This window comes from Enterobacter sp. 50588862 (assembly GCF_001462935.1).
GTDB lineage: Bacteria > Pseudomonadota > Gammaproteobacteria > Enterobacterales > Enterobacteriaceae > Enterobacter > Enterobacter bugandensis.
The window spans coordinates 1-230,686 of sequence record NZ_LNHM01000036.1 but is presented as its reverse complement, the minus strand read 5'-3'; the positions used below and the strand labels follow the sequence as shown (position 1 = coordinate 230,686).

At 56.9% G+C, this 230,686-nt stretch carries 216 protein-coding genes, 4 tRNA genes, 2 pseudogenes, 1 riboswitch and 1 other annotated feature (1 of these 224 cut by a window edge); of the genes and pseudogenes, 101 read left to right on the top strand and 121 right to left on the bottom strand.

Features of this window, described 5'->3' with window-relative positions:
* From secA to leuO, 22 genes are all read right to left on the bottom strand, one after another.
* Positions 1-1,351 carry the start of a preprotein translocase subunit SecA gene (secA, locus tag APT89_RS19285; protein ID WP_047363463.1) on the bottom strand. 1,355 nt of this gene lie to the left of the window's left edge, so 1,351 of the gene's 2,706 nt are visible here — the first part of the coding sequence; it begins with the start codon at positions 1,349-1,351; the stop codon falls past the left edge of the window.
* 58 nt (positions 1,352-1,409) lie between these two features.
* The gene (gene secM / locus APT89_RS19280; RefSeq protein ID WP_041912065.1) at positions 1,410-1,913 is read right to left on the bottom strand and encodes a secA translation cis-regulator SecM; all 504 of its coding nucleotides are present in this window, start codon (positions 1,911-1,913) and stop codon (positions 1,410-1,412) included.
* A 280-nt stretch (positions 1,914-2,193) separates the two neighbouring features.
* Entirely contained in the window at positions 2,194-3,111 is a 918-nt protein-coding gene (lpxC, locus tag APT89_RS19275) for a UDP-3-O-acyl-N-acetylglucosamine deacetylase (RefSeq protein ID WP_006810110.1), read from the bottom strand.
* Between the two features lie 101 nt (positions 3,112-3,212).
* A complete protein-coding gene (gene ftsZ, locus APT89_RS19270; protein WP_008501978.1) occupies positions 3,213-4,364 on the bottom strand; it encodes a cell division protein FtsZ in 1,152 nt (383 codons plus the stop codon).
* A 63-nt stretch (positions 4,365-4,427) separates the two neighbouring features.
* Entirely contained in the window at positions 4,428-5,684 is a 1,257-nt protein-coding gene (gene ftsA / locus APT89_RS19265) for a cell division protein FtsA (protein WP_006173845.1), read from the bottom strand.
* Positions 5,681-6,523: a cell division protein FtsQ gene (gene ftsQ / locus APT89_RS19260; protein WP_047363461.1), complete on the bottom strand. Its 843-nt coding sequence runs from the start codon at positions 6,521-6,523 to the stop codon at positions 5,681-5,683. The genes ftsA and ftsQ overlap by 4 nt, the downstream gene beginning before the upstream one ends.
* Position 6,524: 1 nt before the next feature.
* Positions 6,525-7,445 (bottom strand): D-alanine--D-alanine ligase, encoded by a 921-nt coding sequence (locus tag APT89_RS19255; RefSeq protein ID WP_041911244.1) that lies wholly within the window; start codon positions 7,443-7,445, stop codon positions 6,525-6,527.
* Positions 7,438-8,913 carry a UDP-N-acetylmuramate--L-alanine ligase gene (gene murC, locus APT89_RS19250; RefSeq protein WP_047363459.1) on the bottom strand — a complete coding sequence of 492 codons (1,476 nt, stop codon included), beginning with the start codon at positions 8,911-8,913 and terminating at the stop codon, positions 7,438-7,440. Before murC ends, APT89_RS19255 begins: the two co-directional genes overlap by 8 nt.
* Positions 8,914-8,969: 56 nt before the next feature.
* Positions 8,970-10,034, bottom strand: a complete 1,065-nt coding sequence (murG, locus tag APT89_RS19245) for an undecaprenyldiphospho-muramoylpentapeptide beta-N-acetylglucosaminyltransferase (RefSeq protein ID WP_028015509.1) — start codon at positions 10,032-10,034, stop codon at positions 8,970-8,972.
* Positions 10,031-11,275 carry a cell division protein FtsW gene (gene ftsW, locus APT89_RS19240; protein ID WP_028015508.1) on the bottom strand — a complete coding sequence of 415 codons (1,245 nt, stop codon included), beginning with the start codon at positions 11,273-11,275 and terminating at the stop codon, positions 10,031-10,033. The genes murG and ftsW overlap by 4 nt, the downstream gene beginning before the upstream one ends.
* Positions 11,275-12,591 (bottom strand): UDP-N-acetylmuramoyl-L-alanine--D-glutamate ligase, encoded by a 1,317-nt coding sequence (gene murD, locus APT89_RS19235; protein WP_060573315.1) that lies wholly within the window; start codon positions 12,589-12,591, stop codon positions 11,275-11,277. The genes ftsW and murD overlap by 1 nt, the downstream gene beginning before the upstream one ends.
* Before the next feature lie 2 nt (positions 12,592-12,593).
* Positions 12,594-13,676, bottom strand: coding sequence for a phospho-N-acetylmuramoyl-pentapeptide-transferase (gene mraY / locus APT89_RS19230; RefSeq protein WP_008501985.1), 1,083 nt, complete (start codon positions 13,674-13,676; stop codon positions 12,594-12,596).
* Positions 13,670-15,028, bottom strand: coding sequence for a UDP-N-acetylmuramoyl-tripeptide--D-alanyl-D-alanine ligase (gene murF / locus APT89_RS19225; RefSeq protein WP_028015506.1), 1,359 nt, complete (start codon positions 15,026-15,028; stop codon positions 13,670-13,672). The genes mraY and murF overlap by 7 nt, the downstream gene beginning before the upstream one ends.
* On the bottom strand, positions 15,025-16,512 hold the full coding sequence (gene murE, locus APT89_RS19220; protein ID WP_014882540.1) for a UDP-N-acetylmuramoyl-L-alanyl-D-glutamate--2,6-diaminopimelate ligase: 1,488 nt from the start codon (positions 16,510-16,512) through the stop codon (positions 15,025-15,027). Before murE ends, murF begins: the two co-directional genes overlap by 4 nt.
* Entirely contained in the window at positions 16,499-18,265 is a 1,767-nt protein-coding gene (locus tag APT89_RS19215; RefSeq protein ID WP_028015504.1) for a peptidoglycan glycosyltransferase FtsI, read from the bottom strand. The genes murE and APT89_RS19215 overlap by 14 nt, the downstream gene beginning before the upstream one ends.
* A gap of 15 nt (positions 18,266-18,280) precedes the next feature.
* The gene (gene ftsL, locus APT89_RS19210; protein ID WP_006173860.1) at positions 18,281-18,646 is read right to left on the bottom strand and encodes a cell division protein FtsL; all 366 of its coding nucleotides are present in this window, start codon (positions 18,644-18,646) and stop codon (positions 18,281-18,283) included.
* Positions 18,643-19,584: a 16S rRNA (cytosine(1402)-N(4))-methyltransferase RsmH gene (gene rsmH, locus APT89_RS19205; protein ID WP_028015503.1), complete on the bottom strand. Its 942-nt coding sequence runs from the start codon at positions 19,582-19,584 to the stop codon at positions 18,643-18,645. Before rsmH ends, ftsL begins: the two co-directional genes overlap by 4 nt.
* Positions 19,585-19,586: 2 nt before the next feature.
* On the bottom strand, positions 19,587-20,045 hold the full coding sequence (gene mraZ, locus APT89_RS19200; RefSeq protein ID WP_014882537.1) for a division/cell wall cluster transcriptional repressor MraZ: 459 nt from the start codon (positions 20,043-20,045) through the stop codon (positions 19,587-19,589).
* 599 nt (positions 20,046-20,644) lie between these two features.
* Positions 20,645-21,652 carry a catabolite repressor/activator gene (gene cra, locus APT89_RS19195; protein WP_014168621.1) on the bottom strand — a complete coding sequence of 336 codons (1,008 nt, stop codon included), beginning with the start codon at positions 21,650-21,652 and terminating at the stop codon, positions 20,645-20,647.
* A gap of 179 nt (positions 21,653-21,831) precedes the next feature.
* A complete protein-coding gene (ilvN, locus tag APT89_RS19190) occupies positions 21,832-22,323 on the bottom strand; it encodes an acetolactate synthase small subunit (RefSeq protein ID WP_045259452.1) in 492 nt (163 codons plus the stop codon).
* 1 nt (position 22,324) lies between these two features.
* Positions 22,325-24,049 (bottom strand): acetolactate synthase 3 large subunit, encoded by a 1,725-nt coding sequence (gene ilvI, locus APT89_RS19185; RefSeq protein WP_028015500.1) that lies wholly within the window; start codon positions 24,047-24,049, stop codon positions 22,325-22,327.
* A 380-nt stretch (positions 24,050-24,429) separates the two neighbouring features.
* On the bottom strand, positions 24,430-25,374 hold the full coding sequence (leuO, locus tag APT89_RS19180) for a transcriptional regulator LeuO (protein ID WP_041911249.1): 945 nt from the start codon (positions 25,372-25,374) through the stop codon (positions 24,430-24,432).
* Between the two features lie 608 nt (positions 25,375-25,982).
* Here leuO and leuL point away from each other — a divergent pair.
* The 5 genes from leuL to leuD all read left to right on the top strand — a co-directional run bounded on the left by leuL (position 25,983) and on the right by leuD (position 30,842).
* Positions 25,983-26,069, top strand: coding sequence for a leu operon leader peptide (leuL, locus tag APT89_RS24835; RefSeq protein WP_071993742.1), 87 nt, complete (start codon positions 25,983-25,985; stop codon positions 26,067-26,069).
* Between the two features lie 91 nt (positions 26,070-26,160).
* Positions 26,161-27,732 (top strand): 2-isopropylmalate synthase, encoded by a 1,572-nt coding sequence (leuA, locus tag APT89_RS19175; protein WP_028015499.1) that lies wholly within the window; start codon positions 26,161-26,163, stop codon positions 27,730-27,732.
* Positions 27,732-28,823 carry a 3-isopropylmalate dehydrogenase gene (leuB, locus tag APT89_RS19170; protein WP_045259450.1) on the top strand — a complete coding sequence of 364 codons (1,092 nt, stop codon included), beginning with the start codon at positions 27,732-27,734 and terminating at the stop codon, positions 28,821-28,823. Before leuA ends, leuB begins: the two co-directional genes overlap by 1 nt.
* Positions 28,824-28,825: 2 nt before the next feature.
* The gene (gene leuC, locus APT89_RS19165; RefSeq protein WP_028015498.1) at positions 28,826-30,226 is read left to right on the top strand and encodes a 3-isopropylmalate dehydratase large subunit; all 1,401 of its coding nucleotides are present in this window, start codon (positions 28,826-28,828) and stop codon (positions 30,224-30,226) included.
* Positions 30,227-30,236: 10 nt separating this feature from the next.
* Positions 30,237-30,842 carry a 3-isopropylmalate dehydratase small subunit gene (gene leuD, locus APT89_RS19160; protein WP_028015497.1) on the top strand — a complete coding sequence of 202 codons (606 nt, stop codon included), beginning with the start codon at positions 30,237-30,239 and terminating at the stop codon, positions 30,840-30,842.
* A gap of 92 nt (positions 30,843-30,934) precedes the next feature.
* Here the strand turns inward: leuD and APT89_RS19155 are convergent, their stop codons facing one another.
* From APT89_RS19155 to sgrT, 3 genes are all read right to left on the bottom strand, one after another.
* Positions 30,935-31,087 (bottom strand): Hok/Gef family protein, encoded by a 153-nt coding sequence (locus tag APT89_RS19155; protein WP_010427008.1) that lies wholly within the window; start codon positions 31,085-31,087, stop codon positions 30,935-30,937.
* Between the two features lie 216 nt (positions 31,088-31,303).
* Positions 31,304-32,482, bottom strand: coding sequence for a sugar efflux transporter (locus tag APT89_RS19150; protein WP_028015496.1), 1,179 nt, complete (start codon positions 32,480-32,482; stop codon positions 31,304-31,306).
* Between the two features lie 120 nt (positions 32,483-32,602).
* Complete coding sequence (gene sgrT / locus APT89_RS19145; protein WP_060573313.1) at positions 32,603-32,755, bottom strand: glucose uptake inhibitor SgrT; 153 nt, start codon at positions 32,753-32,755, stop codon at positions 32,603-32,605.
* Positions 32,756-32,843: 88 nt separating this feature from the next.
* On the opposite strand from sgrT, the gene sgrR reads away from it, so the two are divergent.
* The 4 genes from sgrR to thiQ all read left to right on the top strand — a co-directional run bounded on the left by sgrR (position 32,844) and on the right by thiQ (position 37,922).
* Positions 32,844-34,499 carry an HTH-type transcriptional regulator SgrR gene (sgrR, locus tag APT89_RS19140; protein ID WP_048957875.1) on the top strand — a complete coding sequence of 552 codons (1,656 nt, stop codon included), beginning with the start codon at positions 32,844-32,846 and terminating at the stop codon, positions 34,497-34,499.
* Between the two features lie 36 nt (positions 34,500-34,535).
* Positions 34,536-34,636: riboswitch (TPP riboswitch) on the top strand.
* A 31-nt stretch (positions 34,637-34,667) separates the two neighbouring features.
* Positions 34,668-35,651 carry a thiamine ABC transporter substrate binding subunit gene (gene thiB / locus APT89_RS19135; protein WP_041911251.1) on the top strand — a complete coding sequence of 328 codons (984 nt, stop codon included), beginning with the start codon at positions 34,668-34,670 and terminating at the stop codon, positions 35,649-35,651.
* Positions 35,627-37,237: a thiamine/thiamine pyrophosphate ABC transporter permease ThiP gene (gene thiP / locus APT89_RS19130; protein ID WP_060573311.1), complete on the top strand. Its 1,611-nt coding sequence runs from the start codon at positions 35,627-35,629 to the stop codon at positions 37,235-37,237. The genes thiB and thiP overlap by 25 nt, the downstream gene beginning before the upstream one ends.
* A complete protein-coding gene (gene thiQ / locus APT89_RS19125) occupies positions 37,221-37,922 on the top strand; it encodes a thiamine ABC transporter ATP-binding protein ThiQ (protein ID WP_041911253.1) in 702 nt (233 codons plus the stop codon). Before thiP ends, thiQ begins: the two co-directional genes overlap by 17 nt.
* A gap of 43 nt (positions 37,923-37,965) precedes the next feature.
* Here thiQ and APT89_RS19120 read toward each other — a convergent pair whose 3' ends face one another.
* A complete protein-coding gene (locus APT89_RS19120) occupies positions 37,966-38,733 on the bottom strand; it encodes a DedA family protein (protein ID WP_060573309.1) in 768 nt (255 codons plus the stop codon).
* A 118-nt stretch (positions 38,734-38,851) separates the two neighbouring features.
* A complete protein-coding gene (gene araC / locus APT89_RS19115; RefSeq protein ID WP_028015490.1) occupies positions 38,852-39,697 on the bottom strand; it encodes an arabinose operon transcriptional regulator AraC in 846 nt (281 codons plus the stop codon).
* 335 nt (positions 39,698-40,032) lie between these two features.
* On the opposite strand from araC, the gene araB reads away from it, so the two are divergent.
* From araB to rluA, 6 genes are all read left to right on the top strand, one after another.
* A complete protein-coding gene (araB, locus tag APT89_RS19110) occupies positions 40,033-41,742 on the top strand; it encodes a ribulokinase (RefSeq protein ID WP_060573307.1) in 1,710 nt (569 codons plus the stop codon).
* Positions 41,743-41,752: 10 nt separating this feature from the next.
* Positions 41,753-43,255 carry an L-arabinose isomerase gene (araA, locus tag APT89_RS19105; RefSeq protein ID WP_028015488.1) on the top strand — a complete coding sequence of 501 codons (1,503 nt, stop codon included), beginning with the start codon at positions 41,753-41,755 and terminating at the stop codon, positions 43,253-43,255.
* Between the two features lie 47 nt (positions 43,256-43,302).
* Positions 43,303-43,998, top strand: coding sequence for an L-ribulose-5-phosphate 4-epimerase (gene araD, locus APT89_RS19100; protein WP_028015487.1), 696 nt, complete (start codon positions 43,303-43,305; stop codon positions 43,996-43,998).
* A gap of 74 nt (positions 43,999-44,072) precedes the next feature.
* Positions 44,073-46,430, top strand: a complete 2,358-nt coding sequence (gene polB / locus APT89_RS19095) for a DNA polymerase II (protein ID WP_060573305.1) — start codon at positions 44,073-44,075, stop codon at positions 46,428-46,430.
* 128 nt (positions 46,431-46,558) lie between these two features.
* Positions 46,559-49,465 carry an RNA polymerase-associated protein RapA gene (gene rapA, locus APT89_RS19090; RefSeq protein ID WP_045631141.1) on the top strand — a complete coding sequence of 969 codons (2,907 nt, stop codon included), beginning with the start codon at positions 46,559-46,561 and terminating at the stop codon, positions 49,463-49,465.
* Between the two features lie 12 nt (positions 49,466-49,477).
* Positions 49,478-50,137, top strand: coding sequence for a bifunctional tRNA pseudouridine(32) synthase/23S rRNA pseudouridine(746) synthase RluA (gene rluA / locus APT89_RS19085; RefSeq protein WP_028015484.1), 660 nt, complete (start codon positions 49,478-49,480; stop codon positions 50,135-50,137).
* A gap of 30 nt (positions 50,138-50,167) precedes the next feature.
* Here rluA and djlA read toward each other — a convergent pair whose 3' ends face one another.
* Positions 50,168-50,983, bottom strand: a complete 816-nt coding sequence (gene djlA / locus APT89_RS19080) for a co-chaperone DjlA (protein WP_028015483.1) — start codon at positions 50,981-50,983, stop codon at positions 50,168-50,170.
* 239 nt (positions 50,984-51,222) lie between these two features.
* Here djlA and lptD point away from each other — a divergent pair, with 239 nt between their 5' ends.
* From lptD to apaH, 6 genes are read left to right on the top strand one after another with little or no spacing between them, the layout of a single operon-like run.
* Positions 51,223-53,574, top strand: coding sequence for an LPS assembly protein LptD (gene lptD / locus APT89_RS19075; protein ID WP_041911258.1), 2,352 nt, complete (start codon positions 51,223-51,225; stop codon positions 53,572-53,574).
* Between the two features lie 53 nt (positions 53,575-53,627).
* A complete protein-coding gene (surA, locus tag APT89_RS19070; RefSeq protein WP_028015481.1) occupies positions 53,628-54,914 on the top strand; it encodes a peptidylprolyl isomerase SurA in 1,287 nt (428 codons plus the stop codon).
* Positions 54,914-55,900, top strand: coding sequence for a 4-hydroxythreonine-4-phosphate dehydrogenase PdxA (gene pdxA / locus APT89_RS19065; RefSeq protein ID WP_041911259.1), 987 nt, complete (start codon positions 54,914-54,916; stop codon positions 55,898-55,900). Before surA ends, pdxA begins: the two co-directional genes overlap by 1 nt.
* The gene (gene rsmA / locus APT89_RS19060; protein ID WP_028015479.1) at positions 55,897-56,718 is read left to right on the top strand and encodes a 16S rRNA (adenine(1518)-N(6)/adenine(1519)-N(6))-dimethyltransferase RsmA; all 822 of its coding nucleotides are present in this window, start codon (positions 55,897-55,899) and stop codon (positions 56,716-56,718) included. The genes pdxA and rsmA overlap by 4 nt, the downstream gene beginning before the upstream one ends.
* A 3-nt stretch (positions 56,719-56,721) precedes the next feature.
* Positions 56,722-57,099: a Co2+/Mg2+ efflux protein ApaG gene (gene apaG / locus APT89_RS19055; protein ID WP_014882505.1), complete on the top strand. Its 378-nt coding sequence runs from the start codon at positions 56,722-56,724 to the stop codon at positions 57,097-57,099.
* A gap of 4 nt (positions 57,100-57,103) precedes the next feature.
* Positions 57,104-57,952, top strand: coding sequence for a bis(5'-nucleosyl)-tetraphosphatase (symmetrical) ApaH (gene apaH, locus APT89_RS19050; protein ID WP_045631140.1), 849 nt, complete (start codon positions 57,104-57,106; stop codon positions 57,950-57,952).
* A gap of 35 nt (positions 57,953-57,987) precedes the next feature.
* On the opposite strand, the gene folA is transcribed toward apaH, so the two are convergent.
* The 3 genes from folA to kefF all read right to left on the bottom strand — a co-directional run bounded on the left by folA (position 57,988) and on the right by kefF (position 60,970).
* A complete protein-coding gene (folA, locus tag APT89_RS19045; RefSeq protein WP_006173915.1) occupies positions 57,988-58,467 on the bottom strand; it encodes a type 3 dihydrofolate reductase in 480 nt (159 codons plus the stop codon).
* 114 nt (positions 58,468-58,581) lie between these two features.
* On the bottom strand, positions 58,582-60,447 hold the full coding sequence (gene kefC, locus APT89_RS19040; RefSeq protein WP_060573303.1) for a glutathione-regulated potassium-efflux system protein KefC: 1,866 nt from the start codon (positions 60,445-60,447) through the stop codon (positions 58,582-58,584).
* Complete coding sequence (gene kefF, locus APT89_RS19035) at positions 60,440-60,970, bottom strand: glutathione-regulated potassium-efflux system oxidoreductase KefF (protein ID WP_041911261.1); 531 nt, start codon at positions 60,968-60,970, stop codon at positions 60,440-60,442. The genes kefC and kefF overlap by 8 nt, the downstream gene beginning before the upstream one ends.
* 373 nt (positions 60,971-61,343) lie before the next feature.
* Here kefF and APT89_RS19030 point away from each other — a divergent pair, with 373 nt between their 5' ends.
* Positions 61,344-64,265 carry an autotransporter family protein gene (locus tag APT89_RS19030; RefSeq protein WP_041911262.1) on the top strand — a complete coding sequence of 974 codons (2,922 nt, stop codon included), beginning with the start codon at positions 61,344-61,346 and terminating at the stop codon, positions 64,263-64,265.
* Between the two features lie 47 nt (positions 64,266-64,312).
* Here the strand turns inward: APT89_RS19030 and APT89_RS19025 are convergent, their stop codons facing one another.
* The 10 genes and pseudogenes from APT89_RS19025 to APT89_RS24670 all read right to left on the bottom strand — a co-directional run bounded on the left by APT89_RS19025 (position 64,313) and on the right by APT89_RS24670 (position 76,573).
* Positions 64,313-64,546, bottom strand: coding sequence for a YgdI/YgdR family lipoprotein (locus tag APT89_RS19025; protein ID WP_021240552.1), 234 nt, complete (start codon positions 64,544-64,546; stop codon positions 64,313-64,315).
* A 180-nt stretch (positions 64,547-64,726) separates the two neighbouring features.
* Positions 64,727-67,951: a carbamoyl-phosphate synthase large subunit gene (carB, locus tag APT89_RS19020; RefSeq protein ID WP_041911263.1), complete on the bottom strand. Its 3,225-nt coding sequence runs from the start codon at positions 67,949-67,951 to the stop codon at positions 64,727-64,729.
* Between the two features lie 18 nt (positions 67,952-67,969).
* Complete coding sequence (gene carA / locus APT89_RS19015) at positions 67,970-69,118, bottom strand: glutamine-hydrolyzing carbamoyl-phosphate synthase small subunit (RefSeq protein ID WP_047363427.1); 1,149 nt, start codon at positions 69,116-69,118, stop codon at positions 67,970-67,972.
* Between the two features lie 454 nt (positions 69,119-69,572).
* Complete coding sequence (dapB, locus tag APT89_RS19010) at positions 69,573-70,394, bottom strand: 4-hydroxy-tetrahydrodipicolinate reductase (protein ID WP_060573301.1); 822 nt, start codon at positions 70,392-70,394, stop codon at positions 69,573-69,575.
* 205 nt (positions 70,395-70,599) lie between these two features.
* Positions 70,600-71,550 (bottom strand): 4-hydroxy-3-methylbut-2-enyl diphosphate reductase, encoded by a 951-nt coding sequence (gene ispH / locus APT89_RS19005; protein ID WP_028015471.1) that lies wholly within the window; start codon positions 71,548-71,550, stop codon positions 70,600-70,602.
* 1 nt (position 71,551) lies between these two features.
* Positions 71,552-72,001: an FKBP-type peptidyl-prolyl cis-trans isomerase gene (fkpB, locus tag APT89_RS19000; RefSeq protein WP_003856450.1), complete on the bottom strand. Its 450-nt coding sequence runs from the start codon at positions 71,999-72,001 to the stop codon at positions 71,552-71,554.
* A gap of 57 nt (positions 72,002-72,058) precedes the next feature.
* On the bottom strand, positions 72,059-72,559 hold the full coding sequence (lspA, locus tag APT89_RS18995) for a signal peptidase II (RefSeq protein ID WP_028015470.1): 501 nt from the start codon (positions 72,557-72,559) through the stop codon (positions 72,059-72,061).
* The gene (gene ileS, locus APT89_RS18990; RefSeq protein ID WP_045631133.1) at positions 72,559-75,375 is read right to left on the bottom strand and encodes an isoleucine--tRNA ligase; all 2,817 of its coding nucleotides are present in this window, start codon (positions 75,373-75,375) and stop codon (positions 72,559-72,561) included. Before ileS ends, lspA begins: the two co-directional genes overlap by 1 nt.
* 45 nt (positions 75,376-75,420) lie before the next feature.
* On the bottom strand, positions 75,421-76,347 hold the full coding sequence (gene ribF / locus APT89_RS18985; protein ID WP_047363419.1) for a bifunctional riboflavin kinase/FAD synthetase: 927 nt from the start codon (positions 76,345-76,347) through the stop codon (positions 75,421-75,423).
* A gap of 7 nt (positions 76,348-76,354) precedes the next feature.
* A pseudogene (locus tag APT89_RS24670) lies at positions 76,355-76,573 on the bottom strand (DUF2575 domain-containing protein).
* Between the two features lie 101 nt (positions 76,574-76,674).
* Here APT89_RS24670 and rpsT point away from each other — a divergent pair.
* On the top strand, positions 76,675-76,938 hold the full coding sequence (gene rpsT, locus APT89_RS18980; RefSeq protein WP_003856458.1) for a 30S ribosomal protein S20: 264 nt from the start codon (positions 76,675-76,677) through the stop codon (positions 76,936-76,938).
* 57 nt (positions 76,939-76,995) lie between these two features.
* Here the strand turns inward: rpsT and nhaR are convergent, their stop codons facing one another.
* The 4 genes from nhaR to dnaK form a co-directional block, all read right to left on the bottom strand.
* Entirely contained in the window at positions 76,996-77,895 is a 900-nt protein-coding gene (gene nhaR, locus APT89_RS18975; protein WP_028015467.1) for a transcriptional activator NhaR, read from the bottom strand.
* Positions 77,896-77,953: 58 nt separating this feature from the next.
* On the bottom strand, positions 77,954-79,129 hold the full coding sequence (nhaA, locus tag APT89_RS18970) for a Na+/H+ antiporter NhaA (RefSeq protein ID WP_041911268.1): 1,176 nt from the start codon (positions 79,127-79,129) through the stop codon (positions 77,954-77,956).
* A 169-nt stretch (positions 79,130-79,298) separates the two neighbouring features.
* Positions 79,299-80,444: a molecular chaperone DnaJ gene (dnaJ, locus tag APT89_RS18965; RefSeq protein ID WP_008502040.1), complete on the bottom strand. Its 1,146-nt coding sequence runs from the start codon at positions 80,442-80,444 to the stop codon at positions 79,299-79,301.
* Positions 80,445-80,531: 87 nt separating this feature from the next.
* On the bottom strand, positions 80,532-82,445 hold the full coding sequence (dnaK, locus tag APT89_RS18960; RefSeq protein WP_028015465.1) for a molecular chaperone DnaK: 1,914 nt from the start codon (positions 82,443-82,445) through the stop codon (positions 80,532-80,534).
* Positions 82,446-82,743: 298 nt separating this feature from the next.
* On the opposite strand from dnaK, the gene satP reads away from it, so the two are divergent.
* Positions 82,744-83,310 (top strand): acetate uptake transporter, encoded by a 567-nt coding sequence (satP, locus tag APT89_RS18950; protein WP_041911269.1) that lies wholly within the window; start codon positions 82,744-82,746, stop codon positions 83,308-83,310.
* Here the strand turns inward: satP and APT89_RS18945 are convergent.
* The 3 genes from APT89_RS18945 to tal form a co-directional block, all read right to left on the bottom strand.
* Positions 83,287-84,609, bottom strand: coding sequence for an MFS transporter (locus APT89_RS18945; protein WP_060573299.1), 1,323 nt, complete (start codon positions 84,607-84,609; stop codon positions 83,287-83,289). The genes satP and APT89_RS18945 overlap by 24 nt on opposite strands.
* A 122-nt stretch (positions 84,610-84,731) precedes the next feature.
* Positions 84,732-85,319, bottom strand: a complete 588-nt coding sequence (mog, locus tag APT89_RS18940) for a molybdopterin adenylyltransferase (protein ID WP_041911271.1) — start codon at positions 85,317-85,319, stop codon at positions 84,732-84,734.
* A 110-nt stretch (positions 85,320-85,429) separates the two neighbouring features.
* Positions 85,430-86,383, bottom strand: a complete 954-nt coding sequence (gene tal, locus APT89_RS18935; protein WP_003856481.1) for a transaldolase — start codon at positions 86,381-86,383, stop codon at positions 85,430-85,432.
* A 262-nt stretch (positions 86,384-86,645) separates the two neighbouring features.
* Between tal and APT89_RS18930 the strand changes: the two genes are divergently transcribed.
* Together APT89_RS18930 and yaaA are read left to right on the top strand one after the other, a co-directional pair.
* The gene (locus APT89_RS18930) at positions 86,646-88,076 is read left to right on the top strand and encodes an alanine/glycine:cation symporter family protein (RefSeq protein WP_060573297.1); all 1,431 of its coding nucleotides are present in this window, start codon (positions 86,646-86,648) and stop codon (positions 88,074-88,076) included.
* A gap of 66 nt (positions 88,077-88,142) precedes the next feature.
* The gene (gene yaaA, locus APT89_RS18925) at positions 88,143-88,916 is read left to right on the top strand and encodes a peroxide stress protein YaaA (RefSeq protein WP_028015460.1); all 774 of its coding nucleotides are present in this window, start codon (positions 88,143-88,145) and stop codon (positions 88,914-88,916) included.
* Between the two features lie 32 nt (positions 88,917-88,948).
* Here yaaA and APT89_RS18920 read toward each other — a convergent pair whose 3' ends face one another.
* The 7 genes from APT89_RS18920 to yjjY form a co-directional block, all read right to left on the bottom strand.
* Complete coding sequence (locus APT89_RS18920; protein WP_028015459.1) at positions 88,949-89,242, bottom strand: DUF2502 domain-containing protein; 294 nt, start codon at positions 89,240-89,242, stop codon at positions 88,949-88,951.
* 248 nt (positions 89,243-89,490) lie between these two features.
* The gene (gene thrC, locus APT89_RS18915; RefSeq protein WP_045631128.1) at positions 89,491-90,777 is read right to left on the bottom strand and encodes a threonine synthase; all 1,287 of its coding nucleotides are present in this window, start codon (positions 90,775-90,777) and stop codon (positions 89,491-89,493) included.
* A 3-nt stretch (positions 90,778-90,780) separates the two neighbouring features.
* Entirely contained in the window at positions 90,781-91,710 is a 930-nt protein-coding gene (gene thrB / locus APT89_RS18910) for a homoserine kinase (RefSeq protein WP_041911275.1), read from the bottom strand.
* A gap of 1 nt (position 91,711) precedes the next feature.
* Complete coding sequence (thrA, locus tag APT89_RS18905) at positions 91,712-94,174, bottom strand: bifunctional aspartate kinase/homoserine dehydrogenase I (protein WP_045631127.1); 2,463 nt, start codon at positions 94,172-94,174, stop codon at positions 91,712-91,714.
* A gap of 25 nt (positions 94,175-94,199) precedes the next feature.
* Positions 94,200-94,317, bottom strand: a sequence feature (Thr leader region).
* On the bottom strand, positions 94,256-94,324 hold the full coding sequence (thrL, locus tag APT89_RS23635; RefSeq protein ID WP_015572623.1) for a thr operon leader peptide: 69 nt from the start codon (positions 94,322-94,324) through the stop codon (positions 94,256-94,258). Its footprint overlaps the feature before it by 62 nt.
* A gap of 211 nt (positions 94,325-94,535) precedes the next feature.
* A complete protein-coding gene (locus APT89_RS18900) occupies positions 94,536-95,222 on the bottom strand; it encodes a tRNA/rRNA methyltransferase (protein ID WP_045259421.1) in 687 nt (228 codons plus the stop codon).
* A 399-nt stretch (positions 95,223-95,621) separates the two neighbouring features.
* Positions 95,622-95,762 (bottom strand): YjjY family protein, encoded by a 141-nt coding sequence (gene yjjY / locus APT89_RS24215; protein ID WP_085928893.1) that lies wholly within the window; start codon positions 95,760-95,762, stop codon positions 95,622-95,624.
* 95 nt (positions 95,763-95,857) lie between these two features.
* On the opposite strand from yjjY, the gene arcA reads away from it, so the two are divergent.
* On the top strand, positions 95,858-96,574 hold the full coding sequence (gene arcA, locus APT89_RS18895) for a two-component system response regulator ArcA (RefSeq protein WP_003856501.1): 717 nt from the start codon (positions 95,858-95,860) through the stop codon (positions 96,572-96,574).
* Positions 96,575-96,620: 46 nt separating this feature from the next.
* On the opposite strand, the gene creD is transcribed toward arcA, so the two are convergent.
* Genes creD through creA form a run of 4 tightly spaced genes read right to left on the bottom strand, consistent with a single transcriptional unit; the run spans position 96,621 to position 100,628 of the window.
* Positions 96,621-97,973 (bottom strand): cell envelope integrity protein CreD, encoded by a 1,353-nt coding sequence (gene creD, locus APT89_RS18890; protein WP_041911278.1) that lies wholly within the window; start codon positions 97,971-97,973, stop codon positions 96,621-96,623.
* A gap of 56 nt (positions 97,974-98,029) precedes the next feature.
* Positions 98,030-99,454: a two-component system sensor histidine kinase CreC gene (creC, locus tag APT89_RS18885; RefSeq protein WP_041911279.1), complete on the bottom strand. Its 1,425-nt coding sequence runs from the start codon at positions 99,452-99,454 to the stop codon at positions 98,030-98,032.
* Complete coding sequence (gene creB, locus APT89_RS18880) at positions 99,454-100,143, bottom strand: two-component system response regulator CreB (protein ID WP_060573295.1); 690 nt, start codon at positions 100,141-100,143, stop codon at positions 99,454-99,456. The genes creC and creB overlap by 1 nt, the downstream gene beginning before the upstream one ends.
* Positions 100,144-100,157: 14 nt before the next feature.
* Positions 100,158-100,628: a protein CreA gene (gene creA, locus APT89_RS18875; protein WP_014882476.1), complete on the bottom strand. Its 471-nt coding sequence runs from the start codon at positions 100,626-100,628 to the stop codon at positions 100,158-100,160.
* A 211-nt stretch (positions 100,629-100,839) separates the two neighbouring features.
* On the opposite strand from creA, the gene robA reads away from it, so the two are divergent.
* Positions 100,840-101,709, top strand: coding sequence for an MDR efflux pump AcrAB transcriptional activator RobA (gene robA, locus APT89_RS18870; protein ID WP_028015450.1), 870 nt, complete (start codon positions 100,840-100,842; stop codon positions 101,707-101,709).
* Here the strand turns inward: robA and gpmB are convergent.
* Positions 101,706-102,353, bottom strand: coding sequence for a 2,3-diphosphoglycerate-dependent phosphoglycerate mutase GpmB (gene gpmB / locus APT89_RS18865; RefSeq protein WP_008502057.1), 648 nt, complete (start codon positions 102,351-102,353; stop codon positions 101,706-101,708). The genes robA and gpmB overlap by 4 nt on opposite strands.
* 50 nt (positions 102,354-102,403) lie before the next feature.
* Here gpmB and yjjX point away from each other — a divergent pair, with 50 nt between their 5' ends.
* The gene (gene yjjX, locus APT89_RS18860) at positions 102,404-102,919 is read left to right on the top strand and encodes an inosine/xanthosine triphosphatase (RefSeq protein ID WP_041911281.1); all 516 of its coding nucleotides are present in this window, start codon (positions 102,404-102,406) and stop codon (positions 102,917-102,919) included.
* On the opposite strand, the gene trpR is transcribed toward yjjX, so the two are convergent.
* Together trpR and sltY are read right to left on the bottom strand one after the other, a co-directional pair.
* Positions 102,910-103,239 carry a trp operon repressor gene (gene trpR, locus APT89_RS18855; RefSeq protein WP_041911282.1) on the bottom strand — a complete coding sequence of 110 codons (330 nt, stop codon included), beginning with the start codon at positions 103,237-103,239 and terminating at the stop codon, positions 102,910-102,912. The genes yjjX and trpR overlap by 10 nt on opposite strands.
* 55 nt (positions 103,240-103,294) lie before the next feature.
* Positions 103,295-105,232: a murein transglycosylase gene (gene sltY / locus APT89_RS18850; protein WP_041911283.1), complete on the bottom strand. Its 1,938-nt coding sequence runs from the start codon at positions 105,230-105,232 to the stop codon at positions 103,295-103,297.
* A 227-nt stretch (positions 105,233-105,459) separates the two neighbouring features.
* Here sltY and ettA point away from each other — a divergent pair, with 227 nt between their 5' ends.
* Complete coding sequence (gene ettA, locus APT89_RS18845; RefSeq protein WP_032654944.1) at positions 105,460-107,127, top strand: energy-dependent translational throttle protein EttA; 1,668 nt, start codon at positions 105,460-105,462, stop codon at positions 107,125-107,127.
* 92 nt (positions 107,128-107,219) lie between these two features.
* On the opposite strand, the gene APT89_RS18840 is transcribed toward ettA, so the two are convergent.
* Entirely contained in the window at positions 107,220-108,119 is a 900-nt protein-coding gene (locus APT89_RS18840; RefSeq protein ID WP_060573293.1) for a LysR family transcriptional regulator, read from the bottom strand.
* A 108-nt stretch (positions 108,120-108,227) separates the two neighbouring features.
* Here APT89_RS18840 and APT89_RS18835 point away from each other — a divergent pair, with 108 nt between their 5' ends.
* Entirely contained in the window at positions 108,228-109,229 is a 1,002-nt protein-coding gene (locus APT89_RS18835; protein WP_049137695.1) for a zinc-binding alcohol dehydrogenase family protein, read from the top strand.
* 40 nt (positions 109,230-109,269) lie between these two features.
* Here APT89_RS18835 and nadR read toward each other — a convergent pair whose 3' ends face one another.
* From nadR to serB, 3 genes are read right to left on the bottom strand one after another with little or no spacing between them, the layout of a single operon-like run.
* The gene (gene nadR / locus APT89_RS18830; RefSeq protein WP_003856522.1) at positions 109,270-110,502 is read right to left on the bottom strand and encodes a multifunctional transcriptional regulator/nicotinamide-nucleotide adenylyltransferase/ribosylnicotinamide kinase NadR; all 1,233 of its coding nucleotides are present in this window, start codon (positions 110,500-110,502) and stop codon (positions 109,270-109,272) included.
* A gap of 35 nt (positions 110,503-110,537) precedes the next feature.
* On the bottom strand, positions 110,538-111,923 hold the full coding sequence (gene radA, locus APT89_RS18825) for a DNA repair protein RadA (RefSeq protein ID WP_003856523.1): 1,386 nt from the start codon (positions 111,921-111,923) through the stop codon (positions 110,538-110,540).
* Positions 111,924-111,934: 11 nt separating this feature from the next.
* The gene (serB, locus tag APT89_RS18820) at positions 111,935-112,903 is read right to left on the bottom strand and encodes a phosphoserine phosphatase (protein WP_028015444.1); all 969 of its coding nucleotides are present in this window, start codon (positions 112,901-112,903) and stop codon (positions 111,935-111,937) included.
* A 117-nt stretch (positions 112,904-113,020) separates the two neighbouring features.
* Here serB and APT89_RS18815 point away from each other — a divergent pair, with 117 nt between their 5' ends.
* Positions 113,021-113,665, top strand: a complete 645-nt coding sequence (locus APT89_RS18815; RefSeq protein WP_060573291.1) for a YtjB family periplasmic protein — start codon at positions 113,021-113,023, stop codon at positions 113,663-113,665.
* 39 nt (positions 113,666-113,704) lie between these two features.
* Entirely contained in the window at positions 113,705-114,721 is a 1,017-nt protein-coding gene (gene lplA, locus APT89_RS18810; RefSeq protein ID WP_045631119.1) for a lipoate--protein ligase LplA, read from the top strand.
* Between the two features lie 61 nt (positions 114,722-114,782).
* Here lplA and deoD read toward each other — a convergent pair whose 3' ends face one another.
* From deoD to deoC, 4 genes are all read right to left on the bottom strand, one after another.
* Positions 114,783-115,502 (bottom strand): purine-nucleoside phosphorylase, encoded by a 720-nt coding sequence (gene deoD / locus APT89_RS18805; protein ID WP_003856538.1) that lies wholly within the window; start codon positions 115,500-115,502, stop codon positions 114,783-114,785.
* A gap of 125 nt (positions 115,503-115,627) precedes the next feature.
* Complete coding sequence (gene deoB / locus APT89_RS18800) at positions 115,628-116,851, bottom strand: phosphopentomutase (RefSeq protein ID WP_028015441.1); 1,224 nt, start codon at positions 116,849-116,851, stop codon at positions 115,628-115,630.
* Positions 116,852-116,904: 53 nt separating this feature from the next.
* Complete coding sequence (gene deoA / locus APT89_RS18795) at positions 116,905-118,227, bottom strand: thymidine phosphorylase (protein ID WP_041911290.1); 1,323 nt, start codon at positions 118,225-118,227, stop codon at positions 116,905-116,907.
* A gap of 103 nt (positions 118,228-118,330) precedes the next feature.
* Complete coding sequence (deoC, locus tag APT89_RS18790) at positions 118,331-119,110, bottom strand: deoxyribose-phosphate aldolase (protein ID WP_032644972.1); 780 nt, start codon at positions 119,108-119,110, stop codon at positions 118,331-118,333.
* Positions 119,111-119,372: 262 nt separating this feature from the next.
* Between deoC and APT89_RS18785 the strand changes: the two genes are divergently transcribed.
* Positions 119,373-120,908, top strand: coding sequence for a YjjI family glycine radical enzyme (locus APT89_RS18785; protein ID WP_060573289.1), 1,536 nt, complete (start codon positions 119,373-119,375; stop codon positions 120,906-120,908).
* On the top strand, positions 120,883-121,743 hold the full coding sequence (locus tag APT89_RS18780) for a YjjW family glycine radical enzyme activase (protein WP_060573287.1): 861 nt from the start codon (positions 120,883-120,885) through the stop codon (positions 121,741-121,743). Before APT89_RS18785 ends, APT89_RS18780 begins: the two co-directional genes overlap by 26 nt.
* Here the strand turns inward: APT89_RS18780 and APT89_RS18775 are convergent.
* The 8 genes from APT89_RS18775 to APT89_RS18740 form a co-directional block, all read right to left on the bottom strand.
* A complete protein-coding gene (locus tag APT89_RS18775) occupies positions 121,738-122,520 on the bottom strand; it encodes a TatD family hydrolase (RefSeq protein ID WP_060573285.1) in 783 nt (260 codons plus the stop codon). The genes APT89_RS18780 and APT89_RS18775 overlap by 6 nt on opposite strands.
* Complete coding sequence (locus APT89_RS18770) at positions 122,517-123,569, bottom strand: patatin-like phospholipase family protein (RefSeq protein ID WP_032644971.1); 1,053 nt, start codon at positions 123,567-123,569, stop codon at positions 122,517-122,519. Before APT89_RS18770 ends, APT89_RS18775 begins: the two co-directional genes overlap by 4 nt.
* Positions 123,570-123,689: 120 nt before the next feature.
* Entirely contained in the window at positions 123,690-123,851 is a 162-nt protein-coding gene (locus APT89_RS18765; protein ID WP_003856556.1) for a DUF1328 domain-containing protein, read from the bottom strand.
* Between the two features lie 127 nt (positions 123,852-123,978).
* Entirely contained in the window at positions 123,979-124,596 is a 618-nt protein-coding gene (gene osmY / locus APT89_RS18760) for a molecular chaperone OsmY (protein ID WP_028015434.1), read from the bottom strand.
* A 300-nt stretch (positions 124,597-124,896) separates the two neighbouring features.
* On the bottom strand, positions 124,897-126,486 hold the full coding sequence (prfC, locus tag APT89_RS18755) for a peptide chain release factor 3 (protein ID WP_028015433.1): 1,590 nt from the start codon (positions 126,484-126,486) through the stop codon (positions 124,897-124,899).
* A gap of 91 nt (positions 126,487-126,577) precedes the next feature.
* A complete protein-coding gene (gene yjjG / locus APT89_RS18750) occupies positions 126,578-127,255 on the bottom strand; it encodes a pyrimidine 5'-nucleotidase (protein ID WP_041911295.1) in 678 nt (225 codons plus the stop codon).
* 19 nt (positions 127,256-127,274) lie between these two features.
* Positions 127,275-127,718, bottom strand: a complete 444-nt coding sequence (gene rimI, locus APT89_RS18745) for a ribosomal protein S18-alanine N-acetyltransferase (RefSeq protein ID WP_028015431.1) — start codon at positions 127,716-127,718, stop codon at positions 127,275-127,277.
* A complete protein-coding gene (locus APT89_RS18740; RefSeq protein WP_041911296.1) occupies positions 127,687-128,100 on the bottom strand; it encodes a DNA polymerase III subunit psi in 414 nt (137 codons plus the stop codon). The genes rimI and APT89_RS18740 overlap by 32 nt, the downstream gene beginning before the upstream one ends.
* A gap of 102 nt (positions 128,101-128,202) precedes the next feature.
* Here APT89_RS18740 and rsmC point away from each other — a divergent pair, with 102 nt between their 5' ends.
* From rsmC to APT89_RS18720, 4 genes are all read left to right on the top strand, one after another.
* Entirely contained in the window at positions 128,203-129,231 is a 1,029-nt protein-coding gene (rsmC, locus tag APT89_RS18735) for a 16S rRNA (guanine(1207)-N(2))-methyltransferase RsmC (protein ID WP_047363626.1), read from the top strand.
* A gap of 174 nt (positions 129,232-129,405) precedes the next feature.
* Positions 129,406-129,492 (top strand) — tRNA-Leu (locus APT89_RS18730).
* Positions 129,493-129,520: 28 nt separating this feature from the next.
* A tRNA-Leu gene (locus APT89_RS18725) sits at positions 129,521-129,607 on the top strand.
* A gap of 33 nt (positions 129,608-129,640) precedes the next feature.
* A tRNA-Leu gene (locus tag APT89_RS18720) sits at positions 129,641-129,727 on the top strand.
* Between the two features lie 41 nt (positions 129,728-129,768).
* Here APT89_RS18720 and APT89_RS18715 read toward each other — a convergent pair.
* Positions 129,769-130,038 (bottom strand): DUF1435 domain-containing protein, encoded by a 270-nt coding sequence (locus tag APT89_RS18715; RefSeq protein ID WP_032644970.1) that lies wholly within the window; start codon positions 130,036-130,038, stop codon positions 129,769-129,771.
* Between the two features lie 216 nt (positions 130,039-130,254).
* On the opposite strand from APT89_RS18715, the gene APT89_RS18710 reads away from it, so the two are divergent.
* Positions 130,255-131,319 (top strand): GGDEF domain-containing protein, encoded by a 1,065-nt coding sequence (locus tag APT89_RS18710; protein WP_041911298.1) that lies wholly within the window; start codon positions 130,255-130,257, stop codon positions 131,317-131,319.
* A gap of 94 nt (positions 131,320-131,413) precedes the next feature.
* Positions 131,414-132,202: a siderophore-iron reductase FhuF gene (gene fhuF / locus APT89_RS18705; protein WP_028015426.1), complete on the top strand. Its 789-nt coding sequence runs from the start codon at positions 131,414-131,416 to the stop codon at positions 132,200-132,202.
* A 96-nt stretch (positions 132,203-132,298) separates the two neighbouring features.
* Here fhuF and APT89_RS18700 read toward each other — a convergent pair whose 3' ends face one another.
* A complete protein-coding gene (locus tag APT89_RS18700) occupies positions 132,299-133,645 on the bottom strand; it encodes a PTS sugar transporter subunit IIC (RefSeq protein ID WP_028015425.1) in 1,347 nt (448 codons plus the stop codon).
* 328 nt (positions 133,646-133,973) lie between these two features.
* Between APT89_RS18700 and APT89_RS18695 the strand changes: the two genes are divergently transcribed.
* Complete coding sequence (locus APT89_RS18695) at positions 133,974-134,432, top strand: YbaK/EbsC family protein (RefSeq protein ID WP_023331967.1); 459 nt, start codon at positions 133,974-133,976, stop codon at positions 134,430-134,432.
* 41 nt (positions 134,433-134,473) lie between these two features.
* On the opposite strand, the gene bglJ is transcribed toward APT89_RS18695, so the two are convergent.
* Positions 134,474-135,109, bottom strand: a complete 636-nt coding sequence (bglJ, locus tag APT89_RS18690; protein ID WP_060573283.1) for a DNA-binding transcriptional activator BglJ — start codon at positions 135,107-135,109, stop codon at positions 134,474-134,476.
* Complete coding sequence (locus APT89_RS18685) at positions 135,106-135,843, bottom strand: helix-turn-helix transcriptional regulator (RefSeq protein WP_060573281.1); 738 nt, start codon at positions 135,841-135,843, stop codon at positions 135,106-135,108. The genes bglJ and APT89_RS18685 overlap by 4 nt, the downstream gene beginning before the upstream one ends.
* 408 nt (positions 135,844-136,251) lie before the next feature.
* Here APT89_RS18685 and APT89_RS18680 point away from each other — a divergent pair, with 408 nt between their 5' ends.
* The 17 genes from APT89_RS18680 to APT89_RS18600 all read left to right on the top strand — a co-directional run bounded on the left by APT89_RS18680 (position 136,252) and on the right by APT89_RS18600 (position 151,064).
* Positions 136,252-137,028 carry a threonine/serine ThrE exporter family protein gene (locus APT89_RS18680; protein WP_028015422.1) on the top strand — a complete coding sequence of 259 codons (777 nt, stop codon included), beginning with the start codon at positions 136,252-136,254 and terminating at the stop codon, positions 137,026-137,028.
* On the top strand, positions 137,019-137,492 hold the full coding sequence (locus APT89_RS18675) for a threonine/serine exporter (protein ID WP_060573279.1): 474 nt from the start codon (positions 137,019-137,021) through the stop codon (positions 137,490-137,492). The genes APT89_RS18680 and APT89_RS18675 overlap by 10 nt, the downstream gene beginning before the upstream one ends.
* Positions 137,493-137,559: 67 nt before the next feature.
* Positions 137,560-138,201 (top strand): TetR family transcriptional regulator, encoded by a 642-nt coding sequence (locus tag APT89_RS18670; RefSeq protein ID WP_028015420.1) that lies wholly within the window; start codon positions 137,560-137,562, stop codon positions 138,199-138,201.
* Positions 138,202-138,242: 41 nt separating this feature from the next.
* Positions 138,243-138,695 (top strand): MarR family winged helix-turn-helix transcriptional regulator, encoded by a 453-nt coding sequence (locus APT89_RS18665; RefSeq protein WP_045631172.1) that lies wholly within the window; start codon positions 138,243-138,245, stop codon positions 138,693-138,695.
* An 84-nt stretch (positions 138,696-138,779) separates the two neighbouring features.
* Entirely contained in the window at positions 138,780-139,208 is a 429-nt protein-coding gene (locus APT89_RS18660) for an organic hydroperoxide resistance protein (protein WP_013095463.1), read from the top strand.
* A 147-nt stretch (positions 139,209-139,355) separates the two neighbouring features.
* The gene (dnaT, locus tag APT89_RS18655; RefSeq protein ID WP_028015418.1) at positions 139,356-139,901 is read left to right on the top strand and encodes a primosomal protein DnaT; all 546 of its coding nucleotides are present in this window, start codon (positions 139,356-139,358) and stop codon (positions 139,899-139,901) included.
* The gene (gene dnaC, locus APT89_RS18650) at positions 139,898-140,635 is read left to right on the top strand and encodes a DNA replication protein DnaC (protein WP_028015417.1); all 738 of its coding nucleotides are present in this window, start codon (positions 139,898-139,900) and stop codon (positions 140,633-140,635) included. The genes dnaT and dnaC overlap by 4 nt, the downstream gene beginning before the upstream one ends.
* Positions 140,636-140,719: 84 nt before the next feature.
* Entirely contained in the window at positions 140,720-141,202 is a 483-nt protein-coding gene (locus APT89_RS18645) for a DUF2501 domain-containing protein (protein WP_048959799.1), read from the top strand.
* Positions 141,203-141,470: 268 nt separating this feature from the next.
* Entirely contained in the window at positions 141,471-143,762 is a 2,292-nt protein-coding gene (gene opgB / locus APT89_RS18640; protein WP_060573359.1) for a phosphatidylglycerol--membrane-oligosaccharide glycerophosphotransferase, read from the top strand.
* Positions 143,763-143,942: 180 nt separating this feature from the next.
* Positions 143,943-144,581, top strand: a complete 639-nt coding sequence (locus APT89_RS18635) for an EAL domain-containing protein (RefSeq protein ID WP_045631044.1) — start codon at positions 143,943-143,945, stop codon at positions 144,579-144,581.
* A 178-nt stretch (positions 144,582-144,759) separates the two neighbouring features.
* Positions 144,760-145,254, top strand: coding sequence for a Csu type fimbrial protein (locus tag APT89_RS18630; RefSeq protein ID WP_028015413.1), 495 nt, complete (start codon positions 144,760-144,762; stop codon positions 145,252-145,254).
* 2 nt (positions 145,255-145,256) lie between these two features.
* Positions 145,257-146,033 carry a fimbrial biogenesis chaperone gene (locus tag APT89_RS18625; protein WP_047363630.1) on the top strand — a complete coding sequence of 259 codons (777 nt, stop codon included), beginning with the start codon at positions 145,257-145,259 and terminating at the stop codon, positions 146,031-146,033.
* Positions 145,954-148,242 (top strand): fimbria/pilus outer membrane usher protein, encoded by a 2,289-nt coding sequence (locus APT89_RS18620; RefSeq protein ID WP_223239750.1) that lies wholly within the window; start codon positions 145,954-145,956, stop codon positions 148,240-148,242. Before APT89_RS18625 ends, APT89_RS18620 begins: the two co-directional genes overlap by 80 nt.
* On the top strand, positions 148,233-149,189 hold the full coding sequence (locus APT89_RS18615) for a Csu type fimbrial protein (protein ID WP_060573277.1): 957 nt from the start codon (positions 148,233-148,235) through the stop codon (positions 149,187-149,189). Before APT89_RS18620 ends, APT89_RS18615 begins: the two co-directional genes overlap by 10 nt.
* A gap of 123 nt (positions 149,190-149,312) precedes the next feature.
* Complete coding sequence (locus tag APT89_RS18610; protein WP_060573275.1) at positions 149,313-150,053, top strand: winged helix-turn-helix domain-containing protein; 741 nt, start codon at positions 149,313-149,315, stop codon at positions 150,051-150,053.
* Position 150,054: 1 nt separating this feature from the next.
* Positions 150,055-150,528 (top strand): hypothetical protein, encoded by a 474-nt coding sequence (locus APT89_RS18605; protein ID WP_041911308.1) that lies wholly within the window; start codon positions 150,055-150,057, stop codon positions 150,526-150,528.
* A gap of 29 nt (positions 150,529-150,557) precedes the next feature.
* Positions 150,558-151,064, top strand: coding sequence for a GNAT family N-acetyltransferase (locus tag APT89_RS18600; protein WP_045631048.1), 507 nt, complete (start codon positions 150,558-150,560; stop codon positions 151,062-151,064).
* Between the two features lie 92 nt (positions 151,065-151,156).
* Here APT89_RS18600 and tsr read toward each other — a convergent pair whose 3' ends face one another.
* Together tsr and hpaR are read right to left on the bottom strand one after the other, a co-directional pair.
* Positions 151,157-152,821, bottom strand: a complete 1,665-nt coding sequence (gene tsr / locus APT89_RS18595; RefSeq protein WP_041912068.1) for a methyl-accepting chemotaxis protein — start codon at positions 152,819-152,821, stop codon at positions 151,157-151,159.
* Between the two features lie 83 nt (positions 152,822-152,904).
* Positions 152,905-153,345, bottom strand: coding sequence for a homoprotocatechuate degradation operon regulator HpaR (hpaR, locus tag APT89_RS18590; protein ID WP_023334396.1), 441 nt, complete (start codon positions 153,343-153,345; stop codon positions 152,905-152,907).
* Positions 153,346-153,616: 271 nt separating this feature from the next.
* Here hpaR and hpaG point away from each other — a divergent pair, with 271 nt between their 5' ends.
* The 14 genes from hpaG (at position 153,617) to yjiA (ending at position 168,486) form a co-directional block, all read left to right on the top strand.
* Complete coding sequence (gene hpaG, locus APT89_RS18585; RefSeq protein WP_041911310.1) at positions 153,617-154,894, top strand: 4-hydroxyphenylacetate degradation bifunctional isomerase/decarboxylase; 1,278 nt, start codon at positions 153,617-153,619, stop codon at positions 154,892-154,894.
* Positions 154,891-156,357, top strand: a complete 1,467-nt coding sequence (gene hpaE, locus APT89_RS18580) for a 5-carboxymethyl-2-hydroxymuconate semialdehyde dehydrogenase (RefSeq protein ID WP_047367279.1) — start codon at positions 154,891-154,893, stop codon at positions 156,355-156,357. Before hpaG ends, hpaE begins: the two co-directional genes overlap by 4 nt.
* A 2-nt stretch (positions 156,358-156,359) precedes the next feature.
* Positions 156,360-157,211, top strand: a complete 852-nt coding sequence (gene hpaD, locus APT89_RS18575) for a 3,4-dihydroxyphenylacetate 2,3-dioxygenase (RefSeq protein WP_041911312.1) — start codon at positions 156,360-156,362, stop codon at positions 157,209-157,211.
* A gap of 9 nt (positions 157,212-157,220) precedes the next feature.
* Positions 157,221-157,601: a 5-carboxymethyl-2-hydroxymuconate Delta-isomerase gene (locus tag APT89_RS18570; RefSeq protein ID WP_060573273.1), complete on the top strand. Its 381-nt coding sequence runs from the start codon at positions 157,221-157,223 to the stop codon at positions 157,599-157,601.
* A gap of 100 nt (positions 157,602-157,701) precedes the next feature.
* Positions 157,702-158,505, top strand: a complete 804-nt coding sequence (hpaH, locus tag APT89_RS18565) for a 2-oxo-hept-4-ene-1,7-dioate hydratase (protein WP_045259529.1) — start codon at positions 157,702-157,704, stop codon at positions 158,503-158,505.
* A 10-nt stretch (positions 158,506-158,515) separates the two neighbouring features.
* On the top strand, positions 158,516-159,310 hold the full coding sequence (gene hpaI / locus APT89_RS18560) for a 4-hydroxy-2-oxoheptanedioate aldolase (RefSeq protein WP_060573270.1): 795 nt from the start codon (positions 158,516-158,518) through the stop codon (positions 159,308-159,310).
* Positions 159,311-159,331: 21 nt separating this feature from the next.
* Positions 159,332-160,675: a 4-hydroxyphenylacetate permease gene (gene hpaX / locus APT89_RS18555; RefSeq protein ID WP_060573269.1), complete on the top strand. Its 1,344-nt coding sequence runs from the start codon at positions 159,332-159,334 to the stop codon at positions 160,673-160,675.
* Entirely contained in the window at positions 160,647-161,537 is an 891-nt protein-coding gene (hpaA, locus tag APT89_RS18550; RefSeq protein ID WP_047363639.1) for a 4-hydroxyphenylacetate catabolism regulatory protein HpaA, read from the top strand. Before hpaX ends, hpaA begins: the two co-directional genes overlap by 29 nt.
* A 195-nt stretch (positions 161,538-161,732) precedes the next feature.
* On the top strand, positions 161,733-163,295 hold the full coding sequence (gene hpaB / locus APT89_RS18545) for a 4-hydroxyphenylacetate 3-monooxygenase, oxygenase component (RefSeq protein WP_049007416.1): 1,563 nt from the start codon (positions 161,733-161,735) through the stop codon (positions 163,293-163,295).
* 17 nt (positions 163,296-163,312) lie between these two features.
* Positions 163,313-163,825 (top strand): 4-hydroxyphenylacetate 3-monooxygenase reductase subunit, encoded by a 513-nt coding sequence (locus tag APT89_RS18540; RefSeq protein WP_041911318.1) that lies wholly within the window; start codon positions 163,313-163,315, stop codon positions 163,823-163,825.
* Between the two features lie 176 nt (positions 163,826-164,001).
* Positions 164,002-164,919 (top strand): helix-turn-helix transcriptional regulator, encoded by a 918-nt coding sequence (locus APT89_RS18535; protein ID WP_048957191.1) that lies wholly within the window; start codon positions 164,002-164,004, stop codon positions 164,917-164,919.
* A 191-nt stretch (positions 164,920-165,110) separates the two neighbouring features.
* On the top strand, positions 165,111-167,264 hold the full coding sequence (locus APT89_RS18530) for a carbon starvation CstA family protein (protein WP_028015394.1): 2,154 nt from the start codon (positions 165,111-165,113) through the stop codon (positions 167,262-167,264).
* A 54-nt stretch (positions 167,265-167,318) separates the two neighbouring features.
* On the top strand, positions 167,319-167,522 hold the full coding sequence (locus APT89_RS18525; protein ID WP_003856610.1) for a YbdD/YjiX family protein: 204 nt from the start codon (positions 167,319-167,321) through the stop codon (positions 167,520-167,522).
* 10 nt (positions 167,523-167,532) lie between these two features.
* Positions 167,533-168,486, top strand: a complete 954-nt coding sequence (gene yjiA, locus APT89_RS18520; protein ID WP_060573266.1) for a GTPase — start codon at positions 167,533-167,535, stop codon at positions 168,484-168,486.
* Between the two features lie 53 nt (positions 168,487-168,539).
* Here the strand turns inward: yjiA and APT89_RS18515 are convergent, their stop codons facing one another.
* Entirely contained in the window at positions 168,540-169,898 is a 1,359-nt protein-coding gene (locus APT89_RS18515; protein ID WP_060573264.1) for an esterase-like activity of phytase family protein, read from the bottom strand.
* Positions 169,899-170,308: 410 nt separating this feature from the next.
* Here APT89_RS18515 and APT89_RS18510 point away from each other — a divergent pair, with 410 nt between their 5' ends.
* Positions 170,309-170,854, top strand: coding sequence for a YfaZ family outer membrane protein (locus tag APT89_RS18510; protein WP_060573263.1), 546 nt, complete (start codon positions 170,309-170,311; stop codon positions 170,852-170,854).
* The gene (locus tag APT89_RS18505) at positions 170,854-171,174 is read left to right on the top strand and encodes a hypothetical protein (protein WP_028015390.1); all 321 of its coding nucleotides are present in this window, start codon (positions 170,854-170,856) and stop codon (positions 171,172-171,174) included. Before APT89_RS18510 ends, APT89_RS18505 begins: the two co-directional genes overlap by 1 nt.
* A 43-nt stretch (positions 171,175-171,217) precedes the next feature.
* On the opposite strand, the gene APT89_RS18500 is transcribed toward APT89_RS18505, so the two are convergent.
* Positions 171,218-172,588 (bottom strand): NAD-dependent succinate-semialdehyde dehydrogenase, encoded by a 1,371-nt coding sequence (locus APT89_RS18500; RefSeq protein ID WP_060573262.1) that lies wholly within the window; start codon positions 172,586-172,588, stop codon positions 171,218-171,220.
* A gap of 151 nt (positions 172,589-172,739) precedes the next feature.
* On the opposite strand from APT89_RS18500, the gene APT89_RS18495 reads away from it, so the two are divergent.
* From APT89_RS18495 to APT89_RS18485, 3 genes are read left to right on the top strand one after another with little or no spacing between them, the layout of a single operon-like run.
* A complete protein-coding gene (locus APT89_RS18495; protein WP_060573261.1) occupies positions 172,740-173,483 on the top strand; it encodes an AraC family transcriptional regulator in 744 nt (247 codons plus the stop codon).
* A gap of 47 nt (positions 173,484-173,530) precedes the next feature.
* Positions 173,531-174,184, top strand: a complete 654-nt coding sequence (locus APT89_RS18490) for a LysE family translocator (RefSeq protein ID WP_060573260.1) — start codon at positions 173,531-173,533, stop codon at positions 174,182-174,184.
* 3 nt (positions 174,185-174,187) lie between these two features.
* Positions 174,188-175,465: a DUF445 domain-containing protein gene (locus APT89_RS18485; RefSeq protein WP_047363829.1), complete on the top strand. Its 1,278-nt coding sequence runs from the start codon at positions 174,188-174,190 to the stop codon at positions 175,463-175,465.
* Here APT89_RS18485 and APT89_RS18480 read toward each other — a convergent pair.
* Positions 175,446-176,309 carry a LysR substrate-binding domain-containing protein gene (locus APT89_RS18480; RefSeq protein ID WP_047363827.1) on the bottom strand — a complete coding sequence of 288 codons (864 nt, stop codon included), beginning with the start codon at positions 176,307-176,309 and terminating at the stop codon, positions 175,446-175,448. The two genes, APT89_RS18485 and APT89_RS18480, sit on opposite strands and share 20 nt — an antisense overlap.
* A 97-nt stretch (positions 176,310-176,406) precedes the next feature.
* On the opposite strand from APT89_RS18480, the gene APT89_RS18475 reads away from it, so the two are divergent.
* Both APT89_RS18475 and APT89_RS18470 read left to right on the top strand, forming a co-directional pair.
* Entirely contained in the window at positions 176,407-176,715 is a 309-nt protein-coding gene (locus APT89_RS18475; RefSeq protein ID WP_047363825.1) for a carboxymuconolactone decarboxylase family protein, read from the top strand.
* Positions 176,715-177,095, top strand: coding sequence for a tautomerase family protein (locus APT89_RS18470; RefSeq protein ID WP_060573258.1), 381 nt, complete (start codon positions 176,715-176,717; stop codon positions 177,093-177,095). The genes APT89_RS18475 and APT89_RS18470 overlap by 1 nt, the downstream gene beginning before the upstream one ends.
* Here APT89_RS18470 and APT89_RS18465 read toward each other — a convergent pair.
* The 7 genes from APT89_RS18465 to APT89_RS18435 all read right to left on the bottom strand — a co-directional run bounded on the left by APT89_RS18465 (position 177,086) and on the right by APT89_RS18435 (position 182,693).
* Positions 177,086-178,150 carry a DUF2955 domain-containing protein gene (locus APT89_RS18465; RefSeq protein ID WP_045259544.1) on the bottom strand — a complete coding sequence of 355 codons (1,065 nt, stop codon included), beginning with the start codon at positions 178,148-178,150 and terminating at the stop codon, positions 177,086-177,088. The two genes, APT89_RS18470 and APT89_RS18465, sit on opposite strands and share 10 nt — an antisense overlap.
* Positions 178,140-179,207 (bottom strand): HlyD family secretion protein, encoded by a 1,068-nt coding sequence (locus APT89_RS18460; RefSeq protein ID WP_120787306.1) that lies wholly within the window; start codon positions 179,205-179,207, stop codon positions 178,140-178,142. Before APT89_RS18460 ends, APT89_RS18465 begins: the two co-directional genes overlap by 11 nt.
* A complete protein-coding gene (locus APT89_RS18455) occupies positions 179,204-179,674 on the bottom strand; it encodes a MarR family winged helix-turn-helix transcriptional regulator (RefSeq protein WP_028015381.1) in 471 nt (156 codons plus the stop codon). Before APT89_RS18455 ends, APT89_RS18460 begins: the two co-directional genes overlap by 4 nt.
* Before the next feature lie 149 nt (positions 179,675-179,823).
* Positions 179,824-180,519, bottom strand: coding sequence for an ArsR/SmtB family transcription factor (locus APT89_RS18450; protein ID WP_041911329.1), 696 nt, complete (start codon positions 180,517-180,519; stop codon positions 179,824-179,826).
* A complete protein-coding gene (locus tag APT89_RS18445) occupies positions 180,494-180,889 on the bottom strand; it encodes an amino acid-binding protein (protein ID WP_045631062.1) in 396 nt (131 codons plus the stop codon). The genes APT89_RS18450 and APT89_RS18445 overlap by 26 nt, the downstream gene beginning before the upstream one ends.
* The gene (locus tag APT89_RS18440; protein ID WP_041911331.1) at positions 180,882-181,205 is read right to left on the bottom strand and encodes an antibiotic biosynthesis monooxygenase family protein; all 324 of its coding nucleotides are present in this window, start codon (positions 181,203-181,205) and stop codon (positions 180,882-180,884) included. The genes APT89_RS18445 and APT89_RS18440 overlap by 8 nt, the downstream gene beginning before the upstream one ends.
* Positions 181,206-181,280: 75 nt before the next feature.
* Complete coding sequence (locus APT89_RS18435; protein ID WP_060573257.1) at positions 181,281-182,693, bottom strand: aldehyde dehydrogenase family protein; 1,413 nt, start codon at positions 182,691-182,693, stop codon at positions 181,281-181,283.
* A 100-nt stretch (positions 182,694-182,793) separates the two neighbouring features.
* Between APT89_RS18435 and APT89_RS18430 the strand changes: the two genes are divergently transcribed.
* Positions 182,794-183,696, top strand: coding sequence for a LysR family transcriptional regulator (locus APT89_RS18430; RefSeq protein ID WP_041911333.1), 903 nt, complete (start codon positions 182,794-182,796; stop codon positions 183,694-183,696).
* Here APT89_RS18430 and APT89_RS18425 read toward each other — a convergent pair.
* Entirely contained in the window at positions 183,683-184,162 is a 480-nt protein-coding gene (locus tag APT89_RS18425; protein WP_060573254.1) for a carboxymuconolactone decarboxylase family protein, read from the bottom strand. The genes APT89_RS18430 and APT89_RS18425 overlap by 14 nt on opposite strands.
* A 101-nt stretch (positions 184,163-184,263) precedes the next feature.
* Here APT89_RS18425 and pdxR point away from each other — a divergent pair, with 101 nt between their 5' ends.
* A complete protein-coding gene (gene pdxR, locus APT89_RS18420; protein WP_060573252.1) occupies positions 184,264-185,652 on the top strand; it encodes a MocR-like pyridoxine biosynthesis transcription factor PdxR in 1,389 nt (462 codons plus the stop codon).
* 39 nt (positions 185,653-185,691) lie between these two features.
* Here pdxR and APT89_RS18415 read toward each other — a convergent pair whose 3' ends face one another.
* Positions 185,692-185,853 carry a DUF1127 domain-containing protein gene (locus tag APT89_RS18415; RefSeq protein WP_060573250.1) on the bottom strand — a complete coding sequence of 54 codons (162 nt, stop codon included), beginning with the start codon at positions 185,851-185,853 and terminating at the stop codon, positions 185,692-185,694.
* Positions 185,854-186,029: 176 nt separating this feature from the next.
* On the opposite strand from APT89_RS18415, the gene APT89_RS18410 reads away from it, so the two are divergent.
* Entirely contained in the window at positions 186,030-187,445 is a 1,416-nt protein-coding gene (locus tag APT89_RS18410; protein WP_060573248.1) for an aminotransferase-like domain-containing protein, read from the top strand.
* Between the two features lie 79 nt (positions 187,446-187,524).
* Here the strand turns inward: APT89_RS18410 and foxA are convergent, their stop codons facing one another.
* The 3 genes from foxA to APT89_RS18395 form a co-directional block, all read right to left on the bottom strand.
* A complete protein-coding gene (foxA, locus tag APT89_RS18405; RefSeq protein ID WP_120787304.1) occupies positions 187,525-189,633 on the bottom strand; it encodes a ferrioxamine B receptor FoxA in 2,109 nt (702 codons plus the stop codon).
* Positions 189,634-189,754: 121 nt separating this feature from the next.
* The gene (locus tag APT89_RS18400) at positions 189,755-190,711 is read right to left on the bottom strand and encodes a helix-turn-helix domain-containing protein (RefSeq protein ID WP_060573245.1); all 957 of its coding nucleotides are present in this window, start codon (positions 190,709-190,711) and stop codon (positions 189,755-189,757) included.
* Positions 190,712-190,846: 135 nt separating this feature from the next.
* Complete coding sequence (locus APT89_RS18395) at positions 190,847-191,080, bottom strand: DUF2171 domain-containing protein (protein ID WP_003863067.1); 234 nt, start codon at positions 191,078-191,080, stop codon at positions 190,847-190,849.
* Positions 191,081-191,299: 219 nt separating this feature from the next.
* On the opposite strand from APT89_RS18395, the gene APT89_RS18390 reads away from it, so the two are divergent.
* Positions 191,300-191,485, top strand: a complete 186-nt coding sequence (locus APT89_RS18390; protein WP_023295865.1) for a hypothetical protein — start codon at positions 191,300-191,302, stop codon at positions 191,483-191,485.
* A 38-nt stretch (positions 191,486-191,523) separates the two neighbouring features.
* On the opposite strand, the gene APT89_RS18385 is transcribed toward APT89_RS18390, so the two are convergent.
* The gene (locus APT89_RS18385; protein ID WP_060573243.1) at positions 191,524-192,645 is read right to left on the bottom strand and encodes a ribosomal protein uL16 3-hydroxylase; all 1,122 of its coding nucleotides are present in this window, start codon (positions 192,643-192,645) and stop codon (positions 191,524-191,526) included.
* Between the two features lie 133 nt (positions 192,646-192,778).
* A pseudogene (locus tag APT89_RS18380) lies at positions 192,779-193,384 on the bottom strand (ATP-dependent Clp protease proteolytic subunit); the annotation flags it as partial.
* An 85-nt stretch (positions 193,385-193,469) separates the two neighbouring features.
* Here APT89_RS18380 and APT89_RS18375 point away from each other — a divergent pair.
* Both APT89_RS18375 and APT89_RS18370 read left to right on the top strand, forming a co-directional pair.
* Entirely contained in the window at positions 193,470-193,856 is a 387-nt protein-coding gene (locus tag APT89_RS18375; protein ID WP_045631073.1) for a VOC family protein, read from the top strand.
* A gap of 179 nt (positions 193,857-194,035) precedes the next feature.
* Positions 194,036-194,653, top strand: coding sequence for a response regulator transcription factor (locus APT89_RS18370; RefSeq protein WP_060573239.1), 618 nt, complete (start codon positions 194,036-194,038; stop codon positions 194,651-194,653).
* A 3-nt stretch (positions 194,654-194,656) separates the two neighbouring features.
* On the opposite strand, the gene APT89_RS18365 is transcribed toward APT89_RS18370, so the two are convergent.
* The 5 genes from APT89_RS18365 to APT89_RS18345 all read right to left on the bottom strand — a co-directional run bounded on the left by APT89_RS18365 (position 194,657) and on the right by APT89_RS18345 (position 201,879).
* Complete coding sequence (locus APT89_RS18365) at positions 194,657-200,239, bottom strand: trifunctional serine/threonine-protein kinase/ATP-binding protein/sensor histidine kinase (protein WP_060573237.1); 5,583 nt, start codon at positions 200,237-200,239, stop codon at positions 194,657-194,659.
* A 9-nt stretch (positions 200,240-200,248) separates the two neighbouring features.
* Positions 200,249-200,629 (bottom strand): response regulator transcription factor, encoded by a 381-nt coding sequence (locus APT89_RS18360; protein ID WP_041911343.1) that lies wholly within the window; start codon positions 200,627-200,629, stop codon positions 200,249-200,251.
* 20 nt (positions 200,630-200,649) lie between these two features.
* Positions 200,650-200,913, bottom strand: a complete 264-nt coding sequence (locus tag APT89_RS18355; protein ID WP_041911344.1) for a XapX domain-containing protein — start codon at positions 200,911-200,913, stop codon at positions 200,650-200,652.
* Complete coding sequence (locus tag APT89_RS18350; protein WP_060573235.1) at positions 200,910-201,131, bottom strand: DUF1427 family protein; 222 nt, start codon at positions 201,129-201,131, stop codon at positions 200,910-200,912. The genes APT89_RS18355 and APT89_RS18350 overlap by 4 nt, the downstream gene beginning before the upstream one ends.
* Before the next feature lie 61 nt (positions 201,132-201,192).
* The gene (locus APT89_RS18345) at positions 201,193-201,879 is read right to left on the bottom strand and encodes a hydrolase (protein WP_023331928.1); all 687 of its coding nucleotides are present in this window, start codon (positions 201,877-201,879) and stop codon (positions 201,193-201,195) included.
* A 219-nt stretch (positions 201,880-202,098) separates the two neighbouring features.
* Between APT89_RS18345 and APT89_RS18340 the strand changes: the two genes are divergently transcribed.
* Genes APT89_RS18340 through APT89_RS18325 form a run of 4 tightly spaced genes read left to right on the top strand, consistent with a single transcriptional unit; the run spans position 202,099 to position 206,845 of the window.
* Positions 202,099-203,970 carry an amidohydrolase gene (locus APT89_RS18340; protein WP_060573234.1) on the top strand — a complete coding sequence of 624 codons (1,872 nt, stop codon included), beginning with the start codon at positions 202,099-202,101 and terminating at the stop codon, positions 203,968-203,970.
* A complete protein-coding gene (locus APT89_RS18335; RefSeq protein WP_032643915.1) occupies positions 203,970-204,377 on the top strand; it encodes a DoxX family protein in 408 nt (135 codons plus the stop codon). Before APT89_RS18340 ends, APT89_RS18335 begins: the two co-directional genes overlap by 1 nt.
* Positions 204,374-205,993, top strand: coding sequence for an MFS transporter (locus APT89_RS18330; RefSeq protein WP_060573232.1), 1,620 nt, complete (start codon positions 204,374-204,376; stop codon positions 205,991-205,993). The genes APT89_RS18335 and APT89_RS18330 overlap by 4 nt, the downstream gene beginning before the upstream one ends.
* Positions 205,994-206,023: 30 nt before the next feature.
* Positions 206,024-206,845, top strand: coding sequence for an alpha/beta fold hydrolase (locus tag APT89_RS18325; RefSeq protein ID WP_060573230.1), 822 nt, complete (start codon positions 206,024-206,026; stop codon positions 206,843-206,845).
* Positions 206,846-206,884: 39 nt separating this feature from the next.
* Here APT89_RS18325 and APT89_RS18320 read toward each other — a convergent pair whose 3' ends face one another.
* On the bottom strand, positions 206,885-208,279 hold the full coding sequence (locus APT89_RS18320; protein WP_060573228.1) for an MFS transporter: 1,395 nt from the start codon (positions 208,277-208,279) through the stop codon (positions 206,885-206,887).
* Positions 208,280-208,324: 45 nt separating this feature from the next.
* A complete protein-coding gene (locus APT89_RS18315) occupies positions 208,325-209,413 on the bottom strand; it encodes a cellulase family glycosylhydrolase (RefSeq protein ID WP_060573226.1) in 1,089 nt (362 codons plus the stop codon).
* A gap of 185 nt (positions 209,414-209,598) precedes the next feature.
* Here APT89_RS18315 and APT89_RS18310 point away from each other — a divergent pair, with 185 nt between their 5' ends.
* Positions 209,599-210,606 carry a LacI family DNA-binding transcriptional regulator gene (locus tag APT89_RS18310; protein WP_060573224.1) on the top strand — a complete coding sequence of 336 codons (1,008 nt, stop codon included), beginning with the start codon at positions 209,599-209,601 and terminating at the stop codon, positions 210,604-210,606.
* On the opposite strand, the gene fosA is transcribed toward APT89_RS18310, so the two are convergent.
* Entirely contained in the window at positions 210,592-211,017 is a 426-nt protein-coding gene (gene fosA / locus APT89_RS18305) for a FosA/FosA2 family fosfomycin resistance glutathione transferase (RefSeq protein ID WP_045330267.1), read from the bottom strand. The genes APT89_RS18310 and fosA overlap by 15 nt on opposite strands.
* A gap of 199 nt (positions 211,018-211,216) precedes the next feature.
* Between fosA and trpS the strand changes: the two genes are divergently transcribed.
* From trpS to APT89_RS18290, 3 genes are all read left to right on the top strand, one after another.
* Positions 211,217-212,221, top strand: coding sequence for a tryptophan--tRNA ligase (gene trpS / locus APT89_RS18300; protein WP_060573222.1), 1,005 nt, complete (start codon positions 211,217-211,219; stop codon positions 212,219-212,221).
* Between the two features lie 175 nt (positions 212,222-212,396).
* Positions 212,397-212,741, top strand: coding sequence for a hypothetical protein (locus tag APT89_RS18295; RefSeq protein ID WP_060573220.1), 345 nt, complete (start codon positions 212,397-212,399; stop codon positions 212,739-212,741).
* Positions 212,742-212,795: 54 nt separating this feature from the next.
* A complete protein-coding gene (locus APT89_RS18290) occupies positions 212,796-213,167 on the top strand; it encodes a hypothetical protein (RefSeq protein WP_060573218.1) in 372 nt (123 codons plus the stop codon).
* A 51-nt stretch (positions 213,168-213,218) separates the two neighbouring features.
* On the opposite strand, the gene APT89_RS18285 is transcribed toward APT89_RS18290, so the two are convergent.
* The 4 genes from APT89_RS18285 to APT89_RS23630 form a co-directional block, all read right to left on the bottom strand.
* A complete protein-coding gene (locus APT89_RS18285; protein WP_239689091.1) occupies positions 213,219-213,632 on the bottom strand; it encodes a hypothetical protein in 414 nt (137 codons plus the stop codon).
* 21 nt (positions 213,633-213,653) lie between these two features.
* Entirely contained in the window at positions 213,654-213,917 is a 264-nt protein-coding gene (locus APT89_RS18280; RefSeq protein ID WP_046621075.1) for a hypothetical protein, read from the bottom strand.
* Positions 213,892-214,422 carry a DUF2778 domain-containing protein gene (locus APT89_RS18275; protein WP_023295850.1) on the bottom strand — a complete coding sequence of 177 codons (531 nt, stop codon included), beginning with the start codon at positions 214,420-214,422 and terminating at the stop codon, positions 213,892-213,894. Before APT89_RS18275 ends, APT89_RS18280 begins: the two co-directional genes overlap by 26 nt.
* A gap of 167 nt (positions 214,423-214,589) precedes the next feature.
* Entirely contained in the window at positions 214,590-215,057 is a 468-nt protein-coding gene (locus APT89_RS23630) for a SymE family type I addiction module toxin (RefSeq protein ID WP_072201795.1), read from the bottom strand.
* Positions 215,058-215,357: 300 nt separating this feature from the next.
* On the opposite strand from APT89_RS23630, the gene APT89_RS18265 reads away from it, so the two are divergent.
* The 3 genes from APT89_RS18265 to APT89_RS18255 all read left to right on the top strand — a co-directional run bounded on the left by APT89_RS18265 (position 215,358) and on the right by APT89_RS18255 (position 218,717).
* Positions 215,358-216,236: a phosphorothioated DNA-binding restriction endonuclease gene (locus APT89_RS18265; RefSeq protein WP_060573216.1), complete on the top strand. Its 879-nt coding sequence runs from the start codon at positions 215,358-215,360 to the stop codon at positions 216,234-216,236.
* 88 nt (positions 216,237-216,324) lie between these two features.
* Positions 216,325-217,836, top strand: a complete 1,512-nt coding sequence (locus tag APT89_RS18260; RefSeq protein WP_060573214.1) for a ParB/Srx family N-terminal domain-containing protein — start codon at positions 216,325-216,327, stop codon at positions 217,834-217,836.
* Entirely contained in the window at positions 217,836-218,717 is an 882-nt protein-coding gene (locus APT89_RS18255) for a DNA adenine methylase (protein ID WP_060573212.1), read from the top strand. Before APT89_RS18260 ends, APT89_RS18255 begins: the two co-directional genes overlap by 1 nt.
* Positions 218,718-218,873: 156 nt before the next feature.
* Here APT89_RS18255 and APT89_RS18250 read toward each other — a convergent pair.
* The 4 genes from APT89_RS18250 to rraB all read right to left on the bottom strand — a co-directional run bounded on the left by APT89_RS18250 (position 218,874) and on the right by rraB (position 221,049).
* A tRNA-Leu gene (locus APT89_RS18250) sits at positions 218,874-218,958 on the bottom strand.
* A gap of 106 nt (positions 218,959-219,064) precedes the next feature.
* Positions 219,065-219,787 carry a hypothetical protein gene (locus tag APT89_RS18245; RefSeq protein ID WP_060573210.1) on the bottom strand — a complete coding sequence of 241 codons (723 nt, stop codon included), beginning with the start codon at positions 219,785-219,787 and terminating at the stop codon, positions 219,065-219,067.
* Positions 219,788-219,817: 30 nt separating this feature from the next.
* Positions 219,818-220,576, bottom strand: a complete 759-nt coding sequence (miaE, locus tag APT89_RS18240) for a tRNA isopentenyl-2-thiomethyl-A-37 hydroxylase MiaE (protein ID WP_060573209.1) — start codon at positions 220,574-220,576, stop codon at positions 219,818-219,820.
* Between the two features lie 47 nt (positions 220,577-220,623).
* Positions 220,624-221,049 (bottom strand): ribonuclease E inhibitor RraB, encoded by a 426-nt coding sequence (gene rraB / locus APT89_RS18235; RefSeq protein WP_014882320.1) that lies wholly within the window; start codon positions 221,047-221,049, stop codon positions 220,624-220,626.
* A 99-nt stretch (positions 221,050-221,148) separates the two neighbouring features.
* Here rraB and argL point away from each other — a divergent pair, with 99 nt between their 5' ends.
* The 4 genes from argL (at position 221,149) to xynR (ending at position 224,260) form a co-directional block, all read left to right on the top strand.
* Positions 221,149-221,244, top strand: a complete 96-nt coding sequence (gene argL / locus APT89_RS24665) for a putative translational regulatory protein ArgL (protein ID WP_213014347.1) — start codon at positions 221,149-221,151, stop codon at positions 221,242-221,244.
* The gene (argF, locus tag APT89_RS18230) at positions 221,214-222,218 is read left to right on the top strand and encodes an ornithine carbamoyltransferase (RefSeq protein ID WP_060573207.1); all 1,005 of its coding nucleotides are present in this window, start codon (positions 221,214-221,216) and stop codon (positions 222,216-222,218) included. The genes argL and argF overlap by 31 nt, the downstream gene beginning before the upstream one ends.
* 481 nt (positions 222,219-222,699) lie before the next feature.
* The gene (locus APT89_RS18220) at positions 222,700-223,290 is read left to right on the top strand and encodes a DUF3828 domain-containing protein (RefSeq protein ID WP_239689090.1); all 591 of its coding nucleotides are present in this window, start codon (positions 222,700-222,702) and stop codon (positions 223,288-223,290) included.
* Positions 223,291-223,498: 208 nt separating this feature from the next.
* Positions 223,499-224,260: a DNA-binding transcriptional repressor XynR gene (gene xynR / locus APT89_RS18215; protein ID WP_060573203.1), complete on the top strand. Its 762-nt coding sequence runs from the start codon at positions 223,499-223,501 to the stop codon at positions 224,258-224,260.
* Here the strand turns inward: xynR and APT89_RS18210 are convergent.
* From APT89_RS18210 to yagE, 4 genes are all read right to left on the bottom strand, one after another.
* Positions 224,245-225,855 (bottom strand): glycoside hydrolase family 43 protein, encoded by a 1,611-nt coding sequence (locus APT89_RS18210; RefSeq protein ID WP_060573201.1) that lies wholly within the window; start codon positions 225,853-225,855, stop codon positions 224,245-224,247. The two genes, xynR and APT89_RS18210, sit on opposite strands and share 16 nt — an antisense overlap.
* 11 nt (positions 225,856-225,866) lie before the next feature.
* Positions 225,867-227,249 carry an MFS transporter gene (locus APT89_RS18205; protein WP_060573198.1) on the bottom strand — a complete coding sequence of 461 codons (1,383 nt, stop codon included), beginning with the start codon at positions 227,247-227,249 and terminating at the stop codon, positions 225,867-225,869.
* Positions 227,250-227,475: 226 nt separating this feature from the next.
* Entirely contained in the window at positions 227,476-229,443 is a 1,968-nt protein-coding gene (gene yagF / locus APT89_RS18200) for a xylonate dehydratase YagF (RefSeq protein ID WP_060573196.1), read from the bottom strand.
* Between the two features lie 14 nt (positions 229,444-229,457).
* Positions 229,458-230,366, bottom strand: a complete 909-nt coding sequence (yagE, locus tag APT89_RS18195; protein WP_041911437.1) for a 2-keto-3-deoxygluconate aldolase — start codon at positions 230,364-230,366, stop codon at positions 229,458-229,460.
* Positions 230,367-230,686: the final 320 nt, after the last annotated feature.

Sequence of the window (230,686 nt, the reverse complement as noted above, 5' to 3'; positions counted from 1 at the left end):
GCTGACCATTGGCAGTACGGTCGCGAATATCTTCGATGATCGCCTGAATTTTTTCCGCTTCGGTCATGTACACCAGGTCCGGCATATCCTTACGGATCATCGGACGGTTGGTTGGCACCACCACGGTATCCAGCTTGTAGATGGAGCTGAATTCAAACGCTTCGGTATCTGCGGTACCGGTCATCCCCGCCAGTTTCTCATACAGACGGAAGTAGTTCTGGAAGGTGATTGAGGCCAGCGTCTGGTTTTCGTTTTGAATGTCCACGCCTTCTTTCGCTTCCACCGCCTGGTGCAGGCCATCGGACCAGCGACGACCCTGCATGGTACGGCCGGTGTGTTCATCGACAATGATGACTTCACCGTCTTTCACTATGTAGTCAACGTCGCGGGTGAACAGCGCGTGGGCGCGCAGCGCGGCGGTCACGTGGTGCATCAGCATGATGTTGCTCGGAGAGTACAGAGACTCACCTTCTTCCATAATGCCTTCAGCCACCAGCAGCTCTTCGATTTTCACCAGACCGCGTTCGGTCAGGTTCACCTGGCGCGCTTTTTCATCCACGGAGAAGTGGCCTTCACCCTGGAAGGTATCGGAGTCTTCTTTCTCCTGACGCAGCAGGTGTGGAATGATTTTGTCGACTTTACGGTACATGTCAGAGCTGTCTTCGGCCGGGCCGGAGATGATCAGCGGGGTACGCGCTTCATCGATCAGAATGGAGTCAACCTCATCCACCAGCGCATAGTGCAGCTTACGCTGGACGCGCTCTTCCGGGCTGAACGCCATGTTGTCGCGCAGGTAGTCGAAGCCGTATTCGTTGTTGGTGCCGTAGGTGATGTCCGCGTTGTAGGCTTCGCGCTTGGCGGGTGCCGGCAGTCCGGACATGTTGATGCCGACGGTCATGCCGAGGAATTCGAACAGCGGACGGTTGTTTTCGGCATCACGCTGGGCCAGATAGTCGTTGACGGTAACGACGTGAACGCCCTTACCGGTCAGTGCATTCAGGTAAGCCGGCAGCGTTGCGGTCAGGGTTTTACCTTCACCGGTACGCATTTCCGCGATGCAGCGTTCGTTAAGCACCATACCGCCCAGCAATTGAACGTCGAAGTGACGCATGCCGAACACACGTTTACTCGCTTCACGCACAACGGCGAAAGCTTCCGGGATCAGGCTTTCTAAGGTTTCACCTTTTTCCAGACGCGCACGGAATTCCGCGGTTTTCGCTTTCAGCTCATCATCAGAGAGCTTCTCCATCGCCGGTTCCATACCGTTGATGACGGCAACAGCTTTGCGCATACGGCGCAGGGTACGATCGTTACGACTACCAAAAACTTTGGTTAATAATTTGATTAGCATAATAAATTCTCAAACGCCCCAGACGGGCAGATAAATTAAGGTATTGAAAAAGGTTAATTTAGCTGAGGCGTTGAGGCCCGGCACGGATGCCGTGAACCTGGCTAATCCATGTCGAAACGGAGAATGATACAGGAGGAACAAACGAGGTTTGCGCCGTCTGACTCACGGTCACGGGCGGCTGGTTATCCTGCGTCAGAAGCGCATTAAGCGTATCGAGCAGGGCAAGATGCTGAGCCTGAACCGGCAGCGACTCTTCAGCAACAGGCATCGTCTGCGGCGCCATCGCGAACGACAGATGACGAATAACCGTGCGGATGGCGTGCTGCTGCCAGTAATCAACGGAGAAATTAGGACGACGGCTGGCTTCAAGCCACGCGAGATTAGTAAAGTTAACCCGCGTCGAGAGATCGTGTTTAGTTGTCGTGGAACGTGCTGGCGTCGCCGCTTCCGCACTGTTGCTGAGCGCAGGCAAGCCGAAACTCGCCGCGACCATCCCTAATAAGAGATGCGGCCAGAAGTAACGTCTGCCAAATTGTCGCCAGCGCGTCAGTATTCCGCTCACTTGCTCCACCACAATCGCCCGCCAGTGCAGGCTGAGTTCAGTTATTCTTTTTTAGCGCCCAGATATTACCACTAAAGCCAATACGCAGCAGCAGGAATGACACCTTGCAGCAGGTAAAAACGGTCAATAATGCAGCGAACACACCGTTATTCGGCACCCGACAATGGCCAGGGAGTAGAGGGGCAAATCAAAGAAGGGCAGAAATAAAAACGACTGGCTTCCCTGGTCGGAGAGAGTACCAGGTGAACCAGTCGCTTTTCTTACGAAACGGCGTTAACCGTTACGCCAGGACCATAGTCGGTGCTTTGAACGCCAGCGGCAGTTCCGCTTCGTCTTCAAAGGTCACATATTCCCAGGCTTCCTGTTTTGCCAGGACGGCCTGCAACAATTTGTTGTTCAGTGCATGACCGGATTTGAACGCGGTAAATGCACCAATGATGTTGTGACCACACATGAACAGGTCGCCGATCGCATCCAGCATTTTGTGACGAACGAATTCATCTTCAAAACGCAGGCCGTCTTCGTTCAGTACGCGATAATCGTCAACAACGATGGCACAATCGAAGCTGCCGCCCAGGCACAGGCCGCGGGACTGCAGATATTCGATATCACGCATGAAGCCAAACGTACGAGCGCGGCTGATCTGGCGCATAAACGCATCAGCAGAGAAGTTCATCGCGTAGCGCTGAGTGCTGGAGTCAATCGCCGGATGGTTAAAGTCGATGGTAAAGTCCAGCGAGAAACCATTGTACGGTTTGAATTCAGCCCACTTGTCGCCATCTTCGACGCGAACGGTCTCTTTGATGCGAACAAATTTCTTCGCACAGTTCAGCTCTTCGATGCCGGCATCCAGCAACAGATAAACGAACGGCGCAGCACTACCATCCATAATCGGGATTTCTGGCGCATCGACTTCAACAATAATGTTGTCGATACCCAGCCCCGCCAGGGCGGCGTTCAGGTGCTCTACGGTAGAAATCCGCACGTCATGCTCGTTCACCAGACAAGTACAGAGCATTGTATCACGCACAGATTTGGCATCGGCCGGAAAATCTACCGGTGGATTCAAGTCGGTGCGACGATAGATGACCCCGGTATTGGCCGGCGCAGGGCGTAACGTCAGTGTGACTTTCTTGCCGGTATGTAAACCGACACCCGTCGCCTGAACGATACGTTTAAGTGTCCTTTGTTTGATCATCGTATAATCTCGCCAAATTAACTATCCAACCGAGAGTGTATATCACTAACGGTGGGCCAGTTTAGCACAAAGAGCGCAAATCCCCAAATTCCAGCCAATTCTTAGTCAGCTTGCTTACGCAGGAACGCCGGGATGTCCAGATAATCTGGCTCTTTTGCCGTTTGCGGCGTTGGGTCGTTCACCACTTTCGCGGCCGGTTTTTGCTCCTGAGTCAGAGGAGACATACCGTGCTGCTGGTAACGATCCATTACCGGTTGCTGAGTCTGCTTGTTGGTCACGAGGGTGATCTCAGGACGCTTGTCCATACCGATACCGGTCGCAACAACGGTAACACGCAGCTCGTCGTTCATTTCCGGGTCAAGGGAAGTACCAATTACCACGGTCGCGTTGTCAGAGGCGAACGCGCGGATGGTATTACCGACGGTTTCGAACTCATCCAGACGCAGGTCAAAGCCAGCGGTAATGTTGACCAGCACGCCGCGCGCACCGGACAGATCGATATCTTCCAGCAGTGGAGAAGAGATAGCCATTTCAGCCGCTTCTTCCGCACGGTCTTCGCCGCTCGCCACGCCAGAGCCCATCATCGCGTAGCCCATTTCGGACATCACGGTGCGAACGTCTGCAAAGTCAACGTTCATCAGGCCAGGACGGGTAATCAGTTCTGCGATACCCTGGACAGCGCCTTTCAGCACGTCGTTTGCTGCGCCGAAGGCGTCAAGCAGGGAGATACCACGACCCAGAACTTTCAGCAGTTTGTCGTTCGGGATGGTGATCAGCGAGTCCACATGCTTGGACAGCTCGGTGATACCCTGTTCCGCGAAGGCCATACGCTTTTTGCCTTCGAAGTTGAAAGGCTTGGTCACGACAGCAACGGTCAGGATACCTAAATCTTTAGCTACTTCAGCGACAACAGGTGCTGCACCGGTACCGGTACCGCCGCCCATGCCTGCTGCGATGAAGACCATGTCCGCACCTTCCAGTGCAGCACGCAGGGCTTCACGATCTTCTTCAGCCGCGTTGCGACCGACTTCCGGGTTAGCCCCAGCGCCCAGCCCTTTGGTGATGCCACCGCCGATCTGGATAGTCTGGCCAACTGCCGTTTTACGCAGTGCCTGCGCATCGGTGTTAACTGCGAAGAATTCAACACCTTCAATGCGTTCACGCACCATATGCTCTACGGCGTTACCGCCGCCGCCACCGACGCCGATGACTTTAATCACCGCGTCGTTGGTCAGTTCCATAGGTTCAAACATAATTTCTCTCTCCGTTGTGCCTGTCGCCCGAGACCGCTAATTCTCTCCGGTCTCTTTAAAAAATTAAAACTCTTTTCGCAGCCAGTTGTTCAGTCGTTTGACCCACGACCCCACTGAGACGCGTTTTTCCACTTCTGCTTCACCACTGAGATGAGATTCCTTCCCGTAGTGGAGCAGGCCCACAGCCGTTGAATAGTACGGCTCCTGAGCATAATCCGTTAAACCGGTAATATTCAGCGGCGCACCAATACGCACCTGCGTATGGAACACGCGCTGAGCGCAGGCCGCAAGACCTTCAATTTGCGCTGCACCGCCGGTTAATACAATCCCCGCCGCAAGATGATGCTTAACACCCTGCTGACGAAGCTGTTCCTGAAGCTGTAAAATCTCTTCGTTGACCAGGTTGAGCAGCTCGGTATAGCGCGGCTCAATTACCTCTGCCAACGTCTGGCGCTGCAGGCTACGCGGCGGACGGCCGCCCACGCTCGGCACCTCAACGCTCTCATCTTTACCAACGATAGACCCCAGCGCACAGCCGTGGCGTACTTTAATCGCTTCTGCATCGCTCGGTGGCGTACCAAAAGCGTAAGCAATATCGCTGGTCACAACGTTCCCTGCGTAAGGGATCACTTTGGTGTGGCGCAGCGCACCGCCGGTATACACGGCCATGTCCATTGTACCACCACCGATATCCACCACACAGACACCCAGTTCACGTTCGTCTTCGGTCAGCACGGAATAACTTGCCGCCAGACCGGCGAAAATAAGTTGGTCAACTTTCAGGCCACAACGTTCAACGGCTTTTACGATGTTCTTCGCCATATCGTTGTGACATGTGATCAGGTGCACTTTTGCCTGCATACGCACGCCAGACAGACCAACCGGGTTCTTGATCCCTTCCTGATAGTCAATCGCATATTCCTGCGGGATCACGTGCAGCACGCGATGCTCATCGCGAACGCGCACGGACTTCGCCGTATGCACAACGTTTTCAACGTCTTCCTGCGTCACTTCTTCTTCAGAAATCGGCACCATACCGATTTCGTTCTGGCAGCTAATGTGCTTGCCAGAAAGGGCCAGATAGACAGAAGAAATCTGGCAATCTGCCATTAATTCAGCCTGGTCGATGGCGCGCTGTACGCATTTCACCACCGACTCAAGGTCGTTTACCCCACCTTTATCCATACCACGGGACGGGCAACTGCCCACGCCAATGATATTGACCATACCGTCGGGCAGAACTTCCCCTACTAAAGCGGCAACCTTCGCGGTGCCAATCTCCAGTCCAACTACCAGTTTTCTGTCCGTCGCCTTGATCATTGTTGTTCTGCCTGTACCTGTGCCTGATTCTGTTGCTGATTAGGTTCCTCGACCGGAGCCGGCTCCCAACCGACTGCTGCGCCTGAGTCATAGCGCAAATCAACGTAGCTTATCCGTTTGCCGTCCGCCTGCGCCTGCTGTTGTAAAACCGGGTAAAGTTCTACAAAACGCGCAAGACGTTTCATTGTGTCGCCGCGTCCCAGGTTGAGCTTAATGCCGTTCGTCAAAGTCAGCTGCCAGGAGCGGCGCGCCGTCATCGCAGCATCTTTTAACGTAAACCTGTCCTTCGCCAGCACCTGCCCCATTTCACGAAAACCCTGCAATACTTCGTTTTCGCTGCCTTCAGGGCCATACAACATCGGTAAATTTTGCTTGTTGACACGATCGCTCGGGACGCTGAAGGAATTTCCATCTACGTCAACCATGTGCTGATCATTCCAACGCGCAATGGGCACATATTCAACCAGATGAATCTTCAATTCATCAGGCCATTGTTTTCTGACACTCGCCTGTTTTATCCAGGGCAGACGTTCAATCTGGCTCTGGATAATATTGACGTCCTGCGTCATAAAGGTGCCGGGCGCTCCCAGCGCCAGAATAGACTGGCGAATATCATCGTTACGCGTGTAGTGACGCTCGCCGGTCACCACCAGCTTTGACAGCGGCAACCGCTGTGCGTCTTCCATCCAGCCCAGCACCATCCAGCCGCTGATAAACACGGTGCACAGCACCCCGAGCAGGAAAATTATCCCTGCAAGACGCGTTCCATTACTCCGGCGTGAAGAAGTGTATTCTTCTTCGTCATCGCGGTTGCGCGTGTTCAATGCAGCCTGAGACATATCAGCCCGCCTGGTCCAGAATACGTACGACTAACTGCGAGAAGCTCATTCCCGCCTGACGCGCCGCCATCGGCACAAGGCTGTGGCTGGTCATTCCCGGTGACGTATTGGCTTCCAGCAGATAAAACTGCCCGTCATTGTCCTGCATCACATCAATGCGCCCCCAGCCGCTGCAGCCCAAAACATTCCAGGCTTTAAGCACCAGGGACTGTAATTCGGCTTCGCGCTCTGCTTCAAGACCACAAGGGCAGAAATATTGCGTCTCATCAGAGAGATACTTCGCCTCATAATCATAGAAGACTCCGGCGGGTTGGATGCGAATTGACGGTAAAATTTCTTCTCCAAGCATCGCGACGGTAAATTCCGGCCCGCTGAGCCATTTTTCAATCAGAACTTCTTCATCGTGTTGAAATGCCAGCGCTAAAGCAGATGTTAAATCTTCAGCTTTATCGACCTTTGACATCCCGACGCTCGACCCTTCCCTGCTCGGCTTTACAATAACCGGTAAGCCCAGTGCCGCAATGCGTGTATTAACGCTGTCCGACAGGCCCAATTCAAATTCGCCGCGCGTCAGCGCCACCCACGGCGCAACGGGTAAACCCGCTCCCTGCCAGAGTAACTTACTGCGCAGTTTATCCATAGAGATGGCGGATGCCATCACGCCGCTGCCGGTGTAAGGCAGGCCGATCAGCTCCAGAAGCCCTTGCAGGGTTCCGTCTTCACCGCCACGACCATGTAACGCGATAAAGACCTTATCGAAGCCCATCGCTTTTAATTGCGTCACGTCGACCTCTTTTGGATCGACAATATGTGCGTTTACGCCGCCTTCACGCAGGCCCGCCAGCACGGCAGCGCCGGAATTCAGAGAAACCTCGCGCTCGGCGGAGTTGCCGCCAGAGAGGACTGCAATCTTATCAGCCATGATGCTCATCCTCCTGGGTTTGCGGCTTCAGTTTGATTTCAGCTAAGGTACGGGCGATCTTGCCGATATTTCCCGCACCCTGAATCAGGATGAGATCGTTACCGGTCAGGACCGGTGCCAGAATTTCCGCCACCTGTGCCGGGTCAGAAACCAGAATAGGGTCAACTTTACCGCGCCCGCGGATGGTACGACACAGGGAACGGCTGTCTGCGCCTGGAATTGGCGTTTCGCCGGCGGCGTAAACATCCAGCATCAGCAGGGTATCTACCTGTGACAGCACGCTGGCGAAATCGTCATACAGATCGCGGGTACGCGTGAAGCGGTGCGGCTGGAAAATCATCACCAGATTCTTCTCCGGCCAGCCCGCGCGTGCGGCTTTGATGGTCGCGTCCACTTCCGTCGGATGGTGACCGTAGTCGTCCACCAGCATCGCGGTACCTGGCTTACCATTCACCGCTTCCAGCGGGAACTCGCCGAGGAAGTCGAAGCGACGCCCCGTCCCCTGGAAGCTTTCCAGCGCGCGCAGGATCGCCTCGTCATCAATACCTTCTTCCGTCGCAACAGCCACTGCCGCTGCGGCGTTAAGTGCGTTATGGCGCCCTGGCGCATTCAGCGTGACGTGCAGCAGCTCTTTGTCCTGACGCGCCAGAGTGAAATGCCCCTGCGCACCAATCTGTTTGTACTCTTCCACGCGGACGTCAGCGTCTTCGCTGAAGCCGTAGGTGGTGATTTGACGACCTACACGCGGCAGCAGCTCGCGGATCACCGGGTCGTCCACGCACATCACCGCGCGGCCATAAAACGGCAGGTTGTGCAGGAAGTTGATGAAGGTCTGCTTTAAGTTTTCGAAGTCGCCCTGGTAGGTATCCATATGGTCGGCTTCGATATTAGTGACAATCGCCACCATCGGCTGCAGGTGCAGGAACGACGCGTCGCTCTCATCCGCTTCCGCAATCAGATAACGGCTGTGGCCCAGACGCGCATGGACGCCTGCGGCTTTCACCAGACCGCCATTGACAAACGTCGGATCGAGACCCGCTTCCGCATAAATGCTGGAAACCATCGCCGTGGTCGTGGTTTTACCGTGGGTACCGGCAATCGCAATGCCGTGACGGAACCGCATCAGTTCCGCCAGCATTTCTGCGCGGCGTATCACCGGAATGCGCGCTTCGTGCGCGGCAACAATTTCCGGATTGTCAGAGGAGATGGCGCTCGATACCACCACCACGCTTGCATCGCGCACGTTTTCCGGGCGATGGTTGAAATAGATAGTCGCCCCAAGCGACGCCAGCTGCTGCGTGACAGGGTTTGGCGCCAGGTCAGACCCGCTGATCTGATAGCCTTCGTTAGCTAACACTTCGGCAATACCGCCCATGCCGGCACCACCGATGCCAACAAAGTGAATGTGCCGGACGCGACGCATCTCGGGCACGATTGAACGCAGTTTTGCCAGTTGTTGTGTATTCATTCTCTAAACGCCATCGACTACTTAAAATTCGTGCAGCGCAACACGCGCTGCGAGGGTTAAGCCTGGGCTGCCAGGCTCACTTCTTTTGCCACCCGTTCTGTCGCATCCGGGATAGCGGCAGCGCGCGCGCGCTGCGCCATCTCCAGCAGTGCGTCTCTGTTCCAGCCCGCCAGGGTGGTGGCGACCGCATCGGCGGTAAAGTGTGGCTGCTCAAAAATTTTCGCCGCGCCGGCTTTCTCAAGCGGCAGCGCGTTCCAGTACTGCTGTCGGTCTTTGTGCTGGAACGGCACGAACAGCGCTGGCAAGCCGGCGGCGGCGATTTCGCTCACCGTCAGCGCGCCAGAGCGGCAGACCACGACATCGGCCCAGGCATAGGCTGCGGCCATATCGTCAATAAATTCCGTCACTTTATGCTGCGGCTGGCCTTCATCAGCGTACGCCTGCTCAACGGTCTGCTGAGCGCCTTTACCGCTTTGGTGCCAGATAGTCACGGCATCACCCAGCTTTGCCGCCACCTGCGGCATTGTCTGATTCAGAATGCGCGCACCCTGAGAACCACCAACGACCAAAACACGAACCGGGCCTTCACGTCCCGCCAGGCGGGCATCCGGCAGCGGCAGCGCCAGCACGTCGACGCGCACCGGGTTACCCACCACGTCCGCTTTCGGAAACGCGCCGGGAAACGCCTGCATCACTTTGGTGGCGATTTTCGCCAGCCACTTGTTGGTCAGACCGGCAATACCGTTCTGCTCGTGCAGAACAACGGGAATGCCTAACGACCACGCGGCCAGCCCGCCGGGACCAGAAACATAACCGCCCATACCCAGCACCACATCGGGCTTAAAGCGCTTCATGATGGTGCGCGCCTGACGCCAGGCATTAAAAATACGCACCGGCGCCAGCAGCATGGCCTTGAGGCCTTTGCCTCGCAGGCCGGAAATACGAATAAAGTCGATCTCAATACCGTGCTTCGGTACCAGGTCGGCTTCCATGCGGTCTGCGGTTCCCAGCCAGCGTACCTGCCAGCCCTGCTCCATTAAATGGTGCGCAACCGCCAGCCCCGGGAACACGTGTCCACCGGTACCGCCTGCCATCACCATTAACCGCTTCGGTTGATTCATCGTGAACCTCGTGTAAACGCCTGGGCTTTCTCCAGACGCGTCTCATAATCTATGCGTAACAAAAACATAATGGCCGTCGACATGATCAACAGGCTCGAACCACCATAGCTGATCAGCGGCAACGTCAGACCTTTGGTCGGCAGCATACCCGCTGCGGCCCCGACGTTAACCAGCGCCTGGAAGCTAAACCAGATACCAATTGAGCAGGCTAAGAAGCCTGAGAAGCGGTGATCGATCTCCAGCGCTTTTCGGCCAATCGACATGGCGCGGAAAGCGACGAAGAATACCATTAAAAGCGCTAATACCACACCGATATAACCCAGTTCTTCCCCAATAATGGAGAAGATGAAGTCGGTGTGCGCCTCCGGTAAATACTCCAGTTTCTGTACCGAGTTGCCCAGACCTTGCCCCCAGACTTCACCGCGGCCAAACGCCATCAGCGACTGCGTCAGCTGGTAACCGCTACCGAACGGATCTTCCCATGGGTTCCAGAACGAGGTCACGCGGCGGATACGGTAAGGCTCGGCGAGGATCAGCAGCACCACTGCTGAAATCCCCATCCCGATGATGGCGATGAACTGCCACAGCTTGGCCCCTGCCAGGAACAGCATCGCCAGCGTGGTGACAAACAGTACGACAACGGTCCCGAGGTCAGGCTGCGCCAGCAGCAGGATCGCCAGCACCAGAATGACGCCCATCGGCTTTAAGAAGCCGCGAAGGTTGTTACGCACCTCATCGACTTTTCGCACCAGGTAGTTTGCCAGGTAGCAGAATAACGAAAGCTTGGTGAACTCCGCAGGCTGAATACGCAGCGGACCGAAGGCGATCCAGCGTGATGCCCCGTTAACGGAGCTCCCGACAACCAGCACGATCAGCAGCATGATAATGGAGGCGATCAGCATCGCGGTACTGTGGCGCTGCCAGAACGCCATCGGCAGACGAAGCGTTACCAGCGCCAGGCAGAACGCCAGAATGATGTACAGCCCGTCACGCTTGGCGAACAGGAAGGGATCGTTCGCCAGACGCTGTCCAACGGGCATAGAGGCCGACGTCACCATGATAAAGCCGATCGCCGCCAGCCCCAGCGTCAGCCAGAACAGGGTGCGGTCGTACATAATCAGGCTATCGGAATCTTTATCCCGTGAAGCCATCACCCAGCCTTTCAGCGCCGCAAACAGCCACACCAGAATTCCAAATCCTGGCAGGCGCGGCATTTTCAGGCGAGGGAGAGATAAACGCATCAGCCTAACTCCTTCGCAAGGCGGGTAAAGACATCGCCACGCTGTTCGAAATTTTTAAACTGATCGAGGCTGGCGCACGCCGGGGAGAGCAGAACCATGTCGCCAGGCTGCACGCGCGGGGCAATCAGGCGCATCGCCTGTTCCATCGTTTCAGTTTGCTCAGCAACTTCCGGGCGTAGTTCAGCCAGCTCGCTGCCGTCATGGCCAAAGCAGTACAGGCGGATGTTATCGCCGGTGAGGTACTGTTTCAGGGAGGAGAAATCAGCAGATTTGCCGTCGCCACCCAACAGAAGATGCAGGGTGCCGTCAACGTGCAGACCGTTCAGCGCGGCCTCCGTGCTTCCCACGTTGGTCGCTTTGGAGTCGTTAATCCAGCGCACGCCGTTATGCTCCAGCGCCAGCTGGAAACGGTGTGCCAGGCCGGAAAACGTGGTCAACGCTTTCAGGCTGGAAGAGCGCGGTAGCCCTACGGCATCTGCCAGCGCCAGCGCCGCCAGGGCATTGGTATAGTTGTGCTGGCCGGAAAGCTTCATCTCCTTCACGTTCAGCACTTTTTCACCTTTCACGCGCAGCCAGGTTTCGCCCAGCTGGCGGTTCAGATGATAATCACCCATGGTGATACCAAAGCTGATGCAGCGCTCGTCCGCGCCGCGCACCGGCATGGTCAGCGCGTCGTCGGCGTTAACCACGCAAACTTTGGCATTTTCGTAAACACGCAGCTTGGCCGCGCGATACTGCTGCAGACCAAATGGGTACCGATCCATATGATCTTCCGTCACGTTGAGGATCGTTGCCGCCGCCGCATGCAGGCTGGAGGTGGTTTCAAGCTGGAAGCTGGAAAGTTCCAGAACGTACAGCTCGCAGCCTTTGTCCAGCAGCATCAGCGCGGGCAGACCGATATTGCCGCCTACCCCTACGTTCATGCCTGCCGCTTTCGCCATTTCACCCACCAGGGTAGTAACGGTGCTTTTGCCGTTAGAACCGGTGATCGCGATAACCGGCGCCTGCGCTTCACGGCAGAACAGCTCGATATCGCCGACAATCTCAACGCCCGCATCCGCAGCAGCGCTCAGTGAAGGGTGCGCCAGCGCCATACCCGGGCTGGCGACAATCAGATCGGCTGCCAGCAGCCAGTCATCATTCAGACCACCAAGGTGGCGTTCAACCTGTTCCGGCAGTTTGTCCAGACCCGGCGGAGAGACACGCGTATCCATCACGCGCGGCGTCACGCCGCGCGCAAGGAAAAAGTCCACGCAGGAGAGGCCAGTGAGGCCTAACCCGATGATAACGACTTTTTTACCCTGGTAATCTGCCATGATTAACGTACCTTCAGCGTTGCCAGGCCAATCAGCACCAGCATCAGCGAAATAATCCAGAAGCGCACAATCACGCGCGGCTCCGGCCAGCCTTTCAGTTCATAGTGGTGGTGGATCGGCGCCATACGGAAGATGCGCTGACCGCGCAGCTTGAAGGAGCCGACCTGCAAAATCACCGACAGGGTTTCAACCACAAACACGCCGCCCATGATCACCAGCAGGAACTCCTGACGCAGCAGCACGGCGATAATGCCGAGCGCACCGCCCAGCGCCAGAGAACCGACGTCACCCATAAAGACCTGCGCCGGATAGGTGTTGAACCAGAGGAAGCCCAGCCCCGCGCCGACTATCGCCGTACAGACGATCACCAGCTCACCCGCGTGACGCAGATAAGGAATGTGCAGGTAGTTCGCAAAGTTCATGTTACCGGTCGCCCACGCCACCAGCGCAAAACCAGCCGCCACGAAGACGGTTGGCATAATCGCCAGACCATCCAGGCCATCGGTCAGGTTAACGGCGTTACCGGTACCAACAATCACAAAGTAGGCCAGCAGGATGTAGAACAGCCCCAGCTGCGGCATCACGTCTTTAAAGAACGGCACCACCAGCTCGGTGGCGGGCGTATCTTTTCCTGCCAGATACAGCGCGAAGGCAACGCCCAGCGCAATCACTGACATCCAGAAATACTTCCAGCGGGCAATCAGGCCCTTCGTGTCTTTGCGGACGACTTTACGGTAATCATCCACAAACCCGATAATGCCGTAGCCCACCAGTACGGTCAGCACGCACCAGACGTACGGGTTAGACGGATAGGCCCACAGCAGTACGGAAACGACGATCGCGGTCAGGATCATGATCCCGCCCATCGTCGGCGTACCGCGCTTGCTGAAGTGCGACTCCGGACCGTCGTTACGTACGACCTGGCCGAAAGAGAGTTTTTGCAGACGGGCAATCATGCGCGGGCCCATCCACAACGAGATGAACAGCGCAGTCAGCAGGCTGACGATGGCGCGAAACGTCAGATACGAAAAGACGTTAAAGCCTGAATAATATTTGACCAAATGTTCGGCCAGCCAAACTAACATGTCCCGTTCTCCTGTAATGCGTGCACAACCTCTTCCATGGCGGCACTACGTGAACCTTTCACTAACACTGTCACAATTTGTTTTTCTGTAATTAATGCCTTAAGGCGCTCAATCAACGCGGCTTTGTCGGCAAAATGTTCGCCAACGCCGCTGGCATGGCTAATCGCCTGGCTCAGTTTTCCTGCGCTCAGCACGCAGTCCAGCCCCGCCGCTTTCGCCGCTTCACCCACCTGGGTATGACAGGCTTCGCTTTCATCGCCCAGCTCCGCCATGTCGCCAACCACCATGACGCGGTAGCCCGGCATTTCAGATAGCACCTGCACCGCCGCCGTCATTGAGCCGACGTTCGCGTTGTAGGAGTCATCAAGCAGCAATTTGTTTTCTGCAAGCGGGATCGGGTACAGGCGTCCCGGCACGGCTTTCAAATTCGCCAGCCCGGTTTTAATCGCCTCGTGTGACGCTCCCACCGCCGTCGACAAGGCCGCTGCAGCCAGCGCATTGGCGATGTTATGGCGTCCCGGCAGCGGTAACAGCACGTCTACGTCACCCGTTGGGGTAGCAAGCGTGAATTCCGTACCGTGCGACGTCACATGGATATTGGTCGCGGTAAAGTCACTGTTGGCCGCGTTCGGCGAGAAGCGCCAGGTTTTACGCGAGCCAATGATGCTCTGCCAGTTCAGCCAGTCGTTGTTGTCGGCATTGAGAATGGCAATGCCGTCAGCAGGCAGACCGGTGTAGATTTCGCCTTTCGCTTTCGCCACGCCTTCCAGCGAGCCAAAGCCTTCCAGATGCGCTGCCGCGAGGTTATTCACCAGCGCCGCTTCCGGGCGAGTCAGGCTCACGGTCCAGGCGATTTCGCCCTGGTGGTTTGCCCCTAACTCGATCACCGCAAATTCATGCTCTTTGGTCAGGCGAAGTAATGTCATCGGCACGCCGATGTCATTATTGAGGTTACCTGCGGTATAAAGCGTATTACCGCACTGGCTGAGGATGGCCGCCGTCATCTCTTTCACCGACGTTTTGCCCGATGACCCGGTCAGCGCGACAACGCGAGCAGGTACCTGCTGACGAACCCAGGCGGCCAGTTCACCGAACGCGAGACGCGTATCGTTCACCACAATCTGCGGCAAATCGATATCCAGCCTGCGGCTGACCAGCAGCGCGCCAGCGCCGTTTTCTTTGGCCTGTCCGGCAAAATCATGCGCGTCAAAACGTTCGCCTTTCAGCGCCACAAACAGACAGCCCGCGGTCACTTTACGGGTGTCGGTGGTGACCGCGTCAATGGTCAGATCCTGGCCCAGCAGCTCGCCGTGCAGTACCGCAGCGGCCTGGCTTAAGGTGATGCTAATCATGCGACGACTCCCAGCAGACGCGCTGCCGTTACGCGGTCGGAGTAGTCCAGACGACGATTGCCAACAATCTGATAGTCTTCATGACCTTTACCGGCCAGCAGAACGACATCATTTTCTTTTGCCTGCATGATGGTGTTTGTCACGGCTTCCGCGCGGCCTTCCACCACACGGGCGCGACCGGCGTCCAGCATACCCGCCAGAATGTCGTTAATGATGGCGCGCGGCTCTTCGGTACGCGGATTGTCATCGGTGACCACAGGAATGTCCGCGAACTGCTCGGCAATGGCGCCCATAAGGGGACGTTTACCTTTGTCGCGATCGCCACCGCAGCCGAAGACGCACCAGAGTTTACCGGTGCAGTGCAGGCGTGCCGCTTCCAGCGCTTTTTCCAGCGCATCCGGCGTGTGGGCATAATCGACAACCACGGTCGGTTTGCCCGGCGCGCTAAACACTTCCATACGGCCGCAAACCGGCTGTAGACGCGCTGACGTTTTCAGCAGTTCCGCCATCGGATAACCCAGCGCCAGTAGCGTTGCCAGCGCCAGCAGCAGGTTGCTGACGTTGAACGCCCCCATCAGGCGGCTTTCAATTTCACCTTCACCCCAGGAAGAGGCAAAGCGGATCGTCGCGCCACTGTCGTGATAGTTAACGTCAACGGCCTTCAGCCAGCGGCCGTGGCAGTTCGGATTGATATGGTCTTCCATCGACACCGCTACCGCGTCTGGCAGCTTCGCAAGCCAGCGGCGGCCCACTTCGTCGTCGGCGTTGATGATGGCCTGGCCATAATGGTGAGTTGAGAACAGCAGCCATTTGGCGGCTTCGTAGTGTTCCATATCACCATGATAATCAAGGTGATCGCGGCTCAGGTTGGTGAACACTGAAGCAGCAAACTTCAGTGCCGCGACGCGATGCTGTACCAGGCCGTGCGAAGAAACTTCCATCGCGGCAAAGGTTGCCCCCTGCCCTGCCAGACCGGCAAGCACGTGCTGTACGTCAACCGCAGAACCGGTGGTGTTTTCCGTCGGGCTCACTTTGCCCAGCAGGCCGTTACCCACGGTCCCCATCACCGCGCCGGTTTCACCCAGCAACTGAGCCCACTGCGCCATCAACTGCGTGGTGGTGGTTTTTCCGTTCGTGCCCGTCACGCCAACCAGACGCAGTTGGTCGGAAGGTTCGTGATAAAAGCGTCCTGCCAGTGCAGAGAGACGCTCATTCAACTGGCTGAGATAGATAACCGGCACCCCGTGCATTTCCCGGATCTCACCGTCGGTTGCCTCGTCTTTAGCCTCAGCAATAATGGCAGCCACACCTTGCGCAATCGCCTGCGGGATATAACGACGCCCGTCCGCCTGATGACCAACCACTGCCACAAAAAGATCGCCAGAAGCAGCCACGCGGCTGTCCAGTACCATCTCTCGCAGTGCTCGCTCCGGTGCATTTGGCACCCACGGAGCGAGAAGGTCGCGCAAATTACGATCTGCCACCTGTACCCTCGCCTTGATTAATTACAAATTCACTTTTTTCGCCCGTCGCCAGCGCATCTGGTTCAACGTTCATGGTGCGTAACACGCCACCCATGATGGCGCCAAACACAGGCGCGGAAACGGCGCCGCCGTAGTATTTACCCGCCTGTGGATCGTTAATCACGACCACCAGCGCAAAACGCGGATTGCTAGCAGGCGCAACGCCTGCGGTATAGGCAATGTATTTGTTGATGTAGCGGCCGTCTGGCCCCACCTTTTTCGCCGTACCGGTTTTAATGGCGATGCGATAGCCTTTGATGGCCGCCTTCACGCCGCCGCCGCCCGGCAGCGCCACGCTTTCCATCATGTGCACAACGGTACGAACGATGGATTCCGGGAAGATACGCTCGCCCGGAACCGGTGGATCAACTTTGGTTATGGACAGCGGGCGATAGACGCCGTAGCTGCCAATCGTTGCGTAGACTCGCGCTAACTGTAACGGGGTTACCATTAGCCCGTAGCCGAAAGAGAAGGTGGCCCTCTCTATGTCAGACCACCGTTGTTTTTGAGGATATAAGCCACTGCGTTCTCCGACCAACCCCAAATTGGTCGCCTTTCCAAGTCCAAAACGTGAGTAAGTCTCTACTAACGCTGAGGACGGCATCGCTAACGCCAGCTTTGAAACACCGACGTTACTCGACTTCTGTAACACCCCGGTCAGGGTCAATTCGCTGTAGCGCGCCACGTCTTTAATCTCGTGGCCGTTAATACGGTAAGGGATCGTGTTCAGGACCGTGTTTTCATTGACGATACCGCGCTGAAGCGCCGTCATAACCACCATTGGTTTCACCGTGGAGCCAGGTTCGAACACGTCGGTAATCGCCCGGTTACGCATCGCATCTTTTGCGGTGCCGGTAAAGTTGTTCGGGTTGTAGGAAGGACTGTTGGCCATAGCCAGCACTTCTCCGGTGCTGACATCCACCAGCACGGCGCTGCCGGATTCTGCCTTGTTAAACGCCACGGCGTTGTTCAGCTCGCGGTAGACCAGCGCCTGCAGGCGCTCGTCGATACTCAGAGCCAGGTTGTGCGCAGCCTGGCTGTCCGTAGAGGAGATATCTTCAATGACGCGCCCGTAGCGGTCCTTACGCACAATTCGCTCGCCAGGCTGCCCGGTGAGCCACTTATCGAAGCTTTTTTCAACGCCTTCAATCCCCTGGCTGTCGACGTTGGTGAAGCCGATGAGGTGAGCGGTTACTTCGCCGGACGGATAGTAACGACGGGATTCTTCGCGCAGATGAATGCCCGGCAGCTTCAGTTTTCGAATGTAGTCCGCCATGTCAGGGTTAACCTGGCGCGCCAGATAGATAAAACGCCCTTTCGGGTTCGCGTTGACGCGGGAGGCTAGCTGATCCAGCGGCATTTTGAGCGCATCTGAAAGCGCTTTCCAGCGGTTATCAAGCGTGATGCCACCGGCGTCGTGCAGCTCTTTCGGGTCGGCCCAAATCGCTTTCACCGGCACGCTCACCGCCAGCGGGCGACCTGAACGGTCAGTGATCATTCCGCGAGAAGTCGACACTTCCTGAACGCGAAGGGAGCGCATATCGCCCTGGCGTACCAGCATGTCAGGGGCGATGATTTGCAACCACGCCACGCGTCCCAGCAGGAAACCCAGCGCCAGTAAAATGCAGCCGCAAAGCAACGCAAAACGCCAACTGATGAAGTTGGCCTGTTCTTCCTGACGTTTTGGTTTAAGCGTTTTTGCCGCTGCTTTCATGCGTCGCGTGTTCCCTTATTTTTGTACTACGATATTTTCCTGGGAAGGATCAACATGCTGCAGTTGCAGCTTTTCCGTTGCGATCCGTTCAACCCGGCTGTGATCGCCGAGCGCGTTTTCTTCAAGGATCAGATTTCGCCATTCAATATCCAGCGCATCGCGTTCCAGCACCAGCTGCTCGCGTTGCGCAGTCAATAAACGTGTATGGTGAGCTGTGGTCACCACCGTAACTGCCGTAACAATGATGCAAATGAACAGGCAGAGTGGCAGTTTCCCGAATCGCAAAAGATCGTCGCCGATCACGCCAGGCAAGGCATGGCGCTCGTTGCTTCCTAACGATCCCTTAACTTTGCTTAGGGTTTCTGTCACTCTGCCGATCATGCGTTCGTCCTCTCTGCAACTCGCAGCACTGAACTACGGGCACGTGGATTCTCTGCCACCTCTTCTTCGCCCGGCATCAACTTGCCTAATGCTCGCAACTGACGGCCCCCCAGCTTCCTGAGTTGTTCTTCCGTCATCGGCAGCCCCGCTGGAACCTGAGGACCGCGGCTTTGTTCACGCATGAAGCGTTTTACAATGCGGTCTTCCAGCGAATGGAAGCTGATGATGGATAACCGCCCACCCGGGGCCAGCACGTCGAGCGAGCTTTTTAGCGCCAGCTCTATTTCCTCCAGTTCACTGTTTACCCAGATGCGAACCGCCTGGAAGGTACGGGTCGCGGGATGTTTGTGCTTATCCTTCACCGGCGTCGCCGCCGCAATCACTTCCGCCAGCTCTTTGGTGCGGGTCATTGGCTCAACGCGGTTGCGCTCAACGATGGCGCGCGCAATGCGCTTGCCAAAACGTTCTTCGCCGAAGGTTTTGATCACCCAGGCAATATCTGCTTCGTCAGCGGTCTGCAGCCATTCGGCGGCAGACTGGCCGCGCGTCGGGTCCATACGCATGTCCAGCGGACCGTCGCGCATAAAGGAGAAGCCGCGTTCTGCATCATCAAGCTGGGGTGAAGATACGCCAAGATCGAGAAGAATCCCGTCGATCTTGCCCGTGAGATCGCGCTCGGCCACGTAATCAGCGAGCGCAGAAAAAGGTCCATGCACGATGGAAAAGCGTGGGTCATTGATGGTCTGTGCCACGGCAATCGCCTGCGGATCGCGATCGATTGCCAGCAGTCGCCCTTCCTCTCCAAGCTGGGAGAGGATCAAACGCGAGTGACCACCGCGACCAAACGTGCCATCAATGTAGATGCCATCCGGACGAATATTCAGGCCGTTCACGGCCTCGTCCAGTAACACCGTTTTATGTTTATAATTTTCCATCATATTTATAGAGACAAGTCCTGCAGCCGTTCCGATAAAGTTGCGGAATCAGACTGCTCAGCGTCGATATCTTCCTTGACCTGTTGATACCAGGTCGTTTCGTCCCACAGTTCAAACTTGTTGAACTGCCCGACCAGCATCACTTCTTTGGTCAGACCGGCATGTTGCCGCAGCACGGGCGCAATCAGTAATCGCCCGGCGCTATCCATCTGACACTCACTGGCATGTCCCAATAACAGCCGCTGCACGCGGCGCTCTTGCGGGTTCATGCTCGACAGTCGCGACAGCTTTTGCTCAATGATTTCCCATTCAGGTAAGGGGTAAAGCAGCAGGCAGGGGGAGTTGATGTCAATGGTGCAAACCATTTGACCCGAAGCATTCTCAATCAGCTGGTCGCGGTATCGGGTTGGGACCGATAAACGCCCTTTGCTGTCGAGATTGACTAACGTAGCTCCACGGAACATGCCAGTCTCACCCCTCCTCACCACTTTAACCCACAAATTCCCACCTAAAGGAGTTTACGGAGCGAGGGAAAAGCTTGTCAAGCCAGGACTCTCCCTGTATAGACCCGAAAGCCCTCTATTTACAGAGATAAACAGTCCTGGTTAATAACTGCACAACTGGCGAGGCAAATTAACGTTATGAATATTTGTAAGAAAAAAACCGAATATGCACACTAGCGTTAAGGCTCACTCAATATCATCGCAGATAAATATAAAGTGTCAGTTTGCGACGCGGGCAGCATTTTATGACAGATTGTCAGGGGATAACAGCGCCAGATTCACTCAATCGGTCGGTGGAAGCGGCGGTTGCGTTGCTGGCCGGTCGAGGGGAAGGAAAAACGTCTGAATATTCATCGACCGAAGAGGGTTTGTAACAAAGTAATACAAAGAGAGGGTTTTAAAAATCGCTTCATGATTCTTTAAGGACCCTTTTAAACGGCAAAATGAATTAAGAAAAATAGTAGATTAGGAACTCTCAAGAATTATCCTAATTTCACTGCGGGAATTAACTCGGCGAATTATTCCAGTAAAAAGGGGCGGTTTTTCGCCGCCCCGTCATTTCATTTATGGCGGCTCAAAATTCCACGATGATAGAGATTACGTTTGATACGCGTCAGACCCGGCTTCGGTTTGCGCGGCTCATCCAGGCTCGCCAGAACAATCTCCAGGACGCGTTCCGCTACATCTCGGTGACGCTGGGCCACCGCCAGCACCGGGCACTGAAGGAAATCGAGAAGCTCGTTATCCCCAAACGTGGCGATCGCCAGGTCAGAGGGAAGCTTGCCTTCACGACGCAAGGTGACATCCATTACCCCCTGCAGAAGGGCAAATGACGTTGTGAACAGCGCCTGGGGCATCGGGTGCGTCTCCAGCCATTTTTCGAACAGCTGCGCAGCGGCTTCGCGTTCATAGCTGTTGGCATAGAGATAGTGGACTTCACGCGGATCGTCTTTCCATGCGGTTCTGAACCCTTGCTCACGCAGGAAGCTTACGGAAAGCTCGGGCAGCGCGCCAAGATACAGCACCGTTTCAGCGGGGAAGGTTCTCAGCTCAGCGGCCAGCATTTCCGCGTCATCCTGATCGGCACCCACTACGCTTGTGAAATGCTCACGATCGAGCGCGCGGTCCAGCGCCACGATGGGGAACGGATCGTTCGCCCAGCGCTGGTAAAACGGATGCTCCGGCGGTAAGGAGGTCGAGACGATGATGGCATCGACCTGACGCTGGAGCAGATGTTCAATGCAGCGCATCTCGTTATCGGGCTGGTCTTCAGAACAGGCTATCAGCAGCTGGTAACCGCGCTGGCGGGCCTGACGTTCGAGATAGTTGGCGATACGGGTATAGCTGGTGTTTTCCAGATCCGGGATCACCAGACCAATAGAGCGGGTGCGCCCGGCACGCAGGCCGGCAGCGACAGCATTCGGATGGTAGTTATGCTCACGAACCACCGCCATAACTTTTTCAACGGTCTTATCGCTGACGCGGTACTGCTTTGCTTTGCCGTTAATCACATAGCTGGCCGTTGTTCGTGACACGCCGGCTAGCCGGGCGATTTCATCCAGTTTCACAATTGCCCCTTAAAAAAAGAAAAGAGTCCATGGCCCTGTCAAGGTTATGGTTAAATCTTTTAACATCTAAACGCAGAAAAGCCTTCGCGGCAACCGCTTTTATCTGCGTTGTCGGCTGATTACGCAAAAAAAAGCCCGGCTTTGGTGACCGGGCTGAAAGAGGCGAACCTTTTTAACAACTACCGCATGATTTTCTCGCCGCGTGACAGACCAACGATCCCCGATCTCGCCACCTCAACAATTTTTGCTACATCCCGCACGGATGCCAGGAAAGCGTCCAGCTTGTCACTGGTTCCGACCAGTTGAACCGTATAAAGAGAAGGCGTGACGTCGATGATCTGCCCGCGGAAGATATCCGCATTGCGTTTGACCTCTTCGCGCCCGTAACCGCTGGCCTGTATTTTTACCAGCATGACCTCACGCTCAACGTAAGCGCCCTGCCCCAGCTCGCTTACGCGCAGCACATCGACCAGCTTATGCAGCTGTTTCTCGATCTGCTCAATTACCTTGGCATCGCCAACGGTCTGAATCGTCATACGCGACAGCGTCGGATCGTCCGTTGGCGCCACGGTCAGGCTTTCAATGTTATAGCCACGCTGCGCAAAAAGCCCAATGACGCGCGACAGTGCGCCAGACTCGTTTTCCAGTAATACCGATAATATCCGGCGCATATCAGGTTCTCTCCGTTTTGCTTAACCACATCTCGTCCATACCGCCGCCGCGAATATGCATCGGATAAACGTGCTCGGTTCCATCAACGATGACATCCATAAAGACGAGGCGGTTGTTTTTAACGTGCTCAAGCGCTTCGGCGAGCTTCGTTTCCAGCTCAGCCGGATCGGTCACCCGCATCCCTATATGACCGTAAGCTTCAGCAAGACGAACAAAATCCGGCAGCGATTTCATATATGACTGAGAGTGGCGGCCCGAGTAGATCATATCCTGCCACTGCTTCACCATACCGAGATAGCCGTTATTAAGGTTGAGCACCAGTACCGGCAGCTCATATTGCAGCGCGGTGGAAAGTTCCTGAATGTTCATCTGAATACTGCCGTCTCCGGTCACGCAGACGACGGTTTCATTTGGCAGCGCCAGCTTCACGCCCAGCGCGGCAGGCAGGCCAAAGCCCATCGTGCCTAAACCTCCCGAGTTGATCCAGTGACGCGGTTTATCAAACGGATAATAGAGGGCGGCAAACATTTGATGCTGGCCCACGTCAGAGGTCACATACGCGTCGCCTTTCGTCAGTCGCCATACCGTTTCGATGACCGCCTGCGGCTTAATATGCTCGCTTTGGGTGTCATATTTCAGACACTGCCGCGCGCGCCATTGCTCAATTTGCTGCCACCAGTCACGGATTTCATCCAGCGGTTGCGCTGTGTTTTCCAGCGCCAGCAGATCCAGCATTTGTTCAAGGACCTGTCGCGCGTCGCCGACGATAGGTACATCAGCAGACACCGTTTTTGAAATTGACGTCGGATCGATATCAATGTGCAGCACGGTGGCATTCGGGCAATACTTCGCCAGATTGTTGGTCGTACGATCGTCAAAACGCACGCCGACGGCAAAGATGACGTCAGAATGATGCATCGTCATGTTGGCTTCATAGGTACCGTGCATACCCAACATGCCGAGCGCCTGACGGTGGGTGGCGGGAAACGCTCCGAGTCCCATCAGCGATGACGCAACAGGAAGATTGAGCTTTTCAACCAGTTCACGAAGCTGTGCCTCACACGCTGAATTGACGGCCCCGCCACCGACATAGACCACCGGTTTTTTAGCGGCCAGCAGCGTTTGCAGCGCGCGTTTGATCTGACCTTTGTGACCCTGCGTTGTTGGGTTGTAAGAGCGCATGCTCACCGATTCCGGCCAGACATAAGGCAGCTTGTTTGCCGGGTTCAGGATATCTTTAGGGAGATCGACCACCACCGGCCCCGGGCGCCCGCTTGCCGCCAGCCAGAACGCCTTCTTCAGAATGCCAGGAATGTCTTCGGTTTGCTTGACCAGGAAGCTGTGCTTCACGACGGGACGCGAAATCCCGACCATGTCGCACTCCTGAAACGCATCATAGCCAATCAGTGATGTCGCGACCTGTCCGGAAAGGATCACCAGCGGAATAGAGTCCATGTACGCGGTCGCAATGCCGGTAATGGCGTTTGTCGCACCGGGCCCCGACGTGACCAGGACCACGCCCACTTCACCCGTCGCACGCGCCAGGCCATCGGCCATATGTACCGCCGCCTGCTCATGGCGTACCAGCACATGGTCAATACCCCCTACCGTATGCAGTGCGTCATAAATATCGAGGACCGCGCCGCCAGGATAGCCGAACACTTGCTTTACGCCCTGATCGATCAGCGACCGGACGACCATTTCCGCGCCAGACAACATCTCCATGCTTTGCCTCCAGGCATTTTGTTATAGACGGACCGCCGAATTCATTTCCGCACCGTCTTGCGATCGGGATGAACCCGTCTTCTATTTTGCAGAGTGATACTTACCTTAACCGCTCGTTATGAGGCAGGCAATTCGCAAACCAGGAGAGATAAGAGGCCGTGAAAGCAGAAAAAACAGACATTGTCAGAGGATATGGTTAATTCATCTGAAATTAGGGGATGAGATGATAAATCATCGCTGAAAAGCGCGGCGATGTAGAAAATCATCTATTTTTACGGGCCTGGCAGCCGCCAGATAAAATACGCAACAGAACAAAATATTAATAAAAGAAACAAAACCAGGATAAATCACATGCAAAGATGCAATTTATCCTGACTCGATTACCGACGGCAGATGCTAATAAGTAGCTCTTCCATCCACTGATGTCCTTTATCCCGTCCAGCAGCTTCATGCCAGGAGAGATAGCAGGTGCGGCTATTTAGCTTGAGCGGCAGAGGCAAAATTTGCAGATTTAACGCGCCAGAGAACTCTTCTGCCAGCCAGCGTGGGGCAATTGCCACCAGCTGCGTCTGGGAAACGACATTTAATACGCTGACCATGGCCATCCCCTGATAAGCCACGCTCGCCTGTTTCTCCGCAGTGTCGTACCAGGGCAGGCTAAAGGAGGCATATCTGTCGAGCGCAACAACGGCATGCTGTTCGCTATAAACGTCACTTTCACGTAACGGCGCATTCAGTCGTGGATGTTTTTTGCTGGCAACCAGCACCATTTCATCTTTAAACAGCGGTACACAGGAAAATTCAGGACGGCGGAATTCTTCATAACCCAGGACGAATTCGATTTCCTGGTAACGTAACTGGTGTTCGGTGTTTTGATTTAAGGACGATTTAAAGACGAGATTAATATTAGGTGCAATCTCTTCAACTTTATTATAAATAATTGATGTCAGATAATTATCTAATGGACTGCAGACGCAGAGATGGAATACTCGCTCACTGCTTAAGGGTTCAAAGCCCGAGCCCGGCAGCTCATTTTGCACCAGCTGCAGCGCCTGGCGGATGGAGCCGAAAAGCTGGAAAGCCCGCGCTGTAGGCTGGATCCCTCTTCCATAACGAACAAACAATTCGTCGTTGAACATAACCTTAAGCCTGGCAACGGCATTACTTACGGCAGGCTGTGACATCCCCAGGGCTTGTGCCGCACGCGTGATATTCTGCTCCTGCATGACAGCATCAAACACCGTCAGTAGATTAAGATCCACCGTGCGTAACTGTGGTTTAATTCCATCAGTAATCTGTGGTTGTTTAATATTATTTTCTGGCACTTCTGACTCCACTGTCACGCTACACTCCCTTCGCCAACGCACTGTAATAATTTCGAAAAATATGATTTACCATGCAGATACGACCAGCGAAAGGAAATTGTTTAAAAATCGGAATATATAAAGATTATCTAATAATGCTATAATGCAAAACGGCACAAAGGATATGCTTAACTTTAGTGTTTGAATGAAACCATAAACCAAATCAATATACAATAACCATCCAGTTAAGGATGACTTAAGTATAATTAAACTGTTATCGACATTGAGCAGAATTAAGTTAACAATCTGTTATCAATGATTCTATTTGAAGGGAGAAAAAGTTCTCTCAAAAAAGATAACTCGATGATAGTAAAACGGTTTAAAGAGAAAGCATTTGTGAGGACTGGGTCACCTGAAAAATACCCGTTATGTTTATTCGTTTCTGCAAATGTTTTTTAAGTCCAAAAATAGACAATTAGTGAAGTTAAAAATCAAAAACCCAGCACAATAAGCTTAACAACACACCCTCTCTGTTTAGCCTTCTGGGGCCGTTTTTACCATCAGGGGTTGACATGCAGAGCTGTATCCAGTACCACTAAAAGCATATTGAATTTAACGGAGCACGATTCATGACACGCACCATTCGTTTCATCGGTCTACTACTACTAAACGCATCCACTGTGCGCGGTAGACTGGCGGGCGAAATTCAGCGTTGAATCGTCACCAGTAAGACTAAAAACCCGCGCCACTGCGCGGGTTTTTTTATGCTCGTAGCAAGGCGCCCTAAGACTGACAAGGACCTAACCCATGAGCCAGCAAGTCATTATTTTCGATACTACTTTACGTGACGGTGAACAGGCATTACAGGCAAGCCTGAGTGTAAAAGAGAAACTGCAGATTGCGCTGGCTCTCGAGCGTATGGGCGTCGACGTGATGGAGGTCGGGTTCCCCGTCTCCTCTCCGGGTGATTTTGAATCCGTACAGACTATCGCCCGCACCATTAAAAACAGCCGCGTGTGCGGTCTGGCGCGCTGCGTAGAGAAAGACATCGACGTTGCGGCTGAGTCGCTGAAGGTGGCCGAAGCCTTCCGTATTCATACCTTTATTGCAACCTCACCAATGCACATCGCAACCAAGTTGCGCAGCACGCTGGATGAGGTCATTGAACGCGCGGTATACATGGTTAAGCGCGCACGCAACTACACCGATGACGTTGAATTCTCCTGTGAAGATGCGGGCCGTACGCCGATTGAAGACCTGGCGCGTGTAGTCGAAGCCGCCATCAACGCGGGCGCTAAAACCATCAACATCCCGGACACCGTCGGCTATACCATGCCGTTTGAGTTCTCCAACATCATTACCGGCCTGTATGAGCGCGTACCTAACATTGATAAAGCAATCATCTCCGTACATACCCATGATGATTTGGGCCTGGCCGTAGGCAATGCCATCGCTGCGGTGCACGCCGGTGCACGTCAGGTAGAAGGTGCAATGAACGGCATCGGTGAACGCGCGGGCAACTGTTCACTGGAAGAAGTGATCATGGCGATCAAGGTGCGCAAAGACATCATGAACGTGCACACCCGCATCAATCACAACGAAATCTGGCGCACCAGCCAGACCGTCAGCCAGATTTGCAACATGCCGATCCCGGCTAACAAGGCGATTGTTGGAACCGGCGCGTTCGCCCACTCCTCCGGTATTCACCAGGACGGCGTGCTGAAAAACCGTGAAAACTACGAAATCATGACTCCGGAATCCATCGGCCTGAACCAGGTTCAGCTGAACCTGACCTCCCGTTCCGGTCGTGCGGCAGTGAAACACCGGATGGAAGAGATGGGCTATCAGGACAGCGATTACAACATGGATCAGCTTTACGACGCGTTCCTGAAGCTGGCCGACAAGAAAGGCCAGGTATTCGATTACGACCTGGAAGCGCTGGCCTTCATCAACAAGCAGCAGGAAGAGCCAGAGCACTTCCGTCTGGACTACTTCAACGTGCAGTCCGGCTCCAGCGACATCGCTACCGCCTCGGTCAAGCTGGCCTGCGGTGATGAAATCAAAGCGGAAGCCGCCAACGGTAACGGCCCTGTGGATGCCATCTATCAGGCGATCAACCGCGTTACCGAGTACGACGTAGAGCTGGTGAAATACGACCTGACGGCAAAAGGGCACGGTAAAGACGCGCTGGGTCAGGTGGATATCGTCGTCAACTATAATGGCCGCCGTTTCCACGGTGTGGGCCTGGCGACGGATATTGTCGAATCCTCCGCGAAAGCGATGGTGCACGTCCTGAACAACATCTGGCGCGCCGCTGAAGTCGAAAAAGAGTTGCAACGCAAAGCTCAGAATAAAGAGAACAACAAGGAAACCGTGTAATGTCGAAGAACTACCATATTGCTGTGTTGCCGGGTGACGGTATTGGTCCGGAAGTGATGGCACAGGCGCTGAAAGTACTGGAAGCCGTTCGCTCGCGTTTTGCGATGAAAATTACCACCAGCCACTACGACGTGGGCGGTATTGCGATTGATAATCACGGAACGCCATTGCCGAAAACCACCGTTGAAGGCTGCGAAAATGCCGATGCCGTGCTGTTTGGCTCCGTCGGTGGCCCAAAATGGGAACACCTGCCGCCGGCAGAGCAGCCAGAGCGCGGCGCGCTCCTGCCGCTGCGTAAACATTTTAAGCTGTTCAGTAACCTGCGTCCGGCTAAGCTGTATCAGGGGCTGGAAGAGTTTTGTCCGCTGCGCGCGGATATCGCGGCCAACGGTTTCGACATCCTGTGCGTGCGTGAGCTGACGGGCGGGATCTACTTCGGTCAGCCAAAAGGTCGCGAAGGCAGCGGGCAGCACGAGAAAGCGTTTGATACCGAGGTGTACCACCGTTTTGAAATTGAACGTATCGCCCATATCGCCTTTGAATCTGCACGCAAGCGCCGCCATAAGGTGACCTCCATTGATAAGGCGAACGTGCTGCAGTCGTCCATTTTGTGGCGCGAGATCGTCAGTGAAGTCGCTAAGCAGTACCCGGACGTTGAGCTGTCGCATATGTACATCGACAACGCGACCATGCAGCTGATTAAGGATCCGTCCCAGTTTGACGTGCTGCTCTGCTCCAACCTGTTCGGCGATATTTTGTCTGACGAGTGCGCGATGATCACCGGCTCTATGGGCATGCTGCCATCCGCCAGCCTGAATGAAGAAGGCTTTGGCCTGTACGAACCGGCGGGCGGTTCCGCGCCGGATATCGCAGGCAAGAACATTGCGAACCCGATTGCGCAGATCCTCTCCCTGGCCCTGCTGCTGCGCTACAGCCTCGATGCAGGCGACGCAGCAACCGCAATTGAAAACGCCATTAACCGGGCGTTAGAAGAAGGCGTCCGTACCGGTGACTTAGCGCGCGGCACGGCAGCAGTCAGTACTGATGAAATGGGCGACATCATTGCCCGCTATGTCGCTGAAGGGGTGTAATCATGGCCAAGACGTTATATGAAAAATTGTTTGATGCGCATGTTGTCTACGAAGCGCCAAACGAAACCCCGCTGCTGTACATTGACCGCCACCTGGTGCACGAAGTGACCTCTCCACAGGCCTTCGACGGCCTGCGCGCGCACAAGCGTCCGGTGCGCCAGCCGGGTAAAACCTTTGCCACGATGGATCACAACGTCTCCACCCAGACCAAAGACATCAATGCTTCCGGCGAGATGGCGCGCATCCAGATGCAGGAGCTGATCAAGAACTGCAACGAATTTGGCGTGGAGCTGTACGACCTGAACCACCCGTATCAGGGCATCGTCCACGTGATGGGACCTGAGCAGGGTATTACGCTGCCGGGCATGACCATCGTCTGCGGCGACTCCCATACCGCGACCCACGGCGCGTTTGGCGCGCTGGCGTTCGGCATCGGCACATCGGAAGTTGAGCACGTTCTGGCGACGCAGACTCTGAAACAGGGCCGCGCCAAAACCATGAAGATTGAGGTGAAGGGCAAAGCCGCGCCGGGTATCACCGCGAAAGATATCGTGCTGGCGATTATCGGCAAAACCGGCAGCGCAGGCGGTACCGGTCACGTGGTGGAATTCTGCGGTGAAGCCATTCAGGCGCTGAGCATGGAAGGCCGTATGACCCTGTGCAACATGGCGATTGAGATGGGTGCTAAAGCAGGCCTGGTCGCACCGGACGAAACCACCTTCAACTATGTGAAAGGCCGTCTGCACGCGCCGAAAGGTCAGGATTTTGACGACGCGGTCGCGTACTGGAAAACCCTGAAAACTGACGACGGTGCCACCTTTGATACCGTTGTCACGCTGCAGGCAGAAGAGATTGCGCCGCAAGTCACCTGGGGTACCAATCCTGGCCAGGTCATCTCCGTCAACGACAGCATTCCTGACCCGGCTTCCTTCGCCGATCCGGTCGAACGCGCCAGCGCGGAAAAAGCGCTGGCCTATATGGGGCTGAAACCCGGCGTACCGCTGACCGACGTGAACATTGATAAGGTGTTTATCGGCTCCTGCACCAACTCCCGTATCGAGGATTTACGCGCGGCGGCAGAGATTGCCAAAGGTCGCAAAGTGGCGCCGGGCGTGCAGGCGCTGGTGGTTCCAGGCTCCGGTCCGGTGAAAGCCCAGGCGGAAGCGGAAGGACTGGATAAGATCTTTATCGAAGCAGGCTTCGAATGGCGCCTGCCGGGCTGCTCCATGTGTCTGGCGATGAACAACGACCGCCTGAATCCGGGCGAGCGCTGCGCCTCCACCAGCAACCGTAACTTTGAAGGCCGTCAGGGCCGGGGTGGACGCACCCACCTGGTCAGCCCGGCAATGGCCGCCGCTGCGGCAGTCACCGGCCATTTCGCCGATATTCGCAGCCTGAAATAAGGAGACAATCATGGCAGAGAAATTTACCCAACATACGGGCCGTGTTGTCCCGCTGGACGCCGCTAACGTCGATACGGACGCGATCATTCCGAAGCAGTTTTTGCAGAAAGTAACCCGCACCGGTTTTGGCGCACACTTGTTCAACGACTGGCGTTTTCTGGACGACAAAGGCGAAGTGCCAAACCCGGAGTTCGTCCTGAACTTCCCGGAATACAAAGGTGCATCCATTCTTCTGGCGCGGGAAAACTTCGGCTGCGGCTCCTCGCGTGAGCATGCGCCCTGGGCGCTGACCGACTACGGCTTTAAGGTGGTTATCGCCCCGAGCTTCGCGGATATCTTCTACGGCAACAGCTTCAACAACCAGTTGCTGCCGGTGACGCTGAGCGACGAGCAGGTCGATGAACTGTTCGCGCTGGTTAAGGCAAATCCGGGGATGGCGTTTGAGGTGGATCTGGAAGCGGAAGTGGTGAAAGCCGGGGATAAGACCTACAGCTTCAGCATTGATGCCTTCCGTCGCCACTGCATGTTGAACGGTCTGGACAGCATTGGCCTGACGCTCCAGCACGAGGACGCCATCTCAGCGTACGAGAAAAAACAGCCTGCATTTATGGGCTAAAGGCAATGGCCCGCAGGGCGCGGGCCATTGATAAGGGTGCATTGAGGCTCAACCACTCTGGAGAGGCGGGGACACTTCCCCCGCCAATACCGCTAACGTTTCGCTTCGTAAGCCAACACTGCCGCCAGCTCTGTTTTCTCCTGTCTGAAGTGCAACTCACACAGCGAATCACGCACCATCCAGGTGAAGATCAATAGCGTCGTACAGATCAGAAACAAACCTAACAGCAGAGTACGTTTTGGCATTCCAGCCTCCTTATTGCTTTTCGGCAATGAAGAGACTAACCTCGCAATGTTGGTTGTGAAGTTGGTCTCCCCATCAGTTTTTTGATGTGGGACTCTCCACTGTTTGCCTCTTGCGAAAGCCTGAGGCAAACAGCCTCAAGCACCCGTCACGCACTCTATGCGCCTTCTCTGTATCTGTCAGAAAATCGTTTCATTTCGTGAAGCCGCCTTCCAGAATCAAACATCCTTGACCCGGCAGGTCAGCCCAAGCGTTACCACCGAAATCGCCGCAATCATCCAGTAAACCGAGGCATGACCATAACTTTGCGCCAGCGCGCCCTGAATCACTCCCGCCAAAATAACGCCCGTCGAAATACTGTTGGTAAAAAGCGTTGTCGCAGAGCCGGCGCGGCCGGGCATGAGATCCTGGAACCAGAGCATGCCGATCCCGGCAACGATGCCAATAAACACGGCATTAAACAGCTGCAGCGCCAGCAACGCTTCACGCGAATGGAAAAGGAGCAGCCCCGCGTAGAACAGCACCCCAGCCGCCACGGCAACGATCATCATCCGACGCTTTCCGAAGCGCTTAACGTAATACCCCGCCAGAATCATCGCCGGAATTTCCAGCCCGGCGGCGGTCCCCATTAAGATCCCCGCAAGCTTGTCCGGTAGGCCTAGATCGCTGCTGATCCACAGCGGCATATCAATAATGTACATGGTGTTGCAGGTCCACATCAGCGTGGAGGCGATAAACAGCATCCGCACGTTTTTATCCTGCCAGCCGCTCACCTGAGTGATGGGCTTATCCGTCGTCTGCTCAACCCGGGCGACAGACGGCAGCGCAAAGGCAATCAGAGCCAGACTGATAATAAAAATGCCTGCCGCGATAGAAAACATGACCGTAAAGCCATAGTTCAGCGCCAGCATGAAGGCCAGCGGCGGGCCGATGACCCACGCCAGCGAGAGCTGTGCGCGCATCACCGAGCTGAACATCACCACCTCTCGCGCCGAGCTGTCGGCGTATTCACGGGCCAGCGCGAACAGCTGCGGCATGGCGGTGTTCGCCAGAGAGGCCAGCAGCACGCCGCAGGTGATGAGCGTCAGGTAATGACGGTTAAAGGCAAAAAGCAGCGCGTTGCCCACGGCCATGGCGCAGCAAAAGAGGATCAGCCTGCGGCGATCGCCCTGGCTGTCGGATCGTTTCGCCAGCCCCAGGCTAACGAGGATCCCGGCAATTGCGTTAACGGTATAAAACAGGCCCACCCAAAACGGCTGCGCCCCCACCTCGCGGCTGAGAAACAGGCTCAGCGTCGGTGCCTGTAGCGCACCGGCCACGCCCATCATGAAGGCCACCAGCATAAAAGCAGCGTACACGCCATTCAGGCGGCGCCCCATCGTCATCAACCACAGCATGCGCAAGTCCTTGTGAAAGCGAATCGAAATTGGGTGAAAGAATAAACGAAAAAAGCCAGCAAAAACATTTTGCTGGCGGGTGATAAACACCAATACTCAGTCACACATGATCGAGGCGAGTTAGCGAGAAGAGGTCGGTTTCATAACGTCCCACTGCATCAGATCTTCCAGGATTCTCAGCCGTTGCTCTGCACACTGGCGGGCCAGCCAGGACACTCCCTTTGTCGCTGAAAAGTACTGCTGATAAAACTGACGTGCGGTAGACCTCTTCATAATTTACCTCCTCACTTCATCGGGAAGCATTATTGGCTTAATATAGGGATTAATAAATTGCTGATTTTTTGTCAGGAGTTCCTCTTTTATGCCATCCGGTCGACTGCAACAACAATTCATTCGTCTGTGGCAGTGCTGCGAGGGTCAATCGCAGGAGACCACGCTTAACGAGCTGGCAGAACTCCTCAACTGCTCTCGCCGCCATATGCGCACGTTACTCAACACTATGCAGCAGCAGGGCTGGCTAAGCTGGGAGGCCGAGGCGGGACGCGGCAAGCGCTCACGCTTGACCTTCCTGTATACCGGCCTGGCGTTGCAGCAGCAGCGGGCGGAGGATCTGCTGGAGCAGGACCGCATCGATCAGCTGGTCCAGCTGGTGGGCGACAAAGCCGCCGTGCGCCAGATGCTGGTCTCACACCTGGGACGCAGCTTTCGTCAGGGACGCCACATTCTGCGGGTGCTCTACTATCGTCCGATGAAAAACCTGTTGCCCGGCACGGCATTGCGACGTTCTGAAACCCACATGGCCCGGCAGATATTCAGCGGTCTGACGAAAATAAATGAGGAAAACGGGGAACTGGAAGCGGATATCGCCCACCACTGGCAGCAGCTTTCCCCCCTGCACTGGCGTTTCTTTTTACGCCCGGGCATTCACTTCCACCATGGCCGCGAGCTGGAGATGCGTGACGTTATCGCCTCTTTAGAGCGCGCCCGCACGCTGCCGCTCTATTCGCATATCACGCGGATCCACTCCCCAACGGCCTGGACGCTGGATATTGAGCTGTCCCAGCCAGACAACTGGCTGCCGTGGCTTCTGGGCTACGTGCCCTCGATGATCCTGCCTGCCGAGTGGCGATCCCTGAACAATTTTTCCAGCCAGCCGATCGGTACAGGCCCCTACTCCGTTACGCGCAATAACAGCAATCAGCTGAAGATCCGCGCCTTTGATGACTATTTTGGCTATCGGGCGCTGATCGACGAAGTGAACGTCTGGGTGTTACCGGATCTCAACGAAGAGCTGAGCGCAGGCCTCACCCTGGAGGGGCCCACAACCAGCGAAAAGGCGTTCGAGAGTCGCCTGGAGGAGGGCTGCTACTATCTTCTTTTTGACAGCCGCAGCCACCGCGGAGCAAACCACGATGTCCGCAAGTGGATCAGCCATATTCTGGCCCCGGCTAACCTGATTTATCACGCTGAAGAGCAATACCAGACCTGGTGGTTTCCGGCCTATGGCCTGCTTCCGCGCTGGCACCATGCACAGCCGGTCCGCAGCGAGAAACCTGCCGGGCTGGAGACCATCACCCTCAGCTACTATCGCGATCACATTGAGCACCGGTTTATCGCGAGGATCATGAGCAAGCTGCTCGCGGCCGAAGGCGTGACGCTGGCGATACAGGAAGTCGATTATGATGAATGGCACCGGGGGGATGTCGTCAGCGATATCTGGCTCAACAGCGCGAACTTCACGCTGCCGCTGGATTTCTCGCTCTTTTCGCACCTGTATGAAGTGCCCCTCATTCAGCACTGCATCAGCCGGGACTGGCAGCAGGACGCCGCGAAGTGGCGGGCAGGAGAGATGGATCTGGCCGCGTGGTGCCAGGAGCTGCTGGCCGGGCAGACGATCGTACCGTTGATCCACCACTGGCTGCTGATCCAGGGGCAGCGCAGCATGCGCGGCCTGCGGATGAACACCCTGGGCTGGTTTGATTTTAAATCCGCCTGGTTTGCGCCGCCGGAGCCATAACGCTTTCGTAATATTCACCAAATCATTACAATAGCGCCGTTCTCAACGGGGTGCTGCATCACAGATGTGCGCTGAGATAATACCCGTCGAACCTGATCCGGATAACGCCGGCGAAGGGATTTGAGGCTGTTTCTCAAAATCCTTTGCCACTCAACCCTGAGGTGCAAAGTGTTAAAAAACGTTCTTCCTCTGCTGGCGCTGGTTGCGCTGCCTGTTTTTGCTAAGCCTGTTCTGACGGTCTACACCTACGACTCCTTCTCCGCCGACTGGGGCCCTGGCCCGGTCGTCAAAAAAGCCTTTGAAGCGGACTGCAACTGCGAGCTGAAGTTCGTGGCGCTGGAAGATGGCGTTTCGCTGCTCAACCGCCTGCGCATGGAAGGGAAAAACAGCAAGGCCGACGTGGTGCTCGGACTGGATAACAACCTGCTGGAGGCCGCCTCGCAAACCAAACTCTTTGCTAAAAGCGGTGTCGCGGCAGAGGCCGTTAACGTGCCGGGCGGCTGGAAAAACGACACCTTTGTGCCGTTCGACTACGGCTACTTTGCTTTCGTCTACGATAAAAACAAGCTGAAAAACCCGCCGAAGAGCCTGAAAGAGTTGGTGGAAAGCGACCAGAAGTGGCGCGTGATTTATGAAGATCCGCGGACCAGCACGCCGGGCCTGGGTCTGCTGATGTGGATGCAGAAAGTCTACGGAGACAAAACGCCGGAGGCGTGGCAAAAGCTGGCTGCGAAAACCGTTACGGTCACTAAAGGCTGGAGCGAAGCCTACGGCCTGTTCCTGAAAGGCGAAAGCGATCTGGTGCTGAGCTACACCACCTCTCCGGCCTATCATATTATTGCCGAGAAGAAAGATAACTACGCGGCTGCGAATTTCTCTGAAGGTCACTACCTGCAGGTTGAAGTGGCTGCCCGCACCGCCGCCAGCAAACAGCCGGAACTGGCCGAGAAGTTCCTGAAATTTATGGTCTCCCCGGCATTCCAGAACGCCATTCCGACGGGCAACTGGATGTACCCGGTTACCGACGCGACGCTGCCAGCAGGCTTTGAGCAGCTGAACAAACCGCAGACCGCGCTGGAATTTACGCCGCAGCAGGTTGCCGCTCAGCGTGCCGCATGGATAAGCGAATGGCAACGCGCCGTCAGCCGCTGATCCCCGGCTGGTTAGTTCCCGGACTGATTGCCGCCATACTGATGGTGGTCGTCAGTCTGGGAGCGTTTCTGGCGCTGTGGTTTAACGCGCCAGAGAGCGATCTGCTCGCGCTCTGGCACGATAGCTATCTCTGGCACGTTATCCGTTTCTCCTTCTTGCAGGCGTTTCTTTCCGCGCTGCTGTCAGTCATCCCGGCCATTTTCCTTGCGCGCGCCCTCTATCGCAGACGTTTCCCCGGCAGGCTAGCCCTGCTGCGCCTGTGCGCCATGACGCTGATCCTGCCCGTGCTGGTGGCCGTCTTTGGCATCCTGAGCGTATACGGTCGCCAGGGCTGGCTGGCCTCCCTCTTCGCGTCTTTAGGCCTGGAATGGACCTTCTCTCCCTACGGGCTGAAGGGCATCCTGCTGGCACACATTTTCTTCAATATGCCGATGGCGACGCGCCTCTTTTTGCAGGCGCTGGAGAACATACCCGGCGAGCAGCGCCAAATTGCGGCCCAGCTCGGCATGCGCGGATGGTCATTCTTCCGCTTTGTCGAATGGCCGTGGCTGCGACGCCAGATTGCCCCGGTGGCCGCGCTGATCTTTATGCTCTGTTTCGCCAGCTTTGCGACCGTGCTTTCTCTCGGCGGCGGCCCGCAGGCCACCACCATTGAGCTGGCGATCTATCAGGCATTAAGTTACGACTACGATCCGGGCCGCGCCGCGTTGCTGGCGATCGTACAAATGGTGTGCTGCCTGGCGCTGGTGTTACTCAGCCAGCGGCTGAGCAAAGCGATCCCCGCAGGAAGCAATAATCTTTCTGGCTGGCGCGATCCGCAGGACAGCCTGCACAGCCGCATCTCGGACGTGATGCTGATTGCGCTGGCGCTCCTGCTTCTGCTGCCGCCGCTGCTGGCCGTGATCGCCGATGGCCTCAACCGGAATGTGGTATCGGTACTTCAACAGCCGGTCCTGTGGCAAGCCACATGGACCTCATTGCGTATCGCGCTGGCAGCCGGGCTAGTGTGCGTGACGCTCACCATGATGCTGCTCTGGAGCAGCCGCGAGCTGTACGCGCGACATGCCCGTAAAGCCGGACACGCGCTGGAACTGACGGGCATGCTGATCCTGGCGATGCCGGGCATTGTGCTGGCGACCGGCTTCTTTTTACTGTTTAACAGCACCATCGGCCTGCCGGAAAGCGCCGACGGCATCGTCATTTTTACCAACGCCTTAATGGCCATACCGTACGCGCTGAAGGTGCTGGAAAACCCGATGCGGGATGTTAACAGCCGGTACAGCGCCCTGTGCCAGTCCCTTGGCATTATGGGCTGGCGGCGGCTGAAAGTGGTCGAACTACGCGCCCTGAAGCGGCCGCTCGCCCAGGCGATGGCCTTCGCCTGCGTGCTGTCGATTGGGGATTTTGGCGTGGTGGCCCTCTTTGGCAACGAGGATTTCCGCACGCTGCCTTTCTGGCTTTATCAGCAAATTGGCTCCTATCGCAGCCAGGACGGCGCGGTCACGGCACTTTTACTGCTGGTGCTGTGCTTTGCGTTATTTACCGTTATCGAACAACTCCCGGGGCGTGATGTTAAAACTGACTGATGTAACCTGGCTTTACCAGCATCTGCCGATGCGTTTTACCCTCTCCGTTCGTCAGGGAGAGCGAATTGCGGTGCTTGGCCCAAGCGGGGCCGGTAAAAGTACCCTGCTCAATTTGATTGCCGGTTTTTTGCAGCCTGTCAGCGGGTCGATAGTCATTGATAATGGCGAGTATACCTACGCTCCGCCGGCTAAGCGCCCGGTGTCGATGCTGTTTCAGGAAAACAATCTGTTTAATCACCTTACGGTGTGGCAGAACATCGCGCTGGGAATCGATCCGGGGTTAAAACTCAATGCTGCGCAGCGTCAGAAGCTGGAGGTGATTGCCGAACAAATGGGCCTGTCCGCGTTGATTTCAAGACTGCCCGGTGAGCTTTCCGGCGGCCAGCGTCAGCGCGTGGCGCTGGCACGTTGTCTGGTGCGCGAGCAGCCGCTGCTGCTGCTCGACGAACCCTTTTCGGCACTCGACCCGGCCCTGCGCCAGGAGATGCTCTCGCTGGTGGAAGAGGTTTGCCAGCGCCAGCAGATCACGATGCTGATGGTTTCGCACAGCATTGAAGATGCCGCACGCATTGCACCGCGATCGGTAGTGATCGCGGAGGGACGGATTTTGTGGGATGGAGAAACAGAAGAACTTCTGAGTGGTAACACGGGGGCGTCTTCATTGTTGGGCATTCGTGCGGTCTGACGCCCTCACCCTGGCCCTCTCCCACGGGGAGAGGGAAAACACCTTAACGGCTCACCACCTTCAACAGGATCTCGCCGTACACCGGCATCAGCGGGTGACGAATCAGCGCAACCAGCGCCACCACCGCCACGCCCAGCGTCAGCGGGGCCAGCCAGAGCAGGCGCGTGCGCGGGAGATAGTGCGTCAGGCGATCGACGCTGGCTTTCGCGCTGCGCCATAGCCGCCAGCAGAGCCAGACCGCCAGCCACAGCAGCACCGCCGTTCCCAGCAGCAGCCACTTGAACTCACCGCTTTGCATACCGTCAGGGATATCAATGGCCGCACCCGCGAGGATCCCCGGCAGGAAGTAAAACGGCGGCCAGAATACGCAGCCGATAATGTTCGGCACCACGAATTTTGCGACGGGCAGATCCAGCATCCCCGCCACCATCGGCACCAGCGGACGCGTTGGCCCGACAAAGCGGCCTACCAGAATGGTGAACATGCTGTGCTGGTGCAGCGCATGTTCGGTTTTATCCAGCAGCGCTTTGTTCTTTTTCATGAACGACCAGCGGTGCAGCGGCTTCTTAAAGCGCCAGCCCAGCCAGAAGGAGATCCAGTCCCCCAGCAGGCAGCCGATAATCCCGGCCAGCCACGCCTGCCAGAAATTGACCTCACCGCTGCCTATAAGCGCCCCAAGCCCCGCCATCATCACGGTGCCGGGCAGGATCAGCCCAACCAGCGCCAGCGATTCCAGAAACGCCACCAGCGCCACAGCGATGAGCGAGTACATAACGGACTGGGTAATAAAGTGTTCCAGCAATGCCTGCATAACTATTCCGGTCAGAAAACGAATCAGCGATTCTGCTTAGCGCCCCGCACCGCGTCAAGGCATCAATTGTCTGAATAGTTTACAGGATGCTCCTGAAGTTCACCTGAATGTTTACCGTTTATTCACATCCCGCGCGGAATTCACTGGGACTGGCGCCGGTGCACTTCTTAAACACGCGAGAGAAATAGAGCTGATCTTCAAAGCCCACGTTGCGTCCGACGGTCGCGATAGGCATCCGGGTGGTGCTGAGCAACAGCTTTGCCTGGCTGATGCGCTGATCCTCACGCCAGCTGAGCACGCTCACGCCAAGCTGCTGGCGGAACAAGTGTGACAGGCGGGACGGCGAAAGACAGACGTGCTGGGCAACGCTGGCGATATCAAACTGGCTGTCGGCCAGATGGTCGCTGATGTACTGGCAGGCGTCGCGGACGCGGTTATCCAGCGGCGGGTTAAGCGACTCGTTGATCGCCTCCATGCGGCGCAGCAGCACCTGCTCAAGCAGGTTGATCGCCAGCAGTTCGGCATAGCGCCCGCCCGCCTGCCCCGCCTCAATAATTTGTGCGAACAGTTCACGAAACTGCGCCAGATGCGCCTCATCCGGACGATAAAAACCGGTTTGCGCGAAAATAGCCGGCCATGAGAGCCACTCCTGCCAGTAGGCGCGCGGGCGGAAATAGACCCACTGGTGATACCACTCTTTGGCGTCCGGGTGACGCCCGTAGTGGTGGATCTCCCCCGGCGGGAACAGCAGCATATCGCCCGGGCGGCAAACAAACTGCCGATCGCCGTTTTTTATCACCCCTTCCCCGCGTACGGTCAGGTTCAGAATATACCCTTTCATGCCGAGCGGCCGGTCGACGTAAAAATCGAGATACCCCTCGGCCTCAATTGGCGTCAGCCCCGCCACCAGATGGGCGTTGAATGAGTATCCCGGCAGCAGGGGATCGTTTTGCGGTTCGGCCATAGATTCAGTTCTCCCAAGGGTCCTGAAGGAAACCATTTGTCCATATCGTTAAAAGCAGTATAAAAATGGCCTGCGAAAAGATCCAAAAAGCATCACGCCTCTTTTACGTCCGCCATATTTCAGCCTTTTCCCCTGATTTTTCTGCCGACACGGGCAGAGAAGCAGTAACAAAAGTGTCTATAAGTGCGGCAGAAATGTCCACATTGAATATTTGCACGGCGTCACACTTTCCGTCGTAACAGCAATTTAGTCCATAAGATTAGCGGATCCTGCCTGACGATTTTTATCCCCAGTCTCTAATGTTCTTCCATACCTGTTTCGGATGGAGCAACACCATGGCAATTGCAATTGGCCTCGATTTTGGCAGCGACTCGGTTCGCGCGCTGGCAGTGGACTGTACGACTGGCCAGGAGATAGCAACCAGCGTTGAGTGGTATCCGCGCTGGCAAGAGGGGCGCTACTGCGATGCGCCAAACAACCAGTTCCGTCACCACCCGCGCGATTACATTGAATCGATGGAAGCGGCGATCAAAACCGTGCTGGCTGAACTGACTGACGCCCAGCGGGCCGACGTCGTGGGGATTGGCGTCGACAGCACCGGTTCAACGCCAGCCCCGGTGGACGCTGAAGGCCGCGTGCTGGCGCTGCGCCCGGAGTTTGCCGACAACCCGAACGCCATGTTCGTGCTTTGGAAAGACCATACCGCCGTGGAAGAGGCGGAAGCCATCACCCGCTTATGCCATCAGCCGGGCAAAACCGACTACTCGCGCTACATCGGCGGCATCTACTCCAGCGAATGGTTCTGGGCCAAAATCCTGCACGTTACCCGCGCGGACGCTTCGGTCGCCCAGGCCGCGGCATCCTGGATTGAGCTGTGCGACTGGGTTCCCGCCCTGCTCTCCGGCACCACTCGCCCGCAGGATATCCGCCGCGGCCGCTGCAGCGCCGGGCATAAATCCCTGTGGCATGAAGGTTGGGGCGGTCTTCCTCCGGCAGCGTTCTTCGATGAACTTGACCCGATCATCAACAAAAATCTGAAATACCCGCTCTTTACCGACACCTTCACCGCCGATATTCCGGTCGGCACGCTCTGCGAAGAGTGGGCGACGCGCCTCGGCCTGCCGCAAAACGTGACCATTTCCGGCGGCGCGTTCGACTGCCACATGGGCGCCGTGGGCGCGGGTGCGCAGCCTAACACGCTGGTGAAAGTGATTGGCACCTCCACCTGCGACATTCTGACGGCAGATAAAGCCAGCGTCGGCGACCGCGCGGTGAAAGGGATCTGCGGCCAGGTTGACGGCAGCGTGGTGCCAGATTTTATCGGCCTCGAAGCCGGTCAGTCCGCATTTGGCGATATCTACGCCTGGTTTGGCCGCGTGCTGGGTTGGCCGCTGGATCGGCTGGCGGAAACGCACCCTGAACTGAAAACCCAGATAGCCGGGAGCAAAAAGCAGCTTCTGCCGCAGCTCACCGAAGCCTGGGCAAAAAATCCGTCTCTCGACCACCTGCCGGTGGTGCTGGACTGGTTTAACGGTCGCCGCACGCCGTTTGCCAACCAGCGCCTGAAAGGGGTGATTACCGATCTCAACCTGGCGACCGATGCCCCGGCGCTGTTCGGCGGTCTTATTGCCGCCACCGCGTTCGGCGCGCGCGCCATTATGGAGTGCTTCACCGAACAGGGCATCGACGTGAACAACGTGATGGCGCTGGGCGGTATCGCCCGTAAAAACCCGGTGATTATGCAGGCCTGCTGCGACGTGCTGAACCGTCCGCTGCAGATTGTGGCCTCCGATCAGTGCTGCGCGCTGGGCGCCGCGATTTTCGCTGCCGTGGCCGCAGGCGTTCATGCGGATATCCCGACCGCGCAGCAGCACATGGCAAGCGCCGTCGAAAACACGCTCCAGCCGCGTGTCCAGCAGGCACAACGCTTTGAACAGCTTTATCAGCGCTACCAGCAATGGGCAAAAAGCGCCGAGCTTCACTATCTCCCTGTCGCCGCCCCGGCCAAAAGCACCGCGGACACTACGGCAACCCTGACCCATTAAGGACACGATGATGACCATTTTTAATAATTATGAAGTGTGGTTTGTGATTGGCAGCCAGCATCTGTACGGACCGGAAGCGCTGCAGCAGGTAACGAAACACGCGGAGCACGTGGTTAACGCGCTTAACGCGGAAGCCAAACTGCCGTGCAAACTGGTGCTGAAGCCGCTGGGTACGACGCCGGACGAAATCACCAATATCTGCCGTGACGCCAACTACGACGACAAATGCGCCGGCCTGGTCGTGTGGCTGCACACCTTCTCACCGGCCAAAATGTGGATCAACGGCCTGGCAATCCTCAACAAACCGCTGCTGCAGTTCCACACTCAGTTCAATGCCTCCCTGCCGTGGGACAGCATCGACATGGACTTTATGAACCTGAACCAGACCGCGCACGGCGGCCGCGAGTTCGGCTTCATCGGTGCGCGCATGCGCCAGCAGCACGCTGTGGTCACCGGCCACTGGCAGGACGGCAAGGCGCAACAGCGTATCGGCTCCTGGATGCGTCAGGCGGTCTCTAAGCAGGATACCCGCCACCTGAAAGTGGTGCGTTTCGGCGACAACATGCGTGAAGTGGCGGTGACCGACGGCGATAAAGTCGCGGCGCAGATCAAGTTCGGCTTCTCCGTGAATACCTGGGCGGTGGGCGACCTGGTGCAGGTGGTGAATGACATCAGCGACGGCGACGTGAGCGCGCTGGTGGACGAGTACGAAAGCAGCTACCGCCTGACGCCTGCGGCGCAAGTTAACGGCGACAAGCGTCAGAACGTGCTGGATGCCGCACGTATTGAGCTGGGCATGAAGCGTTTTCTGGAACAGGGCGGCTTCCATGCCTTTACCACCACCTTTGAAGATCTCCACGGCCTGAAACAGCTCCCGGGTCTGGCGGTACAACGTCTGATGCAGCAGGGCTACGGCTTTGCGGGCGAAGGCGACTGGAAAACTGCCGCTCTGCTTCGCATCATGAAGGTGATGTCGACCGGTCTGCAGGGCGGCACCTCCTTTATGGAGGACTACACCTACCACTTCGAGAACGGCAACGATCTGGTGCTCGGTTCGCACATGCTGGAAGTGTGTCCCTCCATCGCGGTTGAAGAGAAACCGATCCTTGACGTGCAGTACCTCGGCATCGGCGGCAAAGCGGATCCGGCCCGTCTGATCTTCAACACCCGTACCGGTCCGGCCATCAACGCCAGCCTGATCGACCTCGGCGACCGCTTCCGCCTGCTGGTGAACTGTGTCGATGCGGTTGAAACTCCGCACTCTCTGCCGAAGCTGCCGGTCGCCAATGCCCTGTGGAAAGCGCAGCCGGACCTGCCAACCGCGTCAGAGGCGTGGATCCTGGCGGGTGGCGCGCACCACACCGTCTTCAGCCACGCGCTGGACCTGAACGATATGCGCCAGTTTGCCGAGCTGCACGATATCGAGCTGACCGTGATTGATAACGACACCCGTCTGCCAGCCTTTAAAGACGCGCTGCGCTGGAACGAAGTCTATTACGGTTCAAAACGCTAAGTACGTAATGCCCGGTGGCGCTGCGCTCGCCGGGCAGGGAGACAACGATGTTAGAAGATCTCAAACGTCAGGTACTTGAAGCCAACCTGGCGCTGCCAAAACATAACCTGGTGACCCTGACCTGGGGCAACGTCAGCGCCGTTGACCGGGAAAAAGGGGTATTCGTGATCAAGCCTTCGGGCGTGGATTACACGGTGATGACCGCAGAGGATATGGTCGTGGTCAGCATCGAAACGGGTGAAGTAGTGGAAGGTAACAAAAAACCGTCGTCCGATACGCCCACCCACCGTCTGCTGTATCAGTCCTTCCCGACTATCGGCGGCATCGTGCATACCCATTCGCGTCACGCGACCATCTGGGCGCAGGCGGGCCAGTCCATTCCGGCCACCGGCACCACCCACGCGGACTACTTTTACGGCACCATTCCCTGCACGCGTCTGATGACCGATGCGGAGATTAACGGTGAGTACGAATGGGAAACCGGGAACGTGATCGTCGAAACCTTTGAAAAACAGGGGATCGACGCGGCGCAAATGCCCGGCGTACTGGTGCATTCCCACGGCCCGTTTGCCTGGGGTAAAAACGCGCAAGACGCGGTGCATAACGCGATAGTGCTGGAGGAAATCGCCTACATGGGGATCTTCTGCCGCCAGCTGGCACCGCAGTTGCCGGATATGCAGCAAACCCTGCTGGATAAACACTACCTGCGCAAGCACGGCGCGAAGGCCTATTACGGACAATAAACTGTATATATCCCCAGCATAAAACATTCAACCAGGCTATAATCAGGCCTGGTTTTGTTTTATGGGATGGCGGCGTGGCACAGGCGCAAGAAGGCTTTTTACTGACCCGACACTGGCGGGATACCCCTCAGGGCACCGAGGTTGCGTTCTGGCTGGCGACAGATAACGGCCCGCTGCACGTTACGCTTCCTCCTCAGGAATCCGTGGCGTTTATCCCTGAACATTACGTCGAGAAGGTAAAACAACTGCTGCGCGATGAGAACGGCTGGCGCCTCACTCCTCTTGAGCTAAAAGATTTCCATCGTCAGCCGGTGTATGGCCTATACTGCCGCGCCCATCGCCAACTGATGCGCTACGAAAAATTACTACGCGAAGCGGGCGTGACGCTCTACGAAGCGGACATTCGTCCGCCGGAACGCTTTCTGATGGAGCGGTTTATTACCGCCCCCGTCTGGGTTGACGGCGCTGAGCAAAACGGCACCCTTATCAACGCTCGCCTGAAGCCTAATCCGCATTATCGCCCCCCGCTAAAGTGGGTTTCCCTGGATATCGAAACCACCCGTCACGGCGAGCTATACTGCATCGGCCTGGAAGGCTGCGGGCAGCGGGTTGTCTATATGCTCGGGCCGCCGAACGGCGATGCGTCCGCGCTCGATTTTCAGCTTGAGTACGTCAACAGCCGACCGCAGCTGCTGGAGAAGCTTAACCAGTGGTTTGCCGAGCACGACCCGGACGTGCTGATCGGCTGGAACGTGGTGCAGTTTGACCTGCGCGTACTGCAAAAACACGCAGAGCGGTATCGCATCCCACTGATGCTCGGGCGCGGAAATATGGAGCTGGAGTGGCGCGAGCACGGCTTTAAGAACGGCGTGTTCTTTGCGCAGGCCAACGGCCGCCTGATTATCGACGGCATCGAGGCGCTGAAATCCGCGTTCTGGAATTTCTCCTCCTTCTCTCTGGAAGCGGTAGCGCAGGAATTGCTCGGTGAAGGCAAATCCATCGACAATCCGTGGGACCGCATGGACGAGATTGACCGGCGCTTCAACGAAGACAAACCGGCGCTCGCCACCTATAACCTGAAAGACTGCGAGCTGGTGACGCAGATATTCCACAAAACCGAGATCATGCCGTTCCTGCTGGAGCGCGCGACGGTAAATGGCCTCGCGGCTGACAGGCACGGCGGCTCGGTAGCCGCCTTTAGCCACCTCTATTTCCCACGAATGCACCGTGCGGGCTATGTTGCGCCCAACCTCGGGGACGTACCGCCGCAGGCCAGCCCCGGCGGCTACGTGATGGACTCCCGCCCAGGACTGTATGATTCGGTTCTGGTGCTGGACTACAAAAGCCTCTACCCGTCAATTATCCGCACTTTCCTTATTGACCCGGTGGGGCTGGTGGAGGGGATGGCGCAGCCAGACGATACGCACAGCACCGAAGGTTTTCTCGGGGCACGCTTCTCGCGCGAAAAACACTGTCTGCCGGAGATTGTGGGGAACATCTGGCACGGCCGCGACGAGGCGAAACGTCATGGCAACAAGCCGCTCTCGCAGGCCCTGAAAATTATTATGAACGCTTTCTACGGCGTGCTGGGTACCAGCGCCTGCCGCTTCTTCGATCCGCGTCTGGCGTCGTCCATCACCATGCGCGGACACGACATCATGCGTCAGACCAAAGCGCTGATTGAATCCCGGGGCTATGACGTTATCTACGGCGACACGGATTCAACCTTTGTGTGGCTTAAGGGCGCACATTCAGAAGACGACGCCTCACGAATCGGCAAAGAACTGGTGGCCTTCGTAAACGACTGGTGGCAGGAACATTTGCAAAAAGAGCGGTTAACCAGCGCATTAGAACTGGAATTTGAAACCCATTTTGCCCGTTTTTTAATGCCCACCATCCGCGGAACCGACCAGGGCAGCAAGAAGCGCTACGCCGGGCTGATCCAGGAGGGTGAAAAGCAGAGAATGGTCTTTAAAGGCCTGGAGACGGTGCGCACTGACTGGACGCCGCTGGCACAGCAGTTCCAGCAGACGCTCTATCTGCGGATCTTCCGCAACGAGCCCTATCAGGACTACATCCGCGAAACCATCGCCAGCCTGATGGCCGGCGAGCTGGATGACCAGCTGGTATATCGCAAGCGCCTGCGCCGCCCGCTGGCGGAGTACCAGCGCAACGTCCCGCCCCACGTGCGCGCCGCGCGCCTGGCGGACGAAGAGAATGTACGCCGGGGCCGCGCGCCGCAGTATCAGAATCGGGGGACGATAAAATACGTCTGGACAACGAACGGGCCGGAGCCCGTTGATTACCAGCAGTCGCCTCTCGATTACGATCACTACCTGACCCGCCAGCTTCAGCCGGTTGCGGAGGGAATTTTACCGTTCATCGACGACGATTTTGCTACACTTGTGACAGGGCAACTTGGCCTATTTTGACGCGTGACGAAATGGCTGCCATCCAGTACCATAGCGCCCTTTCCATTCCCGGACCCATTTTTCGATGACCGTCTTTTTTGACGGGGGTCGAACTATTGCCTGCAATTAAAGATTAGAGCCGAACAACTATGCCTTTTACACTTGGTCAACGCTGGATCAGCGATACAGAAAGCGAACTTGGATTAGGAACCGTCGTTGCCGTCGATGCGCGCATGGTTACCCTCCTCTTCCCTGCTACCGGTGAAAACCGCCTGTACGCCCGCAATGACTCCCCTGTGACCCGCGTAATGTTCAATCCGGGCGACACCGTGACCAGCCACGAAGGCTGGCAGCTAAAGGTTGAAGACGTAAAAGAAGAGAATGGACTGCTCGCCTACATCGGAACGCGTCTTGATACCGACGAGACGAACGTCATCCTGCGTGAAGTGCTGCTCGACAGCAAACTGGTGTTCAGCAAGCCGCAGGACCGCCTGTTTGCCGGGCAAATCGACCGTATGGATCGCTTCTCCCTGCGCTACCGCGCGCGTAAGTTCCAGAGCGAACAGTACCGCATGCCGTGGAGTGGCCTGCGCGGCCAGCGCACCAGCCTGATCCCCCACCAGCTGAATATCGCCCATGACGTGGGCCGTCGCCATGCGCCCCGCGTGCTGCTTGCTGACGAAGTGGGCCTGGGTAAAACCATCGAAGCGGGCATGATCCTGCACCAGCAATTGCTCTCTGGCGCTGCCGAGCGCGTGCTGATTGTCGTGCCGGAAACCCTCCAGCACCAGTGGCTGGTGGAGATGCTGCGCCGCTTTAACCTGCGCTTCTCCCTGTTCGACGACGAGCGCTATGCCGAAGCGCAGCACGACGCGGACAACCCGTTTGAAACCGAACAGCTGGTAATCTGCTCGCTGGATTTCGTGCGCCGCAGCAAGCAGCGTCTTGAGCATCTGTGCGATGCCGAATGGGACCTGATGGTCGTCGACGAAGCGCACCACCTGGTGTGGAGCGAAGATGCCCCAAGCCGCGAATATATGGCGATTGAACAGCTTGCCGAGCGCGTGCCCGGCGTCCTGCTGCTGACCGCAACGCCGGAGCAGCTCGGTCTGGAAAGTCACTTCGCCCGTCTGCGCCTGCTCGATCCAAACCGTTTCCACGACTTCGCTCAGTTCGTGGAAGAGCAGAACAACTACCGTCCGGTTGCGGATGCCGTCGCGCTGCTGCTGGCGGGTAAACGTCTCTCAAACGATGAACTTAACACTCTGAGCGATCTGATTGGCGAGCAGGATATCGAACCGCTGCTGCAGGCTGCGAACAGCGACAGCGAGAATGCGGGGTCCGCGCGTAAAGAGCTGATCGACATGCTGATGGACCGTCACGGCACCAGCCGCGTGCTGTTCCGCAACACCCGTAACGGCGTGAAAGGGTTCCCGAAACGCGAACTGCACACCATCAAGCTCCCGCTGCCGACGCAGTATCAGACGGCGATTAAAGTCTCCGGCATTATGGGCGCGCGCAAAACTCAGGAAGAGCGCGCGCGTGACATGCTCTACCCGGAGCAGATTTATCAGGAATTTGAAGGTGATACCGGCACCTGGTGGAACTTCGACCCGCGCGTGGAGTGGCTGATGGGCTACCTGACCGCGCACCGCTCCCAGAAAGTGCTGGTGATCTGCGCCAAAGCCGCCACCGCGCTGCAGCTGGAACAGGTTCTGCGCGAGCGCGAAGGCATTCGTGCCGCCGTGTTCCACGAAGGCATGTCCATCGTCGAGCGCGACCGCGCGGCGGCGTGGTTCAGTGAAGAGGACAGCGGCGCGCAGGTGATGCTGTGCTCCGAAATCGGTTCTGAAGGGCGTAACTTCCAGTTCGCCAGCAATCTGGTGATGTTCGATCTGCCGTTCAACCCGGATCTGCTGGAGCAGCGTATCGGCCGTCTGGATCGTATCGGCCAGGCGCACGATATTCAGATCCACGTGCCGTACCTGGAAAAAACCGCTCAGTCGGTACTGGTGCGCTGGTTCCACGAAGGTCTGGATGCGTTTGAGCATACCTGCCCAACGGGCCGCACCATTTATGACCAGGTGCATGGCGATCTGATCGGTTACCTGGCCGCGCCGGAAAATACCGACGGTTTTGACGATCTGATTAAATCCTGCCGCGAGAAACATGAAGCGCTGAAGGCGCAGCTTGAACAGGGGCGCGACCGCCTGCTGGAGATCCACTCCAACGGTGGCGAAAAAGCGCAGGCGCTTGCCGAGAGCATTGAAGAACAAGATGACGACACCAGCCTGATCGGCTTCTCCATGAACCTGTTCGACATTGTCGGGATTAACCAGGACGATCGTGGCGAGAACCTGATCGTGTTAACCCCATCAGACCACATGCTGGTGCCCGATTTCCCGGGCCTGCCGGAAGATGGCTGTACCATCACCTTCGAGCGTGACGTGGCGCTGTCCCGCGAAGATGCTCAATTCATCACCTGGGAACACCCGCTGATCCGCAACGGGCTGGATCTGATCCTCTCCGGAGATACCGGCAGCAGCACCATCTCCCTGTTGAAAAACAAGGCGCTGCCCGTAGGCACGCTGCTGCTGGAGCTGATCTATGTTGTGGAAGCGCAAGCGCCGAAACAGCTGCAGCTCAACCGCTTCCTGCCGCCAACGCCGGTGCGTTTGCTGCTGGATAAAAACGGTACGAACCTGGCAGGACAGGTGGAGTTCGAAAGCTTCAACCGCCAGCTGAGCGCGGTGAACCGCCATACCGGCAGCAAGCTGGTGAACGCGGTCCAGCAGGACGTGCACGCCATTCTCCAGCAGGGCGAAATCCAGATTGAAAAAGCGGCCCGAGACCTGATTGACGCCGCGCGCAATGAAGCCGACGAGAAACTGTCTGCCGAGCTGTCCCGTCTGGAAGCGTTAAAAGCGGTCAATCCGAACATCCGCGACGACGAACTGGCGGCAATTGAAAGCAACCGTCAGCAGGTGCTGGAAAGCCTGAATCAGGCAGGCTGGCGTCTGGACGCCCTGCGTCTTATCGTTGTGACGCATCAGTAAACGGAGCGCAAGATGGTGATGGAGCCGTATAATCCGCCGCAGGATCCCTGGCTGGTCATTCTGTATCAGGATGAACACATTATGGTGGTCAACAAGCCGAGCGGCCTGTTGTCCGTGCCGGGCCGTCTGGATGAGCACAAGGACAGCGTGATGACGCGCATTCAGCGCGATTATCCGCAGGCCGAGTCCGTCCATCGCCTGGACATGGCCACCAGCGGCGTGATTGTGGTGGCGCTGAATAAAGCGGCGGAGCGCGAGCTGAAGCGTCAGTTCCGCGAGCGCGAGCCGAAGAAGCAGTATGTTGCCCGCGTCTGGGGCCACCCGGCGCAGGCGGAAGGGCTGGTGGATTTACCGCTGATCTGCGACTGGCCGAATCGGCCAAAGCAGAAGGTGTGTTATGAAACCGGTAAGGCCGCGCAGACCGAGTATGAAGTGCTTGAGTACGCGCCGGATAATACCGCGCGCGTCCTGCTTAAGCCGATTACCGGACGTTCACACCAGCTGCGCGTGCATATGCTTGCGCTGGGTCACCCGATTCTGGGTGACCGCTTCTACGCCCCGCCAGAGGCCCTGGCGTTAGCGCCACGCCTGCAGCTCCATGCGCAGACGCTTACCATCACCCACCCTACTTTCGGTAACGCGATGACGTTTAAAGCCCCGGTGGACTTCTGAAAAAAAAGCCCGACATTGTCGGGCTTTTTCTTATTTGAAACCTTTCTTCTCTTTAATGAGCTCGTACGCCTTCTGGATTTCCTGCGCTTTTTGCTTCGCCATCTCCATCATTTCCGGCGGTAAACCTTTCGCCACCAGCTTGTCAGGATGATGCTCGCTCATCAGCTTACGGTAGGCACGTTTAATCGTGGTTTGATCGTCCGTGGGCTTCACGCCAAGCACGTTGCAGGCATCTTCCAGCGTCGGGCCACGCTGCGCCTGCTGCCATGCACCGCCGGAAGACTGCTGGTGATAGCCGCCGCCAAACTGGGCGCCGCCCTGCATCATGCGCAGGAACTGATCAAACTGCATACGGGAGATACCCAGTTCTTCCGCAATAACGTACAGGACATCGCGTTCATTGGGGTGAAGCGAGCCGTCGGCAAACGCCGCCTGGATTTGGATTTCCAGAAACATCCGAATTAAATCAAAACGTCCGAAGCAGATGCTGCGGAACTGGCGCATCTTTTCACGCAGCGGATAGTTATCCGATTTACCGATGCGAAACGCATTCTGCGCCGCCAGGCGGGACTCACCATGCAGGTTCATGCGATCCATAAAAACGCTGGCAATCTGAATATCCGCTTCGGTCACGCGGCCTTTGGATTTGGTTAAGTGCCCCATGACCTCAAAGGTGGTGGAGAAAAAGAGCGACTGGCGCTCGCGCTGATTGGCAAACCAGGCCATTTTGCGGCTGCGTGCCTTATCAAACATATGGCCAATGATAAGCCCAAGCACAATTCCCCAGAACCCGGCACCCATGATGATGGCGAACGCAACGCCGATTATTTTACCCCAATACTGCATATACTCCCCGGATAGTCATATTCCCTGCCGACGCAACGTCATCATCACAGTGTTCAAGCCACGGTCAATTGAAGGACATCGCCTATAATTTGCTTTATCATACTCGTCATTCGATAGCGAGCCTAACACTCTGGCGCGCAAACGGGCAGGATTAACGCTGGTACTGCGCTGATGAGTAAGATAGTCTCTGAGCGTTTGTAAGCCGTAGCCACTGATGACGGAACAATAAAATATAACGTATGAAAAAACGTATCCCCACCCTCCTGGCCACAATGATTGGCTCCGCCCTGTACAGTCAACAGGGGCTGGCGGCCGATCTCGCCTCGCAGTGTATGCTTGGCGTCCCAAGTTATAATCGCCCACTGGTGGAGGGCGATACAAATAGCTTGCCGGTAACCATTACTGCCGATAGCTCCAAAGGTACTTATCCTGACAATGCCACGTTTACGGGCAATGTGGATATTAACCAGGGCAATAGCCGCCTGCAGGCTGATGAAGTGCAGTTGCACCAGAAGCAGCCGGAAGGCGCGGTCGAGCCGGTACGAACGGTGGATGCGCTGGGTAATGTGCACTATGACGACAATCAGGTCATCCTGAAAGGTCCGAAAGCCTGGTCAAACCTGAATACCAAAGATACTAACGTCTGGGAAGGTGATTACCAGATGGTGGGTCGCCAGGGACGCGGTAAAGCGGACCTGATGAAACAGCGCGGTGAAAACCGCTATACGATTCTGGAGAATGGCTCCTTTACATCATGTCTGCCGGGTTCAAATACCTGGAGCGTGGTCGGGAGCGAAGTTATCCATGACCGTGAAGAGCAGGTCGCAGAGATCTGGAACGCACGCTTTAAGCTGGGTCCGGTGCCGGTATTCTACAGCCCTTATCTCCAGCTTCCCGTGGGTGACAAGCGTCGCTCGGGCTTCCTGATCCCGAATGCCAAATACAGCACCACGAACTACTTTGAGTTCTACCTGCCGTATTACTGGAACATCGCGCCCAACATGGACGCCACGATCACGCCGCACTATATCCACAAGCGTGGCAACATCATGTGGGAAAACGAGTTCCGCTATCTGACTCAGGCCGGTGCTGGCCTGATGGAGCTGGATTATCTGCCGTCGGATAAGGTCTTCCAGGATGAGCACCCTACAGAAGGCGATAAACACCGCTGGCTATTCTACTGGCAGCATGCCGGAGTGATGGATCAGGTGTGGCGCTTTAACGTTGACTATACCAAAGTTAGCGACTCATCTTATTTTAACGACTTCTCGTCTAAATACGGTTCGAGCACGGATGGCTATGCCACGCAGAAGTTCAGCGTAGGCTATGCGGTGCAGAACTTTGATGCAACCGTCTCAACCAAACAGTTCCAGGTATTCTCTGACCAGTCCACGCCTACCTATGGTGCAGAGCCGCAGCTGGACGTTAACTGGTATCAGAATAATGTAGGTCCATTCGACACCCGGGTTTACGCTCAGGCGGTACATTTCGTGAACACGGATTCGGACATGCCGGAAGCTACGCGTGTTCACCTGGAGCCGACGATCAATCTGCCGTGGTCTAACAACTGGGCAAGCCTGAATACCGAAGCCAAGCTGATGGCGACGCACTATCAGCAAAAAAATGTTGATAATTACAACACCACGAACAATGCGCATCTGGAAGAGTCGGTTAACCGAACGCTCCCGCAGTTCAAAATGGACGGGAAGCTGATCTTCGAGCGTGATATGGGCCTGCTGGCGGATGGTTATACCCAGACGCTTGAGCCGCGTATGCAGTATTTGTACGTGCCATATCGCGATCAGAGCAAGATTCAGAACTACGACTCGTCTTTACTGCAGTCTGACTATAGCGGCCTGTTCCGTGACCGTACTTACGGCGGTCTGGACCGTATCGCCTCCGCTAACCAGTTAACGACCGGCGTCACAACACGCGTTTATGATGATGCCGCCGTTGAACGTTTTAACGTTTCTGTTGGTCAAATCTACTATTTCACCGAGTCACGTACCGGTGATGACAACATTAACTGGGAGAAGGACAACAAAACGGGCTCGCTGGTTTGGGCGGGAGACACGTACTGGCGCATGACTGACCGTTGGGGCCTGCGTGGTGGTGTGCAATATGACACTCGCCTCGATAATATCGCCACAAGCAGTGCCGCTATTGAGTACCGTCGCGATGAAGACCGCATGGTACAGTTGACGTATCGTTATGCCAGCCCGGAATATATTCAGGCAACATTGCCTTCTTATGCAGGCGCAGAACAGTATAAAGACGGCATCTCGCAGGTTGGTGGTGCAGCAAGCTGGCCTATCGCCGACCGCTGGTCAATCGTAGGCGCTTACTACTTTGACACCAACGCGAATAAGCCAGCGGACCAGATGGTTGGTCTGCAATATAACTCCTGCTGTTACGCGCTGCGCGTCGGTTACGAGCGTAAGCTTAACGGCTGGAACACTGTAAACAATCAGAGCAAATACGATAACGTGATTGGCTTTAATGTCGAACTGCGCGGCCTGAGCTCCAACTACGGCCTGGGCACGCATCAGATGCTGCGTTCGAACATTCTGCCGTACAGTAGTTCTTTGTAATGTGCTTGATTTACAACGTAATCCGCTTTGCGGTTAATTGAAATGGAAAAAGTATGAAGAACTGGAAAACGCTGCTGCTTGGTGTCGCTATGGTTGCGAATACCAGCTTCGCGGCCCCCCAGGTTGTTGATAAGGTCGCCGCTGTTGTTAACAACGGCGTCGTGCTCGAAAGTGACGTTGATGGTCTGATGAAATCCGTGAAGCTCAATTCGGGCGAAGCGGGTCAGCAACTTCCGGATGACGCCACGCTGCGCCACCAGATCCTGGAGCGTCTGATCATGGATCAGATTATCCTGCAGATGGGTCAGAAAATGGGCGTGAAGGTGACCGACGAGCAGCTCGATCAGGCTATCGCTAACATTGCAAAGCAGAACAACATGTCGCCGGACCAGATGCGCAGCCGTCTGGCCTATGACGGCATCAGCTACGCTACCTACCGTAACCAGATCCGTAAAGAGATGCTGATCTCGGAAGTGCGTAATAATGAAGTCCGTCGCCGCGTTACCATCCTGCCTCAGGAAGTGGATGCGCTGGCAAAACAGGTGGGCAACCAGAACGATGCGAGCACAGAGCTGAACCTGAGCCACATTCTGATCCCACTGCCAGAGAACCCAACGTCAGATCAGGCTGCTGAAGCAGAAAGTCAGGCACGTTCAATTGTCGATCAGGCGCGTAACGGCGGCGACTTTGGCAAGCTGGCTATCACCTACTCTGCTGACCAACAGGCCCTGAAAGGCGGCCAGATGGGCTGGGGACGTATCCAGGAGCTGCCATCTATCTTTGCTCAGGCGCTGAGCACGGCGAAGAAAGGCGATATCGTCGGTCCAATCCGTTCAGGGGTGGGCTTCCACATTCTGAAAGTGAACGATCTGCGCGGTCAGAGCCAGAATATCTCCGTGACTGAAGTTCACGCTCGCCACATTCTGCTGAAGCCGTCACCGATCATGACTGACGATCAGGCGCGTGCGAAGCTGGAGCAAATTGCCGCAGATATTAAGAGCGGTAAAACGTCGTTTGCCAATGCAGCGAAAGAGTTCTCTCAGGATCCTGGCTCTGCGAACCAGGGCGGCGATCTGGGCTGGGCGGCTGCGGACATTTACGATCCTGCCTTCCGCGATGCGCTGATGAAGCTGAATAAAGGCCAGATCAGTGCCCCGGTTCACTCTTCATTTGGCTGGCATCTGATCGAGCTGATGGACACCCGCAACGTGGACAAAACGGATGCGGCGCAGAAAGACAGAGCCTACCGTATGCTGTTTAACCGTAAGTTCTCCGAAGAAGCGGCAACCTGGATGCAGGAACAGCGCGCCAGTGCTTACGTGAAAGTCCTGAGCAACTAATGAAACAGCATCGTGTTGTTATCACTCCCGGCGAACCCGCCGGGATTGGGCCTGACCTCGTTGTCCAGCTCGCCCAGCGCAGCTGGCCAGTAGAATTGGTTGTCTGCGCGGATGCAACACTGTTACAAGACCGGGCGAATCTGCTCGGTCTGCCCTTAACGCTCATCCCCTACGTTGAAGGCCAACAGCCCGCACCACAGCAGGCCGGTACGCTCACTCTTCTTTCTGTTCCCCTTCGTACTCCCGTTGTTCCAGGCCAGCTCAGCACGGAAAATGGCCACTACGTCGTGGAAACCCTTGCCCGCGCCTGCGACGGTTGCCTGAAGGGCGAATTTGCCGCTCTGATTACCGGCCCCGTGCATAAGGGCGTCATCAACGAAGCGGGCATCCCTTTTACCGGGCATACGGAGTTCTTCGAAGAGCGCTCGCACAGCCCGAAAGTGGTGATGATGCTGGCGACGGAAGCGATGCGCGTTGCTCTCGTGACCACCCATCTACCGATCAAGGCCATTCCTGATGCCATCACCCCGGAACTGCTGCGGGAGATCATCGGGATCCTGCATCACGATCTGCAGACAAAATTCGGGATCCCGCAGCCGCATGTGCTGGTCTGCGGCCTCAATCCGCACGCCGGCGAAGGCGGGCACATGGGCACCGAAGAGATCGACACCATTATTCCGGTGCTTGAAGAAATGCGCGCCAAAGGGATGAATCTCAGCGGGCCGCTGCCTGCGGACACCCTTTTCCAGCCAAAATACCTGGATAATGCCGACGCCGTCCTCGCGATGTACCACGATCAGGGTCTGCCCGTGCTAAAATATCAGGGTTTTGGCCGCGGGGTGAATATCACCCTCGGTTTACCCTTTATTCGAACGTCCGTTGACCACGGCACTGCGCTGGATCTGGCAGGCCAGGGGAAAGCGGATGTCGGCAGTTTTATTACGGCGCTTAATCTCGCCATCAAAATGATTGTTAATACTCAATGACTAATCGAGTCCATCAGGGCCACTTAGCCCGTAAACGCTTCGGGCAAAACTTTCTCAACGATCAATTCGTGATCGACAGCATCGTCTCTGCTATTAATCCGCAGAAGGGTCAGGCTATGGTCGAAATCGGCCCGGGCCTTGCCGCACTGACCGAGCCGGTAGGCGAACGCCTCGACGAGCTGACCGTTATCGAACTGGACCGCGACCTGGCCGCACGCCTGCAAACGCACCCGTTCCTCGGACCAAAGCTGACCATCTATCAGCAGGATGCCATGACCATGAACTTTGGCGAACTGTCGGAAAAAATGGGCCAGCCGCTGCGCGTGTTCGGCAACCTGCCGTATAACATCTCCACGCCGCTAATGTTCCACCTCTTTAGCTATACTGATGCCATTGCCGACATGCACTTCATGTTGCAAAAAGAGGTTGTTAACCGTCTGGTTGCAGGGCCGAACAGTAAAGCGTATGGTCGTTTAAGCGTGATGGCACAATATTACTGCAACGTGATCCCGGTACTCGAAGTACCGCCATCAGCGTTCACGCCGCCACCGAAAGTAGATTCTGCGGTTGTGCGCCTTGTGCCGCACAAAACGAAACCGTATCCGGTTAAAGATCTGCGTGTACTGAGCCGCATCACCACGGAAGCCTTTAACCAGCGCCGTAAAACGATCCGTAACAGTCTGAGCAATTCGTTTACCGTTGAGGTGTTAGCAGAGCTGGGGATCGACCCGGCAATGCGTGCGGAAAACATTTCCGTAGAGCAGTACTGCAAGCTGGCTAATTACATCAGCGAAAATGCGCCGCCGAAGGAGAGTTAAGCCATGATTGATTCGCCCCGCGTATGTGTCCATGTACAAAGCGTCTATGTTGAATCGCAATCCTCGCCGGATGAAGAGCGTTTTGTCTTTGCTTACACCGTGACCATTCGCAATCTGGGGCGGATGCCCGTGCAGCTGCGCGGGCGCTACTGGCTTATCACCAACGGCAATGGCCGCGAAATTGAAGTTCAGGGTGAAGGTGTGGTCGGTGAACAGCCCCACATCGCCCCTGGCGAAGAGTATCAGTACACCAGCGGCGCGGTAATTGAAACACCGCTGGGTACCATGCAAGGCCATTATGAAATGGTCGACGTCGATGGCAATGTGTTCCGCGTTGCTATTCCTGTGTTCCGTCTCGCCGTAACCACACTCATTCATTAATCTAATGTCTACATATCTGATTGGCGACGTTCACGGTTGCTACGATGAACTGATCGCATTGTTAAAACAGGTCGACTTTACGCCAGGACAGGACACGCTCTGGCTGACGGGCGATTTAGTCGCGCGTGGCCCTGGCTCGCTTGAGGTTTTACGTTTCGTCAAATCTCTGGGCGACAGCGTGCGTATGGTGCTGGGCAATCACGATCTTCACCTGTTGGCCGTATTTGCCGGGATCAGCCGTAACAAACCTAAAGATCGCCTCTCTCCCCTGCTGGATGCGCCAGACGCGGACGACCTGATTAACTGGCTGCGCCGCCAGCCTTTACTGCAGGTCGATGAGGAGAAAAAGCTGGTCATGGCTCATGCCGGGATCACCCCGCAATGGGATCTTGAGACGGCTAAAACCTGCGCGCGTGACGTTGAGGCGGTGCTGGCGAGCGACTCGTACCCCTTCTTCCTTGATGCCATGTACGGCGATATGCCGAATCACTGGAGCGAGGATCTCAGCGGTCTGGCCCGCCTGCGTTTTATTACTAACGCTTTTACGCGCATGCGTTTCTGCTTCCCGAACGGGCAGCTGGACATGTATTCCAAAGAGACGCCGGAAAGCGCGCCTGCCCCGCTCAAACCGTGGTTTGCCATTCCTGGACCCGTGACAAGCGAGTACAACGTCGTCTTTGGCCACTGGGCTGCGCTGGAAGGAAAAGGCACGCCGGACGGGATCTACGGTCTGGATACCGGATGCTGCTGGGGCGGAGAGTTGACCTGCTTACGCTGGGAAGATAAAACTTACTTTGTTCAGCCGTCCAACCGACAGCTGGACTTAGGGGAAAGTGAGGCCGTTGCCTCCTGAATCATTCCCTCTCCCGGGCGGGAGAGGGACATCACTTAACGACGTTCCAGAATCTCGAAGCAGTAGCTGTGGGAGTTCTGTGCATCCGCGTCGTGGAACTCGCTGAATACCGATTCCCACTCGTCCGGATCGTAATCCGGGAAATGGGTGTCCCCTTCCACTTCCGCATCAATGTGGGTCAGATACAGCTTCTGCGCTTTTGGCAGGAACTGCTCATACACGCGGCCGCCGCCGATCACCATGATCTCTTCGGCGTCACCGCAGGCGGCAATCGCTTCATCAACGGACTTAACCCATTCGACGCGATCGTCAGTGCCCGGCTGGCTACTGATAACGATATTCTTACGGCCCGGCAATGGACGACCAATCGACTCCCAGGTCAGACGGCCCATCACTACCGGCTTGTTTAACGTAGTACGTTTAAACCATGCGAGATCGGCAGGCAGGTTCCACGGCATGGCATTTTCCATACCGATAACGCGGTCCACCGCCAGCGCTGCAATCAGACTGATCATTGAAAATTTCCCGGATGCAAAAAATTGCCGCCACTATACGGAAAGCTTAATCTTTCGTCGACTGGCGGCAGAGTAAAGATACAGAAATTTTTTATTATTGCTGGCAACTCCACTTCACGCGGAAGGTTTACTCTCGGGCTCGTCAGCCGGATCGCCGGTATGCTTGCCCTCTTCCGTGCCCTGCCAGCCATGACGTTGGATCAGCGACAGGTGATTGCGATCCTCGTTAATGATTTCTGTCAGCATTGCGCTGGTGCGTTTAAACACCGCCGCACGCTCCGTGGCCGTACTGCCCGCCATCGCCGCCATCTCTTCCACCATCTCAGTATTAAAGCGACGGAACAGGTCCGCACGCTCGCGCGCTTCGTACGCGCCGAGCCCCAGATTTTCCAGCGCCATACGGCCAGACTTCAGCGCGCCTTCGAACGTTTCACGCTCCGGAGCTTCTACCCCCGCCTGCCGCAGCCGGATATAGTGATCCACATCGCGGGCGCGGGAGATAATGGTCAGATTCGGGAAATGTTCTTTCGCCATTTCCACCATCTGCATGCTGGTCTCCGGATCGTCAATGGCGTTAATCAACACCTCCGCTTTTGCCGCCCCGGCAGATTCCAGCAGATCGACGCGGGTCGCATCGCCGTAAAACACCTTCATATCAAATTTTCGCAGGGTGTCGACATGGTCGGGGTCGTGATCGAGGATAACCATTTTCACCCCGCTGGACAGCAGCAGACGGCCAACGATCTGCCCGTAGCGGCCAAATCCGGCAATGATGACGCGCGGCTGCTCTTCGTCAATTTCATCGGCTTCGCGCTCCTGCTCGCTACCCGATTTTTCCAGACGCGTCAGCACCACCAGCAGAACAGGCGTTGCCGCCATCGACAGCGCGACCGCCAGCGTCAGCGCTTTCGCCCACTCGGGATCGAGCACGTTTGCCATCTGCGCGGCACCAAAGACCACGAATGCAAATTCGCTCCCCTGACCCAGCAGTACGGCAAACCAGCGGCGCTGCTTGTTCGGCACCTTCAATGGACGCGCAATCAGCCACAGCATCACCATTTTAATCACCAGGAAACCGACGAGCAGGATGACGATCCGCAGCGGGTGCGTGACCAGCGTGCCGAAGTCGACGGACATCCCCACGCCGATGAAAAACAGCCCCAGCAGCAGCCCTTTGAACGGCTCGATATCGCTTTCCAGGGCGTGACGATATTCAGAGCTCGCCAGCAGAACGCCTGCGAGGAACGCCCCCATCGCCATCGACAGCCCGGCTTCCTCCAGCAGCAAACCAAAGCCAAACACCAGGAACAGCGCCACGGCGCTGAACACTTCGCGCAGGCCTGAACGGGCAACAAACCGCAGTAACGGGCGGGTCACGTTGCGGCCAAGCAGGACCACCAGCGCCAGCGCCCCCACGACTTTTAATGCCGACAGCGCAAACGCCCCCAGCGTCGTGGACGAGCCGCTTGCCGCCAGCAGCGGGATCATCGCCACCAGCGGAATAGCGGCAATATCCTGGAACAGCAGCACCGAAAACGCGCTGCGTCCCATCTGCGAGACCGTCAGATTTCGCTCGTTCATCGCCTGCATGGCGATGGCCGTCGAGGAGAGCGCCAGCGTCATGCCGATAAGCTCCGCCACTTTCCAGTCCATGCCCAACAGGATGCAGAACCCACCGAGCAGCAGGCCGCAGGCCACCATCTGCAGCGCGCCTCCGCCAAATACCGAGGCGCGAAGTTTCCATAACCTCTGCGGATCCAGCTCCAGACCAATCACAAAGAGCATCAGCACGACGCCAATTTCAGCGAAATGGAGGATCGCCTCCGCATCCGTTACCAGTCGAAAGCCCCAGGGCCCAATGACGCAGCCCGCAATCAGGTAGCCAAGAACCGACCCCAGCCCCAGACGTACCGCCACCGGCACAATCAGCGCCGCCGCGCCGAGATAAATCAGCGCCTGTATCAGCGTATGGCTATCCATGATGCGTCTCCTGCCACTCAAGCAAGCGTTGTTTATAATGGCGAGCCTGCGCCTGCAGCGTTTCATCGTCGCAAACAAAGGTGCAGTGCATCGCAAAAGGCGGGAGCCAGTTCAGGCCACAGTAAAGGGCTGTTGCCTGGAGCGGCTGCGCCAGCACATCAAATCCGGGGAAATCGCCGATCTCAAAGTGGCTTTGCCCTCCGCCGGTGGTAACAGCCCACATCAGGCTTTTTCCCTGAAGCGCCTTGCCGTTGTGTCCGTATGCCCAACCGTGGGAGAGAACTTTATCGATCCACAATTTCAGCAGCGGAGGCGTGCTGTACCACTGCATCGGATGCTGCCAGACGATCAGATCGGCACGAGAAAGCGCCTCCTGTTCGGCGGCAATATCGATGTTGAAATCGGGATAGAGTTGATAGAGGGAACGTATCTCGACGTTTTCGAGCGTCCTTGCCTGCTCAAGCATCCGCTTATTCGCATGCGAGTGCTGCGGATAAGGGTGCGCATAAATTATCAGAACCATGAATATGCCTGTCTTTTACTTTTCTTGTAGCAATGAGTGTAGACAGTTCCTCTCCCGACTTAAAGGGGCTGTCTTACGCTTCAAAGTAAAATGCAAGCATTGACAACCGCCCCCGCTTTAGCTGCAACAGTGGCGCAAAACAAGAAGAACCATGCGCGCGATAAATTCACCCCACAAAATAGTTATGCCTACTCATATTATTAGTAGATATTTTTAGAGAGACTTAAATCATTATTTAACAAATCAACCTGTACATAACCCATTGAAAAAATAATAATTTTATGCTTTTTGTTTTGAGCTTACGTCTTTAAGACGGCCAATATACATTTTCGCACGTTATCTGATGTTCCTTCTCTCTCAAATGGATGTGTACATGAGCAACAAATTCTTCAAATTAAATAATACAACCAAAACGCTGGGAAAGATATTTCCTGCCTTGTTGATATGCACTCCTGCGGTTGCGTTTTCTGCAACGATTGACCAATCAACTTCTGTTCCTCAAGATTTCTCATCCGATGCTGAATATGTTATTAATAAAGACGTGACGATATCTTCCGCAGATAGTGAAGCGGCAGTGTCAGTCACTGGGTTTACTGTCAACAATGTCACAAACGAAGGGAATATTTCCGGTAGGGAAACTGGCCTGAATATAAATACTGGTGCGCAAAGTGTTGTTATTAATAACGACATCGGTGCAAACATTTCTTCCACCACCGCGAATGCTGTAAATATTCAGTCATTACTCGGTGAATTCAAGAATAATGGAAATATCATAGGTGCGGAAAATGGCATTTTTATCAGTGAAAACTCCTCCGCAGTAAATATTACTAACTCCAGCACTGGAATGATAAAAGGAAAAACAGGTCTGAACTCTCAGACCGGCATTGGTATTAATAACAGTGGTACAATTATCGGTACAAGCGATGACGCTATCACACTAGGTACTGGCAATACAAAGATATTTAACAGTGGTACCGTGCAGGGAACCCAGATTGGCATTAATGTAAAAGATACTGCAAAAGTAGATATCACAAATAGCGGAACGATTAGTGGTGATACAGCCGCTGTTATGTTTGCCAGCAATAAAAATAACACGCTGGTGCTTGATACGGGTTCCACTCTTATCGGTGACGTTATTTCCACCAATTCCACGGGAAACACTCTCACCCTGATCGGCACCGGTACGGAAGACAGTAACTTTGTCGGTCTGAACGAAGGCGACGGTTTTGCCAGTATAAAAATGATGGGCGAAAATTGGGCGCTGTCGGGCGATCTCGACATTATTGGCTCTGGCGATTCTTTGCTGATAGACACGGGCGCGTTAACCCTGTCAGGCGCGGTTTCGAATACCGGTAATACACGGGTGGCCAAAAATGCCTCGCTGCAACTGGGCGATGGCGAAAAAACCGCGACCCTCAGCGGTGGGCTCACCAACAACGGTACCGTTATTTTTAATCAGGGAAGCGATTTCACTTTCGCCACCAACATGACCGGTAGCGGTAACGTCGAAAAAGTGGATTCCAATACGCTGACCCTGACGGGCAAAAATAGCTATACCGGGGATACGGTACTGCACTGCGGTACTACGCTGGTATCTTCCGGGGCAACGCTCGGCGTTAAGGGCAGTAACGCCACCGTTACCGTTGAAAACGGCGCGACCTTTGCCACCGCAGGCGAAGTGAACAACAACATCGCGATTCTTAGCGGCGGTACGCTGGCGGCATGGAATGCAGTTCAGGGTAACGCCACGCTCAGCGCTTCCGGCGTCGATACCATCAACGGCAACGTGACTAACGGCGGCACACTGTTACTCAGTGCGGCTGATAATAGCGTTGGCAACAATTTTACGATTGATGGCGACTACACCGGCTCTTACGGTAGCCAGATTGTGATGAACAGCACCCTGGGTGAAGATAACTCACCCACTGACCACCTCACCATTACGGGTAGCAGCTTCGGTCAGTCCGGCGTCAGCATTACCAACATTGGCGGCGCAGGCGCGCAAACCATTAACGGGATGGAAATTGTCAGTGTCGGCGGCAGCTCCGAAGCCCAGTTGACCCTTGCCAAACCGGTGGTTGCCGGTGCGTGGGAATATAATCTCTATCAGCACAGCAACGGCAACTGGTACCTGGAGTCAAAGGCCACGCCTTCCGATGAACCGTCTGATAATACCGATGATGGCGATAACACCGACAACGGTGATAACACCGACAACGGCGGCAACACCGACAACGGCGGCAACACCGACAACGGCGGTAACACTGACAACGGCGGTAACACCGACAACGGTGATAACACCGACAACGGCGGTAACACCGACAACGGCGGTAACACCGACAACGGCAGCAACAGCGGTCCTGAAGTCATGGCTCCGGAGGTTGGCGCTTACTTAGGCAACTACCTTGCCGCGCAGAGCATGTTCCTGCACAAGCGTGACGATCGCGATCAGATCACCTTCCGTAATGAAGAAGACCTCAACACCTGGATGTACGTCAAAGGTCGCTACCATGAAAACAATGCAGGCGGCGACAAAGTCAGCTATGACACCACCACCACCGTGCTTCAGGTAGGCAGCGACTTTATGAGCAAGCCTATGGACAACGGTATTCTGCGTGCGGGCGGCATGTTCGGGGCCGGTCAGGCGAAAACTCACTCTGATGCAAAACACAACGTGCGTGATGCGCAAGGCAAAGTGGACGGCTTTAACGTCGGCCTGTATGCAACCTGGCAGGAAGATCAGAAGCTGCGCCTGGGCAGCTACGTTGATACCTGGGCCGCCTACAGCTGGTACAACAATAAAGTGACCAGCAACCGTAATGATGAAGACTACGACAGTGAGGGCTTCGCGGCATCCGTCGAAGTGGGCCATGCATGGGTGATTGATTCAGAAAATGAGCGCACCTGGAAAATCGAACCGCAGGCGCAGGTTATCTACAGCTATCTGGATCAGGAAAACCATACCGATCGCGACGGCGTGCGGGTGACAACGCTGGACAACGACGGTCTGTTTGGTCGTCTGGGCGTCAAATCAAGCTACTTCCAGCAGAAAGATGTTAAAGCCTGGCAGCCGTACGTTGCCGTGAACTGGCTGAAAGGTGCGGGTCAAAACGATCTGGCATTTAACGGCGAGACCGTCAGCAACGATACGCCGGAAGATCGCGGTCAGTTAGAGCTAGGCGTCACCGGTAACCTGAACGACACCACCACGCTCTCCCTGCGCGCCAGCGCCGAGTGGGGTGAAAACAGCTATGCTGCTTATGGTGGTCATATCCTGCTGAACCACCGCTGGTAATCGTTCCTGAAAGACTAAAAGCCGTGGCAAACGCCACGGCTTTTTTATTAGTTATCCAGTTCGCCCATTGATTTAACCTGATCGCGGTTGATCTGCTCGGTCTGACCCGTTTCCGCATTTTTATACGACACCAGACCGGTATCATCATCGACCTGTGGTTTCCCGTCGGTGACAATGGTTTTGCCATCGGTGGTTTTCACTGCCTGGTTAGAGGAACAGCCCGCGACGGTAAACGTTGCAGTGGCGGCAAGAAGGGTGGCGATCAGTAATTTATTTTGCATGGTGTTTTCCCCTGCTCTCAGTTGAATTTCGTTATCGACCTAATAATTTTAGGCTAACTCACTGAATGCGGATGAAAAACCAGAAGGTTCTGAAGATGGATAAAGAAAAAAGGAGGGCGGGTAAGCGAAGCGCCACCCGCCATTTGCCCGGCGGCGCTACCGCCGCCGGGCCTACGCAGATTACTTGCTAATCTGCGCGTGCATTTCCTGAACCGAAATCACCTTCTCGGTGGCATCCGCGTTCAGCGCCATGGCTGTTGCGAAACCGCCGTTCAGGGTGGTGTCGTAGTGCACTTTGTATTGCAGCGCGCTGCGGCGAATCAGCTTGGAGTCTTCAATCGCCTGGCGTCCTGCGGTGGTGTTGATGATGTAGGTATATTCGCCATTCTTGATACGATCCTGAATGTGCGGACGACCTTCATGAACCTTGTTCACCAGACGCGGGTTGATGCCCGCTTCACCCAGCACAATCGCCGTACCGTGGGTTGCGTCCAGCTCGAAGCCCTGTTTCAGCAGCTTGGCGGCCAGGTCAACCACGCGCTCTTTATCGCCTTCGCGAACGGAGAGCAGCGCACGGCCCGATTTTCTCATGGTAGAGCTGCTGCCCAGCTGCGCCTTGGCAAACGCTTCTGCGAAGGTGCGGCCCACGCCCATTACTTCCCCGGTCGAGCGCATCTCTGGCCCTAACAGCGGGTCAACGCCCGGGAATTTGTTGAACGGCAGCACCACCTCTTTCACCGAGTAATACGGCGGGATGATCTCTTTGGTTACGCCCTGCTGAGCCAGCGTCTGGCCAGCCATCACGCGCGCCGCCACTTTCGCCAGCGGAATACCGGTCGCTTTAGAGACGAACGGTACGGTACGCGCCGCACGCGGGTTGACTTCAATCAGATAAACTTCGTTGTCTTTCACCGCGAACTGGACGTTCATCAGGCCGCGAACCTGCAGCTCAAAGGCCAGCTTCTGCACCTGCTGGCGCATCACGTCCTGAATTTCCTGGCTCAGCGTGTAGGCCGGCAGAGAACAGGCGGAGTCGCCGGAGTGCACGCCAGCCTGCTCGATGTGCTCCATGATGCCGCCAATCAGCACCATTTCGCCATCGCAGATGGCATCCACGTCCACCTCAACCGCGTCGTCGAGGAAGCGGTCAAGCAGCACTGGCGCATCGTTGGAAACGCTCACCGCCGTCTGGAAGTAGCGACGCAGGTCGGCTTCGTCGTAGACGATTTCCATCGCGCGGCCGCCCAGGACGTAGGAAGGGCGCACCACCAGCGGGTAACCAATCTCTTTCGCCTTCTCAACGGCCATTTCAATGGCGGTCACCGTGGCGTTCGCCGGCTGCTTCAGCTTCAGACGGTCAACCGCCTGCTGGAAACGCTCACGATCTTCCGCGCGGTCAATCGCGTCCGGGCTGGTACCGATAACCGGTACGCCTGCCGCTTCCAGCGCGCGCGCCAGCTTCAGCGGGGTCTGACCGCCGTACTGCACGATAACGCCTTTTGGCTTCTCGATGCGCACGATTTCCAGCACGTCTTCCAGGGTAACCGGCTCGAAGTAGAGGCGATCGGAGGTGTCGTAGTCGGTAGAAACGGTTTCCGGGTTACAGTTGACCATGATGGTCTCGTACCCGTCTTCGCGCAGCGCCAGCGAGGCGTGTACGCAGCAGTAGTCGAACTCGATGCCCTGGCCGATACGGTTTGGACCGCCGCCCAGCACCATAATCTTGTCGCGGTCGACGGACGGGTTCGCTTCGCACTCGTCTTCATAGGTGGAGTACATGTACGCGGTATCGGTCGAGAACTCTGCTGCACAGGTGTCCACGCGCTTGTAAACCGGGTGCAGGTCATACTGGTCGCGCAGCTTGCGGATTTCCGCTTCGCGCACGCCCGCCAGTTTAGCCAGACGCGCATCGGCGAAGCCTTTACGCTTCAGCATGCGCAGGAAGTCTGCATCCAGGCCGTTGATACCCAACTCCGCCACTTTCTCTTCCAGACGCACCAGCTCTTCAATCTGCACCAGGAACCAGCGGTCGATGTTGGTCAGGTTAAATACGCCGTCGACGGACAGGCCCGCGCGGAAGGCATCGGCGATGTACCAGATACGCTCTGCGCCCGCGTCTTTCAGCTCGCGGCGGATTTTGGTCAGCGCTTCCGGGTCGTCCAGGCTCACTTTCGGGTCAAAGCCGGTGGCGCCCACTTCCAGACCGCGCAGCGCTTTTTGCAGGGATTCCTGCTGCGTGCGGCCAATCGCCATCACTTCACCCACAGATTTCATCTGGGTCGTCAGACGGTCGTTTGCGCCCGCGAATTTCTCGAAGTTAAAGCGAGGAATTTTAGTCACAACGTAGTCGATGGACGGCTCGAAGGACGCAGGCGTGCGGCCACCGGTGATGTCGTTCATCAGCTCGTCGAGGGTGTAACCCACTGCCAGCTTCGCCGCCACTTTCGCAATCGGGAAGCCGGTGGCTTTGGAGGCCAGCGCGGAGGAGCGGGACACGCGCGGGTTCATTTCGATAACAATCAGACGGCCGGTTTTCGGGTTAACGGAGAACTGCACGTTAGAGCCGCCGGTTTCCACGCCGATTTCACGCAGTACCGCCATCGAGGCGTTACGCATGATTTGATACTCTTTGTCGGTCAGCGTCTGGGCTGGCGCAACGGTGATGGAGTCGCCGGTGTGGATACCCATCGCATCGAAGTTTTCGATGGAGCAGACGATGATGCAGTTGTCGTTTTTATCACGCACCACTTCCATCTCGTACTCTTTCCAGCCAATCAGCGATTCATCAATCAGCAGCTCTTTGGTTGGGGAGAGATCCAGACCGCGCTCGCAAATCTCTTCGAACTCTTCGCGGTTGTAGGCGATACCGCCACCGGTGCCGCCCATGGTGAACGATGGACGGATGATGCACGGATAGCCCACTTCAGCCGCAACGGCCAGCGCCTCTTCCATGTTATGCGCAATACCGGAGCGCGCGGTGTCGAGGCCGATTTTCTTCATCGCCACGTCAAAGCGGCGACGGTCTTCTGCTTTATCAATCGCATCGGCGGTCGCACCAATCATGGTGACGCCAAATTCAGCCAGCACGCCCTGACGCTCCAGCTCCAGCGCGCAGTTCAGCGCCGTCTGGCCGCCCATGGTTGGCAGCACCGCGTCCGGGCGCTCTTTTTCGATGATTTTACGCACCACTTCCCAGTGAATCGGCTCGATGTAGGTGGCATCCGCCATTTCCGGGTCGGTCATGATGGTCGCCGGGTTAGAGTTAACCAGGATAACGCGGTAACCCTCTTCGCGCAGCGCTTTACACGCCTGCGCGCCGGAGTAGTCGAATTCGCAGGCCTGGCCGATGACGATCGGGCCAGCGCCAAGGATCAGGATGCTTTTTATGTCTGTACGTTTTGGCATGGTCTTCTCGGCTCCTGATTATTTAGCGGTCTTACGGTATTGCTCGATAAGTTCGATGAAGTGATCGAACAGCGGCGCGGCGTCGTGCGGGCCCGGGCTGGCTTCCGGGTGGCCCTGGAAGCTGAACGCTGGCTTATCAGTACGGTGGATACCCTGCAGGGTGCCATCGAACAGTGATTTGTGCGTCACGCGCAGGTTAGCCGGCATAGAGGCTTCATCGACGGCGAAACCGTGGTTCTGCGCGGTAATCATCACCGTATTGTTATCAATGTCTTTCACCGGGTGGTTACCACCGTGGTGGCCGAACTTCATCTTGACGGTGTTCGCACCGCTCGCCAGCGCCAGCAGCTGATGGCCGAGGCAGATGCCGAATACCGGGATGTCGGTTTCCAGGAAGGACTTGATGGCGTCGATAGCGTAATCGCACGGTGCCGGGTCGCCTGGGCCGTTAGAGAGGAAGATGCCGTCCGGGTTCATCTTAAGCACCTCTTCAGCGGAGGTTTTCGCCGGTACCACCGTCAGGCGGCAGCCGCGGTCAACCAGCATGCGCAGGATGTTGCGCTTGGCACCAAAATCATAGGCCACCACGTGGAACGGCAGTTCGCTCTCTTTTTTCGCTTCCGGCAGGTCGCCTTCCAGCGTCCAGCTCCCCTGCGTCCAGCTGTAGGCTTCGGCGGTAGTCACTTCTTTCGCCAGGTCCATGCCGTTCAGGCCCGGGAAGGCTTTCGCTTTTTCCAGCGCCAGGGCCGCATCGAGGTTATCACCCGCGATGATGCAGCCGTTCTGTGCACCCTTCTCGCGCAGCAGACGCGTCAGCTTACGGGTATCGATATCGGCAATCGCCACGATGTTATGGCGCTTCAGATAAGAAGAGAGGTCTTCAGTGTTGCGGAAGTTGCTGGCAATCAGCGGCAGGTCGCGAATGACCAGGCCTTGCGCATGTACCTGAGAGGATTCTTCGTCAGCCGCATTGGTGCCGACATTGCCGATATGAGGATAAGTAAGAGTAACGATTTGGCGAGAATAGGAAGGATCAGTGAGGATTTCTTGATAACCGGTCATTGAAGTATTGAAAACGACTTCCCCAACCGCCGAACCCGTTGCCCCTATGGCCCGACCGATAAACTGGGTTCCGTCTTCCAGAACCAATAGCGCTGACTTAATCAAAACACCCTCCAGAGAATATTCACTCACTTTATTTGCATATTAATTCATGACTATGTCATAGATCAATGCAAATGTGTTGCCAGCGGATTTTTGGCAAACGGCGGCATTCTGGAGATTTGGTGGGTAAAAGTCAACTTAAAACGGATATTTTGTTTATTCTTTTGCAGGACTGGCAGCTTGAATGGGATTTAACGGGCAAAAAGATCAGGTAAATCATCCTGGAAAACGCTTGCGCGGTAGGTTTTATGGAAATTAAGAGACGAGAGCGACAAAAAGTGGACCAAATGGTCAAAATTTACATTCAATTCACATAATAATGGCATAAAACTCAGATTTATGACGATTAACAATCAAAATCCATCTAAAACAAATAAAATAAGAGGGCAATAAATTATTGCCCTATGCAATCAATATATTACGACTGCAATAACCACATCACGATGGGTAATAAAGCTTACAAATTAGTGAGATCCAGCACATCTCGCATATCAAAAAGACCCTTTTCTTTCGATTTCAGCCACAACGCGGAGCGTACTGCGCCATTGGCGAACGTCATGCGGCTTGACGCTTTGTGTGTAATCTCAACACGTTCGCCAATATCGGCGAACATCGCCGTGTGTTCGCCGACGATATCGCCCGCCCGGACGGTTGCGAAACCAATGGTGCCCGGCACGCGTTCTCCGGTATGCCCTTCACGGGAATAGACTGCGATGTCTTTTAAATCTTTATCCATTGCATAAGCAATCGCTTCGCCCATCGCCAGCGCCGTGCCTGATGGAGCATCAACTTTATGGCGGTGGTGCGCTTCAATAATCTCAATGTCGGTGTAGTCGCCCATCACCTTCGCCGCTTTTTCCAGCAGCTTCAGCATGACGTTAACGCCTACGCTAAAGTTTGCGGCAAAGACAATCGCAATGTCGGTGGCTGCATCCTGAATGGCCTGTTTACCCGCATCATCGAAGCCGGTGGTGCCAATCACCATCCCTTTACCGTGCTGGCGGCAAAACGCCAGGTGAGTCAGGGTGCCTTCGGGACGGGTAAAGTCGATGAACACGTCAAAGTCATCTTTCACCGCATCAAGGCAGCTCTGAACGGTAACGCCTGTCTTGCCCGCGCCGGCCAGTTCACCCGCATCGGATCCCAGCAGGGATGAACCTTCACGCTCCAGCGCCGCGCCGAGTGCCACGCCATCCATTTGTATTGCCGCCTGAATCAGCTGGCGACCCATACGTCCACCCGCGCCCGCAATGGCGACACGGATCTGTGCATCATGCATAGTTATTCTCTTACGTTAAAATGATGTAAACCGTTTTCAGATTAACCAGCCTTCGTAAAGGCTGCCAACTGAAAACACCAATAATTAGAATTTAACGTGAAACCGACTCAGATATCAGTAAAAGACATGATTTTGTCGTCACGATAAAGTCCGGAGCAAAAAAAAGGCCAGCACAGGAGGTGCTGGCCTTTCATCAGAAAAGAAATTATTCCACTTCGCGGGCGTCGATACGCAGCTCTTTCGGCACTTCGAAGACGATATTCTCTTCGCGTCCTTCCAGCGGAACCGCTTCGCCCCCGCCCAGCTCCTGCAGACGAGCAATCACGTTCTGCACCAGGATATCCGGCGCGGAAGCGCCTGCGGTAACGCCAACGCAGGCCGCATTTTTCACCCACGCTTCCTGGATGTCCGTCGCGTCGTCGATTAAAAACGCCGCTTTCCCCATACGCTGCGCCAGTTCGGCCAGACGGTTGGAGTTAGAGGAGTTTTTAGAGCCGACAACCAGCACCACGTCCGCCTGTTCAGCCAGCGCGCGCACCGCTTCCTGACGGTTAGTGGTGGCGTAGCAGATATCATCCTTACGCGGCCCGACGATTTTCGGGAAGCGCTGGCGCAGGGCGTCAATCACGTCTGAGGTGTCGTCTACGGAGAGCGTGGTCTGGGTCATAAACGACAGACGCGCTTCGTTTTTCACGTTCAGCGTCAGTACATCTTCCGGCGACTCCACCAGGTACATTCCCCCTTCCGGGTTGCTGTACTGGCCCATGGTGCCTTCAACTTCCGGGTGACCGGCGTGGCCAATCAGAATCGACTCTTCACCGCGACGGCTGGCGCGCGCCACTTCCATATGCACTTTTGTCACTAATGGACAGGTGGCATCGAATACGGTCAGATCGCGGCTTTTCGCTTCGTTACGGACCGCCTGAGAGACGCCGTGCGCAGAGAAGATCAGGATCGCACCGTCCGGCACTTCGCTGATCTGCTCGATGAAAATAGCACCGCGCTCGCGCAGGCTGTCGACCACGTAGCGGTTATGCACCACTTCGTGACGCACGTAAATCGGCGCGCCGTAAATCTCCAGCGCGTTTTCAACAATGCTGATAGCGCGGTCTACACCGGCGCAGAAGCCACGCGGGTTAGCCAACAGGATCTGCATTTCAGGCCTCCAGTGCCGGATCAATCTCCAGCACTTCAACATCAAAATGAACGGTACGCCCGGCAAGCGGATGGTTGAAGTCAACGGTGATAGAGTCGCCGTTAATCTCGCGGATCACGCCAGGCATTTCGCTGCCGTCCATAGCGGTAAAGAGCATAATCGCCCCGATTTCCGGTTCGCCCGCGTCCATAAACTCGCGGCGCGAGAAATACTGAATCAGGTCCGGGCTTGGCACGCCAAACGCGGCATCCGGCTCCAGCGAGAACGCTTTTTTCTCACCCTCTTTCAGGCCCAGGAGCTGCTGCTCAAGACCTTCAGACAGGGAGGTATCGCCGAGACGAAACAGGGCAGGTTTGCCGTTATTGCGGGTGGATTCAGCCGTGGAGCCGTCATCCAGCTTCAGCGTGAAGTGAACGAGAACCGCGCTGTTGCTCTGTACGGATTTAGACATACACATTGCTCTTTAATGTTGTGCCGGGTGGCGCAGCGCATCACCCGGCATTGACAATTACGCCTGCTCTTTCGCTGCGGGTTTAGGCAAGAAGCCTTCCAGCACGATTAACGCCGCACCGATGCAGATGGCGGTGTCGGCCAGGTTAAAGGTCGCGAAGTGCCAGTCGCCGACGTAGAAGTCGATCATATCGACCACAAAGCCGTGCCACAGGCGGTCAAACAGGTTGCCCAGCGCGCCGCCAATGATCAGCGCGTAGGCGATGTTATTCAGCTTTTGCGTGGCCTTCGAGCGGTACATCAGCACAGCCAGTACCACGCAGATACCGAGAGCGATACCCGCGAAGAACCAGCGCTGCCAGCCACCGCTGTCGGCAAGGAAGCTAAACGCCGCGCCGTAGTTGCGCGCATAGTGCAGGTTAAGCGACGGGAACAGCGAAACCGTCTCCCCCAGAGCGAAATTCTGGAGGATCAGGAACTTGCTGCCCAGATCGATAATCAGCACCACCACAACCAGCCACAGCCAGCGCAGTCCTGTTGAACAGAGAGTTTTACTCATCAGGCAAACTTACGTTTTTCGCCGTCACCGGCGACGTTGCTTACACAGCGTCCGCAGATGTCTGCGTGTTCCGCCACCTGGCCGATATCGGTAGTGTAATGCCAGCAGCGCGGGCACTTCTCACCTTCGGCTTTGCTCAGTGCGACTTTCAGGCCTTTGAGCAACTCGCTCTGCTGAGCATCAGCAGAAGCCTCGGCATAATCCGCAACTTTTGCACCGGAGGTCAACAGGACAAATCGTAATTCATCGCCCAGCGCGGTCAGCTTCGCCGCCAGCTCCGGTTCGGCGTACAGGGTCACTGCCGCTTCCAGAGAGCCACCGACTTTTTTATCCGCACGCGCCTGCTCGATCACTTTGTTCACTTCGCCACGCACTTTCAGCAGCTCGTCCCAGAAGGCATCGTTCATTGCTTCGGTGCTGGAGAGATCGAACAGACCTTCATACCACTCGCCGGTGAAGACATACTTCTCACGGTCGCCCGGCAGATAACCCCAGATTTCATCCGCGGTGAAGGACATGATCGGCGCCATCCAGCGCACCAGCGCTTCTGCAATGTGGAACAGCGCGGACTGGCAGCTACGGCGAGCCACGCTGTCCGCCTTCGCGGTGTACTGGCGATCTTTGATGATGTCGAGGTAGAACGAGCCCATCTCGATGGAGCAGAAGCGCATCAGGCGCTGCACCACTTCGTGGAAGTCGTAAGACTCATAGGCTTTCAGGATATCTTCCTGCGCCGCTTTCGCGCAGCCTACCGCCCAGCGGTCCAGCACGACCATCTCTTCCGGTTTCACCATGTCTTTCACTGGATCGAACCCGTTCAGGTTCGCCAGCAGGAAGCGCGCGGTGTTACGGATACGACGATAGCTGTCGGCAGCACGCTTCAGGATCTCGTCAGACACCGCCATTTCGCCAGTGTAGTCGGTTGAGGCTACCCACAGACGCAGGATGTCCGCGCCCAGCTTGTTCATCACGTCCTGCGGCGAAACGGTGTTGCCGATAGATTTAGACATCTTACGGCCCTGACCATCCACGGTGAAGCCGTGGGTCAGTACCTGACGGTAAGGCGCTTTACCTTTCATCGCGGTGGAGATCATCAGGGATGACATGAACCAGCCGCGGTGTTGGTCGGAACCTTCCAAATACATGTCGGCAGCGTGACCGGCAAACTCCGGACGCACGTCAACTACGGAGGCGTGAGTCGACCCGGAGTCGAACCACACGTCCAGGGTGTCTGGCACTTTCTCATAGTTGTCCGCGTCCGCGCCCAGGATGTCACGGGCGTCGAGATCCCACCACGCCTGAATGCCGTCAACTTCGACGCGCTTCGCCACTTCTTCCATCAGTTCCAGGGTGTTCGGGTGCAGCTCATGCGTCTCTTTATGCACGAACAGCGACATCGGCACGCCCCAGGTACGCTGACGAGATATACACCAGTCAGGACGGTTAGCCACCATGGATTCGATACGCGCCTGGCCCCAGTCCGGGATCCACTGCACGCCTTTGATCTCTTTCAGAGACTGCTCGCGCAGGCCTTTCTGATCCATGCTGACGAACCACTGCGGGGTCGCACGGAAGATGATCGGCGTCTTGTGGCGCCAGCAGCACGGATAGCTGTGCTGCATTTTCTCAACGTGCAGCAGCGCGCCGCTGGTGCGCAGCATGTCAACGATGATGTCGTTGGCTTTGAAGACGTTGATACCGTCCAGCGCCGGGTAGGTGCCAGGCAGGTAAGAACCGTCCGGGCCTACCGGGTTGGCAATTTCCAGGCCGTATTTCAGGCTGATGTTGTAGTCGTCAGGACCGTGGCCACCGGCGGTATGTACCGCACCGGTACCCGCGTCCAGCGTGACGTGGTCGCCCAGGATCGCCGGAACGTCGAAGTCCAGGAACGGGTGTTTGAAGCGCATCAGCTCCAGCGCGTCGCCTTTTACGGTGCCCAGCACGGTGTAGTCGGTGATATTCGCGCGTTTCAGCACGCTTTCAACCAGATCTTTCGCCAGGATAACCGCGCGGCCATCAATCTGCACCAGCGCATATTCGAACTCGCCGGAAAGAGAGATTGCACGGTTGGCTGGCAGCGTCCACGGGGTAGTGGTCCAGATCACCAGAGAGATCGGGCCGCTAACGCCAGGCAGACCGAATTTACCTTTAATGGCATCCTGATCGACCGCTTCGAAGGCCACGTCGATAGAAGGTGAAGTTTTGTCGTAATATTCCACTTCCGCTTCTGCCAGCGCAGAACGGCAGTCCACGCACCAGTGCACAGGCTTTGCGCCTTTATGCAGGTGGCCGTTACCGATGATTTTGCCCAGCGCACGGATGATGTTGGCTTCGGTTTTGAAGTCCATGGTCAGGTACGGGTGCGACCAGTCGCCCAGCACGCCCAGACGGATAAAGTCAGCGCGCTGGCCTTCAACCTGGGTGGCCGCGTATTCGCGGCACTTCGCGCGGAACTCTGCAGCGGTGAACTTCTCACCTGGCTTGCCAAACTCTTGCTCCACTTTCAGCTCGATCGGCAGACCGTGGCAGTCCCAGCCCGGCACGTAAGGCGAGTCAAATCCCGCGAGTCCTTTGGACTTCACGATAATATCTTTCAGAATCTTGTTTACGGAGTGACCAATATGAATGCTGCCATTCGCATATGGAGGGCCATCATGCAGAATGAAGGTTTTTTTGCCTTTTTTGGCTGCACGAATGATGCCGTACAGGTCATCATCGGTCCAACGCGCCAGCATTCCCGGTTCACGCTTGGCGAGATCGCCGCGCATCGGGAACCCTGTTTCCGGCAAATTCAGGGTTGATTTATAGTCACTCATCAGATTCTCGGTTCCGTATTTATCACGTAGGCAGTTAAGCCGGTTCTAAAGCCCAAAAAACTCGCGGGCCGTTAATTCATCTCGCGCGATTTGCGCCTTAAGTTCATCCAGCGAAGCAAATCGCTGCTCGTTGCGTATTTTTTTACGCAGTATTACATCTATATGGCGACCATAAAGGTCCATTACAACGTCCAGCAGGTGCACTTCTAGCTGTTGACGCACACCGGCAACGGTAGGACGCGTGCCAATGTTGGCAACGCCGTAAAACGACTTATCGCCCAGTCCTGCCACTTCCACCGCATAGACCCCTTTAACCGGGGAAACCTGACGACGCAGCGGTATATTCGCCGTCGGGAATCCAATCGTGCGGCCCAGCGCATCGCCATGAACCACGCGGCCAGAGATGGTGAACGGATGGCCCAGCAAATTTTCTGCCGTCTCCAGTTCATCATTAGCCAGCGCCTGCCGCACCGCCGTGCTGCTGACGCGCACGCCGCCTTCACAGAAGGTCATCGCGCTGGTGACGTCAAAACCGTACTCCAGACCAGCCTTCTGTAATAGCAAGAAATCGCCCTGACGACCAGCGCCAAAGCGGAAATCATCCCCCACGGCGAGAAACTGAACGCCAAGACGCTTAACCAGCAGGTCGCTGACAAAATTTTGTGCTGTCAGTGCGGCAAAGCGGCGATCGAAACGCACACACAATACGTAGTCCACGCCGGACTCCGCCAGGTAGCGCAACTTTTCGCGCAGGCGAGTGAGGCGAGCGGGAGATTTATCGCCCGCGAACAGCTCCAGCGGCTGTGGCTCGAAAATCATCACCACAACGGGCAGGCCACGGGCCTCCCCTTCTTTACGCAATCCCTGCAACAGCGCCTGATGACCACGATGCACGCCGTCGAAATTACCAATGGTCAGCACGCACCCGTTTGGCGCTCTGCTGAGATTATGTATGCCGCGTATCAGCTTCATGTCTGGCTCAAAACAGTGAAAATCGCCAAAGTATACCTTGTACAGCGGTTAAGGTTAACCGGCGATTGTTCGCGCAAAACAGAAAGCCGTAATGATTTCATCAGGCTGACCTTTCACAGCGAAAAAATCTGCCCGTGAACTGCGATTTTTACGCCGAAAGGCTGTATTCACGAAAGACAAGCTGGTAGAATCCTGCGCCATCACTACGTAACGTAGCGTCGCTAATTAACGGCGCTTATTTGCACAAATCCATTGACAAAAGAAGGCAAAGAGGGCATATTCCTCGGCCTTTGAATTGTCCACATAGAACATATTTGGGAGTTGGACTTGGCTAATATCAAATCAGCTAAGAAACGTGCCGTTCAGTCTGAAAAGGCTCGTAAGCACAACGCAAGCCGTCGCTCTATGATGCGTACTTTCATCAAGAAAGTATACGCAGCAATCGAAGCTGGCGACAAAGCTGCAGCGCAGAACGCATTTAACGAAATGCAACCAATCGTGGATCGTCAGGCTGCTAAAGGTCTGATCCACAAAAACAAAGCAGCGCGTCATAAAGCAAACCTGACCGCGCAGATCAACAAACTGGCTTAATCGCTACTTGTTGTTGCTTGTTTAAAGAACCCGCTTAACGCGGGTTTTTTTATGTCTTCAGAATGCCGGTGGCGTAAACAGCGCCGAGTAGTCACGGTTGCAGATTCGCTGCACCGCCGGGTGTTGAATCATCCTTTCGGCGAATATGGCGTGGTACTCCTCCATCACGTTATCTACTCTGCCAATCTCCGTAATCTTATCGTCTGAATAGAGATCGTGCGCGTAGAGCGTTGGCGCCACGAAGATCGCATTATGCGCTTCGCCAAAGGCTTTCATCAGCGCCGCATCGTCGAACTCACCGAGGATCTCCACGTTCAACCCCTGCGAATTAAACCAGTTCAGCAGCTTGCGTCCGAGCATGGAACGCCTGCCCGGCACCAGCAGGCGACGCTCTTCCAGACAGGCCGGGAAAGGTTTCTCCGGCGGTGGATTGATGCACCAGAAGCTGACGCCGCATTCGCCAATTTTCACCGAGAACAGCCCCTCCTGCTGCGTGGAGTCGATGGGGCAATCCGAGATAATCATGTCCAGCTTGTGCTGGCTCAGCTGCTCCAGCAGCATCTCGTGGGTGGATTCAAAGCAGCGCAGATGGATTTGTTCATCCTCTACCACGGCGGCATCCAGCACGCCGCTTACCAGCCGTTTGGACAGTGCATCCGCCACCCCCACGTCAAAGAGCAGGTTCGACTCTTTGCGGTAGTTGACGATATCCAGCATCTCCTGGCTCAGGGTAAACATTTTGTCCGCATAGCGGAAAACCAGTTCACCCAGTTCGCTGGGCTCAATCCCACGGCCCTTGCGCTTGAAGAGCTTACCCTGCAGCCGTTCTTCAAGGGCTTTGATTTGCCCGGTGATGGTTTGCGGCGTCAGGTAAAGCGCCTCTGCAGCCCCCACGACCGAGCCCTGTTTGTAAACGTGCCAGAAGTAGTAAAGATGGTTGTAATTCAAATGAGGCATCGCGTCTTCGCTCCCTGAGTGTGTATCGGGAGAAGAGTGACCTTCTCCCGGTGTTCCGTTATGCCTGGACGGCCTGTCCGGACAACTTCACCTTCAACAAAGTATACCCAATCACTGCCGCCAGTAATGACCCAATGAGAATGCCGAGTTTCGCCCAGACGATGAGCTCTGGCGCGTTTGCACCAAACGCCAGCGTCGAGATAAAGATCGACATGGTGAATCCAATACCGCACAGTATGCCGACGGCCATGATCTGACTAAAGGTTGTACCGTTCGGCAACGATGCCAGCTTCATCTTCAGCGCCAGCCAGCAGAAGAGGCTGATCCCCAGCGGCTTACCGATAAACAGCCCGGCAATAATCCCCAGCGGCAGGACAGACGTCAGCCCGTCCAGCGTGACCCCCTGCAGGGAAACGCCCGCGTTGGCAAACGCAAACAGCGGCAGGATCATAAAGGCGACCCACGGGTGCAGCACGTGTTCCAGCTGTTTAGCGGGTGACTTACCGTCCTGCGGCTTAAGCGGCACGAAGAAGCCCACAATCACGCCGGCCAGCGTGGCGTGCACGCCGGATTTCAGCACCGCCGTCCACAGCACCATCCCCACCAGGATATAGATACCGATGCGGCGAACGTTGAAGATGTTCAGCACCGCCAACACCGCAATCGCCCCGGCGGCCACGCTCAGGGACAGGATCGACAGATCGCTGGTGTAGAACAGCGCGATAATCACAATGGCGCCCAGGTCATCAATGATCGCCAGCGCCATCAGGAAGATTTTCAGCGCAACCGGCACGCGGCTGCCGAGCAGAGCTAAGACACCGAGCGCAAAGGCGATATCCGTTGCGGCCGGGATCGCCCAGCCGTCACGCGCGACAGGATCCTGCCAGGTAAATGCGAGGAAGAGCAGCGCTGGAACGACCATCCCACCGAGCGCGGCAATAACCGGGAACGCCGCACGCTGGCGGCTGGCTAGCGAACCTAGCACCAGCTCGCGCTTAACCTCAAGACCAACGAGCAGGAAGAACACCGCCATTAGCGCATCGTTGATCCACAGCAGCATGTTCTTGTTAATTTCCAGCGCCCCGACCTTCAGCTCGACGGGCGTTTCCAGAAATGCGTGATAGAGATCGCGGGTCATGCCCAGGTTAGCCAGCACCATCGCGGCGGCCGCGGCAATAATCAGGATCACACCACCGGACGCCTCACTGCTAAAGAAACGGTGTAGTAATTTCATTTATGTTCTCTCTTTTACAACGATACCTCGATAAAACCATAATACCAAGCCAAATAGCTCGGCAAAAACAGATTAATATTGGGTATAGACTCAGTTTTACCGATCTATAACTGCGAAAAAAAGCCCGGAATCGCTTCCGGGCTTTTTGAAGTTAGACACAGCTAACGAATTAGCGGGTCAAATCATCGAAGAATTTTTTGACGCCATCAAAGAAGCTTTTGGAGCGCGGGCTGTTTTTCTCACCCGTTGGGCCGCCAAAGCTCTCCTGAAGCTCTTTCAACAGCTGTTTCTGCTTGTCGTTCAGGCCAACCGGCGTTTCCACGACGACGCGGCACAGCAGGTCGCCCTGCGCACCACCGCGAACGGATTTCACGCCTTTGCCGCGCATGCGGAACAGCTTGCCGGTCTGGGTTTCACCAGGGATTTTCAGATTGACGCGACCGTCCAGCGTCGGCACTTCGATTTCACCGCCGAGAGCCGCCATCGCGAAGTTGATCGGCACTTCACAGTACAGGTTATTGCCTTCACGCTCGAAGATGGCGTGCTGCTTCACCTGAACCTGAACGTACAGATCGCCTGCCGGCGCGCCGTGCTCGCCTGCTTCGCCCTCACCCGCCAGACGGATGCGGTCGCCCGTATCAACGCCAGCCGGGATCTTAACGGACAGGGTTTTGGTTTTCTCAACGCGACCGTGGCCGTGACACTTGGTGCACGGATCTTTAATCAGCGTACCGCGACCGTGACAGTGCGGACAGGCCTGCTGTACCGCGAAGAAGCCCTGGCGCATCTGTACCTGGCCGGAGCCATGACAGGTTGGACAGGTCTGTGGCTGGGTACCCGCTTTCGCGCCGCTGCCGTGGCAAACGTCACACTCTTCCAGCGTCGGGATACGGATCTCTTTCGTGACGCCACGAACGGCCTCTTCAAGAGTGAGATCCATGTTGTAGCGCAGGTCTGCGCCGCGCGCTGCGCGCTGACGACCACGACCGCCGCCGAAGATATCGCCGAACACGTCGCCAAAGATGTCGCTGAAATCCGCACCGCCGCCAAAGCCGCCGCCACCGAATCCACCGCCGCCCATGCCGCCCTGTTCAAAGGCCGCGTGGCCGTACTGGTCATAGGCCGCACGTTTTTGTGCATCAGTCAGGACTTCGTAGGCTTCTTTGATCTCTTTAAATTTTGCTTCAGCCTCTTTGTCACCCTGGTTACGGTCCGGGTGGAATTTCATGGCCAGGCGCTTATACGCCTTTTTGATTTCACGCTCTTCCGCAGTTTTCGGAACGCCTAAAATCTCGTAATAGTCTTGCTTTGCCATTGTTTTTTTTAAGCCCCTTAACATGCGAGCACGGGCGTGGAGAGTTCTCCTACGCCCGTGCCGATTAATTACCCTGCATCAGGGCGATTATTTTTTGTCTTTAACTTCTTCGAACTCAGCGTCGACAACGTCGTCGTCTTTCGCGTTGTTCGCAGAAGCGTCAGCGCCTGCCTGCTGCTGTGCATGCTGCTGCTGAGCGATTTCCATCAGCTTCTGGGAAGCCTGTGCCAGCTCCTGCATCTTCGCTTCGATATCCGCTTTGTCTTCGCCTTTCAGAGACGTTTCAAGCGCGGTCAGTGCAGCTTCGATAGCAGTTTTGTCTTCCGCTGGCAGTTTATCGCCCGCTTCTTCAACCTGCTTACGGGTGCTGTGCAGCAGATGGTCACCCTGGTTACGGGTCTGAACCAGCTCTTCGAACTTACGGTCGGATTCCGCGTTAGCTTCGGCATCGCGAACCATTTTTTCGATTTCCGCTTCATTCAGGCCAGAAGATGCCTTGATGGTGATCTTCTGCTCTTTACCGCTGTTTTTGTCTTTCGCAGACACGTGCAGGATACCGTCAGCATCGATGTCGAAGGTAACTTCGATTTGCGGCATGCCGCGCGGTGCCGGGTTGATGCCGTCCAGGTTAAACTGACCCAGAGACTTGTTATCAGACGCACGCTTACGCTCACCCTGCAGCACATGGATGGTTACCGCAGACTGGTTGTCTTCAGCGGTAGAGAACACCTGGCTGTGCTTGGTTGGGATGGTGGTGTTTTTGTTGATGAGCGCAGTCATCACACCGCCCATGGTTTCGATACCCAGAGACAGCGGGGTAACGTCCAGCAGCAGTACGTCTTTCACTTCACCGGTCAATACACCACCCTGAACCGCCGCACCGATAGCTACCGCTTCGTCCGGGTTCACGTCTTTACGTGGCTCTTTACCAAAGAATTCAGCCACTTTCTTCTGAACCATTGGCATACGGGTCTGACCACCCACCAGGATAACGTCCTGTATGTCAGATACAGACAGGCCAGCATCCTGCAGTGCAACTTTCAGCGGCTCGATAGAACGGTTCACCAGGTCTTCTACCAGGCTTTCCAGTTTCGCACGGGTCACTTTGATGTTCATGTGTTTAGGACCGGTCGCGTCTGCGGTGATGTACGGCAGGTTCACATCGGTCTGCTGAGCAGAAGACAGTTCGATCTTCGCTTTCTCAGCGGCTTCTTTCAGGCGCTGCATCGCCAGCGGGTCGTTACGCAGGTCAATGCCCTGATCTTTCTTGAACTCGTCAACGAGGTAGTTGATCAGACGGGTATCGAAGTCTTCACCACCCAGGTGGGTATCACCGTTGGTTGCCAGAACTTCGAAGGTTTTTTCGCCGTCAACTTCGTCGATTTCGATAATAGAGATATCGAAGGTACCACCACCCAGGTCGTAAACCGCGATAGTACGGTTGCCGACTTCTTTATCCAGACCGTAAGCCAGTGCAGCCGCGGTTGGTTCGTTGATGATACGTTTTACTTCCAGACCTGCGATACGGCCAGCATCTTTGGTTGCCTGACGCTGAGCATCGTTGAAGTAAGCAGGAACGGTGATAACAGCTTCAGTTACCGGCTCACCCAGGTAATCTTCAGCGGTTTTCTTCATTTTTTTCAGCACTTCAGCAGAGATCTGCGGTGGTGCCGTTTTGGTGCCTTTCACATCAAGCCACGCATCGCCGTTATCTGCTGCGATGATTTTGTAAGGCATGATAGAAACGTCACGCTGAACTTCTTCGTCCTGGAAGCGGCGGCCAATCAGGCGTTTGATCGCAAACAGGGTGTTTTGCGGGTTTGTCACTGCCTGACGTTTAGCCGGCTGACCAACCAGAGTTTCACCATCCTGGGTATAAGCAATGATAGAAGGCGTGGTGCGATCGCCCTCGGCGTTCTCCAGCACGCGTGCAGTAGTGCCGTCCATAATCGCTACACAAGAGTTGGTAGTACCCAGGTCGATACCAATAATTTTACCCATCTAAACGTCTCCACTAAAAATTCAGTCAACATGTGGTTGTGTACCTGTAATAAGGGCAGAACGTGCTTTTTCAACTGCCCAGATTTGATTTTTTTTCAGGTCCACACACTGCGGTTGACTACAAGATGGGGTCGCGACGGCATCCATCAAGGGGCAAGCATAAAAAAAATTTTAATTTCACCCTGATGAGATCATAGACGGCGTCGATGCCGCCCATTATGATGCCGCGCCCCGTCAGGGAGTATTGACGCGGGTTTAACCATTTCACCATTTTAATGATGATTTTTTTTGAGGACTTATGGGCAACACTAAGTTGGCTAATCCGGCTCCGCTGGGCCTGATGGGTTTTGGCATGACCACCATTCTGCTGAACCTGCACAACATCGGGATGTTCCCGATGGACGGCGTAATCCTGGCGATGGGCATTTTTTACGGCGGTATCGCGCAAATCTTCGCGGGCCTGCTGGAATATAAGAAAGGCAACACCTTCGGCTTAACCGCCTTCACCTCTTACGGCTCGTTCTGGCTGACCCTGGTCGCCATCCTGCTGATGCCTAAAATGGGCCTGGCAGACGCGGCAAACGCCCACTTCCTGGGCGTCTATCTGGGCCTGTGGGGCGTCTTTACCCTGTTCATGTTCTTCGGCACCCTGAAAGGCAACCGCGCGCTGCAGTTCGTCTTCCTGAGCCTGACCGTACTGTTCGCCCTGCTGGCAATTGGCCACCTGGCGGATAACGAAGGCATCGTTCACGTAGCAGGCTGGATTGGCCTGGTGTGCGGCGCAAGCGCTATCTACCTGGCAATGGGTGAAGTGCTGAACGAACAGTTTGACCGCACCATTTTACCTATTGGTGAAAAACACTGATCCCTCTGTCGTGCCCGCCTCGCGGGCACGATATTCCCCCGCCTGACGAAGCCAAACCCCTAATCCCAGCCCCATCAGCGAGAGCGCGAGTACATACCAGGCAGGCGCCATCGGCGACACCCCCATCATCACCGTGACCACTATCGGCGTCAGCCCGCCGAAAATGGCATACGCGACGTTATAAGAGAACGATATCCCGGTGAAGCGAACCTCCGGCGGGAAGGCGCGCACCATGACGTAAGGCACAGCCCCCACGACGCCCACGCACAGTCCGACCACGCCGTACAGCAGGAACAGCTGTTCAGGATGGCTGCCCGCAAGATGGTAAAACGCCCAGCTCGACGCGGCCAGCAGCAGGCTGCCGACAATAAAGGTCAGGCTGGCACCGAAACGATCCGCCGCCAGCCCGGCGGCCAGACAGCCAAAGCAGAGCATAATTGTCGCAATACTGTTTGCCTGTAAGGTCACGGCAGGGGCGAAACCGTACTGTTTCTGCAGCCACACCGGCGACATCAAAATTACCACCACGATTCCCGCCGACAGCAGCCAGGTGAGCAGCATCGACACCACCACCGCTTTTTTATGACGCACCACAACGGCTTTGACCGGCAACTCCTGCGCCAGCGCTTTACGCTGCTGCATTTCGAGGAAAATCGGCGTCTCCTGCAGCCAGCGGCGCAGGTACATTGCCACCAGGCCAAACGCCCCGCCCAGCAGGAACGGAATACGCCAGCCCCAGTCGTGCACGGCCTGCTGCGTCATGCTGGTGTTAACTATCGTCGCCACCACCGACCCCAACAGGATCCCGACGGTCAGCCCCGCCGTTAACGTTCCGCAGGCGATCCCGATGCGGCGGGCAGGAACGTGCTCCGCCACAAACACCCAGGCCCCCGGCACTTCCCCGCCGATGGCCGCGCCCTGAAGAATGCGCATCAGCAGCAGCAATAGCGGGGCGAGAATGCCCATGGAGGCATAGGTGGGCAGCAGGCCGATGACCAGCGTCGGCACCGCCATCAGCAGGATGCTCAGGGTAAACATCTTCTTACGCCCGACAAGATCGCCAAAGTGGGCCATGACGATGCCGCCCAGCGGACGTGCCAGATACCCGGCAGCAAAGATGCCGAAGGTTTGCACCTGACGCAGCCATTCCGGAATATCCGCCGGGAAGAAGAGCGCCCCCACCACGGCGGCGAAGAAGACAAAGATGATGAAGTCGTAAAACTCCAGCGCGCCACCTAAGGCGGCGAGCGTAAGCGTTTTGTAGTCCTGTCGATTCAGAGGTCGGGTGTTATGTGACATAGCGAACCATTGTGCATGTGTTGTGGATTATTTTTTACAGCAATCGTAAAGAAAAAATTACTATATCGTAAATCCATTTACACGCTACTGCAGCTGGCGCTAATGTCACATTTTAGTAAATTTCAGGAGATTGTCTCGCGGCGTGCGCTTTTAGGACGAAATGCTGCTACCACTTTGTCGTCAGTTTCCACGTACGGCCCGTCAAGCAGCTGTATACAATACGGTACACTTGCAAATATGCCGTGCACGATGACGCTACCGTCCTCGGCTTTTAATCCTTCCAGCGTCTCTTTGATCGACTTTGGCTGCCCCGGCAGGTTCAGTATCAGCGCCTGTTTGCGGATCACCCCCACCTGACGGGAAAGGATTGCCGTCGGGACAAAGTGTAGACTGATCTGGCGCATCTGTTCGCCGAAGCCCGGCATTTCACGGTCGGCGATAGCCAGCGTCGCGTCCGGCGTCACATCACGACGCGCGGGGCCGGTTCCACCCGTGGTGAGCACAAGGTGACAGCTCATCTCATCCACCAGCTCACACAGGGTCTGCTCAATGATCGGCTGTTCGTCGGGGATAAGGCGAGTCTGGATCTCAAACGGGGTGGTCAGCGCGCTTGCCAGCCACTCTTCCAGAGCAGGGATGCCTTTATCCTGGTAAACGCCGCTGGAGGCGCGGTCAGAAATCGACACTAAGCCGATGCGTAAGGTATTCATATCCATTCCATTCAAAAAGTACTGATTAAAGGGAATGATACACGCAGAGGGAAAATTCAGACAGAGGACAGAAGAAGACGCGTGACCGGGAGCCCGGTCACGCAGAATGATTACAGCAGGTCGCCGATCATTTTTTCCAGTTTTTCCTGGTCGATAGCAAACTTACGGATACCGTCCGCCAGTTTGTCTACAGCCATTGGATCCTGGTTGTGCTGCCACAGGAACTCGGATTCGGTGATGCGCTCCGGGCGCGCCTTCACTTCGCCGGTGTAAGACAGCTTACGCTCGATAGCACCTTCGCTTTCTGCCAGCTCTTTCAGCAGCGCAGGGGCGATGGTCAGACGGTCACAGCCAGCCAGCTCAATGATTTCGCCCACGTTACGGAAGCTTGCACCCATAACCACGGTCTCATAGCCATGCTGTTTGTAGTATTCGTAGATTTCAGTCACGGAAATCACGCCTGGATCTTCAGACGCCGCGTACTCTTTCTTGTCGGTGTTGGCTTTGTACCAGTCCAGAATACGGCCCACGAACGGAGAGATCAGGTACACGCCTGCTTCCGCACATGCACGCGCCTGCGCGAAGGAGAACAGCAGGGTCAGGTTACAGTTGATGCCTTCTTTTTCCAGCTGCTCGGCAGCGCGAATGCCCTGCCAGGTCGACGCCAGTTTGATCAGGATACGGTCGTTGCTGATGCCCGCGTCGTTGTACAGTTTGATCAGGCGTTTTGCTTTCGCGATTGACGCTTCGGTGTCGTAGGAGAGACGTGCATCCACTTCGGTAGAGATACGGCCCGGAACCAGCTTCAGGATTTCCAGACCGATGTTCACTGCCAGTTTATCGGTAGCATCCACAACCTGCTGCGCACGGTCATTGCTCTGCGCTTTCGCCCAGGTCACAGCCTCGTCAATCAGTTTGCGATACTCAGGGATCTGTGCGGCGTTAAGGATCAGAGAAGGGTTAGTTGTGGCATCCTGCGGCTGGTACAGCTTCATTGCCGCGATATCTCCGGTGTCAGCTACGACAGTGGTGAACTGACGAAGGGAGGTCAATTTATCCGTCATGATAGTGTTTCTCTTTTAACGTGCCCTGGATAATTCACGCTACCGACAGCATGCCTGCAGCGGAAAAATGACAGGTTTACTTGTTAGGGGGATGTAACCGGTCTGCCCTGATGATAACACGACGGAGGGGTAGCGCAACCGCAGACAGTGCGCTTAGGCAGAGTATGATAAACTCAAAATATTAACAGGCTGCTAAGCAACAGCATGCCCAATCAGTGGTAGCGCTTACATATTCACGTTGGCATCAACAAGAGGGACGTTAATGCCTGATTTCCTTTTCTTTATTAACGAAGTCCTCTGGGGTTCGATAATGATCTACCTGCTTCTGGGAGCAGGTATCTGGTTTACGCTACGCAGTGGGTTTATCCAGTTTCGCTATATTCGCAAGTTTGGCAGAAGTCTGAAAAACAGCGTCGCGCCCCAGCCGGGCGGATTAACGTCGTTCCAGGCGCTGTGTACCAGCCTGGCTGCCCGCCTCGGTAGCGGAAACCTGGCGGGCGTTGCGCTGGCCATCAGCGCCGGTGGGCCAGGCGCGGTGTTCTGGATGTGGGTCACGGCGCTTCTCGGAATGGCTACCTCTTTTGCCGAAAGTTCGCTGGCGCAGCTCTACAAAGAGAAAGACAGAAACGGGCAGTTTCGCGGCGGTCCGGCCTGGTATATGGCGCGTGGCTTAGGAATGCGCTGGATGGGCGTTCTGTTCTCGCTTTTTTTACTGCTCGCGTACGGTCTTATTTTTAATACCGTGCAGTCAAACTCCGTCGCCCATGCCCTGCGCTATACCTTCTCCTGCCCGGAGTGGATCACCGGCATCGGTTTAGCCCTCTTTGTTTTGCTCACCATTTCTGCCGGCCTGAAAGGCGTTGCCCGCCTGATGCAGTGGCTGGTTCCCATCATGGCGCTGCTCTGGGTTGCCGCAAGCCTGGTCGTCGCTGCGCTGCATGCCGACCAGGTTCCGGGCGTGATTGCGACCATCTTTAAAAGCGCCTTTGGCTGGCGTGAGTTGGCGTCAGGCGCGCTGGGTTACACCCTGAGCCAGGCGCTGATGGCAGGTTTTCAGCGAGGCATGTTCTCCAATGAAGCCGGGATGGGCTCCACTCCCAACGCCGCCGCGGCCGCCTCTTCCTGGCCGCCGCACCCGGCAGCGCAGGGTATCGTGCAGATGATAGGCGTGTTTATGGATACCGTTATTATCTGTTCCGCCAGCGCCATGATCCTCCTGCTGGCCGGTCCTGTGGCGCATGACTCGGATATCGACGGAATACAGCTTCTCCAGCAGGCGCTGGTGAACCTGACCGGCGGCTGGGGTTCGGGATTTGTCTCGCTCATTCTGATGCTGTTCGCCTTCAGTTCGATTGTGGTGAATTACCTGTACGCCGAAAATAACCTTATCTTCCTGAAATACGACTCTCGTCCTGCCATCCTCCTGCTTCGCCTGGGCGTAGTACTGATGGTGATCGCGGGCTCCCTTCTGAATATGCCGCTGGTCTGGCAGCTGGCGGATGTCATTATGGCGCTAATGGCAATCACTAACCTGACGGCGATCCTGCTGCTCTCGCCCGTTGTGAACCTTATTGCCAGGGATTATCTTCGCCAGCGCAAGCTGGGCGTTCCCCCGGTATTTGATGCCGCACGCTATCCCGAAATTCAGTCACAGCTTGCCCCCGGCACCTGGGATGATTTGCCCCGGCGATAACAGCTATTGATCAATTCAGGGCGATTTTTTGTTAAAGTCGCTCTAAATTTCCTGCAAGGACTGGATATGCTGATTCTGATTTCACCTGCAAAAACGCTCGACTACCAGAGCCCGCTCGCCACCGAGCGTTATACCCAGCCAGAACTGCTGGACTATTCGCAACAGCTGATCCGCGAAGCGCGCAAGCTCTCTGCGCCGCAAATCGCCTCGCTGATGAGCATCAGCGACAAGCTGGCAGACCTGAACGCGACCCGGTTCCACGAGTGGCACCCGGATTTCACCCCCGCCAACGCGCGCCAGGCGATCCTGGCGTTTAAGGGCGATGTTTACACCGGCCTGCAGGCGGAAGATTTTAGCGAAGCCGACTTTGATTTTGCCCAGCAGCATCTGCGCATGCTGTCGGGCCTGTATGGCGTACTCCGCCCGCTGGATCTGATGCAGCCATATCGTCTGGAGATGGGGATTCGCCTGGAAAACGCCAAAGGCAAAGACCTTTATCATTTCTGGGGCGACATCATCACCGACAAGCTGAACGCGGCGCTGCATGCTCAGGGTGATAACGTGGTGGTTAACCTGGCATCCGATGAGTACTACAAGTCGGTGAAGCCGAAAAAGCTGAACGCGGAGATCGTTAAGCCGGTCTTCCTTGATGAGAAGAACGGCAAGTTCAAGGTCATCAGCTTCTATGCGAAAAAAGCGCGTGGCCTGATGAGCCGCTACATCATTCAGAACCGCTTGACGAAGCCGGAGCAGTTAACGGGATTCAACACCGACGGCTATTTCTTTGACGAGGCGTCGTCAGGGAAAGGTGAGCTGGTATTTAAGCGCCACGAGCAGTAAAACTAAACCCCGCCATCTGGCGGGGTTTTGCGTTAATGGTGCTTCCAGTCCGGGCCCGGACGGTGGTCGTCGTGATGATGGTCGTGTCGGTCATCACGATCGCGATGCTCGTCATGCGGACGCCAGTGGTTATCGCGCCAGTCATAATGCGCCTTCCACCAGTCGTGGTCGCGCCAGCGGCCGCCATCCCAGTAATGCCCGCTATTGTCCCGATCGCCAATCTGCAGTTTTACCGCAGGTACGAGAGTAATTTCAGATGCCTGTACCGCCATGGGGGCGACCAGCACCAGAGAAAGCGCGATGAGTGCAGGTTTTAGTGTAGACACAGGTGACTCCTTATTCTTCTTGCCCAACGTGGGCCGATGTAAGGAGAGTACGCGAGGGGAACGGTGGATGTTATTCTCTGCAATCCTAAACGCTAAGTGACCGCATTTATTGGGAATTTCTGCTTTTTTCCTGCACTTTTTCTCCTTAATTTCTTCATAAAAAAGCCGGGTGGCGCTGCGCTTACCCGGCCTACGGTCATCTCGTCGTTGTAGGCCCGGTAAGGCGTAGCCGCCACCGGGCAACAAAATCATGCGCGCGTCATCATCAGATTCCGCAGTGCCGCGAAATCCGCCGGCAGCTCATGAGACAGCAGCGGCAGGTCGGCGCGCTCGGCCAGCTCTTTTGGCAGCGGCAGCGTTTCGCCCAGAATATCTTCCACGCTCTCTTTGAACTTCGCCGGATGCGCGGTGCCCAGGAACAGACCATATTCACCCGGGTTAAGCTGGTCGCGCAGCGCGCGGTAAGCAATTGCCGCGTGCGGCTCAGAGGTGTAGCCCACAGCCTTCAGCTCGCGCATGGTGGCTTTGGTAGTTTCGTCCGTCACCGCAGCGTAGCCCAGGTCACCCAGACGCCACACCTTGCGGCGGAACAGCTCTTCCACGCGCGGCCAGTTGTTCGGCTGCGACACGTCCATGGCATTGGAGAGCGTCGCCTGCGTGGCGTTAGGCGCCCATTTGCCGTCTTTCAGGAAGCGCGGCACGGTATCGTTGGCGTTGGTGGCAGCGATAAAGCGTTTCACCGGCAGACCGAGAGATTTCGCCAGCAGCCCCGCCGTCAGGTCGCCGAAGTTGCCGCTTGGTACCGAAACTACCAGCTGATTGCGCGCTTCCTGCGGCAGCTGAGCCACCGCTTCGAAGTAGTAGCAGATCTGCGCCAGCAGGCGGCTGATGTTGATGGAGTTCGCCGAGTTCAGCCCCAGCGCGGCCTTCAGCTCTTCATCATCGAACGCCTGCTTGACCAGCGCCTGGCAGGCATCGAAATCGCCGTCGATCGCCACGGTTTCAATGTTGCCGCCGAGGGTGCAGAACAGTTTTTCCTGCAACGGGCTGATCTTGCCTTTCGGATAGAGGATCACCACGCGGACGTTTTTCAGGCCGTAGAACGCGTGAGCCACCGCCGCACCGGTATCACCGGAGGTGGCGGTCAGGATGGTCACCGGCTTGTCGCCGCTGATGTGGGTCAGCATCTGCGCCATAAAGCGGCCGCCGAAGTCTTTAAACGCCAGGGTCGGGCCGTGGAACAGCTCCAGACAACCGACGTCAGGCTCCACCTGCTTAACCGGAGCCGGGAAAGCAAACGCCGCGCGCACGCGCTCTTCCAGCAGCTCCTGCGGGATTTCATCGCCAATAAACGCAGACAGAATTTTGGTGCTGCGGGTGACAAAGTCCTGCTTCAGCAGCTCATCGATTTCGGTCAGCTGAAATTCCGGCAGGTCGTGCGGGAAAAACAGCCCCTGATTTTTGCCCAGCCCCTGAGTCACCGCCTGCGCGAAGCTGACCTGCTCGTTATGATCTTTAAGGTTGTAGAGTTTCATTCGTTATCCCAGTACTCGTGCGCCAGCCGTGTCCAGACGGCAAATATGAACAAAGCCTTCCTGATTTTGCAGGTAGTGTTTAGAGAGCCAGTCCGCCACGCGCTGCGCGGTGTCTGGCTTATCGCACAGGGCGAACAGCGTCGGGCCGGAGCCGGAGATGCCGCACGCCTGCGCGCCGATATCCATTGAAGCCTGTCGCGCCTCGTTAAAGCCGGGTAGCAGCTTCGTACGGTACGGCTCGGCAATGACGTCTTTCATCAGCTTCGCCGCCAGCTGCGGCTGGCGGGTGTAGCAGGCGTGAATAAAGCCCGCCAGGTGACGCCCGTGGGCGATACAGTCCTGGCGACGATACTGCGCAGGCAGGATCGCACGCGCTTCCGCGGTAGAGACCTTGATGCCCGGATACGCCAGCACCCACAGCCATTCATCAAACCCTGGCACCTGCTGGCTGATGATGCCATTTTCTTCAATCATCAGCTGCATGCCGCCGAGGAAGCACGGCGCCACGTTATCGTAATGAATACTGCCGGAGATGCGTCCTTCCAGCTCGCCCATCAGCGCCAGCAGACGGCTATTGTTCAGCGGCTTGCCGCAGTGCTCGTTCATCGCCACCAGCGCGGCGACAACCGAGCAGGCGCTGGAGCCCAGGCCCGAGCCAATCGGCATGCTTTTTTCCAGCGTCATGGCGACCGGCACGTTTTTGCCGATCTCCTGACAGAAGCGCTCCCAGCACTGATAAACGATATTCTCGCGTGGTTCAGGCGGCAGCTTACTGGCGAAACGGCCGACGTTATTCAGGCTGAAGCTTTCTGCCGCCTCAACCGTTACCGTATCGCCCAGCAGCGAACCGTCCACCGGCGTCACCGCCGCACCCAGCACGTCAAATCCGACGCTCATATTGGCGCTGGAAGCCGGGGCATATACTTTAACCATCTTAAACTCCTAACTTCCATGACAGGGTACGCAGCAGGTCGGCAAACACGCCCGCCGCCGTCACATCATTCCCTGCGCCATAGCCGCGAAGCACCAGCGGCAATGGCTGATAATAGTGGCTGTAAAACGCGAGGGCGTTTTCGCCGTTTTTGACTTTGTACAGCGGGTCGTTACCATCCACTTCGGCAATCTTCACCCGGCATACGCCGTCCTCTTCAATGTTGCCAACATAGCGCAATACCTTACCTTCATCACGGGCTTTCGCAACGCGTGAGGCAAAGGCATCGTCAAGCTGAGGTAAATTCGCCATAAAGGTGCTGACATCGCCGCTGGTGTCAAACTCGGCTGGCAGCACCGGTTCAATCACGATATCCGAAAGCTCCAGCTCGCGGCCCGTTTCGCGCACCAGGATCAGCAGCTTGCGCGCCACGTCCATCCCGGAGAGATCGTCGCGCGGATCTGGCTCGGTGTAGCCCAGCTCGCGCGCGGCACGGGTGGCTTCCGACAGGCTCATCCCTTCATCCAGCTTGCCGAAGATAAACGACAGGGAGCCGGAGAGGATGCCGGAGAAACGCTGCAATTCGTCGCCCGCGTTCAGCAGGTTTTGCAGGTTCTCGATGACCGGCAGGCCGGCACCGACATTGGTGTCGTACAGGAACTTGCGGCGCGACTTGCTCGCCGCCAGGCGCAGCTGGTGATAGTAATCCATCGACGAGGTGTTGGCCTTTTTGTTCGGCGTCACCACGTGGAAGCCTTCGCGCAGGAAGTCGGCGTACTGGTCGGCCACCGCCTGGTTCGAGGTACAGTCAACGATAACCGGGTTAAGCAGGTGATACTCTTTCACCAGACGGATCAGGCGTCCCAGGTTGAACGGCTCTTTCGCCTCTTCCAGCTCCGCCTGCCAGTTCTCCAGGTTCAGACCGTGAACGTTAGTAAGCAGCGCTTTCGAGTTCGCAATTCCGCAGACGCGCAGATCGATGTGCTTTTTCTTAAGCCACTCCTGCTGGCGCTTCACCTGCTCCAGCAGCGCACCGCCGACGCCGCCCACGCCAATCAGGAATAGCTCGATAACCTGATCGGTGTTGAACAGCATCTGGTGAACCACGCGTACGCCGGTGGTGGCGTCATCGTTATCCACCACCACGGAGATTGAACGCTCGGACGAGCCCTGGGCAATCGCCACGATGTTGATATTGGCCCGCGCCAGCGCGGCAAAGAATTTGGCGGAGATACCGCGCAGCGTGCGCATACCGTCGCCAACCACGGAAATCACCGCCAGGCGCTCCTGAATGGAGAGCGGCTCCAGCAGTTCCTCTTTCAGCTCCAGATAGAACTCTTCTTCCAGCGCGCGGCGGGCGCGCAGACAGTCGACCTGAGGCACGCAGAAGCTGATGCTGTATTCGGAAGAGGACTGGGTGATCAGCACCACCGAGATACCGTTGCGTGACATGGCCGCAAAAACGCGCGCCGCCATGCCGACCATCCCCTTCATCCCCGGACCGGAGACGCTGAACATTGCCATATTATTCAGGTTGGAAATGCCTTTCACCGGCAGACCATCTTCATCGCTGCTGGCACCAATCAGCGTGCCTGGCGCCTGCGGGTTACCGGTGTTTTTAATCAGGCATGGGATCTGGAACTGGGCAATGGGGGAGATGGTACGCGGGTGAAGCACTTTGGCGCCGAAGTAGGAAAGCTCCATCGCTTCCTGGTAGGACATCGACTTCAGCAGCCTGGCGTCCGGCACCTGGCGTGGATCGCAGGTATAGACGCCGTCGACGTCAGTCCAGATCTCACAGCAGTCTGCGCGTAAACAGGCGGCCAGCACGGCGGCAGAGTAGTCGGAGCCGTTACGGCCCAGCACTACCAGTTCACCCTTCTCATTTCCTGCGGTAAAGCCCGCCATCAGGATCATATGGTCAGAGGGGATTTTGCTCGCGGCAATACGGCGGGTTGATTCGGCAATATCAACGGTAGATTCGAGGTAGTGGCCCGCTGCCAGCAATTTCTCAACCGGATTGATCACGGTAACGTTGTGGCCGCGCGCTTCCAGCACGCCCGCCATGATGGCGATGGAGAGTTTTTCGCCCCGGCAGATCAGCGCCGCGTTGACGCTGTCCGGGCACTGGCCCAGCAGGCTGATGCCGTGCAGCACATGCTTGATCTGGGCAAACTCCTGCTCAACGAAAGACTTCAGCTGTGCGAGCGGGAAACCAGGCTGTGCCTCTGCCAGCCCCTGCAGCAGCTCGGCGAAGATACGCTCGGCATCGCTGATGTTCGGGAGTGCATCCTGGCCACCGATGGTCTTTTCAATCATCGCCACCAGATGGTTTGTGATTTTTGCCGGGGCAGAGAGCACGGTCGCAACCTGCCCCTGCCTGGCGTTGCTCTCCAGGATATCGGCAACACGCAGAAAACGTTCTGCATTTGCCACTGATGTACCGCCGAACTTCAACACTCGCATGGTTCTACCTCGTTTCCTTTAGCCGAAAAAAAAAGCCCGCACTGTTCAGGTGCGGGCTTTTTTCTGTTTTTCCTGTACGCGTCAGCCCGCATCGTTACCTGTGGTAATGATGATGGTTGTGGTAATGGTGGTGATGCTGATGCGTTTCATGGATGTTGTGTACTCTGTCATTATTATCTGTCTGTGCTGTATTCTTTTAGGGTTAAAGGATCGGGCACCTTAAGTCAATGAATTTTTAATTTGATCACAATTCCGCGGACGTTCACGTCACGCTGCGTGACGTTTTATTTTCATCCGAATCCCCCAGCCGCAACCCTCCACGACAGACCATTTCGCCATAGTAAAAACTTATGACAGCATTTTACTCGGCCAATTTTTTTTCAATATCGTGCAGCAAACGGTGCAACATGGCGGTGTCCCGCTGCTCAAGACGTCCAAGGCGCTGCTGTAGCCAGTCGGCCATTTTTTGATCGTCCGCAACGCCAAGGCTCGATAAAAGACGCTCTACGCGAGCACGAAGCGCGGCCAGCTGATTTTCATTGGCGGCTTCTGTCTGGGGTTGAGGGATTTGCATTAGGGAAGCTAATTGATAGCAATAGACCATTACCGCCTGGCCTAAATTCAGGGAAGGATAATCGGCTACCATCGGCGCACCGGTGAGAACGTCCGCCAGCTCAAGCTCTTCGTTGGTGAGCCCGGAATCTTCACGACCAAATACCAGCGCGGCTTTCTCAAGCCACTGGCTTTTCTCTTCCAGCATGGGCACCAGTTCAGCAGGCGTGGCGTAGTAGTGGAACTTCGCCCGGCTGCGTGCTGTGGTGGCAACGGTAAATGAAATGTCATGCAGCGCGTCGGCAAGCGTAGCGTAAGTCGTTATATTATCGAGAATATCCCCCGAACCGTGCGCCACCCAGCGGGCGGCAGGCTCCAGGTGTGCAGTGCTGTCCACAATACGTAAATCGGTAAAACCCATGGTCTTCATGGCACGCGCCGCAGCGCCTATATTTTCGGCTCTGGCTGGAGCAACCAGTACAATCGACAGATGCATTTATGCTCTCTTTTTAATCAGTTAGCGGAGAAAAGTGTGATGCACTTCAACATATTACGCAGCACGAATTTACAAATTTGCAACACAAATCACCGAAATAGCGTTTCATAACAAATTAAAGACGCTAAACTATTTTGTGTCTGAACAATCAGTTAGAATGTTAACAGAAGCCTATTATCCCTATGTTTTATAATGATAATGGCAACGTGAATACCCTGTTCTGATTGGATTCGCTTTGTTTATAAATCAATCTCCGCAACTAGTTGGTTTATTGAAAAATTGTGACAAAGGCTAGCATTCGGCTACGATGATTTCATCAAACTGTTAACGTGCTACAATTGAACTTGATATATGTCAACGAAGCGTAGTTTTATTGGGTGTCTGGTGTCACTTAGCCTGTTATGTTGCTGTTAAAATGGTTAGGATGACAGCCGTTTTTGACACTGTCGGGTCCAAAGGGAAAGTACCCAAGACCAAGCTAATGATGTTGTTGACGTTGATGGAAAGTGCATCAAGAACGCAATTACGTACTTTAGTCACGTTAAGCCGATCATGTTAATTTGCGACATGTATCAGGCAGGTCAGGGACTTTTGTACTTCCTGTTTCGATTTAGTTGGCAATTTAGGTAGCAAACATGCAGACCCCGCACATTCTTATCGTTGAAGACGAGTTGGTAACACGCAACACGTTAAAGAGCATTTTCGAAGCAGAAGGCTACGATGTCTTTGAAGCGACCGATGGCGCAGAGATGCATCAGATCCTTTCTGAAAATGATATCAACCTGGTGATCATGGATATCAACCTGCCGGGCAAAAACGGTCTTCTGCTGGCGCGCGAACTGCGTGAACAGGCGAACGTCGCGTTAATGTTCCTGACGGGCCGTGATAACGAAGTTGATAAAATTCTTGGCCTGGAGATCGGTGCGGATGACTACATCACCAAACCGTTCAACCCTCGCGAGTTAACCATTCGTGCACGCAACCTGCTGTCCCGCACCATGAACCTGGGCACGGTCAGCGAAGAGCGTCGTAGCGTCGACAGCTACAAATTCAACGGCTGGGAACTTGATATCAATAGCCGTTCGCTGATCAGCCCGAACGGTGAGCAGTATAAGCTGCCGCGCAGCGAATTCCGCGCGATGCTGCACTTCTGCGAAAATCCGGGCAAAATTCAGTCCCGTGCAGAACTGCTGAAGAAAATGACCGGTCGTGAGCTGAAGCCTCATGACCGTACCGTAGACGTGACCATCCGTCGTATTCGTAAGCATTTCGAATCGACGCCTGATACGCCGGAAATCATCGCCACCATCCACGGCGAAGGGTACCGTTTCTGCGGTGATCTGCAGGAATAATCCCGGAGTTAACGCATGAAAAACGGCGCATTTGCGCCGTTTTTTTTTATTTCCAGATCCGCATTGTGTCGTTATCAGGCTCTGCGGGCGGCGCAGGTCGCTTCGGCTGTGAAAGCGAATACCAGTCGAAATGACGAGTCAGGTACATGACGGCGAACAGCGCCAGCGCGAGAACCGCAGACCCCAACAGCAGTGCACTATCCTCCGAGCGCAGCAGGAACCACATCACCACGTCCAGCCCCAGCAAGGCCAGCACAAACAGTCCGCTGCGCTTCCAGCTTTTCAGCACGGCCTGCAGGTACATTCCGTTCATCGCCGCACCAACCAAGCTTGCAACTACCCAGGCTGGGGTAAACCCGACATGTTCTGATAGCGCCAACAGCACCAGATAGAACAACACCAGCGACAGCCCCACCAGCAGATACTGCATCGGATGCAGGCGCAGCCCGGTTAAGGTCTCGAAAACAAAGAAGGCCATAAACGTCAGCGCAATCAGCAAAATGGCGTACTTGATCGCCCGGTCAGTCAGCTGATACTGATCGGCGGGCGTGGCTACCGTAACGCTGAAGGCGGGGATCGACTCCCATGACGGCGACTCACTTCCGTTGAACCAGCTCTCAAGATTGTTCGCAAACCAGCTGCTCTGCCAGTTCGCCTGAAAACCGGCGTCACCAATTTTATGCTTCACCGGCAGATAATTACCCATAAAGCCAGGATGCGGCCAGTTGCTGTTCAGCGCCATTTCACTGCTACGTCCTACAGGTACCACGGCGAAACTTCCTGTTCCCGTCAGATTCAGCGAAATATCCATAGCAAACGTTTTTAATTCCAGCGCTTTGTCAGTCAGCGGGATATGGATACCGGAAAGCGCGCCATACACGCCTGTACCCGGCTCCACACTTAGCGTCTCGCCGTTGATACTAGAGACTTTCACCGTGCCAATGCCTCGAGCATCGCCCACGCCAACAACGATAAACGGCTGCCCCAGGGTCATCGACTCCCCTTTCAGCTGCGTCATTTTTTCCGTGTTGAATCGGGCTTTTATGTTGAGGTCGGTATTCCAGATCTGTCCGTCATAGATGCCAATATTTCGCGACTCAACGCGCTGGTTACCCTCAACGCGCAGAGACTCCGGCAGGATAAAATGCATATAGCTTTTCTTGTACTCGACTTTTTTCTCATCCTCTAACTTATAAAAAACCTCGGTTACCGGGATCGCAATCAGCGGGCCGACCAATTTTTGCGGCCCGCTGGTGCTCTGGCGAAGCGTATTTTCGACATCGTTGCGGTAGCTTTCACGCTCTGAAATGAGGTTACTCACCATAAACAGTGGGACTAACAACAGCAGGATGCACCCCAGCAGGGTGCTTACTTTCCAGAACAGGGGGGATTTCATCATTACGTCTCCTTTGTGATGTGGAGAGCGTAACCAGGCTGTGTGGGGCCAGTTTGAAGTTATGTGAAGGGACGGTGAAGTGTCAGCGTGGCTATCACGCCACCTTCATCACGATTACGCAATGTAATCTCTCCGTGGTGCAGACGCGCCACCTCCTGAACAAACGCCAGCCCGAGTCCGCTACTTTTCAACCCGTTCTCGCGCGGCAGGGAATAAAAGCGCTCAAAAATACGCTCCAGCGCATAATCCGGGATCCCGCTTCCGCTGTCGGTGACGATCAGCCGTATCTGCCCCTGCTCTTCCTGGGCCGCCAGTTCAATGGCACCGCCCTGTGGGGTAAAATCGATAGCATTATCCAGTAAATTACCGAGCGCCTGTTCGAGCAGGTCGGGATCGCCTTCAACAAGAAGCGAAGCGGGCTGGAGGGTCAGCGCAATCTTTTTTGCCGCCAATAGCGCCGAACGCGCGTCGGCAAGCCGTGTAAACAGCAGGTCGACGCGGACGGCCTGGGGCGTAATCTCGACCCGATTTTCAAGCCGCGCCTGAGTCAGCAGTTTTTCAACCAGCGACTGCATACGCGCGTTTTGCACCAGAATATTATCGATAAACCGCGCGGCCACCTGCGGCGGCGGCTGCTCGGTGAGAATTTCTGCCGCGCCGCGTATGGCGGCTATTGGGCTTTTCAGCTCGTGGGTCAGCGCATGGACATAATGTTCAATGTAGTTTTTCCCCTCAAGGCGAATACGCATATTTTCCAGCGCCTGAGCCAGCTTGTGCAGTTCGCTACTGCCTGGATTAGGCAGCGGGAGAGGCGTATCAGTGGTCACCGAGTCGGCATAGCGCGATAACGTACTGATGGAACGATTGATCCACCAGGCGACGAGAAAACCGATCAGTAAAGCAATGCCAAGCAGCGCCCCGCCAGCCCACAGAATCCGCCTCTCGCTGCGTTGGATAACCGGCGCCATCGCACTGTTAGGTTTCCCGACCGACAGCACGCCGATAATCTTGCCCTGCTCCACAACCGGTGCGGCAACATACATCACCGTGCTCTCCGGATCGTCGGGATGGCTCTGGGTACTGCGCGCGCCGTATTGGCCGCGAAGCGTCAGCCAGACATCGTTCCAGCGAGAGTAATCTTGCCCCACGGCCAGGCCGGCAGAATCAAACACGACGCGGCCCTGCGCATCGGTCATGTAGACGTGATACTCGTTGCGCACCTTATGAATGCCGCCGATATTGGCGCGGAAAGGCCGCTGATGGAGCTGTAAAAAGGCCTGCGCCAGTCTGCCCTGCTGCGCATTGCCCGAAAGAAGATCCTCACGCCCAACTTCGGCGAGCAAGGTCGCGGTATCGATCAACGTGCCCTCGGTTGCCCTGCGCACGCCGGGCTTCACTTCCTGAACAAAGATCGACAGCACAAACCATGCGGCGATGGCGACGATCAGGAAGTACCCCAGCAGCAAACGCATTCCGATGCGCATTAATAAAGCCCCAGGCTATAGCCCATACCGCGATGGGTGCTGATGGGTGACAGTTCCTCATTCACTGCCCGCAGCTTGGCGCGCAGGGTCTTGATGTGAGTGTCCACGGTACGATCGTAACTGTCACCGTCTTCGCCCCACACCTTGTCCATTAACTGTTGCCGAGAGAAAACCCGTCCCGGAGCCTGTAGTAACGTTTTAAGCAGCAAAAACTCATAGCGCGTGAGCGGTAATGCTTCACCGCACCAGCTAATTCGGGCGGCAGCTTCGTTCAACTCAAACTGTCCGATACGCACCGTCTCCGCTGGCGCGACGGATTTTTGCATCCGCCGTAAAATGGTCCTTACCCGGGCGCACACCTCACGCGGGGAGAAAGGCTTGGCGACGTAGTCGTCTGCGCCCATTTCCAGGCCGAGGAGTTTATCCACTTCGTCACTGCGTGCCGTCAGAAACAGCACGGGCAGTGACGGATGCTGCGCCAGAAGCTGGCGGCAGAGCTCAAAGCCGCTGATGTCCGGCAGCCCGACGTCAAGAATGGCGAGCGCCGGAGCCTGCTGGCGCGCCGCCTCCAGCACCGGTAAACCGCGCTCAAACGCTTTTACTGCAAATCCTTCCTGCTGAAGCATGTAGATAAGCGTATCGGCGATACTGGTTTCGTCTTCAACCAGCCAGACTACAGGTCGTTGCATGGTTCATCCCTGAATTAATGCCACGGCATAATCGGCACCGCACTAATGGCGTTTTTCGGTGACCCTTCCACCACTTTATCGGAATACGCCAGGTAGGCCAGGGTGTTGCGTTTTGCATCATAGAAACGAACCACCTGCAGCTTTTTAAACACCAGTGAGGTCCGTTTCTGGAACACCACATCGCCCTGCGCTTTGCCGTTTTTGATTTTATCGCTCAGCTCAACCGGTCCCACCTGCTGACAGGAGATTGCCGCATCGGAAGTGTCTTCCGCCAGCCCCAGGCCGCCTTTAATACCGCCCGTCTTCGCGCGGCTGACGTAGCAGGTGACGTTTTTCACGTCCGGATCGTCAAACGCCTCCACCACAATTTTGTGGTCCGGACCGAACATTTTGAACACGGTATCGACAGAACCAATCTGTTCCGCCTGCGCCGCACGGCCCGCTACCAGCAACAGGGCAGTAAGAAGCAAAGTCTTGTATTTCATATTGTTACCATTCTTTAAAATTGCATTGAGCGATTATTCAACACGTTAGTCAAAAATGTAGCAAGATCACAGGATTAGAATATATTCACCCAAAATGAGAGAGAAAAGGCATTAATGCGCAAAAAAAACACTGAATGCTAAAACATCAAAAAATGCTATTATCCGCTAACCTGTTATCAGGCACCTGCTGTTTTAAGGATGAGGATAGTATATGGATCAGGCTGGAATTATTCGCGACCTGCTCACCTGGCTGGAAGGTCATCTCGACCAGCCTTTGTCACTGGATAATGTGGCGGCTAAAGCGGGCTATTCCAAGTGGCATCTGCAAAGGATGTTCAAGGATGTCACCGGTCATGCTATCGGTGCCTATATTCGCGCACGTCGTTTATCGAAATCTGCGGTGGCTTTGCGCCTGACCGCGCGGCCAATTCTGGATATTGCCCTGCAGTACCGTTTTGATTCGCAGCAGACCTTCACCCGCGCCTTTAAAAAACAGTTCTCGTTGACGCCAGCGCTCTATCGCCGCTCGCCTGACTGGAGCTCGTTTGGTATGCGTCCGCCGCTGCGTCTGGGCGAGTTCGCGATGCCGAAATACGAAATGGTCACTCTGCCGGAAACCCATCTGATCGGTACAACCCAGAGCTACTCGTGCTCTCTGGAGCAGATTTCTGAGTTCCGCCATCAGATGCGCGTCCAGTTCTGGCGCGATTTCCTGAGCCATGCGCCGGCCATTCCGCCGATCCTGTATGGCCTCAACGAAACGCACCCAAGCCAGGAAAAAGACGACGAGCAGGAGGTGTTTTACACCACCGCGCTGACGCCGGAGCTGGCGAATGGCTACATTCAGGGTTCGAAGCCGGTCGTGCTGGAAGGCGGCGAGTACGTGATGTTCTCGTATGAAGGACTGGGTACGGGCGTCCAGGAGTTTATCCTGACCGTTTACGGAACGTGCATGCCAATGCTGAATCTGAATCGCCGTAAAGGTCAGGATATCGAGCGCTACTACCCGGCGCAGGATGCCAAACCGGAAGAAGGCCCAATCAATCTGCGTATGGAATTCTTGATTCCTGTCCGTCGTTAACGCTGCAGTTCATCAAGCGCAGGGGCATCGAGATGCGAAATGTCCCCTGCCATCTCCACGACCCAGCCCGACGCCAGCCACGCGCTTTCCTGATAATCAATCCGGGAAATGGAGCAGTTACGCAGGCGTAACCGACGCTCAGCGTAAGCCGGTAACCCCAGAATGGTGCTCACCAGGCAGCCGAGCGCGATACCGTGACTCACCAGCAGCGGACGGCTGCCTGCCGGAAGCTTGAGGCATTCCGCCAGCGCGGCATGCATACGCACGCTCAGCTCCTGCATGGATTCCCCTTCAGGAATACGACCATCTTCGGTACCGTTCACCAGCGTGCGGCGCCAGCCCTCTTCCGTTTCCGTCAGCGTATCAATATGGCGCTTTTCCAGCACGCCCATATCCAGCTCGCGCAGGCGCGGCTCAAGCATCACATCGCAGCCGCAGGCGTCGGCAATGATGCGCGCCGTCTGCTGTGTGCGACCTAAATCGCTGGTAATAACGTGGGTAATGCCCAGCGTTCTGGCGCGTTCCGCCACCTGCCACGCTTGCTGCACACCCTTCTCGGTGAGCGGACTGTCTGACTGGCCTTGAATACGTCGCTCGGCGTTCCACTGCGTTTCACCGTGGCGAACAAGGTATACCTGTAACATGCTTTTTTTCCGTTATACTGCGATGAGTTTTTTTTGAATCGAGCTTAATTATGCACCATGTTGTCTCTGCTACCACCAATCCTGCCAAAATTCAGGCAATTCTAAAGGCTTTTGAAGAGATTTTCGGCGAAGGATCCTGCCATATTGAGGCCATCGGCGTCGAGAGTGGCGTACCTGAACAGCCGTTTGGCAGCGAGGAAACGCGCGCTGGCGCACGAAATCGCGTGGCAAATGCAAAAGCCGCGGCCCCGAAGGCTGACTTCTGGGTCGCCATTGAAGCAGGCATCGACGAAGGCGCAACCTTTAGCTGGGTGGTGATTGAAAGCCGTGAGCAGCGCGGCGAAGCGCGCTCAGCCACCCTGCCGCTGCCGGAGATCATTCTGGAAAAAGTCCGTGCAGGTGAAGCGCTCGGGCCGGTGATGTCACAGTACACCGGCATTGATGAGATTGGGCGTAAAGAAGGGGCGATTGGCGTCTTTACGGCGGGTAAGCTCACGCGTTCAGGGGTTTACCATCAGGCGGTGATCCTGGCGCTGAGCCCGTTTCATAACGCCATTTATCGTTGATCGCTCAATAAGACTGACTCGAGCCAATGGCGCAGCTCAACCGGCGCAGACTTCAGGCTGTTCGATCCACGGGTGATCGTCGCGATGCCCGCGCCCAGCTCGTTTTTCAGCTCGCGCTGGCTCATCTCACCGCGCAATAGCTCTTCAATAATCCGCACGCGCGTGCCCAGCGCCTCACGCTCGTCCGGCGTAAGCATCAGCTGCATGAGGGGTAGGTGCAAATCCTGCTCGTAAGACTGGCGAAGCAGCTCCACAAAACGAAGCCACTCCTGGTGACGCTGTTCGGCCATTGCCGAGGAATACGGGGAATGCTGGGTCATGTTATGCTGCCTCTTGTACTCTTTAGCGAGTACAGCATAACACAACCCATGCCGATCAGTAACGTCTCTGCCACTCGGCATCGCTCATCAGGGTATCTTTCTGCCCCATGAAGTAGCGATAGTAGGCGTCATAGGCCAGCACGTTCTTCACGTAGCCGCGCGTTTCCGAGAACGGAATGCTCTCCACGAACGCCACTGCGTCAATGCGTCCTGCACTGTTGCCAAGCCAGGTGCGCACGCGGCCCGGACCGGCGTTATACGCCGCCGACGCGAAGATGCGGTTATTGCCAAACTGCTGATAGACATACTGCAAATAGCTGGTGCCGATGTTGATGTTGGTATCCGGATCGAGAAGCTGTGACGGGCTGCTGTAACCTGGAATGTTGAACATCTTCACCGTATGCGTCGCCGTCCCCGGCATAATTTGCATCAGCCCGCTGGCACCCACCGGTGAACGAACTTTCGGGTTCCATGCGCTCTCCTGACGGGCAATCGCCATGGCGTAGCTTTGCGGGATATCTTTGCCGCTGGTGTAGCGGTCAAACAGATCTTTATACGCCAGCGGGAAACGCTCTTCGAGATGGTCCCACAGCTTGCCTGAAATTGTCGCCTGCACGCTCAGATCCCACCAGCGATTATCAAACGCATAGCGGGCAAGCTGCGCTTTTTCATCCGTGGTGCGGCTGGTCACCAGGTTGGCCCACTCGCTGCGCGCGGTGTTATCCATGTTCCAGTACATCAGCTCGCGCACGCGCGCCATCTCTGGCCCCTGCGTCAGAGCGGGGTTCGCGTTAGCGGGCGCTTTGTCTATCCTGAGCGTGTACTCCTCGCCCAGCCGTTGCGCCGCCGCCATCGGGTAGAACCCGCGCTGCTGCATCAGCGAGTGAAGAATCTCTTTGGCTTCGTCTTCACGACCGCGCTCCATCAGCAGATCCGCCTGCCAGTAGCGCCATTCGTCTTTCTCTTTGGCTTCCATTGGCAAACGCGCGAGCCAGGTGTTGAGGCCACGGCGGTCGCCGGTGCCCAGCGCCATGCGCACGCGGCGCTCGACAAGCGAGGTCGAGTTTGAGCGCATGATCGCATCGTCACGCCAGCGCGCCTGTTCGTCGGTCACGTCCGTGCCCATCAGTCGCCAGGCCACGATGTCGCGCAGCTCCTGGGTTTGATCTTCATTCAGCTGCTGCGCCTGTACCAGCTGCGGGATCATCAGCCGCGCGTTTTCGACATCGTCACGCGCCACGCTGGCAAAAGCCACCGCCGCCATCTGGCGGGTAAAATCGGTCGAGCCCGTGCTGCGGGCAAAGGTCAGGACGCTGTTCGGATCGTTTGCCAGCGCGATAACCGCCGAGGAGATCGTCTGGTAATCGGACGGCATCTGCCCTGCCAGCGCGGTTACCAGACGCGTGTTGCCGGCTTTCATCGCCAGGCGGATGCGCTCAAGGTAGGCCAGCGGATCCTGCTTGCCGGAAGCGCGCCATGCGCCGAACAGGGAATCACAGGCGTTCGGCTGGCTTTTGCCGGTCAGCCACAGATCTTTCGCCCCGGCCCAGGCATCTTCCTGCTGCCCGGTCGCCCATTTCGCATAGTAGTAATTACACTGCGCTTCGGTGGTATTCGGCTTGTCAGGGCTAAACGCCAGCAGGCCTCGCCAGTCTTCACGCCGCGCCAGCTCATTCACAAAACGAGACTGGAGATTTCGGGCAGGCGGCAGGGTCGGGTTCGCCTGAATGAAATTATTCACGGTGACGGTCGGCTGGTTCATCAGATCGTCGGTAATCTGGCGATACTCCAGATACGGATACAGCGGATAATCCTTCAGCGTCGGCATCAGCGCCTGCACGGTATCCATCTGCTTGTTGTCCCACGCCTGTTTAATCTGGGCATAGCGGTTACGTTGTTCATCCAGTGAATCGGCATGCACCGCCTGGCTTACCGCCATTACGCATACGCTGGCAGCCAGCAGACGCCAGACCACCCGTTTGGCTTTTTCCACAAGCTCTTCCTCATTGTTTTTTCGTCAATTGCAGCGTCTTGCCACGTCAAAGTCACAACAACTTATGCTAACCAGGCATCCAGCAACGCGCCACGTCATGGACACTTTTTTACCTTTCTTGCGCGTTTTAACACTCCCGACGTTCCTGGCTGGGATTAGAGCGTGAAAAAGGCTACACTTCGAGGCTGAAATTCCTTCTCATTTACGATAAAAGAGGCGAAGTCCACGTGGCTCAATTCGTTTATACCATGCATCGTGTCGGCAAAGTTGTCCCGCCGAAACGTCATATTCTTAAAAATATCTCGCTGAGCTTCTTCCCGGGCGCAAAAATTGGTGTGCTGGGTCTCAACGGTGCCGGTAAGTCCACCCTGCTGCGCATCATGGCCGGCATCGATACAGACATCGAAGGTGAAGCCCGTCCGCAGCCAGGCATCAAGATCGGCTACCTGCCGCAGGAACCTCAACTGAACCCGGAACACACCGTACGTGAATCCGTTGAAGAAGCGGTATCCGAAGTGGTTAACGCGCTGAAAGGTCTGGATGAAGTGTATGCCAAATACGCCGAGCCGGATGCGGACTTCGACAAACTGGCCGCTCAGCAGGGCAAATATGAAGAGATCATCCAGGCGCACGACGGTCACAACCTGAACGTGCAACTGGAGCGCGCGGCGGATGCCCTGCGTCTGCCGGACTGGGATGCGAAAATCGCGAATCTCTCCGGTGGTGAACGCCGCCGCGTGGCGCTGTGCCGCCTGCTGCTGGAAAAACCAGACATGCTGCTGCTCGACGAACCGACCAACCACCTGGATGCGGAATCCGTGGCGTGGCTGGAGCGCTTCCTGCACGACTTCGAAGGCACCGTTGTAGCAATTACCCACGACCGTTACTTCCTCGACAACGTCGCCGGCTGGATCCTGGAGCTGGACCGCGGTGAAGGTATTCCGTGGGAAGGCAACTACTCCTCCTGGCTGGAGCAGAAAGATCAGCGTCTGGCGCAGGAAGCGTCTCAGGAAGCGGCCCGTCGCAAGTCTATCGAGAAAGAGCTGGAGTGGGTTCGTCAGGGCGCGAAAGGCCGTCAGTCTAAGGGCAAAGCCCGTCTGGCACGCTTTGAAGAGCTGAACAACACCGAATACCAGAAACGTAACGAAACCAACGAACTGTTTATTCCGCCTGGAGCACGTCTGGGGGATAAAGTGGTTGAAGTGACCAACCTGCGTAAGTCCTACGGTGACCGCGTGCTGATCGACGATCTGACCTTCTCCGTACCGAAAGGCGCTATCGTTGGCATCATCGGTCCGAACGGCGCGGGTAAATCGACCCTGTTCCGTATGATGTCCGGTCAGGAACAGCCAGACAGCGGCTCAATCACCCTGGGTGAAACCGTGAAGCTGGCCTCCGTAGACCAGTTCCGTGACGCGATGGATAACAGCAAAACCGTGTGGGAAGAAGTCTCCGGCGGTCTGGATATCATGCGTATCGGCAACACCGAGATGCCAAGCCGCGCCTACGTTGGCCGCTTTAACTTTAAGGGCACCGACCAGGGCAAACGCGTGGGCGAGCTGTCAGGCGGTGAGCGCGGACGTCTGCACCTGGCGAAGCTGCTGCAGGTGGGCGGTAACGTTCTGTTGCTCGATGAACCGACCAACGACCTGGATATCGAAACCCTGCGCGCACTGGAAAACGCCCTGCTGGAGTTCCCGGGCTGTGCAATGGTTATCTCGCACGACCGCTGGTTCCTCGACCGTATCGCGACCCACATTCTGGACTACCAGGATGAAGGTAAAGTGGAGTTCTTCGAAGGTAACTTCACCGAATACGAAGAGTACAAGAAACGCACGCTGGGCGCCGACGCGCTGGAGCCGAAGCGTATTAAGTATAAGCGTATTTCTAAGTAAGTGCCCAAAAGCCGGGTGGCGCTCACGCTTACCCGGCCTACGGTTCTGCGCTGTTTGTAGGCCGGGTAAGGCGAAGCCGCCACCCGGCTTTTTTATTTGCCCACGTAATACCGCTTCACCTCATCAAACTGCATCGCAAACTCGATATAGCTCATCAGCGCGGGCGAATTCAGCTTCCGGCTCGGATAGGCCAGCCAGAGATCGTTACCTTCAACGCGCCATTCCGGCAGCACCTGAACCAATGTCCCCTTTTCGATCTTATCTTCCAGCAGAAATGCGGGTAGCAGCGTGATCCCCGCCCCGGCAATCGCGCATTCGCGGGCGTACACCAGATTATCGGTCATGTGGCCGTTGTCCGGCAGGTAGCGGTAATCCTCGCTCTCGCTTCGCAGCAGCCACTCCGACCACGCCCGGTGCGTAATACAGCGGTGCTCCACCAGCTGTCGGGGATGGATTAACGGCTCCCGGCGTGCCAGGTAGTCCGGCGAGGCCAGCATGTAGCGCGGGCAGTGCCCGATCATTCTGCCTATCAGAGAGGAGTCCTGCGGCTTGCCGGTGCGCAGCGCCACGTCAAAACCGGACTCGACCATGTCCACCACGTCGTCAGAGATCGATACATCGAGCGACACGTCAGGATAGCGAAGCTGAAACTCGGCATTCATATGCGCCAGCAGGGTCGCGCCAATCCCCGCCGGGCAGGTAATACGCAGCCGGCCGCTGGGGTTTTCACGCAGGCGCTGAATGGCATACTCCGCCCGCTCGCTGGCCGCCAGCATCTCCCGACAGTGCACCAGATAGTGCTCTCCCGCGAACGTCAGGCTGATCCTGCGCGTCGTGCGATTCAGCAGACGGATCCCCACCTGCTGCTCCAGCTGGCTGATTCGCTGGCTGACGCTGGATTTCGGCAGTTCGGCTTTCTGCGCCGCCGCGGTAAAACTGCCCATCTCCGCCACCAGCGCAAACAGCGCCATATCCTGAAGCTGTTTAAACATGATTGTTCACCCTGTACGAACGCTGAGTTCATGATTGTCCATCTTATCATGCGGCTGGCCACTTAATAGACTAGCCTCAACAAAACGCATTCCATTGAGGAGCACACCATGTCAGTGAAAGCCATTGCCGTTAACCCAGAAAATCCGTCCACCTTCATTGAAATCACACCGCCAATGCCGACGCCTGGCGAACACGATCTGCTGGTAGAGGTGAAAGCAGTATCGATTAACCCGGTTGATACCAAAGTGCATGCAGGCATCGCCAAAAATGGGCTGAACGAGCCGCGAATTCTGGGGTGGGATGCCAGCGGGGTCGTCAAAGCCGCTGGAGCTGGCGTCACCGGCTTCAAACCAGGTGATGAGGTGTGGTACGCGGGCGACATCACCCGCCCGGGCAGCAATACCACTCATCAGCTGATAGATGCGCGCATTGTCGGCCACAAACCTGCCAGCCTCGGCTGGGCGGCAGCCGCTGCGCTACCCTTAACTGCGCTCACCGCGTGGGAAGGTCTGTTTGAACGGCTGAATATTCAGGACGCCGAAGCGGACAAAACCCTGCTGATCATCGGCGGCGCGGGCGGCGTGGGATCGCTGGCGATCCCGTTTGCGAAGCACAACAGCAAGGTGAAGATTATCGCAACCGCTTCACGAGAAGATTCCGCCCAATGGTGCCGCGATCGCGGTGCTGACGTAGTGGTCAACTACCGCGATCTAAAAGGCGAGCTGGCGAAGCAGGGACTTACCTTCGTGGATTATATTTTCATCCTCAACGACACCGACGGGCATTGGGATGCGGTCAGTGAACTGATTGCGCCGCAGGGGCATATTTGTTCCATCGTTGAGAATGAACATCCGCTGAACCAGGACAAGCTGAAGTCCAAATCCGCCGCCCTGCACTGGGAGTTTATGTACACCCGCAGCATGTACAAGACGGCTGATATGGCGCGTCAGGGTGAGATCTTAAATGAGGTGGCGAAGCTGGTGGATAACGGCGTGGTGGAAAGCTCGCTCAGCGAAACGCTGCACGGGCTGAGCGTAGAAAGCATTACCGAAGCGCACCGTAAGGTGCTGGAGGGGCATATGCGCGGGAAGGTGGTGGTTGAGTTCTGAGGTATTCCCCCCTCACCCCAAAAGGGCGAGGGGGAAGTTATTACCCCTGCTCCCCCATCATCTCCTTCACCAGCTCGACGCAGCGCAGGAAGCGGGTGTCATAATCCGACTCTTCCACATGCACAAACTCAACGTTGTTCTCGTTGAGCATCTCCACCAGCATGGTCTGGAACTCGCGCCTGTCCACCGAGCTGCCCAGGCTGCGCATGCCGTCGGCCACCCACGGGGTGTTGTTTTCCAGCAGGATCACCAGGTCAAAGCGGTATTCGTCAATCAGCGCCTGCACGAACGGGTGCTCGCGCCCCTCGTACTTTTTACAGAACGCCTGCGTGGTGACGAAATCGGTATCAATAAACGCCACTTTGTTAGCGTATTTCACCGCGAAATCAATGTACTGGGCGTGCCCGAGCGCGATTTTATCGTAGTCGGAATACTGCAGTGCCATCTCGTCGCCGCCGAGGTGAGAGAAGACGTAATCGCGTCCATACTCCCACGCGCTGGTGGTGTTGAAGATGTTCGCCAGCTTGTTGACCAGCGTTGATTTACCGCTCGACTCGCCGCCCAGAATAGCCACCGTACGCACGAAGAACGGCTTCACTTCGGTCGGAATATAATCCCAGTAGCGGAACGGGTTCTCGCGGATCTGCGCCCCGCTGATGTTCATAAAGGTGCGTTTCGGGTCGATCAGCACCGTCTCGATGCCCAGATGCTCGCGGAACTGCGGCGCGTCGGACTCTTCAGAGGTGTAGATCCAGTTAGGTGCAATGCCCTTCTCTTCCATAAACGCTTTGATGCCGTTGCTCCACACGTCCCAGCCGTGCGGGTACGGCTCCATGCCCTCTTCGTTAAAGGCATGAATGCGAATGTTTTTCTGGTACTTAAAGGTCTGAAGCAGCCAGCGCAGACGGTCAGGCACGGTGGGCTGCTGCGACATGGCGCTGTCTTCAAAGAGCTGGCGATCGCGCGTTTCGTCGTAGCCCATGATGATGTGCAGCTCGTCCACCTGGCTACAGGCGCGCTGGATCAGATAGATATGCCCGGTATGCAGCGGATAAAACTTGCCGAACACCACGCCGATGTTCTTTTGCATTCGCGGGAACTCCAGCCCCAGAAAGCGGTGCAGCGCTTCAAGCTTCTGCGCGCTGGGGCTTTTGATTTTGGCGTTCAGCAACTGGCTCAGGTAGCCTTTGGTCATGCCGCTGGCGTCCGCCACCTGCTGCAGCGTGCAGCCCTTCTGGCGGATCGCGGTCTTGATGTAGTCAAATGATGACATAAATTACGGTGCCTCCTGCAAAATCGAATACGTAATTATAAGTCGTCAAAGACATTTAACGCATCTGCGAGTTTCTTAACGCCAAAGACCTGCATCCCTTCCGGGATTTTTTTCGGTACGTTGGCGGCGGGAACGATCGCCCGACGGAAGCCGTGTTTTGCCGCTTCGGAGATACGCTCCTGTCCGCTCGGCACTGGACGGATTTCCCCGGCCAGACCCACTTCACCGAAGACGACCAGATCCTGCGGCAGCGGTCTGTCGCGCAGGCTGGAGACCATCGCCAGCAGCAACGCCAGGTCTGCGCTGGTCTCAGTGACTTTCACCCCGCCAACCACGTTGACGAACACATCCTGATCCGCCATCTGCAGGCCGCCGTGCCGGTGCAGCACCGCCAGCAGGATCGCCAGGCGGTTCTGCTCCAGACCGACCGCCACGCGTCGCGGGTTACCCATCATCGAGTGATCCACCAGCGCCTGAATTTCAACCAACAGCGGGCGCGTCCCTTCCCACAGCACCATTACCGAACTGCCGGAGGTGATCTCATCGCCGCGGCTCAGGAAGATGGCCGACGGGTTGCTGACCTCGCGCAGCCCCTGCTCGGTCATGGCAAACACGCCCAGCTCATTCACCGCGCCAAAGCGGTTCTTGTGGCTGCGCAGGGTGCGGAAGCGGGAATCCGCGTCGCCGTCGAGCATCACCGAGCAGTCGATACAGTGTTCGAGCACCTTCGGACCCGCCAGAGAGCCATCTTTGGTAACGTGGCCGACCATCACAATCGCCACGCCGCGCGTTTTGGCAAAGCGCGTCAGGTAAGCGGCGGTCTCACGCACCTGCGCCACGCTGCCCGGCGAGGACTGAATGTCCGCCATGTGCATTACCTGGATGGAGTCGATCACCATCAGCTTCGGCTGCTCTTCTTCGGCGATCATGCAGATCTGCTCGATGCTGGTTTCCGACAGCATGTTCAGGTTACCGGTCGGCAGGCCGAGACGGTGCGCGCGCATCGCCACCTGCTGGAGGGATTCTTCACCCGTCACGTACAGGGTTTTCATCTGTTCGGCGAGCTTGCAGAGCGTTTGCAGCAGCAGGGTCGATTTCCCCGCCCCCGGGTTACCGCCGATCAGAATCGCGCTGCCCGGCACCACGCCGCCGCCGAGCACGCGGTCAAACTCTTTGAAGCCGGTGGAAAAGCGCGGCAGCGCTTCCAGGCTGATATCAGAAAGCTTTTGCACCTTCGACACGCCTGCATTGCCCGCATAGCCGCTCAGGCGCTCATTGCGGGCCACGCTCGGCGAAGCCGCCACACCACGCACTTCGGTGATGGTGTTCCAGGCATGACAGGCGCTGCATTGCCCCTGCCAGCGCGGATAATCCGCACCACATTCATTACAGACAAATGCGCGTTTTGGAGCTTTCGCCACGGTTTACCTCATTATTTCTGATTAAGGCTGCCGGAGAGAATGCAGAACACCCCCATCAGGTCAGCGTGACGGATAGTGACTTCCGTCTTTTCATTCACTTTTGGTTTGGCATGGTAGGCAATGCCAAGGCCAGCCACTTTGATCATTGGCAGATCGTTCGCGCCGTCGCCAATGCCGACGGTCTGCTCGACCGGAATCTCATACTTTTCCGCCAGGCGCGTCAGGGTATTGGCTTTGTACTGGGCATCCACGATATCGCCGATCACCTGGCCGGTCAGCTTGCCGTCCATGATTTCCAGCTCGTTAGCGACCACCGTGGTCAGATGCAGTTTCTCGCGTAGATAATCCGCAAAGAAGGTAAAGCCACCGGAGGCGATCGCCACTTTCCAGCCGAGGGACTGGAGCTTCAGCACCAGCTGCGTCAGCCCCGGCATCAGCGGCAGCACGTCGCGCACCTGGCGCAGGATGTTAGCATCGGCCCCTTTCAGGGTCGCCACGCGCTGGCGCAGGCTGGCGGTGAAGTCCAGCTCGCCGCGCATCGCACGCTCGGTGACTTCCGCCACCAGCTCGCCGCTGCCTGCCAGTTTAGCAATCTCGTCAATACATTCGATCTGAATAGCGGTGGAGTCCATGTCCATCACCAGCAGACCCGGCGTTTTCAGGTGCGGAATTTTGCCGAGAGGCGCTACGTCCAGCCCGGCGTCATGCGCCAGACGCGTGGCGCGCTGCGTCAGGGAACCCGCGAGGCGAATGACCTGGTAATCTTCCACGCACCAGGCGGCAACAATGACCATCGCCGCGCCCAGTTTGGTTTGATACTGGGTCAGGCGTTGCTTATCCAGACCGCGTCCATAGAGGAGCCAGCCGCTACGGCCAGCGTGGTAATCCAGAGGCATCACCTCATCGCCACTTAACGAGAGCGGCAATCCTGGCCATAAAGAGACATCCGTTGGCAGGTCACACCAGGTAATGTTCGGCATTAAAGCTCCTGTAATTTTGTTCGCGCCGGAAGGTTCCAGAGGGAAAATAACGCATGAGGCTACCCTGTAACCATCACTTCTGGCAACATTAAGCCCTAAATTTTCAGCAGGTGGAATATGGCTCGCGCAAAACTGAAATTCCGGCTTCATCGCGCCGTGATTGTCCTGATCTGTCTCGCACTGTTAGTCGTATTGATGCAAGGGGCATCGTGGTTTAGCCAGAATCACCAGCGGCAGCGCAACCCGCAGTTTGAAGAGCTGGCCCGTACCCTGGCGCGTCAGGTGACGCTCAACGTTGCGCCCCTGATGCGCAATGAAACGCCGGACGATAAGCGGATAGGCCAGGTCTTGCGTCAGCTCACGGAAAACAGCCGCATTCTGGATGCGGGCGTGTACGATGAAAAAGGCGACCTGATTGCCCGCGCCGGTGAGCACGTCGACGTGCGCGACAGGCTGGCGCTGGACGGCAAAAAAGCCGGAGGCTATTTCAACCAGCAGATTGTCGAACCCGTTCAGGGCAAGAATGGTCCGCTGGGCTATCTGCGCCTGACGCTCGACACCCACACCCTGCCGACCGAAGCCAAACAGGTCGATAACACCACCAATATTTTGCGCCTGATGCTGCTGCTCTCGCTGGCCATTGGCGTTGTGCTGGCGCGTACCCTGCTTCAGGGCAAGCGTACCCGCTGGCAGCAGTCACCGTTCCTGCTGACCGCAAGCAAGTCGGTTCCCGAAGACGAAGAGAGCGAGAAGAAGGAATAGTGATAAAGTAGGCGAAAGATATGGAAAAGGAACTCTGCCATGACGACGTTACGCCTGCTTATCTCTGACTCTCACGATCCCTGGTTTAATCTCGCGGTTGAAGAGTGCATCTTCCGCCAGATGCCCGCCACCCAGCGCGTCCTGTTTCTCTGGCGTAACGCCGATACGGTGGTCATCGGCCGCGCGCAAAACCCGTGGAAAGAGTGCAACACCCGGCGTATGGAAGAGGACAACGTCCGTCTCGCACGCAGGAGCAGCGGCGGCGGCGCGGTGTTTCACGATCTGGGCAATACCTGCTTTACCTTTATGGCGGGAAAACCGGAATACGACAAAACTATCTCTACGTCTATTGTGCTCAACGCGCTCAATGCGCTCGGCGTGACGGCTGAAGCGTCCGGGCGTAACGATCTGGTGGTGAAAACCCCCGAGGGCGACCGGAAGGTCTCCGGCTCCGCCTACCGCGAAACGATGGATCGCGGGTTCCACCACGGCACCCTGCTGCTGAACGCCGACCTGAGCCGTCTGGCGAACTACCTTAATCCTGATAAGAAAAAGCTCCAGGCTAAGGGCATTACCTCTGTGCGCGGACGCGTGGCGAATCTGGTGGAGCTGCTGCCGGGGATTACGCACGAGCAGATTTGCGACGCGATCCGTGAAGCGTTCTTTGAACATTACGGCGAGCGCGTGGATGCGGAAGTGATTTCGCCGGATAAGACCCCGGATCTGCCCAACTTCGCCGAAACCTTTGCACGCCAGAGCAGCTGGGAATGGAACTTCGGCCAGGCCCCGGCGTTTTCACACCTGCTGGACGAACGTTTTACCTGGGGCGGCGTGGAGCTGCACTTTGACGTGGAGAAAGGCCACATTACCCGTACGCAGGTGTTTACGGACAGCCTCAACCCGGCACCGCTGGAAGCGCTGGCGGCCCGCTTGCAGGGCTGTTTGTATCGGGCGGATATGCTGCAGCAGGAGTGCGACGCGCTGACAGGGGATTTTCCGGAGCAGGAAAAAGAGCTGCGGGAGCTGTCGGCGTGGATTGCACAGGCCGTGCGCTAAGTGCGGTTTGGTGCCCTCACCCCGGCCCTCTCCCACAGGGAGAGGGAGGGAAGAGACAGAATTACTCTTTATCGCCCAGCAGAACGGATTCCAGCGCAATTTTGATCATGTCATTGAAGGTGGTCTGACGCTCGGCTGCGGTGGTCTGCTCGTGGGTACGGATGTGGTCAGACACGGTGCAGATGGTCAGCGCTTTCGCACCAAACTCAGCCGCCACGCCGTAGATACCCGCCGCTTCCATTTCCACGCCCAGGATGCCGTATTTTTCCATCACGTCGAACATGTCGCCTTCTGGCGAGTAGAACAGATCGGCAGAGAACAGGTTGCCCACGCGTGCGTCAACGCCCAGCGCTTTTGCCGCGTCAACCGCGTTACGCACCATGTCAAAGTCAGCGATTGCCGCAAAGTCATGATCCTTAAAGCGGATGCGGTTAACTTTAGAGTCGGTACATGCGCCCATGCCGATCACCACGTCACGCAGCTTAACGTCCATACGCACCGCGCCGCAGGAGCCTACGCGGATGATTTTCTTCACGCCGAAATCGGTGATCAGCTCTTTGGTGTAGATGGAGCAGGACGGGATACCCATGCCGTGGCCCATAACGGAGATTTTGCGGCCTTTATAGGTACCGGTGAAGCCCAGCATGCCGCGAACGTTGTTCACTTCACGCACGTCTTCGAGGAAGGTTTCTGCAATGTGCTTCGCGCGCAGCGGGTCGCCCGGCATCAATACGACGTCAGCGAAATCACCCATTTCTGCATTAATGTGAGGAGTTGCCATCTTCAGTTCCTTTTACATTGTTGTTTTTGCCGGGTGGCGGCTACGCCTTACCCGGCCTACATTCTGTTCTCCCTCTCCCTGTGGGAGAGGGCCGGGGTGAGGGCATCAGGCCGCACCCAATCCGTTTAGAACATGGCCTTGCCATATTCCATGTCAGACGTACCAAAGTATTTCGCAATGGTCTGGCCGATGTCCGCGAAGGTTTCACGGTGACCGAGCGAGCCCGGCTTCACTTTCGGGCCGTACACCAGTACCGGAATATGCTCACGGGTGTGGTCGGTACCGGTCCAGGTTGGATCACAGCCGTGGTCTGCGGTCAGGATCAGAATGTCATCTTCCCCCACCAGCTCCATCAGCTCCGGCAGACGGCGGTCAAACAGCTCCAGGCCCGCAGCATAACCGGCTACATCGCGACGGTGGCCCCAGGAGGAGTCGAAGTCCACGAAGTTGGTGAAGACAATGGTCTTATCGCCAGCTTCTTTCATCTCTTTGATAGTGGCATCGAACAGCGCATCCAGACCGGTCGCTTTCACTTTTTTGGTGATACCGCAGTTGGCGTAGATATCCGCTATTTTGCCCACGGACACCACGTGACCGCCCTTCTCGTCAACCAGCTTCTGCAGCACGGTTGGCGCCGGTGGCTCAACGGCCAGGTCATGACGGTTACCGGTACGCTGGAAGTTACCCGCTTTGTCGCCGATAAACGGACGTGCGATAACGCGGCCAATGTTGTAGCCGCCTTCGGTCAGCTCTTCACGGGCGATTTCGCACAGTTCGTAGAGTTTATCCAGGCCAAACGTCTCTTCGTGGCAGGCAATCTGGAACACGGAGTCAGCAGAGGTGTAGAAAATCGGCTTGCCGGTTTTCATGTGCTCTTCGCCGAGCTGATCCAGAATCACGGTGCCGGAAGAGTGGCAGTTACCGAGGTAGCCCGGCAGGTTGGCACGCTTCACCAGCTTATCGAGCAGCTCCTGCGGGAAGCTGTTCTCGTGATCGGAGAAGTAGCCCCAGTCGAACAGCACCGGCACGCCGGCGATTTCCCAGTGACCGGACGGGGTATCTTTCCCGGAAGAGAGCTCGTGCGCCCAGGCGTAGGCACCCACCACTTCCGCGTTGCCATCCATACCGGCTGCGATTTTACCGGTAGAGCCTTCATGTGCTTTTACCAGCCCGAGGCGGGTCAGGTTAGGTAGAGTCAGAGGGCCTTTACGACCGTTGTCCGCTTCGCCTTTTGCACAGGCTTCCGCGATGTGACCCATGGTATCGGAACCCACGTCACCAAAACGTTCTGCATCTTCGGTTGCGCCGATGCCGAATGAGTCCAGCACCATAATAAATGCACGTTTCATAATTGTTCTCCGTACTTAGTGCTTCATAAAAATGCGATCAGATCAGTATACCGCTATTCAGTGATACGACGATAGACCGTCGGTGTGGTTTCCGGTGCTTTATCGTCAAGAGATATTGCCGCTTTCACCGCTTTCGCCGCGTCCTGCCAGCTGGCTTCGTCTTTCGCGTGGATCACCGCCAGCGGACGTTGGCCGTCGACGCTGTCGCCCAGACGGGCCATATCGGTAAAGCCGACGCTGTAATCAATGGTGTCCGATGCCTGACGACGACCGCCACCCATAGATACAACAGCCATGCCAAGCGCGCGGGTGTCCATGGCGGAGACAAAACCTTCGCCATCCGCATAAACAGCTTTGCTGAGCATCGCGGTCGGCAGGTATTTCGCGTAGTTTTCGACGAAATCGGTCGGGCCTTTCTGCGCCGCCACCATGCGGCCAAAGATCTCCGCCGCTTTGCCGTTGTCCAGCACCGCCTGAAGCTTCGCGCGGGCTTCCGCGTCGTCTTTGGCCAGCTTGCCGGAGATGAGCATCTCAACGCACAGCGCCATGGTGACATCGAACAGGCGCGGGTTACGGTATTCACCTGTGAGGAACTGCACGGCTTCGCGGACTTCAACCGCGTTACCGGCGCTGGAGGCCAGCACCTGGTTCATGTCGGTCAGCAGCGCGGTGGTGCGCACGCCCGCGCCGTTGGAGACGCCAACGATCGCTTCGGCAAGCTGAGCAGAGAGTTCATAGGTCGGCATAAACGCGCCGCTGCCCACCTTCACGTCCATCACCAGCGCGTCCAGCCCTTCCGCCAGTTTTTTGGCGAGGATAGAGGCGGTGATCAGCGGGATGGAGTCTACGGTGGCGGTAATATCACGCGTCGCGTAAAAACGCTTGTCTGCCGGAGCAAGAGAGCTGGTCTGGCCGATAATCGCCACGCCAACGTCTTTAATAATATCGCGGAAGCGATTGTCATCCGGGAAGATATCGAAGCCCGGAATGGCTTCCAGTTTGTCGAGCGTACCGCCGGTGTGGCCCAGGCCGCGCCCGGAGATCATGGGAACATAACCGCCGCAGGCTGCCACCATAGGGCCGAGCATCAGCGAAGTCACATCACCCACGCCGCCGGTGGAGTGTTTGTCCACAATCGGGCCGTTGAGGTTGAGGCTTTTCCAGTCCAGAACGGTTCCTGAATCTCGCATCGCCATGGTCAGCGACACGCGCTCAGGCATCGACATATCGTGGAAGAAAATGGTCATCGCCAGGGCAGCAATCTGCCCTTCTGAGACGGTGTTGTCACGAATGCCGTTGATGAAGAAGCGAATTTCTTCGTCGCTTAAAGCAAGACCATCACGTTTTTTACGAATAATTTCTTGTGCGAGAAACACGGTAACCCCCATGCGGAATCGGGTGAATGGCGGCGGGTACGCTTACCCGCCCTGCGATCCTGTAGGCCGGATAAGCGAAGCGTCATCCGGCATTGTCTGGCAATCAGTAGCTGCTTGCGCTCTTACCGTCGCCGTGACCCAGCGCCTTCAGCAGGCTTGCCAGCAGGCTGGACGCGCCGAAGCGGTAGTGGCGGGAGTCAGCCCACTCAGCGCCAAACAGTTCGTCGGCAATCGCCAGGAACTGCTGCGCGTCTTCCGCGGTACGTACGCCGCCCGCAGGTTTGAAGCCCACGGTTTTGGATACGCCCATATCGCGGATAACTTCCATCATGATGCGCGCGCTTTCCGGCGTGGCGTTGACCGGCACCTTACCGGTAGAGGTTTTAATGAAATCTGCGCCAGCTTTGATGGAGATTTCTGACGCCTTACGAATCAGCGCCTCTTCTTTCAGCTCGCCGGTTTCGATGATCACTTTGAGCAGCACGTTTGCCGCCGCACACGCGTCTTTACAGGCTTTCACCAGGTCAAAACCGACCTGCTCGTTGCCGGCAATCAGCGCGCGGTACGGGAACACCACGTCAACTTCGTCTGCACCGTAGGCAATTGCCGCGCGGGTTTCCGCCAGCGCAATCTCAATGTCGTCATTGCCGTGCGGGAAGTTAGTCACGGTTGCAATGCGCACGTCCGGCGTGCCCTGCTCTTTCAGCGTTTTGCGGGCAATCGGGATAAAGCGCGGGTAGATACAGACGGCGGCGGTGTTACCCACTGGCGTTTTTGCCTGATGGCACAGGGCGATGACTTTTTCATTGGTGTCGTCATCGTTCAGGGTGGTCAGGTCCATCAGCTTCAACGCGCGCAGGCTGCTTGCAGTTAAATCGGTCATAACATTCTCCAACGGCAGTGCCGTATAAATTTTACCTTGCGGGTCTGTGAGTATTCTAACATTCACCCGCATCCACACTTCGACATTCATCACAGTTAATGAAAACTGCGTACAAATTTGCATTACTGTAATGAGATCTTCTTCAAACTTTAGCGTGCAAGTTGCTGACTAAAGCAGCGATACCCCTTGTTGGATCAAAAGCGCCGGCAGGCTGACTTCCTACAATCCGTTCATCATCCGCAGAACATTCAAGGAAGTGAACATGCCCGACGCCCTGCAACAACGTTGCCAGCACATTGTGACAAGCCCGCTGTTAACCCCGGAGCAAAAACGTCATTTTCTGGCGCTGGAAGCGGAAAATTACCTGCCCTACCCGACGCTATCTCCGGCCGCCCGCGCCGCGCTGGACGAGGGGTTTATCTGCGACATGTACGAAGGTCATGCCCCCTACAAACCGCGTTACGTGCTGCCGGATTATGAAAAATTCCTGGCTAACGGTTCGGAATGGCTGGAGCTGGAAGGCGCGAAAGATCTTGATGACGCCCTCTCTCTCTTAACTATTCTCTATCACCATGTTCCTTCAGTGACATCAATGCCGGTCTATCTGGGGCAGCTTGATGCGCTACTGAACCCGTATGTTAGAATTCTAACACAAGAAGAAATCGATAGCCGAATAAAACGTTTCTGGCTCTATCTCGACAGAACGCTGCCCGATGCGTTTATGCATGCCAACATCGGGCCCGCCGACGGCCCTGTCACCCGTGCCATTCTGCGTGCAGATGCTGAACTGAAGCAGGTTGCGCCCAATCTGACCTTTATCTACGATCCTGAGATCACCCCAGACGATTTACTGCTTGAGGTGGCAAAAAACATTTGTGAATGCAGCAAACCGCATATTTCAAACGGTCCGGTGAATGATAAAATTTTCACAAAAGGGCGTTTTGGCGTGGTGAGCTGTTACAACTCTCTGCCGCTGGCGGGCGGTGGCAGCACCCTGGTGCGCCTTAACCTCAAGGCAATCGCCGAACACAGCACATCCATTGACGACTTCTTCACCCACACGCTACCGCACTACTGCCAGCAGCAAATCGCCATCATCGATGCGCGCTGCGATTTTTTGTACGGGCAATCCGGCTTCTTTGAGAATAGCTTCCTGGTAAAAGAAGGGCTGATTGATGCCGATCGGTTTGTGCCGATGTTTGGCATGTACGGTCTTGCCGAAGCGGTGAACGTACTGTGTGAGAAAGCAGGCATGGCGGGGCGTTACGGGAAAGACGAGCAGGCCAACGCGCTGGGTTATCGCATCAGCGAACAGCTTGCGGCGTTTGTTGAAAATACGCCGGTGAAGCACGGCTGGAAGCATCGCGCGATGCTGCACGCCCAGTCAGGCATCAGCTCCGATTCGGGCACCACGCCGGGGGCGCGTCTGCCGTACGGTGACGAGCCGGATCCTGTCAATCATCTGCTGGCCGTAGCGCCGCACCATAAACACTATCATTCCGGGATCAGCGATATTTTAACGCTGGATGAGACGGTAAAACGCAATCCGCAGGCGGTGGTTCAGCTTTGCCTGGGGGCGTTCAGGGCCGGTATGCGTGAGTTCACCGCGAATGTGGCCGGTAACGATCTGGTACGCGTGACCGGCTATATGGTTCGCTTGTCGGATCTGGAGAAATACCGGGAAGCGGGTTCAAGAACGAACACCACGTGGCTGGGGGAAGAGGCCGCACGCAATACCCGTATTCTGGAACGTCAGCCGCGCGTGATAAGCCATGAACAGCAGATGCGCTTTAGTTAGTCAGGTCATCCCCTTCTCCTGCGTGGACGGGCCGGGCAGCCGCCTGGCGCTGTTCCTGCAGGGCTGCAACCTGCGCTGCAAAACCTGCCACAACCCGTGGACCATCGGGCGCTGCAACGACTGCGGGGACTGCGTGCCCCACTGCCCGCACGACGCGCTGACCATTCAGGCCGGACGCGTCTGGTGGCAGGAGAGTCACTGCCAGCAGTGCGACACCTGCCTGCGCCTGTGCCAGCAGCAGGCCACGCCCATGGCGCACCGCCTGAGCGTCGACGAGATCCTCGTTCAGGTCCGTAAATCCGCGCCCTTTATCGAAGGGATCACCGTGAGCGGCGGCGAAGCCACAACCCAACTGCCGTTTTTGATCGCCCTGTTTACCGCGATCAAAACCGATCCTGAGCTACATCATTTAACCTGCCTGGTAGACAGCAACGGTCTGCTAAGCGAAACCGGCTGGCAAAAACTGCTGCCGGTGCTGGATGGCGCAATGCTGGATCTCAAAGCGTGGGGGAATGAACATCACCGCTTCCTGACCGGACGCGAAAACCCGCAGATTAAGGAGAGTATTCGCTGGCTGGCAGACCGTCACCGTTTGACGGAGCTCCGCTTGCTGGTCATCCCGGAACAGTGTGATTATCTGGAACATATCAAACCGTTGATCGCGTTCATCCTCGAGCTGGGGAATGTTCCGGTGCGTATTAACGCGTTTCATGCACACGGAGTTTACGGCGAGGCGGCGTCATGGCGTAGCGCCACGCAGGAGGATATTGAACCGCTGGCGCGGGCGCTGGAAAAACAGAAGATAACGGTGATTCGTCCGGTGCTTTATCTATAGCGTGATACCAAAAACCGAACGGGTATTTTCGAGCAGCGCGCTGGCAATGACCTCTTCAGGTTCCTGACGCAATTCGCACAGCACGTCAAATACCCGCGCCGCCTGTTCCGGGCGATTCGGCTGCCCCTGAAAACCATTCAGCGGCATATCGGGGGCATCCGTTTCCAGTAACAGCGCAGAGAGAGGCAGCTGCGCCATTACGTCACGGGTTTTACTGGCGCGCGGATAGGTGATGGTGCCACCGACGCCAATTTTATAGCCCAGTTCAATAAAACGCTGCGCCTGCTGCAGGCTGCCGGAAAAACCATGCACTACGCCTCTTCGCGGCAGGTCGATGCGCTTCAGGTGCATCGCCAGTTTGTCATGAGTACGTCGGGAGTGGAGGATCACTGGCAGATCGTGACGCTTTGCCAGCCGAAGCTGTGCGTCGAGGATCGTCTGCTGGCGTTCAAACTGCGGATCTTCGCGATAGAGATCGAGGCCGATCTCGCCGATGGCGACAAGTTTCTCTCCTGCACATTGCAGCACCCAATCCAGCTCTTCGAGATGCTCATCACGATGGCGCTCAATCACAATCGGATGAAGGCCGAGCGCGGCATAAAGCGCGGAGTATCGCGCGGAGAGATCCAGCACGCGGGTAAAATAGGCCGCTTCAACCGACGGCACAATGATGGCCTGCACGCCGGCTTCGGCAGCTTTCGCAATGCTTTGCGCTTCATTCCCCGTAAACGGCGGAAAATCAAAATGGCAATGGGTATCAACAAAGCGGAGCGTCACGCCAGATCCTCGTTATCTAATAAAGCGTCATTCGCCTGCGGAATGTCCACCAGCGGCATGGTCAGGGCGTCATTGGCGACAATTGCAGGTGGCGTAATAATGCGTTTATGCCGATGCAGAGGCGGTTGCTCGGCCAGCATTTTCCCGACGGTCGCCAGGAAGTAACGCCCGCACAGCCGCCCCGTTTTGTAATCCATACGCAACGCAGGCAACCGGCTGCCCAACGCCATGCTCAGCAGCGGCTTAGGCGGATAAATTTCAAAGATGCGCAGCTTGCCCGGGGGTTTTTCAATAAAGCGCTGCATCGCGCCGTAGGTGGTTTCATGCTGCTTCGCGATGTTCACCAGCGGCTGCAGGCTGCTGTCGCCCAGCCAGCGCTCCATCCGCTTAAACCACTGGGGGGTGTAATACATTTGCGACGGAACGGTACGGATCACCACGATAGTTTTCGCCCCGCGTCGCGCGGCTTCCTGCACCGGCACCGCGTCGCTGATGCCGCCGTCCAGATAGCTGATGCCATCCAGCAGCGCGCCGGTACGATAAAAACCGGGAATAGCGCTGGAGGCGCGGATGATGTCGAGCCAGTTCTCCTTCTGCGGTGAGAAATAGCCCGGCGAATAGTCATCCCCCCGGCTGGCGCACATCCAGAATTCTTTGCCGCTATCAAACAGGCGGGCAGCGGTATCCATGGCCAGCGGCATCTGGCTGGAGGTCGACTCCAGCAGCCAGTCGAGATCGATCAGGTTGCCACCGCGCACGAAGCGCACCGGGTTAAAAAATTCTTTCGCCGTGGTGAAGCGCATGATCACTTTTCGCGCGTAGCCGGGCTGGTTACAGACATAGGCAGAGAGATTCTGCGCCCCGGCGGACGTGCCGAAGTAGAGGTCAAACGGGTTGAACTGCGCGCGCATAAATTCATCCAGCACGCCGGCGGTGAAAATGCCGCGCTGTCCTCCCCCCTCGCAGACCAGTGCGAGTTGACCCGCACTAAACGGTTTTAACGTCAGCGGCGCAATATTGCCGAGCGTAACGGGAATTCGTTGCCCCACCTCTGCTTTCCTTTTTTGATTATTTTATCACTCCACAGTAACGCACCCGACCTGTAACGCAAATAAGAAAAAGCCAGTCGCAGTGACTGGCTTTATTTTGTTGAAGGAATATTGCGTTTGCTACGGACGTCTACGACCCGTAAACAGGCTGACCAGGAACAGAATAATACCGACGACGAAGACAATTTTAGCTGCCCATGCCGCTGTACCTGCCAGACCACCAAAGCCCAATGCGGCGGCAATTAACGCGATAACCAGAAATATAATGCCCCAACGAAACATAAGCTTCTCCTTTACCATAGTTAATGTCGGCCGCTAAACGTGAGCGCTCAGGTCACTCACCGGCGTTTTTCCAGAGTCGTTCTTATTTCGCCCGCAGGGTTAAACCTTACGGGCGAATGGTCCAGAATTACTTCGTTTTCAGATCGTTTTTAACGCTTTTAACACCATCAATGGCTTTCGCAATTGACTCGGCGCGTTCACTTTGCGCCTGTGAATCAACCGTACCGGAAAGCTGAACCACGCCATCGGTGGTTTCCACTTTCACCTTACGAGACGGCACGATGTCATCTGCTAACAGTTTAGCTTTGATTTCGCTGGTAGTAGCGGCATCACCGGCATAACCTTTCACCGAGGCGTTTTTACCGTCGCGAACGTGCAGTTTATCGCTCACGGATGCGACACCTTCGACACCCTTCGCCACCTTCACAGCCTGTTCGGCCTGGGCCTGGCTTTCAACAAAGCCACTCAGGGTAACGACCTTTTTGTCGGTCTTAACGGAAATATCGGTGCTCTTGATGGCTTCATCATCCACCAGTGCGGCTTTCACTTTTGCTGTGATAGAGCTGTCGTCCATGAAATTACCGACTTTATTCATAGAGCTATCGATTTTTTGCCCTGCGGTGTCGGCCGTGGACTGTGCTTTATCCATGGTGCTGCTTTCCGCCAGGGCGGAACCGCTAACCAGAACGCTACCCAGTGTTACAGCCAGCAGAGTTTTAGAAATCTTCAGTCTTGTCATATTCATCGATGTATTCCTGTGTTTTACCCGTTATTCGGGCTAAATACTTCCTTAGTAGTTTTATATATCGCGAATAAACACACGGGTGAAATGGAGAACCAATCGACATGCATTGAACAGTTAATTCATCCATGCCCGGTGCTAAACACTGAGTTAAATATAGATCACTCTCACAATGCCGCTTTCAGAATTGCGTAAAAAACGCGCGAATAACGTGAATTTGCGGTGAATTAAGAACATTCCGCAAGGGACTAATAAGACAGGAATAAAAGAAGAGCACGGCGATTGCCGTGCTCCGGGAGGGGATTAGTGTTCGCGCGTTTTGCGGAACTGAACGTCTGGATAACGTTCCTGCGTCAGGTTCAGGTTGACCATCGTTGGCGCGATATAGGTCAGGTTGTCGCCGCCATCGAGCGCCAGCTGAATTTCGTTCTTACGCTTAAATTCTTCGAATTTCTTCACGTCAGAACACTCAACCCAGCGCGCTGTCGCCACGTTGACCGATTCGTAAATCGCTTCCACGTTGTACTCGCTCTTCAGGCGCGCAACCACCACGTCGAACTGCAGCACACCGACCGCGCCGACAATCAGATCGTTGTTGGCGATTGGACGGAACACCTGGACGGCACCCTCTTCAGAGAGCTGAACAAGGCCTTTCAGCAGCTGTTTCTGCTTCAGCGGATCGCGCAGACGAATGCGACGGAACAGCTCCGGTGCGAAGTTCGGAATACCCGTGAACTTCATCATCTCGCCCTGGGTGAAGGTATCGCCGATCTGGATCGTACCGTGGTTGTGCAGACCGATGATGTCGCCCGGATATGCCTCTTCAACGTGCGAACGGTCGCCCGCCATAAAGGTCAGCGCGTCGGAAATCACGACATCTTTACCGATGCGCACCTGGCGCAGCTTCATGCCTTTCTCATACTTACCGGACACCACGCGCATGAAGGCCACGCGGTCGCGGTGTTTCGGGTCCATGTTGGCCTGAATTTTAAAGACGAAGCCGGTGAACTTCTCTTCTTTCGCTTCCACTTCGCGGGTGTCGGTTTTACGCGGCATCGGCTGAGGTGCCCACTCCACCAGACCGTCCAGCATGTGGTCAACGCCGAAGTTACCCAGCGCGGTACCGAAGAAGACCGGGGTAATTTCGCCGCTCAGGAACAGTTCTTTGTCGAACTCGTGAGACGCACCCTTCACCAGCTCCAGCTCGTCGCGCAGCTGCGCGGCCAGCTCTTCGCCAACGGCGGCATCGAGATCCGGGTTGTCCAGACCTTTCACAATGCGCACTTCCTGAATGGTGTGGCCTTTACCGGTCTGATACAGGTAAGTTTCGTCTTTATAGAGGTGATAAACCCCTTTGAACAGCTTACCGCAGCCAATTGGCCAGGTGATTGGCGCACAGGCGATCTTCAGCTCGTTTTCCACTTCATCCATCAGCTCCATCGGGTCACGGATGTCACGGTCGAGTTTGTTCATAAAGGTGAGGATCGGCGTATCGCGCAGACGGGTAACTTCCATCAGCTTGCGGGTACGATCTTCTACACCCTTCGCGGCGTCGATCACCATCAGACAGCAGTCCACCGCCGTCAGGGTACGGTAGGTATCTTCGGAGAAGTCTTCGTGCCCCGGGGTGTCCAGCAGGTTCACCAGGCAGTCGTGATACGGGAACTGCATCACGGAGGTGGTAATCGAAATACCACGCTGCTTTTCCATCTCCATCCAGTCAGATTTTGCATGCTGGCTGGAGCCACGGCCTTTAACGGTACCCGCAGTCTGGATCGCCTGTCCGAACAGCAACACCTTCTCGGTGATGGTCGTTTTACCGGCATCCGGGTGCGAGATAATGGCAAAAGTACGGCGCTTGGCCACCTCTTGCAGATAAGGAGACAACGTCATAATTAAATCTTCTTTTATAAGCGCGGCAGCACGCCACGCATCATGGAATACAAAATTGCGGCTATTTTACCCATCAACGGGGGGCAGGCAATCATTGTTTACACAGGAGTTGCTCCAGTTCGGTCAATGACGTGACGGTCCAGGTTGGCTCGATGCCTTCAGGCTTCACGCGGCCATGCGCATTCAGCCAGACGGTCGACAAACCTGACTTCATACCGCCAAGAATATCAGACTCTGCGGTATCACCCACCATCAGCACGCGATCGCGGTCGGGATTACCGGCCTGCGCCAGCGCATAATCGAAAATTCGCGGATCCGGTTTCGGCACCCCAACCTCTTCGGAGATCACCAGCGCATCGAAATGATCGCGCAGGCCGGTGCGCTCAAGGCGGATCTGCTGCAGGGCGGTAAAACCGTTGGTGATGATCCCCAGTTTCACCTTGCCTTTCAACGCATTCAGCAGGGAAACCGCGCCCGGCAGGGGCGCACAGATATCGGCCATGGCGTTAAGGAAAGCCTCGTTCAGCGTCCCCGGACTGACCTTTAAGCGCTCCGCCCAGACGTCAAATCGCTGGTGCTGAAGCTGTAACGCGGTGATGGCACCATTCTGGTAATCCACCCACAGCGGCTTGTTCACCGCCTGATAGTCCTGAAAATCTTCGGCGGTGAAGGTCACGCTATAGTCGAGAAACATCCGCTGTAGGCCGCCGAACGAGTCAAACGTAAACAGCGTTTCGTCGGCATCAAAGAAAATCCAGTCCCATTTCATCGTTACAACCTTATATTCGTTATCCAATTGGCAGAGCCATGATAATGGCGTCTTCACGTCCCTCTGCGGTGGGGTAGTAGTTACGTCGGACTGTCGCCTCGTTAAAGCCTAAGCTTTCATAGAGCGCGATGGCGGCGACATTCGACGCGCGCACCTCCAGCCACAGGGTGAAAACGTCGCGGGTTTCGAGCTCACGAATGAGATGCTCAAGCAGTTCTCTGCCCAGCCCACGGCGCTGAAACGCCGGGTCGACGGCGATGTTAAACAGCGTCGCCTCGTCAAGAACCACCTGCGTGATGGCAAACGCGGCCAGGGTGCCGTCAACGTCCAGACGGTAGTTCAGATAGCGCTCGCCCTGATTGCTGGCAAACGTTTTTTCGCTCCACGGAAAGGCGTGGGCGCGTGTTTCAATCGCGAACGCTGCGGTCAGGTCAGGCGTCGTGAGGGAAGAAATCGTGTTCATATTCGCAGATTTGTTGCCATAGCGCGCTGCGCGCCTTTGGATTGGCTTTCAGCTCGTCCAGCGCTGGTGAGCTGATTTGACTCCCCTGAAGAGAGATGTCGTTTGTCTCTCCGATGCGCCAGCTGTTACAGCGGCTATCAGGAGGAAGCATGGCAACCCGTTCCGGCGTCAGCTGTAAGACCTGGTCGGGCGTCAGCTTCAGGCTGCGAAGGACATCACCGATCAGGGGCTCATTCAGGGCAGGCAGTTCTTCCGCCACCATCACCAGCCGAACGTGCGCGGGGATGGAGATGGCGATTTCGCCCTGCAACGCCGTCGGGCGACGCAAAGCCCACTGGGTGATGCCCAGCTGCTGCAACTGCCAGTCTCGTCGGGATGTCATAGGGATAACTCCTGTCTCTCAGGCGCGCAAATATAGCAAATGTGTCGAAAGTGCGCCATCTACCTACTATAATCCCCGCCTGAGTTTATTGAGGAACAATTCATGTCTGCATTTACCCCGGCAAGTGAAGTCTTGCTGCGTCACAGTGATGATTTCGAAGAAAGCCGTATTCTGTTTGCCGGAGATATGCAGGATGACCTGCCCGCGCGTTTCGACTGTGCTGAAAGCCGTGCCCACACCCAATACTACCACCACTGGCAGGTGCTGAGCCGCCAGATGGGCGAGCGCGCACGCTTCAGCCTGGTGGCGGAGCAGAGCGATATTGCCGACTGCGATACGCTGATCTACTACTGGCCGAAGAACAAGCCGGAAGCCCAGTTCCAGCTGATGAACCTGCTCTCCCTGCTGCCGGTTGGCTGCGATATTTTCGTGGTCGGTGAAAACCGCAGCGGTGTCCGTAGCGCCGAGCAGATGCTGGAAGCCTACGCGCCGCTGACCAAAGTCGACAGCGCGCGCCGCTGCGGTCTGTATCATGGCCGTCTGGAAAAGCAGACAACGTTCGATGCCAACACCTTCTGGGACGAGTATCAGCTTGACGGCCTGACCATCAAAACCCTGCCGGGTGTCTTCAGCCGTGACGCGCTGGATACGGGCAGCAAGCTGCTGCTCTCCACCCTGACACCGCACACCAAAGGCAAAGTGCTGGACGTGGGCTGCGGCGCGGGCGTGCTTTCAACGGTGCTTGCCAGCCATTCACCAAAAGTGCGCTTAACCCTGTGTGACGTGAGCGCCCCGGCGGTTGAAGCAAGCCGCGCAACGCTTGCGGCCAACGGCATTGAAGGAGACGTGATTGCCAGCAACGTCTTCTCTGACGTCACCGGCCGCTTTGACATGATCATCTCTAACCCGCCGTTCCACGACGGGATGGAAACCAGCCTCGAAGCTGCGCAAACCCTGATCCGTGGCGCGACTCGTCACCTCAACAGCGGCGGCGAGTTGCGCATCGTGGCGAACGCCTTCCTGGCGTACCCGAAAGTGCTGGACGAAACCTTCGGCTTCCACGAAGTGATCGCCCAGACGGGCCGCTTTAAGGTCTACCGCACCGTGATGACGCGTCAGGCAAAGAAATAATTCGCCATACAATGCAGGCCGGATAAGCGCCAGCGCCATCCGGCAAGCAGGCGTCGCAATTCCGTCCATTTTTGCAGCAATCAATAAAAGGTGCGCACTTTTCTGTTGACGTAAAGCTGAAAACATCTAGAATGCGCCTCCGTGGTTACGATACTTTTACAGTATCGATGGTATGCGAAGGTGGCGGAATTGGTAGACGCGCTAGCTTCAGGTGTTAGTGTCCTTACGGATGTGGGGGTTCGAGTCCCCCCCCTCGCACCATAAATCACGTTGATATTGCTCGCACTGGGCGAAGGTGGCGGAATTGGTAGACGCGCTAGCTTCAGGTGTTAGTGTCCTTACGGATGTGGGGGTTCGAGTCCCCCCCCTCGCACCAACGAGGCGATATCAAAAATAGTAAGATGACTGTGCGAAGGTGGCGGAATTGGTAGACGCGCTAGCTTCAGGTGTTAGTGTCCTTACGGATGTGGGGGTTCGAGTCCCCCCCCTCGCACCAATTATCTTATCTCCCTTCTGTAATACCTCTTATTTTCCCTGTTATTTCAAACTCATCATTATCACCAGAATTGCGCTGACTAATGCCACGCATGATGGCAGTAACACATAATGGCGTAGGTGCTTATGCCAGATCATGCCTGACGTCATCAGCAGCCCTGACACAATGATGGCCTTCCAGCTTTCGATGGAGAGATCGGCAAACATCAATCCGCCAAGGATTACGCCCGGCAGCAATACTCCCCATGCACTTCCCAGCGCCCTGTTCAACATACATCGCCCTTTCATAACGATAATGATAAACAATATCATATGATAAAAATTATCATTTGTCAGTGCAGTGAAGCAAAAAAAATCGCCCTTTCCCCTTATGTAGAATGACAGAAATTTCCTAAGGTGATAAATTGCTCACCTGTTAACTACACATAAAGTTATTCTTATAATTACGCTTTGAGTTTTTTGCATAATTAAGTGCGAAACCACACCTATTCATCTGTTTTAATTAAGTTTTAATAAAAACGCACGACTATGACATCACAATCCTGGCGGTCTTTGGTTCAAAAAAAATATCAATTATCGTTACGTTTATTTTTATTTCTGAACGCAACGTCAGCCGTGTTCTCGGTAACAAACCCGCTCTATTCTGTACGCGTGTTTTCTGCCCCTCTGATTGCTATTTTCGCGATCAGTACTGGCCTGTTCGTCTGGCACTGGAAAAAGCGCGCGCGGAAGATAAATATTCCTGCCGTTTCAGCAATCTTTGGTATTTTGTGGGCCTGGCAAATAGATTCGAAATTTTCGCTAATTACCCATGACCAGGCGATGTATTTGATAATAGCTTTACTCACGGTGCTTTTTATCGGAACGCTGGCCTTCGCCAGTAATATCAAAGCATTTACGCTGCACTCGCTCCCCGCCTTTATTGTCTGCCTGTGGTTAAGTGACCAGGATATATGGCTAAGAATGTCCTATTCTTTCGCACTTCCTGTGGTGGCTATTGCTATTCATAACATTTTGCAACGGCGCAACGATCGCTTCGCCCAGGAGCTGCTCTCTCGCCTGCTGGAAGAACGGGAAACTCTGACCGATCTCAGTATGATGGACCCGCTAACCGGGCTCTATAATCGTCGCGGCCTGCAGAGCCGTCTGGAGAATCTACCGGCGGTAGAAAACGGCGAACATTTTGTTCTTTTGATGGATATCGACCACTTCAAAGCCTATAACGACCATTATGGCCATATGATGGGTGACCAGGCGCTGAAGCGCGTCTCTGCGGCAATTCGTGATGCCGTCCGTTCGCGCGATATTGTGGCGCGTTTCGGTGGGGAAGAGTTCATGGTGCTGCTGACGAATATTTCACTTGAACACGCCCGCCATACGGCAGAGCGGATCCGTCAGAAAGTCTATGATTTGAAAATCCCCCATCTGTTCAACGAAAGCGTCGCCACCAATGTCACCATCAGCATCGGTATTGCCATTTTCGAAAACGAGGACGTGGAAAGCGCTCTGGAGAGAGCGGACAGAGCCCTCTATGAAGCAAAGCATTTAGGTCGCAATAACATTCTGCTGAGTGAAGAACTACAAACCGCTTAAGCGCGTCTTCGGTTAATCAGGACAAAAGTCTTGCCATTGGTATGAGCAATAGTTAGGATTGGCAATCATTATCATTTAGATTTCTATCTCAACTATGGCTACGCATACCGCACACATCGTTGAACCACTCCTCTGGCGAGCGCCCCTCACCAGCGGGAATGCGTCGCTTGCGGATGCCATACGGGACAAGATTGCTAAGACGCGCGCCCACCTGCTGGACTTTATCAGGCTTGATGAAGCGCCCCCGCACCACGCCATGACGCTCGCTGAGTGGCAGCAGCCCTCTACGCTGCAGTCGCTGCTTGCAACCTATTCCGACCATATCTATCGCAATCAGCCGACCCTAACGCGGGAAAATAAACCTCTGCTTTCCCTGTGGGCACAGTGGTATATCGGGCTGATGGTTCCCCCACTCATGCTGGCGGTATTAACCCAAAAGAGCATGCTGGCGCTCTCCCCGGATCATTTTCACGTCGAGTTCCACGAAACTGGCCGAGCAGCCTGCTTCTGGATTGATCTGCACGAAGATCGCGGCGCAGAGCAGTTCTCTGCTCAGGAACGTCTGGAACAGCTTGTCATCCAGGCCCTGATCCCAGTGGTAGAGGCACTTGAAGCAACGGGCGAGATCAACGGGAAGCTTATCTGGAGTAATACCGGGTATTTAATTCACTGGTATTTAACAGAAATGAAGCCGCTGCTTGGCGATGAGAAAGTGGAGGCCCTGCGCCAGTCCTGCTTCTTTGCCAAACAGCTTTCCGATGGTCGCGATAATCCGTTATTCCGTACCGTTGTGCTCCGTGACGGGCTTCTGGTACGCCGTACCTGCTGCCAGCGCTATCGCCTGCCGGACGTTAAGCAGTGCGGGGATTGCACGCTGAAGTAGTGCAGTGAATTGCCCGGTGACGCTTCGCTTACCGGGCCTACAAAAACCTCGACTCGTAGGCCGGGTAAGGCGCAGCCACCACCCGGCACAAGGTCTTTAAGCCACCTGCTGATTGTCCTCTTCCCCATTACGCTGTGCTTCTTCCGCTTCCTGCTCCAGCAGCTGCTTCTCGTACACTTTGAAGAACGGGTAGTAGATGATTGCCGACACGCAGGCCAGAACCACAACCAGGATAGCCGCGCGGAAATCCCAGCCCAGGGCCCATGCTGCGCCTATCGGCGCCGGTGCCGTCCAGGGAACCACTGAAATAACACGACCAATCAGATCAAACGTCATCGCCGCCCAGGCCAGCACGGCGTTAACCATCGGGGCTAGCAGGAACGGAATAAAGAACACCGGGTTCATTACGATCGGCGTACCGAAGATAACGGGTTCGTTGATGTTGAAGAAGCTGGGCACCACGCTCAATCGGCCAATAGAGCGTAAATGCGCTGAACGGCTGCGCAGATAGCAAATCACCAGACCCATCGTCGCACCCGACCCGCCAATCACGATGAAGAACGTCCAGAAGGCTTCCATAAAAATATGTGGCAGAGGATGGCCGGCAGCCAGCGCGGTCTGGTTCGCTCCGAGGTTAGTCAGCCAGAACATCTGCAGCATCCCGGAGACAATAGCCGCTCCGTGGATCCCGGCGAACCACAGCAAATGACCAATCAACACCGCCAGCAGGATCGCGGGCAGCGAATCCGCCGCGGAAACCAGAGGCTTGAAGATGGACATAATTGCCTGCGGGATCAGCATGTCAAACTGAGACTGAATCACCAGGCTCAGCGGATAAAGCGTTAACACCACCACCAGCACCGGAATCAGCAGGTCAAAGGAGTTTTTGATCATCGGCGGCACCTGGTCCGGCAGGCGAATACCGATGTTATGCGCCTTCAGGAAACGCATCATTTCAACGCAGTAAATTGCCACCAGAATGGCGGTAAAAATACCCGTTCCACCCAGGCTGTCGACGGGAAGCGTGCCTTTGGTTTTCGGGGCGGCAACCAGCAGAAACGCCATCAGCGACAGCATGGCGCACATGAACGGATCCAGCTGGTGCGTTTTGACATAATGTTTGCCAAGGTTATAGGCGATGGCCGCGCAGATATAAATGGACATAATGCCCATCGTCATATCAAACGGCGTCAGGATCTGGCCTTCAAACTGCTTCGCCATATCCAGCCAGGCGCGTGCGAAACCCCAGGTGGTATCAGGCGAAAACGGTGGGTAAGCAAACACTAATAAAAATGAACCCACAATCATGAACGGCATCGCGGAGATGAACCCATCACGGATAGCCATGACATGACGCTGGGACGAGATCCGCCCGGCGATCGGGCTCACGTAATTTTCAACGAAACGGAATATCAGATTAAACGCAGCATGGTTGGCAGACATGGTTGATCTCCTGTCAGACGTTTATTACAGGCGCGCTCGCGCCGCACGTTGTTCCATAAATCAGCTTCACAACCTTGCTGGCTTGCGTACCAGCGGTACTGCTCAGACGAAATGGTTTCATAATTGGCTCTTATTATTGGATACAGGGGACGTTACATACTCAGTATTAATCTACGCATCACGCTCTGCAACCGGTTACTGTAACCGGTTTCTGTGATTGTGAAGAGGATCCAGAAATCAGCCATCCTGGATATTTGTTACTTAAGAGATATTTACAGAGCATAAATTCTTATGACAGATTACGCAGGATATTTGTCAGGAGGAAACAATGAGTTTGCAGTCCGTACAGCAGTTTTTTGCCGACAACGCGCCGGAAATAGAGGTAATAGAACTTAGCCAGAGTACGGCTACCGTTGCGCTGGCTGCTGCCGCCCACCGTGTAGAGCCGGGACAAATCGCCAAAACCCTATCGTTGAAGGTTAAAAATGAGGTGATTCTGGTGGTGGCGAAGGGTGATGCGCGTCTGGATAACAAAAAACTGAAAGACACGTTTGGCGCGAAAGCACGCATGCTCAGCAGTGATGAAGTGGTTACCGTGACGGGTCATCCCGTTGGTGGCGTCTGCCCGTTTGGGCTTGAAAACCCACTTGCGGTTTACTGCGATATCTCTTTAAAACAATACGCTGAAGTGCTCCCCGCCGCTGGCGCTATCCATAGTGCCGTACGTATTTCTCCGGACAGAATGGCAGAGCTGACTTCAGCAAAGTGGGTTGATGTGTGCATCTGAATGACGCGCCAGGGCATATCTGGCGCGCAAAAAGGTACAGGTTACAAAAATGTCGGTTTGCTTAGCCCCACAGTTCGCGGTTCTCTAACCGGAAGATGGGTAAGAATATCCGCTGCATCAAGCAATCCTACGTCAGAATTCACCCCTAGCTTCACCATCGCATTAAACTTATGCGCGCGAATAGTCTTGATATTGCGTTCAAGCTGCGCCGCGATTTCGGGAATGGAATATCCGCATGACATATAACGTAAAATTGCTCTTTCCGTTGGGCTTAACATCCGGTTCTGACTGCAGTACCAGTGGTTAAGCATATTGTCATTAATGCGCAGCGTTTCGCTCAACAATACCACTAACTCCTTCAGCAGGTGTTCAAGGGTCACCGATTTACTGACCACACCGTGAAGACGTGAAGGCGAAAGATGGCTAATCAATCTCGCCTCCATCTCATCCGAGACCAGGATAATGCGCTGAATATGGCTATGCGTAAACGCGAGATCCCGCAGATGCGCCAGGCAGTTACGTCGTTCTTCTCGCGCATCGGAAAGCGAATAGATCAGCGAGAAAAAATTCACTTGTTGCAGTGCTTTCTTAAAGCCATCAAAATCATTAAACAGGTGCAGTTGATATTGGCTGAGTTCAGGCTGCATAAAAAGATGCTGCAGCCCGACCGCACTCATCGAGCAATTTTCGATGATGGCGATATGTCTTGTTGAATCGGTTTTTTCCATTCCTCGAACTCTCCATAGGCTGACATTAAACTCAGCTCTCTCATTCCCTGTGTACTGTTGATCCAGGCGTACATATCGGCATTACTCCGCAATGACAGCCTTCGCATCGCACTGTTTTTCTGCGCACTGATCGTTTTATTGCTCTTTTTAAGCAACGTAGCGATTTGGTTAATCCCCCACCCTTTGCCTAACAGGCGAAGCACCTTACGTTCTGAGTGCGTGAGCGCAATAAAGTGTTCGTCGTCATCCTCACTTTCCTCAGGTTCTGGGGTTAATAACGTCTGGCTTATCCGTTCTGCGCGTTCACTCCCTGCCCGGATAGCGTTAACGACACCTTCGATAGGTTCCATATCAGAAAGCAGCGTGCTTTCCGGCCGCATAAGCAGCTCAACGGCAATAGGGTAAAACGGCCGGGAGACCAAAAAGATCCAGTGGATTTCCCGGTACTGGTTCAGTAAGCGGTAATACTCTTCGAGCGTACCCCGTGGGTTCCTGTATTCGCCTGAAACGTCGGCGATAATCACATCTGCGCGGCGCAACTGAAGCAGGGTTAACTCCTGCAGTGAGCGGCAGTAGGTCAATTCAAAATCGGGGAAATGACGTGCCATCACGTCCCCTAACCCATTCTGCATGACGGGTATCCGGCTAATGACAACGCCATGCTTATCAGGCAACGACAACATAGACCCTCCGTGTCCATTTTCCTTCGGTGCGTCATGTAAAACGCACCAAGGTATAAATATTTTCTTCCCTGAGTATAAAAAGATTAATACAAGCAGAAGATGAGATATGTTCTTAGTTTAGGAAATGCCTAAAACAGCGCTAATATCTCACAAAGCGCAAATCAATTTAATTGTGCAGACATTAAAATAACAACAAAATAAAATTAGAATTTCTAAATACAAATATTTTATTATTTCAAATTAATAATTCATCGTATTAATAAATTAATCCTGTAAGTCGTCGTGACGAGGGGGGTAACTGTTTGCATAAACCTTGATCTGACCCACAGCAAGAGCCACTGCACTTTGTGCTAAAAGTAGGCATTACGGGCCAACCGGCAACTATTCACCTTATCTTCGGGACAATACATGCAGGCAGATCGGTCAACGCAGCGTGCTATCACGCGGCTCTGTATTCAGTGCGGTCTTTTTCTGCTCCAGCACGGTGCGGAAAGCGCGCTGGTCGAGGAGCTTTCAACCCGGCTGGGGCTGGCGCTGGGGATGGACAGCGTTGAGAGCGCTATCTCGTCCAACGCCATTGTGCTGACCACCATTAAAGACGGGCAGTGTCTTACGTCCACCCGTAAAAATCACGACCGCGGCATTAATATGCACGTTGTAACCGAGGTCCAGCACATCGTCATCCTGGCTGAGCATAAGCTTCTCGATCTCAAGGAGATTGAAAAACGTTTTAACCAAATCAAGCCATTACGTTATCCACGCTGGCTGGTCGTGCTCATGGTGGGGCTGTCATGCGCCTGTTTTTGTAAGCTCAATAAAGGCGGCTGGGACGGCGCGATCGTCACCTTTTTCGCCAGCAGCATCGCCATGTACGTGCGCCAGCTGCTGACGCACCGGCAGTTGCACCCGCAAATTAACTTCTGCATTACCGCGTTTGTTGCCACTACGGTGTCTGGCCTGCTGCTGCGCCTGCCGCAGTTTGCCGCTACCCCGACGATTGCGATGGCCGCCAGCGTGCTTCTGCTGGTGCCGGGCTTCCCGCTGATTAACGCCGTTGCCGACATGTTTAAAGGGCACATCAATACCGGGCTGGCACGCTGGGCTATCGCCAGCCTGCTGACGCTGGCGACCTGCATCGGCGTGGTGATGGCGATGACGCTGTGGGGGTTACGAGGATGGGCGTGATAGATATTCTGCTGGCGCTGGCACAGGACATGGCCCTGGCGGCCATTCCTGCCGTCGGCTTTGCGATGGTATTTAACGTTCCGCAACGCGCTCTGCCGTGGTGTGCGCTGCTGGGCGCAATTGGCCACGGCTCGCGAATGGTGATGATGACGGCGGGCTTTAACATCGAATGGTCGACGTTTATCGCCTCTATGCTGGTCGGCAGCATCGGTATTCAGTGGTCGCGCTGGTATCTGGCGCATCCGAAAGTGTTCACCGTCGCCGCCGTTATCCCGATGTTCCCCGGCATATCTGCCTATACGGCGATGATTTCCGCGGTGAAAATCAGCCATTTTGGCTACACCGAGCCGCAGATGATTCTTCTCCTGAGCAACTTTCTTAAGGCGTCCTCCATCGTCGGTGCGCTCTCTATCGGGCTGTCGATACCCGGGCTATGGCTCTACCGCAAACGCCCGCGCGTTTGATATTTGTGTTATTTCGCTGCCGTGGAGATAATCTTTCTGGTCCGTTTGGTAAAAATAAGGAAAGGATGTGGCTAACTCTGGCAGCGAACACCCCGATCACAGTGAAGAATCGAGCCTGAAAGAGAAAATTTTTCAGAGCGCTATCGCGCTGTTTGCCGAATTTGGACTGAACGGTGCCCGCATGGAGCAGATCGCGGAGAAAGCAGGTACCACCAAACGCATGGTCGTTTATCATTTTAAAAACAAAGAAAATCTCTACCTGCTCGTCCTGGAGTACGTTTACACCCAAATTCGCGCCAGCGAAAAGGCGCTTAGCCTGGCGGATATGCCTCCCGTCGAAGCGCTGGTCCATCTGGTTGAAGCCACCTTTGACTATCATGCCGACCACCCGGATTACATCCGTATTATCTGCATGGAAAACATGCAGCGCGGCCGTTTTATGCAGCAGTCAAACTATCTGCGGCAGGTCAACCGCAGCGCGCTCGACCTGCTGGAAGGCATCCTGCGCCGGGGCAAAGAAAAACAGCTTTTCAGCCAGACGGTTGACGCCCGCGACCTTCATCGTCTGATCAGTAGCTTCAGCTTTCACTACGTTGCCAACAGCTACACCTTCACCCTGCTGTTTGAAGAGGGTGCAGACGAGCAGGCCCAGCGCCAGCACTACCGTAAAATGGCCGTTCAGGTGGCGCTGCGTTATACCTGCCCCTAAAATTGCTTGCAATTAAATCGCGCACAATCTATATTCATTTCATGAACGCAAAAACGAACGACACGACCGCTGCGCTCCTGCTGGATAACCAGCTCTGTTTTGCCCTCTATTCGGCAAATCTGGCGCTTAATAAGCTGTACCGGCAACTGCTGGCGCCGCTAAACCTGACTTACCCGCAATATCTGGTGATGCTGGTACTGTGGGAGCAGGATGACGTGACGGTGTCGGACATCGGTGAACGGCTGTTCCTTGACTCCGCAACGCTGACGCCGCTTCTGAAGCGTCTGGAAAGCGCAGGGCTAATCAACCGCCACCGCTCGCGTAAAGATGAACGTCAGGTCGCCGTCACGCTGACTGAAGCCGGACGTGAACTTCAGCAGCAAGCACTGAGTATCCCACACGCGGTGGGGTGCGCCGCACAGTGTGATACCGACACCATGCTGGCGCTCAAGCAGCAGTTGGAACTTTTGCGACAACAGATTCAACGCGCGTAAGGCTATACTTTACGCGTTATTATTTAACCATATATATCGTACGCTATTTAATAGCACACATTAAAGCAAGATGAGGAACCTGCCATGTCTTTAGAAAAAGTTGTTTATACTGCCAAAGCAAAAGCAACCGGGGGCCGTGACGGCCGCGCGACCTCTTCCGATGGAGTTCTGGACGTTAAACTGGGCGTGCCCAAAGAGATGGGCGGTATGGGTGGAGAAGTCACGAACCCTGAGCAGCTGTTTGCTGCGGGTTACTCTGCCTGCTTCCTGGGCGCGATGAAGTTTGTGGCGGCTCGCGACAAATTTACCCTGCCAAAAGAAGCGTTTATTGAAGGCGAAGTGGGTATCGGCCCGCTGCCGACCGGTTTTGGTATCGAAGCAAAACTGAATATCCACGTTGAAGGTATGGATCCTGCGGAAGCCAAAAAGCTGGTCGATGCGGCGCATATCGTTTGCCCGTACTCTAACGCGACCCGCGGCAACATCGACGTGACCCTGAATATCATCGCGTGATAACTGCCTGATGGCGCTGCGCTTTTCAGGCCTACGACTGTAGCCCCGGTAAGCGCAGCGCCACCGGGGAAATCCCCTCCATCCCCTCCCCTCTCTGTGCTACCATAAGCCCATATCACGCCCGTAGTAATCAGTTGAGTAAGCGTTATGTCCTCCAGAATTCTGACCACCAGTATTGCTGGCATTGATGCCTTTATGCGCGACCCACGCGGTGTGTTGACCCACGCCGAAGGCGGCACGGTTGCGGTTTTTGCCGACAACGCGCCGGCGTTTTACGCAATCACGCCGGAACGTCTGGCGCAGCTTCTGGAGATCGAAGCGCAGATGTCACGTCCGGCAAGCGACGTCACGCTGGATAACCAGTTTTTTGAAGAACCGGTTAATACCCCGCTAACCGTTCCGATGGGCAAATTTGTCCTGTACGCGGGCTGGCAGCCTGACGCAGATTTTCAGCGGCAGGCAGCATTGTGGGGCATTGCGTTAACCCAGCCAGCCACCGCGGAAGAGCTCGCCGCGTTTATCGCCTGGTGGCAGGCGGAAGGCAAAGTGTTCACCCACATTCAGTGGCAGCAAAAGCTCGCGCGTCATCTTCAAATTACCCGCGCCAGTAACAATGGCCAGCCTAAGCGCGATATCAACACGTTTTCAGAACCGGATAAACAGATCCCGAGTGGATTCCGAGGTGCGAAATGAAGAACGTCGGCGACCTGATGAAACGTCTGCAAAAAATGATGCCAGCCAACGTGAAGCCCGCCTTCACCACGGGTGAAGAGCTGCTGGCGTGGCAAAAGGAACAAGGTAAAATTCGTGCCGCCGCGCTCGCCCGCGAAAACCGGGCGATGAAAATGCAGCGCACCTTTAACCGCTCCGGTATTCGTCCCCTGCATCAGAACTGCTCGTTTGATAACTATAAAATTGAGACCAGCGGGCAGATGAACGCGCTCGCCGCCGCGCGTCAGTACGTAGATGAATTTGACGGCAATATCGCCAGCTTCATTTTTAGCGGCAAGCCGGGCACAGGTAAAAACCACCTCGCGGCCGCCATCTGCAACGAACTGCTTCTGCGCGGTAAATCGGTCCTCATCATCACCGTGGCCGATATCATGTCCGCCATGAAAGACACCTTCAGCAACCGTGAAACCAGCGAAGAGCAGCTTCTTAACGATCTGAGCAATGTCGATCTACTGGTCATCGACGAGATTGGCGTTCAGACCGAATCCCGTTATGAAAAGGTCATCATTAACCAGATAGTCGATCGCCGCTCTTCGTCCAAACGCCCCACCGGGATGCTGACGAACCACAACATTGACGAGATGACCCGCTTACTGGGCGAACGCGTCATGGACCGCATGAAGCTGGGCAACAGTCTGTATGTCATTTTCGACTGGGACAGTTACCGCAGCCGCGTCACCGGCAAAGAGTATTAAGACAGTTCCAGGAATCGCCAGCAGGGCGCAGGTATATACTGGAACCCCTTCCGGCCCAAAACGGACCTTTTTGAGAAAGCCATTATGAAAAAACAGATTCTTATCAGCACCTTTTTAGGCGCGCTGCTGGTTACCGGCGCAGCACAAGCGGCTTCGTGGCAGGAGTCCCTGTCAAGCGCCGCGAATGAGCTGACCAAAGAGAGCAGCAGCGCCCAGGGCGGGCTCTCGGCCTCTTCTCTCACCAGCCTGCTGAGCAACAGTTCCCAGAGCCTGAGCGCGGGCACGATGAACAACGCGGCGGGGATTCTGGAATATTGCGCTAAGCAAAAGCTGGCCTCGGTGACCGACGCGCAAAACGTGAAAAACCAGGTGCTGGGTAAACTGGGTCTCGACACGCAGGAGCAAAAAGCGGATACCAGCTATATGGACGGCATTCAGGGCCTGCTTAACGCGCAAAACGGCCAACAGCTTAACCTGAGCACCCTCGGCAACTCCGCCCTGGCAAAACAGGTGAAAACCAAAGCCTGCGATCTGGTGCTGAAACAAGGCGTTAATTTCATCTCCTGATCCGTCCCATTTTCTGCCACAACACGCCGCGTTTAATGCGATAGGCTTGCATCGCGGCGTTAAACGAGCGTTTTACCTACCTGCCACCGTCTCAGCGTCCGTTTGTCAGGATGCGACCATCCTCATAAAAACGATTTTATAAACCAAATCCTAACAACAGCACACTTTCGTGACACTAAAATTGCAGCTAAACGACATCGCCATTACATTGTCTTACCAAAAATAAACAGTTAGCCAGCGAAGCACCTGGCGTCATGAGGATATGCTGTTGTCAGAATTCATCTCTCTTATCCTTTTTCTGGCTTCCGTCGGCGTTTATGCCTGGAAAGCCGGCCGTAACACCTGGTGGTTTATCGCCACGCTGGTGGTGCTCGGCATTTTTATCGTTTTAAACATTACCTTATACGCCAGCGATTACTTCACCGGCGACGGCATTAACGATGCTGTGCTCTACACCCTGACGAACAGCCTGACGGGCGCGGGAGTAGGTAAATACATCCTTCCGGGGCTGGGACTGATCGTGGCGCTGGTGACGATTTTCGGCGCGCTCGCCTGGGTGCTGCGCCGCCGTCGCCATCTTCCTCACCATCATGGCTACAGCCTGCTGGCGCTTTTCCTGGCGCTGGCCTCCGTTGACGCCAGCCCCGCGTTTCATCAGATCACCGAGCTTGTAAAATCCCAGTCGCGCGACGGCGATCCGGACTTCGTGGCCTACTATAAAGAGCCGTCGAAAACGATCGCCAACCCGAAGCTCAACCTGGTCTACATCTACGGTGAAAGCCTGGAGCGCACCTACTTTGATAACGATGCGTTTCCGAACCTCACGCCGGAACTGGGCGCGCTGAAAAACGAAGGTCTCGATTTCAGCCACACCATGCAGTTACCCGGCACGGATTACACTATCGCCGGGATGGTGGCCTCCCAGTGCGGTATCCCGCTGTTCGCACCTTTTGAAGGCAACGCCTCCGCCTCGATGTCGACGTTCTTCCCGCAGAATGTTTGCCTGGGCGATATCCTGAAAAACTCCGGCTATGAAAACTACTTTATGCAGGGAGCAAACCTGCGCTTTGCCGGAAAAGATGTGTTCCTGAAATCCCACGGTTTTGACCACCTGTATGGCTCAGAAGAGTTAAAAACGACGGTTGCCGATCCCACCTACCGCAACGACTGGGGCTTCTATGACGATACGGTGCTGGACGAAACCTGGAAGAAATTCGAGGAACTTTCCCGTGCAGGGAAGCGTTTTTCTCTCTTTGCGCTGACGGTAGATACGCACCATCCGGACGGGTTCGTCTCGCGCAGCTGTAAGCGAAAAAGCTATGACGTGGACGGCAAAAACAACAAGTCTTTCAGCGCCGTGACCTGTAGCCAGGAGCACATCGCCGCGCTGGTCGAGAAAATCAAAGCCTCGCCCTGGTTTAAAAACACCGTCATCGTCGTATCGTCTGACCATCTGGCAATGAAAAACAGCGCGTGGGACCAGCTCAGCAAGCAGGATCGCAGCAACCTGTTCTTCGTGCTGCGCGGCGACCAGCCGCAGCAGGAGTTAATCGCCACCAAACGCAACTCCATGGATAACGGCGCAACCGTGCTGGACATTCTGGGGGGCGACAACTTTATTGGCCTCGGGCGCAGCACGCTGTCGGGGCAATCCCTGTCGGAAGTGTTCCTCAACATGAAGGAAAAAATTCTCGCCTGGAAGCCCGACATCATCCGCCTGTGGAATTTCCCGAAAGAGATGAAAGACTTCACCGTCGATCGGGATAAAAACACCGTTGCCTTCTCCGGCAGCAATTTCCGCCTGCCGCTGCTGGTGCGCGTGTCGGATAGTCGCGTCGAACCGCTGCCGGAAAGCGAGTATTCCGCGCCGCTGCGCTTCCAGCTGGCCGATTTCGCCCCTCGCGATAACTTCGTCTGGATTGACCGTTGTTACAAAATGGGTCAGCTCTGGTCGCAGCCGCTGGCGCTCTCTACGGACTGGTGCGTCTCTCAGGGCCAGCTTGGCGGGGAGCAAACCGTGCAGCATGTCGACAAAGCCCAGTGGAAAGGCAAAACCGCCTTTAAAGATACGGTAATTGATACGGCTCGCTATCAGCACAACATCGACATGCTGAAAATCGTCGACAACGACATCCGCTATAAAGCGGACAGCTTTATCTTTAACGTGGCCGGCGCGCCCGAAGAGGTGAAGCAGTTTAGCGGCATCTCCCGTCCGGAGTCGTGGGGACGCTGGTCAAACGCGCAGCTGGGCAACGAGGTGAAAATTGAGTACACGCATCCGCTGCCGGAGCAATTTGATCTGGTGATTACGGCCAGGGCTTATGGACCCAATGCCAACAAGCCCGTCCCCGTTCGCGTGGGAGATCGGGAGCAGACGTTAACGCTTGGAAACGACGTGAGCACGCACACGCTGCACTTTGAGAATCCTTCGCGCAGCAATACCCTGGTGATCGTACCGCCGGACCCGCAGTCCACCAATGAAGGAAATATTCTCGGCCATTCACCGCGCCAGCTCGGGATCGGCATGGTCGAAATCAAAATCGTCAGCAAAGCGGGTTAAGACGCGTCTCGCCCGGCGTTCTGCCGGGCGCTTATGAAAATAAATAATCCTATAATATCCTTATAAATTAGATTAAAACACTTTATACCAGCCATTTTTATCTATAAATATCCCGCCAAAATCCAGATCCGTAAAATCCCAGGCTCCTGAAATCACCACGGAGCGTTACGCACGTTTATCATGCTAACCGGCTATAAGTTCGAATCCATCCGGGCACTGCGCAGTGAAAATGTGATTGCCTGGGAAGTATTGTCCACGGCAAAGCCCAACGTCAATCTTGAAGATTACTTTGGCTCGATGTCGGCGACGCAGCGTAAAGCGCACTTCTTTGCGCAGCTTCGTCACGCCATGTTTTGCAAGGATGGCGACAAGTATTACCTCAATGCAGCATCGGATTTACTGCTGGAAACGGACTTCCTCGACAGGCTAAAAGAAGAAACCCCGTGCCCGGAGAAACTTGCTATCGAGATCACCGATCTCCATACGATGGTCCAACTCGACGTTACGCAAAGCCAGGCGCTGAGGAAATGCATCGCGACGCTTCATCAGTGGGGGATAGAAGTGTGGGCAGACGATGTCTGCGAAGACCTACTTCCCGACCTGCTGACCAGCCAGATCCGCTTCTGCGGCATCAAAATTGACAAACATACCTTCTGGAACGGACGGACCGAGCAGGCGAAGTTTCTGCATCTCACCCGCGAGTGCAAGCGCGTCGCCAGCAAGGTGCTGATCGAAGGCATCGAAACCGCGGGTGATTTCGCGCTGGCCTGCGCGAGCGCGGCCGATTACGGCCAGGGCTATCTGTGGGGGAGAAAATGACCCCTTTCATTTTGAATGCTGGCGATCGGGTCATCGTTCTGCGCGGCAACGCCTGCTTATGGCCTTGCCCCACTTTTTGCTGCCATACCCTGGCGGAATGCCATCAAAAACGCTGCCTGCTGGACGCTCAGTCATTCGCTTTGTAATTGCACTGTTACTCACGTCAGGAAATAAGATCATGAAAATTATTCCCACCGCTGTATGTTGTTCCGCGCTCCTGCTTCCTGCTGCTGCGATCGCCGCAGACAGTACCGCAAGCGCGACGATGCATGTATCACTTGAGGTCGTAAAGTCCTGCACCCTCAAAGCCAACGACCTCAACTTCTCGCGTCACGGCTCCGATGAGTCGAGCGAAATCCTGGCCAAAACGCAGGTCGATATCGTCTGTACCAACGGCACGCCGTTCACCCTCACCGCCACCAGCCCCGACGGCGAAAGCGGCACCTTCTGGCTGAAGCCGGAAAACGGCGAAACCGGGGCGCAGAAGATTGCGTGGAAACTCTTTGCTGACGAAGGCAAACAGAAGCAAATCAACGAGACGACTGGTCTGGACGATACCGGCAACGGTGCGGAACAGGAAGAAACGCTGTATGGCGTCATTGACGCCGGGGCGCTGACAACCGCCCAGGCAGGGAACTACAGCGACGATATCACGTTAAAACTGGAGTACTGATCGTGCGTCGCTACCTTCCCTGCTTCATTCTGTGGCTCATGATGCTGGCGCTGCTGTCGCGCTACGCGCTGGCCGCCACGCTTCAGGTGGCCCCGGTAACGCTCGATCTGCAGAGCGACCAGCGGGCAGCGGCGGTCTATCTCACAAACAGTGGGAAAGCGGCCATCAATGCGCAGATTCGGGTATACGAATGGACGCAAAAAAACGGTAAAGATGTGCTGGTGTCCACCGGGGAGGTGGTCACCAGCCCGGCGATGACTTCACTGGCGCCGGGCCAGCAGCAGCTGGTGCGCATTATTGTCATGCAGCCCGGTATCCGTGCGCAGGAGCAAAGTTACCGGCTGGTTATTGACGAACTGCCGGACGCCGCGTCCCGTGCCGCCCCCCCCTCCGCGGTACACTTCCTGCTGCGCTACTCGATTCCGGTGTTTATTGCCGGGAGCCAGAGCGCGCCCGTCAGCCACGATGCCCTGAGCTGTGAGCAGGCAGACATACCGGCCACTCTCCGCTGCTTTAACGCCGGAAACCGCCACATCCGCCTGAGCCACCTTGAGGCCCTGACGGCCGATGGGAAGGTTGTCGGGTCGATTAAAGGCCTGGCGGGCTATGTGCTCCCGGGACAAACCGCCCTTTTATCGCTCAAGCAGCCCATACGTCACGCGCTCAGCTCGCTGCGCGTCTATCTTAATGATGACCATCATGCCAGCCAGATACCCCTGCGCCCGCTCGCTTCTCGCGCTCCTGTTTTGGCTACCGCTCATGCTGTCAGCCCGGACTGAGCCCGCTGACACCGTGCAATGGCTGGCCATTACCGTGAACCACGCCCCGCGAGGCGAGCTATGGGCCTGCCGGGTGGTGGATAATGCGCTATGGATAAGCCGCAGCGACATGAAAAAGCTGGGGCTTCACGCCCCGGACGATCGCGCCGAGTGGGTTGAGCTGACCTCCCTGCCGGGCCTGAACGTCAATCTCGACGTGCTGTCCCAGCAGGTGTCGATTACCGCAGAGGCAGACGCGCTCGAGGGCCAGCAGCATTTGAACATCTCAAGGCCCACGCCGATGTACCGCTATCCTGATGCGCAGCCCGTTAACGCCTATACGCTCGGATATGCGCTCTACGCCAGCGACGTGCAAGGGAAGCGCCAGCTTAACGCCCAGACCATGCTGACCGCGTCCGGTGGGCTACCCGGAACGTTCAGCAGCAGTTTTTCAAGCCATATCGGGGAGGAAAACAGCGCCGGTCGACCGACCCATACGCGTCTCGAAACCCGCTGGCAGTGGGACAACACCGACTCGCTGACCACGCTGGCGCTGGGCGACAGCGTCACCACCGGCACCGGCTGGAGCCGACAGGTGCGCTTTGGCGGGCTGCACTGGGCACGTAACTTTGAGCTCAATCCCCAGCTCAATACCGAACCGCGCAGCCGCTACAGCGACACGGCCGTGCTGCCTTCCACGGTCGATTTGTATATCGACGGCCTTAAGCAGAGCAGCCAGCGCGTCACGCCGGGAGACTTTCTGCTGGATACCCTGCCCTCCTTCACCGGAAGCGGACAGGCGGAGGTAGTCATTACCGATATCAACGGCCAGCGTCGCACCGTACAGCTCGATCTCTACGGCGCGCCGGGCATGCTGGCGGAAGGGTTCAGCAGCGGTTCGCTGGACATCGGCTGGATGCGCGAAAACTACGCCCTGCGCTCCGACGACTATGCCGCCTCGCCGCTGCTGGACGCGGGCTGGCGCTATGGGGTGAATAATAGCCTGACGCTGGCGCTGCATACGGAACAGCAGCGCAGGCTGCGCAACGTGGGTATGGGCACCGACTGGCTGGTCTCTCCCGCCTTGGGGGTGGTCAGCCAGCACGTTGCCGTGAGCGACAGCCCTTATGGGCAGGGCGTTCAGTGGGGCCTTGGCTGGCAGTGGAACGGCAGAGGAACGAGCATTTCTGCCAGCACCGTCCGTACCGAGGCGGATTTCGCCGACAACGCCCGCATGAGCGGTGCCGCGCCCGTCAGACGCAGCGACAGCGTTTGGGTAAGCCAGTCCATCCCCCACTTCGGTACCGTGGGCGCGGGCTGGGTACAGCAGAACATTCAGGGCAGCACAGAGCGTTACCTCAACGCCTCCTGGTCGGTATCGCTGCCGGCACACATCTCCACCACGCTGAGCTACACCCGCTCGTTTACGGACGCGTCGAGCCACGTTCAGCTACTGCTTTCCGTCCCATTGGGTCGCGAGGACACGCTCTCCGCTCAGGTCAGCCGGGATACGCCGCGCATGGATTACCGCCACCAGCCGGACGATGAGGCCGGCGGCTGGTCATGGGAACTGGGCCAGGGCTTTGGCGAACGACGTGAAAGATATGCGGACGTCGGCTACCTGGGCCGAGCGGGCGAATGGCACGTTGGGCTGCAGCAAGGTGCCAGCCAGGGCAACCAGTACGCCTCCGCCGAAGGCAGCCTGACGCTGCTGGACGGCAGCCTGTACCCGCTGCGCTACATCCAGCAGGGCATGGCGCTGGTGTCCACGCACGGCATTGGGCACGTACCGGTAATGCTGGAAAACCGCCCGGCCGGTGAAACGGATGAAGACGGTTATCTCCTGCTGACCGACCTGCCGCGCTACCACAACAGCAAAGTCAGCATTAACCCGCTCGATCTGCCCGCCGATGTGATCGCCCCTGTTACCGACATGCATGCCAGACCGGGCAACAGCAGCGCGGTGAAAGTCGAGTTTAACGTCCATCACGCCGTCACGGTTCAGGCCCGGCTGGTCGACAGCCGCCGCAGGCCGCTCCCGCTGGGCAGCGTCGTGTCAACGCCGCAGGGTGCCACCATCGTAGGACGCGACGGCTTTATCTGGCTTGAAGATCCGCCCCTGCCGGGCGAACTGGTGGTGAAGACCGGTGAGGGAGAGTGCCGGGTCACGCTTCCGGCGCCCCGTACCGCGTCATCTATACAGAATATCGGAGAACAACTGTGTCATTAAGAGCGCCGTTATTATTGCTGCTCGTCCTGTCCGTGAAGGCGATGGCGGCAGCCTGCTGGATAACCTCCATGCCCGCCATTAACTTTGGCAACGTCGTGGCGGGCAATACCACCTCCGTCAACACCGAGGTCAAATTTAGCTGCCAGGCCGACAACGAGGGCAGGACGGAATATATTAACGTCTGCCTGAGCAGCGTAGACGCCCCGCCCTTTGAGATGATCTCCCAGGGAGATCAGGAGGGGAAACAGTACACCCTTCTCTTCCGCCTGCTTAACGGCGCAGCGCGCTCTCAGGAGCTGGGGCCTGTCAGCAACGGGAACCTGATTCAGCAGACCCTCGCCGCGGAAAGCAATGCCAACGTCAGCGGTACCTTTCCGCTTATCGCTACCATTCCGCCAGGGCAAAGCCAGCTTCCGGCCTATCACTATTACAACTACAACATGAATCTGCGCATCGCCTGGCACAGCACCCTGCGCCAGGACGCGCTGCAAAACTGCTCGGACGGTTCCGCAGAGGGGGAGCAGGTGCAGGGCGGCACCAGCGCGCAGGCCGAAATCAGCCAGGGGTGCTACATCGAGCGCGTGACGCCGCTTAACTTCGGCACGCTGACCAGCACCGCTACCCTGAGCCCGACGCGATCCTCCGCCACCCTCACCACGCGCTGTCCGGCCGGAACCGCGTTCACCCTTGCCATGGGAAAAGGCAACCATGCCAGCGGTAACCAGCGGCAGCTCTGCAACAGCGAGGGTCATTGCCTGCGCTACGGTCTCTGGCAGGATGAGGCGGCCACGCAACGCTGGGGAGATCAAAGCAGCGGCGATGCGCTGCAGGTCACCAACCCTGCAGGCGGCACCCAGAACTACACCGTTTACGGCGAGGTCCCGGCACAGCCGCTAACCGGTACCGGGGAGTTTATTGATGACGTGATTATCACGCTGACTTATTAAATCACCCAAAAACCTGTCTGGATCAATGTTATCGGTAACAGTGGCGTTAAAATAGCCAGCAATGCAGCCTTGAGGGCGTAAGCCTTTTTTCATTCATTATCTCTGTTTTTATTACAACAACTTATGAAATACCTGCTTGCTGACGCCATCGTCTATAACGACGAGGACGGCACTGTTTCTCTTATCAATGCGCCGGATGAGGATGCGCAGCTCCTCACCTGCACGGCCAATACCATCATGAGGCTGCTGGTTCAGCATCATGGGAACGTGGTCGAACGGGAAACCTTTCTCCAGGAAGTCTGGGATCGTCGAGGGCTCCAGGGGTCTAACAACTCCTTAAACCAGTACATCAGCATTCTGCGCAAGATGCTGGCGACCCTGCTTCCCGACGCGCTGTTTATCGTTACCGTACCGAAAACGGGCTTTATGCTCAGCGCAGACGTCACCGTAACTCCGCTGGAGGAGGCCCCCCCGATCGCCAAAACGGTGAAACCTGCATGGCGCGTTCGCCCGGAATGGCTGTTCTGCGGCGCGCTCACGCTGGTCGTCGTTGCGCTAAGCATCTGGATCGTGCTCATCAAGCCAGACGCCCCGCAGCGGGAGATCCATCTGCTGACGCATATCGGCACCTGTCCGGTTTACACCTTTACGCCGCTGGCGGACGTGTTTCACGGGAAGGCGATTACGCTCGCGCAAACGCTTCAAAAGGACGGTCACCTTCCGTGTCTGAAAAATTCGATTTTCTACATGCACATTCAGAGAACGCTTTTCTACGGCCACGAAGGGCGGCTGGTGCTCTCCCAATGCTCCCTCACGCGGGGTAAAGCCAGCGCCTGTCGTACGCTTTACTATTACGAGTGGTGATATGAGACAGAAAAAAGTTTGGCTAATCCTGATCCTCAACCTGCTGCTGCTGGGCACCGCGCTGGCGTGGTATTTTCACACGCCTCCGCTGTCGGTAACCTGCGACGGAAACCTGACGTTTACCGACGAGCGCGACAGCCACAATTTCACCTTTGACGGTGAGGTCATTATGCGCTTTCACCCCGACAAAACGGGGTACATCACGGTTAACGGCAACGTGGTGAATGCCCCGCGCAGCTGGGAGGTTTCTCGCCAGGAGATGTTTAAATGGCGTCACGTGGAGGACGAACTGTATGAGATCGTCATTCAAAAAGTGGAGCGCTTTAGCCATGACGCGATGCCGCCCGGGGTCTTTGAAAAATACGTTGCCGGCCTGACGCTGGGCAATAAAAGGCTTCTGACGATAGAGCGCACGCCGGAAGACGCGCTGGTGATCAGCAATTTTTATTCGCCGGTGCTGATCTGCTCGGAATAATGTCGACGGGTCAGGCTATACTTGCCGCCATGACTATTCGCATTCGCCCCACCACCCTCAGCGACGTTGCCGCCCTGTCCGCCATTGAACGCGCGGCGGCCGGGCGATTCCGCGACATCCCGGAACTCGCCTGGCTTGCCGACGGCGAGGTCATTCCCGCTGAGCAACACCTCGACTATGCCGAACGCGGGCTCAGCTGGCTGGCGCTGGCAAACGACCAGCCCGTCGGGTTTGTCCTTGCCGAAGCCCACCCGTCATCACTGTTTATTGTCGAACTCTCGGTTGATCTGGACTGGCAGGGAAAAGGGATTGGCAGACAGCTCATCGCCTGCGTGGCAGATTGCGCCCGTAAAAGGGGGCTGACCGCGCTGACGCTGACGACGTTCAGGGACGTACCGTGGAATGCGCCGTTCTATGCGCGGCTGGGGTTTGAAAAAATGACGACGCTGACGCCTGAACTGCGTCGGAAAAGGGAAGAAGAGACAGCGCACGGTTTCGCGTATGAAACGCGCTGCGCCATGCGCCTGCCTCTGTAATATCGCCCGGTGGCGCTGCGCTTACCGGGCCTACAAAACCCTGAACAGTGGGCCGGGTAAGGCGTAGCCGCCACCCGGCACAACACACGGCGTTAGAAGGTTTCCCAGTTATCACCTGCATCAGCGGTAACCGTTTTACGCGCCATCGCCGGTGCTGCAACGGTTTTCGCAGAAGCGAACTCGCGCGCTTTCATCTGCTCCTGCTGAATGCGGAACACCGCCACGGCCTGCGTCAGACGGCTCGCCTGCTCTTCCAGCGCCGCCGCCGCTGCGGCTGACTCTTCTACCAGCGAGGCGTTCTGCTGGGTCACGCGGTCCATCTCTGCCACCGCCAGGCCCACCTGGTCGATACCGCGGCTCTGCTCGTCGGATGCAGAGGCAATCTCGCCCATGATATCGGTCACGCGGGTCACCGCGTTCACGATCTCACCCATGGTTTCACCGGCGCTTTCCACCAGCGTTGAACCCACTTCCACGCGTCCCACGGAGTCTTCAATCAGGCTCTTGATCTCACGTGCTGCCTGAGCGCTGCGCTGGGCCAGGTTACGCACTTCCCCTGCCACCACCGCAAATCCACGGCCCTGTTCGCCCGCACGCGCCGCTTCTACCGCCGCGTTCAGCGCCAGGATGTTGGTCTGGAAGGCAATGCCGTCGATCACGCTGATGATATCGGCAATTTTCTGCGAACTGCCCGCGATATCGCGCATGGTTTGCACCACGTTGTCCACCACCTTGCCGCCCTTCTGCGCGGTTTCAGACGCGCTTAGCGCCAGGTGGCTCGCCTGACGGGCGTTCTCGGCGTTCTGCTTAACGGTCGCCGTCAGCTGCTCCATGCTGGCAGCGGTCTCTTCCAGTGAAGCGGCCTGCTGTTCAGTACGGGAAGAGAGGTCGTTATTGCCCATCGCGATTTCGCTCGCGCCGCTATAAATAGCGTTCGCGCCGTTACGCACGTCGCCCACGGTACGCACCAGCTCGCCCTGCATATGACGCAGCGAGTCGGCCAGTTCGCCCATCTCGTTAGAGCCTTCCACGTCGATGCGCTTCACCAGGTCGCCGCTGGCGATGTGGCGAATATTGTCAATGAGACGCGTCAGCGGAGAGATCAGCGCCTGCTTGATACCCAGCCAGACGGCCACAATCACCACCAGCACGGCAACCAGCACGCTGATCAGCACCCAGATAGCCTGAGTGTAAGAGCTGTTGCTGTCTTCAACCGCCATCTGGTACAGCTTGTCGTTCTGCTGCAGGTAGCTCACGTACTGCTTCTCGAATCCATCCTGGTAGCTCTGGGTCGGCTGGTCGAAGAAGGCGTTGATTTTGCCCGCCCCCAGCAGCTGAATCAGCTCAGCCAGCGCACCGTGGTAGATATCGTAGTTACGTTTAATTTCCAGCGCAGCGGCGTCGCTCTGACGCGGGTCGCGCGGCAGGGCTTCATAGTCAGCCCAGTTTTTTTCCGCCTGTTTCAGCGAGGCAGACGCAATCTGCATCAGATCGTTAACGGTCGCGCCGCTGCCGATATTGTTCTGATCCATCATGTAGCGGATGCCCGCGCGGTTCAGGGTATTACGGGTTTGCAGCAGCGCAACCCAGCTCCCGTTAAGGGTGGATTGTTGCTGACGAATGGTTTGCAGGACGGTGAAATTCTCTTTGTCATTCTTCAGAGCATTAAAGAAAAGACCACCGGATGTGAGTTGTAAAAGGCCAAATATCGCTAAAACCAGCATTAAGCTGGTGACAATCTTGATACGGTTTAACATGTTTTCTCTTTCCTCAGACAGATACAGAATTTTCGGCCTGGAAAGGGAAAACTTTACGAAAATCATCCTGGAATTTGTGGTTTTTACTCTTCTTCCCGCGCTGCGTTATGCCGGTTTCCGAGTTCAATAAACTCTTCCAGCAGCGCCGTCAGCTGCTTCATCTTCTCCGGCGTGTATTCCGCCTCAATCTGCTGATACGCCTCTTCCACCTGCGCCTGGGCGTGCTCGTACAGCGCATTTCCCTCTTTGGTCAGCGACACGTACAGCTTGCGCTGGTCGTTCACCGGCTTTAAGCGCAGCACCAGGCCGTCGCGCTCCATGCGCGTCAGAATGCCGGTCAGGCTCGGGCGCAGAATACAGGTGCGAAACGCCAGATCGTGAAAATCCATCGACGGATGTTCAGCCAGCACGCGTACGATGCGCCACTGCTGCTCGGTGAGGTTATGCCGCTTCACAATCGGACGGAAGTACGACATCGCCGCTTCCCGCGCCTGCAAAAGCGCGATGGTTAATGAATCATGCATAGCCTCTCCCCTTCACATCATTAACAAGTAAACGATTCATAAAAGATGTTTTTATAAACAACACGTTTCCTGCCAGAAAGTCTAACAGAAACCATTCGTTTTTATTAATCAACTGATTTACATAGGATTAAAATCCATAATGTAAATTTATTGTTATTCATATCACAAATTTTTCACTTCTGATTGCGAAATAAACAGCAAAAGCATAAAACCAGATCATTAACATATTAATGAAATCATAACCCGGACCGTCGGGGTGAGGAGTAGGTGAATGAAAGGTACCGTATTTGCCGTCGCGCTGAACCACCAGAGTCAGCAAGAAGCCTGGGCTGAGGCGTTTGAAAAAGCCCCTTACAACACGCCGCCAAAAACGCCGGTGTGGTTTATCAAACCGCACAACACGGTGATTCGCGCGGGCGAGCCCATTCCTTTCCCGCAGGGGGAAACGGTGTTAAGCGGCGCGACGGTGGCGCTGGTTGTGGGTAAAACCGCCAGCAGGGTGCGCGTAGAGGACGCCGCGGCCTACATCGCGGGATACGCGCTGGCCAACGAAGTGAGCCTGCCGGAAGAGAGCTTCTACCGTCCGGCCATTAAGGCCAAATGCCGGGACGGCTTTTGCCCGCTTGGCGAGCTGGCCGCCGTTGATAACGTCGACAACCTGACCATCATCACCGAGATCAACGGCCGCGAAGCGGACCACTGGAACACCGCCGATCTGCAGCGCAGCGCCGCCGAACTGCTGAGCGCCCTGAGCGAATTCGCCACCCTCAATCCCGGCGATGCGATCCTGCTCGGCACGCCGCAAAGCCGCGTGGAGATCCGCCCGGGCGATCGCGTGCGGATTCTGGCGGAAGGTTTCCCGCCGCTGGAAAACCCTGTGGTGAACGAGCGCGACGTTGCCCTTTCCCACCGCACGCCTGAACACGCCACGCTGTTCGCCCTCGGTCTTAACTACGCCGATCATGCCAGCGAGCTGGACTTCAAGCCGCCCACCGAGCCGCTGGTGTTCATCAAAGCGCCGAACACCTTCAATGGCGATAACCAGACCTCGGTGCGCCCGAACAATATCGAATACATGCACTACGAGGCGGAGCTGGTGGTGGTCATCGGTAAAACCGCGCGTAAGGTGAGCGAAGCCGAGGCGATGGAGTATGTCGCGGGCTACACGGTCTGCAACGACTACGCCATCCGCGACTACCTGGAAAATTACTACCGCCCGAACCTGCGGGTCAAAAGCCGCGACGGATTAACCCCCATCAGCCCGAACATCGTGCCGAAAGAAGCCATTCCTGATCCGCATAACTTAACCCTGCGCACCTTCGTCAACGGCGAACTGCGTCAGGAAGGCACCACCGCCGATCTCATTTTCAGCATTCCTTACCTGATTGCGTATCTGAGCGATTTTATGACCCTGCAGCCGGGCGACATGATCGCCACCGGCACGCCGAAGGGGCTGTCCGACGTGGTGCCGGGCGATGAAGTGGTGGTGGAAGTGGAAGGCGTGGGCCGCCTGGTGAACCGGATTGTCAGCGAGGAGACTGCAAAATGAAAAAGATTAACCACTGGATCAACGGTAAAAACGTCGCCGGAAGCGAGTACTTCCATACCACTAATCCGGCCTCCGGCGAGGTATTAGCGGAAGTCGCCTCCGGCGGTGAAGCGGAAATTCATCAGGCCGTTGCCGCCGCTAAAGAGGCGTTCCCGAAATGGGCCAACCTGCCGATGAAGGAGCGCGCGCGCCTGATGCGTCGCCTGGGGGATCTGATCGACCAGAACGTGCCCGAGATCGCCGCCATGGAAACCGCCGACACCGGCCTGCCGATCCACCAGACCAAAAATGTGCTCATCCCGCGCGCCTCGCACAACTTCGAGTTCTTCGCCGAGGTGTGCCAGCAGATGAACGGCAAAACCTACCCGGTCGACGACAAAATGCTCAACTACACGCTGGTGCAGCCGGTGGGCGTCTGCGCGCTGGTGTCTCCATGGAACGTGCCGTTTATGACCGCCACCTGGAAGGTCGCGCCGTGCCTGGCGTTGGGCAACACCGCGGTGCTGAAGATGTCCGAGCTCTCCCCGCTGACCGCTGACCGTCTGGGCGAGCTTGCTCTCGAAGCGGGTATTCCGGCGGGCGTGCTGAACGTGGTGCAGGGCTACGGCGCCACGGCGGGCGACGCGCTGGTGCGTCATCACGACGTGCGCGCGGTCTCCTTCACCGGCGGCACCGCCACCGGGCGCAACATCATGAAAAACGCCGGGCTGAAGAAGTATTCCATGGAGCTGGGCGGCAAATCGCCGGTGCTGATTTTTGAGGATGCCGACATCGAGCGCGCGCTGGACGCCGCGCTGTTCACCATCTTCTCCATCAACGGCGAGCGCTGCACCGCGGGCTCGCGCATCTTCATCCAGCAGAGCATTTACCCGGAGTTCGTCAAGCGCTTCGCCGAACGCGCCAATCGCCTGCGCGTGGGCGATCCGACCGATCCGAACACCCAGATTGGCGCGCTCATCAGCCAGCAGCACTGGGAGAAAGTCTCCGGCTATATCCGCCTCGGCATCGAGGAAGGCGCCACCCTGCTGGCGGGCGGCCCGGACAAACCGACCGATCTGCCTGCACACCTGAAAGGCGGCAACTTCCTGCGCCCGACGGTGCTGGCGGACGTCGACAACCGCATGCGCGTGGCGCAGGAGGAGATCTTCGGGCCAGTGGCCTGCCTGCTGCCGTTTAAGGACGAGGCGGAAGGGCTGCGCCTGGCGAACGACGTGGAGTACGGCCTGGCGTCATACATCTGGACCCAGGACGTCAGCAAGGTGCTGCGCCTGGCGCGCAGCATTGAAGCGGGCATGGTGTTCGTGAACACCCAGAACGTGCGCGACCTGCGCCAGCCGTTTGGCGGCGTGAAGGCCTCCGGCACCGGCCGCGAGGGCGGCGAGTACAGCTTTGAAGTGTTCGCGGAGATGAAGAACGTCTGCATCTCCATGGGCGACCATCCGATTCCAAAATGGGGGATCTGACAATGGGCAAGCTAGCGTTAGCAGCAAAAATCACCCACGTGCCGTCGATGTACCTTTCCGAGCTGCCGGGGAAAAACCACGGCTGCCGCCAGTCCGCCATCGACGGGCATAAAGAGATCAGCAAGCGCTGCCGTGAACTGGGCGTGGACACCATCATCGTGTTCGACACCCACTGGCTGGTGAACAGCGCGTACCACATCAACTGTGCGGATCATTTTTCGGGCGTCTACACCAGCAACGAGCTACCGCACTTTATCCGCGACATGACCTACGACTACGACGGCAACCCGGAGCTCGGGCAGCTGATCGCCGACGAAGCGGTGAAGCTCGGCGTGCGCGCCAAGGCGCATAACATCCCGAGCCTCAAGCTGGAGTACGGCACCCTGGTGCCGATGCGCTACATGAACGCGGATAAGCACTTCAAAGTGATCTCAATCTCCGCGTTCTGCACGGTTCACGATTTCGCCGACAGCCGCAGGTTGGGCGAGGCCATCGTCAGCGCCATCGAAAAGTACGACGGCACCGTGGCGGTGCTCGCCAGCGGCTCGCTCTCGCACCGCTTTATCGACGACCAGCGTGCGGAAGAAGGGATGAACAGCTACACCCGCGAGTTCGACCGTCAGATGGACGAGCGGGTGGTCAAGCTGTGGCGCGAAGGCCAGTTTAAAGAGTTTTGCAGCATGCTGCCGGAGTACGCCGACTACTGCTACGGCGAGGGCAACATGCACGACACGGTGATGCTGCTGGGGATGCTGGGCTGGGATAAATACGACGGCAAGGTGGAGTTCCTCACCGAGCTGTTCGCCAGCTCCGGCACCGGACAGGTCAACGCCGTTTTCCCGCTGCCCGCATAAGGAGTCGTTATGCCGCACTTTATTGCTGAATGTACCGACAACATCCGCGCGCAGGCCGACCTGCCGGGGCTGTTCGCCAGAGTGAACGAGGCGCTGGCCGCCACGGGGATCTTCCCGCTCGGCGGCATCCGCAGCCGCGCCCACTGGCTCGATACCTGGCAGATGGCGGACGGTAAGCATGATTACGCCTTTGTGCATATGACGCTGAAGATCGGCGCCGGGCGAAGCCTGGAGAGCCGGGAAGCCGTGGGGGAGATGCTGTTTGCGCTGATCAAAACCCACTTCGCGGAGCTGATGGCGGAGCGCTATCTGGCGCTGTCGTTCGCCATGGAAGAACTGGATCCGACGCTCAATTACAAACAAAACAACGTGCACGCGTTGTTTAAGTAGCCGTCTGCTCGCCCGGTGGCGCTTCGCTTACCGGGCCTACAACAGCCAAGAATGTAGGCCGGGATCGCTACGCGCCACCCGGCAAAAACAGGATATCGCCATGCTCGATAAACACACCCATACCCTGATCGCCCACCGCCTGCATCAGGCGGAACAGTCCCGGGAGCAGATCCGCGCGATCTCGCTGGAGTACCCGGAGATCACCATCGAAGACGCCTACGCCGTACAGCGCGAATGGGTGAGCCTGAAAATTGCCGAAGGCCGCGTGCTGAAAGGCCACAAGATTGGCCTCACCTCGAAGGCGATGCAGGCCAGCTCGCAGATTAGCGAGCCGGACTACGGCGCGCTGCTGGACGACATGTTCTTCCACGACGGTAGCGACATCCCCGTCGATCGCTTTATCGTGCCGCGTATCGAAGTGGAGCTGGCCTTCGTGCTGGCAAAACCGCTGCGCGGCCCAAACTGCACGATCTTCGACGTCTACAACGCCACGGATTACGTCATTCCCGCCCTGGAGCTGATCGACGCCCGCTGCCACAACGTTGACCCGGAGACCCAGCGCCCGCGCAAGGTGTTCGACACCATCTCCGACAACGCCGCCAACGCCGGGGTGATCCTCGGCGGTCGTCCGATTAAGCCCGACGCGCTGGATTTGCGCTGGATCTCCGCCCTGCTCTACCGCAACGGCGTGATCGAAGAGACCGGCGTCGCCGCTGGCGTGCTTAACCACCCGGCGAACGGCGTGGCGTGGCTGGCGAACAAGCTCGCGCCGTACGACGTGCAGCTTGAGCCCGGACAAATCATCCTCGGCGGCTCGTTTACCCGTCCGGTTGCCGCCAGCAGAGGCGACACCTTCCATGTTGACTACGGCAACATGGGCTCCATCAGCTGTCGCTTTGTGTAAGGAGGCGACCATGCAAAACGCATTCAAAGCGGCGCTGAAGGCGGGCCGCCCGCAAATCGGTTTATGGCTGGGGCTGACCAGCAGCTACAGCGCTGAGTTGCTGGCCGGGGCCGGTTTTGACTGGCTGCTGATCGACGGCGAGCACGCGCCGAACAGCGTGCAGACCGTCCTGACCCAGCTCCAGGCTATCGCCCCCTATCCCAGCCAGCCGGTGGTGCGCCCGTCGTGGAACGATCCGGTGCAGATCAAGCAGCTGCTGGACATAGGCGCGCAAACCCTACTGGTGCCGATGGTGCAAAACGCTGACGAGGCGCGGCTGGCGGTAAGCGCCACCCGCTACCCGCCAGCGGGCATCCGCGGCGTCGGCAGCGCCCTGGCGCGCGCCTCGCGCTGGAATCGCATCCCGGATTACCTGCATCAGGCTAACGACGCCATGTGCGTGCTGGTGCAGATCGAAACCCGCGAGGCGCTGAAAAACCTGCCGCAGATCCTGGACGTGGAAGGCGTCGACGGCGTGTTTATCGGCCCGGCGGATCTGAGCGCCGACATGGGCTTTGCCGGCAATCCGCAGCACCCGGAGGTGCAGGCCGCCATCGAACAGGCGATCGCGCAGATCCTCCGCGCGGGCAAAGCGCCCGGCATCCTGATGGCGAATGAACAGCTGGCGAAACGCTATCTCGGCCTCGGCGCATTGTTTGTGGCGGTCGGTGTGGATACCACCCTGCTCGCCCGCAGCGCCGAAGCGCTGGCGGCCCGCTTTACCGACGGCACCACAGCAGTTGATAACAATAAATCCGTCTACTAAACGTACGATGTGGAGCGCAACATGACGACCTCAACCCTGCATAATAAAGATGTAGAACATCGCGCAATGAATAAGCTGTTCCGTCGTTTGATCGTGTTTCTCTTTATCCTTTTTGTTTTCTCGTTTCTCGATCGCATTAACATCGGCTTTGCCGGGTTGACGATGGGCAAAGATCTGGGCCTCACGTCGACCATGTTTGGCCTGGCCGCGACGCTGTTTTACGTCACCTACGTGCTGTGCGGGATCCCCAGCAACATCATGCTGGCGAAGGTCGGCGCACGCCGCTGGATCGCCGGGATCATGGTGGTGTGGGGCATTGCCTCCACCTGCACCATGTTCGCTACCAGCCCCGAAACGCTTTACGTCCTGCGCATGCTGGTGGGCATTGCGGAAGCCGGTTTCCTGCCGGGGATTTTGGTCTATCTCACCTGGTGGTTCCCGGCCTATCACCGCGCCCGCGCCAACGCGCTGTTTATGATCGCCATGCCGGTGACCATGATGCTCGGCTCGATCCTCTCCGGGTACATTCTGGCGATGGACGGGCTGTGGAACCTGAAGGGCTGGCAGTGGCTGTTTCTGCTGGAGGGGTTGCCGTCGGTGGTGCTCGGCGTGGTGACCTGGTTTTACCTCAACGACACGCCGGACCAGGCCACCTGGCTGGACGACGACGAAAAGCAGGCGCTGAAAACGATGATCGCCCGCGAGCAGGAGGTCGCCATCGCCCAATCCGCCACGCCGCGCTCGACGCTGCGCGAGGTGCTTACGCCCGCCGTGCTGCTCTACACGCTGGCCTACTTCTGTCTGACCAATACGCTGAGCGCGATCAACATCTGGACGCCGCAGATCCTGCAAAGCTTCAACACCGGCAGCAGCAATATCGTGATTGGCCTGCTGGCGGCGATCCCGCAGTTTTGCACCATCCTCGGGATGATCTGGTGGAGTCGCCGCTCCGACAGGCTGAAAGAGCGAAAAAAGCACACCATCCTGCCGTATCTGTTTGCGGCGGCGGGATGGATGCTGGCCTCGGCGACCGATCACAGCCTGATCCAGCTGCTTGGCATCATCATGGCCTCAACCGGATCGTTTACCGCCATGGCAATATTCTGGACCACCCCGGATCGGGTTATTAGCCTGCAATCCCGCGCGGTGGCGCTGGCGGTGATCAACGCCATCGGCAACGTCGGGTCTGCCGTCAGCCCATTGCTGATTGGTATTCTGCGCGACGCAACCGGCAGCTTCAGCTCCGGGCTGTGGTTCGTGGCGGGTCTGCTGGTGGTCGGCGCGCTGGTGCTGACGCGCATCCCGATGACGCAGCGGGTTCAACAGAGGAACGATCATGTGCCAGAGCCCTATCGCCAACATTGATATCAGCAAGGAGTACGACGAAAGTCTGGGCACCGACGACGTGCACTATCAGTCGTTCGCCCGCATGGCGGCCTTTTTTGGCCGCGACATGCAGGCGCATCGTCACGACCAGTACTTTCAGATGCACTTTCTCGACACCGGGCAGATTGAGCTCCAGCTCGACGACCACCGCTATTCGGTGCAGGCGCCGCTGTTTGTGCTGACGCCGCCGTCGGTGCCGCACGCGTTTATCACCGAATCCGACAGCGACGGGCACGTGCTGACGGTGCGCGAGGATCTCATCTGGCCGCTGTTAGAAGTGCTCTACCCCGGCACGCGGGAAGCGTTCGGCCTGCCGGGGATCTGTCTGTCGCTTGCCGACAAGCCGGACGAACTGGCGGCGCTGAAGCACTACTGGCAGCTCATCGCCCGGGAATCCACGGCGCAGCTGCCGGGCCGTGAGCATACGCTGGTCCTGCTGGCGCAGGCGGTATTTACCCTGCTGCTGCGCAACGCGAAGCTCGACGACCACGCGGCCAGCGGGATGCGCGGCGAGCTGAAGCTGTTCCAGCGCTTTACCCAGCTGATCGACACCCACTATCACCAGCACTGGACGGTGCCGGAATACGCCAGCGAACTGCACCTGACCGAATCCCGCCTGACGGACATCTGCCGCCGCTTCGCCAACCGCTCGCCGAAACGGCTGATCTTCGACCGGCAGCTGCGCGAGGCCAGGCGCCTGCTGCTGTTTTCCGACAGCGCGGTCAGCGAGATTGCCTGGCAGCTGGGATTTAAAGATCCGGCCTATTTCGCCCGGTTTTTCAATCGCCTGACGGGCTGCTCGCCCAGCGCGTATCGGGCGCAGAAAGTACCGGTTTCCTGAACGCATCGCGGTATGTAGGGCGGGTAAGCGCAGCGCCACCCGCCAAAAACCCGCACAGATCACAAATCCCTTCTCCGCCCGAAAAGTACCCGCCGTTGTCCCAAACGTCCCTTCACGTTCCGCCCCTCTCACGCTTCAATTAAACAACAAAAACAAAACATAAATTTAACAATCATCTTCCGATATGAGGTCCCTATGAAGCCTGAAGATTTCCGCACTGATGCCAAACGTCCGTTAACCGGCGAAGAGTATTTAAAAAGCCTGCAGGACGGCCGTGAGATTTACATCTACGGCGAGCGCGTCAAAGACGTCACCACCCATCCGGCGTTTCGCAACGCGGCGGCCTCCATCGCGCAGATGTACGACGCGCTGCACAAGCCTGACATGCAGGATACCCTCTGCTGGGGCACCGACACCGGCAGCGGCGGCTACACCCATAAGTTCTTCCGCGTGGCGAAAAGCGCCGACGACCTGCGCCAGCAGCGCGACGCCATCGCCGAGTGGTCGCGCCTGAGCTACGGCTGGATGGGGCGCACGCCGGACTACAAAGCGGCGTTCGGCTGCGCGCTGGGAGCGAACCCTGCCTTCTACGGTCAGTTCGAGCAGAACGCCCGCAACTGGTACACCCGCATTCAGGAAACCGGCCTGTACTTTAACCACGCTATCGTCAACCCGCCGATCGACCGCCACAAGCCGGCGGACGAGGTGAAGGACGTCTACATCAAGCTGGAGAAAGAGACCGACGCCGGGATTATCGTCAGCGGCGCGAAGGTGGTGGCGACCAACTCGGCGTTGACCCACTACAACATGATCGGTTTTGGCTCCGCGCAGGTGATGGGCGAAAACCCGGACTTCGCACTGATGTTCGTCGCGCCGATGGATGCCGAAGGCGTGAAGCTGATCTCCCGCGCCTCGTATGAGATGGTGGCAGGCGCAACCGGCTCCCCGTACGACTACCCGCTCTCCAGCCGCTTCGACGAGAACGACGCGATCCTGGTGATGGATAACGTGCTGATCCCGTGGGAAAACGTGCTGATCTACCGCGATTTCGACCGCTGCCGTCGCTGGACGATGGAGGGCGGCTTCGCCCGCATGTACCCGCTGCAGGCCTGCGTGCGTCTGGCGGTGAAGCTCGACTTCATCACCGCCCTGCTGAAGAAATCCCTGGAGTGCACCGGTACCCTGGAGTTCCGCGGCGTGCAGGCGGATCTCGGTGAAGTAGTGGCCTGGCGCAATATGTTCTGGGCGCTGAGCGACTCCATGTGCTCCGAAGCCACGCCGTGGGTTAACGGCGCGTACCTGCCGGACCACGCGGCGCTGCAAACCTACCGCGTGATGGCCCCGATGGCCTACGCGAAGATCAAGAACATCATCGAACGTAACGTGACCTCCGGGCTGATCTACCTGCCGTCCAGCGCGCGGGACCTGAACAACCCGCAGATCGACCAGTATCTGGCGAAGTACGTGCGCGGCTCCAACGGAATGGATCACGTCGAACGCATCAAGATTTTGAAACTGATGTGGGACGCCATCGGCAGCGAATTTGGCGGTCGTCACGAGCTGTACGAGATTAACTACTCCGGAAGCCAGGATGAGATCCGCCTGCAATGCCTGCGTCAGGCGCAAAGCTCCGGGAATATGGACAAGATGATGGCAATGGTCGACCGCTGCATGTCCGAATACGACCAGCACGGCTGGACCGTGCCGCACCTGCACAACAACAGCGATATCAACATGCTCGACAAGCTGCTGAAATAGCGCAGCGGGAGGTTACAATGCATTCAGATGAACAACGCCTGCGTTTTCGCGACGCAATGAGCAGCCTGTCGGCGGCGGTCAATGTGGTCACCACCGAGGGCGATGCCGGACGCTGCGGCATTACCGCCACCGCCGTCTGCTCGGTGACGGATACCCCGCCGTCGGTCATGGTCTGCATTAACGCCAACAGCGCCATGAACCCGGTCTTTCAGGGCAACGGCAGGCTGTGCGTCAACGTGCTGAACCACGAGCAGGAGATCATGGCCCGCCACTTCGCCGGGATGACCGGGATGGCAATGGAGGAGCGCTTTGCCCTCTCCTGCTGGCAGAAAGGCCCGCTGGGGCAGCCGGTGCTGAAAGGCGCGCTGGCGAGTCTGGAAGGCGAGATTACCCAGGTGCAAACCATCGGCACGCATCTGGTTTATCTTGTCGAAGTGAAAAACATCATCCTGAGTGACGCGGGACACGGCCTGATCTACTTTAAGCGCCGTTTCCACCCGGTGATGATGGAGATGGAAGCCGTCGTGTGATCCCCCTCGCGCTGGCCTTTTTTCGGGCCAGCGCCGCTTTCTACAAAAATTCCTAAGGTTTCCGCTAAATCACGCCGTTATATATCCATAAGAGAAATTTTCTGTGCCTGAATACTGACATCTCCGGTCAGTGCTTTTGCATTGTTCAGCGCATACCCAATATACAGGAAGACCTTATGGCTAAAACGACGCGGAGCCGCTCGGCTGAACGTCTGGTCGATATTCTCCTTGAGCTACATTTACACGGCGTAGTAAACCGCAGTGCGCTAATGGAGAAATTTAAAATTACCGAGCGCACCGTCTACCGGGATTTAAATGCGCTCTCGCCCATTGTTGAACATACCGGTAACGGGCTATATCGACTGATCCATTCCGCCCAATCTCCCGGCGGGCAGGGATTACATCATGCTCTGGCTAACTTCCTGAATGCCGATAACTTTTTCCCTGAAAGAAATACGGACTTCTGGCAAAAGCTGGAGGCGCGCGTCGACGAAAACCATATTCTTATCCTCGGTAATGACGCAGAGCACACGGTGCAGCGTGATATCCGCCGCCATTTAGCGAAAATCGAGAAATCGATTAAGAACCATAATGTCTGTCAGATCGTTTATAAGGGTAAAACCCGTCTGATTAATCCCTATAAACTCATTAACAAAAAAAATATATGGTATTTACAAGCTACCGAAAATAGCCGGTTGAAATCCTTTTCATTAAGCCAGATTAGCTGGTTTGATGTTCAAAAAACCTTTTTTACCCCTGATGAAAATGTCCGGGAACTGCTGGAAAAAAGCCTCGACCCGTGGGTGTCCGAAACTACTTTCACCGTGAAAATATTCATTAAGGATAATATTTCACATTACTTCCTGCGCCGCGATCTCCTGCCGGAACAGGAGCTGCTGGAGGAGCGGCGCGGCGGCGTCACGCTGCGCTGCCAGGCGGCACACGAAAACCAGATCCTGCCGCTGCTGTTCTACTGGCTGCCGAATATTCAGATCCTGGAGCCGAGCTGGCTGAAGGAGAAGCTCATCAAGACGCTGGAAAGCTACCTGTCGATGGAGCGCAGCCCGGAAAACCACGTGATCTCAATCACATAATTTTCCCGACCAGCGGCGAGCCTGAACCACTCGCCGCGTCCTTTGACCGCTCACCCATCACTTTCAACCACTCACTCATTTACCGTCCTTTACGCGCGCGCGGATCTGGCACGATCGCTCCAGCATTAATCAATACCTCCTCACAACGAACCCTGACCCTTTTTTCTTTACATAAAAAACCAGGTCTTACTATGGATACTAAAAAACTACTTAAGCACGTGCCCTGGGCCTTACTCGGGATCCTCGGCGCTTTCTGTCTGGCGGTTGTCGCATTGCGCCGGGGCGAACACGTCAGCGCCCTGTGGATCGTGGTCGCGTCGGTTTCCGTCTACCTTGTGGCTTATCGCTACTACAGCTTATACATCGCGCAGAAGGTCATGAAGCTCGACCCGACGCGCGCCACCCCGGCAGTCATTAACAATGACGGTCTGAACTACGTGCCAACCAACCGCTACGTGCTGTTTGGTCACCACTTTGCCGCTATCGCCGGTGCTGGCCCGCTGGTTGGCCCGGTACTGGCCGCGCAAATGGGCTACCTGCCAGGTACGCTCTGGCTGCTGGCGGGCGTGGTGCTGGCGGGGGCGGTGCAGGACTTTATGGTGCTGTTTATCTCCTCGCGCCGTAACGGTTCGTCGCTGGGTGAGATGATCAAAGAAGAGATGGGCCGCGTGCCGGGCACTATCGCCCTCTTCGGCTGCTTCCTGATCATGATCATCATCCTCGCGGTGCTGGCGCTGATCGTGGTGAAGGCGCTGGCCGAAAGTCCGTGGGGCGTCTTCACCGTCTGTTCTACCGTACCGATTGCGCTGTTCATGGGCATCTATATGCGCTTCCTGCGCCCTGGCCGCGTGGGTGAAGTGTCGGTCATTGGTATCGTACTGCTGGTCGCCTCCATCTACTTCGGCGGCGTGATTGCGCACGACCCGTACTGGGGCCCGGCGCTGACCTTCAAGGACACCACCATCACCTTCGCGCTGATCGGTTACGCGTTCGTTTCCGCCCTGCTGCCGGTGTGGCTGATTCTGGCTCCGCGCGACTACCTGGCGACCTTCCTGAAAATCGGTGTCATCGTCGGGCTGGCGATCGGGATTGTGATCATCAACCCTGAGCTGAAAATGCCGGCGGTGACGCAGTACATTGACGGCACCGGTCCGCTGTGGAAAGGCGCCCTGTTCCCGTTCCTGTTTATTACCATCGCCTGCGGCGCCGTGTCTGGCTTCCACGCGCTGATCGCCTCCGGCACCACGCCGAAGCTGATGGCTAACGAAACCGACGCGCGCTTTATCGGTTACGGCGCGATGCTGATGGAGTCCTTCGTGGCGATCATGGCGCTGGTTGCGGCCTCGATTATCGAGCCAGGCCTGTACTTCGCGATGAACACCCCACCGGCGGGTCTGGGCATCACCATGCCAAACCTGCATGAGATGGGCGGGGAAAATACCGCGCTGATCATGGCACAGCTGAAAGAGGCCAGCGCACACGCGGCGGCGACCGTCAGCTCCTGGGGCTTCGTGATCTCGCCTGAGCAGATCATGCAGACCGCGAAGGACATTGGCGAACCGTCCGTGCTGAACCGCGCAGGTGGCGCGCCGACGCTGGCCGTGGGTATCGCACACGTGTTCCACAAAGTGCTGCCGTGGGCGGACATGGGCTTCTGGTACCACTTCGGTATTCTGTTCGAAGCGCTGTTCATCCTCACCGCGCTGGACGCCGGTACCCGTGCAGGCCGCTTTATGTTGCAGGATCTGCTGGGCAACTTCGTGCCGTTCCTGAAGAAAACCGACTCTCTGGTAGCGGGTGTTCTGGGTACTGCCGGGTGCGTAGGGCTGTGGGGCTACCTGCTGTATCAGGGCGTTGTCGACCCGCTCGGCGGCGTGAAGAGCCTGTGGCCACTGTTCGGTATCTCTAACCAGATGCTGGCAGCCGTTGCCCTGGTGCTCGGTACCGTTGTCCTCGTGAAGATGAAACGCACCAAATACATCTGGGTGACCGTGGTTCCTGCGTTATGGCTGCTGCTCTGCACCACCTGGGCGCTGGGCCTGAAGCTGTTCAGCACCAACCCGCAGCTGGAAGGCTTCTTCTTCATGGCTAACCAGTACAAAGAGAAGATTGCCGCAGGCGGCGCGGATCTGACCGCACAGCAGATTGCCAACATGAACCATATCGTGGTGAACAACTACACCAACGCGGGTCTGAGCATTCTGTTCCTGGTGGTGGTGTACAGCATTATCTTCTACGGCATCAAAACCTGGATGAAAGTGCGCAACACCGAAGGCCGTACGGATAAAGAGACCCCGTACGTGCCGGTGCCGGAAGGCGGCGTGAAGACCTCTTCACACCATTAATCTGGTTGTATTCAGCCCCGCTCCGGCGGGGCTTTGTTCTTATCAGGATGGACTATGTTTGGTAACTTAGGCGAAGCAAAAAAATACCTCGGTCAGGCGGCGAAGATGCTGATTGGCATTCCGGACTATGACAACTACGTTGAGCATATGAAGACCAACCATCCGGATAAGCCGTATATGACCTACACCGAATTCTTCCGCGAGCGTCAGGAAGCGCGCTACGGCGGAAGTGGAGAAGGCGGCGTCCGCTGCTGCTAAAGGAGAGACCATGACCCCGATTGCCGTTACACTGCTGACCGGTTTCCTCGGCGCCGGTAAAACCACCCTGCTGCGCCACATCCTGAACGAGCAGCACGGCTTCAAAATCGCCGTCATCGAAAACGAATTTGGCGAAGTCTCCGTTGACGATCAATTAATCGGAGACCGCGCCACGCAAATCAAAACCCTGACCAACGGCTGCATCTGCTGCACCCGCTCTAACGAGCTGGAAGACGCCCTGCTGGACCTGCTCGACAGTCGCGAGCGCGGGGAAATTGACTTCGACCGCCTGGTGATCGAGTGCACCGGCATGGCCGACCCCGGCCCGATTATTCAGACCTTTTTCTCGCACGATATTCTTTGCCAGCGCTACCTGCTGGACGGGGTGATTGCCCTGGTAGACGCGGTCCACGCCGACGAGCAGATGAACCAGTTCACCATTGCCCAGTCTCAGGTGGGCTACGCCGACCGCATTCTGCTGACCAAAACCGACGTGGCAGGCGACAGCGAAAAACTCCGCGAGCGCCTGAAGCGCATCAACTCGCGCGCGCCGATTTATACGGTGACATATGGCGATATCGATCTATCCCAGCTGTTTAACACCAACGGCTTTATGCTGGAGGAGAACGTCACCACGAAACCGCGCTTCCACTTTATGGGAGACAAGCAAAACGACGTGGCGTCGATTGTGGTGGAGCTGGACTATCCGGTGGACATCAGCGAGGTCTCGCGGGTAATGGAAAACCTGCTGCTGTCGTTTGCCGACAAGCTGCTGCGCTACAAAGGCATGCTGTGGATCGACGGCGAGCCAAACCGCCTGCTGTTTCAGGGCGTACAGCGCCTGTACAGCGCCGACTGGGACCGCCCGTGGGGCGATGAAGCGCCGCATAGCGTGATGGTGTTTATTGGTATCCAGCTGCCGGAAGAAGAAATCCGAGCAGCGTTTGCGGGTCTGAAGAAATAACAGCCTTGCTTCCCCTCTGCCCTGTGGGGAGAGGGGAAGGATGAGGGGTAAACTTATTTCAACGCCTCCGGCAGCGTCACAATCCACAGCTCGCTCTCTGACTCCGGCTTCTTCAGCGGCTTCACGCTGAGCGTGGTTTCCACCGGTTTATCATCCAGCGTCAGCTTGCTTTCCTCGTTAACCCGATAGTCCTTGAGCTTTTTGCCCTCGACCGGATGCTGCATCGCCACCTTCACGCCAAAGTCGTTATCGTTCGCCACCGCAAGCCGTTTGCCGTCGATCAGCGCCAGCCCTTCGGCCTTCTCCTGCTTCCAGCCCAGCGCGCGCAGATCGACGACCTGCGTTTTTGCAGCAAGGGTAATGCCGCGCTGCGCCAGGGTTTTCTCATCATCAAACTCCGGGTACTCGCCCGGCTTGTCGAAAGCGGTCAGGTCGCTCGCCTTGCTGAGATCCACCTTGTAGATAAGGTTACGCATCGCGTCATTTTTATCCTCACCCTGTTCAATCAGTAGGATGTGCTGGTCGTCCAGCGCCACGATGTCGCCGATTTTGGCGTCGCTGTTTTTGCTGTAGGCCGCGCTGTCGATGGGGTAGCCGTACATCGCCGTTTTCCCGGTCGCCGGGTCGAAGCTGACCAGACGCGTAAACAGCGCCTGATTTTTGCTCTTACCGTCGATATCCAGCGTGCTTTGCACGGCGGCGATAATCCGCCCGTCCGGCATCCGGGTCAGGCCTTCAAAGCCCCGGTTCGGCTGGCGCCATTTGATAACGTTTGGCAGACCGCCCGCGATGGATTTTTCCCCTTCCGCCGCCTGCGGCCCGTGGATCGCCAGAATTTTCCCTTTGCTGTCGACGTTAATCAGGAACGGGCCATACTCGTCGCACAGCCAGAAGCCGCCCTTGCCGTCCGGGGTGATGCCTTCCGTGTCCAGCCCGCGGTTGTCACCCTTCAGAATTTTAAGGGTATCGCTGAACGCCACCTCATTGGTGGCTCCAATCACGCCGCTTTGCAGCGGCAGGCCGTTAATCTCGCCTTTATCATCATGCAGCGGGCGGGCATCCGTTGCCTCCGCTTTGCCGTTCTGAACGCGGATGGTCATCAGCAGCGGCGCGAAACCCGGCGTGACAAAAATCTTGGCTTCGTTTTTACCCATTTTGGGCGCATCGGCGTTAGGACCGCGATCGGTCACGGTCGCGAAGGTCAGAGCATCGCCCTGCTTGCCCGTAAACAGCAGGCCGGAGCCAATCCCTACCGGGAGTCCATTCGGAAACGCACCGGCAAACGCGCCGCTGTATTTCACGTGTGAGCCGTCAGGGAAGCTGACAACATAGTGCTCAGCCGTGGGCTGCGCCGCCAGGCCAGAGAAAGAGAGCGTACAGCCGATAAGCACAGGAATGATTTTTCTTTTCATATTGTTAGCATCCGGAAAGTGAAGCCCACAACGTAATGAACAAACGTGTCAGAAAAATGACATGGAAAGGAAACGTGGCCGGACATCTGAACGAATAATGACCATAAAAATGTAAAAATTTGTTTTTTTATGTGATTTTAGAAATGGAATTGGAAATTATTAGAAGCGCAATTAATGCATCTCAAATCACTATCCCTGCCTCGTTCAGATTTCGTTTAGTCAAAAAATTAAACTGTTCCTCAACACCTCAAATTTGCGCGTTGACACACCGACAACCCAACTTAAGCGTTACAAATAAAGATAAAAGAATTAACAATTACAGCATGAAAAGTCGATTTGCATCACATTTGCAGTCATAAACATCGCTTGTTAAGGTGCCCCCAGATTAATTTGATGATGAGGCACGAAACATGAAAAAACTGAACATTCTTCTTCTTTCTGCACTGACCGCCATTTCGGGTTCCGCACTGGCAATGGGCGGCAGCATTGAGCAGGGTAAAAACTTTACCAACCTCAACCTGGAAATGGGCAAATCCTCATCCGGTGTTTATCTCGAAAGTAACTGGCTGAAAAACACCGACGACGGTACCCAGACCGGTGGCGTGGGCGCAGGCTACAACCTGGAAGTGGGCCCGGTGATGCTGAATGCAGGCGCAAAAGCCATCTACATCGGCCCGAAAAAAGGCGATAACGGCGTGGCCTTCCCGATTGGCGGCGGCGTAAACGTTGCGCTGACCGACAGCATCCACGTCTATGGCGAAGGCTATGCGGCACCAGAAGGCCTGAACAACAGCGTGAAAAACTACGTTGAAGCTAACGGCGGCGTAAGCTGGACCCCAATCAAACCGGTTACGCTGAAAGTGGGCTACCGCCACGTGAGCGTTGACGGTAAAGATGGTCGTCCAAACCACACCCTGATTGATGGCGCATATATCGGCGGTGGAGTTAGCTTCTGATGAAACACCGCATTACCGCGCTTTGCGTTCTGAGCCTCACGCTGATGCTCACCGGCTGCGTCCAGTACAAATGGGTAAAACCGGGCGTGAGCGACGCTGAAATGAATAAAAAGCTCACGGAATGCGAAGCGCAGGCCCTGATCGATCTGCCTCCGGATAACGTAGTGACCGGTTCGAGCTCGGAAAAAACGGATAAAAAGAACAAGAAAAAGGATATTTCCACGAGCTACACGGTTGAAGACGCGAATGAATATCGCCGGGATACGTTAGTCGACAGCTGCATGTTCAAAAGCGGCTGGGACAAGATCGAAGTACAGTAATCAACTGAAAAAACCTGCCAACCGGCAGGTTTTTTATTACCTCTTACTTACGCACCACCACCAGCTTCTGGTTCACAAACTCTTTGATCCCCAGATCCGACAGCTCGCGTCCGTAGCCGGAACGCTTCACGCCGCCGAACGGCAGCTCCGGCGCGGTATCGGTGAGCCAGTTGATGTACACCATCCCGGTCTCGATCCGCGACGCCATTTTCTTCGCGCGCTCAATGTCCTGGCTGAACACCGCCCCGCCCAGGCCGTAGTGGGAGTCGTTCGCCAGCGCGACCGCTTCGTCGTCGTTTTTCACCACGTACATCTGCGCAACCGGGCCGAAGAACTCTTCGAAGTACGCCGGGTTATCGCGGGAGATATTCGTCAGGATCGTCGGTTCGAAGAAGCTCCCGTCGCGCTGCACCGGCTTGCCGCCAAAGTGCAGCGTGGCACCGTTTTTCACCGCCTCGTTAACCTGTTTGGTCAGCGTTTCCAGCGCATCTTTGGAAGAGAGCGGCCCCAGCGTGGTGCTCTCGTCCAGCGGATCGCCAATCTTCACCTGCTTAAACGCCTCGGTAAATTTGCTCAGGAAGGCATCCGCAATCTTTTCATGCAGGATAAAGCGCTTCGCCGCGGTACAGACCTGCCCGGCGTTGTTGAGCCGCGCATTCACGCCAATCTTAACCGCTTTATCCAGGTCCGCGTCGTCCAGCACCACGAAGACGTCGTTACCGCCCAGTTCGAGGGTCGATTTCTTAATGTGCTTCGCCGCCTGCGCGGCCACCACGCTGCCCGCCTTTTCGGAGCCGGTTAGCGCTGCGCCCTGCACGCGATCGTCTGCGATGATATTCGCCACCTGTTCGGACGAGATAAACAGGTTCGTCCACGCCCCTTCCGGCGCGCCCGCCTCGCGCACCAGATGCGCAAAGGTCTCGGCGCAGTGCGGCACGATGCTGGCATGCTTGGCGATAACGGGGTTACCCGCCGCCAGGTTTGGTGCCAGGACGCGCATCAGCTGGTAGTACGGGAAGTTCCACGGCTCGACGGCCATCAGCACGCCGATGGGGTGATGCTCCACCCACGCTTCCCCAAGTTCAGAGTCGTACTTCACCGGGGCGAGGAACTGCTTCGCGTTGTCGGCGTAGTAGCGGGCGATCTGCGCGCAAAGCTTCACCTCGCCGCGGCTCTGTTCGATGAGCTTACCCATCTCCTGGCTGGCGATTTTGGCCAGATCCTCCACGCGCTCGTCGATCAGGTCGGCAAGCTTATGCAGCACCGGCAGGCGCTGGCTGATGTCGCCTTTCGCCCATTCCGAATGGTAAAGCGCATCGGCCGCCTTCAGCGCCGCTTCGATATCCGCGTCGGTATGTGAGGGGTATTCTTTGATGAGCTGGTTAGTGGCAGGATTTACTGTCTGATAAGCCATATCGAATCTCCATGTTTTACCGCTTAGGGTATTAAGGGTAGTCAACATGACTGGCTGTGGACGTAAAGTTGGGTATATCCGGAAGGTTCTGAGTTAAGCAGTGCCGGACGGTTCGCTGACGTGGTATAAAAAACGTCCAGAAGGAGTTTCCATGACCGATACCCGATACGTTCGCCAGACTTTTCACCGCGCCAGGGGCCTTGAGCTGCGCAGCACCTGGCAAAGCACGCAGGCGTACAAACGCCACAGTCACCCTCAGCTCTCCATCGGCGCGATTGTTGAGGGCCAGACCTGCTGCGTGTGCCATGACCAAGAGTACATTCTTCATCCCGGGGACCTCATTGCGATCCCGGCTTATGTGCCGCACAGCTGCAACCCCGTCGACGGGCAGCCGCGCAGCTACCATATGCTCTATATCGACACCGATCTTCCTCTGGCGCTACAGGTGATTCGTAACCCTGCCCTGTTTGCCCATTACCTGGACGTCGTTAAGACAATGTCTCCAGCGTCCGTGGAGGCGCTGCTTTCTGCCCTTCCCCGCTGCGCGGATAACGCAGACGCGCTTCGGCCAACCAGCCAGCAGGTTCAGGAGGCGTTTCTTGCCGACCTGGCCGCACCGCCTTCGCTTGACGAACTTGCCCAACGCTTCTCGCTGCGCAAAGAGACGTTGATCCGCACCTTCCGGCAGGACACCGGCCTGACGCCGGGCAGCTTCCTCAACATCTCCCGCGTGGAGTTCGCCAAAGCGCGGCTACGTGCCGGGGACGACATCGCCGACGTCAGCTACCAGAGCGGCTTTGCCGACCAGAGCCATTTTCATAAGACCTTCGTCAGCTATACCGCCGCCACGCCGCGCCAGTACGCCACGGGCCGATCAATATCAGACAATAAATAGGTTCTGCAGCGCCGTAGCCTGTCCTCAGATGGTTAACTGAGGTCGCTATGGAACTGTTCTTCCCTTCCGCTTTTCTCGCTCTGGTACTGGCGCATTTTGTTGCGCTGTTGAGCCCGGGTCCGGATTTTTTCCTGCTTGTGGGCTACGCGGCGCGCTACCGACTGCGCGGCAGCGCCGGGCTGTGCGTCGGCATCGCCGCGGGTAACGCGCTCTATATTGTTCTGGTGATTATCGGCTGGAGCGCGCTGCGCCAGTTTACGTGGCTGTTTACGCTTATCGAGGTATGCGGGGCGCTGTACCTGCAGTGGATCGGCTCGCATCTGGTGCGCAGCCAACCGCAGGCGCTGACGCTTGCAGAAACCCGACAGCGGTGCCCTTCTCTGATGAAGCAGATCCTGCTGGGGCTGGGATCGGCGCTGTTAAATCCAAAAAATGCGCTGTTCTACCTGGCGCTGATGACGGCGTTACTCGGGCCGGACGTCACGCTGCTTCAGCAGGCGACCTGCGGCGTCTGGATGGTGATGGTGGTGCTGGCGTGGGATCTGGCGCTGGTGTCGATGATGGGGCTATCGGCGGTGCAACAGAAGCTTAGCCGTTCGCTGTGGTGGATTGAGCGCACGGCGGGCGTGGTGCTGATGGGGTTTGGCGGGTGGGTGCTGTGGCGATTTTTGCACTTTTCCCCCGCTTCCCTCTATCCTTAACCCATGGAAAAAATCGCTGAACTCAAACGCGCCAAGCTGCTGGCGCTGTCGCTGCTGCTGATTGCCGCCGCGGCCTTTGTCACCACCCTCTTCCTGCCGCAGACCTTCTGGGTGCGCGGCGTCAAAGCCATTGCCGAGGCGGCGATGGTCGGCGCGCTGGCGGACTGGTTTGCCGTCGTCGCGCTGTTCCGCCGGGTTCCCATTCCGTTTATTTCGCGCCATACGGCGATTATCCCGCGCAATAAGGACCGAATCGGCGACAATCTCGGCCAGTTCGTGCAGGAGAAGTTTCTTGATACTCAGTCACTTGTGGCGCTTATCCGCCGCTATGAGCCAGCGCAGATGATTGGCGCCTGGTTCAGCAAGCCCGACAACGCCCAGCGCGTCGGGCTGCATCTGATGCAGGTGATGAGCGGTTTTCTCGAGCTGACCGATGACGGGCGCATTCAGCGCCTGCTCAAACGCGCGGTGCATAAAGCTATCGACAAGGTCGATTTCACCGAAACCAGCGCCGTCATGCTGGAGAGCATGACCAAAAACAACCGCCATCAGGTACTGCTGGACGCCATCATCAACCGCCTGATTACCCTGATTCAGCGGGAAAGCACGCGGGAGTTTATTGCCGATCAGATTGTCCACTGGCTCAAAACCGAGCATCCCCGCAAGGCGATGGTGCTCCCCACGGAGTGGCTGGGCGATCAAAGCGCGGAGATGGTGTCGAACGCGGTGAACACGCTGCTGGACGATATCAGCCACGACCGCACGCACCAGATCCGTCAGGCGTTCGACCGCGCCACGCTGAAGCTTATCGACAACCTGAAAAACGATCCGGAAATGGCGGCGAAAGCCGACAACATCAAGCACTACCTGAAAAACGATGAGGCGTTTAACCGCTATCTGGGCGAGATGTGGGCTGACCTGCGCCAGTGGCTGAAGGCGGATATGCAAAGCGATGACTCGCGCGTGAAGCAGCGCATCGCCAACGCCGGGCTGTGGTTTGGCGAAACGTTAACAAACGACGCCAGCCTGCGCGCGTCGCTGAACGAGCATCTGGAGCAGGCCGCGCACCGCGTCGCACCGGATTTCGCCGCGTTCCTGACCCGCCACATCAGCGACACGGTCAAAAGCTGGGACGCCAAAGACATGTCCCGCCAGATTGAGCTGAACATTGGCAAAGACCTGCAGTTCATCCGCGTCAACGGCACGCTGGTGGGCGGGACGATAGGCCTCATCCTGTTCTTACTCTCGCAAGTCCCAACGCTTATCCATTCAGCGTCCTGAGGATCAGCGCCTTCATGCTGGTAATAGCTGCATCGGGGGAGGCGCTCCCCTGATGCAGCGCGATCCCCAGCTCTCCTGCATCTGGCAGCAGGTGGCTGTCGATCCGTAACGTCTCGGGCAGACCAATACGCGTGCGGAGCGTAATACCCAGCCCCGCGCTAACTCCCGCCCACAGCCCGCTCAGGCTATAGCTGGTATAAGCGATACGCCAGGGAATACCTGCGGCATCCAGTGCCGCGATGGCCCGGCTTCGCAGGAGGCAGGGCGCGTCAAACATCACCAGCGGCAGCGGCTCACCTCGTTGCAGAAGAACCTCAATGTCCTCGCGGGACCGGCAAATCCATGCCAGCGGTTCGCTTCGCACGTAGTCGCCTTCTCGACCTTCCTGCCAGACCAGTGCCAGATCGAGTTCATTCGCCGCCACGCCGCGCAGCAGCGGCGGGTTACGATCGACGCGTGCCGTCATGCGAAGCTCAGGGTGTTGTCTGTGAAAATCGCCGAGGACCTTCGGCATCACGGACTCGCCAAAGTCCTCCTGCATACCCAGCCGTACCTCGCCCTGAAGCAACTCACCTCTGATAGCCCGGAGCGCTTCATCATTTAATACCAGCATGCGTCGGGCGTAGCTCAGCAGAATTTCACCCTCTCGGGTCAGTGCCAGCGTACGCCCCTGCTTAACGGTCAGAGCCACGCCACACTGCTGCTCCAGCTTTTTTAGCTGGGCGCTAATCGCCGACGTGGACCGACACAGCCTGTCCGCCGCCTCGGCAAAACTGGCGGACTGAATCCCCTCCACAAAGCTGCGCAGCGCGTCCAGGTCTAATGTTGAAAAGCGTTTATCCATATCATCCTCATTTTCAGGACATTCAGTCCTGAACATTGCGATTTTATTTATGGTGGCAGCCTGCGAGAGTGTTTTCCAGACGACAGGAGGAATAAAAATGAGCACAACACTGAATCGCGACACGCTTGCGCAGGTTTCCCCTAAGCTGGCGGAACTGAGCCAGCAGGTACTTTTTGACGATATCTGGCAGCGTCCGCAGCTAGCCCCGCGGGATCGCAGTCTGATCACGCTTGCCGCGCTGGCAGCCCTGGGGCGCACCGCGCAGCTTCCCTGGCATATCGGCTTCGCCCGGCAAAACGGCGTGACGGACGACGAAATAGCCGAAGCGTTTACCCATCTGGCGTTTTACGCAGGCTGGCCGGCCGCCGTCAGCGCGCTGAGCAGCCTTGCAGAGGAGAAACAATAATGCCGTTTGTTCGTATCATGACGGGTGACCGCTATAGCGAGATACAGCAAAAGCAGATCTCGGACATTCTGCACCAGGCGCTGACGGAAACCTTCGCCGTTCCCGCACAGGACAGATTCCATTTTTTTGAATGCTTCGCGGCCGGGGATCGATACATTGATCGGCACTATCTCAGCACGGGCAGAACGGAGGGGGCGATACTGTTTAATATCGTTGCTGGTAAGCCGAGGAGCACTGAACAGAAATCTGCCCTCTACCGCCAGCTGGCTGCGCAACTGAATGAGAAGATGGGCATTGACGGTGGAGACGTGATGGTCGTTATCCAGTTTACGGCCGCTGAGGACTGGAGCTTCAGCGGCGGCAAACGCTATCAGCCCTGAATGACGTAGCGCGTGGCGGCGAAACGGTTCAGGATCAAATGCACCAGAAAGACCATCGTCAGCGTCGCCACCAGCGAAAAGGTCACGGAGGTGATGCGATAGAGATCGCTGAACACCAGGTCGCTGTCCGGGTGCATGTTCTGCCCGAACATAATGCCGATGGTCGTGATGCTGGAAAACCCCACGCCCGCGCCCACTTTCTCCATCACGTGCAGCCGCGCGCCAAACGCCAGACCGAGGCCAATCAGCGGCATCATCAGCAGCATATGGCTGCTGTGATCGTAGAGGATAAGCTGCACCACCAGAATGTAGAGGCAGCCCAGCACTACCCCGACCACGCGCCAGATGGAGCTCATCACCGCGCCGCGGTAGTGCATAGGGAACAGGATCAGAATCCCTGCCATTAGCGCCGAGAGCGAATCGCTTAAGTCGCTAATCTGAAACACCACGAAAATCATCGTCGCGACGCTGCCGGAGAGCAGCGACTCGTGGCGCACGCGGGCGTCGTCTTTCTCAATCAGCGGCGGCGGCTTGCGGGGCTCCACGTCCGGCAGCAGGTAGTTCATCAGCGCGCTCAGGCACACCGCCATCACGCTCGCTTCGATGTTGGAAAACAGCAGCGTGTGCCAGTTGGTGGTGGGGTAGCTCATAAAATTGAGCATCACGCTCTGGCACACAACCCCCATCGAGCCGAACAGGAATAGCGGCCCTTTGCTCATAAAGCGAAAACGCATCACGTAAAGGGCAAATACCACCAGCGTCATGATGACCGGCCATTGGGAAAGATAGCCGATGATAATCACCATTTCGACGCAGTTCAGCGATGCGCTGAAGATAAACTGCTTCGCCACGTGGCGGTTAAACACTGGCACCAGCGAGAGGAGCATGATCGGATAGACCACGAAAAACACGCCGTAGCTGGTGTTGTAGAAGCTCGATATGCTCAGGGCAATCATCCCGGCAAAAACGATGCGCAGGGTCTGGCGAAAGTCGTTTGCCGTGTAGACGATGTTGCCGTGCGGGGTAAAGACCCGCGCCAGCGTATTAATAGACATAGTGAAGCAGGCTCACCAGGTGGATCTGCATTCCGGAGAAGAAGCGCGCAAACGGCCCTTCGCTGTTGTAGAGCTGCACGGTCGCCCGTGCGCCGGTTGGCAGCGGCTTCGGCAGCGGCTCATCCAGCGTGACGTGAATGCGCATGCGCTGAGCGTCTCGTACCCAGCGGTTAGAGGTCTCCGGCTGGGAGAGCTGGCCGTTAACCGCCTCCTGGCCTGCGAGGATCCCCGCGTCGCTGCTGGCCACGTGGGCGCGGAACACCTGCCCCGGGAAGGCGTCAAACACTACTGCGGCATCGGTGCCCTGACGGGTATGGCGCAGGCTCTTCTCGCGGAAATCGGCCACGATATCGGTCTGGTTGTTTACCAGCGCCAGCGCGGCGGAGCCGGATGAGGCGTAAAAACCGGGGCTTAACTGCAGGTTACTGACCGTGCCGTTCGCCTGGGCGTAGACCTTTGTCCAGCCGAGGTTCAGCTCTGCTTCATCCAGCGCGTTGCGGTATTTTTGCAGCGTCACGTTGCGGTGTTCTTCGCGCTCGCCGCGCTGGATGCGCAGGTTCCGGATGTTGGCCTGAATCGTGCTGACGGACTGCTCGCTGCTCTGCCAGGCGGTGCGGACCTTATCCAGATCCGCCTGCGAGACGTTCTGTAACGTGCTCAGCTTCTGATAGCGTTCGAAGGTCACCTTGTCGTTACGTGCGGTCAGCACCGCGGTTTTCAGGCTGGCCTGCGCGGCGGCGATCTGCGCGTCCAGCTGTTCGTTAGAGAGACGCGCCTGCTCCAGCGCGATTTGCGCCGCTTCCACTTTATTGCGAAACGGCGTGTCGTCGAGCTCAAACAGCAGATCGCCTTTCTTCACCTGGCTGTTGTTGTGGACATGTACCGCCGCCACGTAGCCGGAGACGCGCGGAGAAACCGGGGTTACCACGCGCATGACGGTGGAGTCCGGCGTCAGCGGGATCCAGATATCCGCGACGACAAAATAGATAAACATCAGCAGGAAAGAGGCAATACTCACCCTTACCCAGCGGGCAAACTTTTGTTCAGGGGTCATTATTTTTCGGTCTTGTTGTCTTCTTCGCGGATTGTCCGCAAATTGCACGCGATTTGATTTAACGTGGCGCTGAAAATCTCGATATGCTCCGGCGCGATGTGTTGCGATACGCGAGCCTGATAGGTCTCAATCACCTGAGTGAGCCTTTTTAAAATGGCTTTTCCCTCAGGCGTCAGCGTCAGAAGCCGGATGCGCTTGTCATAAGGCGATGTGGTGCGCAGCAGGTAACCCTGTTTTTCCAGCTGTGTCAGGGTGCGCATCAGCGGCGGCAGTTCAATACCTTGCACCTCCGCCAGCTCACTCATTGAGACGTTATCCCCGAGCTGATGAAGCTGCATCATCACCGTCCAGCTCGACTGGGTTAAGCCGGTATCGAGAATGGCATCATCGATCACCGCACGCCACTGGCGCACGATCATCGCCATCCGCATGCCCATCGGCCTGCGGCTAAACAGCGCTTCTTCACTCATGGGGAAACCTCTCGTCACACGCGGTCAAGATAATAGTTATCAGGGTAAGTATCAAGAAACGCGAGACGAAAGAGCAGGAATTGCGAAAACGATGTCTCCCTCTCCCTGTGGGAGAGGGTCGGGGTGAGGGCACCAGCCCGCAGTGGAGTTTAGCGGCTAAAATGCCTCCTGACGGCACTTTTTCCCGAAGCCGTCACCACCACCTCCCGATACCCCGCCACCCGCTGGATCCACCCTTTGCTTTCCAGATGAATAAGCAGCGCCGCGCCAGCTTCGCCTCCGAGGTGAAACCGCCGCTCGCTCCAGTCCAGACAGGCGCAGCAGGCCTTGCGGCGCGGATGAGCGCTTAACGACACGCCGAGCTTCAGAAACTGCTCCCGGCCATACAGCGTGAGCGCTGAACCGTCTGCCTCCAGCCAGCCTTCCGCCTGCATGAAATCGTAGATCTTTACCGCCACCGCGCCCGCCAGATGATCGTAGCAGGTGCGCGCCTCCCGCATGGCCTTCGGCGCGGTGGTTTCCGGCGGCGCAATGCGGCTCCAGGAGAGCCCCATCATCTGTTCGATCAGCTCCGCCACGTCGTGCCCCGCCAGACGATAGTAGCGGTGCCGCCCCTGAGACAGACAGGTAATCAACTTTCCCTCCACCAGCCGGGCGAGATGCCCGCTGGCGGTCGACGGGGCGACGTCTGCCGCGGTGCTCAGTTCGGTGGCGGTCCACGCCCGCCCGTCCATCAGCGCGCACAGCATCTTCACGCGCGACGGATCGGCCATTGCCGCCGCCACCGCCGCAATGGCCTGCTCCAGCGCCGCGCCGTTATCAGTCGGTAAGCTTGTCTTTAACATGTGCTGCCCAGGGTTCGGTGATCTCTGCGGCCAGCTTATCATCATCCGTCAGCAGAATAAGGTGATTCGCATGGTCGCTGTACTGGGTAAGAACAGACACGCCGCGTGCCGCCAGCGCCGCCGCAATTTCACCCAGCTCGCCGGGACGCGACTGCCTGAGTTTTCTGATAACCGGCCTGCGCACCGCCTGCACGGTAAACCCGGCCTCCACCAGCACGCGGCGGGCTTTTTCCCCGTCCTCCACCAGGAAATGGGCATCGGTACCGAATACGCCGCCCCCCTCAAGCCCTACGCCGTTGCGCCCCAACAGCTGTCCAAAGCGCGCCAGCTCGCCGGGCCCGTCGCGGAAAATCACGTGAACGTCATACATTCGCGCGCCCTCCCGTTTCGGAACTGTACTCCCGCACCAGCTGCGCCACGCGAATACGGTAGAAAGAAAAAATCGACTCCCGCCCTTCGGCCTGTGCCGCCTGATGGAAAACGTTCTGCTTCCAGCGGCGGACGGCCTCTTCATCCCGCCACCAGGAAAGGGAAAGTATTTTGCCGTCGGTCGTCAGGCTCTGGAACCGTTCGATATCGATAAAGCCGTCGATGTCGGCCAGCAAAGGCTTAAGCTCTGCGGCAAGTTGGAGGTAGCGCGCCTGATGGGCAGGCGCGGCTTTGGCTTCGAAAAGGACTGCGATCATGATGGTCTCTCCGCTGTGATGTTGAGGAGAGAATGCAGGATGGAAAAGCACAATGCTTCGGTAAAGAGCGAAGCTTTAGCCCAGAACCGACCTCGGCTCCATAAACGCGCGGATCCCCCACTCGCCCATCTCGCGCCCCACGCCGGAGTGCTTAAACCCGCCAAACGGCGCTTTCGGTTCATGGGCCAGGGTGTTCACCAGCACGCGACCGGAAACAATCTGCTGCGCCACGCGGCGCGCGCGGTCCGCACCGCCCAGCACCACCGCGCTCAGGCCGTAGTCCGTGTCGTTGGCAATGGCAATCGCCTCCGCCTCGTCACGATAGGGAATTACGCACAGCACCGGGCCAAAAATCTCGTCGCGGGCAATCGTCATTTGGTTGTTCACGTCGGCAAACAGCGTCGGGCGCACAAACCAGCCGTCCTGCGTGCCTTCCGGCCGCCCCTCGCCGCCCGCCAGCAGGCGCGCCCCCTCTTCGACACCTTTGCGGATATAGCCCTGCACCCGCTGCCACTGCTTTGCGCTGACCATCGGGCCGACGTCCGTTGATTTATCGCGCGGGTCGCCGGAGTTCACCGTCGCCACGGCCTGCGCCAGCGCGGTTTCGATCTCCGCCTTACGCGAGTAAGGCACCAGAATACGCGTTCCGGCCACGCACGCCTGCCCGCTGTTCATAAACCCGGCCTGAATCACCAGCGGGATCGCCTGCGCCAGATCCACGTCATCCAGCAGGATCGTCGGCGATTTCCCGCCTAACTCCAGCGTCACGCGCTTAAAGCTTTCCGCCGCGTTGCGCAGGATCGCCTTGCCGGTATGCGTCGAACCGGTAAACGAGATTTTTGCCACGTCCGGATGGCGGCTGATTGTGTCACCGACCGTCTCACCCCGCCCGGTGACGATGTTTAACACGCCCGGCGGCAGAGCCGCATCGCGCAGCGCTTCGGTGACAATCTGCGTTTGCAGGGCGCTCATTTCGCTCGGCTTGATCACCGCCGTACAGCCCGCGGCCAGCGCGGCCGCCAGCTTACCGCAGATAAATCCTGCGTCGCTGTTCCACGGCGTAATCAGCCCGGCCACGCCAAGCGGCGTCATCTGCACCGTGGCTGCACCCGCGGGGGTGACGAATTCAAACGCCTCCAGCGCCTCAATCGCCTGAGCAATCACCTCCGCCGGATAGCTGGCCATCCACGCGGAGCGCGAGGCGGGCGCGCCGTACTCTTCGATGACCGCTTCCAGCAGATCGTCGTGACGAGCGGCCACGGCGGCGTGCATACGTTTTAGCGCGGCAATGCGCTCCTGCTTTGTCGTCTGCGACCACGCGGGGAACGCCGCTTTTGCCGCCGCAACGGCGCGCGCTGCGTCAACCTCATCCGCCAGGCGTACCTGCCCGATGACCTGCGCCGTCGCCGGGTTGTATAAATCAAACCGTTCGGTGCCGTGCGGGGTAACAAATTCGCCGTTAATAAAGATCTGTTCGATAGTGTGCATATAAACCTCCTCAGGCTGTGTGAGCACAGTCTGGCACGGCTTCTCCGTTGCGATAATCCACGCTATGCTGCAAGGGTTGTTTCGATTTTCAGGATAATCTATGCATCGTTCAGGTCTGACAGAGCTGGAAGTGGTTATGGCGGTGGTGCGGCGCGGCAGCTTTCGCGGCGCGGCGCAGGAGCTCGGCATGTCCGCCACGGCGGTCAGTAACGCCATCGCCGGGCTGGAGAGCCGCCTGGATACTCGCCTCTTTAACCGCACTACCCGCAGCGTGGCGCTCACCGACGCCGGACAGCGCTACGTGGCGCGCGTTGGCCCGGCGCTGCAGGAGATCCGCCTCGCCAGCGAGGAGATCCACAGCGACACCGGGGAACCCGCCGGCACGCTGCGTCTGAACGTGCCGAACCATATCGGCACCCTGTTTCTGGACCAGCTGCTGATCGACTTTATGATCCGCTATCCGAAGATGCGCGTGGAAACCGTCAGCGAAGCGCGCATGATTGACATCGTCGCGGAAGGCTACGACGCGGGGATCCGCCTTGAGGAGTCCGTGCCGCAGGACATGATCGCCGTGCCGCTGACCGGGGAGATCCGCCAGCTGGTGACCGCCACGCCGGACTATTTTGCCCGTCACGGTACTCCGCAGACGCCGGACGATCTGCTTTCACATCAGGGGATCGGCATGCGCATGGCCCACGGCGGGATCTACCGCTGGGAGCTGGCGCGTCGGGGGGAAACGTACGCCCTTGCCGTACCGCCGCGCTTTGCGACATCCGATCTTTTTGCCTCGATCCGCGCCGTAAAGGCGGGATTAGGGGTAGGATTTTTGCCGGAACTGTATATCCGGGAAGAGCTTGAGAATGGAGAGCTGGTGAGCGTTTTAAACGACTGGGCGCAGCCCTTTGCCGGGCTGCGCCTGTATTACCCCGGCCATCGCCACGTCCCGCCGGGACTGCGGGCGCTGGTGGCGATGATCCGCGAGCGCGGGATTATTCCAGGTTAGCCTTATTCAGTCCGTAAGCCGCGTCCAGCGAGCCGGGCGCCATGCGGGAGGTGATCCCAAGACGGTTCCAGGCGTTGATCGCCACGATGGCGAAGTTCAGCTCTGAAATCTCCACGTCCGAGAAGTGCTCCGCCACGCTGCGGTACAGCACGTCGCTCACTCCGTGAACGCCAATCTGGGTCAGCGCTTCGGTGAAGGCCAGCGCGGCTTTCTCGCGGGCGCTGAACAGCGGGGACTCGCGCCAGGCCGCCAGATGGTACAGGCGCAGCTCGCGTTCCCCGGCGATTTTGGCCTCTTTAGAGTGCATATCCAGACAGAATGTACAGCCGTTCAGCTGCGACACGCGAATGTCGATTAGGTGCTTCAGCGCCGGGTCGATGGAGGTTTTTGCCACCTCCATGCTCAGGGCAGACAGCGCGTTGGCGAGGGCAGGTGTAACTTTATGGTGGTTAACGCGAGTGCTCATTGTCTTTCCTCTTTTTGTGCGGCATGTGCCGTGCGATGAGGCAAATCTACGCCGTTCATGACATAGTAAAAAGATACAAAAAGCGTGAAATGAGGTAGGACATGAAGCCGGGCTATCACGACATTTATACCCGCTATCGCGACAACATCACGCGCGGCGTGCTGAAGCCGGGGGATAAGGTACCTGCCATCCGCGTGCTGGCGGAAGAGTTGAAGGTGGCGCGCAAAACCGTCGAAACGGCGTACGCCATTCTGACGGGTGAAGGGTATCTGGTGAGTCAGGGCGCGCGCGGCACGCGGGTCAACCCGGATTTACTGCTGCCGGATAACAATGCCCCTGCGGAACAGCCTACCGGCACGCTTCCGGCCTCGCTTATCAGCCAGCGCGAGCGGGCCGGTTTTCTGCGCCCCGGCATCCCCGCCCTCGACAGCTTCCCGTATAAAAAATGGCTGCTGCTGGCGGGCCAGGCGACGCGCGCCATGCGTCAGGAGGAGATGCTCAACCCGCCCGTCCTGGGCTGGTATCCGCTGCGCCAGGCCATCGCCAGCTATCTCAATATCTCGCGCGGCTTGTCCTGCACCGCCGAACAGGTGCTGATCACCAGCGGCTACAGCGGCAGCCTGCGGCTGATCCTCGACACCCTCGCCAGCCGCAGCGACAAGGTGGTGTTTGAAGATCCGGGCTACTTTATGGGCCAGCAGCTGCTGAAGCGGATCGTGCCGCGCCTGCACACGGTGCCGGTCGATCGCTGCGGCATTGATACGGACTACCTGCTTCGTCACCATCGTGACGCGCGTTTTGCCATCGTCACCCCCTCGCACCAGAGCCCGCTGGCGGTGACGCTCTCCCTGCCGCGCAAGCAGCAATTGCTCGACTGGGCCAGCCAGAACGAGGCGTGGATCATCGAAGACGATTACGACGGGGAGTTTCACTACACCCGCAAGGTGCTGCCGTCGCTGAAAAGCCTCGACCAGCACGACCGGGTGATCTTTATGGGCACCTTCAGTAAAACCATCATGCCGTCGCTGCGCATGGGTTACGTGGTGATGCCCGCCAGCACCGTCGGGGCCTTTACCGACTGCGCGGATATCACCACCAGCGGCCAGCCGGTGCTGACGCAGAAGATCCTCACCGCGTTTCTCAACGAAGGGCACTTTTTCCGCCATCTCAAAAAGATGCGCGCGCTGTACCAGACCCGCCGCGACTGGATGATTGCCGCCCTGCGCGAGGTGTATGGCGATCTGTTTTTCACCGAGCAAAACGACGGCGGGATGCATATCGTGGCGTTTCTGACCAAAGGAAGCCGTGACCGGGAAGTCGCGCGCTGCTGGCAGGAACAGCGGCTGCAGGTGAATGCGCTCTCGGAGTGGTATCGCGGGTCGGGCAAACGCTATGGGCTGGTAATGGGCTATAACAACGTGCGGACGTATCAGGAGGCGGTGGAGCTGCTGGAAAGGCCGAAGCGGCAGACGCTTGCGCTGTTGAGCTGAACATCGCCGGGTGGCGGCTGCGCCTTACCCGGCCACGGTTTAAATATCATTGCGGGATAACCCTACGTCCTTCAGATGCGCGTCGCTCATCTGACTCAGGATGCGGCGGGTGCGGTTGATGCGGTACCAGTTACCCAGCGTTTTTGCGATCCAGACAAACACAATAAACGGACGTTTTGAACGATTTTCGTAGAATTCCATGATGCTCTCCTCACTGTGCCAGTGGGGTTATCATCCTGGAAATCGACCTGCGCAATACAGATGCAAAAACAACTTTTGTTTAACATACAGATCCGCTAAAACGGTATCTGCATGCCGTTTTTTGCGGCAATCTGTACTGGTTTAATAATCTGTATGGTGAAAATAAAGGATACAGCATGACGCGCTATCAACACCTCGCCAACCTTCTGGCAGAACGCATTGAACAAGGGCTGTATCGCAGCGGCGAGCGTCTGCCGTCGGTGCGCGCCCTGAGCCAGGAGCACGGCGTGAGCATCAGCACCATACAGCAGGCCTACCAGATCCTCGAAAACCTTCAGCTGATCACCCCCCAGCCGCGCTCCGGCTATTTTGTCTCGAAACGCAAAGCCCAGCCGCCCGTCCCGGCGATGACGCGCCCGGTGCAGCGCCCGGTGGACGTCACCCAGTGGGATGAGGTGATGATGCTGCTGGACGCCCGCGCCGACAAAGAGATGATCTCCTTTGGCGGCGGCTCGCCGGACATTAACCAGCCGAGCCTGAAGCCCCTGTGGCGCGAGATGAGCCGCCTTGCACAGCATAACCCAAGCGAGATGCTGAGCTATGACGTGCTCGACGGCCGCCTTGAGCTGCGCGAGCAGATCGCCCGCCTGATGCTGGACGGCGGCTCTACCGTGGCAGCGAATGAGATTGTCATCACCAACGGCTGCCACGGCGCGCTGTCGATCGCCCTGCTGTCGGTGTGCAAACCGGGGGACATCGTGGCGGTGGAGTCGCCATCTTTTCACGGCACCATGCAGATGCTGCGCGGGTTTGACATCAAGGCGATTGAAATTCCCACCGACTCTGAAACCGGGATCAGCATCGAGGCGTTAGAGCTGGCAATGGAGCAGTGGCCGATCAAGGCGGTGATCCTGGTGCCCAACTGCAATAACCCGCTCGGGTTTATCATGCCGGAAGCGCGGAAAAAACAGGTTTTAGCCCTCGCCCAGCGGCACGATATCGTGATTGTGGAGGATGATATCTACGGTGAGCTGGCGGCGGAGTACCCGCGCCCGCGCACCATTCACTCGATGGACATTGATGGCCGCGTGATCCTTTGCAGCTCGTTTACCAAAACCGTGGCGCCGGGCCTTCGCGTCGGCTGGATTGTGCCGGGACGCTATTACGACCGGGTGATGCACATGAAATACGCCGCGGGCGGGTTTAACGTGCCGGGCACCCAGATGGCGGTGGCGGCGTTTATTCGCGACGGCCATTACCATCGCCACGTGCGCCGTATGCGCCAGATTTATCAGCAGAATATGGAAACCTACACCTGCTGGGTGCGGCAGTATTTTCCAGCGGAGATTTGCGTCACGCGCCCGCAGGGAAGCTTCCTGCTGTGGGTTGAGCTGCCGGAGAAGGTGGATATGGTGTGCGTCAGCAAGCAGCTGTGCCGCCTGAAGATCCAGGCGGCGGCCGGGTCGCTGTTTTCCGCCTCCGGGAAGTACCGCAACTGCCTGCGGATCAACGTGGCGCTGCCGCCGACGGATAAACATCGCGAGGCGTTGAAGAAGATGGGCGAGGCGATTGTGATTGCGATGGAGGAGTAGTACGTTTTTTAGCGCCGGTGGCGCTACGGAACAGAGTAGGCCGGGTAAGGCGAAGCCGCCACCCGGCAAAATCAACGACTCAGAACTTCCACGAAACGCTGCCCACAATGCTGCGTTCTGCACCGAAGTAGCAGTAAGAGAGCGAGTTACACGCCGCAACGTAGCTTTTGTCCGTCAGATTATTGACGTTCAGCTGCGCACTCACGCCCGTAAGCCCCACTTTCGACAGGTCATACCCCACGACCATATCCACCAGCGTGTACGATGGAAGCGTATGGGTGTTCTGGCGATCGCTGGCGATCCCGTTGACATAGCGCATGCCGGAGCCGACGGTCAGGCCGTCCAGCGGGCCGGTTTTGACGTCGTAGCTCAGCCAGGCGCTGGCCATGTTACGCGGGGCATAGACGGCGCGCTTGCCCTCCTCTTCCGGGCTGCTCTTCTTATAGCGAATATCCGTGTAGGTATACGCCGCCTGCATGCGCAGGCTGTCGGTCAGCTGACCAATCGCCTCCAGCTCAACGCCTTTGGATTCGATTTCACCGATGGAACGGTACGGATCGGTCGGCTCCTCTTTGGTGGCAATGTTCTTCTGGTTGATGCGGAACACCGAGGCGCTGAACTGGCTGTTCATCCCTTCTGGCTCATACTTCACGCCCGCTTCCCACTGCTTGCCCTTCATCGGATCCAGGATATTGCCCTGCTCGTCGGCAAAGCTGGTCGGCGTAAAGGCGGTGGAGTAGCTGACGTACGGCGCAACGCCGTTATCAAACAGATACAGCAGCGCCGCGCGGCTGCTGAAGTTGTTTTTATCCAGATCGCTGCGGGTGTGGTTAAAGTTGTCGACGTTCGACACGCTCACCTGGTCGTAACGCCCGCCGAGCGTCAGGCGCCAGCGGTCAATGGACATCTGATCCTGTAGGTAGTAACCGGTCTGGCGAAGCTTATGCTTTTCCCTGCTGTACTGGGTGATGTAGTCCGGCTTCGCACCGTAAACCGGGTGGAAGGCGTCAATCGGCGGGAAGCCGCCATAGTAGCCGGTCACGTTGTTGGTGCGGTCCTGATAGTCCATGCCGATCAGCACGCGGTGGTTCACCGCCCCGGTGTCGAAGCTGCCGTCGACCTGGTTATCCAGGGTGATGGCGTTCATCTTCTCGTCAGAGCCGGAATAGCCGCGGTTCAGCTCGGTGTCATTCAGCCAGCCTGCGGCATACACCTGGTTCAGCTCCACTTTGGTGTGCAGGTAGCGCAGCTTCTGGCGCACGGACCAGCCGCTGTCAAACAGGTGCTCAAGGTTATAGCCGACCATGTTTTCCCGACGATCGTACTTGTCGTAATCGTCTTCACCTTCAAAGAACGTGTTGGAGATTTTCTTCCCGCTGTGCGGCACAACCGTGCCCTCATACGGCAGGCCGGAGTGGCTGCCGCCTTCCGGATCGCGGTGCAGGTAGGCCATCAGATCCAGACGGGTGTTATCGGTGATACGCCAGGTCAGGCTCGGCATCAGGGCGTAACGCTCTTCCTTCAGCGGATCGAACTGGGAATCGGCATAGCGGGTCATCCCGCTGAGGCGCACCGCCACGCGGTCATTATCATCAACCGGGCCAGTGACGTCGAACATCGCCCCACGCTGGCTATTGTTCCCGGCGAAGAGCTTGATCTCCCCGCCCGGATCGAACGACGGCTTACGGGAGGTAAGCGCCACAATCCCGCCCGGCGATGAACGACCATAGAGCACGGAGGCCGGACCGCGCACGACTTCGATACTGTCCAGGAACCACGGATCAACCACCAGCGAGCTGTGGGAGTTGGTGTCGCCCATCATCTTCAGGCCGTCCAGGTAGACGTTGTCCAGGCTGCCGTCAGAGAAGCCGCGCAGCACCATGTAGTCAAAGCGGTTAGACGCCCCAATCTGGTTGCTGTAGACCCCCGGCGTGTAGCTCACGGCCTGACGCACGCTGGTTGCGCCCTGCTCTTCGAACTGCTCGCGCGTGACGATAGAGACCGACTGCGGAGTTTCAATATCCGGCGTTTCAAGCTTGGTGGCCGCAGACTGCATCTGCGAGGTCACCACCACGGTGTCAGTTTTTTGCGCATCCTGCGCCAGCAAAGGAAAAGCGACGCTACCGGTAACCCATCCCACCAGCAGTGCCAGACGCGATTTAACAAACATAACCCTCTCCAGAGATATTTCTTATTGTTAATAAGAATTATTACCTTTTTGAGAGTGCAAACGGCTATGCGCGCCGCCAGGTTACGTATGCGCGATGCTAAACCGCACGGGATGCGTTCGCGCGATGGGCGAAATTACGTTAGCGGAGTTTGCGCACGTCGCCCGGAGAAATCCCGTAATGACGACGAAACGCGGTGGCGAAATTGGTGGCATGCTGATACCCGCACATCCAGGCCGCCTGCTGCACGCTGTGGCCTTCCAGCAGATAGCGGCGCGCCAGCGCAAGGCGACAGTCGCGGAGGTAATCGAAGAGCGTGCAGCCGTAGCGCTGACGGAACTTGCTGCGCAGGCTGCTTGGGCTCATTGCGGCAAGGGCTGCCAGCTGCGCGAGAGTATGATCCCGCTCAGGAGACTGTTCCAGCAGGCTCCGCACGCGTTCAAGACGCGCATGCTCAGGGCGGCTTAGGCAAGGCTGCTGGCGCTGGCTGAGGCCGTGGCCGAGCAGCTGATACATCAGCCCCTCCAGCACCAGCTTGCGTGAGAGCACGCGTCCCCTCTGCCGCTGCGCATGCAGAATACCTGACATCACAAACTCGGGAACCTGCCAGACAAACGCGGGTGCATTCAGGCTTTGCCATTCCAGAAGCAATGAGTCAAGCAGGGCTTCACGTCCGGCATCGTGGGGATACACGCCAAACGAGAGCGTTTTCAGCGTGCTGTCGGCATCGTGACGCGCGCTCATTACCTGATCTTCACTCAGACGAGAGCTGAACGCCATGCCCGGGTGGACGGGATAATCGATACCATTGAGCGTGAGCGTCACGCACCCTTCCAGCACCACCAGCATATAGAGCGGGCTGCTGTGGCGAGAGGTGGTTTCATAGGGCTGTAATACACGTACGTCGGAATGGGTCAGCGAAATGCCGGACGAGAGCATCATCTCTTCAACATTCCCCTGCAACACGGGGCTGCCGCTGGCCTGCGCCTCTTTTAACTGGGGGAAACGGTAGTCGATGCCGTAGCGCTCGCCGAATACCTGAAAATCTTCAACAAAAAATATGCGTTTCGCTGATCTATTTTCACTCTGGAGCATCATTCGGGGCCTGCATCGGGGAAAGGGCAGGCAAAACAGTACCATCCCTTTGCAATGGCAGCAATCACCGGGCGCAGACATTATTACGCTCCGGACGAAGCCGGAGCGAAGTCATATATTTCCTTGCGAGAAATATATTTATGCTTCCTGCCACTCAGCAAAAACCTCTTTATGGTTTTTGGTCAGGACAACTTTATTATCTTCGACCTTATCGACCCAGCCGAGAGGAATAAAGTGGTGTTTGCCGCCCGATTCCGGATCGCTCTTCGCAAGCTTGATACGCTCACCATCAAGATGGTCCACAACCCCGACGTGCGTTCCGCAGCTGGCGACAACCTGAGTGTGATCCTTAATTGCGCTTTTATCTACCATAATTATTCTCCTGTTTCGGTTATTTGCCTGTTGCACGAAATTAACTGTAGCGCATAAATTCAGGCTTAAAAGGCTTATTAGCATTTTGAAACATCATTGACAGAATCGAATATTATGTCTATTTAGCGCCGAAAGGAAAAAATAAGAATGAGATGAATTATTACCGACTGATTATTTGCCGTTCATAATTAAATTATCGCAACCAACGAGGAGGTATTTATGACGATTCGCAACAATCGGGCAGAAATTTCACTGGCTCTTGGTGAGGCGGTTTTAGACATCGTGCAAAAAGGCCATGAAGTATCGCGAGAAAATCTCGCCCAGGCGATGAAAATCAAAGCGGAGAAAGAGCGCGACGACGAGCGGCTTTTGAACTACTGGAAGGCGTGTAATATGCTGGTTTGAACGTAGCGGCGTTTAGGCTGACTAAACGCCGCCTCCTGTTACTCGTCGAAGTACCAGTACCCCTGGTTAATCAGCCCGGTGAGTTCGTCCACAAACGCCGGGTTTTTCAGCGCGTCGCCCAGCTCGGCCTGGCCGAGTTCGGTGTAGCGGCACAGCGCATCCGCGCCCTTCGCGTCTACCGTCTCCAGCTGTTCGCTGTTGATGAAGAAGCTGCCGTTAACGTTCAGCACGCGCAGGCCGCTCAGGCGCGACAGCGTTTCGCCGCCCTGCAGCGCGTCCAGCACCTCGTCTGCCGAATACGGCGGCTCGGCGGCGGCGATATCCAGCTCGTGGCGCGGCGTGGAGACGAAGCTGCCAAACCATTTCGTGAAATCGTCCGGCTTGCTAATCATGTCGATCATCATCTGACGGATACGATCGAGCTCGTACTGCTCCACGCGGCCCGGGTGTTCACGGCAGGTCAGATCCGGATCGCTGTAGTGTTCGCCGCCCAGATCGTTTTCCAGCGCGTAGTCGGCAAAGCTGCTGATCAGATCGCGGCCGTTCGGCCCGCGGAAGCCGACGGAGTAGTTGAGCGCGGTTTCATGGGTGAAGCCGTCATGCGGGAATCCAGGCGGAATATAGAGGATATCGCCCGGCTCAAGATCTTCGTCGATGATCGGCTCAAACGGATCCACGTGCAGCAGCGCCGGATGCGGGCAGAACTGACGCATCGGCAGCTTGTCGCCCACGCGCCAGCGGCGGCTGCCCATCCCCTGAATGATAAACACGTCGTACTGATCGATATGCGGACCCACGCCGCCGCCCGGCACGGAGAAGGAGATCATCAGATCGTCCAGACGCCAGTCCGGCAGGACGCGGAACGGACGCACCAGCTCCGCGGCGGGCATATGCCAGTGGTTCACCGCCTGCGCCAGCAGCGACCAGCCGGTTTCACCGAGGTTATCGAAATGCTCAAACGGACCATTGCTGGCCTGCCATTTGCCGTTAGCGTGGCTCACCAGACGGCTATCGACTTCCGGCTCCATCGCCAGGCCTGCCAGCTCGTCCGGGGTAATCGGGTCGACAAAATTCGGGAAGGCATTTTTCAGCACTACGGGTTGTTTTTGCCAGTATTTCTCAAGAAATTCCGGCCAGTTCAGGTTCAGTTGATACGCCATGAGTAGCACCAGTGAGAGGGGAAACAGGCGCGATTATAGGTAAGAAAGCAGAGGGGGAACTTGTCATGGGTCAAACGAGGGCGTGTAGGTCGGGTAAGGCGAAGCCACCACCCGACCTACACGCCGCGAAAACTTAATCCAGGTTCAGCTCGTCATAATGGGTAATCAGTTTACCCACGATGCCGTAGTCCAGCGCTTCTGCCGGAGACATCCAGTAGTTGCGGTCGGTGTCTTTTTTCACTTTCTCCAGCGGCTGGCCGGTGGCGTCGGCGATCAGCTTGTTCACGCGATCCAGCATGCGGATGATCTCGCGCGCTTCGATCTCAATATCCGTCGCCTGACCGCGCACGCCGCCCAGCGGCTGGTGGATCATAAAGCGGGTATTTGGCAGCGAGTAGCGGTGCTCTTTTTTCGCTGCCAGGAAGATGGTGATCCCCGCGCTCGCCACCCAGCCGGTGCCGATGACGTGCACTTCCGGACGGATGAACTTGATGAAGTCGTGAATGGTGTCACCCGCTTCCACGTGGCCGCCCTGGCTGTTGATGTACAGCTTGATCGGATCGTTGCTGACGCTTTGCAGCAGGATCATCTGGGTAATGACCTTCTGCGCCAGCTCCTGGTTGATCTCGCCGGAGATGACAATCGAACGGGACTCCAGCAGTTTTTGCTGCAGAGCGCCCGCGCCGCTTGCCCCTTCCGCTTTGTCCTTGTCGCTCTCTTTCAGTGTGTAGTGCATTGTTGTTTCCTCAGCTTGTCGCGCTCAAAACCAGAGTGTAGCCTGTTTTATCGGTGAAAGTCCTCACAGACAAATAACGAGGGATCTTATGAATATTGCACATGTCGCACTCTGGACCCGCAGCCTTGAAGCTCAGGTTCAGTTCTGGGAAACGGTGTTTAATGGCCGCAGTAACGAACGCTATGTCAGCAAAAACCGTCCGGGATTTGAATCCCATTTTATTACCCTGGATGACGGGCCGACCCTCGAGCTGATGACGCTGCCGGACCTGCCCGACGCCCCGTCGCACCCGGAGTTTATCGGCTGGGCGCATATCGCCATTAACGTCGGCAGCAAGGCAAAAGTGGACAGCATGGCCGAGCGGGCGCAGGCCAACGGCACGCTGCTCAGCGCCCCGCGCATGACCGGGGACGGCTTCTATGAAGCGGTGATCGCGGACCCGGACGGCAACCGCATCGAGCTTGTCGGTGCATAAAAACAGCGTTTCATTCCTTCACCGCCCCCGCCCCGGCTCGCTATACTTCATATGGTTATCATATTGTTAAATGATAATGATATTTAATGTGTTAAGATGAAAGTCAGCATAAACAGTCTCTTACGCCACCGTTGGGACTGTTTGCATCCTCGACATTTAAATCAGCACCGGGGCGGTGAATGGAACACATTGTGTATGTGGTTGATGACGATGACGTGGTCAGGCAGTCCGTAATCGGGCTGCTGGAATCGGCAGACTTAAACGCTATCGGCTTTTCATCGGCAGAAGCGTTTCTGCAATACCGCTTTGAGGACCTGCCGTCGTGCGTGATCCTCGATATGCAAATGCCCGCCATTTCAGGTTTTGACGTGGCGGACGCCCTCAAGGACAGCGGGCGAGAGATCCCGATTATTTTCCTCACCGGCCACGGCACTATCCCGATGTCGGTGCGCGCCATCAAAGGCGGCGCGTACGAATTTCTCACTAAGCCCGTCGAATCAAACGCGCTGATCGACGCCATTGAGTCCGCGTTACAGCTGGCGGAAAACAATGCCGAGCGCAATAAAGAGCGCTACGCCCTGAAGCAGCGCCATCTCTCCCTCACGCCGCGCGAACACGAGGTGCTCACGCTGGCGATAAGCGGCATGCTGAACAAGCAAATTGCCGCCGAACTGGGCGTCAGCGAGATCACGGTGAAGGTGCACCGTCGCCGCGTGATGGAGAAAATGCAGGTGCGCTCGGTTGCCGAGCTGGTCAGGGCCGTTGAGCGCCTGACCAAAAGCCAGCCCGCGGAGTAACCTTTACCCTTCCTGCGCCGCCAGCGGCAGCGCAAACGCGAACACCGTGCCGTAAGGCTCCCGGCGGCGCGCGCTCAGCTTCCCGCAGTGGCGCTCGATGATGCTGGCGCTGATGGTTAGCCCCATCCCCATTCCCTGCGGCTTGGTGGAGTAGAACGAGTCAAAAATCTGCTCCAGCCGCCCGGGCTCAATGCCGCTCCCGGTATCGGCGATCTCAACGAGCACTTTTCCGTCCGCGTTGCCGGTGCTGAGGGTGATGGTACAGGCGCGATCCTTCACCTCGGCCATCGCCTCCACCGCATTCATCACCAGGTTGAGCAGCACCTGCTGGATCTGCACGCTATCGCCAGTGATAAAGCTGTCCTGCGCCTTCAACAGGTAATCAACGCTAATGTGTCTCTGCTCCAGCTCGCTGCGCGAAAGCGTGATGATATGGTGGATCAGATAGTGCAGATCGATGCGCGCGAAGGTGGGCTCCTGCTTGCGCGTCAGGGACTGAATGCTGCGAATGATCTCCCCCGCCCGCGCGCCTTCCGCGGCGATCTCCTCCAGCCCTTCCCGCACTTTATCCAGCCGGGCGGGTTCGCGGTTAAGCCAGCGCAGGCTTGCCCCAGCGTTAGAAACGATGGACATCAGCGGCTGGTTGATCTCGTGGGCGATAGAGGAGGTTAACTGTCCGACGGTGGTGGCCCGCGACACCCGCGCCAGTTCCGCCTGCGCCACCCGCATGGCATCCTCCGCGGCGCGCTGGCTGGTGATATCGGTAATGATGCCGTAGTACTCGTTCACCTCGCTGCCCACGCCCACCGGATCGCCAATCCCGAGGATATAGCGCGTTGAGCCGTCGGTACGCTTAACCCGAAACTCCGCGCGCATCGAGAGCCCTTCCCGCACGCTCTGGGTGACGATGGCGCTGATGCGGGCGTAATCGTCCTCATGAACGAAGGTCAAAAACTCCGCCATGGAGATCGTCTTTTGCTGCTCGGGCAGGCCGAGGATGCGGGCGTACTCCTCCGAGACAAACATCAGATCCTGCTCCAGCTCCCAGCGCCAGCTGCCGGTGTGGCTGATCTGCTCGCCCAGCATCAGCGAGGTCTGGCTGGCGCGCAGCTCTTTTTCCACCCGGCGGCGCTGGATGTTCTCCGCCAGCAGCTCGGCGTACAGCCGCGCCGTCTCCAGGGATACCGCGGCCTGCGCCCCCAGCAGGCTCACCACCCGCGAATGCTCGGCAGTGAAAACCTCCGGCATCAGGCGGTTTTCCAGGTAAAGCACCCCCACCAGCCGCGCCTGTTTGAACATCGGGACGCACATGACCGCCGCCCCCGAGGTCACCAGATAAGGGTCCTGACTGAAGGGGTGAAACTCTTCCGGCCTGCCGGTGCGGATCTCCTGCCCGGTGCGGATCACCGCCGCGAGCACCGACAGGGGCATGTCGGTCGCCGTCGGCACGTCTTTCAGGATCCGCACCCGCACGCCTTCGGTGCTGGTCCAGGCGCTGGCCTCGATCTCCGGGATGAGGCTATCGCTCACGCGAAGCAGCAGGCCGCGCTGCGCCCCGGCGCGTTCGAGCAGGCTGGTCATCAGGTTTTCGATCAAGCGCTCGAGATTGATCTCTTCCGACAGCGCGCGGGAGGCTTTGATGACGCTTTGCAGATCGCGGATCGTCTCGTTCTGGGCGAACGCCACCGTGTCATAGGCGCTGGCCTGCCCGGAGGCCAGCAGGTGCGGGAAATCCTGCTCCAGCTGGCGCACCTTGGCCTGCGCGCCCGCCCGCCCCCAGGCGGCAATTGCGCCGCGGAAGTGCGCGTCCGAGGCGGTCGGGTAGCCGCAGGCCAGCGCGAAGCGCCCAGCCAGCTCGTGGGCCAGGGCGTTAATGGGGTTAAAGCCGCCCTCGCGGGAGAGCCGGACCGCCTTCTCATACTGCTCAAGCGCGATGCTGTTCATCCCGTCCAGACGCACGATTTCGGCGTAGATCAGCGCCTCTTTATCCGCGAACGTGCCGGGATTGATGCGCGCCCAGAGGGCGATTTTGTCGTAGTGGGCGTGAATGCTGCGGCGATGATTCGCCGAGAAGGTCTCCGGCGTCAGCTGACGGGAAAGCGCCAGCGCGCTGTAAAGATGGTAATCCAGCAGATGGATGTGGCCCGGCGCAGACCACGCGTACCACCCCGCCGTCTCGAGATCCGCCTGCGCGTCGGCATATTCGCCGCAGGTAAAGTGCGCCATGCCGCGGTAGAGCCAGTACCAGAACAGCATGGTGGAGGTCTGCTCCGGCGCCTGCTCCGGCGACGCGGGCAGCAGCGCCTCGGGCAGCGCCTGCGACGCGGTCCAGGTGCCGATGACCGGCGTGCGCAAAAACGCAACAAAGGTGCGCTGGATCGTCAAAATGGTTTCCACGTCCTGGAAGTGGGTTTTTCGCACAAACGCCAGGCCGCGATCGATGCTGGTCAGCACCCCGTCCAGGTGATCGCCCCGCGAGAGGAAGTTGATCACCTGGTGGCAGGCCGCAAAGCAGGCCATCGTCATATCCCCGTGGGTCACAGCCGAGGTAAAGCAGGCCTTCGCGCACTCGATGGTAAACGACAAAGGCTGGGTCCAGACGCTGAGCTGGTCGAGCGGCAGCAGGGTTTTGGCTTCGAACGCGTCGTAGCCGTGGCGACTCACCAGCTCGCGGGCCAGCGTGCCGTACTGGAACCCGAGGCGGTACTCGGCGTAGCGGTGGCCCATCAGCACGCCAAACCAGGCCATCGCCGTGGTGGAGGCGCCGGTAATGCCGTGGTCGAGGGTCAGGTGCATCATGCGGCAGAGCAGTAAAAAGTGCAGGCGCGGGCAGATGAAGCTGGCACAAATGCTGGCGCTGTAGAGCAGGTTCATCACCGCTTCGGTTTCCGGGTTATCCATCCGCGAGAGCGGGGCAAACAGGTTTTGCGGCGCATCATTCGCGCGGTTGCAGAAGCGTTCCCAGGCCTCGTCGCAGTCGGCGTCTTCCGGATGGCGGCCGATCTGAATACCAAAAATTCCCAGCCAGCAGAGCGCCGCCTCCAGCGCCAGACGGCTGTCCGACTGGCGAATGTAGACTTCCACCAGCAGGTTGGCCGCCAGCGCTTTTTCGGTCAGCCCGCCGGGGCAGCCAAGGATGGCATCGCACAGCTCGCGGGTCCGCTCCAGATGGCCGAGCGCAAACTCGCAGCCCGCCTCTTCGATATCGAGCATAAAGTCCGACACCGTCCCGGCGTTGCCCAGCGCTCGGGCGGTCTGGATATAGCTCAGCGCCGAAAGATAATCCCCCGAACGCTTCGCGCGTCGCGCGGCCAGCAGGCTCAGCTCGCGGAACATCTGGCGCTGCGGGGCGGGCTGGACGCTGTCCAGCGCGGCCGTGACGTGGTGAACGGCGCGGAACAGCAGCTCGTTCCCCGCCGCCTGGCGCGCGGCATCGGCCAGCAGGCCGGCGGTCGTCAGGTGAATATGGCTTTTCTCATGCCGGTCCAGCAGCGCAAAGGCCGCCTCCTGCACCCGGTCGTGGGTGAAGGAATACGCCTTTTCCGTCAGCACGATGAGCTGGGCCATCACCGCCGGATGCAGCGCGTAGCGCATCTCCGCCATCGATATACCAACCACGCGGCAGATCATCTCCATTTCACCCGTGCCGCCGAGACAGGCAAGGTTGCCCAGCAGGCGGCGCGTCTCGTCGGGCAGCTCTTCAAGCTGCTCCAGCACCAGAGTCACGACGTTTTCGGTGTAATGCCGGGCGCGGATCGCCTGAAGATCGTAGCGCCACTTGTCCTGATATTTGTTGTGTACCACCAGCCCGTCATCGACGATGCGGCGGAAAAACTCGTGTACAAAGAGCGGGTTGCCCCCGGTCTTTTCATGGATCAGCGTGGCGAGATCGGTCGTCGCCGTGCTGCGGGTGCGAAATACCGTCCCCAGCCAGCGCGCCACCGCTTTCACGGAAAGCGCCTGCGGGACAATTGCGCTCGCGTGCTGCGCCGCCTCCGGCAGGCTCGCCAGCAGCTGTTGCAGTGCGGGTTCGGACAAGGCATCGATATCGCGGTGAGCGACCACCACCAGCAGCGGGATCGCGCCGCAGTTCACCAGCAGGTAGTTGAGCGTTTGCAGGCTGGCGGCGTCGCTCCACTGGAGATCGTCGAGCACCAGCACCAGCGGGCAGCCCTGCGAGGCAAAGGTTTTCACCAGCGCCAGCACCATATGGCTGAAGCGCGCCCGGGCATCAATGGAAAACGTATCCGCCGAGAAGCGCGGCTTGCTCTCGAGCAGCAGGCCCAGCTCGGGCACCAGGCTGACGGCCAGCGCCTCGTACCCCTCCAGGGCGCGAGACAGGCGGATTTTCCACTTCGCCACCTCGTCTGCCGGCAGCCCCAGCAGGTGCAGCGTCAGGGTGCGGAACGCGGAGCTTAATGCGCCGTAGGGCAGCGACGGCGAAAACTGGTCGACTTTGCCCACCGCCAGCAGCACCGTCCGCTGCTGTAGCGTTTTGAGCGCCGTCGCGATAATTGAGGATTTGCCGATCCCTGACGGCCCGGCGATCGTTACCAGCTCCGGCACCCGGTTCTGCCCCACCCGCTCAAACGCGGCAATGACGTCATTCGCCTGCGGATGCGTCGCGAACAGGGAGTCCGCCAGATGGATCGCGGGAGTGCGGTCCTGCTGGCCGGGCGTAAAGGCGACGATCTCGCCCTCGCAGGTCAGCGTCGCCTGGCAGCGGCGGAGGTCGGCAATCAGCCCGTCGACCGTCTGGTAGCGGTTATCGGGGTGCTTTTCCAGCAGCTTGAGGATGATGGTCGACAGCATCCCCGGCACGTCCGGGCGAATCTCGTCCGGGGCCAGCGGCTCCGAGGCAATATGGTAGTGCGCCCAGTTGGTTTGATCGTCCTCTCCCAGCTCAAACGGCAGGCGTCCGGTCAGGAGTTCATACAGCACCATGCCGAGGCTGTAGAGATCGCTGCGGCCGTCAACGGGACGCCGGGTGCGGGTGGTGTGCTCCGGCGACATATACGCGGGCGTACCGCCTGAAACGGCAAGCCGGGTCTGAGAGAAAGCATCGGAGAGCGTGCAGGAGAGGCCAAAGCTGCCCAGACGGCAGGTGCCATCGTGATGAATAAAAATGCTGCCGGGCTTGATATCGCCGTGGATTAGGTTTTGCAGATGCATCTGGCGCAGGGGCGCGCAGATCTGGATCGCCAGCTCGATAAAGCGCGCGATCCCCGAGATCGCCCTGCCCGCGCGCCGCGCCAGCAGCTCAAAGGCAAACGGGGCGTACACCAGCGCGAAGCGTCCCCGGTACTGGGTGGACGCGACGGCGCGAATGGCCCAGCTGTCCTGCATCACGTCACGCAGCGCAAACTCGTTTTTCAGCAGCCGGGTGGCCCGCTCTTCCTCTTCGTCGCTGACCGCGGTGGCAATGATGAACGAGCCGCCTGAATGAGGATGTCGCGCATGCATCCAGGCGATACCGCCCTCCTGCGCCAGCACGGTAAACATCACATCCTCTTTAAGGACAAAAACCCGCCCCTGGTGAAGATTTCCCTGGGCGGGCCAGAATGCAGGCTGCTCGTGTTCGTTCATCCGCGATCCTTATTGTCGGCGGGCCAGCTCCCGCTGTATATGATCCAGCAGAATATCGATGTTAATGGGCTTACGCAAAAAAGCAGCGGCGCCCAGATTAAGAGCGTACCGCTGCATATTTTCATCAGCATGACCGGAGATAAAGAGCACGGGCGGAGGCGGTACGGCCAGCAGCCGCAGCTTGTCAAACAGCTCCAGGCCGCTCATGCCCCGGAGCTTGATATCGGTGATCACCAGCGCCGCGCCGGACAGGGCAAGCGGATGGCTGAGAAACACCTCTGCCGAATCAAAGGTGTCGGTTGAATAGCCTTCCGACTCCAGGAGATTACTCAACCCGCTGCGGACGGAACGTTCGTCATCAATGATGGCAATGCGCCACGGCAGCGTCATGCTGTTTTTCCTCTAACCAGTCATTTAACGTCGCGAGGGTCCTTCGCGGGCGCAGGGGGCGCCGTGCCGCTGATTTTCGGTACGCATTCGTGACGAAACCAGGCGAGGGTAAACGGTTCGCGACTCAGTAAACGCCGTCCCACCGGGATGAGCTGTTCACCCACCAGCATGCCAAACAGGCCAAGCAGGGCGACAACCGGCGGTGCCGGGGAATGAACGTCGAGCAGGGCGTAAATTACCCCAGCAACCACGCCGCACACCAGCGAAATTATCCATGCTCTCATGACGTCGCTCCCGTCTGCGATTTCACCTGCGGAACCGTTATCTGAGGAGGCGGCGCGCCGTCGCGGGATAACAGATGGCGCGTCGCCTGTTCACCCGCCAGCATCCCCAGCAGGCCAATCAGCGCCAGCGCGGGCGGCGCGGGGGAGCGCACCTTCAGCACGGCATACATCAGGCCAATCAACACGCCTGCGGCAAGGGATATCAGCCCAGTACTCATTGTGAACTCCAGAGAAAGAGGCAGCGGCGAGCCGGATGAGGGACCAGCCCGCCGACGGGACTTAGCGAGCCGGGACCGGCGCTAAGGTGCGGTGCTCGCTCTTCTGGCGAGACGGTGCTTTGTGCACCATGGTGTAGGCGTAATCCACGCCCATGCCGTACGCGCCGGAGTGTTCGCGCACGATATCCATCACCGCGGTGTAGGTCTCTTTACGCGCCCAGTCGCGCTGCCACTCCAGCATCACCTGCTGCCAGGTCACCGGGATCACGCCTGCCTGGATCATGCGCTGCATCGCGAAGTCGTGGGCTTCCTTGGAGGTGCCGCCGGACGCGTCCGCCACCATATAAATTTCGTAGTCGCCTTCCAGCATCGCGCACAGGGCAAAGCTGTTGTTGCACACTTCGGTCCACAGGCCGGCAACCACCACCTTCTTCTTGCCGTTAGCCTTCAGCGCGTCGCGCACCTTCTGGTCGTCCCAGGAGTTCATGGAGGTACGCTCCAGAATGTCCTGACCCGGGAAGACGTCCAGCAGCTCCGGATAGGTGTTACCGGAGAAGCTTTCGGTCTCAACGGTGGTGATGATGGTCGGGATGTTGAACACTTTGGCCGCTTTCGCCAGCGCCACGGTGTTGTTTTTCAGCACCTGGCGGTCAATTGACTGCACGCCAAACGCCATCTGTGGCTGGTGATCGATAAAGATGATCTGACAGTTCGCAGGGGTTAACACTTCGAGCTTTGAAGAGGTCATAGCATTTTCCAGTGGTTAAGGGTAGAAATCGCCGCGAGCGACGCGGCGATAAAGTCACCCTCATCCTGCGGATTTCCGTCGCCGCGCGTAATTATCTCTTCGTATAGTTAACCTTAGGTATAGTTATACTTTGGTATACCTATCCTATTGTATAACTGGATCTTTGCCGAAACCGGTTCCCATAATCCTGACCATTCCCCCTCTCAGTCAGGAGCAGTTATGGTTACCCTCGGTAAAGCCGATCTTATTCTGGTTAACGGCCAGTTTCACACCGTCGATCGCGAGAACCCTGTCGCGGAAGCCGTTGCCGTGCGCGACGGAAAATTTCTGGAAGTGGGTACCGTCGCCGGGGTGATGCAACACCACGGCGACGGCACCAAAGTGGTCGACTTAAAAGGCCACACCGCCATCCCCGGCCTGAACGACTCGCACCTGCACCTGATCCGCGGCGGGCTGAACTACAACCTCGAGCTGCGCTGGGAAGGCGTGCCGTCGCTGGCCGACGCCCTGCGGATGCTGAAAGAGCAGGCCCTGCGCACGCCGTCGCCACAGTGGGTTCGCGTGGTGGGCGGCTGGAGCGAGTTCCAGTTTGCCGAGCGCCGCATGCCGACGCTGGACGAAATTAACGACGCCGCGCCGGACACCCCGGTCTTCATCCTGCACCTGTACGACCGCGCCCTGCTCAACCGCGCCGCGCTGAAGGTGGTCGGCTACACCAAAGACACGCCAAATCCGCCGGGCGGGGAGATCCAGCGCGACGCCAACGGCAACCCGACCGGGATGCTGATTGCCCGTCCGAACGCCATGATCCTCTACGCCACGCTGGCAAAAGGCCCGAAGCTGCCGCTGGAGCAGCAGGTCAACTCCACGCGCCAGTTCATGCGCGAGCTGAACCGTCTGGGACTGACCAGCGCCATCGACGCGGGCGGCGGCTTCCAGAACTACCCGGAAGATTACGAGGTGATCGCCGAGCTGCACGCGAAAAAGCAGATGACCATCCGCATCGCCTACAACCTCTTTACCCAGCGTCCGGGCCACGAGCTGGAAGATTTTGAAAAATGGACCGACATGCTCACGCCGGGACAGGGCAGCGATTTCTTCCGCCACAACGGCGCGGGCGAGATGCTGGTCTTCTCCGCCGCCGACTTCGAAGATTTCCTCGAGCCGCGCCCGGACCTCGCGCCGGGCATGGAGGACGAGCTGGAGCGCGTGGTGCGCCATCTGGTGGAGCACCGCTGGCCGTTCCGCCTGCACGCCACCTATAACGAGTCCATCAGCCGCATGCTGGACGTGTTCGAGAAGGTGAACCGCGACATTCCGTTCAACGGCCTGCACTGGTTCTTCGACCACGCCGAAACCGTGTCGCAGGCCAACATCGACCGCATCAAAGAACTGGGCGGCGGCATTGCCGTGCAGCACCGCATGGCCTTCCAGGGCGAGTACTTTGCCGAGCGCTACGGCATCGAAGCCACCCGCCACACGCCGCCGGTGGCGAAAATGCTCGAGACCGGCGTGCCGGTGGGCTTAGGCACCGACGCCACCCGTGTGGCGAGCTACAACCCGTGGACCGCGCTCTACTGGCTGGTCTCCGGCCGCACCGTCGGCGGGATGCAGATGTACGATCATAGCGCCCGTCTGGATCGCGATACCGCCCTGATGCTCTGGACCCAGGGCAGCGCGTGGTTCTCCAGCGAGCAGAACCAGAAGGGGCAGATCAAGGTCGGCCAGCTCGCCGATCTGGCGGTACTGAGCAAAGACTACTTCCGCGTGCCGGAAGAGGAGATCAAGGGGATCGAGTCCGTCCTGACGGTGGTGAACGGCGACATCGTCTACGCCGCGGGCAGCTTTGGCCCGCTCGCCCCGCCGGCCATCCCGGTTCTGCCCGAGTGGTCCCCGGTGGTGAAGGTGCCCGGCCACTACCGCAGCGCGCCGCCGCAGGCCGCACGCGTGGGTATGAGCGTGGCTCACCACTGTAGCGGCCCGTGCGGGGTTCACAGCCACCAGCATGATTTCGCCCGCACGTCAGCGATGCCGGTGTCCGACGATAACGCTTTCTGGGGGGCGCTGGGATGCAGCTGCTTTGCATTCTGATGAAAAACACCACTATGCCGCCCCGGGTCGACCTGGGGCTGTTCTTCCTGCGCCTGACCGGCAGCCTGCTGCTGCTCTACGTGCACGGCCTGCCGAAGGTGCTGCACTTCAGCGAAGAGCTGACGCGCATTGAAGATCCGTTCGGCTTCGGGCCTTACGCGAGCCTGATCCCGGCTATCGTCGCCGAGGTGGTTTGCCCGCTGTTTATCATTGCGGGCGTGTACACCCGCCTGGCGTGCCTGCCGATTATCGCCGTGCTGCTGGTGGCGATGCTGGCGGTGCACCCGAACTGGTCGATTGCCGAAGGGCAGTTTGGCTGGCTGCTGCTGATTATCTTCACCACCCTTGCCCTCACCGGGCCTGGCCAGTGGCGGCTGCAGCGTAAGGCAGCGGAGAGGTTCGCATGACCCAGGTTAACGACGTTCGCGACGCACACGTCGAGACGACGCCCGCACCAACGCTTTCGCCCTGGCAGCCGCTGAGCCAGCCGGTGTTCCGCATGCTGTGGATCGCCACGGTGGTCTCTAACGTCGGCTCATGGATGAGCGACGTCGGCATCAACTGGAGCATGCTGACCCTGAGCGCCGATCCTTTAGATATCGCGCTGGTGCAGGCGGCCAGCAGCCTGCCGATGTTCCTCTTCGCCCTGCCGTCCGGGGTGATGGCGGACATCGTTGACCGACGTAAATACCTGCTCTTCTCCCAACTGTGGGTGTTCATCGCCGCCGCCGGGCTGACGGTGCTCTCCTTCACCGGACACGTCACCCCCGCGGTGCTGCTGGTAGCAACGTTTCTGCTGAGCGTGGGGGCGGCGATGAGCTCGCCGCCGTTCCAGGCCGTGGTGCCCGATCTGGTGAGCAAGCCGGAGCTGGGCGCCGCCGTGGCGCTGAACTCGCTCGGGGTGAACATCAGCCGGGCGATTGGCCCCGCGCTGGGCGGCTTTCTGCTGTCGCTCGCCGGGCCGTGGATGGTGTTTGCCCTGAACGCGCTTTCCGTGGTCGGCGTGGCGTGGGTGCTGTGGCGCTGGCGTCCGGCTCCGTCCATACAGCGCCTGCCACCGGAGCACTTCTTCTCTGCGGTGCGCACCGGGATTCGCTACGTGCACGCCGCGCCGGTGCTGCGCAACGTGCTGGTGCGCACCGTGGCCTTCTTCGTTTTCGGCAGCGCGGGCTGGGCGCTGCTGCCGCTGGTGGCGCGCCGCGAGCTGGGCTTAGGCCCGGCGGGCTACGGCGTGATGCTGGCGTGCATTGGCCTGGGGGCCATTGCCGGGGCGATCCTGCTGCCGCGCCTGCGCCAGCGGCTGAACGCCGACCGCCTGATGGTGGCCGCCAGCCTGGTCTTTGCCCTCACCATGCTGGCGCTGGCGTTCGTGCGCCACGTCTGGCTGCTGAACCTGTTTGAGTTCTTCACCGGCTTCGCGTGGATTGCGGTGCTCTCCACCCTCAACCTCGGCGCACAGCGCAGCGCCGCCCGCTGGGTGAAGGCCCGGGCGCTGGCGGTCTACCTGACGGTATTCTTTGGCTCGATGACCACGGGCAGCGCCATCTGGGGGCAGATCGCCTCGCAGTTCGGTACGCCGACCTCGCTGGTGGTCGCCACGCTGGGGATGGTGCTGGCGAGCGCCACCGTGTTCCGCTGGAAGCTGGAGAAAGATCCTGACTTAAACCTCGACCTGAGCGGCCAGCCGCTGGACGGCGTGGAGATCGACCTGCCGAACGAGCGCGGCCCGGTGCTGGTCTCGCACGAGTACATCATCGACCCGCACAACGCGAAGGCCTTCCTGGAGGCGGTACACGAGCTGCGCCGGGTGCGCCGCCGCGCCGGGGCGATGAGCTGGGCAGTGTACGAGGATATTGAGCGTCCCGGTCTGTTTATTGAGACCTTCCTGATGGGCTCGTGGATTGAGCATCTGCGCCAGCAGGAGCGCCACACCATGAATGACCTCCTGCTGCAAAGCCGCGTTCTGGCTTTTCATCAGGGCACAACATCACCGGCTATTCGCTACCTGGTCGCGCCGGTATAACCATAACCATCACCTGTACAGGAACACACTATGGCAACGTTTAAGGCAAAAGACGGCACGCAGATTTACTACAAAGAAGGCGGCGCGGGCAAACCGGTTCTCTTCAGCCACGGCTGGCCGCTGGACGGCGACATGTGGGACAGCCAGCTGAACTACCTGGCCGAGCGCGGCTTCCGCGCTATCGCCTTTGACCGTCGCGGCTTTGGCCGCTCGGATCAGCCGTGGAACGGTTACGACTATGACACCTTTGCGTCCGACATCAACGACCTGATCGTCACCCTGGACCTCCAGGACGTTACGCTGGTGGGCTTCTCCATGGGCGGCGGCGACGTAACCCGCTACATCAACAACTACGGCAGCGCGCGCGTGGCCGGGCTTGCGCTGCTGGGCGCGGTAACGCCGATTTTCGGCAAATCCGATAGCTACCCGGAAGGTGTTGATCAGAGCGTATTCGACGGTATTCGCGACGGACTGCGTAAAGACCGCGCCCAGTTCATCAGCGACTTCGCCACCCCGTTCTACGGCACCAACGCCGGACAGACCGTTTCCGCGGGTGCTCTGACCCAGACGCTGAACATCGCCCTGCTGGCCTCCCTGAAGGGCACCATCGACTGCGTGACCGCCTTCGGCGAAACCGACTTCCGCCCGGATATGGCGAAAATCGACGTGCCGACGCTAGTGATCCACGGCAGCAACGACCAGATCGTGCCGTTTGAAAGCACCGGCAAGCTGGCGGCGGAGATGATCAAAAACGCCACGCTGAAGGTGTACGACAACGCGCCGCACGGCTTCGCGCTGACCCACCAGGACCAGCTCAACGAAGATCTGCTGGCATTTGTGAAGTCGCTTTAAGTCATTACGCGAAGCCTGATGGCGCTTCGCTTATCAGGCCTACAAGGGCTGGTCCTGTAGGCCGGGTAAGGCGCAGCCGCCACCCGGCGTTTTCGCAGACGCGTTCCGCTCCGCCAGCAGCCGACAAACCTCCGCGTGCTTCTCCTCGGTAAAGGTAAAGCGCGACATAAAGCCCATGCGGATCAGCGACCCAATCGCCGGCAGCAGGCAAATCCCAAAGAACAGCCCCGACAGCACGCCTTCGCTCTGGATTTGCGCCTGCGGCACGTAGCCGATCATCGTCAGAAACACGCCGATTAATCCGCCGCCCACCGCCACCGACATCTTGCCGGTAAAGGTCTGTCCGGAGAAGGTGATCGCCGCGCAGCGCTTGTTCGTGTGGTACTCCGCGTACTCGATGGTGTCGGCAATCATCGACGAGGTGAGGATGTTGGTCATCATCACGAACAGCGTGCTCAGGCCGAGCAGAATAAACAGCATCGTCACCTGCTGATACCCGACAAACCACATCACCACGCGCACCGCCACGTCCAGCCCGCAGAGGATCATAAACAGCTTCCGCTTCTGCATCCGGCGCGTCAGCATCGGGGCGACCAGGCACAGCATCGCCGCCACAATTCCCATCACGCCAATCGCCATTTGCAGGCTGCCGTCGCCCAGGTTGTTGATAAAGAAGTAGATGTATAGCCCGCCCGCCACGTTGTGGAACACGCAGAAAAAGAACGACAGCAGGACGATAAACAGCGGCTTGTTCTGACGCAGGTTGTGGAAGGTGTCGCGGATAGTCACCTTTTCCGGGCTCGGCGGCACGCGCTCTTTGATCTGCATAAAGCCGTTAAGCATCAGCGGCAGCCCCACCAGCATCATCACCAGCGCCGCCATAAAGTAGCCTTTGTCATTGCTGTACTGGGCGAAGTAGGCCGCCAGCTTCGGGAAGAAGATGTTGGCGCAGGCAATCCCGGCGTTCACCCCGAGCATCGCCGCCGTTACCGCGCGGGTGCGCTGCCCGGAGTCGTTGGTCATCACCGACGACATCGACCAGAACGGGATATCGGAGATGGCGTACAGCGTTCCCCACAGGATGTAGGTCACCCCGGCGTAGAGGATTTTGGTGGTCATGTCCGCTTCAATTTTATAGAACGACAGTAGCGTGACGCCGGTGATCAGCAGCGGGGCGATCAGCAAAAAGTGGCGAAACTTGCCGAACCGGCTGTTAATGGTGTCCATAATGCTGGCAAACAGCGGATCGTGAACCGCGTCCCACGCGCGGGCAATCAGGAAGATGGTGCTCGCCGCCAGCGCCGAGATCCCCAGCACGTCGGTGTAAAAATAGTTAATAAACGAACCCACTAAACCAAAGCTAAAACACTGACCTAAACCATAGCCAAAGTAAGACCACAACTCGCGAGACGGTATTTTCATTGTCATTGCCATAGTGCGTACCTGGTTGCCCGGCGGCTGACCGCCGGGTCGTTATTATTAGCCCTGCGGATTAGGGGCGATTTTGCGCAGTTTCTTCATCAGCGCGATTTCAGCGCGTGAGAACGGGATGCCGTTCTCCTCAAACACGTCGTGGAACCACAGGCGGCAGTAGTCCGTGGACGCCTTCATCACCACCGGCCACGGCAGCCACGTCTGGGTTTTACCGCGCACCAGCCCCCACTGGTATGGCGCGACCTTCGCCATGTACATCAGCGGCAGCTGCTCTTCGATGGTGCCGCCCACGTGACGCGCCAGCCATTCGGTGCAGAACAGCGGGCGACCAAGCTGTTGCAGCTGCTGGATAATCGCCGTCATGCGCCCGGTGGGGGTGTAGGCGTGGAAGCTCACCACGTCCGAGAGCGCCAGCGCGGTCTGGTCCAGCGGATGCTGGAAGAACGTCTCGCCCTCCTCTTCCGGCGGCAGGCGCCACGCGCAGACGGTGAGCGGCTGGGTTGGGTCTTCTTCGCGCACCCACTGGAATGCGAGCTTCATCAACTCGTGCGCGCAGGTCTCCAGCTTCGCGTCGTACTGCACCTCCTGCGTGCCCGTCGCGAAAATGCCGCGGTTGCCCGGCTCGTTATAGAGATCCCACAGCAGCACGCGCTTATCGTCGCGGAACTGGCGGACAACGTCGCGGATATAGCGTTCAATGTCTGCCCAGCAGTCCGGATCGCACACCTTGTCGCGCCCCGGGCTCGCCGCCGCCTGGCTATTGTGCTTGCCCGGCACCGGCGGCTTTTGCGGGCCGAGGTACGGCTCGTCGCCGGAGAAGCCGCAGTCGTCCATCAGGGTCAGCATGGTGCTGAACCCGTAGCCGTCGGCAATCGTCAAAAAGCGGTCGATGCGCGCCATCAGCCCGTCGCGGTCGTGCTCCCAGACGATAAACGGCAGGTTAATGCGCAGGGTGTTGTAGCCCGCGTCCGCCGCCCAGCCCAGCTCGCGGTCAATCGTCCCGGCATCGAAGGTCTCTGCCTGCCAGATATCGGTCCAGTTCACCGCCGTCGACGGCAGATAGTTAAACCCGCACAGCCAGCCTTTTTGCTCGTACCACGCCTGTGCCTGCTCCCTGCTCCACTGCTCTTTCATTACGCGTCCTCTTACTGATAATATTTAGCTAATAAATATTAGCTGCGGGATAAATGCGCAAATCACGGCGATAAGAAAAGCGACGCCCCTCACAAAGTTCACGCTTCGATGAATGAGAAACGTGATCGACGGCGCTAAAGCGTGCGGTTAGGGTATGATGCGAAATCGCGAAAGGGAGAGGACGGATGAAGCGAAAAACGAAAGTGACGATGAACGATATTGCGCGGGCGGCAGGGGTGTCGCAGGCGACGGTATCGCTGGTGCTTAACCAGTCCCGCAACATCAAGCTCAGCGACGACACCCGCCAGCGGGTGATTAGCGTCGCTACCGAGCTCGGCTACGACCGCCTCCCCACCGTTCACGCCCCGCGCAACCAGGAAGAGATCGCCCTGCTGGTGAGCTCCATGCAGAGCTTCGACCCGTTTATCGACGCCATCAGCCAGGCGCGGGAAGCGGCGTGGCGCAACGAGACCCTGCTCACCGTCTACGACTACGGCGACGACATTGAGCTGGCGCTGAACATCATCCGCCAGCTGGAGAAGCGCAACTGCATCGGGATTATCCTTGCCTCCCCGGTCACCACGCTGGTGGACATGACGGCATTCCAGGACTGCACCCGCATCCCGCTGGTGCTGCTCAACCAGCGCGACCCAGGCTCGCCGCTGCTGCCGTCGTTTATTCCGGACGACTACGCCAACGCCTTCCAGGTGACTAAACACCTCATCGCCTGCGGGGCGACGCGCATCGCCCACATCACCGGCGAGAGCTGGATGGAGGCTTCCCGCCAACGTCTGGCGGGCTACCAGGCGGCGCTACAGCAGGCCGGACTCGCGTGCGGCGACGGTCTGGTGCGCCAGACCAACTGGCAGTTCAGCGAGTCCTTTACCGCCACCACCTCTCTGCTGGAACTGGCCGAGCGACCGGACGCCATCTTCTGCGCCAGCGACTGGCTGGCGATTGGCTGCTATCAGGCGCTGGCGGTGAACGGCGTGCGCATCCCGCAGGATATGCTGCTGGCGGGCTACGACGACCAGAAGATCTCCGAGCAGCTCACCCCACCGCTGACCAGTATCCAGCTGCCCTACAGCGAGCTGGGACGGCTGGCGGTTGAGTACCTGTGCAATCAGGAAGATGCCGCCACGCACGTGACGCTGGCGGGCAGGCTGAAGGTGCGCGCCTCAAGCCTCGTCTGAGGTAAACACCATGCCCGCGTAGGGCTTCTCGCGACACGCCGCCAGCCGCGCGGCGAGGCTGCCCACGTGCAGCTCCAGCTTGTGCCCGTCCGGGTCGAGAAAATAGAACGACGCCCCCTCGCTTTTGTTCTGCTTCCAGACGGTGACGCCCGCCTGCTCAAGCCTTTGCGAGAACGGTTCAAAATCCGCTTCCGCCACGGTAAACGCGTAGTGGGTATAGTCGCTCTCCTGCGGCGGCACGTACCGGCGCGCCTCGTCGTACGACAGGCAGACCCACAGATCGCCGCAGGTGAGATAGGCCCCGGTATTCCAGCGGGCGTGCAGCGTCAGACCAAGCAGTTCGTGCCAGAAGGTGACGCTTTTTTGCAGGTCGCTGACCGCGAGGGTCAGGTGGTTGAGAGATTGCAGCATGACGTGCCCTTTTGTTTTTCGCGCAGGACGTGGTACGGTAAAGACATGAACATAAACCACGCCGTGCTCACCGTAAACCGCTGGTGGCTGCCTTCTTAAAGGCGGCACGGAGTAGTTTTTCCCATTTTCAGATAGCCGCCGAAAGGCGGCTTTCACATTTCTAAGACCCCTTTCGGCATTACAACGTTAAGGAGTCTTTATGAACGCACCCACCATCCTCACCGGCGATCGTCCAACCGGCCCGCTGCACCTCGGCCACTTCGTCGGATCGCTGCGCCAGCGCGTGGCGCTCCAGCAGACGCACAACCAGTTTGTGCTGATTGCTGACCTGCAGGGGCTGACCGACAACGGCAGCAACCCGCAGAAGATCCGCGACAACATCCCCGAAGTGTTGGCCGACTACCTCGCCGCGGGCATCGACCCGAACCTGACCACGATCTGCCTGCAATCCGCCCTGCCCGCCCTTGCAGAGCTGACGATGCTGTATATGAACATCGTCACCGTCGCCCGCGTGGAGCGTAACCCGACGGTGAAAAACGAGATTGTGCAGAAAGGCTTCGCCCGCTCGCTGCCGGTCGGGTTTATGGCCTACCCCATCAGCCAGGCAGCGGACATCACCGCGTTCAAGGCCGAGTGCGTGCCGGTCGGCGACGACCAGCTGCCGATGATTGAGCAGACCAACGAGATTGTGCACAAGATGAATAGCCTGCTGCCCGCCCCGGTGCTGCGCCACTGCAGGGCGATGCTGAGCGACACCAGCCGCCTGCCCGGCATCGACGGCAGCGCCAAGATGTCGAAATCGCTGGGCAACACGCTGCACCTTTCGGCCAGCGAAGAGACCATTCACCGTGCGGTAAGCGCGATGTACACCGACCCGAACCACCTGAAGGTGAGCGACCCGGGGCAGATTGAGGGGAACGTGGTGTTTACCTACCTCGACGCGTTTCATCCGGACAAGGAGAAGGTGGCGGGGATGAAGGCGCACTATCAGGCGGGCGGGCTGGGGGACCGGGCGTGCAAGAACGAGCTTGAAGCGTGCCTGCAGGAGCTGATTGCGCCGATGCGGGAGCGGAGGGCGGTGTATATGCAGGACAGGGGGGAACTGATGGCGATGCTGAAGCGCGGGACCGAACGGGCGCAGGGGGTGACGCAAGAGACGTTGAGGGAGGTGAAGGTTGGGTTGGGGGTGCCGGTGTTTAGTTAAGGTAGATTTAGCGGTGGAGTGCGTGGGATAGGCATGAAACCGCTAACTTAATTATTACGGAAATCAGTGAGGCGCGATAAATTCTGAAATGCATTATTAGCCAATGTCGTTTGTCATTCTGTTGAGAGCGCTATATTCATAGACTCTTAATATTTTAAACGTCGCGGCAAAAGCTATGAGCAAGTTTATTATTTACATGCTGAATATATTATTTTGTGGTTATGTACTGGCTACATGCCTCATTTCTTTGGTTAGTTTTGATAACTGGGCGGACCGTACAATCGCAATAACAATCATATTAGGAAGTGCACAACTTATTGCGACATTACTTAATCGGGTGTTGCCTCATAAGTTACATATTTTAGGGGGGATAGCTGAACTGATAGAAGGTCCGCTATTAGTGATTGGCGCAATTGTGTGTCTGGATGTGTTTGAACCCTGGCCGATAAAGATTATTGGGATGTTTACGTGGATTGTTTTGATTTTCTTTGTACCTTCAATAATAAGTCCCAAACGTTAACTCAGTCTATTAATCAATGTCTACGTCATTTCTTCACCCACGGAATCCAACATAATGTACCCCACTCTTTCGCAGGTCATTGAGGTTGTACGTCAGTCCTCGGGACATAATAGCAAGCGCATTGATGAGAACACCCTCATCGAAGCCGACCTCGATATCTGCGGCATGGATGGCGATGCCCTGATTGAAGACTGCGAGGAAGCGTTTGGCGTTACGCTCGCCACTGAAGAAGATGGCTATGAGAAAACTTTTTCCCTCGCTGAAAACGAGTTTCTTTTTAGCACCGAGGGCATAGATTACTTTGGTATCTGCCGTTTGATTCGCAGGTTACGAGGCATTCCCGAACCTGTGATACGCGATTTAACCGTTGGCGAGCTTCATGCTGTACTGGTTAAGGCTGTGAAAGAGCAGATAAAGCACGAGTGATTTTTTCTTACTACGGGCATGGGATGACATGCCCGTTACCTATCACTTTGGTCAGTTCAATGTCACCCGTAGCGGTATTAAAGTACAGATAGAAAAATCTGCGTTTAACCGTTCGGGTTTCGACCAGACCTCCTTCACTTCCAGGCTACGCTTTTCCTTCACATACCCCAGCGTTTCGAGATAAGCGCGCAACGACGCAGCACTGGTAGCGCCTTTAAAAATGATACTGTTTGAAGGTTCGTAACCATCGCCCGAATGCGCCTCAAAATAATAGTCGTCCGTTACTTTTGGGGCGTTCTTAATATCCTTGTCTGTCAGTATCCGGTAGTGGAAAAAATCGTTTTCCGTATAAACGGTCGTCGCATCAGAATCAGATGCCACAAGCCATACAAACAACCATCCGAGGATACATACAGTGGCAACCGTGAGCGCTGACCACTTCAGGGCGTTTAAAAGGATTGTCATAAAAAATGCCCATGAAATGTCTTATCCCTGCCTTAGATTGCATATCTTCCGAATGGCGAACATCAGTAGCGCGGTAACGACGACCATCATCCCACCCAACACCCACAGGAATGATGGGTCTGCTTCACCATCAGCAAACCCCAGACCGGTGCGATTTAAAAAATCATTGCTGGCTTGAGACAAGTAATCGAGCAAGCCTCCCAGAGGAAACAGGACGATAAAGAAGGAAGCAATGAGGCATGCCAGACCAATCAGGATATTATTTTTTAACTTTGCATGAAGCATAATCAGCCCTTCCTGTCACATCAATACGTCCATATGCCATCAACCCTTTACCACCAGGAACACGAATCTTCTTACGTGCAAGCAAAGATTGTCTGACCAGTTGAAAATCAGGGATATTATAGAACGTTATGCATCCCCACGACTCTCCCTCACCATTCGGCCTCAATGGATGAAGTCGAAATGAGCCTCTGTCGACCCCATTCACAAATACGTTATCAGCCATGGTCGAAGCATTAAACAAGCCGAACCATTCAGAATGATCGGTCCCGTTCTTGAAGTCTTTAACAAACCGCTCAACCCGGTTGGCAATACTGCCTTCCGGTGCATCAACGATCCAGTACGTGCCCACTGGTAATGCAGCATTCCTGATAAAGGCGCACTCAGCAATATTGGTTACGGGTTCTATCCCTGAAAAAACGGGAAACGTCCCAACGCCATAAACGTGTAGTTTCAGTCTTCTTCCATCGGCGGAGACATCGTTGTAATCCATCCTACAAATCTGCATAGTAATCCTCCCTGTCGCTTTGCGGAGAATGTTACAACCGATTTATTGAGTGCACCAGCGGTGATAGATAATTCATGTGAAAAACAAGAAATACGGACATGAATGCGCATGTCCGTATTGATTTATCCTTTTACAGGATTAACGAAGAGAGATTTTAGATATTATTCTTATTCTGCCAGACCATTTCCGCGCTTCACCATAGGTATATCTCCCGTATCATTCAGCGCCCCCGGAAACGTCTTCAGCCACTGCGCGACTTTCTGTTTATTTATATTCACCACGCTCATGCCTTCCAGGCATCCCCATAATTCTCTTGTATGCTGTGGCGTAATCACAATGCAGTCTTTCATAGCGCGGATTTTTACCGGCATACCGTTGATAAAGCCCGCGCGGGTTAACCAGTCGCCGCCCAGCAGAAGGTATTTCATGTCTATGCGCGCATACAGTTCGCAGCAAGCGGCACTGTCCTGCGGCGTTTCGGCGCGGGGATGGACGGGCGCTGCGTTGGGCGGGTTGCCGTGTAAACGGCGGGCGCTGTTTTTGCGGACCAGCTCGCGGTTTTCAATCATGCCGGTGAAAGCGTCTGATTCTGTTTTGCAAACGGTAAACTCTGGCTTAAAATTCGTCGCAGCCATTTTCAACTCCTCGATAGTTGGTTGTGGTTAGCGGTATGGGGGTGTTGCAGCACCTTCATATCGCGAATTCCTTGTTAAATTTTCTTTGTTACTTCCTTTGCCGTTCGGCGTAATTTCTGGTGCTCATTATACAGGGCTGAATATAAATACAGCGGTTTGGCGTGGGGTAAATTTGGAATTTGCGAGGTGGATTCAGGAAATAGAGTTATGTACGGTAAGGTCATGTTTTTGTTGATTGCGGGTTGATTGGTCTGGATTTTGCGAGCATCATCGCAATTATTTACCTTCTTCCGTAACGCGATGGCTTCCAGCAAAACTCTCGAACAGGCAATTGCCGACATCACCATCTGGCGCAAAGGCGAACAGCGTGCGCCGCATAAGCCATTATTGCTTCTTTACGTGCTGGCGAACTATCAGCAGGGGCATGCGCGACTGTTTGATTACGGTACTGAGGTCCACGAGCAGCTGCTTAACCTGTTAGAACGCTTTGGCCCGCAACGGAAGGCACATTACCCGAATATGCCCTTCTGGCGGCTTAAGGGGGATGGGTTCTGGGATCTTCAGAATACTGAGTTCTGTTCGACCACTGGTAGTAAGCAGCCGCCCGTTAAAGAACTTGTGGAGCATAACGTCGCAGGCGGGTTTGATGAAGAATACTTCGCGATCCTGAGTAAGAACAAAAACCTGATCGGCTCGCTGGCGCAGCAGATCCTTGAAGCGCATTTTCCTGAGAGCATTCAGGAAGAGCTCGCGGATGAGATGGGTTTTGATATCCAGCAGATCCGTAAGGTTCGCGATCCGCTTTTCCGCCAGCAGGTGTTGCGTGCTTATAACTATGAGTGCGCAATCTGCAGATTTAACATGCGACATGATAACGCCTCCGTTGGACTTGAAGCCGCGCATATCAAGTGGAAGCAGTTTGGCGGGCCGTGCGAGATCCCGAACGGACTAGCGCTGTGCGCAATTCATCATAAAGCGTTTGATAAGGGTTCGATTGGGCTGGATGAGAATATGAGGGTGCTGGTATCTGAGGCGGTGAATGGGAGTGGGATAGTTGGAAGACTGTTCTGGGATTTTGCTGGGAAGCAGATTGCTCTGCCAATCATAAAAGGCAACTATCCTGGAGAGGGTTTTGTAGAATGGCATCGTAGGGAGGTGTATAAAATGAACTCCTACTGATACTCGATCATTTCTTATTTATCATTACTGCAACAGTATAACCCTTTATCTAATACTACAATTAATAACCATATGGAATATTTATTATATGATTCAAGAACACAATAAATGGTGGGAAAAAAGAGTGCTACGTTCCGTGGATAACCTTAAGTTATGGTCTAATAATCCACGTTTAGACCCCTCAAGTAAGCTCGTTACAGTTCGCGATTTTGTTGAGGAGTTAATATCTGATGACAATGATGAACAAAACTTTTTAACTTTAATGAGATCTATTGCGACACGAGGTTTTCAATCATTCGACCCTGTTGTAGTTTGGCAAAATAAAGATAAAGATTTCGTTGTTGCAGAAGGCAATCGGAGGGTAATGGCTCTGAAACTGTTACGTTCGCCTGATAAAGCCCCAATGTCTATTCGTAAACTTGTTGTCAACCTATCAAGAATGATTGACAGAGACGAGCTGGAGAAAATTAGGGTATGTGTAGCGCCTTCTTACGATGATGCTAGGTGGTATATTTTACAACGTCATTCTTCAGCAAGTAACCTTGTCAGATGGCAACGATTACAACAGCAACGATTTATAATCGATGTCTATGACGCAGAAGGGCAAGATATTGACAAAACCATCGAATACACTGGTTTTAAACGTGCAGCAATAATCGAGGCTTTACGGTATGTAAAAATACGTGATATCGCGACAAGACAAGAAGTGACACAATATCTTACGCATGAAGAAAAAGAGCAAGTCTATAGCCATAAAATTAATATGACTGTATTAGAACGATGGTTCGGGAATAGCCAAGTTCGCGATGCTTGGCATATCGACTTTAATGAGGAGGGTGTTGTAATTAAGGCTGAAATGTCAACTTTTTGTTTTGCTTATGCCAAATTCCTGAAGTTAATGCTAAATAAAAACAATGAGTTAGGGTTCTTAGTCAATACTCGTACCATTGATTCTAGCTTCCAAAAAATATTTGATTTTCTACCTAAAGTAAAAAGTCTAGAAGAAGCAAATAAAGATGATATTCCCCATGCCGGTATTGAGGTTAATCCTACCCCAGCCCCTTCAGACACCCCTGACCCAATCCATGCAGACCCAACAAAAGTTCAGGATCCTAAACCCGAAGATAAGCCAAAGTTAAAAGGTGATCCTAGGCGGCGTCAGTTAACTGATTGCTATCATGAAATATCAACAACTAGTTACAAACTAAAATCACTTTTCAAAGAGTTTCAAAAACTACCAGTATTTATCTATCCTAACGTGACAGCAGCGTCATTACGTATTTTCCTTGAGCTCGCTGTGGATGAATACATTCATTCAAATGATCTGAAGGATAGGCTGTCCAAGTATGAAAAGAAAGGCTACAATGACCTTACACTGCAGCAAAAGCTAAGTACTCTGCGCGGCGAATATATAGACGTAAAAGAGGCTAACAAAGTTATTGATCAGTTACTACATGTAAGCAATGATTACAGTTTGAACACATTGAACGAATACATACATGGAAGCAAAGTTCACAAAGTTGAACCTCAGTTTTTGAATCGCTTCTGGGATATGTTGACACCGCTTTTGGCAGTACTGATAAGTTTGAAGGAAATTTAATGTTTTACTCTCCCTTAAGATACCCAGGTGGAAAGTCCAAGTTAGCAGCATATGTACTGGAAACAATCAAGTTAAACAATCTTGAGGGGGAGTCATATGTCGAACCGTTTGCTGGCGGATGTGCGATTGCTTGGCATTTATTGCTAAATAACCATGTACAGAAAGTATATATAAATGATTTAGATCCGGCTATACATGCGTTTTGGCATTGCGTGTTATATCGCACAGATGAGCTATGTTCATTGATTAAGAGCACTCCAGTGACCATAGATGAATGGCATAAGCAACGTGCAATATATAAAGAAAAAAATAGTGATTTTTTAAAATTAGGATTCGCTACGTTCTTTCTTAACCGAACGAACCGTTCTGGCATTATTAAAGGAGGGGTTATAGGTGGATTAAAGCAAGATGGAAACTATAAATTACATTGTAGATATAATAAAGACAGACTTGTTGAACAAATATTAGCTATAGCAGCCAAAAGAGATTCCATACGTCTAAGCAATATGGATGCTGTTGATTACATTGAAAAATTCATACCCGACATTGATGGCCCAGCATTTATTAATATTGATCCTCCTTATTATATAAAGGGGAAAGGTCTTTATCAGAATTTCTTTGAACATGATGACCATTATAAATTATTTGAAAGTGTAGTTAAAATTAAACAACACTGGATTGTCACTTATGATGATACCCCTGAAATCTATGAGATCTATTCTGATTTTATTCCTGAATCATTCGGGTTGACCTACACAGCTCAAAATAAATATAAGGGTTCCGAGCTAATAATTCATTCCAAAAATTTATTAAAGACTGGCTTGAAGCCTGATATTACTTTTAGTGAAATTAATAAATTAAAGAGAAACGGTTTGCTCTGAACATATGTCTATAATTAATTATAAGTATATGTATTTTTTATTACGAATATAATTTTATAAAAATATACATGAAAATATATATTCAAGCAATCTACAAATACTTAAAATTATTTCAAAAAGAAGAGATGAATTTTTTTGAAAGAATTTGCTATCTTTTGGTGCCGAAGGCCGGACTCGAACCGGCACGTATTTCTACGGTTGATTTTGAATCAACTGCGTCTACCGATTTCGCCACTTCGGCACTGAAGGGGATGCGGAAACGTTGTGGATTATACCTGTCGCGCGCCGCCATGCAAGCGACGACGCGCTAAACCCGCGCTAAGTGCCCAAAAAACCAGCGCCCTTCGTCACTCCAGCTCAGACACCGCCAGCCGAATCACGCCTGCCGCCTTCTGCTCCGGCAGCGCCAGCACCTTCGCCCACATGTCCTGCACCATGTCGCAGGAGAGCTTCTCCTTGCCCACCGCCTTCTCCGACATCTGCAGCAGCTGGATGTCCTCGCTGTACTTATCGGCAAGTTCCTTCATAATCGGTCGCACGTCTTCGACGGCCGCCTCGCGTTCGGCCGGGGTCACGGTGTGGCGGTTTTTGCCGTAGGCCGCGCGCATCATGTCGGCATCGGCCTGCATGCGCCGCGCCATCAGGTCTTTATCCAGCATGCGCATCGGGTTGATGCCGCCCTTCACCATCGGGTAGAGGAAGCGGAAGCAGGCGTCGTCGCTCACCTTCTGGATGGCGGCGGTCTGCTCCATGTTGATGGTCATGTAGTTCACCACGTTGGCGTCCGGGGCGTTTTGCAGGCGCGACATCTGCAAATGCAGGATCTGCGGCTGGATGGTGTCGATAATCTGCTGCTCCGGCTCGCCCGCTTTTTGCAGGGCAGCCATCTGGTCGAGGATGCGCTGATGCAGCGCGGGCTCCTGCTCCTTAATCACCTGCCAGGCAGGCATCGCGTTGAGGGTGGAATCAATCTGCGCTTCCGGAGCGCGTTGCCTGTCAAAGAACACCCAGAACGCCACGGCGGCAGCCGCAATGACGACAATCACAATACGGGTCCACGTTTTATTCATCTCGCATCCTTATCCTTGAGTTGTGCCGGTTTACACCGGCACGCCGCTGTGGAAGCGAAACTCGTTGTCCGGTGTCGAGATAAGTGTGGCTTCAATTTCGCCAAAATGCTGTATGCGCGGTGAGATATCGTCGTCGCTCACCTGCTGAGCCAGCGTCAGGTAGTCCTGATAGTGGCGCGCTTCCGAGCGCAGCAGCGAGAGATAGAACTTCTGCAGGTCGTCGTCGAGGAACGGGGCCAGCGCGGCGAAGCGTTCGCAGGAGCGGGCTTCGATGTAGGCGCCGCAGATGAGCTTGTCGATCAGCGTCAGCGGTTCGTGAGTGCGCACTTCCTTCAGCATCCCTTTGGCGTAGCGGCTGGCGGTGATTTTGACGTACGGGATGTCGCGGGCCAGCATCGCCTCGCGCACCTGCCAGAAGTGGTGCAGCTCCTCTTTAATCAGCAGCACCATGCTGTCGATGAGCGACTGGCCCCACGGGTCGTCGGTTTTGGGCATTACGCTTTTGCCAATCTGCCTGTGCAGGGCGATGAAGTCAGGCTCCGGGCCGTCGCGGAAGGTGAACTGTTCGTAGGGTTTGAGCCAGTCGAGCAGCGCGTCGGCACCGCTTTCGTCGGCGACGTATTTACGCACGAGTAATAGCGCGGTCTGGGCGGCCTTGAGCTCGCACACCATGTGGTCGGTGAGCAGCAGCGGCAGGTTCGCCGGGTCGCGGGCTTTATCAATCCATGCTTGCGGGGTCGGGCACTGGAGGAAGTTGAGTACGGGGGCGAGTATCTGCGGGTAATCCATGGTTCTGCCTTGAAAAAAGCGGTGGCGCGGGCCACCGCCTGAAACGCTTAGTGACGCACGCCGTCGTCGTCTTCGTCGACGTAATCTTCGTCGTCGCCTTCTTCGCCGTCTTCACCGTTCGGATCTTCGAAGTAGGTTCCCCAGCCGTCGTATTCCACCTCAAACTTCTCGGCCAGGTTCATCAGCTGTTCTACCTGCGCGTCGATCAGCTCCGCCTTCAGCGCGCCCTCGCTCAGGATGTCGCAGCAGATGACGGTGTCGCCCTCTTCCACTTCCAGCTCTTCCGGCTCGGTCACTTCGTAACCCAGCTTAAAGGCTTCCACGGCCATTTTTTCCAGCGCGTCGAAATCATCCGCAGAGAAATGGTGCTCGATGGTGTACAGCGCGTCCGGATCGCTACCGTCTTCCAGCAGCTCTTCAATAATCAGACGCGTCTCTTCGCGTTGCTCTTCCAGGTGTTCCGGGTTTGCCATGGCTCAATCCTCTTTAAAGTGCGGCAGATACTTCTATTTTCACACACGGACGGGTTTGCCTCCACCTTTGTAAGAAAGAATTGTGAAACGGGGTTGCAAATGAATAATTACACATATAAAGTGAATTTTAATTCAATAAGTGGCGTTCGCCATGTGAGGATAAAATGTCTGATCTGTACAAGAAACACTTTCTGAAATTGCTCGACTTTACCCCTGCACAGTTCACTTCTCTGCTGACCCTTGCCGCACAGCTCAAGGCCGATAAGAAAAATGGCAAGGAAGTACAGAAGCTTACCGGTAAGAACATCGCGCTCATCTTCGAAAAAGACTCGACCCGTACCCGTTGCTCTTTCGAAGTTGCCGCATTTGACCAGGGCGCGCGCGTCACGTATTTAGGGCCGAGCGGCAGCCAGATTGGGCATAAAGAGTCAATTAAGGATACCGCTCGGGTGCTCGGTCGGATGTACGACGGCATTCAGTATCGCGGCCATGGCCAGGAAGTGGTCGAAACGCTGGCGCATTATGCGGGCGTGCCGGTGTGGAACGGGCTGACCAACGAGTTCCACCCGACGCAGCTGCTGGCGGACCTGCTGACCATGCAGGAGCACCTGCCGGGCAAGGCGTTTAACGAGATGACGCTGGTGTACGCGGGCGACGCGCGCAACAACATGGGCAACTCGATGCTGGAAGCGGCGGCGCTAACCGGGCTGGATCTGCGCCTGGTGGCCCCGAAGGCCTGCTGGCCGGAAGAGAGCCTGGTGGCGGAGTGCAGCGCGCTGGCGGAGAAGCACGGCGGCAAAATCACGCTGACGGAAGACGTGGCGGCGGGCGTGAAGGGCGCGGACTTTATCTATACCGACGTGTGGGTGTCGATGGGCGAAGCCAAAGAGAAGTGGGCGGAGCGGATTGCGCTACTGCGGGGGTATCAGGTGAACGCGCAGATGATAGCGCTGACCGGCAACCCGAACGTGAAGTTCCTGCACTGTCTGCCGGCGTTCCATGACGACCAGACCACGCTCGGCAAGCAGATGGCGAAGGAGTTCGATCTGCACGGCGGAATGGAAGTGACGGACGAGGTGTTTGAGTCGGCGGCAAGCATCGTGTTCGACCAGGCGGAAAACCGGATGCACACGATTAAGGCGGTGATGGTAGCGACGCTTGGGGAGTGATTGGCTCGTCTGCGGTCTGGTGCCCTCACCCCGGCCCTCTCCCACAGGGAGAGGGCGAAAACCCTAAAAACGACAATAGCGTTATGGTCTGGCAGAAAAATATTTTACTGCCGCTTTCTCAGCCAGGCATTAACCATAATAAGTATTTATGTTTTTATTAATCATTATTTATTGAGTAGATAATGGTTAATATCAGGTCATTATCAATTACAAAACACCGTATATTATCGGCGTAATATTTCCTTATTGCTGCATTTCGTTAATAAGGATTATTTATGTCATGGAATAAGCATGAAGCTGTGTCATACGCCCGTAGCCACGCACTAACCCATACTGGACACTATTTCGCTCGCACAATCGCCGCCGCCATTCGAGCCGGAGGGCTTAAAATCGAAGGGGCAAACGCTAAGGATTTCTGGCGTTCTCTTGAAAAGCAGGGTTCACAAAAGTCTATGGCACTCCCATAGAGGGGGATATCGCGGTGATTGATGCCTTGCCCGGCCCGAATCAGTACGGGCATGTCTGTATTTACGATGGCGCTGGAACCTGGTATTCAGATTTTAAACAGAGAACACTGTACCCGGGGCCAACGTATCGCCAACTCCAGCCAGCGTCACCTTATACAGGCATTATTAATATGAATAAGCTCATCTTAATTGTATTATTCAGCACAGCAGCATTGGGGGCCGAAGATTTTCAGATACCGATGCAGCGCGCCCTTGAATTCAATCGCTGGTACGTCAAACAGGTGAACAACGATCATTATCCTATCCAGGAGGGAAATGAAATCGATAAGTTCGTTACGGCCAGTACCATGAAAAAATTACGTCATGCAGACGATCCCCGTTATGCCGATGCTGAATTTTACGAGGCTGATTTTTTTATGAAATCGCAATATATCGGCGAGGACTGGGCTGGGAATGTGGCTATTGATTCGTATGATGCAGACCCGGTCTGTGTAAACGTGAATATCACGTTCGGCAAAAAGACCCAGCACACAGTTATTGATTGCATGGTTAAAGAAGATGGGATCTGGAAAATTCAGTCTGTCGCTGCACGGGATAATAATTGATTCCCCCGCTAACAATAATGTAGCCGGGTGGCGCTGCGCTTACCCGGCCTACAAAACCCGTAGGCCCGTGCAAGCGTAGCGCCGCCGGGCAAATCAGGCGACGATGCGGCCTGATGCCCTTTCTCCCACAACCCGCTCTACTCAATTGATTTTTCACCCCGAAAAAGGTACGTTTTCGCCTTCATTCCAGCGTGGACATGCCAGCATTATGCCGATTATTCAGTCTGTTGAACGTGCGTTGCAGATCCTCGACCTGTTCAACGAGCAGGCCACCGAGCTTAAGATCACCGACATCAGCAAACTGATGGGGCTGAGCAAGAGCACCCTCCACTCGCTGCTGAAAACCCTCCAGCTTCACGGCTATATCGATCAGAACCCGGAGAACGGCAAATATCGCCTCGGCATGAAGCTGGTCGAGCGCGGCCATTTTGTCGTGGGCTCCATCGATATTCGCCAGAAGGCGAAGGGCTGGCTGACGGAGCTGTCCCGGCGGACCGGGCAGACTACCCATCTGGGGATCCTGGACGGGCGTGAAGGGGTCTATATCGAGAAGATTGAAGGCAAGCTGGCCGCCATCGCCTATTCGCGTATCGGCCGCCGCCTGCCGGTTCACGCCACCGCCATCGGCAAGGTGTTGATTGCCTGGCTGGGCGAGGCCGAGCTGAACGCCCTGCTGGAGGGCTATCACTACACCACCTTTACGCCTTCCACCCTCGCGTCTCGTGAAGCCTTAATGGCCGCCCTGGCGCAGACCCGCGAGCAGGGCTACGCCCAGGACAGCGAAGAGAACGAGCAGGGCGTGCGCTGCGTGGCGGTGCCGGTGTGGAACCACGAATCCCGCGTGATTGCCGCCCTGAGCCTGTCGACGCTCACCTCCCGCGTGGACGACGCCGAGCTGGCCCGCTTCCGCGAGGAGCTTCAGCAGGCCGGGCTCCAGCTCTCACGCGCCCTGGGCTATGCCGGCTCGTAGGTGAAGTAGTCGAAGTCCGCGTGGCAGCCGTCGCCGCTGATGTCCTCGCAGTGCAGCCCCACAAACGCGCCGGTAAAGAAGCCGCGCCCTCCGATGTAGTCATCCGACAGCTTCCACGCTTCATAGGTCACCGGCACGGCGTGCCACGTCTCGCCGTCGAACGAGTAGCTGTAGCGGTAGACCAGCTTATCTACGTCCACCCGCAGCCAGACGCTCTCCGCATGTTCCGGCACCGAAATAGGCTGCTCGTGCAGCGGCCACGACGGCACGTTGTGGTCGAGCTGGATCACCTTGATGGTTCTCCCCTGCCCCTCCTCGTAATCCACAAAGCAGTAGCTCCAGTTTTTGCTGTTGTAGTAGCAGGTCAGCCCCGCGCTCTGCTGGAAGTGAACCGGCGAGAACTGCATCCGCGTCTCGGCCCGGAAGGTGAAGTGCTGCCAGCGGCGCGCCACGGTCGACTGGGTAAAGGTCGAGTTGAGCGAGTCGTTGCCGTAGAGCCGTAAGTAGCCCGGGCGGGCGGTGAGCGAGCCGAGGGTGTCGTCGAACGGAATGCGCAGGGTCTGCAGCTGCGGGTCAAGCGTACTGCCGTCGAAATCATCCCGCCAGTTACCCTGAGCGGCTGCGGGCTGCTCCGCCACCTGCGGGCCGGGCACGGTCAGCTGCGCGTGCTTGCCGCCTTCCACGTACGGCCAGCCGTCGCGCCACTCAATGCGGGCGATGCCGGTCTCGCGCCCCAGCGGGCAGTAGCCGCGTCCGCCGGAAGCCAGCAGCGGCACGCCGGGCAGGCGCAGCGGGCGGCTGGTGAGGTAGGCCATATACCATTCTCCCGTATGGGTTTGCAGCAGCGAGCCGTGGCCGCTCTTTTGCAGCGGGTTCTCCGGCAGGTGCCAGCTGGTCATCATCGTTACGTCCGGGTGAAGCTCGTACGGCCCGTCGATATTTTTGGAACGCAGTACCACAACGGCGTGCTCGTAGCTGGTGCCGCCCTCGGCAACCATCAGGTAGTACCAGCCCGCGTGGCGATAAAGATGCGCCCCTTCGGTGTAGCAGAGTGGCGTGCCGGTAAACAGGGTTTTGCGCTCGGGCGAGAGCGTGCCGGTCTGCGGGTCAAACTCCTGCATCACGATGGTGTTGTGCGGGTTGCTGTGGTGGCGCGGCCCCCACGGACGGTAGAGGTAGTATTTGCGGCCATCGTTGTCGTGGAACAGGGACGGATCGAACCCTCCGTTGCCCATCGGGATCGGCTCGCTCCACGGCCCCTCAATGGACGGAGCGGTGACGAGGAAGTTGCGGCCATTTTTCCACGGCGAATCGACAATCTTCACGTCGGTGTAGAGCAGCCAGAATTTGCCGTCGGCGTAGCTCAGGCACGGCGCCCAGATGCCGCCGGAGTCCGGGTTGCCCCTCATGTCCAGCATCGACACGCGGTCCAGCGGCGTGCTGACCAGCGACCAGTTTTTCAGGTCGCGGGAATGGTAGATGCGCACGCCCGGGAACCACTCGAAGGTCGAGGTGGCGATGTAGTAGTCCTCGCCCTGACGGCAGAGGGACGGGTCCGGGTTGAAGCCGGTCAGGATCGGGTTAGTGATTTCCATGTTGCCTCCGGTTAATGGGATGCGGCTGTCGCGGCGTCGGGTACGGCCTCGCCCTGCGCCGCGCGGTGTTTGATAAGCTGCTGGCTGATGGCCTCCACGCGGTCGTCGGTGAGCTTGTAGAACGACAGCATGATGAACATGCCCGCGTAGAGCACCACCGGCACCACGCAGAACAGAATTTTGATGGTGGTGAGCACCTCAACCGGCTGCACGCTGCTGCTGGCGGAGTAGTTCACCCAGGCCAGGATCCAGCCCACCACCGCCCCGCCAATCGCCAGGCCAATCTTCAGGCTGAACAGATAGGTGGAGAACACCAGCCCGTCGAGGCGACGCCCGCTGCGGCTCTCCTCGTAATCCACCACGTCGGAGGCCATCAGCCACTGCAGCGGCGTGGTGGTGTTGAAGACGAACAGGAACAGGATGTTGAGGGCGAAAATCAGGGCAATATGCTCTGCTGGCGTAAAGAAAATCAGCAGGCTGATGAGCGAGTAAGCGACGATGATCCACTTAAAGGCGGTGACGCGGTCGAAGCGGCCCAGCAGGCGGGACGAGCTGAGCGAGCCGAACATGGTGGCGAGGCTGCCGTAGAGTAAAAACTGGGTCGCCATCTCCGGATGATCCATCACGTATTTCACGAAGTAGAGCGTCGCCCCGCCGCGCACCACGTTGGAGCAGGTCGCCATCATCTTGAACGCGCACATGATGCGCCACTGGCCGTTGCCGAGCAGCAGCCTGAGATCTTTCGCCACCGACGAGCCCGGCTGCACCTCAAAGGTGTAGCGCTCTTTGGTGGTGAAGAAGCAGACGTAGAGCAGCACCACGCCGGTCAGCCCCAGCACGCACATGGCGCCGAAATAGCCCACCTGCTCATCCCCCTTGCCGATGATGCTGACCAGCGGCAGCGCGATGCCGCTGATGGCGAGCGAGCCCGCCGCGGCGAGGAAGAAACGCCAGGACTGAAGGGCGTGGCGCTCTTTCGGGTCGGCGGTGATGACGCCGGGCATGGCGCAGTAGGGCACGTTAACGAAGGTGTAGACCAGGGTCAGGAAAATGTAGGTCGCGCAGGCGTAGATGATTTTGCCCTGCGCGGAGAAGTCCGGCGTGTAGAAGGTCAGCATGCAGACGATGCCAAACGGGATGGCGCCCCACAGCAGGAACGGGCGGAACTGGCCGTGCCGCGTGCGGGTGCGGTCTACCAGCAGCCCCATCAGCGGGTCGGTCACGGCGTCGAGCACGCGGGAGACTAAAAACAGCGTGCCCATAATGCCCGCGGAGAGTCCAAACACGTCGGTGTAGAAATAGGCCAGCAGGAACATGGTAGCCTGCCAGACGAAGCCGCAGGCGGTGTCACCCAGCCCGTAGCCAATTTTGTCTTTCATGGTTAATTGCGTCATCAGAATTACACCCTTATTTAGTGTGCTGAATTACAACATCGTGTTAATGGAGTGTAATGAGCTGTTCAATTAACCAGCAATGGTCATATCTTATTTCTGAATTACGTTATTTTGCTTTTGTGACGCCAACGATATATCGCAACATATTGTTTAAATTAACAAATTACAGATACGGAAAAGCCGCCCACGGAATATATTCCGTAGACGACAATCGCGTGAAAAATAATTAAATGCCGAGCGCTTTTTTACCGGCGTTAATTACCTCAATGATTTTATCGGTATCATAAATACAGCCTTTCCAGGTGCCGCCGCTTACGGACTGCAATGCCGCCCACAGCCGGGTATCGTCCGGCAAAAAGTCGTGGGCGTGCAGGTCCGGGTGCGTCTGCCGCAGCGCCAGCTCGCGCGCGCCCTCCTCCGGCGTCAGCGGGTTATCCGCGGTGCCGATAAAGTTCACGCTGCCCGTGAGGGTCAGTCGGTCGACGGCAATCTCGATGATGTCGTTGTCGCGCAGCTTGCCAATCGGTCCGCCCGCCAGCGCCTCCGGAGACACGTGGCCGAAGCAGGCGCCCGTCGACACGCCCGAGAAGCGCGCATCGGTGATTAACGACACCGTTTTGCCCCACGAGATATGCTTCAGTGCGGAGGTAAGCTGGTAGGTCTCTTCCATACCGGTGCCGGACGGGCCGCCGCCTATCACCACCATGATATCCCCCTGCTTAATCTCTTCCCGCTTGATGGCCTTGATCGCCTGCGCTTCCGAGACAAACACCCGCACCCGGCCGGTGTGGCGGTAAACGCCATCGTCACCCACCACCGACGGGTCGATCGCCGTGGCCTTGATCACCGATCCTTCCGGCGCGATGTTGCCCGTCGGGAAGCAGACCGTCGAGGTCAGCCCTTTCGCTTTAGCCTTCTCCGGCGGCAGGATCACGTCATCCGGATCCACGCCGTCCTGCGCGCGCAGGCACTGGCGGAAGCGCTTACGGCGCTCGGACGCCTGCCACCAGTCGAGGTTCTCGCCCACCGTCTGGCCGGTGACGGTCATGGCGTCCAGATGCAGCAGGCCGAGATCGCGCAGGTGGAGCATCACCTCCGGCACGCCGCCCGCGAGGAACGCGCGCACGGTCGGGTGATAGTCCGGGCCGTTGGGCAGCACGCTGACCAGACGCGGCACCCTGCGGTTAACGCGCGTCCAGTGCTCTACGTCCGGGATCGTGCAGTCCGCCGCATGGGCGATGGCCGGAATGTGCAGCAGTAAATTGGTGGAGCCGCCGAACGCCGCGTGGATCACCATGGCGTTTTCGATGGCTTTATCGGTGAGGATATCGCGCGTGGTGATGCCGCGGTTATCCAGCTCGCTCACCGCCCGCGCCGACTGGCGGGCGATCTCCAGCCACACCGCCTGCCCGGACGGCGCCAGCGCGGAGTGCGGCAGCGCCAGCCCCAGCGCTTCCGCCACCACCTGCGAGGTGCCCGCCGTGCCGAGGAACTGGCAGCCACCGCCCGGCGACGCGCAGGCGCGACAGCCGAGCTCGGCGGCCTCCTGCAATGAGAGCTCGTGGTTGGCAAAGCGCGCGCCGATGGTCTGCACCTTGCCCGCATCTTCCCCCACGGTCGGCGGCAGCGTCGCCCCGCCCGGCACCAGAATGGTCGGCAGGTCGTGCATGGAGGCAAGCGCGATCATGGTGGCGGGTAGCCCTTTATCGCAGGTGGCCACGCCGATCACCGCCCGGCGCGTGGGCAGAGAGCGGATCAGACGGCGAAACACGATCGCCGCGTCGTTACGATACGGCAGAGAGTCGAACATGCCGTGCGTGCCCTGCGAGCGCCCGTCGCACGGATCGCTGACGAAGGCCGCAAACGGGATCCCGCCGTTGCGGGTGATCTCCTTCGCCGCCGCCTGCATCTGCATGCCGATTTCCCAGTGCCCGGTGTGGTAGCCCAGCGCAACCGGGCGTCCATCTCCGGCGCGAATACCGCCCTGGGTACCGATAATCAGCACCTCTTTGCCGGTCAGCTTGTTGGCGTCCCAGCCCATCCCGGCGTTCTGCGTCATGCCGAACAGGTTGCCGCTGGGGGATTCCATCAGCATCTGCGGGGTCAGCGGCAGCGCGCCCTGCGGCCCCGCCGCGTGGGTGATCACCGCATAAAACGCATCGTCCTGCGGGGTGAAAATTTTTTCAATGGTCATCGTTATCGTCCGGCTCAGCAGAGCTTGAGCTGTTGCAGCAGGGTTTTCAGCTGCGCCTTACGCGGCTCGTCCAGCGGCGTGGCAGGCGGCAGCACGTGCGTGGAGACAGGACGACCACAAAGTACGATCGCCTCTTTAATGACGTTCACAAACGGCGTATCCAGCTGATACATCTGCGGGATTTGCAGCAGGGTCTGATGATACTCAGCCGCTTTCGCCACGTCTTTATCCCGCCAGGCTTTCAGAAGATTCACCGATACCTGCGGAGCAAAGTTGCCGCTGGCCGAAATCGCCCCGTCGCCGCCGAGCAGCAGGGTATTAAACAGATGATCGTCGTAGCCGCACAGCACGGTGAAGTGCGGATGAGCGGCTTTAACGGTGAGGATCATGCTGCGCAGGTGGGCGACGGAGTCGATGGTGTCTTTGATGCCGATAATATTGCTGCGCGAGTCGGCCAGGGTTTTGACCAGCGCCGGAGTCAGATCCTGCCCGGTCAGCGCCGGGAAGTTATAGAGCATCACCGGCAGGGTGACGCTGTCGGCTACCAGCTCGAAATAGCGGATCAGGTTTGCTTCCGACACCTTCCAGTAGTAGGGGTTGATCACCACGATGCCGTCCGCGCCCGCCTGCTGCGCGTGCTGGCTGAGTTCAATGGTTTCCCGGGCGTTGGTGCCGCCGGTGCCGATCAGCACCGGCACACGACGATCGACATGATCGATGGCAAAGCGGGCAATGGTTTTACGCTCTTCGGCGCTGAGCTGGGAGAACTCGCCGCCGCTGCCCAGGAAGAACAGGCCGTCAACGCCCGCAGCGATCAGATCGTCGATCAGCGCGGCGGTGCCCGGCTTATCGAGCTGGCCGTCGGCGGTAAAGATGGTGGAGACAGGGGGAATGATTCCCGTGAACAACGCGGACTGCGGCATGAGATCTCCTTGCTGAATCATTTTGTTCTACATTATAGAACAGTGTTCATTAATTTAACGATCATACTATGACGCAGAAAAAGGGGAGGTAAATGGGAGATGAGGAGGGAGTGCGGGAAGTTTAAGGTGGATCACATTATGCGTGGGTGCGGTCTGGTGCCCTCACCCTAACCCTCTTCCACAGGGCTGAGGAATCCCCACAAAATAATACCAGCACGGACGACCCCCTCTCCCTTGAGGGAGAGGGCTGGGGTGAGGGGGAACATACGGCTCTGGTGGTCATTCCGTTCACTTTATGTTCCTTGCTACTCTGTAAGGAC

Coding starts and splice junctions, on each gene's coding strand:
- lpxC (WP_006810110.1), bottom strand. CDS start 3,111: ATGATCAAACAAAGGACACTTAAACGTATCGTTCAGGCGACGGGTGTC.
- ftsZ (WP_008501978.1), bottom strand. CDS start 4,364: ATGTTTGAACCTATGGAACTGACCAACGACGCGGTGATTAAAGTCATC.
- ftsA (WP_006173845.1), bottom strand. CDS start 5,684: ATGATCAAGGCGACGGACAGAAAACTGGTAGTTGGACTGGAGATTGGC.
- ftsQ (WP_047363461.1), bottom strand. CDS start 6,523: ATGTCTCAGGCTGCATTGAACACGCGCAACCGCGATGACGAAGAAGAA.
- APT89_RS19255 (WP_041911244.1), bottom strand. CDS start 7,445: ATGGCTGATAAGATTGCAGTCCTCTCTGGCGGCAACTCCGCCGAGCGC.
- murC (WP_047363459.1), bottom strand. CDS start 8,913: ATGAATACACAACAACTGGCAAAACTGCGTTCAATCGTGCCCGAGATG.
- murG (WP_028015509.1), bottom strand. CDS start 10,034: ATGAATCAACCGAAGCGGTTAATGGTGATGGCAGGCGGTACCGGTGGA.
- ftsW (WP_028015508.1), bottom strand. CDS start 11,275: ATGCGTTTATCTCTCCCTCGCCTGAAAATGCCGCGCCTGCCAGGATTT.
- murD (WP_060573315.1), bottom strand. CDS start 12,591: ATGGCAGATTACCAGGGTAAAAAAGTCGTTATCATCGGGTTAGGCCTC.
- mraY (WP_008501985.1), bottom strand. CDS start 13,676: ATGTTAGTTTGGCTGGCCGAACATTTGGTCAAATATTATTCAGGCTTT.
- murF (WP_028015506.1), bottom strand. CDS start 15,028: ATGATTAGCATCACCTTAAGCCAGGCCGCTGCGGTACTGCACGGCGAG.
- APT89_RS19215 (WP_028015504.1), bottom strand. CDS start 18,265: ATGAAAGCAGCGGCAAAAACGCTTAAACCAAAACGTCAGGAAGAACAG.
- ftsL (WP_006173860.1), bottom strand. CDS start 18,646: ATGATCGGCAGAGTGACAGAAACCCTAAGCAAAGTTAAGGGATCGTTA.
- rsmH (WP_028015503.1), bottom strand. CDS start 19,584: ATGATGGAAAATTATAAACATAAAACGGTGTTACTGGACGAGGCCGTG.
- mraZ (WP_014882537.1), bottom strand. CDS start 20,045: ATGTTCCGTGGAGCTACGTTAGTCAATCTCGACAGCAAAGGGCGTTTA.
- ilvN (WP_045259452.1), bottom strand. CDS start 22,323: ATGCGCCGGATATTATCGGTATTACTGGAAAACGAGTCTGGCGCACTG.
- ilvI (WP_028015500.1), bottom strand. CDS start 24,049: ATGGAGATGTTGTCTGGCGCGGAAATGGTCGTCCGGTCGCTGATCGAT.
- leuL (WP_071993742.1), top strand. CDS start 25,983: ATGACACGCACCATTCGTTTCATCGGTCTACTACTACTAAACGCATCC.
- leuA (WP_028015499.1), top strand. CDS start 26,161: ATGAGCCAGCAAGTCATTATTTTCGATACTACTTTACGTGACGGTGAA.
- leuB (WP_045259450.1), top strand. CDS start 27,732: ATGTCGAAGAACTACCATATTGCTGTGTTGCCGGGTGACGGTATTGGT.
- leuC (WP_028015498.1), top strand. CDS start 28,826: ATGGCCAAGACGTTATATGAAAAATTGTTTGATGCGCATGTTGTCTAC.
- leuD (WP_028015497.1), top strand. CDS start 30,237: ATGGCAGAGAAATTTACCCAACATACGGGCCGTGTTGTCCCGCTGGAC.
- APT89_RS19155 (WP_010427008.1), bottom strand. CDS start 31,087: ATGCCAAAACGTACTCTGCTGTTAGGTTTGTTTCTGATCTGTACGACG.
- APT89_RS19150 (WP_028015496.1), bottom strand. CDS start 32,482: ATGCTGTGGTTGATGACGATGGGGCGCCGCCTGAATGGCGTGTACGCT.
- sgrT (WP_060573313.1), bottom strand. CDS start 32,755: ATGAAGAGGTCTACCGCACGTCAGTTTTATCAGCAGTACTTTTCAGCG.
- sgrR (WP_048957875.1), top strand. CDS start 32,844: ATGCCATCCGGTCGACTGCAACAACAATTCATTCGTCTGTGGCAGTGC.
- thiP (WP_060573311.1), top strand. CDS start 35,627: ATGGCAACGCGCCGTCAGCCGCTGATCCCCGGCTGGTTAGTTCCCGGA.
- thiQ (WP_041911253.1), top strand. CDS start 37,221: ATGTTAAAACTGACTGATGTAACCTGGCTTTACCAGCATCTGCCGATG.
- APT89_RS19120 (WP_060573309.1), bottom strand. CDS start 38,733: ATGCAGGCATTGCTGGAACACTTTATTACCCAGTCCGTTATGTACTCG.
- araC (WP_028015490.1), bottom strand. CDS start 39,697: ATGGCCGAACCGCAAAACGATCCCCTGCTGCCGGGATACTCATTCAAC.
- araB (WP_060573307.1), top strand. CDS start 40,033: ATGGCAATTGCAATTGGCCTCGATTTTGGCAGCGACTCGGTTCGCGCG.
- araA (WP_028015488.1), top strand. CDS start 41,753: ATGACCATTTTTAATAATTATGAAGTGTGGTTTGTGATTGGCAGCCAG.
- araD (WP_028015487.1), top strand. CDS start 43,303: ATGTTAGAAGATCTCAAACGTCAGGTACTTGAAGCCAACCTGGCGCTG.
- rapA (WP_045631141.1), top strand. CDS start 46,559: ATGCCTTTTACACTTGGTCAACGCTGGATCAGCGATACAGAAAGCGAA.
- rluA (WP_028015484.1), top strand. CDS start 49,478: ATGGTGATGGAGCCGTATAATCCGCCGCAGGATCCCTGGCTGGTCATT.
- djlA (WP_028015483.1), bottom strand. CDS start 50,983: ATGCAGTATTGGGGTAAAATAATCGGCGTTGCGTTCGCCATCATCATG.
- lptD (WP_041911258.1), top strand. CDS start 51,223: ATGAAAAAACGTATCCCCACCCTCCTGGCCACAATGATTGGCTCCGCC.
- surA (WP_028015481.1), top strand. CDS start 53,628: ATGAAGAACTGGAAAACGCTGCTGCTTGGTGTCGCTATGGTTGCGAAT.
- pdxA (WP_041911259.1), top strand. CDS start 54,914: ATGAAACAGCATCGTGTTGTTATCACTCCCGGCGAACCCGCCGGGATT.
- rsmA (WP_028015479.1), top strand. CDS start 55,897: ATGACTAATCGAGTCCATCAGGGCCACTTAGCCCGTAAACGCTTCGGG.
- apaG (WP_014882505.1), top strand. CDS start 56,722: ATGATTGATTCGCCCCGCGTATGTGTCCATGTACAAAGCGTCTATGTT.
- apaH (WP_045631140.1), top strand. CDS start 57,104: ATGTCTACATATCTGATTGGCGACGTTCACGGTTGCTACGATGAACTG.
- folA (WP_006173915.1), bottom strand. CDS start 58,467: ATGATCAGTCTGATTGCAGCGCTGGCGGTGGACCGCGTTATCGGTATG.
- kefC (WP_060573303.1), bottom strand. CDS start 60,447: ATGGATAGCCATACGCTGATACAGGCGCTGATTTATCTCGGCGCGGCG.
- kefF (WP_041911261.1), bottom strand. CDS start 60,970: ATGGTTCTGATAATTTATGCGCACCCTTATCCGCAGCACTCGCATGCG.
- APT89_RS19030 (WP_041911262.1), top strand. CDS start 61,344: ATGAGCAACAAATTCTTCAAATTAAATAATACAACCAAAACGCTGGGA.
- APT89_RS19025 (WP_021240552.1), bottom strand. CDS start 64,546: ATGCAAAATAAATTACTGATCGCCACCCTTCTTGCCGCCACTGCAACG.
- carB (WP_041911263.1), bottom strand. CDS start 67,951: ATGCCAAAACGTACAGACATAAAAAGCATCCTGATCCTTGGCGCTGGC.
- dapB (WP_060573301.1), bottom strand. CDS start 70,394: ATGCATGATGCACAGATCCGTGTCGCCATTGCGGGCGCGGGTGGACGT.
- ispH (WP_028015471.1), bottom strand. CDS start 71,550: ATGCAGATCCTGTTGGCTAACCCGCGTGGCTTCTGCGCCGGTGTAGAC.
- fkpB (WP_003856450.1), bottom strand. CDS start 72,001: ATGTCTAAATCCGTACAGAGCAACAGCGCGGTTCTCGTTCACTTCACG.
- lspA (WP_028015470.1), bottom strand. CDS start 72,559: ATGAGTAAAACTCTCTGTTCAACAGGACTGCGCTGGCTGTGGCTGGTT.
- ileS (WP_045631133.1), bottom strand. CDS start 75,375: ATGAGTGACTATAAATCAACCCTGAATTTGCCGGAAACAGGGTTCCCG.
- ribF (WP_047363419.1), bottom strand. CDS start 76,347: ATGAAGCTGATACGCGGCATACATAATCTCAGCAGAGCGCCAAACGGG.
- nhaR (WP_028015467.1), bottom strand. CDS start 77,895: ATGCCTCATTTGAATTACAACCATCTTTACTACTTCTGGCACGTTTAC.
- nhaA (WP_041911268.1), bottom strand. CDS start 79,129: ATGAAATTACTACACCGTTTCTTTAGCAGTGAGGCGTCCGGTGGTGTG.
- dnaJ (WP_008502040.1), bottom strand. CDS start 80,444: ATGGCAAAGCAAGACTATTACGAGATTTTAGGCGTTCCGAAAACTGCG.
- dnaK (WP_028015465.1), bottom strand. CDS start 82,445: ATGGGTAAAATTATTGGTATCGACCTGGGTACTACCAACTCTTGTGTA.
- satP (WP_041911269.1), top strand. CDS start 82,744: ATGGGCAACACTAAGTTGGCTAATCCGGCTCCGCTGGGCCTGATGGGT.
- APT89_RS18945 (WP_060573299.1), bottom strand. CDS start 84,609: ATGTCACATAACACCCGACCTCTGAATCGACAGGACTACAAAACGCTT.
- mog (WP_041911271.1), bottom strand. CDS start 85,319: ATGAATACCTTACGCATCGGCTTAGTGTCGATTTCTGACCGCGCCTCC.
- tal (WP_003856481.1), bottom strand. CDS start 86,383: ATGACGGATAAATTGACCTCCCTTCGTCAGTTCACCACTGTCGTAGCT.
- APT89_RS18930 (WP_060573297.1), top strand. CDS start 86,646: ATGCCTGATTTCCTTTTCTTTATTAACGAAGTCCTCTGGGGTTCGATA.
- yaaA (WP_028015460.1), top strand. CDS start 88,143: ATGCTGATTCTGATTTCACCTGCAAAAACGCTCGACTACCAGAGCCCG.
- thrC (WP_045631128.1), bottom strand. CDS start 90,777: ATGAAACTCTACAACCTTAAAGATCATAACGAGCAGGTCAGCTTCGCG.
- thrB (WP_041911275.1), bottom strand. CDS start 91,710: ATGGTTAAAGTATATGCCCCGGCTTCCAGCGCCAATATGAGCGTCGGA.
- thrA (WP_045631127.1), bottom strand. CDS start 94,174: ATGCGAGTGTTGAAGTTCGGCGGTACATCAGTGGCAAATGCAGAACGT.
- APT89_RS18900 (WP_045259421.1), bottom strand. CDS start 95,222: ATGCATCTGTCGATTGTACTGGTTGCTCCAGCCAGAGCCGAAAATATA.
- arcA (WP_003856501.1), top strand. CDS start 95,858: ATGCAGACCCCGCACATTCTTATCGTTGAAGACGAGTTGGTAACACGC.
- creD (WP_041911278.1), bottom strand. CDS start 97,973: ATGATGAAATCCCCCCTGTTCTGGAAAGTAAGCACCCTGCTGGGGTGC.
- creC (WP_041911279.1), bottom strand. CDS start 99,454: ATGCGCATCGGAATGCGTTTGCTGCTGGGGTACTTCCTGATCGTCGCC.
- creB (WP_060573295.1), bottom strand. CDS start 100,143: ATGCAACGACCTGTAGTCTGGCTGGTTGAAGACGAAACCAGTATCGCC.
- creA (WP_014882476.1), bottom strand. CDS start 100,628: ATGAAATACAAGACTTTGCTTCTTACTGCCCTGTTGCTGGTAGCGGGC.
- robA (WP_028015450.1), top strand. CDS start 100,840: ATGGATCAGGCTGGAATTATTCGCGACCTGCTCACCTGGCTGGAAGGT.
- gpmB (WP_008502057.1), bottom strand. CDS start 102,353: ATGTTACAGGTATACCTTGTTCGCCACGGTGAAACGCAGTGGAACGCC.
- yjjX (WP_041911281.1), top strand. CDS start 102,404: ATGCACCATGTTGTCTCTGCTACCACCAATCCTGCCAAAATTCAGGCA.
- trpR (WP_041911282.1), bottom strand. CDS start 103,239: ATGACCCAGCATTCCCCGTATTCCTCGGCAATGGCCGAACAGCGTCAC.
- APT89_RS18840 (WP_060573293.1), bottom strand. CDS start 108,119: ATGTTTAAACAGCTTCAGGATATGGCGCTGTTTGCGCTGGTGGCGGAG.
- APT89_RS18835 (WP_049137695.1), top strand. CDS start 108,228: ATGTCAGTGAAAGCCATTGCCGTTAACCCAGAAAATCCGTCCACCTTC.
- nadR (WP_003856522.1), bottom strand. CDS start 110,502: ATGTCATCATTTGACTACATCAAGACCGCGATCCGCCAGAAGGGCTGC.
- serB (WP_028015444.1), bottom strand. CDS start 112,903: ATGCCGAACATTACCTGGTGTGACCTGCCAACGGATGTCTCTTTATGG.
- APT89_RS18815 (WP_060573291.1), top strand. CDS start 113,021: ATGGCTCGCGCAAAACTGAAATTCCGGCTTCATCGCGCCGTGATTGTC.
- lplA (WP_045631119.1), top strand. CDS start 113,705: ATGACGACGTTACGCCTGCTTATCTCTGACTCTCACGATCCCTGGTTT.
- deoD (WP_003856538.1), bottom strand. CDS start 115,502: ATGGCAACTCCTCACATTAATGCAGAAATGGGTGATTTCGCTGACGTC.
- deoB (WP_028015441.1), bottom strand. CDS start 116,851: ATGAAACGTGCATTTATTATGGTGCTGGACTCATTCGGCATCGGCGCA.
- deoC (WP_032644972.1), bottom strand. CDS start 119,110: ATGACCGATTTAACTGCAAGCAGCCTGCGCGCGTTGAAGCTGATGGAC.
- APT89_RS18785 (WP_060573289.1), top strand. CDS start 119,373: ATGCCCGACGCCCTGCAACAACGTTGCCAGCACATTGTGACAAGCCCG.
- APT89_RS18780 (WP_060573287.1), top strand. CDS start 120,883: ATGAACAGCAGATGCGCTTTAGTTAGTCAGGTCATCCCCTTCTCCTGC.
- APT89_RS18765 (WP_003856556.1), bottom strand. CDS start 123,851: ATGTTTCGTTGGGGCATTATATTTCTGGTTATCGCGTTAATTGCCGCC.
- osmY (WP_028015434.1), bottom strand. CDS start 124,596: ATGAATATGACAAGACTGAAGATTTCTAAAACTCTGCTGGCTGTAACA.
- prfC (WP_028015433.1), bottom strand. CDS start 126,486: ATGACGTTGTCTCCTTATCTGCAAGAGGTGGCCAAGCGCCGTACTTTT.
- yjjG (WP_041911295.1), bottom strand. CDS start 127,255: ATGAAATGGGACTGGATTTTCTTTGATGCCGACGAAACGCTGTTTACG.
- rimI (WP_028015431.1), bottom strand. CDS start 127,718: ATGAACACGATTTCTTCCCTCACGACGCCTGACCTGACCGCAGCGTTC.
- APT89_RS18740 (WP_041911296.1), bottom strand. CDS start 128,100: ATGACATCCCGACGAGACTGGCAGTTGCAGCAGCTGGGCATCACCCAG.
- rsmC (WP_047363626.1), top strand. CDS start 128,203: ATGTCTGCATTTACCCCGGCAAGTGAAGTCTTGCTGCGTCACAGTGAT.
- APT89_RS18715 (WP_032644970.1), bottom strand. CDS start 130,038: ATGATATTGTTTATCATTATCGTTATGAAAGGGCGATGTATGTTGAAC.
- APT89_RS18710 (WP_041911298.1), top strand. CDS start 130,255: ATGACATCACAATCCTGGCGGTCTTTGGTTCAAAAAAAATATCAATTA.
- fhuF (WP_028015426.1), top strand. CDS start 131,414: ATGGCTACGCATACCGCACACATCGTTGAACCACTCCTCTGGCGAGCG.
- APT89_RS18700 (WP_028015425.1), bottom strand. CDS start 133,645: ATGTCTGCCAACCATGCTGCGTTTAATCTGATATTCCGTTTCGTTGAA.
- APT89_RS18695 (WP_023331967.1), top strand. CDS start 133,974: ATGAGTTTGCAGTCCGTACAGCAGTTTTTTGCCGACAACGCGCCGGAA.
- bglJ (WP_060573283.1), bottom strand. CDS start 135,109: ATGAGTGCGGTCGGGCTGCAGCATCTTTTTATGCAGCCTGAACTCAGC.
- APT89_RS18685 (WP_060573281.1), bottom strand. CDS start 135,843: ATGTTGTCGTTGCCTGATAAGCATGGCGTTGTCATTAGCCGGATACCC.
- APT89_RS18680 (WP_028015422.1), top strand. CDS start 136,252: ATGCAGGCAGATCGGTCAACGCAGCGTGCTATCACGCGGCTCTGTATT.
- APT89_RS18675 (WP_060573279.1), top strand. CDS start 137,019: ATGGGCGTGATAGATATTCTGCTGGCGCTGGCACAGGACATGGCCCTG.
- APT89_RS18665 (WP_045631172.1), top strand. CDS start 138,243: ATGAACGCAAAAACGAACGACACGACCGCTGCGCTCCTGCTGGATAAC.
- APT89_RS18660 (WP_013095463.1), top strand. CDS start 138,780: ATGTCTTTAGAAAAAGTTGTTTATACTGCCAAAGCAAAAGCAACCGGG.
- dnaT (WP_028015418.1), top strand. CDS start 139,356: ATGTCCTCCAGAATTCTGACCACCAGTATTGCTGGCATTGATGCCTTT.
- dnaC (WP_028015417.1), top strand. CDS start 139,898: ATGAAGAACGTCGGCGACCTGATGAAACGTCTGCAAAAAATGATGCCA.
- APT89_RS18645 (WP_048959799.1), top strand. CDS start 140,720: ATGAAAAAACAGATTCTTATCAGCACCTTTTTAGGCGCGCTGCTGGTT.
- APT89_RS18635 (WP_045631044.1), top strand. CDS start 143,943: ATGCTAACCGGCTATAAGTTCGAATCCATCCGGGCACTGCGCAGTGAA.
- APT89_RS18630 (WP_028015413.1), top strand. CDS start 144,760: ATGAAAATTATTCCCACCGCTGTATGTTGTTCCGCGCTCCTGCTTCCT.
- APT89_RS18620 (WP_223239750.1), top strand. CDS start 145,954: ATGCCAGCCAGATACCCCTGCGCCCGCTCGCTTCTCGCGCTCCTGTTT.
- APT89_RS18610 (WP_060573275.1), top strand. CDS start 149,313: ATGAAATACCTGCTTGCTGACGCCATCGTCTATAACGACGAGGACGGC.
- APT89_RS18605 (WP_041911308.1), top strand. CDS start 150,055: ATGAGACAGAAAAAAGTTTGGCTAATCCTGATCCTCAACCTGCTGCTG.
- APT89_RS18600 (WP_045631048.1), top strand. CDS start 150,558: ATGACTATTCGCATTCGCCCCACCACCCTCAGCGACGTTGCCGCCCTG.
- tsr (WP_041912068.1), bottom strand. CDS start 152,821: ATGTTAAACCGTATCAAGATTGTCACCAGCTTAATGCTGGTTTTAGCG.
- hpaR (WP_023334396.1), bottom strand. CDS start 153,345: ATGCATGATTCATTAACCATCGCGCTTTTGCAGGCGCGGGAAGCGGCG.
- hpaG (WP_041911310.1), top strand. CDS start 153,617: ATGAAAGGTACCGTATTTGCCGTCGCGCTGAACCACCAGAGTCAGCAA.
- hpaE (WP_047367279.1), top strand. CDS start 154,891: ATGAAAAAGATTAACCACTGGATCAACGGTAAAAACGTCGCCGGAAGC.
- hpaD (WP_041911312.1), top strand. CDS start 156,360: ATGGGCAAGCTAGCGTTAGCAGCAAAAATCACCCACGTGCCGTCGATG.
- APT89_RS18570 (WP_060573273.1), top strand. CDS start 157,221: ATGCCGCACTTTATTGCTGAATGTACCGACAACATCCGCGCGCAGGCC.
- hpaH (WP_045259529.1), top strand. CDS start 157,702: ATGCTCGATAAACACACCCATACCCTGATCGCCCACCGCCTGCATCAG.
- hpaI (WP_060573270.1), top strand. CDS start 158,516: ATGCAAAACGCATTCAAAGCGGCGCTGAAGGCGGGCCGCCCGCAAATC.
- hpaX (WP_060573269.1), top strand. CDS start 159,332: ATGACGACCTCAACCCTGCATAATAAAGATGTAGAACATCGCGCAATG.
- hpaA (WP_047363639.1), top strand. CDS start 160,647: ATGTGCCAGAGCCCTATCGCCAACATTGATATCAGCAAGGAGTACGAC.
- hpaB (WP_049007416.1), top strand. CDS start 161,733: ATGAAGCCTGAAGATTTCCGCACTGATGCCAAACGTCCGTTAACCGGC.
- APT89_RS18540 (WP_041911318.1), top strand. CDS start 163,313: ATGCATTCAGATGAACAACGCCTGCGTTTTCGCGACGCAATGAGCAGC.
- APT89_RS18535 (WP_048957191.1), top strand. CDS start 164,002: ATGGCTAAAACGACGCGGAGCCGCTCGGCTGAACGTCTGGTCGATATT.
- APT89_RS18530 (WP_028015394.1), top strand. CDS start 165,111: ATGGATACTAAAAAACTACTTAAGCACGTGCCCTGGGCCTTACTCGGG.
- APT89_RS18525 (WP_003856610.1), top strand. CDS start 167,319: ATGTTTGGTAACTTAGGCGAAGCAAAAAAATACCTCGGTCAGGCGGCG.
- yjiA (WP_060573266.1), top strand. CDS start 167,533: ATGACCCCGATTGCCGTTACACTGCTGACCGGTTTCCTCGGCGCCGGT.
- APT89_RS18515 (WP_060573264.1), bottom strand. CDS start 169,898: ATGAAAAGAAAAATCATTCCTGTGCTTATCGGCTGTACGCTCTCTTTC.
- APT89_RS18510 (WP_060573263.1), top strand. CDS start 170,309: ATGAAAAAACTGAACATTCTTCTTCTTTCTGCACTGACCGCCATTTCG.
- APT89_RS18505 (WP_028015390.1), top strand. CDS start 170,854: ATGAAACACCGCATTACCGCGCTTTGCGTTCTGAGCCTCACGCTGATG.
- APT89_RS18500 (WP_060573262.1), bottom strand. CDS start 172,588: ATGGCTTATCAGACAGTAAATCCTGCCACTAACCAGCTCATCAAAGAA.
- APT89_RS18495 (WP_060573261.1), top strand. CDS start 172,740: ATGACCGATACCCGATACGTTCGCCAGACTTTTCACCGCGCCAGGGGC.
- APT89_RS18490 (WP_060573260.1), top strand. CDS start 173,531: ATGGAACTGTTCTTCCCTTCCGCTTTTCTCGCTCTGGTACTGGCGCAT.
- APT89_RS18485 (WP_047363829.1), top strand. CDS start 174,188: ATGGAAAAAATCGCTGAACTCAAACGCGCCAAGCTGCTGGCGCTGTCG.
- APT89_RS18480 (WP_047363827.1), bottom strand. CDS start 176,309: ATGGATAAACGCTTTTCAACATTAGACCTGGACGCGCTGCGCAGCTTT.
- APT89_RS18475 (WP_047363825.1), top strand. CDS start 176,407: ATGAGCACAACACTGAATCGCGACACGCTTGCGCAGGTTTCCCCTAAG.
- APT89_RS18470 (WP_060573258.1), top strand. CDS start 176,715: ATGCCGTTTGTTCGTATCATGACGGGTGACCGCTATAGCGAGATACAG.
- APT89_RS18465 (WP_045259544.1), bottom strand. CDS start 178,150: ATGTCTATTAATACGCTGGCGCGGGTCTTTACCCCGCACGGCAACATC.
- APT89_RS18455 (WP_028015381.1), bottom strand. CDS start 179,674: ATGAGTGAAGAAGCGCTGTTTAGCCGCAGGCCGATGGGCATGCGGATG.
- APT89_RS18450 (WP_041911329.1), bottom strand. CDS start 180,519: ATGTTAAAGACAAGCTTACCGACTGATAACGGCGCGGCGCTGGAGCAG.
- APT89_RS18445 (WP_045631062.1), bottom strand. CDS start 180,889: ATGTATGACGTTCACGTGATTTTCCGCGACGGGCCCGGCGAGCTGGCG.
- APT89_RS18440 (WP_041911331.1), bottom strand. CDS start 181,205: ATGATCGCAGTCCTTTTCGAAGCCAAAGCCGCGCCTGCCCATCAGGCG.
- APT89_RS18435 (WP_060573257.1), bottom strand. CDS start 182,693: ATGCACACTATCGAACAGATCTTTATTAACGGCGAATTTGTTACCCCG.
- APT89_RS18430 (WP_041911333.1), top strand. CDS start 182,794: ATGCATCGTTCAGGTCTGACAGAGCTGGAAGTGGTTATGGCGGTGGTG.
- APT89_RS18425 (WP_060573254.1), bottom strand. CDS start 184,162: ATGAGCACTCGCGTTAACCACCATAAAGTTACACCTGCCCTCGCCAAC.
- pdxR (WP_060573252.1), top strand. CDS start 184,264: ATGAAGCCGGGCTATCACGACATTTATACCCGCTATCGCGACAACATC.
- APT89_RS18415 (WP_060573250.1), bottom strand. CDS start 185,853: ATGGAATTCTACGAAAATCGTTCAAAACGTCCGTTTATTGTGTTTGTC.
- APT89_RS18410 (WP_060573248.1), top strand. CDS start 186,030: ATGACGCGCTATCAACACCTCGCCAACCTTCTGGCAGAACGCATTGAA.
- APT89_RS18400 (WP_060573245.1), bottom strand. CDS start 190,711: ATGATGCTCCAGAGTGAAAATAGATCAGCGAAACGCATATTTTTTGTT.
- APT89_RS18395 (WP_003863067.1), bottom strand. CDS start 191,080: ATGGTAGATAAAAGCGCAATTAAGGATCACACTCAGGTTGTCGCCAGC.
- APT89_RS18390 (WP_023295865.1), top strand. CDS start 191,300: ATGACGATTCGCAACAATCGGGCAGAAATTTCACTGGCTCTTGGTGAG.
- APT89_RS18385 (WP_060573243.1), bottom strand. CDS start 192,645: ATGGCGTATCAACTGAACCTGAACTGGCCGGAATTTCTTGAGAAATAC.
- APT89_RS18375 (WP_045631073.1), top strand. CDS start 193,470: ATGAATATTGCACATGTCGCACTCTGGACCCGCAGCCTTGAAGCTCAG.
- APT89_RS18370 (WP_060573239.1), top strand. CDS start 194,036: ATGGAACACATTGTGTATGTGGTTGATGACGATGACGTGGTCAGGCAG.
- APT89_RS18365 (WP_060573237.1), bottom strand. CDS start 200,239: ATGAACGAACACGAGCAGCCTGCATTCTGGCCCGCCCAGGGAAATCTT.
- APT89_RS18360 (WP_041911343.1), bottom strand. CDS start 200,629: ATGACGCTGCCGTGGCGCATTGCCATCATTGATGACGAACGTTCCGTC.
- APT89_RS18355 (WP_041911344.1), bottom strand. CDS start 200,913: ATGAGAGCATGGATAATTTCGCTGGTGTGCGGCGTGGTTGCTGGGGTA.
- APT89_RS18350 (WP_060573235.1), bottom strand. CDS start 201,131: ATGAGTACTGGGCTGATATCCCTTGCCGCAGGCGTGTTGATTGGCCTG.
- APT89_RS18345 (WP_023331928.1), bottom strand. CDS start 201,879: ATGACCTCTTCAAAGCTCGAAGTGTTAACCCCTGCGAACTGTCAGATC.
- APT89_RS18340 (WP_060573234.1), top strand. CDS start 202,099: ATGGTTACCCTCGGTAAAGCCGATCTTATTCTGGTTAACGGCCAGTTT.
- APT89_RS18335 (WP_032643915.1), top strand. CDS start 203,970: ATGAAAAACACCACTATGCCGCCCCGGGTCGACCTGGGGCTGTTCTTC.
- APT89_RS18330 (WP_060573232.1), top strand. CDS start 204,374: ATGACCCAGGTTAACGACGTTCGCGACGCACACGTCGAGACGACGCCC.
- APT89_RS18325 (WP_060573230.1), top strand. CDS start 206,024: ATGGCAACGTTTAAGGCAAAAGACGGCACGCAGATTTACTACAAAGAA.
- APT89_RS18320 (WP_060573228.1), bottom strand. CDS start 208,279: ATGGCAATGACAATGAAAATACCGTCTCGCGAGTTGTGGTCTTACTTT.
- APT89_RS18315 (WP_060573226.1), bottom strand. CDS start 209,413: ATGAAAGAGCAGTGGAGCAGGGAGCAGGCACAGGCGTGGTACGAGCAA.
- APT89_RS18310 (WP_060573224.1), top strand. CDS start 209,599: ATGAAGCGAAAAACGAAAGTGACGATGAACGATATTGCGCGGGCGGCA.
- fosA (WP_045330267.1), bottom strand. CDS start 211,017: ATGCTGCAATCTCTCAACCACCTGACCCTCGCGGTCAGCGACCTGCAA.
- trpS (WP_060573222.1), top strand. CDS start 211,217: ATGAACGCACCCACCATCCTCACCGGCGATCGTCCAACCGGCCCGCTG.
- APT89_RS18295 (WP_060573220.1), top strand. CDS start 212,397: ATGAGCAAGTTTATTATTTACATGCTGAATATATTATTTTGTGGTTAT.
- APT89_RS18290 (WP_060573218.1), top strand. CDS start 212,796: ATGTACCCCACTCTTTCGCAGGTCATTGAGGTTGTACGTCAGTCCTCG.
- APT89_RS18285 (WP_239689091.1), bottom strand. CDS start 213,632: ATGACAATCCTTTTAAACGCCCTGAAGTGGTCAGCGCTCACGGTTGCC.
- APT89_RS18280 (WP_046621075.1), bottom strand. CDS start 213,917: ATGCTTCATGCAAAGTTAAAAAATAATATCCTGATTGGTCTGGCATGC.
- APT89_RS18275 (WP_023295850.1), bottom strand. CDS start 214,422: ATGCAGATTTGTAGGATGGATTACAACGATGTCTCCGCCGATGGAAGA.
- APT89_RS23630 (WP_072201795.1), bottom strand. CDS start 215,057: ATGGCTGCGACGAATTTTAAGCCAGAGTTTACCGTTTGCAAAACAGAA.
- APT89_RS18265 (WP_060573216.1), top strand. CDS start 215,358: ATGGCTTCCAGCAAAACTCTCGAACAGGCAATTGCCGACATCACCATC.
- APT89_RS18260 (WP_060573214.1), top strand. CDS start 216,325: ATGATTCAAGAACACAATAAATGGTGGGAAAAAAGAGTGCTACGTTCC.
- APT89_RS18255 (WP_060573212.1), top strand. CDS start 217,836: ATGTTTTACTCTCCCTTAAGATACCCAGGTGGAAAGTCCAAGTTAGCA.
- APT89_RS18245 (WP_060573210.1), bottom strand. CDS start 219,787: ATGAATAAAACGTGGACCCGTATTGTGATTGTCGTCATTGCGGCTGCC.
- miaE (WP_060573209.1), bottom strand. CDS start 220,576: ATGGATTACCCGCAGATACTCGCCCCCGTACTCAACTTCCTCCAGTGC.
- rraB (WP_014882320.1), bottom strand. CDS start 221,049: ATGGCAAACCCGGAACACCTGGAAGAGCAACGCGAAGAGACGCGTCTG.
- argL (WP_213014347.1), top strand. CDS start 221,149: ATGAATAATTACACATATAAAGTGAATTTTAATTCAATAAGTGGCGTT.
- argF (WP_060573207.1), top strand. CDS start 221,214: ATGTCTGATCTGTACAAGAAACACTTTCTGAAATTGCTCGACTTTACC.
- xynR (WP_060573203.1), top strand. CDS start 223,499: ATGCCGATTATTCAGTCTGTTGAACGTGCGTTGCAGATCCTCGACCTG.
- APT89_RS18210 (WP_060573201.1), bottom strand. CDS start 225,855: ATGGAAATCACTAACCCGATCCTGACCGGCTTCAACCCGGACCCGTCC.
- APT89_RS18205 (WP_060573198.1), bottom strand. CDS start 227,249: ATGACGCAATTAACCATGAAAGACAAAATTGGCTACGGGCTGGGTGAC.
- yagF (WP_060573196.1), bottom strand. CDS start 229,443: ATGACCATTGAAAAAATTTTCACCCCGCAGGACGATGCGTTTTATGCG.
- yagE (WP_041911437.1), bottom strand. CDS start 230,366: ATGCCGCAGTCCGCGTTGTTCACGGGAATCATTCCCCCTGTCTCCACC.